The organism is Stenotrophomonas sp. RIT309 (assembly GCF_000632045.1).
GTDB lineage: Bacteria > Pseudomonadota > Gammaproteobacteria > Xanthomonadales > Xanthomonadaceae > Stenotrophomonas > Stenotrophomonas indicatrix.
Map to the genome: position 1 here is coordinate 1 of NZ_JFYS01000043.1, position 187,500 is coordinate 187,500.

151 protein-coding genes are annotated in these 187,500 nt (G+C 67.5%); 66 read left to right on the top strand and 85 right to left on the bottom strand.

Translation table 11 applies throughout. The features are described from left to right. Positions 1-265 precede the first annotated feature (265 nt). Genes BW38_RS01805 through BW38_RS01765 form a run of 9 tightly spaced genes read left to right on the top strand, consistent with a single transcriptional unit; the run spans position 266 to position 12,605 of the window. On the top strand, positions 266-1,897 hold the full coding sequence (locus BW38_RS01805; protein WP_032978377.1) for a TldD/PmbA family protein: 1,632 nt from the start codon (positions 266-268) through the stop codon (positions 1,895-1,897). 27 nt (positions 1,898-1,924) lie between these two features. After that, positions 1,925-3,559 carry a TldD/PmbA family protein gene (locus BW38_RS01800; RefSeq protein ID WP_032978380.1) on the top strand — a complete coding sequence of 545 codons (1,635 nt, stop codon included), beginning with the start codon at positions 1,925-1,927 and terminating at the stop codon, positions 3,557-3,559. A gap of 21 nt (positions 3,560-3,580) precedes the next feature. Further along, complete coding sequence (locus BW38_RS01795; protein WP_025876012.1) at positions 3,581-4,915, top strand: TldD/PmbA family protein; 1,335 nt, start codon at positions 3,581-3,583, stop codon at positions 4,913-4,915. Beyond that, on the top strand, positions 4,915-5,622 hold the full coding sequence (locus tag BW38_RS01790) for a DUF4159 domain-containing protein (RefSeq protein WP_025876014.1): 708 nt from the start codon (positions 4,915-4,917) through the stop codon (positions 5,620-5,622). Before BW38_RS01795 ends, BW38_RS01790 begins: the two co-directional genes overlap by 1 nt. Before the next feature lie 13 nt (positions 5,623-5,635). Next, positions 5,636-6,619, top strand: a complete 984-nt coding sequence (locus tag BW38_RS01785) for a MoxR family ATPase (protein ID WP_025876016.1) — start codon at positions 5,636-5,638, stop codon at positions 6,617-6,619. A gap of 7 nt (positions 6,620-6,626) precedes the next feature. Further along, positions 6,627-7,523 (top strand): DUF58 domain-containing protein, encoded by an 897-nt coding sequence (locus tag BW38_RS01780; RefSeq protein ID WP_025876018.1) that lies wholly within the window; start codon positions 6,627-6,629, stop codon positions 7,521-7,523. Next, the gene (locus BW38_RS01775) at positions 7,520-8,641 is read left to right on the top strand and encodes a BatA domain-containing protein (RefSeq protein ID WP_032978383.1); all 1,122 of its coding nucleotides are present in this window, start codon (positions 7,520-7,522) and stop codon (positions 8,639-8,641) included. The genes BW38_RS01780 and BW38_RS01775 overlap by 4 nt, the downstream gene beginning before the upstream one ends. Beyond that, on the top strand, positions 8,638-10,803 hold the full coding sequence (locus BW38_RS01770; RefSeq protein ID WP_032978386.1) for a membrane protein: 2,166 nt from the start codon (positions 8,638-8,640) through the stop codon (positions 10,801-10,803). The genes BW38_RS01775 and BW38_RS01770 overlap by 4 nt, the downstream gene beginning before the upstream one ends. Then, complete coding sequence (locus BW38_RS01765; RefSeq protein ID WP_032978389.1) at positions 10,800-12,605, top strand: hypothetical protein; 1,806 nt, start codon at positions 10,800-10,802, stop codon at positions 12,603-12,605. The genes BW38_RS01770 and BW38_RS01765 overlap by 4 nt, the downstream gene beginning before the upstream one ends. A 96-nt stretch (positions 12,606-12,701) precedes the next feature. Here BW38_RS01765 and BW38_RS01760 read toward each other — a convergent pair whose 3' ends face one another. Further along, positions 12,702-13,367: a hypothetical protein gene (locus BW38_RS01760; RefSeq protein WP_032978392.1), complete on the bottom strand. Its 666-nt coding sequence runs from the start codon at positions 13,365-13,367 to the stop codon at positions 12,702-12,704. A gap of 37 nt (positions 13,368-13,404) precedes the next feature. Next, a complete protein-coding gene (locus tag BW38_RS01755; RefSeq protein ID WP_032978395.1) occupies positions 13,405-13,935 on the bottom strand; it encodes a hypothetical protein in 531 nt (176 codons plus the stop codon). 56 nt (positions 13,936-13,991) lie between these two features. Here BW38_RS01755 and BW38_RS01750 point away from each other — a divergent pair, with 56 nt between their 5' ends. The 4 genes from BW38_RS01750 to BW38_RS01735 all read left to right on the top strand — a co-directional run bounded on the left by BW38_RS01750 (position 13,992) and on the right by BW38_RS01735 (position 19,406). Further along, complete coding sequence (locus BW38_RS01750; protein ID WP_152543339.1) at positions 13,992-15,404, top strand: hypothetical protein; 1,413 nt, start codon at positions 13,992-13,994, stop codon at positions 15,402-15,404. A gap of 83 nt (positions 15,405-15,487) precedes the next feature. Beyond that, positions 15,488-17,977 (top strand): DEAD/DEAH box helicase, encoded by a 2,490-nt coding sequence (locus tag BW38_RS01745; protein ID WP_025876028.1) that lies wholly within the window; start codon positions 15,488-15,490, stop codon positions 17,975-17,977. Further along, positions 17,974-18,993 (top strand): ribonuclease H-like domain-containing protein, encoded by a 1,020-nt coding sequence (locus tag BW38_RS01740; RefSeq protein ID WP_032978398.1) that lies wholly within the window; start codon positions 17,974-17,976, stop codon positions 18,991-18,993. Before BW38_RS01745 ends, BW38_RS01740 begins: the two co-directional genes overlap by 4 nt. 89 nt (positions 18,994-19,082) lie before the next feature. Then, positions 19,083-19,406 carry an I78 family peptidase inhibitor gene (locus BW38_RS01735; protein WP_025876032.1) on the top strand — a complete coding sequence of 108 codons (324 nt, stop codon included), beginning with the start codon at positions 19,083-19,085 and terminating at the stop codon, positions 19,404-19,406. Between the two features lie 85 nt (positions 19,407-19,491). Here the strand turns inward: BW38_RS01735 and BW38_RS01730 are convergent, their stop codons facing one another. Beyond that, positions 19,492-21,435: a M56 family metallopeptidase gene (locus BW38_RS01730; protein ID WP_032978401.1), complete on the bottom strand. Its 1,944-nt coding sequence runs from the start codon at positions 21,433-21,435 to the stop codon at positions 19,492-19,494. A 3-nt stretch (positions 21,436-21,438) separates the two neighbouring features. Next, on the bottom strand, positions 21,439-21,825 hold the full coding sequence (locus BW38_RS01725) for a BlaI/MecI/CopY family transcriptional regulator (protein WP_025876036.1): 387 nt from the start codon (positions 21,823-21,825) through the stop codon (positions 21,439-21,441). A 229-nt stretch (positions 21,826-22,054) separates the two neighbouring features. Between BW38_RS01725 and BW38_RS01720 the strand changes: the two genes are divergently transcribed. Beyond that, the gene (locus BW38_RS01720) at positions 22,055-23,134 is read left to right on the top strand and encodes a serine hydrolase domain-containing protein (RefSeq protein WP_032978403.1); all 1,080 of its coding nucleotides are present in this window, start codon (positions 22,055-22,057) and stop codon (positions 23,132-23,134) included. Here BW38_RS01720 and BW38_RS01715 read toward each other — a convergent pair. Then, positions 23,131-24,249: an SDR family oxidoreductase gene (locus BW38_RS01715; RefSeq protein WP_032978405.1), complete on the bottom strand. Its 1,119-nt coding sequence runs from the start codon at positions 24,247-24,249 to the stop codon at positions 23,131-23,133. The two genes, BW38_RS01720 and BW38_RS01715, sit on opposite strands and share 4 nt — an antisense overlap. A gap of 217 nt (positions 24,250-24,466) precedes the next feature. Here BW38_RS01715 and BW38_RS01710 point away from each other — a divergent pair, with 217 nt between their 5' ends. Further along, positions 24,467-24,811, top strand: a complete 345-nt coding sequence (locus BW38_RS01710; RefSeq protein ID WP_025876040.1) for a hypothetical protein — start codon at positions 24,467-24,469, stop codon at positions 24,809-24,811. On the opposite strand, the gene BW38_RS01705 is transcribed toward BW38_RS01710, so the two are convergent. Continuing rightward, positions 24,799-25,860, bottom strand: coding sequence for a DNA topoisomerase IB (locus BW38_RS01705; protein WP_032978407.1), 1,062 nt, complete (start codon positions 25,858-25,860; stop codon positions 24,799-24,801). The two genes, BW38_RS01710 and BW38_RS01705, sit on opposite strands and share 13 nt — an antisense overlap. A gap of 116 nt (positions 25,861-25,976) precedes the next feature. Between BW38_RS01705 and BW38_RS01700 the strand changes: the two genes are divergently transcribed. The 3 genes from BW38_RS01700 (at position 25,977) to BW38_RS01690 (ending at position 32,727) form a co-directional block, all read left to right on the top strand. Further along, positions 25,977-26,366 carry an I78 family peptidase inhibitor gene (locus tag BW38_RS01700; RefSeq protein WP_025876043.1) on the top strand — a complete coding sequence of 130 codons (390 nt, stop codon included), beginning with the start codon at positions 25,977-25,979 and terminating at the stop codon, positions 26,364-26,366. Between the two features lie 357 nt (positions 26,367-26,723). After that, complete coding sequence (gene gltB, locus BW38_RS01695) at positions 26,724-31,178, top strand: glutamate synthase large subunit (RefSeq protein ID WP_025876046.1); 4,455 nt, start codon at positions 26,724-26,726, stop codon at positions 31,176-31,178. Between the two features lie 103 nt (positions 31,179-31,281). Continuing rightward, entirely contained in the window at positions 31,282-32,727 is a 1,446-nt protein-coding gene (locus BW38_RS01690; protein ID WP_025876048.1) for an FAD-dependent oxidoreductase, read from the top strand. Here the strand turns inward: BW38_RS01690 and BW38_RS01685 are convergent. Further along, complete coding sequence (locus tag BW38_RS01685; protein WP_152543342.1) at positions 32,713-35,145, bottom strand: response regulator; 2,433 nt, start codon at positions 35,143-35,145, stop codon at positions 32,713-32,715. The genes BW38_RS01690 and BW38_RS01685 overlap by 15 nt on opposite strands. A gap of 154 nt (positions 35,146-35,299) precedes the next feature. Between BW38_RS01685 and BW38_RS01680 the strand changes: the two genes are divergently transcribed. Next, positions 35,300-36,169, top strand: a complete 870-nt coding sequence (locus tag BW38_RS01680; RefSeq protein WP_032978409.1) for a methylglyoxal synthase — start codon at positions 35,300-35,302, stop codon at positions 36,167-36,169. A 363-nt stretch (positions 36,170-36,532) separates the two neighbouring features. Here the strand turns inward: BW38_RS01680 and BW38_RS01675 are convergent, their stop codons facing one another. Genes BW38_RS01675 through ttcA form a run of 3 tightly spaced genes read right to left on the bottom strand, consistent with a single transcriptional unit; the run spans position 36,533 to position 39,210 of the window. Continuing rightward, positions 36,533-37,312 (bottom strand): SprT family zinc-dependent metalloprotease, encoded by a 780-nt coding sequence (locus BW38_RS01675; protein ID WP_025875417.1) that lies wholly within the window; start codon positions 37,310-37,312, stop codon positions 36,533-36,535. Positions 37,313-37,371: 59 nt separating this feature from the next. Beyond that, positions 37,372-38,277 carry a recombination-associated protein RdgC gene (locus BW38_RS01670; protein WP_025875418.1) on the bottom strand — a complete coding sequence of 302 codons (906 nt, stop codon included), beginning with the start codon at positions 38,275-38,277 and terminating at the stop codon, positions 37,372-37,374. A 36-nt stretch (positions 38,278-38,313) separates the two neighbouring features. After that, positions 38,314-39,210: a tRNA 2-thiocytidine(32) synthetase TtcA gene (gene ttcA / locus BW38_RS01665; protein WP_032978410.1), complete on the bottom strand. Its 897-nt coding sequence runs from the start codon at positions 39,208-39,210 to the stop codon at positions 38,314-38,316. Between the two features lie 90 nt (positions 39,211-39,300). Here ttcA and BW38_RS01660 point away from each other — a divergent pair, with 90 nt between their 5' ends. Continuing rightward, positions 39,301-39,504: a YdcH family protein gene (locus tag BW38_RS01660; RefSeq protein WP_032978412.1), complete on the top strand. Its 204-nt coding sequence runs from the start codon at positions 39,301-39,303 to the stop codon at positions 39,502-39,504. Between the two features lie 109 nt (positions 39,505-39,613). Here BW38_RS01660 and BW38_RS01655 read toward each other — a convergent pair whose 3' ends face one another. The 6 genes from BW38_RS01655 to BW38_RS01630 form a co-directional block, all read right to left on the bottom strand. Beyond that, entirely contained in the window at positions 39,614-39,964 is a 351-nt protein-coding gene (locus BW38_RS01655; protein WP_032978415.1) for a hypothetical protein, read from the bottom strand. Next, entirely contained in the window at positions 39,961-42,597 is a 2,637-nt protein-coding gene (gene plsB, locus BW38_RS01650) for a glycerol-3-phosphate 1-O-acyltransferase PlsB (RefSeq protein ID WP_025875424.1), read from the bottom strand. The genes BW38_RS01655 and plsB overlap by 4 nt, the downstream gene beginning before the upstream one ends. Beyond that, positions 42,597-43,550: a hypothetical protein gene (locus tag BW38_RS01645; protein ID WP_025875426.1), complete on the bottom strand. Its 954-nt coding sequence runs from the start codon at positions 43,548-43,550 to the stop codon at positions 42,597-42,599. The genes plsB and BW38_RS01645 overlap by 1 nt, the downstream gene beginning before the upstream one ends. Before the next feature lie 316 nt (positions 43,551-43,866). Continuing rightward, positions 43,867-44,691: a serine protease gene (locus BW38_RS01640; protein ID WP_032978418.1), complete on the bottom strand. Its 825-nt coding sequence runs from the start codon at positions 44,689-44,691 to the stop codon at positions 43,867-43,869. 219 nt (positions 44,692-44,910) lie between these two features. After that, complete coding sequence (pyrF, locus tag BW38_RS01635) at positions 44,911-45,636, bottom strand: orotidine-5'-phosphate decarboxylase (RefSeq protein WP_025875430.1); 726 nt, start codon at positions 45,634-45,636, stop codon at positions 44,911-44,913. Then, positions 45,633-46,553 (bottom strand): 5'-nucleotidase, lipoprotein e(P4) family, encoded by a 921-nt coding sequence (locus BW38_RS01630; RefSeq protein WP_025875432.1) that lies wholly within the window; start codon positions 46,551-46,553, stop codon positions 45,633-45,635. The genes pyrF and BW38_RS01630 overlap by 4 nt, the downstream gene beginning before the upstream one ends. A 100-nt stretch (positions 46,554-46,653) precedes the next feature. On the opposite strand from BW38_RS01630, the gene BW38_RS01625 reads away from it, so the two are divergent. Beyond that, the gene (locus BW38_RS01625) at positions 46,654-47,304 is read left to right on the top strand and encodes a DUF480 domain-containing protein (RefSeq protein ID WP_025875434.1); all 651 of its coding nucleotides are present in this window, start codon (positions 46,654-46,656) and stop codon (positions 47,302-47,304) included. A gap of 103 nt (positions 47,305-47,407) precedes the next feature. Here the strand turns inward: BW38_RS01625 and BW38_RS01620 are convergent, their stop codons facing one another. Both BW38_RS01620 and BW38_RS01615 read right to left on the bottom strand, forming a co-directional pair. Further along, complete coding sequence (locus BW38_RS01620) at positions 47,408-47,935, bottom strand: GNAT family N-acetyltransferase (protein ID WP_032978421.1); 528 nt, start codon at positions 47,933-47,935, stop codon at positions 47,408-47,410. A 268-nt stretch (positions 47,936-48,203) separates the two neighbouring features. Further along, the gene (locus tag BW38_RS01615; protein ID WP_032978558.1) at positions 48,204-50,180 is read right to left on the bottom strand and encodes a UvrD-helicase domain-containing protein; all 1,977 of its coding nucleotides are present in this window, start codon (positions 50,178-50,180) and stop codon (positions 48,204-48,206) included. A gap of 102 nt (positions 50,181-50,282) precedes the next feature. On the opposite strand from BW38_RS01615, the gene BW38_RS01610 reads away from it, so the two are divergent. Then, entirely contained in the window at positions 50,283-50,903 is a 621-nt protein-coding gene (locus BW38_RS01610; protein ID WP_025875442.1) for a thymidine kinase, read from the top strand. Positions 50,904-51,001: 98 nt separating this feature from the next. After that, positions 51,002-51,706, top strand: coding sequence for a sel1 repeat family protein (locus BW38_RS01605; RefSeq protein WP_032978425.1), 705 nt, complete (start codon positions 51,002-51,004; stop codon positions 51,704-51,706). A gap of 37 nt (positions 51,707-51,743) precedes the next feature. On the opposite strand, the gene BW38_RS01600 is transcribed toward BW38_RS01605, so the two are convergent. The 6 genes from BW38_RS01600 to BW38_RS01580 all read right to left on the bottom strand — a co-directional run bounded on the left by BW38_RS01600 (position 51,744) and on the right by BW38_RS01580 (position 58,883). Then, complete coding sequence (locus tag BW38_RS01600) at positions 51,744-53,348, bottom strand: glucan biosynthesis protein D (RefSeq protein ID WP_032978429.1); 1,605 nt, start codon at positions 53,346-53,348, stop codon at positions 51,744-51,746. A gap of 48 nt (positions 53,349-53,396) precedes the next feature. After that, positions 53,397-55,862: a serine/threonine-protein kinase gene (locus BW38_RS21305; protein WP_051585162.1), complete on the bottom strand. Its 2,466-nt coding sequence runs from the start codon at positions 55,860-55,862 to the stop codon at positions 53,397-53,399. Between the two features lie 18 nt (positions 55,863-55,880). Further along, positions 55,881-56,447, bottom strand: coding sequence for an ECF-type sigma factor (locus BW38_RS01595; RefSeq protein WP_025875449.1), 567 nt, complete (start codon positions 56,445-56,447; stop codon positions 55,881-55,883). A 69-nt stretch (positions 56,448-56,516) separates the two neighbouring features. Continuing rightward, positions 56,517-57,329: a bifunctional DNA-formamidopyrimidine glycosylase/DNA-(apurinic or apyrimidinic site) lyase gene (gene mutM, locus BW38_RS01590; protein WP_025875451.1), complete on the bottom strand. Its 813-nt coding sequence runs from the start codon at positions 57,327-57,329 to the stop codon at positions 56,517-56,519. A 19-nt stretch (positions 57,330-57,348) separates the two neighbouring features. Further along, on the bottom strand, positions 57,349-57,684 hold the full coding sequence (locus BW38_RS01585) for an EF-hand domain-containing protein (protein WP_025875455.1): 336 nt from the start codon (positions 57,682-57,684) through the stop codon (positions 57,349-57,351). After that, the gene (locus tag BW38_RS01580) at positions 57,681-58,883 is read right to left on the bottom strand and encodes a fatty acid desaturase (protein ID WP_025875457.1); all 1,203 of its coding nucleotides are present in this window, start codon (positions 58,881-58,883) and stop codon (positions 57,681-57,683) included. Before BW38_RS01580 ends, BW38_RS01585 begins: the two co-directional genes overlap by 4 nt. A 188-nt stretch (positions 58,884-59,071) precedes the next feature. On the opposite strand from BW38_RS01580, the gene BW38_RS01575 reads away from it, so the two are divergent. After that, positions 59,072-59,857 (top strand): ATP-binding cassette domain-containing protein, encoded by a 786-nt coding sequence (locus BW38_RS01575; protein WP_032978432.1) that lies wholly within the window; start codon positions 59,072-59,074, stop codon positions 59,855-59,857. Between the two features lie 46 nt (positions 59,858-59,903). Here the strand turns inward: BW38_RS01575 and BW38_RS01570 are convergent, their stop codons facing one another. Beyond that, positions 59,904-61,103 carry a DUF4785 domain-containing protein gene (locus BW38_RS01570; RefSeq protein ID WP_032978565.1) on the bottom strand — a complete coding sequence of 400 codons (1,200 nt, stop codon included), beginning with the start codon at positions 61,101-61,103 and terminating at the stop codon, positions 59,904-59,906. 11 nt (positions 61,104-61,114) lie between these two features. Continuing rightward, positions 61,115-61,993: a hypothetical protein gene (locus BW38_RS01565; RefSeq protein WP_025875463.1), complete on the bottom strand. Its 879-nt coding sequence runs from the start codon at positions 61,991-61,993 to the stop codon at positions 61,115-61,117. 233 nt (positions 61,994-62,226) lie between these two features. On the opposite strand from BW38_RS01565, the gene BW38_RS01560 reads away from it, so the two are divergent. Next, entirely contained in the window at positions 62,227-63,069 is an 843-nt protein-coding gene (locus BW38_RS01560) for a phosphatase PAP2 family protein (RefSeq protein WP_032978435.1), read from the top strand. Positions 63,070-63,214: 145 nt separating this feature from the next. Here BW38_RS01560 and BW38_RS01555 read toward each other — a convergent pair whose 3' ends face one another. Continuing rightward, positions 63,215-65,485, bottom strand: coding sequence for a TonB-dependent receptor (locus BW38_RS01555; protein WP_032978438.1), 2,271 nt, complete (start codon positions 65,483-65,485; stop codon positions 63,215-63,217). Positions 65,486-65,643: 158 nt separating this feature from the next. Here BW38_RS01555 and BW38_RS01550 point away from each other — a divergent pair, with 158 nt between their 5' ends. Further along, on the top strand, positions 65,644-66,660 hold the full coding sequence (locus BW38_RS01550; RefSeq protein ID WP_032978569.1) for a TIGR00266 family protein: 1,017 nt from the start codon (positions 65,644-65,646) through the stop codon (positions 66,658-66,660). A gap of 208 nt (positions 66,661-66,868) precedes the next feature. Then, positions 66,869-67,861: a patatin-like phospholipase family protein gene (locus tag BW38_RS01545; RefSeq protein WP_025875469.1), complete on the top strand. Its 993-nt coding sequence runs from the start codon at positions 66,869-66,871 to the stop codon at positions 67,859-67,861. Between the two features lie 27 nt (positions 67,862-67,888). On the opposite strand, the gene BW38_RS01540 is transcribed toward BW38_RS01545, so the two are convergent. Both BW38_RS01540 and BW38_RS01535 read right to left on the bottom strand, forming a co-directional pair. Next, a complete protein-coding gene (locus BW38_RS01540) occupies positions 67,889-69,892 on the bottom strand; it encodes a hypothetical protein (RefSeq protein ID WP_032978571.1) in 2,004 nt (667 codons plus the stop codon). A 107-nt stretch (positions 69,893-69,999) separates the two neighbouring features. Then, entirely contained in the window at positions 70,000-70,482 is a 483-nt protein-coding gene (locus BW38_RS01535; protein ID WP_025875473.1) for an Lrp/AsnC family transcriptional regulator, read from the bottom strand. A 125-nt stretch (positions 70,483-70,607) separates the two neighbouring features. Between BW38_RS01535 and phhA the strand changes: the two genes are divergently transcribed. Further along, a complete protein-coding gene (phhA, locus tag BW38_RS01530) occupies positions 70,608-71,501 on the top strand; it encodes a phenylalanine 4-monooxygenase (protein WP_025875475.1) in 894 nt (297 codons plus the stop codon). 91 nt (positions 71,502-71,592) lie between these two features. Beyond that, positions 71,593-72,243, top strand: a complete 651-nt coding sequence (locus BW38_RS21645) for a DUF4375 domain-containing protein (RefSeq protein ID WP_081794602.1) — start codon at positions 71,593-71,595, stop codon at positions 72,241-72,243. A gap of 29 nt (positions 72,244-72,272) precedes the next feature. Here BW38_RS21645 and BW38_RS01525 read toward each other — a convergent pair whose 3' ends face one another. The 9 genes from BW38_RS01525 to BW38_RS01485 all read right to left on the bottom strand — a co-directional run bounded on the left by BW38_RS01525 (position 72,273) and on the right by BW38_RS01485 (position 81,791). After that, positions 72,273-73,370: a GDSL-type esterase/lipase family protein gene (locus tag BW38_RS01525; RefSeq protein WP_032978573.1), complete on the bottom strand. Its 1,098-nt coding sequence runs from the start codon at positions 73,368-73,370 to the stop codon at positions 72,273-72,275. 102 nt (positions 73,371-73,472) lie between these two features. Continuing rightward, entirely contained in the window at positions 73,473-74,228 is a 756-nt protein-coding gene (gene kduD, locus BW38_RS01520; protein WP_032978440.1) for a 2-dehydro-3-deoxy-D-gluconate 5-dehydrogenase KduD, read from the bottom strand. An 82-nt stretch (positions 74,229-74,310) separates the two neighbouring features. Then, positions 74,311-75,159 carry a 5-dehydro-4-deoxy-D-glucuronate isomerase gene (gene kduI / locus BW38_RS01515; RefSeq protein ID WP_032978442.1) on the bottom strand — a complete coding sequence of 283 codons (849 nt, stop codon included), beginning with the start codon at positions 75,157-75,159 and terminating at the stop codon, positions 74,311-74,313. A gap of 243 nt (positions 75,160-75,402) precedes the next feature. Continuing rightward, a complete protein-coding gene (locus BW38_RS01510) occupies positions 75,403-76,461 on the bottom strand; it encodes a LacI family DNA-binding transcriptional regulator (RefSeq protein WP_025875485.1) in 1,059 nt (352 codons plus the stop codon). Positions 76,462-76,499: 38 nt separating this feature from the next. Beyond that, positions 76,500-78,089: a family 43 glycosylhydrolase gene (locus BW38_RS01505; RefSeq protein WP_032978574.1), complete on the bottom strand. Its 1,590-nt coding sequence runs from the start codon at positions 78,087-78,089 to the stop codon at positions 76,500-76,502. A 17-nt stretch (positions 78,090-78,106) separates the two neighbouring features. Next, positions 78,107-79,390, bottom strand: a complete 1,284-nt coding sequence (locus BW38_RS01500; RefSeq protein ID WP_025875489.1) for a TRAP transporter large permease — start codon at positions 79,388-79,390, stop codon at positions 78,107-78,109. Positions 79,391-79,393: 3 nt separating this feature from the next. Beyond that, complete coding sequence (locus BW38_RS01495) at positions 79,394-79,927, bottom strand: TRAP transporter small permease (RefSeq protein WP_032978576.1); 534 nt, start codon at positions 79,925-79,927, stop codon at positions 79,394-79,396. A 10-nt stretch (positions 79,928-79,937) separates the two neighbouring features. Next, a complete protein-coding gene (locus BW38_RS01490) occupies positions 79,938-80,942 on the bottom strand; it encodes a TRAP transporter substrate-binding protein (RefSeq protein WP_025875493.1) in 1,005 nt (334 codons plus the stop codon). A gap of 39 nt (positions 80,943-80,981) precedes the next feature. Beyond that, on the bottom strand, positions 80,982-81,791 hold the full coding sequence (locus tag BW38_RS01485; protein ID WP_032978578.1) for a 2-keto-4-pentenoate hydratase: 810 nt from the start codon (positions 81,789-81,791) through the stop codon (positions 80,982-80,984). A 175-nt stretch (positions 81,792-81,966) separates the two neighbouring features. On the opposite strand from BW38_RS01485, the gene BW38_RS01480 reads away from it, so the two are divergent. The 3 genes from BW38_RS01480 to BW38_RS01470 are packed head-to-tail and all read left to right on the top strand — an operon-like array spanning position 81,967 to position 85,208. Next, on the top strand, positions 81,967-82,950 hold the full coding sequence (locus BW38_RS01480) for an alpha/beta hydrolase (protein ID WP_152543340.1): 984 nt from the start codon (positions 81,967-81,969) through the stop codon (positions 82,948-82,950). Beyond that, positions 82,947-84,569, top strand: a complete 1,623-nt coding sequence (locus BW38_RS01475; RefSeq protein ID WP_032978444.1) for a carboxylesterase family protein — start codon at positions 82,947-82,949, stop codon at positions 84,567-84,569. Before BW38_RS01480 ends, BW38_RS01475 begins: the two co-directional genes overlap by 4 nt. Before the next feature lie 51 nt (positions 84,570-84,620). Next, positions 84,621-85,208: a cysteine dioxygenase family protein gene (locus BW38_RS01470; RefSeq protein ID WP_081794603.1), complete on the top strand. Its 588-nt coding sequence runs from the start codon at positions 84,621-84,623 to the stop codon at positions 85,206-85,208. A 92-nt stretch (positions 85,209-85,300) separates the two neighbouring features. Here BW38_RS01470 and BW38_RS01465 read toward each other — a convergent pair whose 3' ends face one another. Beyond that, positions 85,301-89,104, bottom strand: coding sequence for a LamG-like jellyroll fold domain-containing protein (locus tag BW38_RS01465; RefSeq protein WP_032978447.1), 3,804 nt, complete (start codon positions 89,102-89,104; stop codon positions 85,301-85,303). 136 nt (positions 89,105-89,240) lie between these two features. Beyond that, positions 89,241-92,003 (bottom strand): TonB-dependent receptor, encoded by a 2,763-nt coding sequence (locus BW38_RS01460; RefSeq protein ID WP_032978449.1) that lies wholly within the window; start codon positions 92,001-92,003, stop codon positions 89,241-89,243. Positions 92,004-92,288: 285 nt separating this feature from the next. Here BW38_RS01460 and BW38_RS01455 point away from each other — a divergent pair, with 285 nt between their 5' ends. Both BW38_RS01455 and eda read left to right on the top strand, forming a co-directional pair. Beyond that, positions 92,289-93,308, top strand: a complete 1,020-nt coding sequence (locus tag BW38_RS01455) for a sugar kinase (protein ID WP_032978451.1) — start codon at positions 92,289-92,291, stop codon at positions 93,306-93,308. Next, the gene (eda, locus tag BW38_RS01450; RefSeq protein WP_032978454.1) at positions 93,295-93,933 is read left to right on the top strand and encodes a bifunctional 4-hydroxy-2-oxoglutarate aldolase/2-dehydro-3-deoxy-phosphogluconate aldolase; all 639 of its coding nucleotides are present in this window, start codon (positions 93,295-93,297) and stop codon (positions 93,931-93,933) included. The genes BW38_RS01455 and eda overlap by 14 nt, the downstream gene beginning before the upstream one ends. Positions 93,934-93,984: 51 nt before the next feature. On the opposite strand, the gene BW38_RS01445 is transcribed toward eda, so the two are convergent. Continuing rightward, positions 93,985-95,835, bottom strand: a complete 1,851-nt coding sequence (locus tag BW38_RS01445) for a sigma-54-dependent Fis family transcriptional regulator (RefSeq protein ID WP_032978457.1) — start codon at positions 95,833-95,835, stop codon at positions 93,985-93,987. Between the two features lie 222 nt (positions 95,836-96,057). Between BW38_RS01445 and adh the strand changes: the two genes are divergently transcribed. From adh to BW38_RS01430, 3 genes are all read left to right on the top strand, one after another. Then, positions 96,058-97,587, top strand: coding sequence for an aldehyde dehydrogenase (gene adh, locus BW38_RS01440; RefSeq protein WP_032978459.1), 1,530 nt, complete (start codon positions 96,058-96,060; stop codon positions 97,585-97,587). Between the two features lie 74 nt (positions 97,588-97,661). Then, positions 97,662-98,690, top strand: coding sequence for an alcohol dehydrogenase AdhP (gene adhP, locus BW38_RS01435; protein WP_025875513.1), 1,029 nt, complete (start codon positions 97,662-97,664; stop codon positions 98,688-98,690). A 105-nt stretch (positions 98,691-98,795) separates the two neighbouring features. Beyond that, positions 98,796-99,185 (top strand): hypothetical protein, encoded by a 390-nt coding sequence (locus BW38_RS01430; protein ID WP_032978582.1) that lies wholly within the window; start codon positions 98,796-98,798, stop codon positions 99,183-99,185. 225 nt (positions 99,186-99,410) lie between these two features. Here the strand turns inward: BW38_RS01430 and ligD are convergent, their stop codons facing one another. The 3 genes from ligD to BW38_RS01415 form a co-directional block, all read right to left on the bottom strand. Beyond that, positions 99,411-101,888: a DNA ligase D gene (gene ligD, locus BW38_RS01425; RefSeq protein ID WP_032978462.1), complete on the bottom strand. Its 2,478-nt coding sequence runs from the start codon at positions 101,886-101,888 to the stop codon at positions 99,411-99,413. A gap of 3 nt (positions 101,889-101,891) precedes the next feature. Continuing rightward, the gene (locus BW38_RS01420) at positions 101,892-102,818 is read right to left on the bottom strand and encodes a Ku protein (RefSeq protein WP_032978584.1); all 927 of its coding nucleotides are present in this window, start codon (positions 102,816-102,818) and stop codon (positions 101,892-101,894) included. Positions 102,819-102,963: 145 nt separating this feature from the next. Beyond that, complete coding sequence (locus tag BW38_RS01415) at positions 102,964-103,362, bottom strand: hypothetical protein (RefSeq protein WP_025875521.1); 399 nt, start codon at positions 103,360-103,362, stop codon at positions 102,964-102,966. A 141-nt stretch (positions 103,363-103,503) separates the two neighbouring features. On the opposite strand from BW38_RS01415, the gene BW38_RS01410 reads away from it, so the two are divergent. Then, positions 103,504-103,830: a hypothetical protein gene (locus tag BW38_RS01410; protein ID WP_025875523.1), complete on the top strand. Its 327-nt coding sequence runs from the start codon at positions 103,504-103,506 to the stop codon at positions 103,828-103,830. Positions 103,831-103,915: 85 nt separating this feature from the next. Here the strand turns inward: BW38_RS01410 and BW38_RS01405 are convergent, their stop codons facing one another. Continuing rightward, complete coding sequence (locus tag BW38_RS01405; RefSeq protein WP_032978464.1) at positions 103,916-106,030, bottom strand: TonB-dependent receptor; 2,115 nt, start codon at positions 106,028-106,030, stop codon at positions 103,916-103,918. Between the two features lie 172 nt (positions 106,031-106,202). On the opposite strand from BW38_RS01405, the gene BW38_RS01400 reads away from it, so the two are divergent. The 3 genes from BW38_RS01400 to BW38_RS01390 all read left to right on the top strand — a co-directional run bounded on the left by BW38_RS01400 (position 106,203) and on the right by BW38_RS01390 (position 109,654). Further along, the gene (locus tag BW38_RS01400; protein ID WP_025875527.1) at positions 106,203-107,405 is read left to right on the top strand and encodes an amino acid aminotransferase; all 1,203 of its coding nucleotides are present in this window, start codon (positions 106,203-106,205) and stop codon (positions 107,403-107,405) included. 413 nt (positions 107,406-107,818) lie between these two features. Then, the gene (locus tag BW38_RS01395) at positions 107,819-108,835 is read left to right on the top strand and encodes a class 1 fructose-bisphosphatase (protein ID WP_025875529.1); all 1,017 of its coding nucleotides are present in this window, start codon (positions 107,819-107,821) and stop codon (positions 108,833-108,835) included. Between the two features lie 108 nt (positions 108,836-108,943). After that, on the top strand, positions 108,944-109,654 hold the full coding sequence (locus BW38_RS01390) for a 2OG-Fe(II) oxygenase (RefSeq protein ID WP_032978467.1): 711 nt from the start codon (positions 108,944-108,946) through the stop codon (positions 109,652-109,654). A gap of 30 nt (positions 109,655-109,684) precedes the next feature. Here BW38_RS01390 and BW38_RS01385 read toward each other — a convergent pair whose 3' ends face one another. The 15 genes from BW38_RS01385 to dnaA form a co-directional block, all read right to left on the bottom strand. Then, positions 109,685-110,797 carry a PA0069 family radical SAM protein gene (locus tag BW38_RS01385; protein ID WP_032978470.1) on the bottom strand — a complete coding sequence of 371 codons (1,113 nt, stop codon included), beginning with the start codon at positions 110,795-110,797 and terminating at the stop codon, positions 109,685-109,687. A gap of 302 nt (positions 110,798-111,099) precedes the next feature. Further along, complete coding sequence (locus BW38_RS01380) at positions 111,100-111,843, bottom strand: pyridoxine 5'-phosphate synthase (protein ID WP_032978472.1); 744 nt, start codon at positions 111,841-111,843, stop codon at positions 111,100-111,102. Between the two features lie 9 nt (positions 111,844-111,852). Next, complete coding sequence (locus BW38_RS01375) at positions 111,853-112,113, bottom strand: membrane protein (protein WP_025875543.1); 261 nt, start codon at positions 112,111-112,113, stop codon at positions 111,853-111,855. 40 nt (positions 112,114-112,153) lie between these two features. Beyond that, positions 112,154-113,614, bottom strand: coding sequence for a cardiolipin synthase (cls, locus tag BW38_RS01370; RefSeq protein WP_032978476.1), 1,461 nt, complete (start codon positions 113,612-113,614; stop codon positions 112,154-112,156). Between the two features lie 149 nt (positions 113,615-113,763). Further along, positions 113,764-114,177: a biopolymer transporter ExbD gene (locus tag BW38_RS01365; RefSeq protein ID WP_025875547.1), complete on the bottom strand. Its 414-nt coding sequence runs from the start codon at positions 114,175-114,177 to the stop codon at positions 113,764-113,766. 3 nt (positions 114,178-114,180) lie between these two features. Then, positions 114,181-114,606 (bottom strand): biopolymer transporter ExbD, encoded by a 426-nt coding sequence (locus BW38_RS01360; protein WP_025875550.1) that lies wholly within the window; start codon positions 114,604-114,606, stop codon positions 114,181-114,183. A gap of 56 nt (positions 114,607-114,662) precedes the next feature. Then, the gene (gene exbB / locus BW38_RS01355; protein ID WP_025875552.1) at positions 114,663-115,424 is read right to left on the bottom strand and encodes a TonB-system energizer ExbB; all 762 of its coding nucleotides are present in this window, start codon (positions 115,422-115,424) and stop codon (positions 114,663-114,665) included. A 94-nt stretch (positions 115,425-115,518) separates the two neighbouring features. After that, on the bottom strand, positions 115,519-116,076 hold the full coding sequence (locus tag BW38_RS01350) for an energy transducer TonB (RefSeq protein WP_025875553.1): 558 nt from the start codon (positions 116,074-116,076) through the stop codon (positions 115,519-115,521). Positions 116,077-116,330: 254 nt separating this feature from the next. Then, positions 116,331-117,518 (bottom strand): tetratricopeptide repeat protein, encoded by a 1,188-nt coding sequence (locus tag BW38_RS01345; RefSeq protein WP_032978479.1) that lies wholly within the window; start codon positions 117,516-117,518, stop codon positions 116,331-116,333. A 131-nt stretch (positions 117,519-117,649) separates the two neighbouring features. Beyond that, the gene (locus tag BW38_RS01340) at positions 117,650-118,456 is read right to left on the bottom strand and encodes a M48 family metallopeptidase (protein WP_025875555.1); all 807 of its coding nucleotides are present in this window, start codon (positions 118,454-118,456) and stop codon (positions 117,650-117,652) included. Between the two features lie 71 nt (positions 118,457-118,527). Continuing rightward, on the bottom strand, positions 118,528-119,373 hold the full coding sequence (locus BW38_RS01335; RefSeq protein ID WP_032978482.1) for a CPBP family intramembrane glutamic endopeptidase: 846 nt from the start codon (positions 119,371-119,373) through the stop codon (positions 118,528-118,530). A gap of 67 nt (positions 119,374-119,440) precedes the next feature. Then, positions 119,441-121,900 carry a DNA topoisomerase (ATP-hydrolyzing) subunit B gene (gene gyrB / locus BW38_RS01330; protein ID WP_032978484.1) on the bottom strand — a complete coding sequence of 820 codons (2,460 nt, stop codon included), beginning with the start codon at positions 121,898-121,900 and terminating at the stop codon, positions 119,441-119,443. Between the two features lie 112 nt (positions 121,901-122,012). Next, complete coding sequence (recF, locus tag BW38_RS01325) at positions 122,013-123,107, bottom strand: DNA replication/repair protein RecF (RefSeq protein ID WP_032978486.1); 1,095 nt, start codon at positions 123,105-123,107, stop codon at positions 122,013-122,015. 927 nt (positions 123,108-124,034) lie between these two features. Continuing rightward, positions 124,035-125,135, bottom strand: a complete 1,101-nt coding sequence (gene dnaN / locus BW38_RS01320; RefSeq protein WP_005411731.1) for a DNA polymerase III subunit beta — start codon at positions 125,133-125,135, stop codon at positions 124,035-124,037. Between the two features lie 276 nt (positions 125,136-125,411). Then, positions 125,412-126,743, bottom strand: a complete 1,332-nt coding sequence (gene dnaA, locus BW38_RS01315; protein WP_025875573.1) for a chromosomal replication initiator protein DnaA — start codon at positions 126,741-126,743, stop codon at positions 125,412-125,414. A 254-nt stretch (positions 126,744-126,997) separates the two neighbouring features. Between dnaA and rpmH the strand changes: the two genes are divergently transcribed. From rpmH to BW38_RS01290, 6 genes are all read left to right on the top strand, one after another. Continuing rightward, positions 126,998-127,138, top strand: coding sequence for a 50S ribosomal protein L34 (gene rpmH / locus BW38_RS01310; RefSeq protein WP_006404565.1), 141 nt, complete (start codon positions 126,998-127,000; stop codon positions 127,136-127,138). Between the two features lie 5 nt (positions 127,139-127,143). Further along, positions 127,144-127,638 carry a ribonuclease P protein component gene (gene rnpA, locus BW38_RS0121015; protein ID WP_025875580.1) on the top strand — a complete coding sequence of 165 codons (495 nt, stop codon included), beginning with the start codon at positions 127,144-127,146 and terminating at the stop codon, positions 127,636-127,638. After that, positions 127,638-129,353 (top strand): membrane protein insertase YidC, encoded by a 1,716-nt coding sequence (gene yidC / locus BW38_RS01305; protein WP_025875582.1) that lies wholly within the window; start codon positions 127,638-127,640, stop codon positions 129,351-129,353. The genes rnpA and yidC overlap by 1 nt, the downstream gene beginning before the upstream one ends. Before the next feature lie 129 nt (positions 129,354-129,482). After that, positions 129,483-132,152, top strand: coding sequence for a polysaccharide deacetylase family protein (locus BW38_RS01300; RefSeq protein ID WP_032978587.1), 2,670 nt, complete (start codon positions 129,483-129,485; stop codon positions 132,150-132,152). A 3-nt stretch (positions 132,153-132,155) separates the two neighbouring features. Beyond that, positions 132,156-133,505, top strand: coding sequence for a tRNA uridine-5-carboxymethylaminomethyl(34) synthesis GTPase MnmE (gene mnmE / locus BW38_RS01295; protein ID WP_032978488.1), 1,350 nt, complete (start codon positions 132,156-132,158; stop codon positions 133,503-133,505). A 110-nt stretch (positions 133,506-133,615) separates the two neighbouring features. Continuing rightward, a complete protein-coding gene (locus BW38_RS01290; protein WP_032978490.1) occupies positions 133,616-134,731 on the top strand; it encodes a glycerophosphodiester phosphodiesterase in 1,116 nt (371 codons plus the stop codon). A gap of 196 nt (positions 134,732-134,927) precedes the next feature. Here the strand turns inward: BW38_RS01290 and BW38_RS01285 are convergent, their stop codons facing one another. Together BW38_RS01285 and BW38_RS01280 are read right to left on the bottom strand one after the other, a co-directional pair. Beyond that, positions 134,928-135,698 carry a rhomboid family intramembrane serine protease gene (locus BW38_RS01285; RefSeq protein ID WP_032978492.1) on the bottom strand — a complete coding sequence of 257 codons (771 nt, stop codon included), beginning with the start codon at positions 135,696-135,698 and terminating at the stop codon, positions 134,928-134,930. Between the two features lie 106 nt (positions 135,699-135,804). Further along, entirely contained in the window at positions 135,805-136,761 is a 957-nt protein-coding gene (locus BW38_RS01280) for a TerC family protein (RefSeq protein WP_025875596.1), read from the bottom strand. 294 nt (positions 136,762-137,055) lie between these two features. Between BW38_RS01280 and BW38_RS01275 the strand changes: the two genes are divergently transcribed. Then, positions 137,056-138,225 (top strand): class I SAM-dependent rRNA methyltransferase, encoded by a 1,170-nt coding sequence (locus BW38_RS01275; RefSeq protein WP_025875598.1) that lies wholly within the window; start codon positions 137,056-137,058, stop codon positions 138,223-138,225. A 72-nt stretch (positions 138,226-138,297) separates the two neighbouring features. Here BW38_RS01275 and BW38_RS01270 read toward each other — a convergent pair whose 3' ends face one another. Next, complete coding sequence (locus BW38_RS01270) at positions 138,298-139,164, bottom strand: hypothetical protein (RefSeq protein ID WP_032978495.1); 867 nt, start codon at positions 139,162-139,164, stop codon at positions 138,298-138,300. Next, on the bottom strand, positions 139,161-139,979 hold the full coding sequence (locus BW38_RS01265; protein ID WP_032978497.1) for a protein klaA: 819 nt from the start codon (positions 139,977-139,979) through the stop codon (positions 139,161-139,163). Before BW38_RS01265 ends, BW38_RS01270 begins: the two co-directional genes overlap by 4 nt. A gap of 156 nt (positions 139,980-140,135) precedes the next feature. Here BW38_RS01265 and BW38_RS01260 point away from each other — a divergent pair, with 156 nt between their 5' ends. Next, positions 140,136-141,377: a dipeptidase gene (locus BW38_RS01260; protein ID WP_032978500.1), complete on the top strand. Its 1,242-nt coding sequence runs from the start codon at positions 140,136-140,138 to the stop codon at positions 141,375-141,377. A 59-nt stretch (positions 141,378-141,436) separates the two neighbouring features. Here BW38_RS01260 and BW38_RS01255 read toward each other — a convergent pair whose 3' ends face one another. From BW38_RS01255 to BW38_RS01245, 3 genes are all read right to left on the bottom strand, one after another. Beyond that, positions 141,437-142,864: an amino acid permease gene (locus BW38_RS01255; RefSeq protein ID WP_032978503.1), complete on the bottom strand. Its 1,428-nt coding sequence runs from the start codon at positions 142,862-142,864 to the stop codon at positions 141,437-141,439. Positions 142,865-143,018: 154 nt separating this feature from the next. Next, the gene (locus BW38_RS01250; RefSeq protein ID WP_032978506.1) at positions 143,019-143,432 is read right to left on the bottom strand and encodes a hypothetical protein; all 414 of its coding nucleotides are present in this window, start codon (positions 143,430-143,432) and stop codon (positions 143,019-143,021) included. Between the two features lie 46 nt (positions 143,433-143,478). Then, positions 143,479-144,567, bottom strand: coding sequence for an aldo/keto reductase (locus tag BW38_RS01245; protein ID WP_032978507.1), 1,089 nt, complete (start codon positions 144,565-144,567; stop codon positions 143,479-143,481). Between the two features lie 98 nt (positions 144,568-144,665). Between BW38_RS01245 and BW38_RS0121020 the strand changes: the two genes are divergently transcribed. After that, entirely contained in the window at positions 144,666-145,634 is a 969-nt protein-coding gene (locus BW38_RS0121020; RefSeq protein WP_051585166.1) for a LysR family transcriptional regulator, read from the top strand. On the opposite strand, the gene leuE is transcribed toward BW38_RS0121020, so the two are convergent. Together leuE and BW38_RS01235 are read right to left on the bottom strand one after the other, a co-directional pair. Next, positions 145,572-146,201: a leucine efflux protein LeuE gene (gene leuE, locus BW38_RS01240; RefSeq protein ID WP_025875614.1), complete on the bottom strand. Its 630-nt coding sequence runs from the start codon at positions 146,199-146,201 to the stop codon at positions 145,572-145,574. The genes BW38_RS0121020 and leuE overlap by 63 nt on opposite strands. 12 nt (positions 146,202-146,213) lie before the next feature. Continuing rightward, positions 146,214-147,188 carry a LysR family transcriptional regulator gene (locus tag BW38_RS01235; protein WP_081794606.1) on the bottom strand — a complete coding sequence of 325 codons (975 nt, stop codon included), beginning with the start codon at positions 147,186-147,188 and terminating at the stop codon, positions 146,214-146,216. An 89-nt stretch (positions 147,189-147,277) separates the two neighbouring features. Here BW38_RS01235 and BW38_RS01230 point away from each other — a divergent pair, with 89 nt between their 5' ends. Next, the gene (locus tag BW38_RS01230) at positions 147,278-148,285 is read left to right on the top strand and encodes a zinc-binding alcohol dehydrogenase family protein (RefSeq protein ID WP_032978511.1); all 1,008 of its coding nucleotides are present in this window, start codon (positions 147,278-147,280) and stop codon (positions 148,283-148,285) included. A gap of 263 nt (positions 148,286-148,548) precedes the next feature. On the opposite strand, the gene BW38_RS01225 is transcribed toward BW38_RS01230, so the two are convergent. Continuing rightward, positions 148,549-149,154: a glutathione S-transferase N-terminal domain-containing protein gene (locus BW38_RS01225; RefSeq protein ID WP_032978513.1), complete on the bottom strand. Its 606-nt coding sequence runs from the start codon at positions 149,152-149,154 to the stop codon at positions 148,549-148,551. A 55-nt stretch (positions 149,155-149,209) separates the two neighbouring features. Here BW38_RS01225 and rmuC point away from each other — a divergent pair, with 55 nt between their 5' ends. The 3 genes from rmuC (at position 149,210) to BW38_RS01210 (ending at position 151,911) form a co-directional block, all read left to right on the top strand. Then, positions 149,210-150,778, top strand: coding sequence for a DNA recombination protein RmuC (gene rmuC, locus BW38_RS01220; protein WP_032978516.1), 1,569 nt, complete (start codon positions 149,210-149,212; stop codon positions 150,776-150,778). A 60-nt stretch (positions 150,779-150,838) separates the two neighbouring features. Continuing rightward, on the top strand, positions 150,839-151,240 hold the full coding sequence (locus tag BW38_RS01215) for a hypothetical protein (protein WP_032978518.1): 402 nt from the start codon (positions 150,839-150,841) through the stop codon (positions 151,238-151,240). A gap of 125 nt (positions 151,241-151,365) precedes the next feature. After that, entirely contained in the window at positions 151,366-151,911 is a 546-nt protein-coding gene (locus BW38_RS01210; RefSeq protein WP_025875625.1) for a glutathione peroxidase, read from the top strand. A gap of 105 nt (positions 151,912-152,016) precedes the next feature. Here BW38_RS01210 and BW38_RS01205 read toward each other — a convergent pair whose 3' ends face one another. From BW38_RS01205 to BW38_RS01180, 6 genes are read right to left on the bottom strand one after another with little or no spacing between them, the layout of a single operon-like run. Further along, on the bottom strand, positions 152,017-153,018 hold the full coding sequence (locus BW38_RS01205; protein WP_032978521.1) for a VacJ family lipoprotein: 1,002 nt from the start codon (positions 153,016-153,018) through the stop codon (positions 152,017-152,019). A 1-nt stretch (position 153,019) separates the two neighbouring features. Further along, positions 153,020-153,331 carry an STAS domain-containing protein gene (locus tag BW38_RS01200; protein ID WP_025875628.1) on the bottom strand — a complete coding sequence of 104 codons (312 nt, stop codon included), beginning with the start codon at positions 153,329-153,331 and terminating at the stop codon, positions 153,020-153,022. Further along, entirely contained in the window at positions 153,321-153,983 is a 663-nt protein-coding gene (locus BW38_RS01195; protein ID WP_025875629.1) for an ABC transporter substrate-binding protein, read from the bottom strand. The genes BW38_RS01200 and BW38_RS01195 overlap by 11 nt, the downstream gene beginning before the upstream one ends. Next, entirely contained in the window at positions 153,980-154,504 is a 525-nt protein-coding gene (gene mlaD, locus BW38_RS01190; protein ID WP_006404090.1) for an outer membrane lipid asymmetry maintenance protein MlaD, read from the bottom strand. The genes BW38_RS01195 and mlaD overlap by 4 nt, the downstream gene beginning before the upstream one ends. Positions 154,505-154,562: 58 nt before the next feature. After that, the gene (locus BW38_RS01185) at positions 154,563-155,312 is read right to left on the bottom strand and encodes an MlaE family lipid ABC transporter permease subunit (RefSeq protein WP_006404088.1); all 750 of its coding nucleotides are present in this window, start codon (positions 155,310-155,312) and stop codon (positions 154,563-154,565) included. Beyond that, on the bottom strand, positions 155,312-156,100 hold the full coding sequence (locus BW38_RS01180; protein WP_025875633.1) for an ATP-binding cassette domain-containing protein: 789 nt from the start codon (positions 156,098-156,100) through the stop codon (positions 155,312-155,314). The genes BW38_RS01185 and BW38_RS01180 overlap by 1 nt, the downstream gene beginning before the upstream one ends. 194 nt (positions 156,101-156,294) lie before the next feature. Between BW38_RS01180 and recC the strand changes: the two genes are divergently transcribed. Genes recC through recD form a run of 3 tightly spaced genes read left to right on the top strand, consistent with a single transcriptional unit; the run spans position 156,295 to position 165,184 of the window. After that, positions 156,295-159,636, top strand: coding sequence for an exodeoxyribonuclease V subunit gamma (gene recC, locus BW38_RS01175; RefSeq protein ID WP_032978523.1), 3,342 nt, complete (start codon positions 156,295-156,297; stop codon positions 159,634-159,636). Further along, positions 159,633-163,307 carry an exodeoxyribonuclease V subunit beta gene (gene recB, locus BW38_RS01170; RefSeq protein ID WP_032978526.1) on the top strand — a complete coding sequence of 1,225 codons (3,675 nt, stop codon included), beginning with the start codon at positions 159,633-159,635 and terminating at the stop codon, positions 163,305-163,307. Before recC ends, recB begins: the two co-directional genes overlap by 4 nt. Further along, entirely contained in the window at positions 163,304-165,184 is a 1,881-nt protein-coding gene (recD, locus tag BW38_RS01165; protein ID WP_032978529.1) for an exodeoxyribonuclease V subunit alpha, read from the top strand. The genes recB and recD overlap by 4 nt, the downstream gene beginning before the upstream one ends. 317 nt (positions 165,185-165,501) lie before the next feature. Here recD and BW38_RS01160 read toward each other — a convergent pair whose 3' ends face one another. The 6 genes from BW38_RS01160 to BW38_RS01135 form a co-directional block, all read right to left on the bottom strand. Further along, positions 165,502-165,900: a hypothetical protein gene (locus BW38_RS01160; RefSeq protein WP_032978532.1), complete on the bottom strand. Its 399-nt coding sequence runs from the start codon at positions 165,898-165,900 to the stop codon at positions 165,502-165,504. Between the two features lie 94 nt (positions 165,901-165,994). After that, the gene (locus BW38_RS01155; RefSeq protein ID WP_032978536.1) at positions 165,995-168,034 is read right to left on the bottom strand and encodes an FUSC family protein; all 2,040 of its coding nucleotides are present in this window, start codon (positions 168,032-168,034) and stop codon (positions 165,995-165,997) included. A gap of 3 nt (positions 168,035-168,037) precedes the next feature. After that, entirely contained in the window at positions 168,038-169,498 is a 1,461-nt protein-coding gene (locus tag BW38_RS01150) for an efflux transporter outer membrane subunit (protein WP_032978539.1), read from the bottom strand. Beyond that, positions 169,495-170,412 carry an HlyD family secretion protein gene (locus BW38_RS01145; protein ID WP_025875649.1) on the bottom strand — a complete coding sequence of 306 codons (918 nt, stop codon included), beginning with the start codon at positions 170,410-170,412 and terminating at the stop codon, positions 169,495-169,497. Before BW38_RS01145 ends, BW38_RS01150 begins: the two co-directional genes overlap by 4 nt. Further along, positions 170,409-170,618: a DUF1656 domain-containing protein gene (locus tag BW38_RS01140; protein WP_025875651.1), complete on the bottom strand. Its 210-nt coding sequence runs from the start codon at positions 170,616-170,618 to the stop codon at positions 170,409-170,411. The genes BW38_RS01145 and BW38_RS01140 overlap by 4 nt, the downstream gene beginning before the upstream one ends. Before the next feature lie 107 nt (positions 170,619-170,725). Beyond that, a complete protein-coding gene (locus BW38_RS01135; protein ID WP_025875653.1) occupies positions 170,726-171,181 on the bottom strand; it encodes a MarR family transcriptional regulator in 456 nt (151 codons plus the stop codon). A gap of 627 nt (positions 171,182-171,808) precedes the next feature. Here BW38_RS01135 and folE point away from each other — a divergent pair. The 4 genes from folE (at position 171,809) to BW38_RS01115 (ending at position 178,084) form a co-directional block, all read left to right on the top strand. Further along, complete coding sequence (gene folE / locus BW38_RS01130) at positions 171,809-172,420, top strand: GTP cyclohydrolase I FolE (RefSeq protein WP_025875657.1); 612 nt, start codon at positions 171,809-171,811, stop codon at positions 172,418-172,420. Positions 172,421-172,529: 109 nt separating this feature from the next. Continuing rightward, the gene (locus BW38_RS01125; protein WP_025875659.1) at positions 172,530-173,999 is read left to right on the top strand and encodes a DUF3375 domain-containing protein; all 1,470 of its coding nucleotides are present in this window, start codon (positions 172,530-172,532) and stop codon (positions 173,997-173,999) included. Next, complete coding sequence (locus BW38_RS01120) at positions 173,986-174,687, top strand: DUF4194 domain-containing protein (RefSeq protein WP_025875661.1); 702 nt, start codon at positions 173,986-173,988, stop codon at positions 174,685-174,687. The genes BW38_RS01125 and BW38_RS01120 overlap by 14 nt, the downstream gene beginning before the upstream one ends. Before the next feature lie 16 nt (positions 174,688-174,703). Further along, the gene (locus BW38_RS01115; RefSeq protein WP_032978542.1) at positions 174,704-178,084 is read left to right on the top strand and encodes an ATP-binding protein; all 3,381 of its coding nucleotides are present in this window, start codon (positions 174,704-174,706) and stop codon (positions 178,082-178,084) included. A gap of 92 nt (positions 178,085-178,176) precedes the next feature. On the opposite strand, the gene BW38_RS01110 is transcribed toward BW38_RS01115, so the two are convergent. Further along, positions 178,177-178,956, bottom strand: coding sequence for a TSUP family transporter (locus tag BW38_RS01110; RefSeq protein ID WP_025875666.1), 780 nt, complete (start codon positions 178,954-178,956; stop codon positions 178,177-178,179). Between the two features lie 72 nt (positions 178,957-179,028). Here BW38_RS01110 and BW38_RS01105 point away from each other — a divergent pair, with 72 nt between their 5' ends. Next, complete coding sequence (locus tag BW38_RS01105; protein ID WP_032978546.1) at positions 179,029-179,421, top strand: YchJ family metal-binding protein; 393 nt, start codon at positions 179,029-179,031, stop codon at positions 179,419-179,421. Here BW38_RS01105 and BW38_RS01100 read toward each other — a convergent pair. Further along, on the bottom strand, positions 179,403-180,704 hold the full coding sequence (locus BW38_RS01100) for a GGDEF domain-containing protein (RefSeq protein WP_032978589.1): 1,302 nt from the start codon (positions 180,702-180,704) through the stop codon (positions 179,403-179,405). The genes BW38_RS01105 and BW38_RS01100 overlap by 19 nt on opposite strands. 146 nt (positions 180,705-180,850) lie before the next feature. Here BW38_RS01100 and egtB point away from each other — a divergent pair, with 146 nt between their 5' ends. The 4 genes from egtB to BW38_RS01080 all read left to right on the top strand — a co-directional run bounded on the left by egtB (position 180,851) and on the right by BW38_RS01080 (position 185,960). Next, complete coding sequence (gene egtB / locus BW38_RS01095) at positions 180,851-182,122, top strand: ergothioneine biosynthesis protein EgtB (protein ID WP_032978548.1); 1,272 nt, start codon at positions 180,851-180,853, stop codon at positions 182,120-182,122. After that, on the top strand, positions 182,119-183,096 hold the full coding sequence (egtD, locus tag BW38_RS01090; RefSeq protein ID WP_032978550.1) for an L-histidine N(alpha)-methyltransferase: 978 nt from the start codon (positions 182,119-182,121) through the stop codon (positions 183,094-183,096). The genes egtB and egtD overlap by 4 nt, the downstream gene beginning before the upstream one ends. Before the next feature lie 137 nt (positions 183,097-183,233). Next, positions 183,234-185,369, top strand: coding sequence for a lytic murein transglycosylase (locus BW38_RS01085; protein WP_032978591.1), 2,136 nt, complete (start codon positions 183,234-183,236; stop codon positions 185,367-185,369). Positions 185,370-185,399: 30 nt separating this feature from the next. Beyond that, a complete protein-coding gene (locus BW38_RS01080) occupies positions 185,400-185,960 on the top strand; it encodes a DUF2628 domain-containing protein (RefSeq protein WP_051585168.1) in 561 nt (186 codons plus the stop codon). Here BW38_RS01080 and BW38_RS01075 read toward each other — a convergent pair. Continuing rightward, complete coding sequence (locus BW38_RS01075; protein ID WP_032978551.1) at positions 185,954-187,144, bottom strand: benzoate/H(+) symporter BenE family transporter; 1,191 nt, start codon at positions 187,142-187,144, stop codon at positions 185,954-185,956. The two genes, BW38_RS01080 and BW38_RS01075, sit on opposite strands and share 7 nt — an antisense overlap. Between the last annotated feature and the right edge of the window lie 356 nt (positions 187,145-187,500).

Below are 187,500 nucleotides of genomic sequence, written 5' to 3' on the forward strand. Positions count from 1 at the left end.
GGCCGGCCAGGGGTTTACGGCGTGTCCTGCCACCCCACACCGCCCCGCCCACCCACGGAATGCCCGCTTTTGACGTTGACGTTGCTGCTGAGGTTGCCGGCCAGCGGCCGGCACTACCGCAGGTGCAGGGCTGCAAGCCCTGCCGAAACCCTCCCCGACCATGACTGCAGTCACTTGCCCGAATGTCCGCCGCTGGCGAAAGTCGAGGAGTTGACGTGATCGGATCGGTCCTTTGCCGGCCGCACGGAAGTGAGAGAGAGACGCTGTGCAACGACGTGAGTTCCTGGCATTTTCCGCTCTGGGCCTGGCGGGCCTGGCCCTGCCGCATTCGCGGCTGATCGCCGCCGAGCAGTTGCTGGCCCCGGTCGACCCGGCCAAGCGCCGGCGCCTGGCCGAGGTCGCCCTCGCTGCCGCGCGTTCGGCCAAGGCCAGCTACTGCGACGTGCGCATCGGGCGCTACCTCAACCAGTCGGTGATTACCCGCGAGCACCAGGTCGGCAACGTGACCAACCGCGAATCATCCGGTGTGGGCGTGCGGGTGATCGTCAACGGTGCGTGGGGTTTCGCCGCCACCCACCAGCAGACCGAAGCGGCGGTGCGCACCGCCGTCGAACAGGCCACCGCCATCGCCCGCGCCAATGCCAGCATCCAGTCCCGCCCGGTGCAGCTGGCGCCCACCCCGGCCGTCGGCGAGGTGCGTTGGCAGACACCCATCCGCCGCAATGCGATGGAAGTGCCGATCCAGGACAAGGTCGAGCTGCTGCTGGCGCTCAATGCGGCCGCACTGAATACGGGTGCCGACTACATCAATTCCACCCTGTTCCTGGTCAACGAGCAGAAGTACTTCGCTTCCAGCGACGGCTCGTTCATCGACCAGGACATCCACCGTATCTGGCTGCCGTTCACCGCCACCGCCATCGACAAGGCCAGCGGCAAGTTCCGCACCCGCGCCGGCCTGTCCTCGCCGATGGGCATGGGCTACGAGTTCCTTGATGGCGATGCACGCGGCAAGGTGCAGCTGCCCGGTGGCATCACTGCGTACCGTGATTCCTATGACCCGGTCGAGGACGCCATCGCCGCCGCCCGCCAGGCGCGCGAGAAGCTGAAGGCGCCCTCGGTGAAGCCCGGCAAGTACGACCTGGTGCTGGATCCGTCCAACCTGTTCCTCACCATCCACGAGAATGTCGGCCACCCGCTGGAACTGGACCGCGTGCTCGGCTACGAGGCCAACTACGCCGGCACCAGCTTCGCCACCCTGGACAAGCGCGATGCTGGTTTCCGCTGGGGCAGCGACATCGTCACCTTCTTCGCCGACAAGACCCAGCCGGGCAGCCTCGGCGCGGTCGGCTACGACGACGAAGGGGTGAAGACCCAACGCTGGGAACTGGTGCGCGACGGCATCCTGGTCGACTACCAGGCGACGCGCGATGAGGCGCACATCCTCGGCCGCGACGCCTCGCATGGCTGCAGCTATGCCGACTCGTGGTCCAGCGTGCAGTTCCAGCGCATGGCCAATGTCTCGCTGGCGCCGGGCAGGACGCCGCTCAGCGTGGAGGACATGATCAAGGACGTGGAGAACGGCATCTATATCCACGGCCGTGGTTCCTATTCCATCGACCAGCAGCGCTACAACGCGCAGTTTGGCGGCCAGCTGTACTACCAGATCAGGAACGGAAAGATCACCGGCATGGTCGAGGATGCGGCCTACCAGATCCGCACGCCGGAGTTCTGGAACGCCTGCACCGCCATCTGCGATGAACGCGACTTCCGCCTTGGCGGTTCGTTCTTCGACGGCAAGGGCCAGCCCGGCCAGGTGTCGGCGGTCTCGCACGGTTCGTCCACCACCCGTTTCAACGGCATCAACATCATCAACACCGCGCGCAGTCTCGGCGCTTGAGCCACCCGTCCTTCATGGAGAGCAGCCTTGCACAGACGTGACTTCCTGGCCCTGACCGGGCTTACCGCTGGCGGCCTGATCGTGCCGTCGTTCTTCGGCAAGGCGATCGCCGCCGAGCAACTGCAGTCCAGCCTCGACCCTGCGCTGAAGAAGCGCCTGGCCGACGCCGCCCTGCAGGCTGCGCGCAGCGCCGGCGCCACCTACTGCGACGTGCGCATCGGCCGCTACCTGCGGCAGTTCGTGATCACCCGCGAGGACAAGGTGCAGAACGTGGTCAACACCGAGTCCACCGGTGTGGGCATCCGCGTGATCGTCAACGGCGCCTGGGGCTTTGCCGCCACCAATGCGCTCAGCACCGCCGACGTGGCCCGTGCCGCGCAGCAGGCCGCGGCGATCGCCAAGGCCAACGCGGGCGTGCAGACCGCGCCGGTGCAGCTGGCCAAGGCGCCGGGCGTCGGCGAGGTCAGCTGGAAGACGCCGATCCGCAAGAATGCGATGGAGGTGCCGATCAAGGAGAAGGTCGACCTGCTGCTGGACGTCAACGCTGCGGCGATGGGCGCCGGTGCCAGCTTCGTCAACTCGATGCTGTTCCTGGTGAACGAGCAGAAGTACTTCGCCTCCACCGACGGTTCCTACATCGACCAGGACGTGCACCGCATCTGGGCACCGATGACGATCACCGCCATCGACAAGGCCAGCGGCAAGTTCCGCACCCGCGAAGGCCTGTCCGCACCGATGGGCCTGGGCTACGAGTACCTCGATGGCGCGGCTGCCGGCAAGGTGCTCACGCCCAATGGCGTGGTCAACTACAGCTCGTCCTACGACATGAAGGAAGATGCCATCGCGGCGGCCAAGCAGGCGCAGGAGAAGCTGAAGGCGCCGTCGGTGAAGCCCGGCAAGTACGACCTGATCCTGGATCCGTCGCACACCTGGCTGACCATCCACGAGTCGATCGGCCACCCGCTGGAACTGGACCGCGTGCTCGGCTACGAAGCCAACTACGCCGGTACCAGCTTCGCCACCCTGGACAAGCGCGAGCAGCATTTCCAGTACGGCAGCGACAAGGTCAACATCTTCGCCGACAAGACCCAACCGGGCAGCCTCGGCGCCGTGGCGTACGACGATGAAGGCGTGAAGTGCAAGCGCTGGGACCTGATCAGCAACGGCAAGCTGGTCGACTACCAGACCATCCGCGACCAGGCCCACATCCTCGGCAAGACCGAATCCGATGGCTGCTGCTATGCCGACTCGTGGTCCAGCGTGCAGTTCCAGCGCATGGCCAACGTGTCGATGGCGCCGGGCAAGTCGCCGCTGAGCGTGTCGGACATGATCAAGGACGTGGAGAACGGCATCTACATCATCGGGGATGGTTCGTTCTCGATCGACCAGCAGCGCTACAACGCGCAGTTCGGCGGCCAGCTGTTCTACGAGATCAAGAACGGAAAGATCACCCGCATGCTCGAAGACGTGGCCTACCAGATCCGCACGCCGGAATTCTGGAATGCCTGCAGCGCCGTGGCCGATGAACGCGACTACCGCCTGGGCGGTTCGTTCTTCGATGGCAAGGGCCAGCCCGGCCAGGTCTCGGCGGTCTCGCACGGTTCGTCCACCGCGCGCTTCAACGGCATCAACGTCATCAACACCGCACGCAGCCTCGGCTGACCGGTCAGGAGCCCTTACACCATGAGTATCTTCACCGAAGCCCAGGCCAAGGCCATCCTCGACAAGGTCATCGCCCTGTCCAAGGCCGATGAGTGCACGGCCGTACTGGCCGGTTCCATCAACGGCAACATCCGTTTCGCCCTGAACAACGTGTCCACCAGCGGCATCGTCGACAACACCGAACTGGCCGTCACCGTGGCCTTCGGCAAGCGCGTGGGTACCGCCTCGATCAACGAGTTCGACGACGCGGCGCTGCAGCGCGTGGTGCGTCGCGCCGAAGACCTGGCCCGCCTGGCCCCGGAAAACCCGGAGTTCATGCCGGCCATCGGCAAGCAGACCTACCGCCCCAGCCCGACCTTCAGCGAATCCACCGCCGCCATCGATCCGGCCTTCCGCGCCAAGGTCGCCGCCGATTCGATCGCGCCGTGCCGTGGCAACGGGCTGATCGCTGCAGGCTTCCTCGAAGACGGCCAGGGTTTCTACGCCACCGCCAACAGCAATGGCAACTTCGGCTACCAGCGCACCACCAACTTCGACTACACCTGCACCGTGCGCACCGAAGACGGCCGTGGTTCGGGCTGGGTGGGTCGCAACCTGAAGGACGCTGCCGACTTCAAGGCCGACCAGGACATCCGCATCGCCATGCGCAAGGCGACCGAGTCGCAGGAAGCCAAGGCACTGGAACCCGGCAAGTACACGGTGATCCTGGAGCCGGCAGCAGCCGCCGGCCTGATCAGCTTCATGATGAACTTCTTCAGCGCACGCTCGGCCGATGAAGGGCGCAGCTTCCTGTCGAAGAAGGGCGGTGGCAACAAGCTGGGCGAGCAGGTCTACGATCCGCGCGTGAACATGCATGCCGACCCGTGGCACCCGGACGCGCCGGTGCTGCCGTGGGACAACGAGGGCATGCCGCGTGAGCGCATCGCCATCATCGAGAACGGCAAGGTCGCCAACCTCGACTACTCGCGCTTCTGGGCACAGAAGCAGGGCAAGACCGCCAAGGCCACGCCCGGCAACCTGCTGATGAGCGGTGGCGAGAAGAGCACCGCCGAACTGGTGCGCGGCACTCAGAAGGGCATCCTGGTCACCCGTACCTGGTACATCCGCATGGTCGATCCGCAGACCGTGCTGCTGACCGGCCTGACCCGCGATGGCACCTTCTACATCGAGAACGGGCAGATCAAGCATCCGGTGAAGAACTTCCGCTTCAACGAATCGCCGGTGATCATGCTCAACAACATCGAAGAGCTGGGCAAGCCGGTGCGCGTGGCCGGTGACGAGTCCAACTTCGTGATGATGATTCCGCCGATGAAGCTGCGCGATTTCACCTTTACCTCGTTGTCCGACGCGGTCTGATGGATCGACGGGCCTGCCTGCGCTGGTTGGCCGCTGCCGCTTCGGCGGCGGCGCTGCCGGCATGGGCGCAGGCAGGCCCGCGCAGTTCGCGCTACGACTTCTGGTTCACCCGCCTGCAGTACGACTCCGGCGACTGGGACGTGGACGCGCGCATGCCGTCCAACCTGATCACCTCGCTGATCGACTACACCTCCCTGCGGGTGGACCCGCAGGAACGCGTGGTGGCGTTGGCCGACCCACGCATGCTGGAGGCGCCGTTCTGCTACCTGGCCGGGCACACCCTGGTCGAGTTCAACGCGGCCGAACGGCAGAACTTCGTGCGCTACGTGCGCAATGGCGGCTTCGTCTTCGTCGACGACTGCAACCACGATATCGACGGCCTGTTCGCCACCTCGTTCGAAGCGCAGATGGGCCGGCTGTTCGGGCCGAAGGCGCTGCAGAAACTGCCCAACAGCCACGCGCTGTACCGCAGCTTCTTCCGCTTCCCCGACGGCCCGCCCGCGACCAGCTTCGAGCTCAACGGCTGGGGCGATGACCTGGTGCACGACTACCTGAAAGGCATCGAGGTCGATGGCCGGCTGGGTCTGCTCTACAGCAACAAGGATTACGGCTGCGAGTGGGACTACGACTGGCGCAACAAGCGTTTCCTGGCCGAAGACAACACCCGCTTCGGCGTCAACATCGTGATGTACGCATTGAACAATTGAACGGACCACGCCCATGACCTCCCCCGACCTCGATTCCCTGCTGCCGCGCCTGCACGCGCTGCGCAGCGCCCTGGCCCACGCCGTGGTCGGCCAGCACACCGTGGTCGAGCAGCTGCTGATCGGCCTGCTGGCCGGTGGCCACTGCCTGCTGGAAGGCGCGCCGGGGCTGGGCAAGACCCTGCTGGTGCGCTCGCTGGGGCAGGCACTGGAACTGCAGTTCCGGCGCGTGCAGTTCACCCCGGACCTGATGCCCAGCGACATCCTGGGCACCGAACTGCTGGAAGAAGACCACGGCACCGGTCATCGCCATTTCCGCTTCCAGCAGGGCCCGATCTTCACCAACCTGCTGCTGGCCGACGAGCTCAACCGCACCCCGCCCAAGACCCAGGCGGCGCTGCTGGAAGCGATGCAGGAGCGTACGGTCAGCTACGCCGGCACGACCTACACGTTGCCGGCGCCGTTCTTCGTGCTGGCCACGCAGAATCCGATCGAACAGGCCGGTACCTACCCCTTGCCCGAAGCACAGCTGGACCGCTTCCTGCTGCATGTGCTGGTCGATTACCCCAGCGAGGAAGAAGAGCGGCAGATCCTCGAACAGACCACCGGCGGTGCCACGGAAAGCGTGCCTAAGGTGATGGATGCCGAAGCGGTGATCGCGCTGCAGGCGGCGGTGCGCCAGGTGCATGTCAGCCCCGACGTGCTGGCCTGGATCACCCGCCTGGTCCGCGCCAGCCGCCCCGGCGATGGTGCACCGGCAGCGATCAACCAGTGGGTGAAATGGGGCGCGGGTCCGCGTGCCGGGCAGTCGCTGGTGCTGGCCGCCAAGGCGCGCGCCCTGCTGCAGGGACGCTTCGCCGCCACCCGCGAGGATGTGCAGGCGCTGGCGGCACCGGTGATGCGCCATCGCCTGCTGCTGTCCTTTGCCGCCGAAGCCGAGCAGAAGCGGGCCGACGATGTGGTCGCCGCACTGCTGCAGGCCGTTCCCTTCCCGGGTTGATCCACTGGTGACCGCAGGCACGCCGCTGCTGCTGCCACCCGACCTGCGTGCGCGCCTGCGTGCGCTGCGCCTGCGGCCACGCCTGGCCAGCGGTGCGAGCGGCATCGGCCAGCATGCCAGCCGCAGCCGCGGCGCCGGCCTGGAATTCGCCCAGTACCGCGCCTACGAGCCCGGTGACGAACTGCGCCAGATCGACTGGAAGCTGTATGCGCGCTCGGACCGCTTCTTCGTGCGCGAATCCGAGCGCGAGAGCCCGATCACCGTCTGGCTGCTGCTCGATGCCACAGCCTCGGCGGGCCAGTCCGACCATACAGCGCCCGGACGCAGCCGCCTGGATCACATGCGGCAGCTGGCTGCCTGCGTGGTCGAGCTGGCGCTGCAGCAGGGTGATCGCTTCGGCCTGCTGGCGATCAACGGCGAAGGCCTGCAGCTGGTGCCGGCCGCGCATGGCGCGCGCCAGCGCGACCGCGTGCATCTGCAGCTGCATGCCCTGCAGGCGCGCGGCGCATGGCCGGCCGCAGAGCGGCTGCGACCGCTGTGGGAGCGCGTGCGCCCCGGCGATCTGCTGCTGGCCATCGGCGATGGCTTCGACGACGCGGGCATCGTGCTGCTGGAGCAGCTGGCCAGCGCCCGCCGCGAGGTGATGCTGCTGCAGGTACTGACGGCCGACGAGCGCGATTTCCCCTTCGACGCAGGCCATCGTTTCCGCGATCCGGAAACGGGCGATGAACTTCTCGGCGATGGCGCCGCGATCCGCGCCGACTACCTGCAGCGCTTCACCCAGGCGCGCGCCGCGCTGCAGTCGCGCCTGCAGGCCAGTGGCATCGCCTGCGCGACCGGTTGGCTGGATCAGCCGCTGGACCAGCCGCTGCAGGCGCTGTTCGGCCGCAGGGGCGGCGCATGAGCCTGCTGTTTCCGCTGGGCCTGGCGGCGCTGGCCGCATGGTTGCTGCCACTGCTGATCCACCTCGCCCGCCGTCATCCCTACACGCCACTGGATTTCGCTGCGCTGCGCTGGCTGCGCGCCCAGGTGCGACCGCGGCAGCGCATCCGCTTCGATGATTGGCCGCTGTTGCTGGTGCGCTTGCTGTTGCTGGCCGCACTGGCCCTGCTGCTGGCGCGCCCGGCGCTGACCGGTCCTGCGCCCGTGCCAGCAGCGTGGACGGTGGTGGCACCGGGCCTGGACGCGACCGCGCTGCGCGGCAGCACCGATGCGCGCAACTGGCATTGGCTGGCGCCGGGCTTCCCCACCGTCGACCAGCCAGCGCCGGCCAACGCTGCTGCCCTGCCCAGCCTGCTGCGCGAGCTGGACGCGCAGTTGCCGGCCGGCACCGCGCTGACCGTACACGTACCCGATCCCTTGCCCGGCCTTGATGGTGCCCGCCTGCAGCTGTCGCGCGAGGTGCAGTGGCAGCCACACGCGCTGGCCGTCACCGCGCCGCCACACACTTCCCAGGCACCACGCCTGCGTACGCGCAGCGATGCACCGGCCGCTGCGCTGCAATGGCTGGGCGCGTTGCAGCGCGCGTGGAGCACGCAACCATTGGCGGCCCCCTTGGCCGACGACGCGTTGCCTGCCCGCGGCGAGATCGGCGTATGGACCGCCACCGATGCGCTGCCTGGCACCTGGCAGCGCTGGCTGCAGCAGGGCGGCACGGTGCTGACCGCTGCGAAACCGCCAGCGGGTGCACCCGTACTGCTGCGCGATGCAGACAATGCACCGCTGCTGTGGCAGCAGCGCATCGGCCAAGGCCGCCTGCTGCATCTGCCCGGCGAATGGAACGTGGCCCGCAACAGTGCACTGCGCGATGACGGCCTGCCGCGCGACCTGCTGCAGGCCCTGCAACCGCCATCAACGCCGCAGTTGGGTGATGCGCAGGACCAGACACCACGCCAGGCGCCCCTGCCCGCCGCAACGCCGCCCCTGCGCGAACCCACCGCCTGGCTGCTGCTGGTGATCGTGCTGCTGTTCGCGCTTGAGCGCTGGATGGCGAGCAGCGCGCGACGCAGGGCCGCACCATGAAGACGCTGCAACAGGCATGGCAGCGCGCACGTCGACGCCGCGCGGCGATCACCCTGCTGCTGGGCCTGCCGTGGGCGCTGGCGTCAGCGGCACTCGCGCTGCGCGTGTCCGGTTTCGATATCGCCTGCGTCGTGGCGACCGTGGCCCTGCTGATCATTGCGGCCGCCGCGACGATGCGCGCCCGGCAGCTGGACCGACGCTGGTTGCAGCGCAGGCTCGATGCCAGTGGCGCCAGCGAAGACAGCGCCGATCTGCTGTTTGCCGATGGCGCTGCGCTCAACCCATTGCAACAGCGCCAGCGCACCCACGTGCTGGCTGCACTTGAACACAACCTCCCCGAGCTGCGACCACGCTGGCCACGCAGGGCAGTGGCGCTGTGCTGGATCGGCGGCATCGCCGTCGCCGTGCTGGCACTGGGCTGGCCGCACAGCGGCGCACCGCGCCCCACGGCGCCTGCCTCGCCGCAAAGCAGCACCAAGGCCGGTCCATTGCGCCTGCAGTCCACTCGACTGCGCATCGACGCACCGGCCTACACCGGCCAACCCACGCGTACGCAGAACGCACTCGACGCCAAGGTCGCCGCCGACAGTCGCCTGTCCTGGTCACTGCGCTTCGACCGTGCACCCAGCAACGCCTGGCTGCAGTTCCACGACGGTCGACGCCTGCCGTTGCGCGAGCGCAATGGTGAATGGCAGGCGCAGGACGTAGCGCGTACCCCGGTGCTGTATCGCGTGGTCAGCGAACCGGCGCTGGCCGAAACCCGCCTGCATCGGCTCGACGTGGTCGCCGACCGTGCGCCGACGGTGCGCGTGATCGAGCCTGCCACCAGCCTGGTGCTGGGCACCCCCGGGCAACGGCAGTGGACGCTGCGCTTCGAGGCCAGCGACGATCATAGCGTCTCCCCACAAGCGACGCTGTCGATCACCATCACCCAGGGCAGCGGCGAGAACATCACCTTCGTACGCCGCAGCGTGACGCTCAGCGGCAGCGGCGAGGCGAAGGCACGGCGCTTTGCCCATACCCTTGATCTGGCCGCGCTGGGCGCACAGCCCGGCAACGATGTGATCGCCCAGCTGGAAGTGCGCGACAACCACGCGCCGGCGGCACAAATCGGCCGCAGCAGCAGCGTGATCCTGCGCCTGCCAAGCGCCGAGGCCGTGCTCGGTGCCGAACTGGAAGGCCGCATCAAGAAGACCCTGCCCGCGTACTTCCGCAGCCAGCGGCAGATCATCATCGACGCCGAGGCGTTGATCCGCGAACGCCGGAGCGTAGCCGCCGATACCTTCATCAAGCGCAGCGATGCGATCGGCGTCGACCAGCGCATCCTGCGCCTGCGCTACGGCCAGTTCCTGGGCGAAGAAAGCGAGGGCGCACCGAAACCACCGCCGACCAGCGACCTGCCCACCAGCGATACGCCAGCGGCAGACGCACACGATGACGATCATGAGCACGGTCACGGCGCCGAGGCCGGCGCACACGACGAGCACGGCCACGACCACGGTGGCGCAGCCAGCGGCAATGACACGCCACCGGTGTTCGGCAGCGCCACCGACGTGCTGTCCGAGTACGGGCATACCCACGACCACGCCGAGGCGGCGACGCTGCTTGACCCGCAGACACGCGCCACCTTGAAGGCCGCGCTGGACCAGATGTGGTCGGCCGAAGGCGAGCTGCGCCAGGGCCGCCCCGAGCAGGCCCTGCCGTTTGCCTACAAGGCGCTGGCGTTCATCAAGCAGGTGCAGCAGGCCGAGCGCATCTATCTGGCGCGCGTCGGCCCGGAGCTGCCGCCGATCGACGAGAGCCGGCGCCTGAGCGGCGACCGTGCCGGGCTGGCCAGCCGCGACCTGCCGCTGGCCGCGCGCACGCCGCCCGATCCGGCCGTCGTCGAGGCCTGGCAGCGATTGGGCGACGAGGACGGCACTCCCGATCTGGACATGCTGGCCACCTGGCAGCAGCGCAACAACGCGTTCCTGCCCGATGCACTGGACCTGGCCGCCGCCATCGAACAACTACGCATCGACCCCGGCTGCACCGAGTGCCGGCAGCGCCTGCGCGCGCAGCTGTGGCGCGCACTGCAGCGGCCACTGCCGCAGGTGATGCGACGCCGTGCGGCAGATGCCATGGGGCAGCGCTACCTCGACGCTCTGGAAGCACAGCCATGAGCACATCGCCATTGAACGTGTGGGTCGCAGTGGCGCTGGCGCTGATCGTGCTCGTCGCCAGTGCACGCCAGCTGCGTTCGCCCACGCAGAGGCGCGGCCGTCTTATCGCCGTGCTCACGCTGCAGGCGGCCGCCGCTGCGCTGCTGTACGTCTGCCTGCTGCCGCCCTCACAGCGCGCCTCCCTGGCCGGCCTGGTGGTGATCGGCGCCGGGGCCGACAAGACCGGTGCACTGCCCACCGGCGGCACCCGGGTGCTGCTGCCGGAAGCAACCGATATGGCCGGTGCAGCGCGCGTGCCGGACCTGGCCACTGCACTGCGCCGCTATCCGTCCTCCACGGTGACACTGATCGGTGCCGGCCTGGCCGCGCGTGACCGCGATGCCGCACTGCCCGCCGACACGCGCTGGCAGGCACCCCCTGCAGCCAACGGATGGATCGCCCTGCAGCCACCCGCGGACGCCGCTCCCGGTGCGCGCTTCGACGTGCACGCACAGGCACGTGGGGTAGACCGCGCGCAGGCCGAACTGCTGGACCCGGCCGGTGCGGTGGTCGATCGTGCACCGCTGGCGGCGGACGGCCATGTGCAGCTCAGCGGCATCGCCCGCGCCGAGGGCCGCAGCGTGTTCCAGCTGCGCCTGCTGGATGCGCAGGGCCATGTGGCCGACAGCGTGCCGGTGCCGCAGCAGACGCTGGCCGCCGCTCCGCTGCGCGTGCTGGTGCGCTCGGCTGCCCCCGGCGCCGAACTGAAGTACCTGCGCCGCTGGGCCACCGATGCCGGCATCCGCGTGCAGGTGCAGGCCGAGACCGGCGCAGGCCTCAGCCTGGGCGACGGCAACGTGGCGTTGGACGCCTCCACGCTGGCGCGCAGCGATCTGCTGCTGCTCGACGAACGCAGCCTGGCTGCGCTCGGTGCCGCTCAGCTGGCGGCCGTGCGCCAGGCCCTGCGCGATGGCCTGGGCCTGCTGGTGCGCAGTACCGGCGCGCCATCAGCCAGCGCACGGCAACGCCTGCGCGATCTCGGCCTGCCCGTGCAGGGCGATGCCAGCAGCCAGGTTGCGGCAATGCCCGGCGAGGGTGACGCGACGATGTTGCAGGCACGTCGCGGGCCGCTTGCCGCCGGCACCCTGCCCACCACTGATGGCGAAGACGCCGACCGCGCGTCGCACGCCGCGGCGCTGCCGGCGCTGGAGTACCTGGCGCTGCAGGCAGCCGACAGCCGCCCCCTGCTGCAGGATCGCGACAGCAAGCCCATCGGTGGGTGGCGCGCCGTCGGCAAGGGGCGCATCGGGCTGCTGCCCATCACGGACAGCTGGCGCTGGGTACTGGCCGGTCGCGAGGATCGCCACGGTGAGTTGTGGAGCACAGTGTTCGCCTCCCTCGCTCGCGCGCAGCCCGGTACCGAAGGACCGTGGTCGACACAGGCACTGGCCTGGGCCGGCGAACGGCAGTCACTGTGCGGCGTGCAGGCACCGCTGCGGGCCTTCGACGGACGCGGCGATGGCGTGCCGCTGATCGTCGACAGCACCACCGGCACAACACGATGCGCGGGCTGGTGGCCGCGCCAGGCCGGTTGGCAGCGCCTGCAGCACGGCGACCGCACGCAGTGGCGCTACGTGTTCGATCCGAAGCAGGCCCCTGCCCTGCACCGGCAGGCGATGATGGATGCCACCGCGCAGCGGCTGGCCACTGCGGCGCCAGCAACCGCGCAGGCGAGCCAGCGTGTACCAGGGCCGCGCTGGCCGTGGTGGCTGGCGTTCGTGCTGTGCGCATCGCTGCTCTGGTGGCTTGAGCGCCGACGCTGATCCCGGGGTTGATCCCGGGGTCGGATCCCTTTCGCCTGCGAAAAGGCCCTGATCCCGCCGATTGGATCGCGAACACCATCCACGCATGGCGTGGATCTACTTGCGCCGATACACACCGTTGAAGCGCACGTTCATGCCGCCGCACTCGCTGTTGTCGGCCACGATCAGCACATCGCCCAGCAGCTGCGCGTGCACCGTGCAGGTGTCCTCCACGAAGTCGACCTGGGCACCACGCGGTACTGCCTGCGCGCTTACCGCGCCGATGTTCGGGCCGCCCGGGCGTTCTGCCGGCGTCGGGTTGGCCGAGGGCCAGTAGGCATCGCCTTCCACGTGCAGGCGGCCGTCACGCACGCGGATGCGCAGGCCGTTGTCACTGTCCTTCCAGTCTCCCGACCAGGCCTGCAGCGTCGGCGCGGGTACCGGCAACGCCTGCAGCTTGCTGCGATCCACCCAGCCTGCGCTGCCACCCACCTTGTTCGGGAAGAACGCGCAGCGGTAGCGACCAAGATCACGCCCGGTCACCACCGTGTCGCCACTCACCACGTAGCTGCGCTGGCGGCAGGCGGGTTCGCCCTTGGCCGGGCAGCCGTCCATGTCGCCCAGCAGGAACAGGCGCGGCGTGCCCACCACCTTGGCCAGGGCAAAGCCCGATTGTTCCGAAGGGAACGCGCCATTACGGCACGAACCGCCATCGGTCAGGTCGCTGGCGGACGCGGCAAGCGGGCTCAGCGTTGCAAGCAGGAACAGGGTACGCAGCGGCATCCAGGCAGCCTCGAAGGGAAGGCCCGCAGGATAACGCCTACTTCTCCGGCGGTGCGCCGCAACCATCCTGCTGGGCGCAGAACTGCAGCGCGCGCCGTTGCTGCTCGGCGCTCAGTTCCGGTGGCGGCCGCGCGATGGCCGACTGGATCTGGTCCGGGCCACCCGTGATCTTGTTCAGGCCCTTGGCCGCGGCCATCACGCCCTTGACCACGCCCATCATGATGTAGCCACCGCCCATGCTGACCTGCTCGGGCGAGGGCGGCTCACTCCAGTCGCGGCTGAAGCGGTTGTTCTCCGCGCGCATCGGGTTCTTGAAGCGGTACAGGTCCAGCGGCTGGTCGTCTTCGGGTTTGAGCGCGCGCACTTCGCCCAGCGTGGTGACGTTCCCCTGCGCAGGCGGCACGACCACGGGCGCGTCATCAGCAGGGGGCGGCACGGCAGGCGCCGGTACGGGATCAGGCGTGGGCACGGGTACGGCGGCCGGCGTCGTCTGCTGCGCGTGCGCGATGCCCGCCAGCAGCACCGCGGCCAGAAGTGCTCCCTGCATTCCACGTCGTGCCACAGCCATCCACCCTGTTGGTTGCGTCCAGCAACCAAGGATACGGATGCAGGCTTCAGATTTCGTTGGAAGCGCCGCCGGCGTTCAGCTTGTGCCCGTCCTCACGGTTCCGCGCAGCCGCCACGCACCTTGCAATGATTTGCATTGCGCACGCCGAAGCATGCCATGAGCCTGCAGGCCCCTCTGAGCACTTTCACGCCGATGAGCCTGCCACCGCCCCGCTGCTGCGATCACTCACGCCTGCTGGGATGCTGCTGATGTCGCCCGCTGCGACCCTCCTCCTGCTTGCGGTGCTGCTGGCGATGCTGGTGGCCTGCTACCTGCAGTGGGCGTCGGATGCACGCGCTGCCCTGCACCTGCTGCGGCGCAATCCCCCCTCACGTCCGCTCACCGAAGATGAAGATGCTGCACTTGCCACGCTGCGTGCGCTCAGCGGGCGGACGCACGACACACAGGTGCGCGTGCTGTCGGGGGCTTTCAGCGGACCGTCTGGCTTCGGCAACCGCCCCTTCCATTCGGCCTGGCTCGGTGACGTTGCCGTGCTGCTGCCATTCGATGCCTGGCAGCATGTTGCCGTAGACAATCACGCAGAGGTCGTCCTGGCTGGCGACGCCGCTCTGGTAGTCCGCTTGAATGGATTCCACATTGTCGGTGCCCGGCACCGGGTGGCTGCCGAGGAAGCCGAGCATGCGGCCGCTTTTGAGGGACCACTGCAACGCAAACGGCGCATCGTGCGGCCAATTGCTGCGTGCGCGGTCCACGGACAGCGGCTGGAGACGGCGGCCGAAGTGGCGATGCGCCGGGGTGATGGCGTTCGCTGGCCGGGCATTGTCATCGCGCTGCTTGCGCTGGCGGCGCTGCCCGCGCTGCAGATCGACGTCGCGCTGTGGTGGCGGCTGTTGCTGGGTCTTCCGCTGTGCGCCGTGGCCGGCACCGCCGTGTGGATGGCATGGCCACGCCAGCGTGGCCCAGGTGCGCCGCAACCGGTTCTGCAGCTCAGCGGCAGGCTCAACAAGCTCATGCTGCACCCACACCATCCGCCCTGCTGGCTACTGGGCAGCGACCACCGCGTGCAGCTGCCTGCGGAGTGGCTGGCGTCCAAGCGTTTCCGTAGTGGGCAGCACCTCACACTGGATATCCGCCAATGCGATGGCATGGTCCTGGGCGCGGGCCGGGAGTGGTCCCTGGCCGAGGACCGTGTCCGGTTTTCCTCCGCTGGGGCGACGTGGAGCCTGGCATGGCTGGGGTTGATGCTGTGCGTACTGCTGTTCGGCGGAATGTTCGTCGAACTGCCGGCGGGCATCTCCCGGCAGCACACCCGTGATGCGCTCAGGCTGATGCATGGAGTGTGGTGGCCGCTCACCGCCGCCACCGGGCTGTGGCATCTGGTGCAGGCCATCCATCGGTGGCGCCGGCACCTGCGGTGCCACGCACGGCGCAGCGCGGCACTGGCTGCACGCATGCCACCAACGCGCTGAATGGTTCACGCCGCCCGCTGCGGATGTCTCACATCGTGAGACCCATTTGTGGTGCCATGTGATCCCCTGAAAACCCACTTCCCATGGCCTACGAACTCGCCAAGCGCACCGCCGATGCGGAGCAGCAGCTCGCCACCCGCGATGGCCTGCCCGCGCGCGATGGCGCACTGCTCAGTGCACGCCTGCAGCGCCGCTACCAGGATCGCATCACCGGCAGCTTCGCCATTCCCGGCCGCGAAGGCCGCTATGCGCCGATTCCTGATTCCGTGCCACCGGCCCTGACTGCGGCACTGAAGGCACGCGGCATCGAGCAGCTCTACAGCCACCAGGCCGAGGCATGGGAGGCCAGCCAGCGTGGCGACCACGTCGCCATCGTTACCCCCACCGCGAGCGGCAAGTCGCTGTGCTACACCCTGCCGGTGGTCAGCGCTGCCATGCAGGACAAGGCCAAGGCGCTGTACCTGTTCCCCACCAAGGCACTGGCCCAGGACCAGGTGGCCGAACTGCTGGAGCTCAACCGCGCCGGCGACCTCGGGGTGAAGGCCTTCACCTTCGACGGCGACACCCCCGGCGACGCGCGGCAGGCGATCCGCCTGCATGGCGACATCGTGGTCTCCAACCCGGACATGCTGCACCAGGCGATCCTGCCGCATCACACCAAGTGGGCGCAGTTCTTCGAGAACCTGCGCTACATCGTCATCGACGAAGTACACACCTATCGCGGCGTGTTCGGCAGCCATGTCACCAACGTGCTGCGCCGGCTCAAGCGCATCTGCGCGTTCTACGGGGTGCAACCGCAGTTCATCCTGTGCTCGGCCACCATCGGCAACCCGCAGGCGCATGCCGAGGCGCTGATCGAAGCACCGGTCACCGCCATCACCGAATCCGGTGCACCCAGCGGGCCGAAGCAGGTGCTGCTGTGGAATCCGCCGGTGATCAACCCCGATCTGGGCCTGCGTGCCTCGGCGCGCTCGCAGAGCAACCGCATCGCCCGCATCGCGATCAAATCCGGCCTGAAGACGCTGGTGTTCGCGCAGACCCGGCTGATGGTGGAGGTGCTGACCAAGTACCTGAAGGACATCTTCGATCACGATCCGCGCAAGCCACCACGCATCCGCGCCTACCGCGGCGGCTACCTGCCCACCGAGCGCCGCGAGACCGAGCGTGCGATGCGTGCCGGCAACATCGACGGCATCGTCAGCACCTCGGCGCTGGAACTGGGCGTGGATATCGGCAGCCTGGACGTGGTGATCCTCAACGGTTACCCCGGCAGCGTGGCTGCCACCTGGCAGCGCTTCGGCCGCGCCGGACGCCGCCAGCAGCCCGCACTCGGCGTGATGGTGGCCAGTTCGCAGCCGCTGGACCAGTACGTGGTGCGCCATCCGGACTTCTTCGCCGAGGCGTCGCCGGAACACGCACGCATCGCACCCGACCAGCCGTTGATCCTGTTCGATCACATCCGCTGCGCAGCGTTCGAACTGCCGTTCCGGGTCGGCGATGGCTTCGGCCCGATCGATCCTGAGGTGTTCCTGGAAGCACTGGCCGAAACCGAGGTCATCCACCGCGAAGGCGAACGCTGGGAGTGGATCGCCGACAGCTATCCGGCCAACGCGGTCAGCCTGCGCGCGGTGGCCGATGGCAACTTCGTGGTGGTCGACCGCAGCGATGGCCGCCAGCAGATCATCGCCGAAGTGGACTACTCCGCTGCAGCGCTGACCCTGTACGAAGGCGCCATCCACATGGTGCAGTCCACGCCCTACCAGGTGGAAACGCTGGACTGGGAAGGCCGCAAGGCCTACGTCACCCGCACCCACGTGGACTACTACACCGACAGCATCGACTTCACCAAGCTCAAGGTGCTGGACCGTTTCGATGGCGGCGTGGCCGGCCGTGGTGATTCGCACCATGGCGAAGTGCACGTGGTGCGCCGCGTCGCCGGTTACAAGAAGATCCGCTACTACACCCACGAGAACATCGGCTACGGTCCGGTCAACCTGCCCGACCAGGAACTGCACACCACCGCGGTGTGGTGGCAGCTGCCGCAGGCGCTGCTGCTGCGCGCCTTCGCCAGCAAGCAGGATGCGCTGGATGGGTTCCTCGGCGCCGCCTATGCACTGCACATCGTAGCCACGGTGGCGGTGATGGCCGATGCGCGCGACCTGCAGAAGTCGGTGGGCAACGGCGATGGCACCTGGATCGCGATTGCCGACCAGAGCGGGCGCGGCCAGCTGCGGGGCAGCGATGGCGAGCCTGGCGCGGTGGAACTGCTGCAGGAATTCGTGCCGACCGTATACCTGTACGACAATTTCCCCGGTGGCGTCGGCCTGAGCGAGCCGCTGTGGCAGCGCCAGGCCGAGCTGGTGCAGCGCGCGCGCGAACTGGTACAGCGCTGCGACTGCAAGGCGGGTTGCCCGGCCTGCGTCGGTCCGGTGCTTGCCGCGCAGGAACAGGATGAAACCTCGCCGCGTGCGCTGGCGCTGCGCGTGCTCGACCTGTTCGATGCGCAGGCCTGCCAGCAGGTGGCCGATGTGGTGGTGAGCACACGCGACCCGATGGAGCTGATCGCCCCGTGAGCCTGAGCCTGGACAAGCTGCGGCTGCTTCGCAAGCAGGCGGGTGACCCGAAAGCAGCCACGCCTGCCGCGCCGACGCAACAGACGCCGCCGGCACTGATGGCCGCCAACGATGCGCGGCAGCCACCGGCCGAGCGTTCGGTGTTTGCCTGGGTGGAACAGGAGATCCGCCACAAGCCGACCGGCACCGCCACCAACACGCCTGCGCCGGCAGCACTGCGACGGCCCGAGGTCGGCAGCCTGCATCGCCTGCTCGGCATGCGCTCGCGGGGTGGCCCTGCGCCGGCACGCGCCAGCGCGCAGGATCGCCAACTGCCCGGCAACGAGATTGCGCCCGGCCTGTTCCTGATCGAGTCACTGCTGCCGCAGCCGATTCCCGCCATGCCGCTGTCGCTGGCCTTCGCCAAGCGCGAGGGTGAGCACGTGGCTGCGCGTGACCTGCTGTTCTTCGATACCGAGACCACCGGCCTGGCCGGCGGCACCGGCACCCGCGCCTTCATGATCGGCGCCGCCGACTGGCATGTGTGCCCGCAGCGTGGCGAAGGCCTGCGCATCCGCCAGCTGCTGATGTCGACGATGGCTGCCGAGGAGGAGATGCTGGCCGCTTTCGCCAGCTGGCTGCAGCCGCATACCGTGTTCTGCAGCTACAACGGCCGCAGCTACGACGCCCCTCTGCTGAAGACGCGCTATCGGCTGGCCCGCCAGGCCGATCCCATCACCGCGCTGGACCATGTCGACCTGCTGTATCCCACTCGCCGCCGTTACCGCGGTACGTGGGAGAACTGCAAGCTGTCCACCATCGAGCGGCAACTGCTGCGCGTGGTGCGCGAAGATGACCTGCCCGGCTCGGAAGCCCCCGCCGCATGGCTGCGTTACCTGCGTGGCGGTGATGCGGTGAATCTGCGCCGGGTGGCCGACCACAACCACCAGGACGTGGTGACCCTGGCCCTGCTGCTGCAGCGGTTGGTGCGGGAAGAGCAGCGCGAACGGGAGACCCTGGCGCTGGTAAGCGGATGAACGGAGAGGGCGGATCCAGGCCGCGTTGACATCACTGACACAGGGCTCGGCGACACTGCCGCTACTGAACACCACCCAGGAGTACTGCCATGCGTCGATCCCCCCTGTTGCTGCTTGCGGCCATCCTGCCGCTGGCCGCCTGCAGCCATGCCGGTGGCAACGCCTCCGCCGATGCCGGCAGCCTGCCGGCCAAGGTGTCCGATGGTCCGCAGGAGTGCCGCCCCGAGGCGCTGGACGCATTCACCGGCAAGACCGCCGACGAAGCGACGATCAAGAAGCTGGTGGCCGACAGTGGCGCGCGCAACGCACGCGTGGTCAAACCGGGGATGGCGGTGACCATGGACTTCCGCCAGGACCGGGTGACCGTGCAGGTGGACGCACAGAACCGTATCGAGCGCGCCAGCTGCGGCTGATGGGGTAGCGCCGGGCCCTGCCCGGCGGATTCCATTCGCATACGCGCAGCTGCGGGCGCCGGGCATGGCCCGGCGCTCCGCTCTGTCAGAGCCGCTCGGCCTTGCCGCTGGCCAGCGCACGCGCGATGACCTGCTCTGCCTGCTTCGCTGCCTGTGCCTGCAGCCGTGCCTGACGCTCACCCAACGCGGCCTGTTGACTGCCCAGTGCCGCCTGCTGGCTTCCCAGCGCGGCCTGCTGGCTGGCGAGTCGGCTCATCTCGCGGCTACGCTCGGACTGCAGCGCCTGGCTGCGGGCAACCAGTGATGCGCGCTGTGCTTCGGCCGCAGCCTTGCGTGCAATCGCCGCATCATCCACCGCGCCGCGTGTAGCCCGCGCCGCTTCGGCTGCCGCTTCGCGATTGATGTCGCGATCGTTGATCGCACTGCGTGCAGCCCGTGCGGCGGCGAGGGCGATCTCACGCGCCTCTTCGCCCTGCAGCCTGCCCAGCTCGCCCTGCTCGCGGCCGAGCTGGCCCTGCTGACGACCCAGCACACTCTGCTGGCGCCCCAGTTCACTCTGCTGGCGGCTCAGGTCGACGGCGCCGGCATAGGCACGCTGCAACGACTGGATCAGCATCGGATCGCGCACGACGTAGCGCTTGTCGCCCTGGCGAAACCACAGGGCGGGGCCGTCACCAAGCCGGCTGCGCGCCTGCATCACATCGTCCATGCCGGCATTGGCGAACGCCTGGCCGTGATCGACGAGAACGAAGGCCTGCTGTGGCGGCGTACCCAGATCCAGCTGGCCATGGGTGACGATGGTGGTCTGCGAGTGCGCATGGGTGCCTGCGTCCTGCTCCTCGTCTTCATTGACGTCGGCAGGTTCCTCAGGCTCGGCGGGTTCTGCCGGCTCGGCCCAGTCGGCCGGCTCTGCCGGTACCGCTGCGGCAGGCGGCGCTGCCGGTGCCGGGGGTGCTGCGGGCGGCGGCGGCGGCGCTGGCACAGCGCGCGGCGGTGCCGGCGGTGCAGGCGGGACCGGCGCGGCCACCAGCCGCATCGGCGCCACACCCACGGCCAATACAACCAGCGTCAAGCCGACGGCCAGCAGGCGCGGGCACGCCCGGTGCGACTGCAGCGACAGCAGGCGGCGCTTGAGGCTGGTGGTGCTGGGCGCTGCGCTGGCCACGCCGAGGTGTGGCTGCGGCGCCACACCCAGCTGCAGCAGCAACCGGCCATAGGCATGGCGGCTGGCACCGTGCTGGCCGACCACCGCCGCATCCACGGCTTCCTCGCGGGCCTGGGCGTATTCGCGCACGGCCAGGCGCAGCAGCGGATGGAAGAAGAACAGGTGCTGGGCCAAGGCAGGCAGCAGCCCCCACTGCAGGTCACGACGCTGCAGGTGTTGCAGCTCGTGGGTCAGCGCCAGGTCCAGCGCATCGCCCTGCAGCGCGTTCATTCCCGCCGGCAGCAGCAGCACCGGACGGAACGGCCCGACCAGCTGAGGCGCGTCCACCTGGTCGCTCATCCACAGGCGCGGCGCGCGGCGCAGGCCGTGCGCATCCGAGGCCAGCTGCAGCGCCTGCACCAGCGCCTGGTCCTCGCACGGATACGACGCCGCCAGCAGCGCACGGCAACGGCGCCATTCGCCGAAGGTCCGCAACGCCATCAGCAGTACACCGGACATCCACAGCGCTGCCAGGGCCAACGCCCACCAGGCCACCGGGGCGCTGCCGACATCACCCATCGGCGTGTTCGCCAGCAGGTGCGCCGATGCCTCCGGTGCCATCGTATATATCGCGTCCGCCGCAAGATCCACGGTCGTCACTGCCACCGCATCGGGTGCGGGCAACCAGGCCAGCTGCAGCGGTTGGCTCCACAACAGACCGACCACCGCCTGCAGCGACACCAGCCACCACAACCGGCAACGGGTGGCCGCCGACAGTGCCGGCAGCGCGCGGCACAGCAGGTACACCAGCGCCCCCAGCAGCACGGTCTGCAGGCTCGTCCAGCCCAGCCGTTCCAGCATCGGAATCAACATCGAGGTATCCATGGCTCAGTCCTCCTGGCGACGCGATTGCAGTTCGGCCACCAGCGCTTCCAGTTCGGCCAGTTCGTTGTCGCTGACCTTCTGCCGCTGCGACAGGTACGCCACGAATGGCGACACCGAGCCCTGCAGCGTGTTGTCGACGAACTGGGCAACGGCGCCCTGCAGCACGCTCTCCGGGCCACGGGTGGGCTGGTAACGGTAGACACCCTGCTGCTGCCTGCGCTGCAGGTAACCCTTGGCGCGCAGGCGCTCCATCATCGTCAACACCGTGGACCGGGCCAGTCCGCGCGGTTCGCCATAGCCGCTGGCGACCTCGCCGACGCTGGCCGGTGCCTGCTCATCCACATACTGCAGCAGGGCCAGTTCCTGGTCCCCGATGGTCTTGCCACGCATGACAACACTCCCTTGACTACACGTGTCGCTACTGTTGCCATGACGACACCTGTAGTCAACCCCCCGGAAGTCATGGGCCGACGAACGGTAGGGCGCGCAGCCGGCTTAAACCTTTTACGCCGGGCGCGCATCCGACCCATGGCCTGTCGCCTGCGGCAGCCGTCATCGCCGCCGATCTTTCCGCCCTCCGGGAACCCGCATGCCTCGCCAGACGCTACGAACCCTGCTCATGATCATCAGCCTGCTGCCCTTCGCCGCCGTCTCCGCCAACCAGGACCAGGCCAACGACCAGACCCGTCGTTTCATCCGCCAGACCATGCAGGAACAGCGCATCCCGGGCCTGCAGATCGCGGTGGTCAAGGATGGCCAGGTGGTGCTGTCGGAAACCTATGGGCTGGCCAACGTCGAGAACGGCGTGGTCGCCACCCGCAGCACCCGGTTCCCGCTCAACTCGGCCACCAAATCCTTCACCGGCGTCGCTCTGGCGCAGCTGGCACAGGACGGGCGGGTGGATCTGGTCGCGCCCATCGCGCGCTATCTCGACGACCTGCCCGAAAGCTGGCGGGCGGTGCGGGTGCGCCAGCTGCTCGCCCACACTTCCGGCCTGCCCGACATCCTCGATGCTGAGGGATTGCTGGGTGGGGGCTCGGAACAGGATGCATGGCAGGCGGTTCGCGCGCTGCCGGCAGAGGCCAGGGCCGGCGAGCGCTTCCAGTACAACCAGACCAACTACCTGCTGCTGGCGCGGATCATCGCGCGGCAATCCGGCATGCCCTACGAACGCTTCCTGGCCACCGGCCAGTTCTCCACCGCGCGCATGGCACGCACCACGTTCGGCGACAGCTACGACCTGATCCCGGATACGGCGACGATGTACAGCTACCTGCCACGCGCCACCGATGCAAAGGATGCAACGCCGCGCCTGTCGCACTGGTTCTACGACATGCCGCCCAGCCTGTGGGCCGGCGGCGGCATCCTCACCACGGCTGATGACACCGCGCGCTGGTTGGTTGCATTGCAGGAGGGACGCCTGCTGGAGCAGCGCGCGATGCAGCAGATGTGGACGGCGGAACGCCTCAATGATGGCAGTGCCGGCGACTGGGCCGCAGGCTGGCCGGTGTTCAACACCGCACCCGACCTGCAGGTGGGTGGCATGGGCGGCGCGCGCTCGGCCTTCATCGTCTACCCAGAGCGCGAGCTCGCCGTTGTCGTGCTGACCAATCTGGTCGGCGCCAATCCGCAGCAGTTCATACCGCGCATCGCCGGTTTCTACACTGCCGCGCCCAAGGGCGTCGCCGCCGCGCGCTAGCCGCGCGGCCCGCCCATCACCGGCAGGATCACCCCGCTGATGTAGCTGGCGCAGGCCGGCGAGGCCAGGAACACATAGGCCGGCGACAGTTCTTCGGGCTGTGCCGGCCGCCCCATGTCACTGTCCTTGCCGAACTCGGCCACGTCCTTGGCCTGCTTGTCGGCCGGGTTCAACGGCGTCCACACCGGACCCGGCGCCACGCAGTTGACCCGGATGCCGCGTGGCAGCAACTGGCTGGCCAGCGCCTTGGTGAACGCATGGATCGCACCCTTGGTAGCCGAGTAATCGATCAGTGCCTTGCTGCCGAACAGGCCGGTTTCCGAGCCGGTGTTGATGATGCTGGCGCCCTCGCCCAGGTGTGGCAGCACTGCGCGTGCCATCTGGATGTAACCGCCGATGTTGGTCTGCAGGGTTTCCTGCAGGTGCGCATCTTCCAGGTCTTCCAGGCGCTCGCAGTGCAGCTGGAACGCCGCGTTGTTGACCAGGATGTCGATGCCACCAAACGCCTTGGCCACCTGTTTGACTGCCTTGTTGCAGAAGCGCGGGTCGCGCACGTCGCCGGCGATCACCACGCAGCGGCCGCCCTCTTTTTCCACGTGCTGACGCGTCAACTCGGCGTCCTTGGCTTCATCCAGATGCAGCACGGCAACGTCGGCGCCTTCGCGGGCGAACAGTACCGCCACCGCACGGCCGATGCCGGAATCACCACCGGTGACGATGGCTCGCATCCCTTGCAGCTTGCCGCTGCCGACGAAATCCGGCGCGAGGAAGCGCGGTGCCAGTTCCAGTGCGTGCTCATGGCCGGGCTTGGCCAGTTGCTGCGCCGGCATCTTCTCCGGCTGATGGCGCGGTCCGGCCTGGGTGGCGGTCTTCTTTTTTGCCGCCTTCTTCGCTACGCGTACATCCTTCGCTTTTTCCTGGTCCTGCAGGCGCCGCTGCCGTGCTGCGACACGCGCCGCGCGCGGATCGGAAGCGGCGGCCTTGCGGGTGGCGGTCTTCACCACGCGCGGGCGATCGGACGTGGTGGCTTCGGCGGCGGCGGGCGCCGCTTGGGTGCCTTTGCGTACCTTCGGCGATGCCTTGCGGCGGGCGGGGGTCTTCTTGGTGGTGGCCATGCAGGTCTCCTCGGGAGGATGGGGGTTGCCGGCCAGCGGCCGGCACTACCGGGGCGCGTGCGCCGCAGTACCGGGGGCGGCGTACGCCGCTCGTGCAGTGTCTCCACGCAGGCTGTTGGCGGCAGTGAGCGCACTGTGTCCATCGCGTGCACGGCATTCATTCCGCCACCACACGTGTCGTCGCACCCTGCAGGCCACAACACGAGGAACGCCCCCCATGAAACATGCCATTGCCACCGCCGCCGTCTGCTTCGCTCTCGCCGCCTGCAGCAGCAGTCCGGTCGCCCAGGTCCAGCCGATCGATGGGGTGATTTCAGGCCAGTGCCACACCGACAAGGTGCGCGGCGCAGTCGGCCTGGCCGCTTCGGGCATGACCATCGAACGTGCGCGCGTGGACAGCGACAGCCTGCACGTGCAGGTAACCCGCGGCAGCCGCGAGCGCAGCGGCAACACCGCCAGCGGCGCTGCCGATCCGGCCGCCGGCGCAGCCACGGAAGGCGGGGATCGCCTGACCATCGAAACCGGCCGCACCAACAACATCACCGCCATCTACTGCGGCTGACCTGCCTTGCGGCTGAGCCGCCGGGCCCGGCGCAGCACCTTCAGTGTCGCCTGCTCCCACTGCCGCGGGCCGCGCAGCCCCGCCAGTGCGGTCAGTTCGCCGCGTTCCCAACCGGCGAACACGCAGGGATCGATGTAGGCCTTGCGGCATACCGCTGGCGTATTGCCCAAGCGCGCAGCCACCTGGCACACCACCTCGCGTTGCGCCTTGGCCAGCGCGCGTTGGCTGGCCGGCTCGGGCAGCTCGGTGGCGGCGAAGGCCTGCACCGCCGCCATCGTGCCGCCCCAGGTGCGGAAGTCCTTGGCGGTGAAGTCCTCGCCCATCACCTCGCGCAGGTAGTCGTTGACCGCGCCCGAATCCACCGGCTGCACCTCGCCCGCGTCGTCGCGGTACTGGAACAGGGCCTGACCCGGCAGCTGCTGCACGCTGCGCACCAGCGCGCCCAGCCGACGGTCACCGACCACCACCTCCTGCAACTGCCCGGACTTGCCCCGGAAGCGCATGCGCACCCGGCCACCCCGAAGCAGGTCCAAGTGACGGTTGCGCAACGTTGTCAGGCCGTACGACTTGTTCTCCTGCGCATAGGTTTCATTGCCCACCCGCACCAGCGTGTCGGCCAGCAGCGCGACCACCACCGCCAGCACCTTCTCGCGCGGGAAACCGCTGCGCTTGAGGTCGCGGCCCAGGCGCCGCCGCAGCGCTGGCAACGCCTGGCCGAAGGCGATGGTGCGGTCGAACTTGCCGGCGTCGCGAACGGCCGCCCAGTCGGCGTGGTAGCGGTACTGTTTGCGCCCGCGCGCGTCGCGGCCGGTGGCCTGCAGGTGGCCATCGGCGCGGGCACAGATCCACACGGCGGTATAGGCCGGTGGAATGGCCAGCGCGCGGATGCGCTGCAGGGTGGCGGCATCGCGCACGGCATGACCATCGGCATCGCGATAGGAAAAACCCTTGCCGGCGCGGACGCGGCTGAAACCGGGCTGGGTGTCATCGACGTAGCGCAGGCCGGCGGCGCGCGCGGCCTGGCGTTCGGGTGTGGGGGTCGCTGGCATGCCTGCAGTCTGCCGATCGGCGCGGCGTGGCCACGTCAATAACGCAAGACAAACACGTGAGGGCGGGTTCGCCGCTATGCTCGGCCTTTCACCGTCCCTTCCATTCCGGAGTCATGATGTCGTTCCCGATCCGCGCCCGTTCCCTCTCCGCCCTGCTGCTGCCGGCCGTGCTGGCCCTGACCGCCTGCCAGGCGCCGTCGCTGGATGAGCAGGATTCGGCCACCGCCCACGCACAGCAGGCCGCCGAGGCCGCCAAGGCGCCGGCCGACGAAGCCGGCAAGGCCACCGAAGCACCGCCGGTCGGCAACTGCGATGCCAGCCAGGTGCAGAGCCTGGTCGGCCAGCCCTACACCGAAGCGCTCGGCAAGCAGGCCCAGGAAGATGCCGCGGCCAAGCAGCTGCGCGTGCTGCACCCCAATGACGTCACCACGATGGAGTTCCTGGGCGACCGCCTGAACATCGAAGTGGACGCAAAGGACGTGGTAAGCGGCGTCCGCTGCGGCTGAGGAACCCCGCGCCGGCAAGCGTCTGCCGGCGCTTTGGTTGCGCCTGCAACCGTGTATTGCGGCGTTGCAGCAACCTGTGATCTAGTCGAGGCATCCGGTGGCCTCATGATGCGCTCCAGGAAGAGCACGGCGTGTGCGTCAGGGTGAGTGTGAAGACACTTGGCGTGCGGCCAGACAAGGCGCGCGCCGCCGCGCAGGCGAGTGCCTGCGCAAGGTGAGCAACGCCGTACGGGCGTGCGCCAAGCGGCTTCCCGACGGGCTGCGCCATGCGCGGCACACTCCACCATGACGTACAGGGCGTGCTCTACAGAGCGGGCAGGAGTGTCCCCGTTCATTTCAATCTGCATCGAGGTAGAGATGGCCCCCCGCAACCGCCAAGGGCTTTACGACCCGCGCTCCGAGCGCGATGCCTGTGGATTTGGCATGGTCGCCCAGCTCGACGACCAGCCTTCGCGCCTGCTGGTGGATACCGCCATCGCTGCGCTCTCGCGCATGACCCACCGTGGTGGTGTCGCCGCCGATGGGCTCACCGGCGATGGCTGTGGCCTGCTGCTGCGCCGCCCCGATGCCTTCCTGAAACTGCTGGCCAGTGAAGCCGGCATCGCCGTCGGCGCGCGCTTCACTGCGGGCCTGGTGTTCCTGCCGCACGATGCCGACGCCGCACAGGCCTGCCGCACACAGCTGCAGCAGCAGATCGAGGCCGTGGGCTGCAAGGTGGCCGGCTGGCGCGAGGTACCGACCGACGACAGCGTCTGCGGACAACTGGCACGCGACACCCTGCCGCGCATCGAGCAGGTGTTCGTCGATGCCGGCGTCGGCCAGGATGACGCCGGCTTCGGCCTGGCCCTGTTCCTGGCCCGCCGCCGCAGCGAACAGCAGCTGCGCGCGCACGCCGACTACTACGTCACCACGCTCAGCCCCAACGCCATCAGCTATAAGGGTATGGTGCTGCCGGACAAGCTCAGCCGCTTCTTCCCGGACCTGCAGCGGCGCGAACTGGCCTCCAGCGCCATCGTGTTCCACCAGCGCTTCTCCACCAATACGCTGCCGCGCTGGCCGCTGGCGCACCCGTTCCGGATGCTCGCCCACAACGGCGAGATCAACACCATCGAAGGCAACCGGCGCTGGGCACAGGCGCGCAGCAAGGTGTGGAAGACGCCCCGTTTCGACATCGGCGAGTTCGACCCGGTCATCTCCATGCACGGCTCCGATTCGCAGAGCCTGGACAACATGCTGGAACTGATGGTGTCCGCCGGCATGGAGCTGATCCAGGCCCTGCGCATCCTGGTGCCGCCGGCAACGCAGTCGCTGGAATTCAAGGACCCGGACCTGGCTGCGTTCTACGAGTTCCACGGCCTCAACAGCGAACCGTGGGACGGCCCGGCCGGCATCGTCGCCTGCGACAGCCGCTACGCGGTATGCACCCTCGACCGCAATGGCCTGCGCCCGGCGCGCTGGATGCTGACCGCCGATCGTCACTTCCTGGTCGCCTCCGAAGCAGGCGTCTGGGAAGTACCGACCGAGCGCGTGGTGCGCAAGGGCAAGCTCGGCCCGGGCGAGATGATCGCCATCGACCTCAAGCGCGGTGACCTGCTCGATTCGGAGGCCATCGACCGCATCAACCGCGGCCGTGCACCGTACAAGCAGTGGCTGCAGCAGGGCGTCACCTACCTGCAGACCGAACTGATCGACCCGTCGCTGGTGGAAGAGCCGTTCGACGAAAGCACCCTGCGCAGCTACCACAAGCTGTACCAGCTAAGCAGCGAGGAAGTGGAACAGGTGCTGCGGCCGCTGGCCGAGACCGAGCAGGAAGCCACCGGCTCGATGGGCGATGACACGCCGATGGCCGTGCTCAGCCAGCGCAGCCGTCCGCTGTACGACTATTTCCGCCAGGCCTTCGCGCAGGTCACCAACCCACCGATCGACCCGCTGCGCGAAGACTGCGCGATGTCCCTGTCCACCCAGCTCGGCAAGGAGACCAACATCTTCCATGCCGGCCCGGAGACGGTGAACCACGTCATCCTCAACTCGCCGGTGCTGAGCCAGCGCAAGCTGCGCCAGCTGCTGAAGATGGACCAGTACGTGCAGGCCAACCGCCTGCTCGACCTGTCCTACAGCGAAGAGGAGGGCCTGCGTGCGGGCATCGAACGCATCTGCGTCGAGGCCGAACAGGCTGCGCGCGACGGCATGGTGATGCTGCTGCTGTCCGACCGCTACCCGGTGGCCGGGCGGCCGATGGTGCATGCGCTGCTGGCCACCAGCGCCATCCACCACCACCTGTCACGGCTGGGCCTGCGCTGCGACGTCAACCTGATCGTCGAGACCGGCACCGCGCGCGACGCGCACCACATGGCCTGCCTGCTCGGCTTCGGTGCCACGGCGGTGTATCCGTACCTGGCCTACCAGACCCTGTTCGACCTCGGCCGACGCGGCATCCTCAAGCTCAGCAAGGGCGGTGAGCAGTCGCAGATCGGCCGCCGCTACCGCAAGGGCATCTACAAGGGCCTGTCCAAGATCATCTCGAAGATGGGCATCTGTACCGTGGCCAGCTACCGCGGTGCGCAGCTGTTCGAGATCATCGGCCTGGAGCCGGAGGTCGTGGACCTGTGCTTTCCCGATACCGCGTCGCGCATCGGTGGCGCCGGCTTCGCGCGCCTGGATGCCGACGCGCGCGAACTGTGCGCGCAGGCCTGGGACGCCCAGCAGGGCGTGGATGTCGGCGGCCTGCTGAAGTACGTGCACGGCGGCGAGTACCACATGTACAACCCGGACGTGGTGACCACCCTGCAGCGCGCAGCGCGCAGCGGTGACCCGCGTGCGTGGCAGCAGTACTGCGATGCCGTGCATGCGCGCCCGCCGTCGGCGCTGCGCGATCTGCTGCAGCTGGTGCCGGCGGCGACGCCGACACCGCTGGACGAAGTGGCACCCGCCAGCGATCTGTTCCCGCGTTTCGATACCGCCGCGATCAGCCTCGGTGCGCTCTCTCCCGAGGCGCATGAAGCGCTGGCCATTGCGATGAACCGCCTCGGCGGCCGCAGCAATTCCGGCGAAGGTGGCGAAGACCCGGCGCGCTATGGCACCGACAAGCGCAGCAAGATCAAGCAGGTGGCCTCAGGCCGCTTCGGCGTCACCGCCGAATACCTGGTCAACGCCGAAGTGCTGCAGATCAAGGTTGCGCAGGGCGCCAAGCCCGGCGAAGGCGGCCAGCTGCCCGGGCACAAGGTCAATGAACTGATCGCACGCCTGCGCTATGCCAGGCCGGGCATCGGCCTGATCTCGCCGCCGCCGCACCACGACATCTACTCCATCGAAGACCTGGCGCAGCTGATCTACGACCTCAAGCAGGTCAACCCGACCGCGCTGGTGTCGGTGAAGCTGGTCAGCCATGCCGGCGTCGGCACGATCGCGGCGGGCGTGGTCAAGGCCGGTGCTGACCTGATCACCATTTCCGGCCATGACGGCGGTACCGGTGCTTCGCCGGTCAGCTCGATCCGCTACGCCGGCGTGCCGTGGGAACTGGGCATCGCCGAGGCGCACCAGGCGCTGGTGGCCAACGACCTGCGTGGGCGCACCCTGCTGCAGACCGATGGCGGCCTGAAGACCGGCCTGGATGTGGTCAAGGCAGCGCTGCTGGGCGCGGACAGCTTCGGCTTCGGCACCGCGCCGATGATCGTGCTGGGCTGCAAGTACCTGCGCATCTGCCACCTCAACAACTGCGCCACCGGCGTGGCCACCCAGGACGAACGCCTGCGCGAGAACCACTTCACCGGCCAGCCCGAGCGCGTGGAGAACTTCTTCCGCCTGCTGGCCGAGGAAGTACGCGGCTGGCTGTCGGTGCTGGGCGCACGTTCGCTGCAGGAAATCGTCGGCCGCACCGACCTGCTGCGCCAGCTTGAGGTCTCGCCGCGCGAGGACGTGCGCGTGGACCTGTCGCGGCTGCTGGCCGACGCCAGTTACCCGGGCAGCCACTGCGCCGCACAGCGCCTGTATGAATCTCCCGACAGCCTGGCCACGCAGATGGACGGCCTGCTGGCCGAGGCCATCGAACACAAGCGCGGTGGCGAGCATCGCTTCCTGATCCACAACACCGACCGCAGCATCGGCACCCGCCTGGCCGGCGCCGTGGCGCGCGCGCACGGCAACCAGGGCATGGCCGAATCGCCGCTGGAACTGCGCTTCCGTGGCAGCGCCGGGCAGAGCTTCGGCGCCTTCAACGTCGGCGGCCTGCACCTGGAAGTGGAGGGTGAAGCCAACGACTACGTCGGCAAGGGCATGGCCGGTGGCCGCCTGGTGGTGCGTCCGCCGCGTGGCGCACGCTTCGAGGCACGCAGCACCGCCATCATCGGCAACACCTGCCTGTATGGCGCAACCGGTGGCGAGCTGTTCGCCGCTGGCCGTGCCGGTGAACGATTCGCCGTGCGCAACTCCGGCGCACTGGCGGTAGTGGAAGGCGCAGGCGATCACTGCTGCGAGTACATGACCGACGGCGTGGTGCTGGTGCTGGGCAAGGTCGGCCTGAACTTCGGTGCCGGCTTCACCGGTGGCCTGGCCTACGTGCTGGACGTGGACCGCGATTTCGTCGACCGCTACAACCACGAGCTGATCGACATCCATCGCGTCTCCGCCGAAGGGTTCGAGAACTACCGCCAGCATCTGCACCGCCTGATCGGCCGTCATCGCGAATTGACCGGCAGCATATGGGCGCAGCAGATCATGGACGAGTTCCGCGATTACATCGGCAAGTTCTGGCTGGTCAAACCCAAGGCCGCCAGCATCGAGTCGCTGACCGAAACCCTGCGCCGCGCGGCGTGACACACCGCACGTGACGGATGCGCCGCATGCACTGGGCGCACCGGCTTCCCCACCGCTGTAGTGCCGGCCGCTGGCCGGCATCCGGAAATCCACAGAGTCCGCCATGAGCCGCAAGCACGCCTTCCAGTTCCTCGACCTGCCCCGGACCATGCCGCAGCGCATCCCGGTTGAACTGCGCACCTCCGGCGACTGGGGTGAGCTGTACGGAAAGTTCGGCAAGGAAGATGCGCAGTACCAGGCCGGCCGCTGCCTGGACTGCGGCAACCCGTACTGCAGCTGGAAGTGCCCGGTGCACAACGCCATTCCGCAATGGCTGCAGCTGGTGCAGGAGAACCGCATCCATGAAGCGGCCACGCTGTGCCACAGCACCAACCCGCTGCCGGAAGTGTGTGGCCGGGTATGCCCGCAGGATCGCCTGTGCGAAGGCAGCTGCACGCTGGAAGAGTTTGGTGCGGTCACCATCGGCGCGGTGGAGAAGTACATCGTCGATACCGCGCTGGCCACCGGCTGGCGGCCGGACATGACGGCGGTGCAGCCCACCGGCCACACGGTGGCGGTGATCGGTGCCGGCCCCGCGGGGCTGGCCTGTGCCGACCGCCTGGCGCATGCCGGCATCACCGCGGTGGTCTACGACCGTTACGAACAGGTCGGTGGCCTGCTGCAGTTCGGCATCCCCAGTTTCAAGCTGGACAAGGACGTGATCCGTCGTCGTCGCGACGTGCTTGAAGGCATGGGCGTGCAGTTCCGCCTCGGCGTGGAGATCGGCCGCGACATCAGCCTGCAGCAGCTGCTGGACACACATGATGCGGTGTTCGTCGGTACCGGCGCCTACCGCTACACCGATGGTGGCCTCGACGGCCAGGACCTGAAGGGCGTCCTGCCGGCATTGCCGTTCCTGGTGCAGAACAGCCGCATCGTCGGCGGCGATGATCCGCAGGGTCGGCCGATCGCCGGCTGGGAAGACCAGATCGCCCTGCCCGACCTCAACGGCAAGCGCGTGGTGGTCCTCGGCGGTGGCGACACTGGCATGGACTGCGTGCGCAGCGCGGTGCGACTGGGCGCGGCCAAGGTCACCTGTGCCTACCGCCGCGACGAAGCCAACATGCCGGGCAGCGCGCGCGAAGTGGCCAACGCGCGCGAGGAAGGCGTGCGCTTCCTGTTCAACCGCCAGCCGCTGTCGATCGAAGCCGGCGCCGATGACGAAGTGATCGGCGTCACCGTCATCGAGACGCGCCTGGGCGAACCCGATGCCAACGGCCGCCAGAACGCGGTGCAGATCGAGGGCAGCGAGTCGCTGCTGGAAGCGGACGTGGTGATCATCGCGTTCGGTTTCTCGCCCAGCGTGCCGTCGTGGCTGGCCGAGCATGGCGTGGAGGGCCAGGCCAACGGCCGCATCCTCGCCGGAGGCAAGGGCAAGCTGCCCTTCCAGACCGCACATCCCCGTCTGTTCGCAGGTGGTGACGCAGTGCGCGGTGCCGACCTGGTGGTGACCGCCGTGGCCGAAGGTCGCGACGCCGCCGCCAGCATCGCCCGGCTACTGGCGCACTGACAGATCGAGCGGCATCAGCACTGCGGCCAGGGTGGCATGCAGTGCCTGGCGGTCGACCGGCTTGGCGATGAAATGATCGATGCCAGCGTCGAGGCAGGCCTGACGGGTACTGTCGAGCACGCTGGCGGTCAACGCGATGATCGGCACCCTTGCCGCGTCGGCACGGCAATCGGCGCGGATCGCGCGGGCCAGGGCAAAGCCGTCCATGCCCGGCATGTGGCAGTCGGTGATGACCAGCGCGAACCGTTGCGTCTGCCACGCCTGCCAGGCCTGCTCGCCATTGGCTGCGGCATGCACCTGCAGGCCCAGATCCCGCAGCTGTCGCACCAGCAGCTGCAGGTTGGTGGGATGGTCTTCGGCAACCAGTACCCGTACCGGCGGCAATTCGTGCAGGCCAGCCGCATCATCACGATGCTCCACCGATGGCGCCTCGCAGGCCGGCAGGTACAGGTCCAGCCACACCGTGGTGCCCACGCCCGGCGTACTGCACAGGTGCAGTTGCCCGCCCATCGATGCCGCCAGGTCCCGGCAGATCGCCAGGCCCAGGCCGCTGCCACCGAAGCGCCGGGTGGTGGAGGCGTCGGCCTGGGTAAATGCTGCAAATACCGCCCGCTGGCGCTCCCGGCTGATGCCCACGCCGGTATCGCTCACCTGCAGCCGCAGCTGCTGGCCACGCTCGCGCTGCTGCAGCACCCGCACCTGCAGGTCCACCCCACCGTGCAGGGTGAATTTCAGCGCATTGCCCGCCAGGTTGAACAGGATCTGGCGCAGGCGCAGCGCATCGGCCAACGATCCACGCTGCAGCGCAGGATCCACCTCGCAGCGCAGATGCAGCCCTTTGCTTGCTGCCACCGGCACCAGCAGGCGCTGCACTGCACGAAGCAGCCCGGCGAGGTCGGTGGGCAGGCACTGCGGTGGCTGTGGGCCGGACTGCAGGCGTTGGCTGTGCAGGACGTCATCAAGGATCTGCCGCAGCATCTGCGCGGCATCATCGATGGTCGCCAGTACCTGGCGCTGGCGCGCATCCAGCGCGCCGCCGCCGAAGCGCTCCAGCATTCCCAGCATGGTGCTCATCGGCGTGCGGATCTCGTGGCTCATGGTGGCCAGGAAATGGCTCTTGGCGGCAGCATCCTGCTCAGCATCACGCCGGGCATCGTTCAGTGCCTGCGTACGTGCGCGCGCCTCGGTGACATCCATCCAGTATCCGCTCCAGTCCACGCCGCTGTCGCTGCAGTCAATCGGGCGCCCGTGCGAACGTACCCAGCGCCAGCCGTTGGGGCCGCGCGTGCGGAAGGTGATGTCGATGGGCCCACGCACCAGCGCGGCGGCATCAACGCAGGCCAGCACCGAGCGGCGGTCCTGCGGATGGACTGCTGCCAGCAGGCTTCCATGGTCGACCCGCGCGGTATCTACGCTGATCCCGAACAGGGCATGCACATCGCCGGCAATGTGGGGAACGCTGTACTCGCCGGTGCTGCTGCGCCGCGCCTGGTACACCACCGCCGGCAGGTTGGCGGTGACTTCCTGCAGCCGCTGCTCCAGCGCCTGCCTGCGCAGGCCTTCGCGGTGCAGCCGCCAGTAGCCGAATGCATGCACCAGGCCCATTGTCAGCAGCATCAGCAGCACTGCGATCAAGCCGCGCAGGGGCGACACCGGCGGCACGTGGCCGCGGCGAGGGGATGTCGAGACCCAATGGGCCCGCAATGCCTCGCGCTGTTCCTCCGTCATGCCCGCCTGCAGTTGGTTGAAGCGATCCACCAGGTGCGCGCACGCCGGCAGCGCCGCCAATACCAGTGCGTCGCTGAAGCCGGCCGGCGCCGCCACGTCCAGCGCGCCGCCAGGCTGATCGCGCAGCGCCGCTTCCACTTCCACCAGGTTGCCCACCACTGCATCGATCTGGCCGCTGATCAGCAGCTGCAGCGCCTTGTCCAATGCCGCCACCTGCAGCAGCGGCACATGCGCGCCCGACTCCTCCAGCACCCTGGCAAGCGGCACGGTGTCGAGGCTGGCCACGCCGCGACCGTGAAGTCCGTCCAGGCCGTGGATCGGCAGCGCGTCGGGGCGTCGCACGATCACCTGCGGCACCTGCAGGTAGGGCACGCTGGCCACCCAGCCTTTCGGCGTCTGCGCGCGCGGCCAGCCGAGCACGGCGTGGGTCCCTGCAGGCAGCGCGGCAGCGGCCAGCGTCGTCGCCGCGACCGGTGTGGCACGCAGCGTGGGCACCTGTTCCTGCAGCAGCGCCAGATAGGCGGCCACCAGCCCCTGTGGCGTGTCGTCCTGACTGGACGACAACGGCGCACGGTCAGCGGGATAGGCAAGCAGGATGGGGCCTTCGCACTGTCCGGCCCAGGCCGGCGCCGACAACAGCGACAGGGCGGCGATGCGGGCCAAAGGGCCAGCGACATTCACGGTGGACATCCTCATGTCGCAGGCAGGGGCATGGCCGCATCGCGGTGCGGCCTCCTGCCACGCTAGCGACGCCCCTGCCAGCAACAATGAGGAAATTTGTAAAACCCTCCGAAACCGCCAATAGCGACATACACTGCCGCTTCTACCGATCCCGGAGCTTTCGATGCGCATCGGCCTGGCCGCCAACCGTCTCCATCACCACGACGCGCGCGCGGCACTGTTCCGCTGGCTGCGCGCCAGCGAACCCGGGCTGCGCGAACTGGGCATGACACTGTGTGCGGTCGGCCGCACCCACGACGCGATCCAGCGCAACGGCTTCCTTGCCGGTTACGACGGCCTGCAGCGCTATCCCTACGGTCGCGACGGCGGCTTGATGAAACTGGTGGCCGAAGTGGTGGGCATGGGCGCCGAGCGTACGCTGGACGGTGCGATCTATCTGATGGATCCAGTCGACCCTTCCTCGGTATTCCCCGAGGCGACCGCGCTCAAGCGCCAGTGCGTGATCCACGGCAAGCCTTTCATTTCCACCGTGGCCACCGCCCGCGACTGGATCGAGGTGGAGCGCATCCATGCTGGCCTGGCTGCCGATACAGGCGCCAACGACCTGCATGCATTCGAAGGGCAGACGCTGGCGTTGATCGCGCACGATGCGATGAAGCCGGCGATGCTGGCGTTCGCCGATGAACACTTCGACGTACTGGCGCGCTTCGGCGAACGCGTCGCCACCGGCACCACCGGCCAGCGCTTGAACGAGCTGGCCTGGAGCCGCGGCTGGCCAGCGGATGCGGCGTGGGTGACGCGCTACCAGAGCGGGCCGATGGGCGGCGATGCGCAGATTGCCGACCGCGTGCTGGAAGGCCGTTGCCAGCGCGCGATCTTTTTCGAGGATCCGCACGTGGCGCGCCAGCACGAAGCGGACATCCAGCTGCTGGAGCGGGCGGTGACCACGGTGACCGATCAGGCGGTGTGCATCACTGCGCCGCGCGTGGCGGCGCGGTGGGCGGAGGCGGCGGCCCTGCGCGCGGGTCGATGAGGTTTGCGGCCAACGGCTGAGCCGCTCGTGGTGGCCGTTCAGATCAAAAGCCGTGCTTGGCCGGGCGGGGTGGATTGCGCAGGGGTCGCTGCAAGTACGTCCATGTAAGCTCGGTCGCCGCATCCATGCGGCTCACGCCCCTGCGCAACCCACCCCGCCCGGCCACGGATGGTTTCCGTGCTGACCACGGAAGAGAAAAGGAAGAGCAGGAGCAAAGCGGGTCGCGCGCTGTGCGCGCTTCAGTAGAGCCGATTTTGCTCGACTGCGCCGCCGGCTCTATGGAGTGGAGCCCCTTCTGTTGAAGGGGCGCGCCGAAGGCGGGGGTAGAGGAGGAATGCGTGGGCAACTGCTGTAGCGCAGGCGCTACAGCAGTTGCCGGAGCATCGCTTTCAGGCGTCGCCCTTCCAGCTGGAAATAGTCGCGCTGCTCGCGCCAGTCGGGGAAGCGTTGTTCCACTTCGTGCCAGAACGCGGGCGAGTGGTTGGCCTGGATCAGGTGGCAGAGTTCGTGCACCAGCACGTACTCGAAGGCGGCGGGACGGCCCAGTACCAGTGCCAGGTCCAGCGCCATGCTGCCGTCGGGGGCCAGCGAGCCCCATTGCGAGGACATCACCTTCAACCGCAGGCGGCTGGGCGCGCGCGGCAGGCCGGGCAGGTACTTCGGCAACCAGCGGCCGACATCGGCGCGGGTCTGTGCTTCATAGAATTCGCGCAGCAGGCGGCGCAGGGTCGCATCGCCGCCACGGCTCGGCCACTGCACACAGGCACCGTGTTCGTCGATTTCCAGCCGTGCGTAGCGGCCTTCCTGCCAGCGCAGCGGCAACAACTCGCCGCGCAGCGGCAGCACCCCTTCAACGCCGGGCTGCAACGCGGCGGGCAGACCATGCCCCTGGTAGTGGCGCAGCTGCAGCCCCAGCCATTCGCGATGCAGTTCGAGGAAGCGCTCGCCCATCACCAGGCTGGCACGCGGCGGCAACGTCAGTCGTGCGCCGCGCTCATCGACGCTGAGCTTGATCCGGCGCGCGCGTGGATCACGCACGCGCAGTATCTCGATCTCGACATCCTCCAGGCGCAGGCGAACGGTATCGCGCTGCACGGTGGCGGGTGGGACCGGCGAGATCAGGCGGCGCAGCAGACGGCTCATGGTCCCAGCATAGCGCCGTGCGAGGCCGCCGGATGACCGGCGGCCGACGGCCTGCCTGTTCAGTCAGCCTTGCTGAGCTTGAAGGCTTCTTCAAGCAGCAGGAACAGGCGACGGATCTCCGCACTCTGCAGGGCGAAGCGGGCGTCGAACTCGGCACGGCGGCCGTCTTCGTCGGCATGTTCCAGCTGGTCCAGCGCGCCGTCCAGGAACTTCAGCTTGCGCACGATCAGGTCGTCGCCCAGCACGAAGGACAGGTTGTCCTCGAACACCAGGGCCAGCTTGGTGACCTGCTTGCCGGCATCCAGGTGCTTGTCGATCTCGTCGCAGCGCAGTTCCTGATGCTGGCACTTGACCACCGCGCCGCCTTCCACCGGGTCCTTCATCTCGCACTCCTCGCCCAGGCTGAAGCCGGTGGGCAGGGGCTCGCCGGCGATCCAGCCGGTCAGGATCGAACGCGGCGCGACTTCGGCGTTCAGCGGCATCGCCGGGAAGCTGCCAAGCAGGCCGCGGATGTCGGACATGAAGTATTCGCCGGTCTTGCGGCTGGAGGTGTCCACCGCCACATAGCCGTGCAGCTGGTCGATGAAGGCATCGTTGCGCGAGGACTTCACGAAGGCGCGCGGCAGCAGTTCATGCAGCAGGTCGTCCTTCATGCGCTTGCGCTCGCGGCCACCGGGGCGGCGGCCTTCCTTCTCTTCGATCTCCTCCAGCTTGCGCTCGAGCAGGTCGTTGACCACCGCGCCCGGCAGGATCTTGTCCTCGCCACCGACGGTCAGCCACAGGTGTTCGGCAATGCGGTGCGAGAGCACTTCCTTCTCTTCGCGGCCGAATGGCGAGATGAAACCACGCGAGTTCATTTCCAGTGCGCCCACCGGCTTGAGCAGGGCGTGCGGCAGCAGGGTATCGACTTCGGAAAAATCAGTGGCAGTCGGGAAGCGGAAGAACGTCAGGTTGCGAAAGAACATGGAATTCCGGTGTCTGAAGAAGAAGGGCGCCCGACCTTAAACGGCAGGCGTCTCGGGAACTGCGTCGGCCGGCCAGGCATCGGCATGCGCCGCATCGCCACGGCGGCCCAGGGACATGAAATCGAACAGGGCGGCATCGGCCAGCTGCGCAGGTCGCACGTCGGCCATTGCACGTGCAATCTGTTCAATGCGCCCCGGATGGTCCTGGTCCCACTGCTTGAGCATCAGGCCGACCTGCCGACGCTGCAGGTTTTCCTGGCTGCCACACAGGGTGCAGGGAATGATCGGGAAACGGCGCGCCTGCGCGTACTGCGCGATGTCGTGCTCGCGCACGTACGCCAGCGGGCGGATCACCACGTGCTGGCCATCGTCGCTGAGCAGCTTCGGTGGCATGGCGGCCAGCTTGGCGTGGTGGAACAGGTTCAGGAAGAACGTGGCCACCACATCATCGCAATGGTGGCCCAGTGCGATCTTGCTGAAGCCATGCGCCTTGGCGTGGTTGTACAGGGCGCCACGGCGCAGGCGCGAGCACAGCGAACACATCGTGCGGCCTTCCGGGATGACCCGGCTGACCACTGAATACGTGTCCTGCTCGATGATCTGGTACGGCACGCCCAGCCCGGCCAGGTACTCCGGCAGGACGTGCGCGGGGAAACCCGGCTGTTTCTGGTCCAGGTTCACCGCCACCAGTTCGAACGGCACCGGCGCCTTTTTCTGCAGCTGCAGCAGCAGGTCCAGCAGGGTGTAGCTGTCCTTGCCGCCGGACAGGCAGACCATGACCTTGTCGCCCGCTTCGATCATGCCGAAGTCGGCGATGGCCTGGCCGACCTGGCGGCGCAGGCGCTTGCCCAGCTTGTCCGCCCCGAGCCCGTCCACGCGCGGATCGCGCGGAACGCGCTGCGGGGGATCGGGCAGGGAGATCACGGCGGACATGGCGCCATTCTACCGGCTTGTGGCAGCCCGGACCCGGGGTCGGGATTCCCCTCTCCCGGCAGTCATCGTCGCTGTGTATGCTCGGAGACCGTGGACACCTACAACCCCGCCGAAATCGTCGAACACCTCGTCGCCCTGCGCGCCGAGCACCGGTCGCTGGATGAACAGATCGCGCGCATGGCCGCCAACGGCGAAGATGAGCTGGAGTTCAAGCGCCTGAAGCGGCGCAAGCTGCAGCTGAAGGACTGCATCACCAAGCTGGAAAGCCTGCAGATTCCGGACGAACCGGCGTAACCGGTGGCCCATCCACGCATGGCGTGGATCTACTGGCCTACGCCGCCCCGAACGCCGATGGCACAGCGGCAGCCTATGGATCCACGCCATGCGTGGATGGGGCCCTGCATCAACGCGGCAGCGCCAGCTCCGCACTCCAGGCCGCCTCACCGTCCACGGTCAGGTCGCAGCGGCGCACGTTGTCGGCACCGGAACAGCGCAGACCCAGCGGGTGCCCGTACCAGTCACCGGCAAGACCCTGGCGAGCGGCGGATTCATCACCGCTGATGCGCACCTCGCCGGCCAACCACAAGCGGTAGCGCACCGGTTGCCCGGCCTCGATACACAGGCGCACCGGCGCATCGGCCAGGCGCCCGGGCAGGTTGTCGTCCACGCAGGCTTCTGCAGCCTGCGCCGAAGTAGCCGCAAGGCCTCCGGCCGCGATCAACGCGGCCAGGCCCGACAGGCGCCGCAGGTTCAATCCTGCGGTGCCGGTTCGTCCGGGCGCGCCGCTTCCGGGCTGACCCGTTCGATGGTGTGGCGCAGTTCGCGGCCGAGGATGAACTTGGCATCCTTGGCCCAGGCGTCCAGGCGCTCGTCGAACAGCAGCTTGCTGTTCTCGTCCGGCCACACCAGGCGCAGCTCGCGCAGCTTCTGGATGAAGCCGCGGAACAGCGACTTGTCGAAGAACTCCGGCGCGGCCGGTGCATAGAGCAGGCTCAGGCGCTGTGCGGCCTGCTGGCACAGGCTTTCCAGCTCGGCGGCGCCGAGCGTGCCCGGGCCGTTCTTCACCAGCACCGAAATGGCGATGTAGTAGCGCTCGAATGCCTGCTGCAGCGAGTGACCGATCGCGCGCAGGCGGAACACTTCGTCGGTCTGCCCGGTGTTGCGGGCAAGGATGCCGCCGTCGTCTTCGTTGACGTTCTGCAGCAGGCCCTCACGCACGAACACGTCGATGGTCTGGTCGATGCGCTGGGCGAACTCGTCCTCGGTCCACGGCAGGAACAGTTCGGCCTGCAGGAACGGGTACACCGTGCGGCCCAGCTGCACCAGGCCGGTGCGGCTCATGCGGCGGTTGTTCTGGAAGCAGCAGGCCACCCACGACGATGCGGTGAACAGGTGCACCACGTTGTTGCGGAAGTAGCTCAGCAACACCGCGGTATCACCGCTGACGCTGAGCACGTCGCCCAGCGGGTGCTTGATGCGGGTGAGGACGTTGATTTCTTCGGCGTGGGCGATGATCCGCTCCGGCGAGTGCGGGGTCACCGTCACCCGGCCCGAATACGGCATCTCCACCAGCAGGGTCTTGCACAGCTCGATCTGCGCGATCAGGTCGGCCTCGCCCATCGCATGCTTGGGCGTGGACAGCAGCGCCAGCGCCAGCAGGTTGATCGGATTGACGTCGGCCGCGCCGTTGATGCGCACCTGGATGCGCTCGGCCAGGGTATCGACGGTGGTCGACAGCCACGAGGGCTTCTCGTCCTCGGACACCGCCTCGCCACCCCACTCCGGAGCCTTCTCGGCCAGCACATCGTTCAGCGCGATGGGTTCGCCGAAGTTCACCACCACCTGGCCGTAGTTCTGCTTGAGCACCTTGGGGATGCCCCACAGCAGCTGCCAGATCGATTCCTTCTCCTTGGGCCGCCCGGACAGTTCATCCAGGTAGCTGCCGCCTTCCATCAGCTTCTCGTAGCCGATGTAGATGGGCTGGAACAGCACCGGCTTGCGCGGCTGGCGCAGGAACGCGCGCAGGGTCATCGAGATCATGCCGCCCTTGGGCTGCAGCAACCGGCCGGTACGCGAGCGCCCGCCCTCGACGAAGTACTCGATGGAATAGCCACCGGCGACCAGCTGCGCCACGTACTCGCTCAGCACCGCCGAATACAGCGCGTTGCCGCGGATCGAGCGACGGATGAAGAACGCACCGCCCTTGCGCAGCAGGGTGCCCACCACCGGCAGGTTCAGGTTGATGCCGGCCACGATGTGCGGCGGCACGATGCCGCGGTCGTACAGCAGGTAGGACAGCAGCAGGTAGTCCATGTGGCTGCGGTGGCTGGGCACGTAGACCACTTCGTGGCCCGGCGCTGCGGCCTTGAACTTGTCCAGGTGGTGCACCAGCACGCCGGCGTAGATGCGGTTCCACACATGGCTGAGCATGAAGCTGGCCGAGCGCACCACCGGGCTGGAATAGTCCGCGGCGATTTCCCAGGCGTAGGCGTGCGCCTTCTTCCAGGCATCGCTGGTTTTGCTGTTGTCGCGCTTGGCCTGCGAGGCGATCGCCTCGCGCACCGTCTCGGCGGCCAGCACCTGGTCCACCAGCAGGCGCCGGGTCGACAGGTCAGGACCGATCACCGACTCGCGGATGCGGCGGAAATGGGTACGCAGCACGCGCTGCAGCTTGCGCACCGTACGCTCGGGCTCCAGGCCCTCGTCGACCGTGCTGCGCAGCGAGATCGGCGGTGCGAAGCGGACGATGGTGTTGCGGCCGTTCAGCAGCAGGCCGAGCAGGCGGCGGAAGCGGCCGACCAGCGCCCAGTTTTCCGAGAACAGCACGGCGAACCAGCCGCTCTGCTTGTCCGGGGCGCGGCCGACGAAGATCGACACCGGCACCAAGTGCACATCCAGGTCGTCGCGCACGCGATGGGCCTGCAGGACCTTGGCCAGCGAATCGGAATGGGTCTTGGCGCCGCGCTGCTCGGGAATCAGCGAGTTGCTCGAACTGCGCCGCGACAGGGCCAGGTAGGCGCGCTTGCGGCCGGTGGGGTCACCGGCCAACGGTACCAGCGGCGAGGGCAGGCCAGCCTGGCGGCAGGCCTTGTCCAGGATCAGCGCGTTGGACAGGCCGTAGTCTTCCAGCACGTACATGACCGGGCGGCCATCGTTGTACTGGCCCGGGTCTTCCGGCTCGATCTTCAGCGACAGCCAGGGTTCCACCAGGCGCCCGAGCAGGCGCGCCCACAGCGGGCGGCGGCCGGCAGGACGCGCGTGCACAGGCGTCGCCGCCGGCGGCGTGCCGGCGTCGGTCGAGGGGGACGCCGGCGCCGTGTCGGCGGGCGTCGGCTGGGATTCTTCGCCGGGGAACGGCAGCGGGTTCTGTTTCGACATCGACGTCATTATGGCTTAGCCGATGGCGTTGCCGCTTCCCCATCGGTTGTCGGGGCGGGCACAGGGTCCGGAGCGGCGGCGGCGCGCGCCGCATCGGCCTGCCGCAACAGGGCATCGGTATCGGCCAGGGTACGGGTCAGGTACCAGTGACCCTCGCGCCGGCTCAGCGGCACCTGCACGGTCATCGCGCGGCCGGCGAGCTCGTACTGCAGGCGCACCAGGGCATTGTCGCCCTCCACCGACAGCAGCTCACCGCGCACGCTGCGCAGCGCCTCGTCCACACCCAGGCCATAGCTGGCCAGCACCGCCTTCAGCGTGTGGATGAACGGCGCCAGCTGCTGCAGGCTGCCTTCCATGCCTGCGGCCTGCAGACCGGCATCGTCCTGGAAACCCACCTGGGCGGCGGCGCCGACGAGGGCGGCGATGCTGCTGCGGGCTCTGGCGCGGTCGCTGATCGGGGCATCCTGCGCCCAGGCGGCCAGGGTCTGCACCAGCTGGATGTAGTGCGCCTGCTGGCCGGGCGTATAGCCCTTCTGGTGCCGCAGGTACTGCACACCGAAGTTACCCATCGACTGCGCGGCCTGGCGCACGGCACGGGCCTGGCCGGCCAGCTGGCGATCGAAACTGCGCTGCAGCTGCACGCTGGCGCCGGGCTCACGCAGCGCCGCCAGCATCGGCAGCAGCTGGTCGCCCAGCGGCAGTCCGGTCAGCGGCCACTGGCTGTGGCCGTCGGCCCAGGCCTGCTGCAGGCGCTGGTACTGGCTGGGGGGCACCGACAGCTTTGCATAGCCGACCAGGTCGTCCTCGGCCAGCCGTTGCGCCATCGCCTGTACCGCAGCGACAGGTTCAGCCGGCGCGGCGGCCGGATCACTGCCGGATTCACGGCACGCGGCGATGGCCAGCAGCAGCATGGCCGCCAGCCCCCATCCCCGCGCAGACCTTCCTCGCATTACCACGCTCATGCAATCGGACTCCCCGGACCGGTCCGCATCTTGCGGCCTGCGACGTGACAGCGGCAAGCCGGGGCGTCACGGTTTCTGCCATGGCGCGCACTGCGCGGTGGATCCACGCCCCGCGCCGATGGGCCCTTGCCGCACCCGGCGGATAAAAAAAGAGCCCGGACCACAGGGATCGCAGGCTCTTCAAACCGGCGCAAGGCCGGTGGACAGTGTTGTGGCGCATGTCCGGCCCGAAGACCGGATGGCGGCGATCCTACGCTGCCCGCAAAGTTAACGCAACACATGATGAAATGTCATTCAACCCATTGATTTTACTGGATCAATCGCGTTGCCAGACTGCTTCAATGAAATCTACGGCATGTTTTTCGGCGATTCGGGCATAAACGCCGGGGTAGCCGGCCAACGCGCAGCCTTCGCCCCAGCTGACAACACCGAACTGGGTCCAGCCCTCGCGCAGGCGCAGCAGCAGCGGACCACCGGAGTCACCCTGGCAGCTGTCGATCCCTTCGCGGCCGGCGCAGATGACCTTGCCGCGTGCGAGCTCGCCTCCGTAGGCCTGCTGGCATTCGGCGAAGGGCACGAACGGGGTCTGCACCGTCTGCAGCTGGGTGGGATAGAGCCGTTCTTCACTGATGTCGGTGTCGCCCCAGCCGATCACCGTGAACTCCCGGCCTGGCTTGAGATAGCTGGCATCGGGCCGCAACCGCAGCGTGACCGGCTGCGCATCGGCCAACGGTGCGCTGAGCTGGATCAGGGCAACATCATGTTCCAGCGTGTTGCCGCTGTTGAACGCCGGGTGCACGTGGATGGCCTTGACGTTGGATGCATGCGCGGACGGTTCGGTGGACAGCCTGGTGACATTGCCCAGTACCGCGATCGAGGCGGGCGAATTGCCCTGCACGCAGTGCGCGGCGGTCAGCACCCAGGACGGTGAGATGAGCGTGCCGCCGCAGAAGTGCCGGGTGTGGTCGGTGTCGCCGTAGGAGATGCCCTGCAGGCTGACCATGAACGGGTAGTCGCCCGGCTTGGCATCCTCGCCGCCGATGATGCGCGGTGCTTCGCGGGGTTGGGGTGCAGCCGTGGCGGGAAAGACGATGGCCGCCGCCAACAGGCCGCCGAACAACAAAGAGGTGCTGCGATACATATCCGTGTATTCCTCTGTCGATGGTTGGTACCGGCACGGCCGCGGTCCGTGCTGGTGCATCGATTGATAGAGGGCGCTCCACGCTTACAGCGCGATGCGGCGCACAGTTTTCCCGGCTGGGGTCGGGTGCGTCAGGGCAACAGGCACAAATGCGAACGCCATCCCGCATTCGACGGGATGGCGTTCGTGGTGCCGGCGTGACCGCCGTCGGGGCGGGGCTCAGCGCGCGGCCAAAGCCGTCGCGATTTCCTGCTGGATCGCCCGTGCTGCAGCCTGCGGATCGGACGCATGGCGGATCGGACGACCGACCACGATGGCATCGGCACCATCGGCAAACGCCTGCGCCACACCCACCGTGCGCTTCTGGTCATCGCCGACCGGGCCACCGGGGCGGATGCCCGGGCAGACGATCGAGAAACCGGCGCCGGTCGCGGCGCGGATCGGGCCGGCTTCCTGGCCAGAGGCGATCACGCCGTCGATGCCAGCGGCCTGTGCGGCCAGCGCGCGTTCGACCACGACCTCCACCGGCTCGCGGTCGATGCCCATCTGCGCCAGGTCCGGGCGGCCCATCGAGGTCAGCACGGTCACCGCCAGCAGGCGCATGTCGCCGCTGTTGGCGGCCGCGCAGGCCTCCATCATCGCCGGGTGCCAGCCGTGGATGGTCGCGTAGCTGACCGGCCACTGCGCCAGGCGCTTGATCACTGCCGCGGCGGTGGCCGGGATGTCGAAGAACTTCAGGTCGACGAACACGCGCTTGTCGCGGCGTGCCAATTCGTCCAGCACCTGGAAGTACTCACCGGAGGCGAGCAGTTCCATGCCGATCTTGTAGAACGCCACGCTGTCGCCAAGGCGGTCGACCCACGCCAGCGCCTGCACACGGTCAGGCACGTCCAGCGCGAAGATCAGGCGTTCGTCGTCACGCAGCGGCAGCGGGGCGCGGCTCACGGCGCGTAGTCCAGCGCGGCACGCTTGGCGTCATGACGGGCCTGCCGCGACTGCGCGTAATCGTTGTTGAACTGCGCCGGCTCGAAGCCGCCGTAGGTCGGGTTCGGCAGCATCCACCAGCGCTCGCCGAACCAGTCGTGATACTGCTGCAGCAGCGCGTCGCGGCCATCGTTGGTGTTGGCGGTCACTTCCACGAAGTCACCCAGCTGGTCGCCGAACTGCATCAGCACGCGGTACTTCTGCCCGGCCAGGCGGCGGCGGCAGTTCTTCTCGCTGCCGGCCTGCTCGCACCCTTCAACCACGGTGCCCAGACCGAGGAACACGCTGTCATCGGCCACCGGCAGGCCCTGCTCGCGCAGGTTGGCCAGGGTCGCGTCCTTCAGGTGCACGGCGCGGTTGGAGATGTACAGCAGGGTCACGCCCTTGGCATTGGCAGCCTTGGCGAAATCGACCACGCCAGGAATGGCCTTGGCCTTCTTTTCGGCCACCCACTGGTCCCAGCTGAGTTCGTCGTATTCCTTGCCGTCACGCACCAGACGCGCCTGGTAAGGCGAGTTGTCCAGCACGGTCTCATCCACGTCCAGCACCACGGCCGGCTTCAGGCCCTTGGCCTCGTTGCCGCGCTCTTCCGGTACCAGCGCGTCCCAGTGGGCTTCCTTCAGCGCAACGTCCAGATGGTCGGCGGCGGCGCGGTAGGTCTGCTCGGTGATCGCCCTGTATTCCTGCGCGCGCTGCATCCACAGCACGGCATTGAGGTTGTCGTTGGCGGTCGCGTCGAGCGCGCCGTCGGCCTTGGCGGCGGCGGCCGGGGCTTGCGGGGTGGCGGCTTCGGCAGGCGCTTCCACGCGCTTGCAGGCGGACAGGCCCAGCACCGCGGTGGCGAGCAGGGTCAGGGACAGGGAAACGGGACGACGCATGGATTCACCGGCAATCAGATATACCGGCCCATTTTACCGGCAAAGGCGCCGCCGGGACGGCTATGCTTGGCGGTTGACACGTTGTCTTCCGGAAGCCGCCATGACCGACCCTGCCCAGACCCCCGACGTTCCGCTGCTGGATGCCGTACAGGCGCGCCTGCTGGGCTGCCTGGTGGAGAAGGAAGCCACCACCCCGGACACCTACCCGCTGACCGTCAACGCCGCGCAATCGGCGGCCAACCAGAAGACCGCCCGTGAGCCGGTGATGAACGTGAGCGCCGGCAGCGTGGAGCATGCGCTGCGCCAGCTGGAGACCCTGGGCCTGGCGCGCCAGCACTTCTCCTCGCGCGCCGACCGTTACGAGCACCGCCTGCAGAGCGCGCTGGACCTGACCCGGCAGCAGACCGTGCTGCTGGCCCTGCTGCTGCTGCGCGGGCCGCAGACCCTGGGCGAACTGGTCACCCGCGCCGAGCGCCTGCACCGCTTCGCCGATGCCGACGAAGCCCGCCACGCCATCGAGCGCCTGCAGCAACGTGCCCTGCTGGTGGTGCTGCCGCGCGCCAGCGGCCAGCGCGAAGACCGCTACATGCACCTGCTGTGCGGTGAAGTGGACGGCGCGGCATTGGCAGCGAAGTACGCCAGCAGTGGCGGCGGCGCCGAGCCGGCCGACCCCGGCCTGGCCGAGCGCGTGGCGCAGCTGGAAGCGGCAGTGGCCGAGCTGCAGGCCCAACTGGCCGGGCTGCGCGGCTGAAACAGCCCGCCGGGCATGGCCCGGCGCCATCGCAGCTGCACCCGGTAGTGCCGGTCGCTGGCCGGCATCCAGGCATGGCCAGGTTGCCGGCCAGCGGCCGGCACTACCCGACGTCGGCCGCACCCAAGGTAGCGAACAGCCGGCTGGGTGTTTCGATGCCCGGCAGCTGGATGACCCCGCGCTCGTGCATGCCCAGGCCCAGCAGCACCTTCGCCGAGGCGACGTTGTCCAGATCGGTGATGCCGTAGAGATCCATCAGGCCCAGCGACGTGCGCGCGTGATTGAACACCGCCCGTGCCGCCTCGCTGGCATAGCCCTGCCCCGCGTATGCGGACAGCACCGCGTAGCCGATATCCGGTGCCGGCAACCCCTCGCGGCGCACCAGCCCGGCATTGCCCAGCCACGCACCATCGGACAGCCGCTCGATCGCATACATGCCGAAGCCATTCAACGCATAACTCTGCAGCACACGCAGGGCGATGTACTCGCGCGCCTGCGCTTCGTCACGCACGTTGCGGTCACCAATGAATCGCACGAAGCCCGGATCGTTGAGCAGGGCCAGCATCGGTGCCGCATCGCGGTCCGGTTCAATGGCCCGCAGGCGCAGGCGTTCGCTTTCAATCGGGTGCACGGACAGGTCTCCAGCCAGAGACCCCGATTGTGCCTCAGCCCCCGCGGTTGCCGTTGCCTTTGGTTTTCTTTTTTTCTTTCCGTGGCTGACGCGCCAGGAAACCGTCCAAGGCCGGGTAGAGGGGCTGCGCAGGGGCGTGAGCCGCATGGATGCGGCGACCGAGCTTACAGGGACGTACTTGCAGCGTCCCCTGCGCAGTCCCTCTACCCGGCCAACCACGAACCCACTGCGTTGAGCGCCAGCCACGAGGGGCTGCGCCGTTCGCCGATCAGTCGAACAACGCCTCGATCGCCGCCAACCCCGCCGTCGCCCGCTCCTTCTTCCGCGCCGCATCCGCAACCGGATCAGCGCCATCGCGCTGGATCTCCTCGGCCGGGATCTCCTCGAAGAAGCGGCTCGGCTTCAGCCGCACATGCTCGCCGAACTTGCGGGTCAGCTTGCTGTAGCTCATCCACAGCTGGATCTTGGCGCGGGTGATGCCCACATACAGCAGGCGCCGCTCTTCCTGCAGATTGCCCTCGTCCAGGCTGACCTGGTGCGGCAGTACGCCATCCTCGCAGCCGACGATGAACACATAGGGGAATTCCAGGCCCTTGGAGGCGTGCATGGTCATCATCCGCACCTGGTTGCCGCCCTCGTCCTTGTCGCTGCGCGACAACAGCGCCAGCTGGCCGGCCAGATCGGCCGCGGTGGCACCACGCGGGCCACCCTCGAACCACTGCGCCAGTTCTTCGATGTTGTTGGCGCGACGCTGGTAGCTGGCTTCTTCCTTGGCCTGCTGCCGCAGCTCGCTGAGCAGGCCCGATTCCTTGGCGACCTTGCGGATCATGTCGCCGGAGCTGATCTGCCGCGTCTGCGCGCGCAGGTCACGCAGGATGTCGGTGAAGCGCGCCAGGCTGTTGGCCGCGCGCGGTGGCAGCTGCTGCAGCGCGCCGATCGCCTCGGCGGCCTGCGCCATCGGCATGTCCTTTTCCGAGGCCAGTTCGGCCAGCTTGGCCAGGGTGCCGGCGCCGACCTCGCGCTTGGGCGACTGCACCGCACGCAGGAACGCGGTGTCGTCGTCCGGGTTCACCAGCAGCCGCAGCCAGGCCAGCGTGTCCTTCACTTCCTGGCGCTCCAGGAACATGGTGCCGCCGGTCAGGTGGTAGGGGATGCGCAGCAGCTGCATGGCCTTTTCCAGCGGCCGCGACTGGAAGTTGCCGCGGAACAGGATGCAGAAATCGCTCCACGGCACGTTGCGCGTCTGCGCTACGAACGCGATCTCGGCGGCGACCTTCTCGGCCTCGTGTTCGCTGTTGCGGCACTCCCACACACGGATGCGCTCGCCGTCGGCCTGGTCGCTCCACAGCTTCTTCAGGTGTTCGTGCGGATTGTTGGCGATCAGCGCGTTGGCCGCGCGCAGCACGCGGTTGGAACACCGGTAGTTCTGCTCCAGCTTGATGATTTCCAGCGCCGGGTAATCGCGCCCCATCTGCTGCAGGTTTTCCGGGTTGGCACCGCGCCAGGCGTAGATCGACTGGTCGTCATCGCCCACGCAGGTGAAGTTGCCCTTGTCACCGGCCAGCTGCTTGAGCAGGCGGTACTGCGCATCGTTGGTGTCCTGGCATTCGTCGACCAGCAGGTAGCCGATGCGCTCGCGCCAGGCCAGCGCGATCTCCGGGTTCTCTTCCAGGATCTGCACCGGCAACCGGATCAGGTCGTCGAAGTCCACTGCATTGAACGCGCTCAGGCGCAACTGGTAGCGCTCGTAGATGCCGGCCGCCTCCTTCTCGCGGTTGCTGCGCGCAGCGGCCATCGCCTGCTCCGGCGACAGGCCGGCGTTCTTGGCGCGCGACACCAGGTTCTTCATGTCCTCGATGTCGTCCGGCTTGGCGCCGTACATCAGGTCCTTGATCTGCGCGGCCGCGTCATCGGCATCGAAGATCGAGAAACCGCGCTTGAGCCCGACGGCGGCATGCTCGATCTGCAGGAACTTCAGGCCCAGCGCATGGAAGGTGCAGATGGTCACTTCATCGGCATCCTGCTCGCACAGGCGCTTGGCCACGCGCTCGCGCATTTCCTTGGCCGACTTGTTGGTGAAGGTGATCGCGGCGATGCGCTTGGCCGGGTAGCGGCCACAGCCGATCAGGTGGGCGATCTTTTCCACGATCACGCGCGTCTTGCCGCTGCCGGCGCCGGCGAGCACCAGCAGCGGTCCTTCGATGTGGAGGACGGCGGCAGCTTGGGGGGGATTGAGACCGTGCATTGGGGTGCGATTGTAGCGGGCGTTGGTGGCGGCCACAGCCGCCGGCCGGTGGGCTTGCTGAACGGCTTCGGCCGGCGCCGGGTGGCGTCGTACAATCGGCCGATGGCCAAGCTCTATTTCTACTATTCGGCGATGAACGCCGGCAAGACCACCACCCTGCTGCAGAGCGCGCACAACTACCGCGAGCGCGGCATGCGCGTGGCGATCCTGACCCCACGCCTGGACGACCGTGCCGGCGCGGGCGTGGTCGCCTCGCGGATCGGCCTGCGCGCCGACGGCATGGCCTTCGAACGCGACACCGACCTGCAGCAGTGGGTCAGCCAGGATCTGCAGGCCAACGGGCCGCTGGGCTGCGTGCTGGTGGACGAGGCGCAGTTCCTCAGCCGCAGCCAGGTCTGGCAGCTCAGCGAAGTGGTCGACCAGCTGCGCATCCCGGTGCTGTGCTACGGCCTGCGCACCGATTTCCGCGGCGAGCTGTTCGAGGGCAGCCAGTACCTGCTGGCCTGGGCCGACGAGATGCAGGAGATCAAGACGATCTGCCACAGTGGCAAGAAGGCGACCATGACCGTGCGCGTGGACGAACATGGCCATGCCGTGCAGGACGGCCCGCAGGTGGAGATCGGCGGCAACGAGCGCTACGTGTCGGTCAGCCGCGCCGAGTTCAAGAAGATCACCCGTGGCGAGGGGCGGATCGATCCGGCGCAGGCACCGCTGCCGTTGTAGGGCATGGCCCTTCACGGGCCATGACGTCCTGCGGTTTACAAGGCCGCGTGGTCGGGCCTAGGCTGCGGCACTACCTGCTGCCGAACTGGATGTCCGTCATGCGCCCCGCCCTGTTGTTGCTTTCCGTGTTGTTCCTGCCCCTGTTCGCCACTGCGGCCGAGCGCCCGTCCGGTGAAGAGGACGCGGCCGTGATCGGCGCCGGTTTCATGGACAGCCATCCGGACATGATGTACCGGCAGTGGGGCGTCAACGCCCTGCGCCGCAACGACGTCAATGGCGCGATGGACAACTTCCGGCTGGCCGCACGCTATGCCGACAAACCCGCGCAGGGCTACCTGGGCGAGATGTACTGGTACGGCGTTGAACAGCCGCGCAATCCGGTCATGGCCTATGCGTGGATGGAAGTGGCAGCCGAGCGCGGCTACCCGCTGTTCGTGGACCTGCGCAACGAGTACTGGGCGACCCTGCCGCTGGAACAGCACGACGCCGCGCGGGCGCAGGCGAGCGCGCTGCGTGCAGAGTATGGCGATGAGGTCGCGCGCCCACGCATGGCCGAAGTGTTGAGGAAGGGACGACGCGAGATGACCGGCAGCCGCGTAGGCTCGATGTCCAACAACGTGGACATCGTGTACATGGACGGCGGCATATCCCGCACGATCAAGGCCGACCGCCTGTATGACCCCAAGTACTGGGATCCGAAGCAGTACGAGCGCTGGCAGGACGAAACCTGGATGAAGATCCGCCGTGGCACGGTGGAAGTGGGCGTGCCGACCCAGTCGCACGCGACCGACAGCAAGCCCTGAATCAAGGGTGCCGGCGCTTGGCCGGCACCGCTCTGCTTCAGTACAGCGTGCGCTCCGGCGCACCAGCCGGCGGCGGGGTGTACTGGTACAGCCAGGTTTCGGTGAGGGTCTTGCCGCCACTGCGCAGGTACAGGCGGATGTCGATCTGCTCGCTGCTGCCCTCCGGCGGCACCAGGTCGAACATCGCGCGGTAGCCCTTGATCTCGCGCAGCGGCCGCGCCGAGACGATCTCCACCCGGCCACGGCTGGTTTCGACAACGGCTTCGACGTCGGCCTTGTCGATCAGGCTGGCCAGTTCGCCGCCTTCGAAGTCGACCGCAAAGCGCCACGAGAAGTACTCGCGCTTCTTGCCGATCACCCCGCCCAGGCCGGTGCGGCTGGCAACGCAATGGGCCAGCGGCGTATGCGCCGGCGGCTGCGCGCCCCAGTACAGCCGGTAGCCGACCAGCAGTTCCTGGCCCGGCTGCGGCTTTTCCTTCGGGTTCCAGAAGGCCACGATGTTGTCGAAGGTTTCATCGACGGTGGGAATCTCCACCAGCTGCACCGAACCCTCGCCCCATTCGCCCTTCGGCTCCACCCACAGGCACGGACGCTTCTCGTAGAACACGCCGTCGTCCTGGTAATGGTCGAAGTTGCGGTCACGCTGCAGCAGGCCGAAGCCACGCGGGTTGCGGTCGACGAACATGTTGAAGCGCAGGTTGCGCGGGTTGACCAGCGGCCGCCAGATCCATTCACCAGCGCCGGTCCACAGCGACAGGCCGTCGGTATCGTGGATCTCCGGGCGCCAGTCCCAGCCCATGCGGCGGTCGTTCTCGCCTACCTGGTACATGCTGGTGCACGGGGCGATGCCCAGCCGCTCGATGGTTTTGCGCGGGTACAACGCGCTGTCGATGTCCATCAGCAGCACATCGCCGTTGGTGACGGCGAAGCGGTAGGCACCGGCCACGCTGGGCGAATCCAGCAGCGCATAGACGATGATGGTGTCCGAGTCGGCCGCAGGCTGTTCCAGGTAATAGGCGATGAAGTCTGGGAATTCCTCCGGCTTGCCCATGCCGGTGTCGATGGCCAGGCCACGCGCGGACTGGCCGTACTGGCCTTCCTTGCCCACTGCGCGGAAGTAGCTGGCACCCAGGAACGCGGCGAAATCGCGGTCGGTGTCCTTGCGCGTGTTCAGCCGGAACCCGGCAAAGCCGAGGTCGGCCGGCAGCTCACCATTCTTCAACCCGCTCTTGCCGTAGTTGAACGCGGCGCCGTCATAGGCCAGTTCCTGCGCCTTGCCGTCGACCACGTCGTACATGCGCACGGGCGAATGGAAGTACAGACCCAGGTGGAAGAACTTGGCCTGGAACTTACCCGGCTGGTCGGCCCACAGGGCGTGGTCCTGGCGATAGCCGATCGACTGGTACTGATCCCAGTCCAGCGCCTCCAGCTTGCCCGGCAGCACCCGCTTGTGGCTCTGGTAGGGCGCCTGTGCCAGCGCGCGCGCCTGGCCCTTCAGGGTGGCGAAATCGAACGGCTGCGGCTGGCCAAGCCGGCGCAGCCCAAGCTGGCCACTCTTGCTGGCCGCGCAGGCCGGCAGTGACGGCAGGCCGAAGGCGGCCAGGGCCAGGGAGGCATTGCGGATGAAGTCGCGTCGTTGCATGCAGGCGCGGGAGCAAAGGGAAGGTCGGCCATCATAGGCAGACAAACGTTAACGGGCAGCGGTGGACTCGATACCCTGTTCAGCCTGTGCCAATGCCGCAAGGCGGGCATCAAGCTCGTGCAGGGCCGGTGCCTGCGGACCGCGCTGGGCCAGCAGCAGCTGTCGTGCCTCGGCCAGCACGGTGCGGGCCTGCGCGATCTGGCCGGCCTGCTGCAGGACCTGCCCCTGTGCCAGCAGCGCCTGCGGCAGCAGGGCGACGTGATCCGGTTGGCGCCAGATCGCCACCGCGCGGGCATAGTGCGCTGCCGCCGCCGAGGGGTCGCCGCTGGCGCTGGCCCATTTCCCCAGGGCGAACTCGCCGTAGCCGATCTCGCGATGGTCCGGGCCCAGAGCGCCGAGCAGCTGTGCCTGCACCTGCCGCAGTTCCTGGCCGGCCAGCGCGTGCTGGCCACGCTGCAGGGCCAACAGCGCGCGTGCGCGGCGAACCACCAGTGCCTCCGGGTGGCGCGGTCCCCATGCCTCCTGTGCCGCCTGCCAGGCCAGCTCCAGCTCGGCCGCTGCCGCCTGCGTGTCGCCCTGCCGGGCCAGCACATCGCCCAGCTGGCGATGCAGGCTGATCACCTGCGGGCTGCTGGCGTCGGCGCGTTGGCCGAGCAGGGCCAGCGCCTGCCGGTACCCCGCCAGCGCGGCCGGCAGGCGTCCGGCGGTGGCGTCCAGGGCGGCCAGATCGGCCAGTGATTCAGCACGCCCGAAGCGCTCGACCATCCCCTGGTGGCGCAGCGCCAGCGCCTGCTGGAACGAACGCCGCGCCGCATCGGCGTCACCCAGCTGGGCCTGGCACCGCCCGAGCTGGCTGTGGAACTCGGCCACCGCCGCCGGCAATGCCGCCGCTTGGCTGGCCGCAAGCGGTTGCAGTGGCTGCAGGTGCGCCAGGCACTCGCGTCCGCGACCGAGCATGCGCAGTGCGCGCCCCCGCTGGGTCACCGCCTCGATCTGCAGCGCCGGCGGCACCTCGCCCACCTCCTGCAGCAGCTGGCGCTGCTGGTCCAGGGTCTGCAGCGCCAGCTGGTAGTCGCCCAGGCCGATGCGCAGGCGGCCGATCACCCCTTGCAGCTCGGCCAGCGCCAGCGGCTGGTCAGCCAGTTCGGCTTCGCCCCGTTGCTGGCCGGTGGCCAGCAGCTGCGGCACGTCGAAATGGCCGTGGCGCTGGCTGGCCGCCTTGTCGAACAGGCCAACGGTGAAATCCTGCATGGCCTGCGCACGCGCCATTTCCGCCCGCGCCTGGCGCAACTGCCACAGGGCGAAGGACGTGGTCCCCAGCAGGGCCAGCGCGGCCAGCCCGGCCAGCGCCACGCCCCAGCGATGGCGGCCCACGTACTTTCGCACCCGGTAACCCATGCCCGGCGGACGCGCCTGGATCGGCTGCCCCTGCAGGTAGCGGCGCAGGTCGCCGGCCAGTGCTTCGGCCGAGCTGTAGCGCTGCTGCGGGTCTTTCTGCAGGGCCTTTTCCAGCAGCACGTCCAGATCGCCACGCAGTCGCTTGGCCTGCCGCAGCAGCGCCCGTCTCGGTGCCCCCGGCTCGGCGGCCAGCCGTTGCAGCAGCGCCGAGGCACGCGGTGCCTGCACATCCAGGATCGAGCGCTCCCATTCCGCATCGCTGTGCCGGCGCAGGCGATAGGGCTTGTGCCCGGTGACCACCTCGAACAGCACCACGCCCAGCGAATAGACATCGGTCAGGGTCGTCACCGCCTCGCCACGCACCTGCTCCGGCGCGGCGTAGTGCAGGGTGAACGCGCGGATTTCGGTAGCCGGATGGGCCGCGTTCGGATCGTCGTGGTCGAGCAGCTTGGCGATGCCGAAGTCGAGCAGTTTCACCGTGCCGTCGGCGCGTACCAGGATGTTGGAGGGCTTCAGGTCGCGGTGCACCACCAGGTTCGCATGCGCATGGCTGACCACCGCGCAGACCTGCAGCATCAGCTGCAGACGCGTTTCCAGCGGCGGTTGCAGGCGCCGGCAGTAGTCGCTGATCGGCTCGCCTTCCACGTAGTCCAGCGCCAGGTAGGGCTGCCCGTGCTGGTCCACCCCGGCGTCCAGCAGCTGTGCCAGGTGCGGGTGCTGCAGGCGGGCCAGGATCTGCCGCTCGCGGCCGAAGCGCTGGCGCAGGCCGGGATCGGCCACGCCACTGCGCAGCAGCTTCAGCGCGACCTGGCGCTGGTACAGGCCATCGCAGCGCTCGGCCAGCCAGACCTCGCCCATGCCGCCTTCGCCGAGCGGATGCAGCAGCCGATACGGCCCGACCTCGCTTCCGGCGCGGCCTGGCGGCGTAGCGGTCCACAAGGGCTGGGCCATGAACTCGTGGCTGTCAGCTTCCTGCTGCAGCAGGCGTTCCAGTTCGCGGCCCAGCGTCGGGTCCTGCGCGCTCACGCGCTGCAGGCGCAGCTGGCGGGCGGCGGGTGCCAGCTCCAGCAGCTGGTCCAGCCAGGACGACAATTGCTGCCAGCGGGCGGTATCCATGGTGTGGGTGGCGGCGACTCAGTCGCTGCGCATCGCGGCCAGCAGGAACAGCCGCGCCTTCTGCCAGTCGCGGCGGATGCTGCGCTCCGAGCGCTGGCTCAGTTCGGCGATCTCCAGTTCGGACAAGCCGGCGAAGTAGCGCAGCTCCACCACCTTGGCCAGGTGCGCATCGACGGCCTGCAGGCGTTCCAATGCAACATCGAGGGCCAGCAGATCCTCGTCCAGGCGCACGCCGCTGCTGCTGTTCTCGGGAATCTCGGCCACCCGCTTGAGGTCGCCACCGCGCTTGCGCGCCAGCCGGTTGCGCGCGTAATCGACGACCACGCTGCGCATCGCCGACGCCGCATAGGCGAAGAAGTGCGCACGGTCCTCGAAGCGCGCCGCACCGCGGCTGCCCAGCAGTTTCAGGTAGGACTCGTGGACCAGCGAGGTCGCATCCAGGGTGCGTCCCTGCTGCCCGGCCAGCTGCCGCCGGGCCATGCTGTGCAGTTCCTGGTACAGGGTGGTCAGCACACGGTCGAGCGCGGCGCGGTCGCCACCGCGCGCAGCATCCAGCCATACGGTGATATCCGGGCCTTCGTCCATCGCCAACGCTCCCCCGCAGCGGATGTCGGCTGGACTATAGCGCTGCACGTGTGCAGCGCATGAAGACGTTCAGCGCTGGCAGCGGCTGCACCACACGCTTGCCCGCTGGCCGATCATGGCGTGCTTGAGCGGGCGGCCGCAGCCGGGGCACGGCAGGCCATCGCGGCCATAGACCAGCAGCTCCTGCTCGAAGTAGCCCGGCGCGCCGTCGGGGCTGATGAAATCGCGCAGGGTGGTGCCACCGCGGGTGATGGCGTAGTCCAGCGTTTCCTTCACTGCCGTGGCCAGCCGCCGATAGCGCTCGCGGGTGACCTTGCCGGCCTCGCGCAACGGGCTGATCCCCGCCTTGTACAGGCTCTCGGCGGCGTAGATGTTGCCCACCCCGACCACCACCGCCTGGTCCATCAGGAAGGTCTTCACCGGCGCGCTGCGGCCGCGGCTGCGGGCGAACAGGTAGTCGCCGTCGAAGGCGTCGTCCAGCGGCTCCGGGCCCAGCCCCTGCAGCAGCGGGTGGATCTCGCCGGCCGGCTGCCAGAGCAGGCTGCCGAAGCGGCGCGGGTCGTTGAAGCGCAGCAGGCGGCCGTTGTCCAGGCTGATGTCCACATGGTCATGGGCGCGCAACGGGGTGTCGCCGGGCAGCACGCGCAGGCTGCCGGACATGCCCAGGTGCAGCACGGCGCTGCCGATGGCGGTATCCAGCAGCAGGTACTTGGCGCGGCGGCGCACCTCTTCGATGCGCTGGCCGGGCAGCAGCTCGGCCACTTCCGGTGGAATCGGCCAACGCAGGTCGGCACGGCGCAGGATCACCCCGTGCACGCGGCGACCCTGCAGGTGTGGCGCCAGGCCACGGCGGGTGGTTTCTACTTCGGGCAGTTCGGGCATGGGACGATTCTATGCCCGCTCAGCGCGGCGGTGCAGCCAGTTCCCGTGCATCCAGGAATCCGTCACCGTTGGCGTCCTGCTTGTGGAAGCGCTGCACGATCACCTGCCGCTGCTGTTCGCGGGTGATGGCCCTGCCCTTGCCGCCGGGCAGTTCGTCGGCGGTCAGCACGCCATCGCCGTTGCGGTCCATGCGATCGAAGGCATACAGCATCCACTGCAGGTACTCGGCTTCACTGACCTTGCCGTCGCCATCGCTGTCCATGCGCTGCAGGTAACTGGCAGTGTCGCTGACCTGGGCCTGCACGGCAGGTGCGCACACGGCGGCCAGCAGCAATGCCGTCAGCGCAGCCCTCATCCGCCCACCAGGGTGTAGCCCTTCAGTCGCGCGGCATAGGCCTGCAGCGCGGCGATGCCGCTTTCCTCGGCCTCGCGGCACCAGGCCTGCAGTTGACGCAGGCGCTCGGCGGCATCATGGCCGCGTGCTTCCAGCAGCGTCGCCAGGCGTGCGCGGTATTCCACCAGGGTGCGGATGCGCGGGCGCTGGGCGACCCATTCGCTGAGCTGGGCGCGGCTGTCCGGCTTCAACCAGCGGCCGTCGTTGACCAGGCCACGGCGCAGCCGGCGCGGCAGCAATCGGCGCAGCTTTGCACCCGCGTATCGCGCCTCTTCGCGCAATGCCGGCATGAACACGTTGCGCTGGTAGTCGGTCATCGCCTGGAAGCGATGCGACAGCAGTGCCTTCAGGGTATCGGCGTCGGGCACGGCGATGTTCGGGCGCACGTCCATGGCCGGCGCGACACGCAGGACCTTGGCCAGGCGCAATGCCTGCAGCAGGCGGATCGCACTCCAGCCGATGTCGAATTCCCAGCGCCGCATCGCAAAGCGCGCCGAGCTGGGGAACGCATGGTGGTTGTTGTGCAGTTCCTCGCCACCAATCCAGAACGCCCACGGCGTCAGGTTGGTGGAGGTGTCGGCCGACTCGTAGTTGCGATAGCCCCACCAGTGGCCCAGGCCATTGACCACGCCGGCGGCCCAGAACGGGATCCACGCCATCTGGATCGCCCACAGGGCGACGCCCGGCAGGCCGAACAGCACCGTGTTGATGGCAAACAGCAGCACCGGGCCGAGGGTTGCATACGGGGTGTACAGGCGGCGCTCGATCGCGTCGTCCGGAGTGCCGCGACCGTACTGTTCGATGTCCTCGCGCATGCCGCGTGCTTCGCGGTACAGCTCCACGCCGCGCCAGAACACCTGGCCGATGCCACGGGTAACCGGGCTGTGCGGGTCGTCCTCGGTTTCCACCTTGGCGTGGTGCTTGCGATGGATCGCCACCCACTCCTTGGTGATCATCGAGGTGGTCAGCCAGGTCCAGAAGCGGAAGAAGTGCGCGACCACCGGATGGAAGTCCACGCCCCGGTGCGCCTGGCTGCGGTGCAGGTAGAGGGTGACCGAGAAGATCGTGAGCTGGGTGAAGACCAGCAGCACCAGGGCCAGCTGCCACCAGCCCAGGCCCAGTACGCCACCGGTCAGCAGGGACATCAGGGCATCAGGCATGGCGGCTCTCCAGAGCGACACAGGTATGGAAGACATCATGGGCGCTTGCGTTGCAAACTGCACCTTGCACCGCTGGATTGGCAGCGCCATTCCGTGGCTTCGTTCACAGTTGGGGACCCGTGTTGTCGACCCTTGATCCGCGCATCCGCGCCGTAGACCCCGCCCCATCCGCCGGGGACCCGCCGCCCTTGATCGAACTGGACCGCGCCAGCGTGATGCGCGGACAGGTGAAGGTCCTGCACGGGCTGAGCCTGCGCATCGCGCAGGGCCAGCACACCGCCCTGCTCGGCCCCAATGGCTGTGGCAAGTCCACCTTCATCAAGCTGATCACCCGCGAGCTGTACCCGCTGGCGCAGGCCGACGGCACGGTGGCGGTGAAGGTGCTGGGGCAGAACCGCTGGCAGGTCGACCGGCTGCGTTCCCAACTTGGCATCGTCACCGGTGACCTCAGCAGCAACCTGGCCGACATGCCGGGGCTGACGGTGGAGCAGGCGGTGCTGTCGGGGTTCTTCGCCAGCTACATGGTGCCGGCCTTCCGCGAGGTCACCGACGATATGCGCATGCGGGTGGGCGAGACCCTGGCGATGACCGGTGCGTCGGGCCTGCGTGAGCGTGCCTACGCCGAACTGTCGGCCGGCGAGACCCGCCGGGTGCTGATCGCCCGCGCGCTGGTCAACCGGCCGCAGGCGCTGCTGCTGGATGAACCCTCCACCGGGCTGGACCTGGTCGCCCGCCAGCAGTTGATCGCCACCATGCGCGTGCTTGCGCAGCAGGGCATCACCCTGGTGCTGGTCACCCACCACATCGAGGAAGTGATTCCCGAGATCGAGCGCGTGGTGCTGCTGCGCGACGGCCGCGTGGTGGCCGATGGAGCGCGCGCCGAGCTGCTGCGCGACGAACCGCTGTCAGCCGTGTTCGGCGGTGCGATCACGGTGGTGGAACAGGAAGGACGGCTGACCGCGTACGCGGGGTGACACCGCGTCTGTGGCGGGCCGGACGTCCGGCCCGCCACGCCCTGCTTCAGAACCGCAACGCCAGCGCGCGCGACTCGATCGGTGCCATCCGGCTCTGGTCCTGCAGCTGCAGGTCGCGCAGTTCATAGGGCGCACCGAAGCCGGCAGGCAACGCGGCCTGGTCGAAGGGCAGTACCAGCGCGCCGCGGCCCGGGCCATCGAACCACGCTGCGGCATGCGCCTGCGCCACCGGCTGCAACTGGCCGTTGGCTGCGGTGGCATACAGGGTGCCGCGCGCCTCGTAGCGGCCGGCGGCGGCCACCTGCAACGGCAGACTGACCTGGCGGCTGGCCGGGTCGGGGGCGGCCTGGCCGGTGAAGCGTGCGGTTGGCCGCGCCACGGCGAAGGCGACCTTGCCATCGCGCAGCACGCCGTCGGCCTGGGCGAACACCTGCAGTTCCCACAGGCCCTGTGCGTTGCTGGCCTCGGCCGGAATCCTTACCTGTGCACGCAGGCTGCCATCGGTGGTGCGCAGCAACCGCTGCGGCCAGCTGCGGCCATCGGGTGCGACCAGCAGCGCTTCGCCGCCGAGGCTGTCACGCCGTGTGCGCAACGCCGACGCGCTGGCACCGTCTTCCAGCAGACGCGCCTGCAGCTGCACGTTGCCTCCGGCCAGCACCTGCGTCTGGCTGGCCTGCACTTCCAACCGCAGCGGGCTGTTGGGCTCCAGCACCTGCACCACATAGCGGCCCTGCGCCTGCGCACTCTGCAGGCGGTAAGCGCCGGCCGCGCTGGTGGTGCCGGTGCGCAGCATGCTGCTGCCATCACCGACCGGCATGCCCGCATCCTGCAGCTGGCGTGCGTCGACACTGCGCGCGACGCTGCTGCGCCCCGCCGGATCACGTACCTGCAGCGAGCTTGCCGGCAGCGCGCGGGCGCCCGGCGCCGGGCTGAGCTGGATCACCGCATCCGGTGCGCTCAGTGGCAGTTCCAGGCCGCGCTGCAGTTCGGCAGCGTCGACCTGCTGCCAGTAGCTGCGGCTGATGGCGGCCTGGGGACCGGGGGCCTGCAGTGGCTGTGCCGGGTCCAGCGCCCAGGCGAAGGCCAGCGGCGAGTGCTCGCTTTCATCGGCAGGCAGCGGCGCGGCAACCAGGCCGGCGGGAATCTGGTCGCCAGCGGCAACACGCAGCGGCTGCGCGGCCTGCGCCGATGCAGTGGAAAGGACCGCCAGCACGGCGGCAGCCAGCAGGGTGGAATGGATCGTCATGGTCATCTCCCTCACTGGGTCAGGTCGTTGCGCAGGATGCCGCCGAGGCCGAAGCACTCACGGCGGCTCTGGTTGTGGCTGAGCGGCTCGGCGCCCTGGGTGCGCGCCTTGTCGGTGAACCACAGGGTGCCGGCCGCCTTCTGGCTGCTGCACTCCAGGAAACCGTCCGAGCACGACGACAGCCAGTTCTGGGTGAACTCCAGGCCGACATTGGCGGAGTAGCCGCCGCAGTAGCTGTTGCTGTCCCACACTGCCGATTCCACATCGCTGCCGACCACTGCGCGGAACGGCTTGGGCAGGGCCGGACGGCCGGCGGTGCCGTACAGGTTCTGCGCGTTGTAGGTGGCCATGTGCCCCACCTGCTGCATGCGCACGGCATCGTTCTTGTAGCCCAGCAGCCAGCCCAGCGAGGTCTCGAAGGTGTTGCCGTTGAGCACGGCGTCGGCCAGCGGCGTACCTGCCGAGGAGGGCGCCAGCGCAGTGACCTTGCGCAGCCGGTTGATGATCTTCGGGTAGCGGCTGTCGTAGGTGGGATTGGACAGGATCCAGCGCATCACGTTGCCGCCGTTGGAATGGGTGATCACCACCAGCTGGGTGATGCCCCGGCTGTCGATGAAGCCGGTAAGCTGGTTGGCCAGGCAGCCGGCCGCTTCCGGCTTCCACATGTACTGGGTGAAGTCGCAGTTGATGACCACGTAGTTGCTGCTGTTCGGCAGGCCCTGGCGGACGGTGTCGATGATCGCCGGCTGCCAGTAGTCCTGCGTGGCATTGGTCTGCGCGCCGGTGCCGTGTACGAAGGCGACGCCGTACACATCGGCGGCCTGCGCCGGTACGGTCGACACCCCAAGGAGCAGGGCCAGAACGGTACTTCCTGTTGCGGTGCTGCGCATCGCGTCTCTCCCTTTCAGCGGATCCCCCCGGCCCGGCTGTGACCTGATGCTCGTGGCGGCAGCGCGTGAAAGTCCGTGCGCTGCGCCCGGATTCAGCAGATTGCCGACAATTGATTACCGTTTTCATCCAGTGCAGCGGGACCATGCCGGGTCTGGCCGTATGACCGATGGACGCTGCGGCCGGCAATCGAGGCTGCGATCATGGCCGGCGAGTTCCCTGCCCGAGTCTGCCCATGTCGTCGATCCTCCCCCCTGCCCGGCCGCTGCTGGGCCTGGCCATCGCGTTGTCGCTGGCCGGCTGTGCCGCCACCACCACCAGCAAACCGACCGCCGTCGAAGCCAACGTCACCACCAAGGCCGTGGGCTACCTGGACAAGACCGCAGTGCCGGCCAGCATCGATCTGGTGCCGGCACCACCGGCCGCCGGCTCGGCGGCCTTTGCGCTGGACGAGCAGGTCAGCCGTGAAGCACGTGCGCTGCGCGGCAGCCCGCGTTTCGCCCAGGCCGGCGTCGATGCCGAACTCGGCTTTCCGGAAGGTGCCAACCATTTTTCCTGTGCCGCCGACATCGACGTCGATGCAGTGAAGACCCCGGCCCTGTACCGCCTGCTGGAGCGCAGCCGCATCGACGCCAGTGCTGCCACCAAGGCTGCCAAGAACATGTACCAGCGCCCGCGTCCGTTCATGGTCAACGGTGAGCCGACCTGCTCGCCGAAGGATGAGGAGGGGCTGCGCAGCAACGGCTCCTATCCGTCCGGCCACACCTCGATCGGCTGGGCATGGGCATTGATCCTGTCGGAGATCGCACCCGACCGCGCCGATGCCATCCAGGCGCGCGGCCGCAACTACGGCGAGAGCCGCCTGGTGTGCAACGTGCACTGGCAGAGCGACATCCTCGAAGGCCGCTTCATGGGCGCCGCCGCCGTGGCCCGCCTGCATGACAACGCGGCGTTCAACAGCGACCTGCTTGCCGCGCGCAGGGAGATCGCTGCTGCGCGCAAGGCCGGCCTGCATTCCAGCCGCGACTGCGCCACCGAGAACGCCGTGCTGAAGGTGCGCCCGCAGAGCGCCTTGTAATCCACCGCCGCTGCGCTCGCCGGGCATGGCCCGGCGCTACCGGGCGCGACGCATGGGTAGCGCCGGGCCATGCCCGGCGGACGCGAAAAACAGAAGGGCCGGCATTGCGCCGGCCCTTCGTCATTTCATTACTGCTGCAGCCGCATCAGAACTTCGCGGTGAACTCCACGCCCCAGGTACGCGGCTCGTTGAGGAAGCCGGTCAGGTTGTTGAAGTCGATCGCGCCGACCACGCGGGTCTGGTTGGTCAGGTTGCGGCCGAACACGGCCACGTCGTACTGGCCGTAATCCCAGTTGTAACCCAGGCGCAGGCCACCTTCCAGCGAACTGCGGCCGCGGAATTCCGGCGACTCGTAGATGAAGAAGTTCACCGCGCTGCGGTAGGCCCAGTCGGTGTAGGCATACAGCTCGCTGCCATCGCTGAGCGGGAAGCCCACGCGCAGGGTCGCGTTGTGGATCCACTTCGGTGCCTGCGGCAGCGGATTGCCGTTGACCAGCGCATAGGTGCCGCCATTGATGACCGTGGTCGGGTCGGTGATGGTGCAACCGCCGCCACAGACCGCCACCGCCAGGTTCTTGTCCTTGATCTCGGTGTCGTTGTAGCTGCTGCCGAAGGTCAGCAGCACGTTGTCGGCCAGGTAGGCTTCCAGGTCCAGCTCCACGCCCTGGCCGATGGTCTTGTCGGCGTTGAGCAGGGTGGCGGTGTTGTTGGTGCCACCGACGGCGATCAGCTGCTGGCCGTCCACGTCATAGCGGAACACGCTGAAGCCCAGGCGCGCACGACGTTCGAACAGGTCGGCCTTGATGCCGGCTTCGTACGAAATCACCTTCTCCGAATCGGCCTGCGACAGGCCCGGTGCGAACGCCAGGCGACCCTGGATCGACGGTGCGCGGAAGCCCTTGGCCACGCGTGCATAGGCATTGACGTTGTCGGTCAGCTTGTACACGCCGCTGACATCCCAGCTGACGTCGTTGACGTCGGTGTTGGCCAGGTACGGACCGCTGACCGGGGTGCCGAACGGCACGGCCTGCAGCACGCTGGCACTGAAGTCCTTCTTGTCCTGCGTATAGCGCACGCCGGCACGCAGCTTGAAGCGGTCGGTGACATCGAAGTCGCCCGAAGCGAACACCGCCCATGCCTTGTTGCGCTGCTGCTGCACGACGTGGCCGGTCTGCGGGTTGCCCGGGGTCAGCGAGTCGTAGTTGAAGTTGTTGATGGTGACGTCTTCATCGAAGTAGAAGACGCCGGCCTGCCAGTCGAAGCGGCCCCATTCGTTGGATTCCACGCGGAATTCCTGGGTCCACTGGCGGTGGTGCGGCAGGCCGTCGGCCGACTCGGACGAGAACGGAATCAGGCCCGGGCCGGAGTTGCCCGCGCCGAGGAACGCGGCGCCGTAGCCACCGTCGATGTCGCCGCGGTTGAGCGATTCGGCGGTCTCATAGCCGGTGATCGAATGCAGGGTCACCGAACCGAGGTTCCACTGCAGGCGCGCGCTGCCGCCCCAGGTTTCCAGGTCGGAGAAATTGACGCCGTCGTTGGCGACCTTGTCGCGGTCGAAGTTCTCGACCAGCGCGTTGCCGCCCTTCTCGATGATGTTGGCGCGGAACAGGCGCGCGGTGCCGTTGAGCTTGCGCTTGTGCAGGTTGAACAGCGCTTCGAAGTCATCGCCTTCGTACAGGAACTGCACGCGGCCGGCTGCTTCGTCATAGCCTTCAAAACCACTGTTGGGCGCACCGGCACGGGTGTTGTCGACCCAGTCGTCACGACGCTGGTAGATGGCCGACACGCGTGCGGACCAGCGGTCGGTCAGCGGGCCGCCGTAGGCGCCCTGCACGTTCCAGCTGTTGTAGCTGCCATAGCCCACGCGCACGTAGCCATCGGCATCCTGCGACGGCCGCGCCGAATCGAACTTGACCACGCCAGCCGGGGTGTTGCGCCCGAACAGGGTGCCCTGCGGGCCGCGCAGCACTTCCACGCCGGCCAGGTCGAACAGCGGGAAGCCCTTCAGCAGCGGGCTTTCCTGCACCACATCGTCGTACACCAGCGAGACCGGCTGCGATGCATTGAGGTCGAAATCGGTATTGCCCAGGCCGCGGATGTAGAAGCGCGGGAAGGCACGGCCGTAGGACGACTCGATGTTGAGGCTCGGCACGCGCGCAGCAAGGAAGCGGATGTCATCGCCCGCCGAACCGAGCACGTCGAGCTTTTCGCCCTGGATCGCGCTGATCGCAACCGGCACGTCCTTGGCGTTCTCGACACGACGCTGTGCAGTCACCTGCAGCGCATCGAGGGCGACCGGATCCTTGGCGGCGGGGGTTTCCTGGGCGGCTGCTACCAGCGGCAGCAGGGCGGAAAGAGCGACAACGAGCGGGCGCGCGACCGGAGAGCGGCCACGGGAAGTACGGGTCGGAGACATGGCGGTAGGCTGTGTTTGGAGGGGTGGTAAAACGGCGCTACCAGATAATTGTTGCAATACAGCACCTCCCTCGCAAATGCCGATCGTTCATGGCCGCCTCGCGCGCCGCCGGACGCTGCCGCTAGACTCGGGGTTTTTCCCGCAACGGACCTGCTGCGATGACCCAGTGGTACTTCCATGCTCCCGGCCAGGCCGACCGTGTCGGTCCGTTCGACGAGGAGGCTGCGCGCCGCTTCGCCCAGGCCAATCCGCGCGCGCTGGCCTGGTGCCAGGGCATGACAGGGTGGACACCGGTGTCCGAAATCGCCGCCCTGCAGCAGGCCGGCACCGGCACCGGCACCGGCACCGCGGCTCCGCCGCCGATGCCTGCAGTCACCCCTGCAGTCGCAACCGCGTCAACCGGCGGCCGCGCCGACCGCATCGACTTCCGCATCGTCGGCCATGAAATGCAGTTCGTGGAAATCGAGCTGGATCCCGGCGAAGGCGCGGTGGCCGAGGCCGGCGCGCTGATGTTCAAGGATTCCTCGGTGCAGATGGACACCGTCTTCGGCGGCGGCGCGCGCAGCGGCCAGAGTGGCGGTTTCATGGACAAGGTGATGGCGGCCGGCAAGCGCGTGCTGACCGGTGAAAGCCTGTTTGCCACCGTCTACACGCAGACCGGCCAGGGCCGCGGCAAGGTCGCTTTCGCCGCGCCCTATCCCGGCACCGTGCTGGCGATGAAGCTGGACCAGCACGGCGGGCGCCTGATCTGCCAGAAGGACAGCTTCCTGGCCGGCGCGCGCGGCGTGCAGATCGGCGTGCAGTTCCAGCGCAAGATCATGACCGGCCTGTTCGGCGGCGAGGGCTTCATCATGCAGAAGCTTGAAGGCGATGGCTGGGTGTTCATCCATGCCGGCGGCTGCGTGGTCGAGCGTGAGCTGGCCGCCGGCGAACGCCTGGACGTCGATACCGGCTGCATCGTCGCCTACCACCCGACCGTGGACATGGACGTGCGCCGGGTCAAAGGCATCCGAAGCGTGCTGTTCGGTGGCGAGGGCGTGTTCCTGGCCACCCTGACCGGGCCAGGCAAGGTCTGGCTGCAGTCGCTGCCGTTCTCGCGCCTGGCCGGCCGCATGTGGATGGCCGCGCCGCAGGGCGGCGGCAAGAGCCGCGGCGAGAGTTCGCTGCTGGGCTGATCGGGAAGGCTGGACGGCTGGTAGTGCCGGCCGCTGGCCGGCAACCCCGGCAACCCATGCATCCCAGCGATTGCCGGCCAGCGGCCGGCACTACCCAGTCGGCGGCAGGCGATTTCATGAATGGGGAGCCGACCCACCCTGCCCGGCCTGCCACGCCTTCGGTATGCTGGCGCCCTTTCCTGAATCCGGCGCCGCGAGCGCACTGCCGATGAGCCTGTTCCGCCCCCGCGTGCTGCTGTCCGTCGCCCTGCTCGGCCTGCTGGCCGGTTGCGGTGGTGAAGAGGTCCGCCCCACCCCGCCCGCGCAGCCCACCGTGGTTCCGCAGGCCAAGCCGGTGAAGATCGGCATCGCGCTCGGCGGCGGCGCGGCCAAGGGCTTTGCGCACATCGGCGTGATCAAGATGCTCGAGGCCAACGGCTTCGAACCGGTGGTGGTGTCCGGCACCAGTGCCGGCAGCGTGGTCGGCGCCCTGTATGCCAGCGGCATGGACGCCTTCCAGATGCAGAGCAAGGCGGTGGCGCTGGACGAAGCCAGCATCCGCGACGTGCGCCTGTTCTCCGGTGGCTTGGTGCAGGGCCAGAAGCTGCAGGACTACGTCAACGAACAGGTGGCCAACCGCCCGGCCGAGCGCCTGAAGAAGCCGTTCGCCGCCGTCGCCACCCAGCTGGAAACCGGCGAGCGTTCGATCTTCGTGCGCGGCAACGTCGGCCAGGCGGTACGCGCTTCCAGCAGCATCCCCGGCGTGTTCGAGCCGGTGAAGATCGGTGGCCGCAACTACATCGACGGCGGCGTGGTCAGCCCGGTGCCGGTGGATGCCGCACGACAGCTCGGTGCCGAGTTCGTGATCGCCGTGGACATCTCCAGCAAGGCCAGCGGCAAGGCACCGACCGGCATGCTCGGCATCGTCAACCAGTCGATCTCGATCATGGGCCAGCGCCTGGGCGAGCAGGAACTGGCGCGCGCCGACATCGTGATCCGGCCGAAGGTGCTGGACATCGGTGCTGCCGATTTCAGCCAGCGTGGCACGGCCATCCTGGAAGGCGAGAAGGCCGCGATGGCGGCGATGCCGCAGATCCGCGCCAAGATCCAGCAGCTGCAGAAGGCCCGCGCCGCCGCATTGGCACCGGCACCGGTGGCGGCGCCCAAGTGCGACGAGCCTTCGCGCCTGGGCAAGCTGATGGGCCGCAAGGAAAAGTGCTGACGCGCGGCGCTTGAACGGCCGCCGCGGTCAGCGCCGCGGTGGTGGGTAACCACTGGCCAGGCGTCGCTGCCGGCGCCGCTCATCCACCGCCCGGTCATGCCGCTGTGCGCTCAGCTGCAACTGCTCCATCGCGTCCCCCGGCAGCCACAGCTGTTGCTGGGCACGGGTGATCGCCACATAGGCGGCGCGCACCGGGCTGTGCAGCGCGCGCGCATCATGGCCGCTGTCGAAGCAGCACGGCGCCATGGACACCGTGGCGAACTGCAGGTTCTTGGCGTGCTGGGCCAGGCACAGCACGACGCTGGCCTCGTCCGCATCGACCAGTTGCCCGAGCAGGCGCTGCAACGCCGCAGCATCGAAGCCACCGGCAAACAGCGCGGGGATGTCCGCCTGTCCACGCTTGGCACAGACCTGCACGAAGCTTTCCCAGCGTTGTCCGGGGCCGCCAGCGGCGGCGCTGCGCCAGGCGTCGATCGGACCGTCCACCTCTTTCAACAGCGCCTGCCGCGACGCAGGATGCAGATGCACGCGCGCGCCGCGCGCAACCAGCTCGTTGGCTTCCAGCAGCATCCGCCACAGGCTGCCGTACAAACGGGCGCCGGTGCTGGGCACCGCCGACCAGTCGTCATAGCGGCGCAGGCCGGTGGCGCGGTCGCTGGCCCCCACGAAAGGCGCCGGTTCGCCGAGATCGTCCAACGCCAGTGACTGGTTGACCAGCGCATCGACCTGCCGCCCCTGCCGCACCGACTGGTGCATCTCCAGCGTCTTCGCCGATGACCAGCGCTGTACGCGTCCGCTCAGCCGTTGATGCGGATCGCCCAGGCTGACCACGCCGGGCGCGTGGGTGGCCAGCAGCTGTTTCCATGCAGCGCTGAGATCGTGCGCCTCATCGACCAGCACCATGCCCAGCGACACCGGCAGCGGCACAGCACGCAGGGCCAGCCATTTGCCGATGTGTCCGGCATCCAGGCGCAGGCAGCCGCCCTTCTGCACCACCGGATCGAACATGCAACGCCAGACGAACTCCGCGGCCGCGATGAACGGCGTGGCTTCCAGCTGCGCTGCGCCCAGCGAGCGCTGGAAGTGCCAGGCCTGCAGGTTCGGCGCTGACGACGCGCACCACCGGTTGATGGCGTCCAGGGCGATCATCAGGACCTGGTCCGGCCGGCGTGCACCGATGGCCGGCAGGCCGAGGCGGGCGGCCGCCTCACGCAGGGTCAGCGTGCTCTGCCGGTAGGTCGGTACGAAGCCGCCAGTCAGGCCGTTGGCGGCGGCATGGCGGGCGATCGCATTGGCGAACTCGATCTGGGTCAGCAGGCGCGTGCCGGCGTCGGCCGGCAGCCGCGCGCGGAATGCCTCGACCTGGCCTCGCGTGGGCGCCACGTAGGTGTAACGGCCCGGGCGAGCCTGCAGCAGCGCCAGCACCAGATGGCCCTTGCCTGTGCCGGCATAGGCCTGCAGGTCGATCAATTCATCGGGATTGGCCGCGATCGCACGCAGCACGCGTGCCTGTTCGGAAGTGAACAGGCCGTTGTGCTGGGTTGCATGCGTGGTCTGTTCGTCATCGCCGGTGTCTTCGTCATCGCCTTCGGCCAGCGATGTCGCCGGAAAGTGGATCGTGTGCTCTTCCAGGGTGATCCTGCACGCCGTCTGGAAGTCCGCGCCGGGATACGCATGCGGCGACGCGGCCAGCACCGCCTCCATCACCTCGTCCGGTGCCAGCAACACGTCCTGCGCGGCCAGCACGCCCAGCCACGCCTCCAGCGCCCGCGCGTCCTGTCCAGCGCTGGCCGCCAGCTGCGCCTGCGCAGCAGGGCCGTCATCGGCGGCGAACAGCGCACAGGCGTCGTGCAGCAACCGCTGCAGCTGGGTGGCCGGTGGCCTCTGCCGGCGGCACAGCATGGCCACCAGCAGGCCGGCCTGCTCCAGCGGTGTGTCCGGCGACGTGCCTTCGCTCAGGTGCCGCAGCAGGCTCTGCTCGCGCAGCGGAAGGAACAACGGGGAAGACGTCGGGGATGGGGTATCAGACATGCCGGAGCCAGAGGGAATCACTGCGCGGCCTGCGTGTGCACGGCCGCCGCGGGCCACGATGCTCGGCCAGCCCGCGCGCGCCGTCAAACATCACCGCGGCCGCCGGTTCATTCCAGCTGCGACAACGGCAACGCCTGGAAACCCTTCACCGTGCGCAGCACGAAGCTGGAATTGGCATCGGCCACGCCACCTGCGTTGAGCAGCCTGTCCAGCAGGAAACGCGAGAAGTGCTCCAGATCGCGCACATACACATGCAGCAGATAGTCCATGTCGCCGGTCAGGGCGTGGCAAGCCACCACTTCATCCCATGCCTGCACGCTGTCGACGAAGTGCCCGATCGCGGCCTGGTCATGCTTTTCCAGCTGGACGCGCACGAACGCCTGCAGCCCCAGACCGAGCCGGCGGGGCTCCAGGCGCGCGCCATAGCCGACGATCACCCCTTCGCTTTCCAGCCGCTGCAGGCGGCGCAGGCAGGCCGACGGCGACAGGTTCACCCGCGTCGCCAGCTCCGCGTTGGTGGCGCGACCATCACGCTGGATTTCGGCCAGCAGACGTATATCCGTGCGATCGAACTGGACTTCTCCGGCCATTGTTGCCCCGCAACATGGTGAGTACGCAAGGATATTGCGCCAACAAGGTCAATCCGCGCAACTTTTGCAACCCTGTTGCGCGCCCCCTGCCCTAGCATCGTGGGTATCCCGTCAAGGAGTCTTCCATGGATCTCGCCCAGCCCCGCCGCGTCGAACACCAGCAGACCGACAAGGGCTACGTGCCGGTGTACACCACCGCGCTCGTCGAGCAGCCGTGGGACACCTATACCGCCGACGACCACGCCACCTGGAGCACGCTGTACCAGCGCCAGCGCGAACTGCTGGTCGGCCGCGCCTGCCAGGAGTTCCTGGATGCGCAGGACGAGATGGGCATGAGCGCGCACATGATCCCGCGCTTCGACCAGCTCAATGAAGTGCTGGGCGCGGCCACCGGCTGGACCCTGGTCGGCGTGGAAGGCCTGCTGCCGGAACTGGATTTCTTCGACCACCTGGCCAACCGCCGCTTCCCGGTGACGTGGTGGATCCGCCGCCCCGACCAGATCGACTACATCGCCGAACCGGACCTGTTCCACGACCTGTTCGGCCACGTGCCGCTGCTGATGAACCCGGTGTTCGCCAACTACATGGAGGCCTACGGCCGCGGCGGCGTCAAAGCACATGCGATCGGCCCGGAGGCGCTGCAGAACCTGACCCGCCTGTACTGGTACACGGTGGAGTTCGGCCTGATCGACACGCCCGAAGGCATGCGCATCTACGGTGCCGGCATCGTCTCCTCGAAGGGTGAATCGCTGTACTCGCTGGAGTCGGCCGCACCGAACCGCATCGGTTTCGACCTGCAGCGGATCATGCGCACGCGCTACCGCATCGACACCTTCCAGAAGACCTACTTCGTCATCGACAGCTTCGAGCAGCTGATGCAGGCGACGTCGCCGGACTTCACCCCGATCTATGCCGCGCTGGCCGACCAGGCGCACCTGCCGGCGGGCGACGTGCAGGCCGACGACCGCGTGTTCCAGGCGGGTACGGGCGAAGGCTGGGCTGATGGTGGGGATGTGTGAGGCGACAGCCGAGGTCCGGCTAGACTTCAAAAGCGTCTGCAGCTTTTGAAGATTAGGGGGTCAATCCTGGGTCTCCGCTATCCTGCACGGCATGACTGATGCATTTGCTTCGCTGCGCGTAACCGACGTCGCCTTCAACGACGACTTCATCCTGATGACCCTGGCCGACGGCCGCCGCACCCGGCAGCCGTTGCGCTGGGCGCCTGCGCTGTTCGAGGCCACGGCTGAACAGCGTGCGCAGTGGGTGCTCACGACCGATGGCCTGGGCGTGAACTGGCCCGCCCTGCTGCCGCCGCGCGAGGCAGGTGTGGTCGATATCCTCAACCAGGTGTGGGATGACCGCTATGAAGCCGCGCTGGCGCGCCTGAAGGCGGCCGCATGGTCGCTCGATGCGCTGTCCGATGAAGACCAGCAGCTGGTGGCGCTGTGGCGGATGGAAGCGGACATCAACAACGGCGGCTTCATGCAGTTCCTGTGCAACTGGGGCGACCCGAGCTGCCAGCTGGCGCTGCGCGCGTTGCAGGCGATGGGCGCAACGCAGACGCACGCGATCCTGGCCGGCATGCGTGGTCTGCTGGACCGGCTGGAAGACGACCCGGCGATCAAGGAACTGACCGACCTGTACGGCGCGATGACCGAGCAGGAGCAGGAGGCACTGCATGCCTTCGATGAAGCGTATTTCGCACGGCCGGAAGACTTGGCCCGGTTGGGTTTGAAGCATTTCGGCCCGGAGCCGTTGTAGAGCCGAGCGCACGCTCGGCTGCGTTTCAGTTACCGCGGATACGCCAGCAGTACCACCAGATCCTCATCACCTACCTGCTGCAGCGCATGGCTGCTGCCCTTGCGCGTCAGCAACGCATGCCCCGCACGCACGTCGTGCTGTTTTCCGTCCAGCACATAGCTGCCCTGCCCGCTCACGATGTAGTAGATCTCATCCTTGTGCTGCGGATGCAGGCCGATGCCCGCGCCCTTGTGCAGCACGCGCTTGCGCAGCACGAACGGCAGGCCCTGCGCATCGGCGAAGAACGGGTACGCCGTGGTCGGCCCGGCGCCGCCATGCGGGCCCGGTTGCGCGCGCGCCAGCGTGTCTTCGTGCACCACCTGCGAGGCACGCGCAGGATCGCCGCCCTGCCCCACCCCCATCACATCGCAGTCGATATCGCGCACCAGTGCAGGCTGCAGCGCCGGCAGAACCTGCACCGCCTCGCGCAGCACCAGGCACGCCACGGCATTCGCACCGGCCACGCTGAAATGGGTGCCGTCGGCCTTCTTCTGCTCGGGCACGAACAGGAAGTACGGGCGTGCACCCTGCTCGCCCAGCGCGCGGATCCAGCGCATGCTGCGGTCGTTGAGGTCGATCAGTGCCACGTGCTCGCGTGTGGCCAGCTGCTGCATCGCCAACGTGTAACGCGCGTGCGTATCCAGCAGCGAACCGAAGTCGTACAGCAGCCGTGCCACCGGCGTGACCAGCACCGGCGTGGCACCCTTGTCACGCGCCACCTGCACGTAGCGCATCAGCATCCGCGGGTAGTCACTGTCCGGATCGGTATAACGCGTCCGGTCTTCGAACTTCGCATCGTTGTGGCCGAACTGGATCAGCAGCACATCGCCGCGACGCAGCTCGCGGCCAATCGCATCCAGCCGCCCTTCGTCGATGAAGCTGCGCGTGCTGCGCCCACCCTTGGCGTGGTTTCGCACTTCGAAGCGCGCCGGATCCAGGTAGCTCTGCAGCGCCTGGCCCCACCCCGCCTGCGGCGCACGCTCGGGCCCGTATTCGGCCGCAGTGGAGTCACCGGCAATGAACAACCGCACCGGCGCCGCATGCGCGGCGGCGCTCGACAGCAGCAACAGCAACAACAGCTTCCGCATGGCCGGGCCCTGGTAGTGCCGGCCGCTGGCCGGCAACTTCATGGATGCGTTGAGCGTCGGTGGAAATGCCGGCCAGTGGCCGGCACTTCCGAAAACCAAGCATTACCGCGCCAGCCAGCCACCATCGACCGGCAGCACCGCGCCGTTGATGTAATCCGACGCCGACGAGGCCAGGAACACCGCCGCGCCGGCCAGATCTTCCGGCGTACCCCAACGGCCGGCCGGAATGCGCTCGAGGATCGCCTTGTTGCGGTCCTGGTCGGCGCGCAGCGCGGCGGTGTTGTCGGTAGCCATGTAGCCCGGTGCGATCGCGTTGATGTTCACGCCCTTGCCCGCCCACTCGTTGGCCAGCAGGCGGGTGATGCCGGCGATGCCGCTCTTGCTGGCGGTGTACGACGGTACGCGGATGCCGCCCTGGAACGACAGCATCGAGGCGATGTTGATGATCTTGCCGCTGCCCTGGGCGATGAAATGGCGGCCGGCGGCCTGCGAGATGAAGAAGGCCGACTTGATGTTGACGTTCATCACGTCGTCCCAGTCCTGCTCGCTGAAATCCACCGCGTCGGCGCGGCGGATCAGGCCGGCGTTGTTGACCAGGATGTCCAGCCCGCCCAGGCCTTCGAGCGTTTCGCGCACCACGCGCTCGACCGGCTCGATGCTGATCAGGTTGGCTTCCACCGCCAGGCAGCGGCGGCCCAGCGCGGTGATCTTCTCGATGGTTTCGGTGGGCGGGGCGATGCCGGCCACGGCGACATCCGCGCCTGCGGCAGCCAGCGCCACTGCGATGCCCTGGCCCAGGCCGGTATTGCCACCGGTTACCAGAGCGACTTTTCCTTCCAGGCTGAAGGGATTGGCCATTGCGTATGCGTTCCTTGGTAGAGGCGTGCGTGATGCGGGGCAGGTGGCCACCGGCACGGCGTGCGCGGTGGCCGCCCGGCGCTTACTTGAGCTGGCAGATGTCCAGCACGTGCATGTCGGTGTAATCCAGGTTCTCGCCACCCATCGCCCAGATGAAGGCGTAGTTGCTGGTGCCGGCGCCCATGTGGATCGACCACGGCGGCGACACCACCGCTTCGTTGTTCTGGATGACGATGTGGCGCTGTGCGTCCGGCTCGCCCATGAAGTGGTAGACGCGGTCGCTGTCGCCCAGGTCGAAGTAGAAATAGACCTCGCTGCGGCGGTCGTGCAGGTGCGGCGGCATGGTGTTCCAGACGCTGCCCGGCTTGAGCACGGTCAGGCCCAGCAGCAGCTGCGAGGACTGGCAGGTGGCCGGCACGATGTACTGGTAGATGGTGCGCTCGTTGCTCGTTTCCAGCGCGCCGCGATCCAGTGCCACCGCGTCCTTGATCGACAGCTGCTTGGTTTCAAAGCGCGCATGCGCCGGGGTCGAGGCCAGGTAGAACTGCGCCGGGTTGGCGGCGTCCTGCGAAGCGAAGACGACGTCCTTGCTGCCCATCGCCACGTACAGGCCATCCTTCGGCCCCAGCGTGTACACGGTGCCATCGACGGTGACCGTACCGGTGCCGCTGCCGACGTTGATGATGCCCAGCTCGCGACGCTCCAGGAACGGATGGCCAGCGGCCGACGCCGGTTCGGTCTGCGCCGGCAGCGACAGCGGGCCGTTGACCGGCGCCGCACCGCCCAGCACGAAGCGCTCGTAGTGGGTGTACTTCAGGGTCACCGCATCGGCGTTGAACAGGCCATCGAGCAGGTACAGCTCGCGCAGCTGATCGTTGCTGGCGCCCTTGATGGCGTCGGGATGGGTGGCGTAATGGGTCTTGCAGTACATGGCTTCTCCAGAGCAGGGGGCGGGCCGATGGTTCGGCCCCGGCACGGTTCACGGTCGATTCTAGCCAGACAGGAAACCGGTGTCATTTTGCGCTGCACGATGGTGGTTGGACGGCATCGGCAGGTGCGATCGATGGGGGGAGGGCGGGTGGAGTGTCACGACCAACGGTCGTGACCTACCGGACTGATCCGTGAAAGGTGTCACGACCAACGGTCGTGACCTACAGGATTGATCCCTGCGGGATCAATCCTCGGGCGGTTGGCAGGAATCGCGCACGATCAGGTGCGGGCGCACGCTGGCGATCTGCAGCGCAGGCTGGCCTTCGGGCTGGATCAGCATGGCCGCAGCGGTGCGGCCGGTGTCGCGGGTATGCCGGCGCACCGAGGTCAGCGACGGCCACAGGCGCGAGGCCAGCGGGCTGTCGTCGTAACCGACGATCGACAGCTGGCGCGGAATGTTGATGCCCGCACGCAGCGCGACCTTGTAGATACCGGCGGCCATTTCATCGTTGCCGGTGAAGATCGCCGTCGGACGGCGCTTGCCCAGCAGCAGTTTCTCGGCGGCGGCCACACCCGATTCGAAGGTGTAGCCGGCCTCGATGATGCGATCCTTCGGCAGCTCGATGCCACGCTGCGACAGCGCCTCGATGAAGCCGGCGGTGCGTTCGTGCGCCGAGCGGTATGCACTCGGGCCGGTCACCAGGGCGATGTCACGGTGGCCCAGCGAAAGCAGGTAATCGGCCGCTTCGGCGGCACCGTCGCGGTCGTGGGTGACCACCATCTGCGAGGTTTCATCCAGCGGCAGCGCAGCCACGCGGGTGAAGCGGCAGCCGATCTCGTCCAGCATGTCCGCCAGCGCCTGGTCTTCGGACGCACGTGGCACCAGGATCACCCCATGCAGCTTCTGCTGCTGGGCGAAGCGGCGCACGCCGTCGATGTAGCCCGGGCTGCGGCTGTCGCAGGGGTGCACCACCAGTTCGAAGCTGGAGCCACGCAGCGCATCCAGCGCGCCGTACTGCATGTCCACGATGTACTGCGCGGTGGGGTTGTCGTAGACCATGCCGATCAGGAACGAGCGGCGGAAGGCCAGGCCACGGGCCAGCGGGTCGGGGGTGTAGCCGACTTCGCGCATCAACGCTTCCACCTTGTCGCGCGTGTCCTTGCGCACCAGCGGCGAGTTGTTGATGATCCTTGAAACCGTTTTCTTGGATACACCCGACAGTCGCGCGATGTCGTTGATCGTGGCTGCCTTGCCCTTTGCCAATGCCGGCGTAGCGGCATCGTTCTTGTTGCGCACTGACATGTAGTGAACCCGATAAGCCTGGGGATTCCAGCGCGCGCTCAGTCCAGCGCGCGATAGCGGAAGCTGCGGAAGGTTACCGCACCGTTGCCGGCCGCATACAGGGCCGGTTTCAGTGCCAGGAACTTGCCGGCCACATTGTGATGGTAACCGGACACTTCCATCTGAACCGGATACTTCTGCCAGGTCTGGCCATCGGCACTGGAATGGATGGTGACGATGTGGCGGTTGTTGGTCACCCGCAGCCAGAGCCGGCCGCCCTTGGCGCTGGCCGCCAGCCGGGTGGGGCGCTCCTCGCCGTAGCGGTGCATGACGAACTGCTCGCCGTTGCTGCCCACGCCCACATACAGGCGGTCGCTGTAGAACAGCAGGGCACCGCCCACCGCGCCGGGGGCGATCTCCATCTGCACCTCGAACTGGTAGGCCGGATCCCCGGCAATGGTCGTCAGCGGCGAGGCGTCGCGCGGCGTGCTGCCCTTGCCCTGCAGTACCAGGCCATCACCGCTGAAGCGCAGGCGCCGGTATTCATCCAGCGCCGGGTTGAAGAACGCCCACTGCGGGCCCAGCGTACGGCCGGTGAAAGCATCCGACAGGGCCATGCCGTGCGGTGCCAGCGCGCTGCCCGATGGCTTGCGCAGCGGCTGCCCGAGATCGCCGCCCTTGGCCACGAACCAGCCATCGGCGGTCCATTCGATGGGTTCCAGCAGCGCCTGCCGGCCCAGCGTCCAGAAGCCGTTCTCGTAGCCGTGGTACATCATCCACCAGCGGCCGTCGGTGCCTTCGATCACCGTGGCGTGGCCACGCGACCACCATGGTTCAGCGGCCGACCGGGTGCGCATGATCGGGTTGTTCGGCGCGTTCACCCACGGGCCGTGGATCGAGCGCGAGCGCGCGGTGATCACCATGTGCCCGGTCGGCGGGCCGGCGGTGCCGCCCACCGCAGTGGTCATGTAGTACCAGCCATCGCGGAAGTGGATCTTCGGGCCTTCCTGCGCGTAGGCCTCCACGTCCCAGCTTTCCGGGTAGCGCCAGCCGTCGTACACATGCTTGGGCGTACCCACCACGCTCAGGCCGTCATCGGCCAGCTGCACGTAGTCGCCGCCGCTGAGGAACAGGTAGCGCTTGCCGTCCTCGCCAACCGCGTGGCCGGGGTCGATGTAGCCGCCCAGGCCGATGTCGATCGGCGCACTCCACGGGCCCTTGATGTCATCGGCCCAGACCACGAAGTTGCTGCGGCGCTCACCCGTGCGCGCCGGGAAGTAGATGAAGTAGCGGCCCTGGTGCTTGACGATGTCCGGCGCCCAGATCGCGCCTACGTTCTGCGTGATCGCATGGCCGAGCGGCTGCCAGTTGACCAGGTCGCGCGAGTGCCAGATCGGCAGGCCGGGGTAGGCGTCGAACGAAGACAGGGTGAGGTAGTAATCCTCGCCGTCCTTCAGCACCGAGGGATCGGGCCTGTCACCGGCCAGCACCGGGTTGAGGAAGGTACCGTTGCCAAGGTCGCCCTGGCGCTGGTGCTCGATGCCGCGCTTCCACTGCGCGGGCGCGGGATCTGCAGCCAGGGCAGGCAGCGCGGCCAGCAGCAGGCCGAGCAGGGCGGTTGCAGCAGCGCGGTGCAGCGTCGGTGTCATGTGATTGCCTCCGCTCATCAGGCGCGCAGCGCGGCGGGCAGCCACAGCGACAGCGACGGGAAGAAGGTGACGATCAGCAGCACGCCCAGCGCGGCAAACCAGAACGGCCAGATCGTGCGCATGCTCTGGCCGACGCTGATCTTGCCGATGGCGGTACCGATGAACAGCACCGAGCCCACCGGCGGCGTGACCAGGCCGAGGCCACCGGTCAGCACCAGCACCAGGCCGAAGTGGATCGGATCGATGCCATAGGCCTTGGCCACCGGCAGGAAGATCGGCGTGCAGATCAGGATCATCGGTGCCAGGTCCATGAAGGTGCCCAGCAGCAGCAGCATCACCACGATCATCAGCAGCACCATGAACTGGCTGTGCGCGAACGACTGCAGGAAGTCCACCGCCGCCGCAGGCACCTGCAGGTAGGCCAGCAACCAGCCGAACACCGCCGCGGTGGCGATCACGAACAGGATCACGCCGGTGCTGCGCGCGGCATGGATGACGGTGTCGAAGAACTCACGCCAGCGCAGCTGCCGGTACAGCACGGTGGTGACCAGCAGGGCGTAGACCACGGCGATGGCCGCGCTTTCCACCGCAGTGAAGATGCCGGCGCGGATACCCACGAAGATCAGCGCCACCAGGCCCAGGCCGGGCAGGGCGGAGACGATGCGCAGCAGCACCGCGCGCCAGCCCGGGAACACCTCCACGCCATAACCACGGCGACGCGCGACCACGTAGCCGGTGATCATCAACGCCAGGGTCATCAGCAGCGCCGGCACAATGCCGGCAGCGAACAGATCAGCGATCGACAGGCCACCACCGGCGGCGGCCGAGAACAGGATCAGGTTGTGCGACGGCGGTACCAGCAGCGCCACCAGCGCAGCGGTGATGCTGACGTTGACTGCGAAATCGCGGTCGTAGCCACGCTTGACCATCTGCGGAATCATCGTGCCGCCCACCGCCGACACATCGGCGATGGCCGAGCCGGATACACCGCCGAAGAACAGCGAGGACAGGATCGAGACCTGGCCCAGGCCGCCGCGCATGCGCCCGACCAGCGATGACGCCAGGGCGATCAGGCGTTCGGAGATGCCGCCGCGCATCATGATCTCGCCAGCGAAGATGAACAGTGGAATGGCGATCAGCGAGGCCGAACCGGTACCTGCGGAGATCTGCTGGACCAGCACGATGCTGGGAATGTCCAGGTAGAGCAGGGTGGCCAGCGCGGCGGCGGCCAGCGCGTAGGCTACCGGCACGCCCAACAGCAGCAGCGCGGCAAAAACAGAGAACAGGATGGTGATGCCCATGGATCAACGATCTCCTTCAGCGTCGTCGGCGTCGGCTGCCGCGGCATGCAGCGCTTTCCACGCACGGTTCAGCGCGAACAACAGCATCAGCGCACCGCCCACGGCCAGCGGCAGGTAGTTGATGCTCTGCGGCAGGTTGGCGCCGGCGGTCTTGATGTCCATTCCATCGAGCAGCAGGTCGGCCGACCAGAACGCGATGAAGCCGCCCAGCACGGCCACCACCAGCTGGGTGAACACATCCACCACCCGGCGCAGGCCGGCGCCCATGTAGGCGTGCAGCAGGAAGAAGCCGAAGTGGCGATTGGTGTGCACGCCGCAGGCCGCGCCCAGGCTCATGGCGGTGGCCAGCAGCAGCAGGGTCACCGGCTCGGTCCAGCTGGGCGAATCGTTGATCACGTAGCGGGCGAACACCTGCCAGCCCTGCACCACCACCAGCCCCAGCAGCGCGGCCACGGCAACATGGATGGCGATGTCGGCGATGCGGTCCAGCAAGCGTTGGCCGGGGCCGGGTCCGGTGGAAATCGTCGTCTCGGTCATGGCAGTGTCCTCAGGCGGCGGCACGGATGCGGGCGACCAGCGCAGCCAGCTCGGGTTGCTGCAGGTACTGCTGCAGCAGCGGCTGGGCGGCGGCACGGAAGGCGGGCAGGTCCACCTCGTTGGCTTTCACGCCCGAGGCCAGCACCGCGCGGCGCGCGGCATCTTCGGACGCATCCCATTGCTCGCGCATCACCTTCACCGAGGCGCGCGCGGTCTCCAGCAGCAGCTGGCGGTCGGCCGGCTGCAGGCGCTCGAAACTGGCGCGCGACATCAACAGCACGTCCGGCGCATACGAGTGATCGCTCTGCGACCAGTAGTGCGCGGCCTCGAAGTGGCGGCTGGAGTGGAAGCTGCGCATGTTGTTCTCGGCGCCATCGATCATGTGCGTCTCCATGCCGGAGAACGTATCGCCCAGCGACATCGGCGTCGGGTTGGCGCCGAGCAGGCGCATCAGCTGGATGAAGATGTCCGAGGACGCCACACGCAGTTTCAGCCCGTGCAGATCACCGGGCTGCACGATCGGATGCTTGGTGTTGTAGAAGCAGCGTGCGCCGGAATCATAGATGGCCAGGCCGACCAGGTCGCGGCTCTCGAAACCACGCAGCACCGCATCGGCAATGCCGCCATCCAGTGCGGCGCGCTGGTGCGCCACCGACTCGAACACGTACGGCAGGCACAGCGCCTGGGTGAGCGGGAAAGCGTTGTTCAACGCACCGGCATACACGCGGGTGATGTCGATGGCGCCGAAACGGGCCATGTCGATCGCTTCCGATTCGCGACCGAGCTGGCCCGAATGGTATTGCCGCAGGCGCAGGCGACCGTTGCTTTCGCGCTGCAGGGTTTCGCCGATCCACTTCACCGCGGTCACGGTGGGATAGTCGGCCACGTGCACGTCGGTGGCCGTCAGCAGCTGGCCGCCGTCGATGGCATCGGCGGGCCCGCGGCCACAGGCCGCGAGCATCGGGGTGGCCAGCGCAGCAGCGCCGCCGGCCAGGAAATGTCGTCGTGTGATCATCTGCGCCCTCCCGCGCGTGTTCACCGGATCGTGCGGCGGTTACCCGGCCGGCACGGCCCTGCAGGCAATTTCGCCGAAGCCGGCAAACCGCACCAGCGCCGTCTGCCCCACGGTGATGTCATGGATGCCGGTGGCATTGCCGGTGGCGATCAGGTCGCCCCGTCGCAACGGCCGGCCGCGCAGCGCCGAACGGGACAACGCGAACGCATATGCCGCGCGCAGGCCGCCGGGCAGCCGGGTGGCACCACCCGTGCCGACCACCTCGCCCTCGATCAGGGTTTCGGCGCGCAGGTCGGTTTCGTCGCGGGCAGTCCAATCGGCAATCTCCGGCCCCAGCACCAGGCCGTTGTTGTTGCCGAAGTCGGACACCACCACGCGCGGGCCGAGTTCGTTGATCGTCGCCAGCGGGCTGCTGGCCACTTCCACGCCGATGTACAGGCGCGCCGGCAGCGCTTCAGCCTGCTCGGGCGTCCAGTGCAGCTGTGCGGCGGGAGCGTCCTCCAACAGCTCCAGCACGTACTCCGCTTCGACCGCGCCGAAGCCGCCGACGAACACCGGAATGTCCACTGTTCCACCGGTAGCATTTTTCAGCTGACGCGAGAAAACCGGGCCCAGCAGGCGGTCGTCCCCGGACGCATCGCGGCGCTCGGCGGCGATGTAGCCGACCTTCCAGCCCACCACCTGGTCATCCCAGCTGGCAATGGCCAGATCCTGCACGTGGTAGGCAGCCACCAGGTCAGGCGGGACAAGGCCCGGGAAGCCGGGCAAGGCCTGGCCGCTGCGGCGCGCGGTGGTGAAAGCGTGGGCGATCGCGGCCGCATCGTCCGGCGCCGGCGTCTGCCCATGTATGCCGTGTTCGTTGCTCAAGAACGGTCTCCCTCTGGCCTTGTTGCACTGCCCATCGACAGCGTCTGCAGGAGGTGTATATGGTAAACCGGTGTCATCGTGCAAGCCGCAGCGCATCACGAGCGCTTGCCGGTGACCTCGGCCACTCTGTTGTCTCCCCGTTGGAGCCCTTTCCACCATGCGTTTTTCCCGTGTGCTGTTGTTGCTGTCAGGCCTGCTGCTGACCGTCCCCGCATCCGCGGCCGATGTGCCGTTGCGCGCAGGCGAACACCTGGGCCGGGAGCTTGCCGGCGAGCAGCTGCCGCTGTGGCCGGCGGGGCAGGTCCCCGGTGAAACGGGCACGGCGCGGCCGGCGCGTGTGGTCGAGCGCAGCGATGATCCAGCCCACCCCGATCGCTTCATCGACCAGGTCGATGCGCCCTACCTGCTGGTGCACACGCCGGCCCGTGCCAACGGCCGCGCGCTGCTGGTGATTCCCGGTGGCGGCTACCAGCGCGTGGTGATCGACAAGGAGGACAGCGCGCTGGTGCCGGAGTGGGTGGACCGTGCCGGCTACACCCTGTTCGTGCTGCGCTACCGCCTGCCGCAGGCCGGCCGCGACCGCCAGGCGGCACTGGCCGACGCGCAGCGCGCACTGCGCGTGGTGCGCGACCAGGCCGCACGGCGCAGGCTGGATGCCGACAGCGTGTCGGTGATGGGCTTCTCCGCCGGCGGCCATGTCGCCGCACGGCTGGCCACCGGTTTCGATGCGCCGGTCTACCCGCAACGCGATGCCATCGATCGCCTCAGCGCGCGTCCCGCACGCGCGGTGCTGGTGTATCCGGTGATCGACATGGGCGCGCATGCACACAGCGGCTCACGCGGACGCCTGCTGGGCGAGCAGCCCGATGCGGCGTTGGCCGCGCAGTATTCGATGCAGCAGCACGTACGCGCGGACATTCCGCCGACGCTGCTGATCCATGCCAACGATGATCGGGTGGTCAACGTGCACAACAGCGAGTTGATGGCGCAGGCACTGGCCAAGGCGGGTGTCGAACACGAGCTGCACCTGTTCGCCCATGGCGGCCATGGCTTCGGCATGCGCATGCCGCCTGATTCAACGCTGGCCGTGTGGCCGCTGCTGGCACAACGCTGGCTGCAGGCGACGGAGGCGGCACATTGAACCAGGGGGATGCCAACCTGCAGCGCCGCCGTTTCCTGCGCGACAGTGCACGCTGGGCGCTGGCCACGGCCACCCTCGCAGCACTTCCTGCCGCCGCGGTGCCTGGGCCACGTGATGACACACAGGTGGTGGCACGCCTGCGTGCCGGCCGCGTGCGTGGCCAGCGCGAGCACGGCGTACACGTGTTCCGTGGTCTGCGTTATGGCGCTGACACCTCCGCCTACCGTTTCCAGCCGCCACGGCGCGAGACGGGCTGGCGTGGTATCGCCGACGCCCTGGAATACGCCGCGTCTGCGCCACAGAGCGGAGCGGACGGGCCGGGCAGCGAAGATTGCCTGTTCCTCAATGTCTGGACGCCGGCATTGGGCGACGGCGGCAAGCGGCCGATCCTGGTCTACATCCATGGCGGTGGCTTCAACAACGGCTCTGGCAGCGATCCGCTGTACGACGGCAGCGCATTGTGCAGACGCGGCGACGTGGTGGTGGTCACCGTCAATCATCGCCTGAACACCTTCGGCTACCTGTACCTGGGCGCGCTCGGCGATCCGCGCTATGCGGCCTCCGGCAACGTCGGCCAGCTCGATCTGGTGCAGGCGCTGCAGTGGGTGCGCGAGCATGCAGCGGTGTTCGGCGGCGACGCCGGCAACATCACCGTGTTCGGGCAATCCGGTGGCGGCGCCAAGATCGCCACGCTGATGGCGATGCCCGCGGCGAAAGGCCTGTTCCAGCGCGCGTGGACGATGAGCGGGCAGCAGGTGACCGCCGCCGGTCCACGTGCGGCGGCGCAACGGGCTTCGATTGCGATGGAAACCGTGGCCGCGCGCGACCTGCAGGCGTTGCTGCGACTGCCGGCGGCCGAGCTGCTGGCCGCCACCCGCGCCCGCGATCCCTCGCGGGTGGAAAGCAGCGCGCTGTACTTCGGCCCGGTACTGGATGAGGTGGTGCTGCCGGTGCACCCGTTCTGGCCACAGGCACCGGCGCAGTCCGCGTCGATTCCGATGGTGATCGGCAACACCCGTGATGAGACGCGCGCGTTCCTTGGCAACGACCCGGCCAACTTCACGCTGACCTGGGAGGATCTGCCGGCGCAGCTGGAGAAGCAGCAGTTCGTCGATCTGCTGCCCTCGGTGGTGATCGCAGAATATCGACGCCTGTATCCGCACTACACGCCCTCAGAGGTGTTCTTCGCGGCCACCACCGCCGGCCGCTCGTGGCGTGGTGCGGTGGAGGAACTGGAAGCACGCGCTCGGCAGACAACCGGGGCCGCACCCACCTGGGCCTACCAGCTCGATTGGCCATCACCGGTGGAAGACGGACGCCTGCGTGCCTTCCATACGCTGGATATTCCGCTGGTGTTCGACAACGCCGGCCTGCCGGGCGCGCGTACCGGCGGTGGTGAAGACGCCCGAGCACTGGCAGCGACGATGAGCGATGCGCTGATCGCCTTTGCGCGTACCGGCGATCCCAATCACGCGGGAATGTCGCAATGGGCTCCCTATGGCGTGCCACAACGGCAGACGATGGTGTTCGATCGGCACAGCCGCGTGGTTGACGATCCACGTGCCGGCGAGCGTGCGCTCTATGCAAAAGTGCCGTTCGTGCAGCGCGGCACGCAGTGATGACACCGCGGTGCAAACATTCTGTTAACCCGCCTCGGCTAGAGTCGGTTCATGGAAGCGATGTTCACGCCACCGCCGTTCACCGGCCGCGAGCGCTTGATTGCAGGGATTGATGCCGCCGTCTGCCTGGTCGATCCGCAGGCGATCACCGGTGCGCTGCAGCGGGTGCTGCGTGAAGCCATCGTCGATCCGCTGATCGAGCTGCCGCCCTGCGTACGTCGCCCCGTGGACGGCCATTACGCGCGCCGTGAACTGTACCGAAGCGCCGCGCTGGGCTACAGCGTGATCGCGATGTGCTGGGGGCCGGGGCAGGGCACGCCACTGCACGACCACGATGCGATGTGGTGCGTGGAAGGCGTCTGGCAGGGCGAGCTGATCGTGACCCCGTACGCGCTGCTGGAACAGCGTGGCGAGCGTCACCGCTTCGCTGCGCAGGAGACGCTGTACGGGCACCGTGGCAGCGCCGGCAGCCTGATTCCGCCGCACGAGTACCACACGCTGCGCAACGCCAGCGACGAGGACGTGGCAGTGTCCGTGCACGTCTACCAGGGCGTGATGGAGCGCAGCGCGGTGTTCGATCCGCTGGATGACGGCTGGTACCAGCGCCGGGTGAAGGTGATGGAGACCGAGGCGTCCTGATTGCGTTCCACCGGGCATGGCCCGGCGCTACCAGGGCTTGTGCCCAACCGATTCATCGGTAGCGCCGGGCCATGCCCGGCGGAACGCCGAATTCATCGCGGCACATCCACCACATTGTTGAGCCGCGTGACTTCCTCTCCGCCATCGGCCAGCGCAACACGCACGCGCAGGCCGCCGCGATCCCCTGCTGGCAACGGCAACGACACCACCGCCGTCTTCGGCAGCAGGTCGGTCGGTGCCGCCATCGCCGGCACCTCGGTACGTGCGATCTCGCGGCCCCGCGCATCTTCCAGTATCGCCACGCCCACACCGCTGGCCACATGCCCAAGGCCATGCACGGTCACGTGTACCTGGCGCCCGTCCACCCGCACATCGCCACGGCCCACGCCCAGGTCCGGACGCATTTCCACCGGCGTGCCCGCAGACACACGCTCGAATTCGAAGACCTCGGTGCGACCCGGCTGGAACTGCATCGGTACCGATGCACTCGTCTCCAGCTGCACCGTACGCTCGCGCGGCCTACCGTCAATGCGGCCATCGCCATCGGCATCCACGCCACTGCGCACGCGCCAGGAACCGCTGTCCACGTTCCAGCCGGTCATGTCGGCGGCGATCACGCGCGCGCCGAGGTTGTGGCTGGTGATCGTGAAGCGCTCACGCGAGGGCGCATGCACCAGCAGTGCCACCTGTTCCGCGGCGCCCTCACGATCGAAGCGCCAGCTGACGGTGTGCCCGGGCCAGCTCTGGTTGCGCTTCAGGGCGATGCCGCCCAGCCGCGCACGCTGCAGGAACTCGCTCGGTGCTTCCACCCGGTCGGACCACCAATGGCCCTCGGTGTTCATGTACGCGCGTTGTGCCTTGGCCTGCAGGCCCTCGGCATGCAGCGCATCGATGTACTTCCGCTCGCCGCTGGCCTGCCATGCCATCAGGCTGGCGAAACCGGTCTTTCCGGCGTCGGCCTCGGCGGTCAGCAGCGGGTACCAGTCCTGCTGCCGGCCAAGTGCCTCTACATAGTTCTCGCCAAGGTTGGCCAGCGCGCCGGGGCCGCCGCGCTGCACGCGATAATCCAGTGCCTGCAGGTACTTCGCATCACCGGTCCAGCGCCATGCCGCCCAGAAGGTGTGCATCGTGTCACCGCTGCCGGAACCGTTGTTGAGTTCGCCGCCGCGGGTCGCACCCGTGGCCCAGCTGATCTCGTTGGGCAGGGTGAAGCGGCCCTTGTCGTCGGTGCCGGCGTGGGCCAGATAGCCATCGGCCAGGCCGATCACCAGCCGGCGCCCGGTCGGGTCGGCGTTGTACTGGCCCAGCAGGAATGCCGGGTGCAGCACCGGGAACGAGTACGGCTTCTGCCACTGCCAGTTGGGTTCGCGGTAGACCTTGTTGCCACCGAACCAGTTGCTTGAGAACAGCACATGGCCCTGCGGGTTGCGCAGGATGATGCGCTCGTCGAACGCCTTCACCGTTTCCATCAGCCGTTCCAGGGTCAGCGGATCGCCCCAGTTGAGGTACAGCATCGCGCTGTTGGTGTTGATGCCTTCCTCGTAGGCATGCAGCTCGTCGGTCTCGATGGTGCTCAGGCCATTGCTGAACATGCCGTTGCGGTACACCGCGTCGGACAATGCGGTCAGCGAGGCATTCAGACGGTCCGGCTGCACGCCCATCAGGGCAAGGCCGGGCCACTGCTGGGTCAGGTCGGAATCATCGGAGATGCCACCACCGAAATCGCCGTAGGTCACCTGCCGCTGATCGATCCACCAGTCGACGAACTGCCGCACCTGCGCCAGGTCCTGCACCTGGTGGAAGGCCCACGCCGGTACGCCCTTGGGCACCTCCGGCGCGGTGTACGGCGGTCGCCCCTGGCTGTTGTAGCTGATGTAGTTCCAGTACAACCGGCCCAGTTCGTGGTCCGGGTCGACGCGCAGCAGATCGCTCAGGTCCGCGTAGACGCGCGCGTACAGGCGCTGGCGCTTGGAGGTGGTGTGTTCCTCCACGAGGAAACCCCAGTTGTCGCGCACCTGGTTGAAGCGGTCGGCCACATGCTCCTTGAGCGCATCGGCGCGTGGCTTGAACACCAGCCGCACCTGCGCACCGTCCAGTGCCTTGGCGTCGAAGCCGGGGGCAGCCGAGGCGATGCTCAACCACAGGCTGTCGGCGGTGAGGATGCGGTCGCGCAGGTCCAGCCACAGCGTGCGCTTCTGCCCCGGCTGCACCGAGACCGATACATCGATCATGTCGCGCGCCGGCCAGATCGGATCCTTGATGCGGAGGTTCAGCGGGATCAGGCCATCGTGCGTGGCCGGCAGGTCGAGCGCGGGAATATCGATGGCCACGCCATCCAGGCCGTCATGCATGTTCTCCCAGCTGTAGGCCCAGCTGCGGATCAACGGCTGGTTGGCCGGCGCATCGCCCACGCCGGAGGGAATCAGCACGTGCACGATGGGCTTGGGCTGCGTTGGCAACGAATCGGCCGGGCGCCGGCGCGAGCCCGCCCCCTTGGGCAGCGCCATCACCGTGCTGCGTTCGGCCGCCGGGTAGCGGCCTTCGATGTAGCGGCGCAGTGTGTCCAGGTTGGTGTAGTCCGGCAGTGCCTGGCTGTCGATGACATAGGTCTGCTTGACCGTGCCGTCGGGCTCGGCACCTTCGCTCACGCCATACGCCCAGATCTCCTGGATCGGCGTTTCCTGTTCAACGTTGCTGAAGCGCAGCACGCCACCGGTCTGTGCCGGGATGTCGTCCACGCTGCGCACCACACCCTGCGGACGCGTGGCCAGCACCTGGGTGGCGTGCGCGGCATCGCGGCCATGGGCCAGCGTGCCGAAGGCCGCGCCGCGGATCTCCACCCGGTTGACGGTCTCGCCGGCCGGCACGGTCAGGTCCAGATGCTGGCCGCTTTCCACATACGTGTTCCAGTCCGGCAACTGGAAGTAGTCGTTGCGGCCGGGCAGGCGCGAGCGGTTGTAGACACCGGGCCAGGTGGTCTCGGCGATGCCGTCGGTGGCCTTCCACATCCACGCCTTGAGGTCGCGGGCATCGTCGAATTCGATCTTGCGGATGCGCGTGCTGGCTGCGGTCAATGGCGGTGGCGGCGCGCCTTCCCAGCCGAAGCGATGGCGCCAGGCACGATCATCGGCAGCGCTGGCAACGGTGCTTTCGGCGGCCTTGCCGCGCGCGAGCGCACTGACGGCCGCAGCATCGAGCATGCGGTCATACACGCGGATGTGCTGGAAATCGCTGCCACGCAGGAAGTTGTAGCGGCTCTGCACCTGGTAGGGCGCCATCACCCGCCCGGCCAGGCCGAGCTGGTCCAGCGCGGCATCGTAATCGCCGCTGGCCTGCACACGCGCCACCTCGCGGCCATCGACGAACAGGCGTACACCCTGGTCTTCGTCCCAGGCGAAGGCCAGGTGCAGCCACTGGTCCGCACGTGGCGGCGTGTCCATGCGGAACGACACGCGCGTGCGGGCGAGGTTGGCATCGGTGACGAACGCATCGAAACCATGCCCGTTCCAGTCGATGCGCAGCCAGGCCATGTCCCAGCTGCTGTGGTCGGCATAGCCGACGCGGAAGATCACGAACGGCGCTTCGCCCACCGCGTAGCGCGCGCGCCAGTCGAAGGCGAGGGTGCCCCGCTGGGCGAGGATGTTGCCGGGTGCGTCCCAGGCCAGCACGCCGTCGTCCTGCCACTGGATGGCCTTGCCGCGCGCTCCGTCGTCGACGATGTCGACCTTGTCGCGGAAGTTCGGCACCGCCTCACCCTGCGCCACCACAGCCTCAAGGCCTTTGCCGGCATCGACATGGAACAGCAGCGTGGGCGCATCGGCGGCGGCCATCGCGGGGCCGGCAGCCAGGGCCACCGCCAGCAACAGGCAGCGGGACAGGGTCGAGCGGTGCGGCATCAGGCGTTTCCTTTCAACGGGCGACGGCCGGCGAGGGCCGCCGGACCGTAGCAAGGCCACGCCGCGACGGCACCTTGCGGCGCAGCAGCGGTCGTGGCGAACGACGGCGTGCCGGGTGGCACGCCGTCGGCGTTGCTCAGAACTTGTAGCGCAGCCCCAGCAGGTACTGGCGGCCGGTCTCGGTGTACTGCAGCGGCAGGCGACCGGTCAGCGGCGAGAACACCCACTCGTCGGACGCTTCGTTGGTCAGGTTGATGCCTTCCAGGCTCAGTTCCAGCTGGTCGCTGATCTTGTAGCGGATGGATGCATCGAACACCGTGGTACCGGTCATTCCGTGGTAGCCATCGAGGTTGAAGCCGGTTTCCTGGCCCGGTGCCTGGGTCAGGTAGTCATCGCGGTTGGTGGCCGAGATGCGCCCGGCGAACTTCTCGCCTTCATAGAACAGCGTGGCGTTCCACGACGACTTCGACAGGCCGGTCAGGTCGGTCTTCATCACCGGCTGCCCGGCCGCGTTGATGTACTGGATCTTCGATTCCACCCAGGTGTAGTTCAACTGCATGCCCAGGTTGGCCCACTTGCCCGGCAGGAAGGTGAAGGGCTGGGTGTAGTTGGCTTCCACGCCGTGCAGTTCGCCGCCCGGGGTGTTGACCGGCTTGCTGTAGGTGAAGTCATCGGTGGCCGAGGCGCCGGTGCCGACCAGCAGCGAAGCCGGCAGGCCGCTGTCACTGTACGGACGCACCTCGCGGGTGGTCTGTACGAAGCTCTCGATGTCCTTGTAGAACAGGCCGATGCCGGCCATTGCGCCCTCGGCGAAGTACCACTCGAAACCAAGGTCGACATTGGTTGCGCGGATCGGATCCAGCATCGGGTTGCCGCTGGAGATGGTGCGTGCACCACCGGCCACGGCCACCGTCGCGCCCGGGGTCAGGCTGCCCAGCCCCGGACGGCTCATCACCTTGGCCGCACCCAGCCGGATCAGGAAGTCCGGGGTGACTTCCGCCACCAGGTTGAACGAGGGCAGGGTGTCATCGTAGGTACGGCTGACCGTGGTTTCGACGGTGCCGTTGGCCAGCGTCGACTGCCCGGTGGCCGACTGCTTGGTGCGCACGTAGCGCACACCGAAATTGCCCGACAACGGCAGCGAGCCCAGTTCGGTGGAGAACTCACCCATCAGGTAGGCGCCTCGGTCCTTCTCTTCGACGCTGCGCACGTTGTTGGCGCGCGGGGCGACGGCGAAGGTGCCGCTGTTGCTGTAGATGTCGAGCTGTTCGGCGATCGCATCCAGGTCCGGCACGACCCAGTTCGACGGACTGCCGCTGATGCCCTTCAGTCCGGCCTGCTCGGTCAGGTTCACCGGCACGATCTTGTTGCCGCCGGCGAAGTTGGGCACGGCCAGTTCGCTGGCGCGGCGCAGTTCGACGGTCTTGAACGTGTAGTCCTTGGCCAGCACGCCGCCCTTCAGGCGGAAGCCCGGGCTGATGTTCCAGTTGAAGTCGATCTGGCCGGTGTCGAAGTCGTTGTCCACGTACTGCGGACGCAGGCGGATCTCGGCCAGTTCCCAGCCGTTGGGATTGGTCGGGTCGATGCCGTAGTTGAGGATCGGCGCACGGCTGTTGCCGCGGTAGTCGTAGCTGTAGCCCTTGACGTCGTACTTGTCCATGATGACGGTGGTCTGCACCGGGTTCTCGTGCTTGGAGCGCGAGATGCCGATCTTACCGGACAGGGTGAAGTCATCACCGAAGCGGTGCTGGCCGTTCAGCGCGATCTGCTTGAACTCGGTGCTCCACTCGTCGTGGCGGTTCTCGGTGCGGATGTCGACGTTGTCGAATTCGCCGTAGAGCAGTGCGTTGTCGCGGATCTCGCCGTTCTTGACGATGGTGGTCGGCTTGCCCGACAGGCGTGCGCTCGCATTGGCGCCACGGCTGAAGGAAATCGCCTCGATGTAGTGCTCGTCGCGCGTTGCGTCGATCTTCGAGTACAGCGCATCCAGCGAGATCTCGGTGGCGTCGTTCGGCTTCCACTGCAGCGAACCGGTCACGCCCAGACGCTTCTGCTCATGCTCCATCTGCACGTAGCGCGGGAAGCGCGGATGGAACACATCGGCGCCACGCGCGGCGGCGAACGGCGAGGACGCGGCGAAGTTGCCGTTGCTCGGGCCGTTGGCCCAGCGACCGGTGTTGGAGCCTTCCTCCAGCGCCTGGCGCTCGGAATAGGCCACCGACAGCAGCGCGCCGAAGGTGCCATCGGCGAAGGTGTTGGAGACCAGCGCGGCAATGCGCGGATCGGCCTTCTCGGCCATCGCGTTGTAGCTGGCCTGGCCACTGGCGGCGAAGGTGAACCCGTCGTAGTCGAACGGACGCGCGGTGCGCAGATCGACGGTGGCGCCCAGCGAGCCTTCCTCGACGTCGGCCGAGGCGGTCTTGCGCACCAGCAGCTGCGAGAACAGGTCCGAGGCGAACACGTTGAAGTCGAAGCCACGGCCGCGGTTGGTGCCGCCGCTCTGGTCACCGGCGCCGACCGTGGTCAGCGCTTCCATGCCATTGATGCGCACGCGGGTGAATTCCGGGCCGAGGCCACGCACCGAGATGTTGCGGCCTTCGCCGGCCTCGCGGGTGATGACCACGCCCGGGATGCGCTGCAGCGACTCGGCCAGGTTCAGGTCGGGGAACTTGCCGATGTCCTCGGCAACGATGGCATCGACCACGCCGGCTTCGCCGCGCTTGATGTCCAGCGCCTTCTCCACGCTGGCGCGGTAGCCGGTGACGGTGACCGTATCCAGGTCGGTGGCGTTCGGGTTGGCGCTCTGCTGCTGCGCGCCGGCGTTGCCTGCCAGGGCCAGTGCGACGGCCAACGCGAGCAAGGTAACCGGTGTCTTTTTTTCATGGTTCCGAGAATGCATGCCTTTCCCCTCTCCCAAAGGTCTGGTATCGCGGCTGTTTCAGCGGGATGACACCGCTGGTCAGGCCGGACGTTAACAGCACGTTCCCGATCCGGCATCTTGCACCGCAACAGATCTGAAATGTCTCCAAGACGCTTGCAGGACAATGCTTCCAACAGTTTGGTAGGCTAAGGGCAAGGATGGGCGGGATTGAAATGACACCGCTAGCCAATTCCACGCCCCACGCGTGGTCCACTACCACGCCGCCCAGTGTCACATGCGGGCGGCACGCGTGAAGGAGCAGAAATGGGTCGTATCGTGTGTTTCGGGGAACTGCTGCTGCGCCTGGGTGCGCCCGGTCGCGAACTGCTGCTGCAGTCGCCGCAGCTGCAGGTGCATGTCGGCGGTGCCGAGGCGAACGTGGCTGTCTCGCTGTCCCGCTTTGGACATGACGTGGCCATGGTCAGCACCGTTGCCGGCAACGCGCTCGGCGCGCATGCGCTGGCCGAACTGCGCCGGCATGGGGTCGATACGCGCGGCGTGCGCGAAGATGCCGAAGGCCGCATGGGCCTGTACTTCCTGACCACCGGCGCGGTGCAACGGGCCAGCGAAGTGGTCTACGACCGTGCCGATTCGGCATTCGCCAACAGCACCGCCGCCGACTACGACTGGCCCGCATTGCTGCAGGGCGCGCAGTGGCTGCACCTGTCCGGGGTCAGCCCGGCGCTGGGCGCGGACGTGGCGCAGGCCACCCTGGCCGCAGCGCGCGCTGCGCGTGCACTGGGCGTGCGCGTGTCCTTCGATGGCAACTTCCGGCCGAAGCTGTGGCAGCGCTGGGGTGGCGATGCGCGGTCGATCCTGCACGAACTGTTCGCGCAGGCCGACATCGTCTTTGCCGACTACCGCGATATCGAGGTCATCCTCGGCCAGCGTTTCGAACAGGCCGACGTGGTCGCGCGCGTGGAAGCGGCGGCCGCGGCCGCGTTCGAAGCGTTCCCGCAGCTGCAGTGGATGGCCTGCACCCAGCGCCAGACGCTGAGCGTGGACCACCATGCGCTGGGCGCGCTGCTGCTGGGCCGCGATGGCACCCGCGCACAGGCCCCGGTACGCCAGCTGCAGGGCATCGTCGACCGCATCGGCGGCGGTGATGCCTTCGCGGCAGGCATCCTGCATGGCATCCTGTCGGCCTTCGATGCCGACGCCACCGTGCGCTTCGGCCTGGCCGCCGGGGGCCTGAAGCATTCCATTCCCGGCGATTTCAGTCCCGTCAGCGAAGCTGATGTGTTGGCCCTGGTGGGCGAGGAGCGATTCGATGTCCGGCGCTGATCCACGCGTTCGTGCGGTACTGAAACTGGCACCGGTGATTCCGGTGTTCACCCCCGATGACATCGACGATGCGGTACAGGTCGCGCAGGCGCTGTTCCGTGGCGGCCTGCCGGTGATCGAGGTGACCCTGCGCACGCCGCGCGCGCTGGAAGCCATCAAGGCGATGGTCGAGGCCGTGCCGGATGCGGTGATTGGTGCCGGCACCGTGCTCGATGTCGCGCAGATGCAGGCGGTGAAACAGGCCGGCGGCCGCTTTGCGGTGTCGCCCGGGGCGACCCCACGGCTGTATGCCGCCGCGCGCGATGCCGATCTGCCCTACCTGCCTGGCGTGGCCACCGGTTCGGAGCTGATCGTCGGCCTGGAACACGGCCTGGACACCTTCAAGTTCTTCCCGGCGGTGCAGGCCGGTGGTGCGGCGATGCTGTCGGCGTGGCACGGCCCGTTCGGCGATGTGCGCTTCTGCCCGACCGGCGGCATCAGTGCGCAGACCGCCAGCCAGTTCCTGCATCTGCCCAACGTGCTGTGCGTGGGCGGTTCGTGGCTGACCACCGCCGCGCTGATGCAGACCCGCGACTGGGACAGCGTCGAGCGCCTGGCACGCGAGGCCGCGGTGCTGGCGGGCTGATCCCTCGGCCCCTGCTGGAGCCGGGCACAGACCCGGCGCCAGCGCATCCGCTCAGCCGCGTGGTGTACCCAGCCGGCGGTACAGGGTGCTGCGGTTGATCCCCAGCCGCTTGGCGGCCGCGCTGACGTTGCCCTGGCACTCGGCCAGCGCCTGGCGCATGGCCGCCTCGGCGATTTCCTCCAATGCCCCGCTGGCAGGCACTGCGGGCGCGGTGGGCGTGCCAGCACGTACGTCCGCGGGCAGCAGCTGCGGGCCCACCGGTTGCCCCGGCTCAGCCAGTGCGGCCAGCGTGCGCAGGCAGGCACTCAGCTGGCGCAGGTTGCCGGGCCAGGCATGGGCGGCCAGCGCCGCGCGGGCCTGCGACGACAACGCATGGCCCTGTCCCAGCTGCTGCCACAGGGCATCCACCACGGCAGCGCGATCGGGGTGCTGCCGCAACGGCGCCAGGGTCACCACGTGGTCGGCGATGCGGTAATACAGATCCGCACGGAAGCGACCGGCATCCACCGCCTGCGGCAGTTCGCAGTGGCTGGCGCAGACCAGTGCGAAATCCAGTTTCACCGGCTTGCCGCCGCCCAGCGGTGACAGCTCGCGTTCCTGCAGCACGCGCAGCAGGCGCGGTTGCAGCGCCAGCGGCATGTCGCCGATCTCATCGAGGAACAACGTACCGCCCTCGGCCTGCCGCAGCAGGCCCGGACTGCCCTGCCGGCGCGCACCGGTAAAGGCACCCTCCTCGTAGCCGAACAGCTCTGCTTCGATCAGCCCTTCCGGCAGCGCCGCGCAGTTCACCGCGACGAAGGGCTTTCCCGCACGCGTGCTGCGTGCGTGCAGTTCCCGCGCGAAGACTTCCTTGCCGGTGCCGGTCTCGCCCTGCAGCAGCACCGGCAACCCGGCCTGCAGCACGCGTCCTGCGGTGGCCAGTTGTTGTTGCTGCCCGCTATCGAACAGTGGGCCCTGCGCACTCGCTGGCAACGGCGCGGTCGGTCCAGGCGTAGCCACACTGCGTCGCGACGCACGGGCCTCGCGCACGCCGTACAGACGACGGCCCTGGCGATCAAGCAGCACGCCGTCATCTGCCAGCCGCGACAGCGGTTGTTCGAACAGCGCTTCGTACGGCGTGCGGCCGATGTCCTGGCGATCCAGCCCGAACAAGGCAAGGCCGGCACGATTGGCCGCAACCAAGCGACCGCCGCGGAAGCCGAGCACGCCTTCGCGCGCACTGCCCAGCAGCGCGGGTTGATGATGCAGGCGCAGCAGCTCGCAGTCGGCCAGGCCGTCGGCGAAACCGCGGTGCTCGATCTGCGCTACCGCCTGCCGCACCAGCGCCAGCGCGTGCACGTGTGGCAGCCGCGCGTCGCCGGACACATCGAGCACCCCCAGGCATTGCCCGTAGGGATCCAGGATCGGCACGGCCGAACAGGTGAGGATGCCGTGCGGGGCGAAGTAGTGCTCGCCGCCACGCACCTGCAGCGCGCGCCCGTCGACCAGCGCGGTGCCGATCGCGTTGGTGCCGACCGTGCCCTCGTCCCAGCGCATGCCCGGCATCAGCGCGACACGACCCGCCTTGTCGAGGAAACCGGCACTGCCTTCGGCGTCGAGGATCCAGCCGTCTTCATCGGTCAGCAGCACGATGCTGCCGCTGTGGGTCATTTCCGCCGCCAGTCCGTCCAGCTCCGGGCGCGCTTGTCGCCACAGGCGCTCGCGGCGCTGGCGCAGTTCGCGCAGGCGGTTGTCGGTCAGTGGTTCGGCGGCCGGCTGCGCATCCACCAGCAGGCCGTGCCGTTGGCAGCGTTGCCAGGAATGCAGGATCGCCTCGGGCACCGCGCCGACGGGCGCAGCGCCGCGCTCGAAGAAACTGCGCCGGGCACTTCCCAGGCGGGGATCGGGAGCAAGCGGGGACACCGACAGCCTCCTGTGTCGCACATTGCGACAGTTGTTGCGGGACCTGTCCCGATTAACAGCACACCCCGCGTCGGCCTGCAACGGCCGCGCCTGCTGCGCTGCCGCAGGGCGCGCGACAGGATCACCGACGGCCGGGCGATGAAGGCGTGATGCAGCGCAGCAGGCCACAGTTGGCATCGTCTTTGCGCCTGTGGATGCACCATGCCCACCACAGGAGCCGCCATGAACGCCGTACCGTCCACCCGCCCGCATGCCACCGATCCGCGCTCCCTGTTCAAGCCGCGCTATGGCAACTACATCGGTGGCGAATGGATCGCCCCGCGCAGCGGCCAGTACTTCGACAACATCTCGCCGGTGAACGGCCAGGTGTTCACTGAAGTTGCCCGCTCCAACGCCGAGGACATCGACGCCGCACTCGATGCCGCGCACGCCGCAAAGGACGCCTGGGGCCGCACATCGGCCGCCCACCGTGCGCTGCTGCTCAACCGCATCGCCGATCGCATCGAACAGAACCTGGAACTGCTGGCCCACGCCGAGACCTGGGACAACGGCAAGCCGATCCGCGAGACGCTCAACGCCGACGTGCCGTTGATGGCCGACCACTTCCGCTACTTCGCCGGTTGCCTGCGTGCGCAGGAGGGCAGCCTGTCGCAGATCGACGACGACACCGTGGCCTACCATTTCCACGAACCGCTGGGCGTGGTCGGGCAGATCATCCCGTGGAACTTCCCGCTGCTGATGGCGGCCTGGAAGCTGGCGCCGGCGCTGGCCGCCGGCAACTGCGTGGTGCTCAAGCCTGCCGAACAGACCCCGGCGTCGATCCTGGTGCTGATGGAGGTGATCGGCGACCTGCTGCCGCCGGGCGTGCTCAACGTGGTCAACGGCTTCGGCCTGGAGGCGGGCAAGCCGCTGGCCAGCAGCCCGCGCATCGCCAAGATCGCTTTCACCGGCGAGACCTCCACCGGCCGCCTGATCATGCAGTACGCCAGCCAGAACCTGATTCCGGTGACGCTTGAGCTGGGCGGCAAATCGCCGAACCTGTTCTTCGCCGACGTAATGGCCGAGGATGATGATTTCCTCGACAAGGCGGTGGAAGGCTTCGTCATGTTCGCCTTCAACCAGGGCGAGGTGTGCACCTGCCCGTCGCGCGCACTGGTGCAGGAATCGATCTACGAACGCTTCATGGAGCGTGCGCTCGAACGCGTGGCGGCGATCCGCCAGGGCAATCCGCTGGACCCGAACACCATGGTGGGTGCGCAGGCATCGGGCGAACAGCTGGAGAAGATCCTGTCCTACATCGCCATCGGCCGCGAGGAAGGCGCCGAGGTGCTGATTGGTGGCGACAAGGCCGCGCTCGGTGGCGACCTGGCCGGCGGCTTCTATGTGCAGCCCACCGTGTTCAAGGGCCACAACGGCATGCGCGTGTTCCAGGAGGAGATCTTCGGGCCGGTGGTGTCGGTGACCACGTTCAGGACCGAAGAAGAAGCGCTGCAGATCGCCAACGACACGCTGTACGGGCTGGGTGCCGGCGTCTGGAGCCGCGATGCCGCGCGACTGTACCGGGTGGGCCGCGCGATCCAGGCCGGGCGGGTATGGACCAACTGCTATCACGCCTACCCGGCGCACGCCGCGTTCGGCGGCTACAAGCAGTCAGGCATCGGCCGCGAGAACCACCGGATGATGCTCGACCATTACCAGCAGACCAAGAACCTGCTGGTCAGCTACGCACCGAAGAAGCTCGGCTTCTTCTGAGGATTGATCGGGATCAAGGCGCGGGCATGGGGCCGGCGCCATCCTGTCTGCAAGCGCACTACGGAGAAGCACGCATGAACAGAACCATGAAGGCCGCCGTCGTCCGTGAGTTCGGCAAGCCGCTGGTCATCGAGGAAGTCGTGGTACCGCGCCCGGGGGCGGGCGAGGTGCTGGTCAAGATCGAGGCCTGCGGCGTCTGCCACACCGACCTGCACGCCGCCGAGGGCGACTGGCCGGTGAAACCGAACCCGCCGTTCATCCCCGGCCACGAGGGCGTGGGGCACGTCGTGGCCGTGGGAGGCGGGGTAGGGCACATCAAGGAAGGTGACAGGGTCGGCATCCCCTGGTTGTACTCGGCGTGTGGCCATTGCGAACACTGCTTGGGTGGCTGGGAAACGCTGTGCGAAACGCAGCGCAATACCGGCTACTCGGTCAACGGCGGCTTCGCCGAGTACGCATTGGCCGATGCCAACTATGTCGGCCTGCTTCCGAAGGAAGTGGGCTTCGTGGAGATCGCACCGGTGCTGTGCGCCGGCGTCACCGTGTACAAGGGCCTGAAGGTCACCGACACCAAGCCCGGTGATTGGGTGGCCATTTCCGGTATCGGCGGCCTCGGCCACATGGCCGTGCAGTATGCCCGCGCGATGGGCCTGAACGTGGCAGCGGTGGATGTGGACGACGCCAAGCTGGCCCTGGCCAGGCGCCTGGGCGCACAGGTCACCGTCAACGCGCGCACCACCGATCCGGCCGCGTTCCTGAAGAAGGAGATCGGTGGCGCGCATGGTGCGCTGGTCACCGCGGTTTCGCCCAAGGCCTTCGAACAGGCGCTGGGCATGGTCCGTCGCGGCGGCACTGTCTCGCTCAACGGCCTGCCACCGGGCAACTTCCCGTTGGACATCTTCGGCATGGTGCTCAACGGCGTCACCGTACGCGGTTCGATCGTCGGCACCCGCCTGGACCTGCAGGAGTCGCTGCAGTTCGCCGCCGAAGGCAAGGTTGCCGCCACGGTCAGCACCGACCGCCTGGAGAACGTCAACGAGGTGTTCGCGCGCATGCACGCCGGCACCATCGAAGGCCGCGTGGTGATCGACTTCGCTGCCTGACCCCCCTGTGCATGGCCGCCGTGTCCGTTTCCCTCTCCCACGGGCACGGCGGCCATGCCGATCTGCCGGCAGCGCCGCGCACCCCGGCGGCCGTACAATGCGCGCATGCCCGGCACGCTCAAGACCGTCTTTCTCTCCCTGCTCGCGCTGATCGGCGCGGTGCTCGCGCTGGCCCTGGTCAGCAGTGCCGCGGGCTGGCTGCCATCGCTGCTGCGCATGACGCCGGGAAGCGAGGCCCAGCTCGGCTGGGACCTGGCATTCACCGTGCTGGGTGGCATCGCCGCCATTGCCTTCGCCACGTATTACGCGCCGTGCTGGCCACGCGCGCATGGCACCTCGATCTGGTCTCTGCTGGTGCTCGGCGCGGGCTATGGCCTGTGGGTGATGGGCGGCGACTTCCCGCACTGGTTCGTCATCGGCCTGCTGGTTTCGCTGCCGGTGCAGTTGCTGCTGGGCTGGTGGTTCGGCCGCCGCGCATCGCGCGATCGGCGCTGAGCGGATACCGGTAGTGCCGGCCGCTGGCCGGCAACCTCGATGATCCTGCAGTTGCCGGCCAGCGGCCGGCACTACCACTGCAGCGTCGCTGTTTCAGCCCGTGAATGTCCAGACATAGGCAACATCGGCAACCGCTGCTTCAACGCGTCGATGCCCGGATACGGGTAGTGCCGGCCGCTGGCCGGCAAGCCCAGCAAACCTGCAGTTGCCGGCCAGCGGCCGGCACTACCACTGCAGCGTCGGCAGCGTCTGCTTCAGTGCGTCGATGCCCTGCCACGGATCCGCCTTCAAGCGCTTCGCCCGTGCCAACGCCTTGTCCATCGGAAACGCATCGGCCGCGCTCACGCGCGCCAGTTCTTCCCAGCGCAGCGGCACCGCGACTCCCGCGCTCTCCCGCGCGCGCAGCGACCACGAGCACACGCTGGTCGCTCCCCGTGTATTACGCAGCCAGTCGATGAAGATCACTCCGCTGCGCTTGGCCTTGCTCATCGTCGCCACGTAGCGATCCGGCGCCTGTTCGGCCATCGCCTGCGCGAACGCCTCGCAGAACGCCTTGGCTTCGTCCCAGTCGGCTGCGGGTTGCAGGGGCACCACCACATGCACGCCCTTGCCGCCCGAAAGCCGCACGAAGCTCTGCAGCCCGGTTTGCTGCAGTCGATCGCGCACATCGCGCGCGCCGCGCTTCACGTCGGCCCAGCTCACGCCCTCACCCGGATCAAGATCGAACACCAGCCGGTCGGGATGTTCGGGATCGGCCACCGTCGCGCCCCACGGATGCAGTTCCAGGGTGTTCATCTGCACCAGCTGCAGCAGGCCGCGTTCGTCATCGATATAGACGTAGTCCTCGCGCCCGCTCTTCTGCTGCAGCGGCACCGCATGCACCGCATCACCCAGGCCCTGGCCATGGTGCTTCTGGAAGAAGCAGGCCTTGCCGACGCCATCGGGACAGCGCAGCAGCGACAGCGGTCGCCCACTGATTTCCGGCAGGATCCAGCGCGCCATCTGCCGGTAGTAATCGGCGACATCACCCTTGCTGAGCTTCTTCTTCGCAAACACCACGCGCTCGGGATGGGTGATGGCAACGTCGTCGCCGTCATCGGCCGGTGTTGCACTCATCGCCAGGTCCTCCTTCTTCTTGTCACTGCGCAGTCGCTTGAAGCTGGCCTGGCGCAGCAACCCTTCCTTGCCCCAGCCGCGGAACGCGACCTCGGCAACTGTCACCGGCTTGACCCAGCGCACGCTGGCCGCACGCAACGGCACGTGCGCCGGCAGCGACAGCACCGCCTCCTTCACCGCCAGCGGCGCGAGCGTGGCCGCCAGCGCGCGCAGCCCCTCATCGTCGAAGCCGGTACCGACGCGGCCGACATAGCGCAGGCCGCCCTTGTCCGGCGTGGCCAGCAGCAGCGAACCAAATCCCACCCGCGAGCCTTTGGGTGCGGTGTGGCCAATGATCAGGAATTCATCGGTGTCCTCGTGCTTCACTTTCACCCAGCTGCGTGCGCGGGTGTTCACGTAAGGCGCATCGACCTGCTTGCTGACGATGCCTTCGAAGCCCGCCTTGCCGCTGGCTTCGAACACGGCAGGGCCGTGGTCGATGACGTGCTCGCTGAAGGCCAGCGTGCCAACTGCATCGCCGATCAGTTCCTTCAGCAGTGCCTTGCGTTGCAGCAGCGGCGCGCGGCTGATATCGACCCCGGCCACGCCCGGCAGGTCGAACACGATGTAGCGCAGCGGTTGTTTCGAGCTGCCATCGATCACCCGCTGCAGCGCGGCGAAGTCGCTGCGGCCGTTGTCGTCCAGCACCACCAGTTCCCCGTCCAGACGCGCATCGCGCACCGGCAGCGCCTGCAGCGCCTGCACCACTTCGGGAAAATCGGCAGTCCAGTCCAGGCCATTGCGCGAGCGCAGCGTCACCTCACCTTCGTGCACATCAGCCAGCAACCGGTAACCATCCCACTTGATCTCATGCAGCCAACGCTCGCCATCGGGCGCGGTGTCGCGGTGATCGGTGAGCTGTGGCTTGAACTGGTGCGGGTAGCTTCTGTCGCGCGCCTCGTCCAGCTGCAGCGCGCGCGCATGCCAGCGTGCATCGGCCTTGCGTGGATGTGCGGCACGTGGCGCTGGAGCCGTCTCCTTCGCTGAAACCCGGGACCTCTTCGCGGATGTTCGCTCTGGCGTGTGCAGCAGATCGTCCGCCTCCGCATCCCGTGCCTGCGCGTCATCTCGCTTGATCAGCAGCCACTGCACCTGGCGGCCCTTCATCGCCGTGCGTACCAGTTTCCAGCCACCGGCCAGGCGCTGCCCGTGCAGCACGAAGTCGATCTTGCCCGCCGCCAGTGCTTGCAGCGGATCACCTTCGCAGGCCCAGCTGCCGTGGTCGAACACATCGACGTGGCCGGCGCCGTAATGGCCTTCCGGAATATCACCTTCGAAGCCGGCATAGGACAGGGGGTGGTCTTCCACCTCCACCGCCAGGCGCTTCTCACCCACCCGCAGCGACGGCCCCTTCGGCACCGCCCAGCTTTTCAGCACGCCTTCCATTTCCAGGCGGAAATCGTAGTGGCGGCTGCTGGCGTGGTGCAGTTGGACCACGAAGATCGGCCGCCGCTTCGGATTGCCTCGTGCCGGTGCATCGTCCGGCTCCGGGGTCTGTCCGCTCCCCCCGCCCAGCCGACGCTTGCGGCGGTACTGATGCAACGACATGGCTCAACCTGCCTTGCGTCGCGCAGGGGTTTTCTTTGCCGCCTTCTTTTCGGCCTTTTTTGCCGGTGCCTTCTTCGCCGCTGCCTTCTTGGCTGGAGCCTTGCGCGCGGCCGCCTTCTTCGCCGGCGTGCGCTTGTTGGCATCCAGGCTCTTCTGCAGCAGCGCCATGAAGTCCACCACGTTGGTGGTTGCGTCCTCGCGCGGTGCCGGCTCGTCCTCCACCTGGGTGGTGCCGCCCTTGGACTTGATGCGCTTGTTCAGCACCTGCTGCAGGCGTTCGCGGAACTCATCGTGGTACTGCGAAGGATCCCAGTCACCGGCCATCGACTCGATCAACTGCTCGGCCATCGCCGTTTCCTTGCTGGTGATGCGGTAATCGGCAAGCTTTCCACTGGGCAGCTTGTAGTCGTCAGGCTCGACCAGTTCCTGCGGATAGCGCAGGATCATCAGCACCAGCGCGTCATCGTTGGGCATCACCGCGCACAGGTACTCGCGCGTGCGCACCACCACCCGGGCGATACCGACCTTGCCAGTGCTGCGCAGCGTTTCCCGAAGCAGCACGTAGCCTTTCTCGGCCTTTTTACCCGGCACCAGCAGATAGGGCTTCTCGTAGTAACGCGGGTCGATCTGGCTGGCGTCGACAAAGGTTTCCACCTCCACCGTTTCATGGCTTTCCGGCGCCGCCGAACGGATATCGTCTTCCTCCAGCACGACGTAGCTGCCCTTGTCGTACTCGTAGGCTTTGACGATGTCCTTCCACGGCACTTCCTCGCCGGTGTCGGCGTTGACCCGTTCGAAGCGGATCGGTTTGCGATCGCGCGAATCCAGCATGCGGAAGTGCAGGTCGACCTTGCGCTCGCCGGACATCAGCGAGACCGGTACGTTGAGCAGGCCGAAGGAAAGCGTACCGGTCCAGATCGGGCGGGCCATGATGCGCACCTGTGTTTCAGCAGGGGTAGCCAGCTTCAGCCGGCTACCGTGAAACAACCGTGTCGGCCACGTGCAGACCATGCGGTAGTGCCGGCCGCTGGCCGGCAGCTCCTTGAATCCTGGCGATGCCTGCCAGCGACCGGCACTACTGCAGCAGCGGCCTCACCGCAGCGGCCGGGATATGGTCCAGCGCGCGCCAGGCATCTTCCACCACCGGCTGCGCCTGTGCCCAGTTCAGGCGCGACTGTCCGCGCATCTGGTCCCAGTGCTCGGCCAGTTCGCCACTGGTATCGGCCTCGCCGCCACGCGGCCAGTCAGCGGCGTGGGTGGTCAGCGCGAAGGCGTACACCGGGCACAGATCGCGCCAGTTGCGATGCCCCTGCCCGCGGCGTTCCTCGTAGTCGCTCAGCATGTACTGCAGGTAATCCTGCGCCACCGCCTGCGGATCCTCCAGGCGGCGCGTCCGGCGCTGCGTGCTGCGCTGGCCAAGCGGATCCAGCAGGGCGTTGAACACGGACGGGGCGGGGCGTTCAAGACGGGGCATGGCCGGCTCCTGCAGCAGGGCGGGTGGGCAGGAATACGCGCGCCGCCGTTATCCAGTCGTGACAAAGATGTTCATGACGCCAGGTTCGCAGTGGCTTTACTTCGTCCGCGCTCTAGTGGAGGCCTACCGGAGGAACGCCCCATGACCACCACCCGTGACCCCCTGCGTGAGAACCACACCCCCGAGCCGGGCGAGCAGCGCGGCAAACACGATCTGGCCGACGCCGAGGACCGTGGCGCCGGCATGTCGACACCGGACGAGGGCGTACTGCCCGTCGTGCGCCGGCCTGAACAGGCCGCACAGGACCGCAAGGACTGCGGTGACCGCAATCGCGGTGGCCAGGAAAGTCCGCTGAAGCGGCGCGAGCGCAAGCAGCACGCCAGCGACAACCAGGACGAGGCGCTGGAAGAGACCTTCCCGGCCAGCGATCCAACCTCGCCGTTCGTGCCCGCCAAGGCCCCGGATTGATCGGTAGCGCCGGGCCATGCCCGGCGGATCCGTCACGTCCGCGCTGCGCGATCGCCGGGCATGGCCCGGCGCTACCGGGGCCCGCCTAGCGCCATGACCACTGCAGGCCAACGCTGGCGCGGCGGTCCGGCCCCGGTTCAAAGAACCGGCCGTTACCGTCATTGACGATCACCGAGCCGATGTACCGCTGGTCCAGCACGTTGTCGATACGTGCGAATGCGCGCAGGTCACCGGCCTGCAGCGCCCAGCGGCGACCGGCTTCCAGGTTCAGCAGCGCGTATCCCGCTGCGCGCTCGGTGGCGATGTCATTCACCACCACGTCGCTGCTGGCGGCCGCTTCCAGCGCCCACTGCCACTGCCCCGGCGACCACTGCAGGCGGGCATACGCCTGCTGCCGGGGCACGCCGGGCAGGCGGCTGCCAGCGGCAACCACGGTGTCGGGCACTGCGCAGTTGCTGGCCGCACAGGCCAGATAGGGCGAACGCACCTGCGCCTGCAGCCAGGTCCAGGCCAGCTGCAGCTCCAACTGCTCGGCCAACGGCTGCCGGTACTGCAGCTCCACACCCTGGCGGCGGGTACGGCCGATGTTGCGGTACGTGCTGCGGCCGTTGGTGTTGCTGGCAACGGCCAGCTCATCGTCGGTATCTGCACGGAACAGGCTGATATCGAGCTGTCTTCCATCCTGCGCATGCCATTTGCTGCCCACTTCCACGCTGCGGCTGCGGGCGGCCGCCAGATCCAGCGCCAGCCCGGCCTGGCCGTCGGCGCGGTAGCCCAGCTCGTTGAACGTCGGGGTTTCAAAGCCACGCCCGATCGCCGCGTGCAGGCGCCACTGCGGGCTTGCCTCGAAGCTGACACCCGCCACTGGCGTGGTGGCCTGGTAGCGACGGCGGCCACTGTCGTCCGGGTTGCGCCCGACGATGTAGCGATCATCCGATTCGAAGCGCACCGCGCTGTGGCGCACCCCGGCCAGCAGCGACCAGCGCGGGCTCCATTGCCACCACGCCTGGGCGAACTGGTCCACGTTCTGCACGATGTCGATCTGGTCGCGACGCAGGCGGCCGCGTACCCCCACGGTGGTGCCGACGAAGTTCTCGTAGCCGGTGCGGTGCTGGCGCTGGCGATCGGCATTCACGCCCACCACCAGGTCCAGCGGGCGCCCCCACAGATCGCCGTTCCAGCCCCAGCGCGCGTCCAACCCGCCATAACCGCCGTCCAGGTCGATCACGCCACCGGCATGCAATGGGTTGGCCTGCGGTCCCGGCGGAATCGGCAGGTACTGGGTCACCGCGCGCTGCCCGGCATAGCCCATCAGCTGCCAGCGCTGCGCACCGGCTTCACGGGTCCAGCGCAGGCCTGCCTGCTGCTGGCGCACCGATTTGCGGGTGTTGTACTGCTCAGCCACCGCCGTGGCCTGGCGTGGATCGGCCGCCACCTGCGCGCGGGTCAGGCCCAGCGGGTCCTGCGCGTTGGGCGCGTGCAGCGCATTGAGCAGCAACTCCAGGCGGCCGCCAGCGAGCTCGGTGCCAAGGCGCGCGTTGAGCGATTCACGCCGCGCGCGGCTGTGGTCACGCCAGCCATCGGTGCTGAAATGGTTGGCGGCCACGTTGTAGTCGACGCCAGGGCCCGCCCCGCGCAGCTGCGCGCCGACGCTGAGCGTGTTGTCGGCACCGGCATTCACCCGCACCCGCCACGGGTCACCGGCCTGGCCCTGCGCGCTCCACACCTGCAGCACGCCCCCGGACGAATTTCCATACAGGGCCGAGAACGGCCCGCGCAGCACCTCGATGCGCTCGGCACCGAGCAGGCTGGCGTGCGACAGCTGGCCCTGACCATCGGGCATGGTCGCCGGCACCCCATCGATCAGCACCCGCACCCCGCGCACACCAAAGGTCGAACGGGCGCCGAAGCCACGGATCGACAGCTGGGTGTCCTGCGCGAAGTTCTGCCGGTCCCGGGCCAGCAGGCCCGGCACTCCGCCCAGCGCCTCGGACAGCTGCGTGCCCGGGCCGGTACGGTCGGCGTCGATCCACACCGTATCCAGGCTGGCGGGCAGGGCGAAGGGGTCTACGCCGGGCACCCGCGCGGCCTGCACCTGCACCGTCGGCAGGGCGGTCGGCAATGGCTCGGCCGTCACCGCCAAAGGCAGCAGCAGCAGGGCGGAAAGCGGCAGGCATTGGCGTCGTGCGCTGGGATTCATGATTCAGGTTGATGGATCGGGCGGCAACGCACGCCATGGTACGGGCAGGCGGATGACGATGGCGGCGGCCAGCCCCGGCAGGCTTTGTTACGATGGGTCGGTTTCGGCCGACAGGCCGCAAGCCGCGTGGCGCAATTCCCTCCCCCTTTCCGTCTACCGAACGAGTACCGCCGTGTCCTTCTTTGCAAACGTGGAACTGGTCCCAGGCGACCCGATCCTGGGCCTGACCGAGGCGTACAACGCCGACAGCCGCCCGACCAAGGTCAACCTGGGTGTGGGCATCTACTACGACGAGAGCGGCCGCATTCCGCTGCTGCGCGCCGTCAAGCAGATCGAGCAGCAGCTCGCCAACGAAGCCAAACCGCGCGGCTACCTGCCGATCGATGGCCTGCCGGCGTACACCCAGGCCACCCGTGAGCTGGTGTTCGGCAAGGACTCGCCGCTGCTGGCCGCCGGCCGCGTCACCACCGCCCAGACCGTCGGTGGCAGCGGTGCGCTGCGCGTCGGCGCCGACGTGCTGAAGAAGCTTCTGCCGCACGCCACCGTCGCACTCAGCAACCCGAGCTGGGAAAACCACCGCGCCGTGTTCAGCGCCGCTGGTTTCGAGGTGGTCGATTACACCTACTTCGACCCGACCACCCATGGCGTCAACTTCGACGGCCTGCTGGCCGACCTGGGCAAGCTGGAAGCGGGCACCGTGGTGCTGCTGCACGCCTGCTGCCACAACCCCACCGGCGCCGACCTCACCGTCAGCCAGTGGAAGCAGGTCGCACAGCTGCTGAAGGACCGCCAGCTGTTCCCCTTCATCGACATGGCCTACCAGGGCTTCGACAAGGGCATCGAGCAGGACGGTGCCGCGGTGCGCATCATCGCCGAGGCCGGCATCGACAGCTTCATCGTCGCCAACTCGTACTCCAAGTCGTTCTCGCTGTATGGCGAGCGCGTCGGTGCGCTGTCGATGGTCGCGCCGACCGCCGCTGACGCCAAGGCCGTGCAGTCGCAGGTCAAGCGCGTGATCCGCACGATCTACTCCAGCCCGTCCACCCACGGTGCTGCACTGGTTGCCGGTGTGCTGACCAATCCGGAACTGCGCGCGATGTGGGAGCAGGAGCTGACCGAGATGCGCGAGCGCATCCACGCCCTGCGCCAGGGCCTGGTCGAGAAGCTGGCCGCCGCCGGCGCCCCGCAGTTCGGCTTCATCAACGAACAGGCGGGCATGTTCTCGTACTCCGGCCTGAGCCGCGAACAGGTCGAGCGCCTGCGCGACGAGTTCGGCATCTACGCCGTCGGCACCGGCCGCATCTGCGTGGCCGCGCTGAACCAGAACAACCTGGAATACGTCGCCAAGGCCGTGGCCACCGTCGCCAAGGGCTGATCGACCGCTCCAGCAAGCTGTGGAAACAAAGGCGCCGAAAGGCGCCTTTGTTTTTGCTCCTGCCTTGCCACACCCTTCGCGCTCGCGGCCAACCCTGAAGCGCGCGGGAGGGGGAGGCAATGCAGGACCGTTGGCGCCATGGGCGCGAGGCATGCCTCGGGCGGGTTGGGCAGGATGCCCAACCCCGGTCTTGCCGTGTGCGCAGGACAGCGCACACGAGCAGGGCGCCATCGAGCTTACATGGACGTACTTGCAGCGTGTCCTGCATTGTCTCCCCCTCCCGCGCGCCTCGACGAAGGGAAGCCGCCACGACCGCAACGCCTCTGGAAACGATTACGCCTACCCCCGCTCACCCACGCTCAAGTCAGACCAGCGACAATAGGCGTTTTCCCGTTGCCGAGACCTGCCCGCCCATGTCCCGTACCTCGTTGACCCGCTTCCTGATCCAGCAGCAGCACGCCGGCCGCATCAACGCCGACCTGCGCCAGCTGATCGCGGTCGTCGCCCGCGCCTGCACCAGCATCTCCATCGCCGTCAGCAAGGGCGCCCTCGGTGGCGTGCTCGGCGAGGCCGGTACCGGCAACGTGCAGGGCGAAGCGCAGAAGAAGCTGGATGTCATCAGCAACGAGATCCTGCTGGAGGCCAACGCGTGGGGGGGCCACCTCGCCGCCTGCGCATCGGAGGAGATGGACCACAGCCAGCCGGTGCCGGACATCTACCCGCGTGGCGATTTCCTGCTGCTGTTCGATCCCCTCGATGGCAGCTCCAACATCGACGTCAACGTCTCCGTCGGCACCATCTTCTCGGTGCTGCGTTGTCCGACCAACGTCGAACTGCCCGGCGATGACGCCTTCCTGCAGCCGGGCAGCAAGCAGATCGCCGCCGGCTACTGCATCTACGGGCCCAGCACGCAGCTGGTGCTGACCGTCGGCCACGGTACCCACGCCTTCACCCTCGACCGCGAAACCGGCGAGTTCCTGCTGACCACCGAGAACATGCAGATCCCGGCGGCCACCCAGGAGTTCGCCATCAACATGTCCAACCAGCGGCACTGGGAAGCGCCGATGCAGGCCTACGTGGAAGATCTGCTGGCCGGCAAGGAAGGCCCGCGCGGCAAGAACTTCAACATGCGCTGGATCGCCAGCATGGTCGCCGACGTGCATCGCATCCTGACCCGCGGCGGCATCTTCATCTACCCGTGGGACAAGAAGGAACCGGGCAAGGCCGGCAAGCTGCGCCTGATGTACGAAGCCAACCCGATGGGCCTGCTGGTGGAGCAGGCGGGCGGCGCTGCCTGGACCGGTCGCGAGCGCATCATCGATGTACAACCCGACCAGCTGCACCAGCGCGTGCCGGTGTTCCTCGGTTCGCGCGAAGAGGTCGCCGAGGCCGTGCGTTATCACCAGGAGCATGACGCGAAGAGCGTCTGACAGCGGCCATCCCTACAGCGGTCATGGCAGATTGATGACATGACCGCAGGGTGACAGCTGCAGCTGCAAACGGCACCATCAAGCCCTTGCCGTCGAAGGAATGCACGCATGCACGAGCCGGGCCCTGTCGATTTCATCGAGGTCATCCACAACGCCGTCCCCAGCGACGTGTGTGCCGCGATCGTCGCGCGCATGCGTGCAAGCCAGGGCCTGAAACCCGGCGCAGTGGGCAGCGGTGTGTTCCCGGAACTCAAGCACAGCAAGGATCTGCGGATCAGCGGCGTGGATGGCTGGCAGGATGTGGACCAGCAGCTGCAACAGGCGGTATTTGCGGGTCTGCAGACTTATCTACGCCGTTATCCACAGGCATTGATCGCGCCGTTGATGTTGCAGATCCAGGACAGCAACGGCCAGCCGCGACGCCTGTCGGCCGAGGATTTCCCCGACATGGCGCCGGAGCAGCTGGCGGATCTGGCGCGCACCTGCCTGCGCCCGGGCGCGATCAACCTGCAGTGGTATGCGGCGGGCGAGGGCGGCTACCCGTACTGGCACTGCGAGCTGTATCCGAAGGACGCGCAGGCCGAGACGCTGCACCGGCATGTGCTGTGGACGCTGTACCTCAACGACGACTTCGACGAAGGCGAAACCGAGTTCCTGTTCCAGGGCCGCAAGATCGCACCGCGCACCGGCAGCCTGTTGATTGCGCCGACCGCGTTCACCCACACCCATCGTGGCAACCGGCCGCAGGGCGGCGACAAGTTCATCGCCACCAGCTGGATCCTGTTCCAGAGCGCGCAGAAGTTGTTTGGTGGTGGTTGAGGCACAGCACCACGGCGCGACCGCGACGACCTAGAACAAACTCCCCTGCGGCGTATCCACCTTCGGCGGCAACGGCTTCTCGAACCGGCTGCAATCCAGCTTCGGCCAATGGCTGTTCTGTGCGTTGAAGCCCAGCCGCTTGCGCGCCAGCTTGAAGCGGTTGTTCAACAGCTCTGCGTAAACACCCTGGCCGCGCATGCGCGTGCCGAACTGACTGTCGTAATCCTTGCCGCCGCGCAGCTGCTGGATGGTGCTCATCACATGCGCGGCGCGATCGGGATGATGGGTGTCCAGCCAATCGCGGAACAGCGGTGCCACTTCCAGCGGCAGGCGCAGCAGCACGTAGCCTGCAGTGCTGGCGCCGGCGTCGTGCGCGGCTTCCAGCACGGCTTCCAGTTCGCTGTCGTTGATCCACGGAATCACCGGCGCAACCATCACGCCCACCGGAATGCCCGCCTCGTGCAGACGCTTCATCGCACGCAGCCGCGCATGGGGTGCCGAGGCGCGCGGCTCCAGCTTCGCCGACAGATGCGGATCCAGCGATGTCACCGAGAAATGCACGCTGACCAGATTCTCCGCCGCCAGTGGTGCGAGCAGATCGATGTCGCGCTCGACCAACGCGTTCTTGGTGATCAGCGAGAACGGGTGCTTCGTCTCCAGCATCACTTCGATCAGCTGGCGGGTCAGCTTGAACTTGCGTTCAATCGGCTGGTAGGCGTCGGTGTTGATGCCCAGCGCGATCGGCTGCGGCACGTAGCCCGGCTTCGACAGTTCCTTGCGCAGCAACTGTGGCGCGTTGGTCTTGGCAAACAGCTTGGTCTCGAAGTCCAGGCCAGGCGACAGGTTCAGATAGGCATGCGAAGGGCGGGCGAAGCAGTAGGAGCAGCCATGCTCGCAGCCGCGATACGGATTCACCGATTGGCTGAAGCCGACGTCCGGGGAGGTGTTGCGGCTGATGATGCTGCGAGCGGTCTCCGCGCGTACTTCCGTGCGCAGGCGCGGGGCGAGGAACTCCTCGCTGTCGTCCACTGCCCAGCCGTCGTCCACCGCTTCGCTGACGGTGCTTTCAAAACGCCCCGCAAGATGGGACGTGGAACCCCGGCCCTTGATGGCGGCCTGGGCGTTGCGAGGGGGGTGCTGCATGTTGCCCTCCGGCCGTTACGGGATATTAGTATTATTGCTAACCACAGGTGGCGCAAGCGGCCAGGATTCACGTAGCTGTAGGCGCGCAGGCACTTGGGACCGCACGTTGACCCCAGACTTGTCCACAGGGTTGCATGGCTTGGGACCGGGCACGCGCCATCGCCGCGGCAGGCCAGCATGGGCCACGGGTGTCTCAGCAGCTGCGATGGGAACATCGGCTACAGGGGCGCTTGCCAGGCCGGAACACGGGGACCTGCCGCACGTCTTCGGGCTTCAACCCAGCGGGGAAGTCCCACGCACTGCTACAGCAGTGCCAGGTAGCCCTTCACCGTGGCATCGAGGCCGTCGTACAGCGCCTCGCCGATCAGCGCGTGGCCGATCGACACCTCCAGCACCTCCGGCACGGCGGCCTGGAAGTCACGCAGGTTGTCCTGCGACAGATCGTGCCCGGCATTCACACCGAGGCCGACGGCCTGTGCACGGCGCGCGGCCGTGGCGAACAGTTCCAGCATGGCGCGGGCGTCGCCGGCGGCATGGGCCTCGGCATACGGGCCGGTGTACAGTTCGATGCGGTCGGCGCCGACATCGGCAGCCTGCTCCAGCAGCGGGTTGCCGGCATCCACGAACAGGCTCACCCGGCATCCCATCGCTTTCAGCTCGGCCACCAGCGGGCGCAACCGCTGCGCATCGCGTTCGAAGTCAAAGCCATGGTCGGAGGTGATCTGGCCATCGCCATCGGGAACCAGCGTGGCCTGCGCCGGGCGCGTCTGCGCGCACAGCGGCAGCAGCCCGGGGTAGCCCTCACGCGGCGGCGCGAACGGGTTGCCTTCGATGTTGAACTCCACGCCACGGGCACGGGTCAGCGCCGACAGCGCCAGCACGTCCTCTGCGGTGATGTGCCGGCGGTCGGGCCGCGGGTGCACGGTAATGCCATGCGCGCCGGCATCCAGGCAGGCCTGGGCGGCACGCACCACGTCCGGTTCGGCACCGCCACGCGAGTTGCGCAGGACGGCGATCTTGTTGACGTTGACGCTGAGCTGGGTCATGGAACGGGACTACGGGGAGTGAGAGGGAGGGTCGCTGCCGTCGGCCGGAGCAACCTTGGCCTGCTCGCGCAGACGCCTGAGTTCATCGCTGTCCACCAGTGTCGCCGGATCACGCTGAAGGTCGCCGAAGCGTGCGGCGTATCTCCCGCGCACCCATGCCAGCAGGAAGGCGAGGGTACCCAGCAGGGCCAGTGACATCAGGCCCATGTTCGGCGTTTTCAGCGCAAAGGCGAAGCAGCCCAGCGCCAGCAGCAGGTACAGCCAGTACATTGTCAGTCTCCCCGGGCCACCGCCGCAGTGTAGCGCTGCCTCACAGCAGCGGCGAGGCCAATCGCGCGAAGGCTTCGGGCAGCCGGTGCAGCCACAGCGAGCGTCCTGCCTGGTCATGTACACGGGTGGCACGCTCGAATTCGGACTGCAGCAACGTAGACAGTTCCGCCACCCGGCCACGATCGCTGATCATCATCGACAGCTCGAAATTCAAGCGGAAGCTGCGGTGATCGAAGTTGGCGCTGCCGACGATGCAGACATCGTCGTCGGCGATGAACGCCTTGGTATGCAGCATGCGTGGACCGTACTCGTAGATCTTCACCCCCGCATGCAGCAGCTCGTCGAAATAGGAGCGCGCGGCCTGGGTCACGAACCAGGAGTCGCTCATCTTCGGCACCAGCATGCGCACGTCCAGGCCACCGAGTGCGGCCGAGGTCAACGCCATCCGCGCCGCTTCGCCGGGTACGAAGTAGGGGGTGACCAGCCAGACCCGCTCACGTGCTTCCTGGATGGCGGCCACGTGCAGGCGATGGATGGTCTCCCATCCCGAATCCGGGCCGGACACCAGCACCTGCGCGTTGATCGCGCCGTCGCCGCGCAGGGGCATGTCGCTGGGCCACAGCCGGGCGATATCGAACCGCGAGTGGTCCTGGCCGCTGGCGTACAACCAGTCCTCGGCGAACACCAGCTGCAGGCTGCGCACCACGTGCCCGCGCAGGCGCATGTGCAGATCGCGGTAAGCATCCGGGTTGCGGCTTTCGTCTTCGTCGTCGGTGATGTTGATGCCGCCGGTGAATGCCAGCCGGCCATCGACGATCACCAGCTTGCGGTGCGTACGCAGGTTCAACCAGGGTCGCTTGAACGGCTTCAGCAACTGCCGCGGATGGAACCAGATCACCTCAGCGCCGGCGTTCAACAGCGGCTGCAGGAAGCGCTGACGCACGGCCGAAGAACCTACCGCATCCAGCAGCAGCCGCACCTGCACGCCGGCGCTGGCCCGTTCCACCAACGCATCCCGCAACGCGGTGCCGGCGTGGTCGGGATTGAAGATGTAGTACTCCAGGTGCACATGGTCCTGCGCCTGTGCCACCGCTTCCAGCAGCGCGGCGTAGGTGGCCGCGCCGTCGACCAGCCAGGTCACTTCGGTGGCCGTGCTTGGCGCCAGCCCGGTGGTCGCCTGCGCGATCTTGGCCAGTTCGGTGCAGTCGGCATCGGGCGGGCAGACATCGCTGTAGTGCTCCATGCCCGAGCGCGCGCGACCGCGCCGCAGCCGTTGCCGCTTCACCTTCTGTGGGCCCAGCAGGTAGTAGATGAAGAGGCCGAGGTAGGGCAGCAGCGCCAGCGACAGGATCCAGCTCAGCGTGGCCACCGGCTCGCGCTTCTGCAGCATGATCCAGCCCGTCAACGCCAGCAGATACAGCAGGTAGGCCACCGCCAGGATCGTTCCCAGGTGGGCGATGCCATCAAGCCAATGGCGCACGGAATCGAAGAGGGCGAGCATCCGCCGATCATAGCGGGGACAGGCACCGGTCAGAGGCATTCATTGCCAACGACGTTGCCGGGAAGATGCCCGCACGCACAAAAAAAGACGCCCCCGTTTCCGAGGGCGTCTGCAGTCGCGTCATGACTGATGTATTGCGGTGTAGCGATTTACTGCTGCACGAAGCCGATCTTCTTCATCTGAGCATTCTTCGCGGCGGCCAGAACCTTGGCCATCACGTCGTACTCCGAATCCGGGCTGGCATCGATCCGCAGTTCCGGCTGGTTGGTCGGGTCACGCTGGACCTCCTGCTCCATCCGCTGCTGCAGTTCGTGCGTACCGATCGGGCTGTTGTTCCACGAGACCTGGTTGCTGGCGTCGATCTTCAGTTCGATCGGCGGCGGCGGTTCGACCAGCTGCGGCGGTGGGTTGAGCACGCGCTGCGGCAGGTCCACGGCGATCGGGTACGTCATGATCGGCGCGGTCACGATGAAGATGATCAGCAGCACCAGCATCACGTCCACGAGGGGCGTGACGTTGATGTCTGCCATGGGGCCTTTGCCACCACCACTACTGAATGCCATGGCTTATTGCCCCTTCTCTTTGGTCGCCACGAAGCCGACGTCCAGCATGCCCTGTTCCTGCGCGACCTTGGTCATCTCGTTGATGACACGCATCTTGGTGGTGCGGTCACCACGCAGGTTCAACGGCGGCTGCGGGGTCTGCTGGGCGGCGGTCGCCAAGCGCGACTCGAGGGTCTGCTTGTCGATCTCTTCGTCGTTCCAGTAGATCGAACCGTCTTCCTTGACTGCCAGGGTGATGGGACCCTTGCGGTCGTTGGTGTCGTCCGGCTTCTGGACCAGATTGGCCTCCGGCAGATCCACCTTGACCTTGTGGGACATCAGCGGCGCCGTGATGATGAAGATGATCAGCAGCACCAGCATCACGTCCACGAGGGGCGTAACGTTGATGTCGGCCATGGGGCCGCCGCTGTTACCACTACTGAAAGCCATAACGGGCTCCGTCTAGATCTTGGTGACTACGTTCTCGCGGGTACAGCGCGTCGCAATTAGCGGACGCGCGAACCGGTGGCGAAGAAGTCGTGCAGGTCGTGCGCGAAGGTATCGAACTTGCTGATGGTCGCGCTGTTGATCTTGCTGAAGAAGTTGAAGGCGAACACGGCCGGGATTGCGACGAACAGACCGATGGCGGTCATGATCAGTGCTTCACCCACCGGGCCGGCAACGGCGTCGATCGAAGCGGAGCCGGTGGCACCGATCTTGATCAGCGCGCCGTAGATGCCCCACACGGTACCCAGCAGACCGACGAACGGAGCGGTTGCACCGACGGTGGCCAGCAGGGTCATGCCCGACTGCAGCTTGTTGCTTTCGCGGGTCACGGCCTGGCGCAGAGCGCGGTCGACGAACTCCGAACGGCTCAGGTTCTCACCCACGCCGCCGACAGCGCCGCCTTCAGCACGCTGGTGGTGCGCAGCAGCCTGTGCAGCGTCCAGTGCGATCTTCGAGAACGGCTCCGAAGCCGGCTGCTCTTCCATTGCACGGATGGCGTCCTGCGCGTTCGGGGTATCCCAGAACAGGCTGACGACGCGATCAGCGGCGCTCTTCAGGCGGGTAGCACGGAAGATGTTGATGACGGTCCAGTACCAGGACATGGCGGACATGACGACCAGGGTCAGCAGCACGACCCAGGAAACCGCGAAATCACCCGGCTTGGTGGTCATTTCGTGGATCAGATGCTCGAAGCCCATCTGCGACAGGGCGTTGGACGGATTGCCCCCGGCAGCAGCGGCGATGAAAATTTCCTGCAGCATGACGCTTACCTTTGTTGTGTGTGGTGATAAAGGGTGTAGCTAAGCTAAACAATCGAACTGGAGGCGAGGGTGGCCAGGCGGCCACCCGGGCGCATCAGTTCAGCGCAAAGTTGACCGGGACGCGGACGCGGCCAGCAGCCTTCTTACCGCCAGCTTCGGCGGCGTTGAAACGCCACTTGCGGGCAGCTTCCATCGCAGCACGGTCCAGATCGCGGTTACGGCTGGACTTTTCCACCGTGACATTGGTGACGTTGCCGCTGGCATCGACATCAATGATCAGGATCACTTCGCCCTGGATACCAGCGCGGAAGGCGGCCGGCGGATAGCGCGGCGGATTCATGGCCTTCGACGAGATGTCCACGCTGGCCTCGATCGAGGTCGGCGGTGCCGGCGGCGACGGCGGCGACGGCGGGGTGACGATATCGTTCGGGCGCGGTTCCGGCACGTCGACGACCGGCGCCTGCGGCGGCGGCGGGACGGGCGACGGCTTCGGCGGCGACAGATTCTTCACCGGCGGCGGCGGGGTGTCCTGCGGCGGCGGCGGCGGCGGCGGCGGTGGCGGCGGCGGCGGTGCGTCGACGATGGTCACCATGACGTTGCGCTCCTTCTCCGCCACGGCCTTGGGAGCCACGGCAGGAATCAGGAGCATCATGAAGGCGGCCAGATGCAGGGCGATTACAAACGCGATACCGACGATGCGAGGCCAGCTCAGCCCCTTGTCATCGGGTTGTTCGTACCGGTGAACGACTAGTTGTTCCGTCATGCGCCAAGAGCTCAATAGTGGGGCCGGAATCCCGGGGGCGGGATCCCTGATCAGCGGTGCATGACACCGCAGGAACCTCCAAGCTTATACCAATCCTGAGCGCTTGCGCATCAACTGGGCAGGCGTTCAGGCGTTATTCCTACTTACTTCAGGTTGATGATTTTCTTGGCATCCGCCTGGTTCTTCACGCCCTTCTCCAGCGCCTGCTGGGCGGCCTTCTTGGCCTCCGGGACACGACCTTCACTGTGCAAAACACGTGCCAGATTCAGGTAGGTCTCACCGTCCTTGGAGAGCGGGGCGGCCTTCTGCCACGCATCGATCGCCTGCGGCACCTGGTCGGAGTAGTAGTAGGACTGGGCCAGCGCCAGGTAGACCTGGTAATCCGGCTTCAGGATGCCCTTCTGCAACCCCTCGTTGATGACCGCGATGACGTCCTTTTCCTTGTTCTCGGTGTTGGCATAGATCGAGTACAGCTGCTTGTACTCGCGCTCTTCGGTGAGCTGGCCGCTGCTGCGCAGCTTGTCCATCACCGCGGCGGCCTTCGGCATCTGGTCGGCCTGCATGTACATGTTGGCCAGGTTCAGCTGCGCTTTCTTGTCGTTCGGGTTCTTGGCCGCCAGCGCTTCGGCGGCCTGCACGGCCTCACCGGTCTGGCCCGCTTCGGACAGTGCGGCCATCAGCAGCTGGTTCCAGTTGTCCTTCGGCTCGGCAGCGCCGGCAATGGCCTGCTTCAGCACCGGGATCGCTTCCTGGTAGCGCTCCAGCTGGTACAGCGCCTGGCCCTTGATGATCAGCTCTTCCGGCTTGGTCGACTTGCTCTCGGCGAAGTACTTGTCCAGGGTCGCCAGGCCTTCAGCGGTCTGGTCTTCCTGGATCTGCAGCTGGCCCAGCATCAGCATCGACTGGAAGTGGCCGTTGTTGTCCAGGCCGTTGAACTGCAGCACCTGCTTCAGGTACGCGATGGCGGCTGCGGTGTCGTCGGTCTGGTAGGCGGCCTGCGATGCCAGCTGCGCGGCCAGCGACTTGTCGTACTCATTGGCGCCGTCGGTGGCCAGGATCTCGTCGGCCAGCGTGCGGGTCTCCGGGAACTTTTCCTTGTTGTAGCTGTCAATCATCTTCTGCAGCTTGCTGCCCAGCTTGGCCGACGACTTCGCTGCCGGTTCCTGGCGGGTCGCGTTCGGGAACAGCACTTCGGCCTTGGCCTGCTTGCCGCCACGGTTGCCACGCTCGGACGAACGCGAGGACTGCGCGAACGCGTCGGTGACCACGGCGCCGGTCAGGGCAGTGGCGATGAGGACGGAAAGCACAGCTTTGTGGTTACGGAAAATCATCGTTCACCTCGATCGAACCGCCGGTAGCGGCAAAGTCGGACTGTCAGAAAAATCTGAGCCGCCAAACGTATCAGAAACAGATGGCGTGAGAAATCGTTTTATGTGCTGCAATACAGCATGAATCTGCGCACTCAGCCACACTTTGGCCGGCGTCCGGCCGCCTGCGCCTGCTGGTAGACGGGGCCGAGCGCCGGCACATCACGCTGCAACTCCCTGATCCGATTGGCTGGATCGGGATGGGTCGACAACCATTGCGGGCTGCGACCGCCACTGGCGGCCATCATGTTCTGCCACAGATCGACGGCCTGGGCGGGGTTGAATCCGGCCTCGGCCATCAACCGCTGACCGATCACGTCAGCCTCGCTCTCCTGGGTGCGTGAGCCGGGCAACAGGAACGCGGTCTGCGCCCCCATCCCGCCCAGCTGGTTGACCGTACTGGCTGCGCCTTCGCCGCCATAGGCGCCGGCCAGCGCGCCCAGCACCGCCAATCCGGTCTGCGCGCCCATCTGCCGGGTGATGCGTTCTTCGTGGTGGCGGGCGATCACGTGGCCGATTTCATGGCCGATCACCGCTGCCAGCTGATCCTGGTTCTTGGCAACGCTGAAGATGCCGGTGTTGACCCCGACCTTGCCGCCGGGCAGGGCGAAGGCGTTTGGTTCCTTGTCGACGAACACCGCCGTTTCCCACCGTACGCCACGGTACTGAGGCGGCAGCTGTGCAACGAGCGCGTTGACCACGCATTGCACGTAGCCGTTCTGGCGGCCATCGCTGCTGATCTTCTCTTTCTGTTTGGTTTCGGCGAACGCCTGCGCCCCCAGCTGGTCCAGCTGTGCCTGCGACACACCGCCCACCATCTGCCGACGGCCGGTGGGCGAAGTGGTGGTCGCGCAGGCGCTGACCAGAGTGGTGATGACGATGGCCAGCAGCAGTTGTTTCATGGACCCACCCCCGTGTTCAGAAGCCCAGTGTGTAACGGGTCTGCTTAATCTTTCGTCAAGCGGACAGCGCCTTACGTTGCCCCGAAAAACACCAGGGCCGCAAGCGCCACGGCATTGTTCAGCGCATGGGCGGCGATCGCTGCCCACAAGGTGCCGGTGCGGCGGTACAGCCAGCAGAACGCAGCGCCCATGCCGCCATAGACCAGCCAGAGCTGGGCGATCTCGGCCGGGCCATTGGCGCTGGTACCGGGAATTTCATGGATGAGCGCGAACGCCAGGCTGCTCAGGATCATCCCCAGCCACGGCCGTCCGGCCTGCCACAGGCGCCCGAACAGGACCCGGCGGAACAGCAGTTCCTCGTAGGCAGGTGCCAGTACCACGGCGAACAACGTCAGGAACAGCGGAAAGCGGGCAACCGCGTTCTGCATCAGTTCGAGGTTTGTCGGCACGGGCTCGATGCCCATCTGCTTGGCCACGAAGGCGATACCGTTGCTGCCGATCACGATCGCGCTGGCCACCAGCAGGGTCCAACCCCAGGTGGAGGGGCGACGGAGCGCGTCGCGCGAACGCTGGCGTTCGGCAGCGTTGGCCGGTCGGCGCCAGAAATACACCAGCAGTGCTGCGCCGCCGGTAGCGACCAGTGCCATCAGGATCTGCCCAAGAGCACCGGGCTGGCCGAGCTGCTGGGTGACCGCTGCCGGGTCAGGCGTGCCACCGCCGGATTTGGCGCTGGCGTATCCCACAACGATGCCGCGATAGAGTCCCCAGATCAGCCCGCCCACCAGGCTCAGCCCGAACAGGGTGACGGCAGCGATTCCCAGATCGATGAAGAAGCCCGCCAGCGGCGAGGAGGCGCGGGGCGTGACAGTAGCCGGTGGAACCGGCGGCGGAGCGGAAACCGGGGCGGAAGCGGACATCGATTACCTGCGATCAAGGGACAAAAGCCGGCGCGCCTCCCCGCGCGCCGGCCACCATCCGATTGTGTCAGATATCCAGGTTGGCGACCTTCAGCGCGTTGTCTTCGATGAAGTCGCGGCGCGGTTCGACCACATCACCCATCAGGGTGCTGAAGATCTGGTCAGCGGCCACCGCATCTTCGATACGCACCTGCAGCAGGCGACGGGTATCGGGATTGACGGTGGTGTCCCACAGCTGTTCCGGATTCATTTCGCCCAGACCCTTGAATCGCTGGATCTGACGGCCGCGCTTGGCTTCGTCCAGCAGCCAGTTGCGGGCCTGCGCGAACGACTCGATCTCGATCGACTTGGCGCCACGGGTGATGACCGCGCCTTCGCGGACCAGACCGTGCAGCAGCTGCGCTGCCTGGTGGATGCCACGCAGCTCGCCGCTTTCAAGCGCGGACAGCGGCAGCACCTGGATGTGCTGTTCGCCCATGTGGCTGCGCGTGACCAGCACCGCAGCGGGACGCTGCTCGTTGGGTTCCTGCAGTTCCAGGGTGAAACGGGCGCTGCCGAGGTTGCCCTGGTTGAGGTGCTTGGCCAGCGCGTCCAGGCCTTCGCCGGGACCTGCGTTGCGCAGGTTTTCCAGCTCCAACGGCATGAAGTCGACCAGCGCTTCGAGCAGGTTGCGGTCGTAACGATGGGTATTGCGGTTGATCGTGTCCTGCGCGGCAGCGTAGGCAAGCAGCAGCTTTTCCAGCGCCACGCCATCGATCGGCGGCTCGCCGCTGGCCGGCACCAGCCCCGCGTTCTCCACTGCGCTGCTGGCCAGATAGCTGTCCAGCGCCGGATCGTCCTTCAGGTACAGCTCCTGCTTGCCCTGCTTGATCTTGTACAACGGCGGCAGGCCGATATAGACATAACCACGCTCGATCAGCTCCGGCATCTGACGGTAGAAGAACGTCAGCAGCAGGGTGCGGATGTGCGCGCCGTCGACGTCGGCGTCGGTCATGATGATGATCTTGTGGTAACGCAGCTTGTCCGGGTTGTACTCGTCGCGACCGATGCCGGTGCCCAGCGCGGTGATCAGCGTACCCACCTGGTCGGACGCCAGCATGCGGTCGAAGCGTGCACGTTCCACGTTGAGGATCTTGCCGCGCAGCGGCAGCACCGCCTGGTTCTTGCGGTTACGACCCTGCTTGGCCGAACCACCTGCCGAGTCACCCTCGACGATGAACAGTTCGGACAGCGCCGGATCCTTTTCCTGGCAGTCGGCCAGCTTGCCCGGCAGGCCGGCGATATCCAGCGCACCCTTGCGGCGGGTCAGGTCGCGGGCCTTGCGCGCGGCTTCGCGGGCACGGGCAGCGTCGACGATCTTGCCGGCGATGGCCTTGGCTTCGTTCGGGTTTTCCTGCAGGAACTCTTCCAGGCGCTGGCCGAATGCGCTTTCCACGGCCGGACGCACATCCGAGCTGACCAGCTTTTCCTTGGTCTGGCTGGAGAAGCTCGGGTCCGGCACCTTCACCGACAGCACCGCGATCATGCCTTCGCGCATGTCATCGCCGGTCAGGTTGATCTTGGCCTGCTTGGCGATGCCGTTCTGCTCGATGTAGTTGTTGAGCACACGGGTCAACGCGCCACGGAAGCCGGCCAGGTGGGTACCGCCGTCCTTCTGCGGAATGTTGTTGGTGAAGCAGTACATCGTCTCCTGGTAGGAGTCGGTCCACTGCAGCGCCACTTCCACGGTGATGCCGTTGGATTCGCCGGTTACCGAGATCACGTTCGGGTGCAACGGCGTCTTCAACTGCGCCAGATGCTCCACGAAGCTGCGGATGCCGCCCTCGTAATGGAAGTCGTCGCGGCGGCCATCACCACGCTCGTCCACCAGCACGATCTTGACGCCGGAATTGAGGAAGGACAGTTCGCGCAGGCGACGGGCCAGGATGTCGTAGTGGAATTCCACGTTGTCGTGGAAAGCCTTTACCGACGGCCAGAAGCGCAGGGTGGTACCGCGCTTGGTGCTGGGACCGACCTGCTTGAGCGGATGCAGTGCTGCGCCGTCGGCGTATTCCTGCTGGTAGTGGAAACCGCCCTGGTAGATATCCAGGACCAGCTTCTGCGACAGCGCGTTGACCACGCTGACGCCCACGCCATGCAGGCCGCCGGAAACCTTGTAGCTGTTGTCGTCGAACTTGCCGCCTGCGTGCAGGACCGTCATCACGACTTCGGCTGCAGACACGTCGCGGTCGAGCTTCTTGCTCATCTGCTCGTGCTTGCCCGTCGGAATGCCGCGACCGTTGTCGGATACTCCGACCGAGCCGTCGGCATGGATCGTCACCGACACGTGGTCGGCATGGCCGGCGAGGGCTTCGTCGATCGAGTTGTCGACGACCTCGAACACCATGTGATGCAGGCCGGTGCCGTCATGGACGTCGCCGATGTACATACCTGGGCGCTTGCGGACAGCCTCCAGGCCTTCCAGGGCCGTAATGCTGTTGGCGTCGTAGTTGCCGTTGTTTGCCGGGGTGTTCTGTTCGTCGGTCATTGCGCTTGCCGTAGGCTCCGCAGGTCGGACACCGCTTTGAGCGATGTGCCGAGAATGAAGGGATAGCAGCCTGAATTATACCAGCCGGGGCTGAGCGGCCTTGCCGTGCCCACTATGGCACAGCCACGATCTGTGCATGTTCCACGTGGAACCGGGTGATGTTGCTCAGAGTCTCCAGTGCTGCAGGCGTTTCTGTTGCAGTGATGAATATCTGCGCCGGTGCCGCCAACAGGCGGTGCAGTACCCGGGCCTGGTGGGTGCGATCCAGCTCCGAGGCCAGATCGTCGAGCGCGATGACGGGCCACTCGCCACGCTGCTCGGCGTAATCCTCCGCCTGGGCCAGTAGACAGGCCAGGGCGGTGAGCTTGGCTTGGCCGCGTGACAGCGCATCGCGCCCCGGGATGCTCTGGAACGCCACGCTCCAGTCCGCCCGGTGGGGGCCCAGCGAGGTGTAACCCGCCTGACGGTCGCGATCGCGCGCCAGCAGAAGGGCATCTGCCAGCGGAACCTCGTGCCGGCGCCAGCCGGGACTCAGATTCAGGCCGACGATTCCCAGTTGCGGAGCCAATGCCTCGGCCAGGGCGATGGTTCGGGACTGCAGCCGCTCCAGGTAGTGCTGCCGACGGCTGGTCAGCGGTTCTCCCGCCTCGGCCAGCTCGTGATCCCAGGTATCGAGCATCCGCGACGGCCCGCCCTGCTTGAGCAGGGCATTGCGCTGCTTCAACGCGCGCGAGTAGCGCCGCCACAAGGATAGGAAGTCTGGTTCCACGTGGAACAGGCCCCAATCCAGAAAGCGCCGACGCGGCTCGCCACCACCACTCACCAAGGCGTGACTGCCCGGTTCAAAGGTCACCACAGCCAGGGCGGCACACAGGTTTCCGAGTTGGGCGACGTCTTCGCCATCCAGCCGCCCCTTCCACTCCTGCCCGCTGTGCCGCAACCCGGCTTTTCGCCTCTGCACGGGCAGATCACCGCGTTGCTCGTCCCATTCCACGAAGACTTCCAGGGCTTCATGGCCCTGACGCACCAAGCCATCGCGTACCCGCCCGCGGAAACTCCGCCCATAGGCCATCAGATGCAACGCTTCCAGGACGCTGGTCTTGCCAGCGCCGTTGTCACCGGTCAGCAGATTCACCCCTGGCTGGGGCGACAGCTCCACCGCATCGAAACGACGCAACTGGTGGAGGGCAAGACGACGAATCTGCATGGGATGCGACAGACCATCCGCACATGGCGGTAGAGGGGCGGGGAATCTCCCAGCTTACTGCATTGGTCAAGCCAGCCAGCGTGGATCGGACGTGGACCGGCATCAGCGGGGCGTTGCAGCCTTGGAGAACACGGGTTCCACGTGGCGGAGGCCTGCCGGCATGCAGGCGGCCGGAGACAGTGGCCGAAATCGTTCAAATCCGGCAGGAAGCCAAGGCTCAAGGCGTCCAGATTTCGCCATTCCGAAGACGGTTTCCCCGGCTCATGGCCTGACTCCACCGAGATTGCAGTCAGTGCTCCCCAGATTTCTTGAAATCTGCGGCCAAGGCCCCTGCCAGGTTCCACAGATTTCAAGAAATTCAAAGCGGCAGTTCCACGCCATCCACAGCGGGTCTGTATGACTTATACACAAGGTGTGGGCGAACTGTGGATAAAAAAGGCACTTTTCCTCGGCTGTGAAACTATCCACAGGTTCCCCCCCAGGCTTGATGGCCTATATACAGGGGGTTTCAACCCTATAAAAGTTTTTTAAAACAGACACATAGCCTACTTTTACATGAAATCTGGCCCTACCATCACCACCAAGCTTTTGATTTATACCCAGATTTAGAAGCTAGGGAAGCGCCGAATTCCTACGAACGAGGCCTGTGGACAGAGAGGTCAGCACGCAAGCGGAAGCCGCTGGATCGGATCCCGCCGCGTGCTCATATCCAACGTGTCTCGTCATCTCAGCACGTGGATTCCACAGCTGGCTTCCCGGGATCGTGGGTTCCATGCGCCGACAACCCATCAGGGCAACGCGGATGCTCTCATCGGCAAGGAGCGACGAGGGCGGCGGTAGCATTCGCAACGATGCTCCACGTGGAACAAAAAAAGACGCCCGGGAGATCCCGGGCGTCCATGTGTTCCACGTGGAACGGCGCAGCTGTCAGAGACGCAACGGCATCACCACATGACGCGACTTCTCGCTGCTGGATTCGCGCACCAGCGCCGAGGAATTGGAATCGCGCAGCTGGATGATCACTTCTTCGTCGCGCAGGGCGGAGAGGGCATCCAGCAGGTAGTTCACGTTGAAGCCGATGGCCAGGTCGCTGACCGTGGTGTCGGCCTCGATCTCTTCCTGGGCTTCTTCCTGCTCCGGGTTGTGCGCGCTGATCTTCAGGTTGCCCGGCGAAACTTCCACGCGGATGCCGCGGTACTTCTCGTTGGACAGGATCGCAGCACGCTGCAGCGAGGCACGCAGTGCTTCGCGATCAACCTTCACCTCGCGGTCGGCACCAATCGGAATCACTGCCTCGTAATCCGGGAAGCGACCGTCGATCAGCTTCGAAGTGAAGGTGACATCGTCGCGCTTCACGCGAACGTGGCTACGGCCGACTTCCAGTTCGATCTCGCGATCACCGCTTTCCAGCAGGCGCTGCAACTCGGTCACGCCCTTGCGCGGCACGATGATCTGGCGCTTGGAACCGCTGGGCTTGGCCAGATCGGTTTCGCACAGGGCCAGGCGATGGCCGTCGGTGGCGACAGTGCGCAGCGCATCTCCGCGCAGGTCGAACAGCAGGCCGTTGAGGTAATAGCGCACGTCCTGCTGGGCCATCGCGAACGCAGTGCGCTCGATCAGCTCCTTCAGGGTTGCTTCGCCGATCGCAACACGCTCGGTGGCTTCCACTTCGTCCACCGACGGGAAGTCGTTGGAGGGCAGGGTGGCCAGGGTGAAGCGGCTGCGTCCTGCCTGCACGGTGATCTTGTCACCGGTCTGCGAGACGGTGATCCGGCTGCCATCAGGCAGGGCGCGGATGATCTCGAACAGCTTGCGGGCGGGAATGGTGGTTTCGCCGTCCTGGGCATCTTCAACCGCGATCCGCGACACCATCTCCACTTCCAGGTCGGTACCGGTCAGCGACAGCTGGCCGTTCTGCACCTGCACCAGGAAATTGGCCAGAACCGGAAGGGTCTGGCGGCGTTCGACCACGTTGACGACCTGTGCCAACGGCTTGAGAAAGGCTTCGCGCTGCAGTGTGAAACGCATGTGGTTCCGTGCCCCTATGCTTTAAAAAAATGTGGAATAAATCAAAAGCTTGGTGGTGCTGGTAGAGCCAGAATCGCTGGAAAACACAGCTAAGTCTTTGTAAACAAAAGGGTTTCAGGCTTCGAAACCCTCTGCATTACCAGCCCCCAAGGGGTGGGGAAAGCTGTGGATAAATCTTCCGGGAAATCCAACGGCATTTTTATCCACACCCTGTCCCGCGCTTGCTACCGGATTCTGCACCGTTTTATGCGGTGACGCCTCATCGGCGTACGTGCATCATTCGCTCAGCTTCCGGATCAGCTTGTCCCAGTCCTCGCGGAGCTTGCCGTCGGCTTCCATCAGGGTGCGGATCTGCCGGCAGGCATGCAGCACCGTGGTGTGATCGCGACCGGCAAAGGCGTCGCCGATTTCGGGCAGGCTGTGTTCGGTCAGTTCCTTGGTCAGCGCCATTGCAACCTGGCGCGGACGGGCCAGCGACCGGGTCCGACGCTTGGACAGCAGATCCTTGATCTGCAGCCCGTAGTAATCGGCAACGGTTTTCTGGATGTTGGGAATGCTGATCGCCTGCTGCTGGGCGCGCAGCAGGTCGCGCAGGGTTTCCTGGGCGAATTCGGTGGTGATCGCACGGCCGGTGAAATTGGCGCGGGCGGTCAGGGTATTCAGCGCACCCTCGAGGTCGCGCACATTGGAGCGCATCTTCTTGGCAATCAGGAACGCAACGTCATCGGGAATCTCGGCACCACGCTCGCGGGCCTTGGCCAGCACGATCGCAGCGCGGGTCTCGAAGTCCGGCGGCTCGATGGCGACCGACAAGCCCCAGGCAAGCCGCGACTTCAGGCGCGCTTCCAGGCCTTCGACTTCGCGCGGATAGCGGTCGCAGGTCAGGATGATCTGCTGCTTGCCATCGAACAACGCGTTGAAGGTGTGGAAGAACTCTTCCTGGGTGCGATCCTTGCCGGCGAAGAACTGGATGTCATCGATCAGCAGCGCGTCGACCTGCTGGAACTGGCGCTTGAACTGATCCATGGTCTTTTCCTGCAAGGCCCGGATCATCGCGCTGAAGAACTGTTCCGAACGCAGGTACAGCACCTTGGCGGCCGGATTGGCCTGACGCATCGCGTTGCCGGCGGCGAACATCAGGTGGGTCTTGCCCAGGCCGGTGCCCCCGTACAGCAGCAGCGGATTGTGCGCGCGGTCGCCCGGCTTCTGCGCCGCCTGGAATGCTGCGGCCAGGCCCAGCTGGTTGCTGCGGCCTTCCACGAAGTTGGCGAAGGTGTAGTGGTTGTCCAGGTTGCCGGCAAAGGGAACCTGCGGCTGCACCGGCGCCTGCGCCGAATGGCTGGAAACCGGCGCGATCTGCGCGTCCACGGGCCGCGGACGCGAGCCGATTTCAAGAAATACGTCGCCGAAACCGGCAAAGTGGGTGACCAGCTCGCGGATCCGCGGCAGGTACAGTTCGCGCACCTGATCGACAATGAAGGCATTCGGTGCATACAGCACCAGGCTGTCAGCGCGCAGATCTGCCTGCAGCGGCTTCAACCAGGTGTGAACATCCTCGGGCGGGAACTCCGCCTCGAGTCGCTCGAGACTACGTGACCAGGCATCCATCAGCAATAATTGTCCGGTGGCCGATGCATAGGCGCGAAAAGGCGCCCAAACACAGGCCTGAAAGGGGGGAAATGGATGGCTCAGCCTACCACCGAGCGCCCGCCTTCGGAATGCTTGTCCCCTACTTATTCACAAAAAGATCCACAGCTATTGCACAGCCCGGTGAATTGGCGTAGCAGACAGGGGTTGACGGGAGGGGGGACACCTCTCTAAAATTTCCGGTTCTTTCCGTCCCATTCATACGAGAGGCCCACATGGCCACCAAGCGCACCTTCCAGCCCAGCAACCTCAAGCGTAAGCGCGACCACGGCTTCCGTGCCCGTATGAAGACCGCTGACGGCCGCAAGATCCTGTCGCGTCGCCGCGCCAAGGGCCGCAAAGTCCTGAGCGCCTGATTGCCATGCCGCATCCAGCGGCAGACGCAATCCATTCGACAGTGAATACTGCAGACCCGCGCAAGCGATTCCCTCGCTCTGCGCGGGTTCGCACGCGTGCCGAATATTCAACGGTCTTCAACGGCGCCCGCCGTGTGTCCGATCCGCTGATGACCCTGCACTGGCTACCGGCTGACCGGCCGGCCAGGCTGGGTCTGGCGGTTTCCCGCAAGGTCGATCCTCACGCCGTTGGGCGTAACCGGATCAAGCGCGTCCTGCGCGACGCCTTGCGTCAGACACGAACCGACATACAGCCAGGCGACTTCGTCGTCGTGGCTCGTACTGCTGCGCGTCATGCCAGCAACGAAGATATCCGCCAGGCCTTCCTGCGCCTGCTGCGGCGCCTGCGCGCATTGCCCGCGCCGGGCGTGGACGGCACAATGCCGCCGCCTGATGGCATTGCCATTTCCTCCGTCACCGAGCCGGCACCGCGTCCCGGCCCCGCTGAGCCTGCCTGCTGATGAACCAGACCCGTGTTTTCCTGATCTTTGCCTGGCTGATGGTGGCCGTGCTGCTGTGGATGGAGTGGAGCCGTGAGAAGTCCGCCCCGACCCCGGCGCCGACGACCAGCTCGGCCCCGGCCGCCGCCCAGAGCGTCCCCGGCGCGTCCCCGGGCAGCATCCCCAGCGCGCAGGTTCCCGGTGCCCCGGGTCAGGCCGCTGCACAGGCCCAGGCCAGCGCCACCCCGTCCGCACAGACCGTGACCATCACCACCGACGTGCTGCGCCTGAAGCTCGATGGCGGCCGCGTGCTCGACGCCGAACTGCTGCAGTTCCCGCAGAGCAAGGACGAAGGCAGCCCGCCGGTGCGCCTGCTGACCGAAGATCCCGCGCATCCCTACAGCGCGATCAGCGGCTGGGCCAGCGAAGACAAGAACACCCCGGTGCCGGGTGCCGACGGCTTCAAGCTGGTCGGTGACACCCGCGACTTCGTGCTGGCCAAGGGCCAGAACGAACTGCAGGTTCCGTTCGTATGGACCGCCGACAACGGCGTGACCATCAAGCGCACCCTGATCGTGGGCCGCAACGAGTATGCGATCCGCTTCAAGGATGAAGTCAGCAATGCCGGCGCCGCGCCGTGGAACGGCTACGTCTACCGCACCCTGGACCGCAGCCCGACGATCCTGTCGCGGAGCATGACCAACCCGGACTCGTTCAGCTTCAACGGTGCCACCTGGTACGACAACGACAAGAAGTACCAGCGTCGTGCGTTCAAGGATTACCTGGACGATGGCGCGCTGAACCAGAACATCACCGGCGGCTGGCTGGCGATGCTGCAGCACCACTTCTTCACCGCCTGGATCCCGCAGAAGGACCAGACCGCCCACTACGTGCTGTCGCAGGTGGCCGGTCGTGACCTGATCGAAGCGCGTGGCCCGGCCTTCACCGTGGCCCCGGGCCAGTCCACCAGCACCGAGGCCCGCCTGTGGGTCGGCCCGAAGCTGGTCAACCTGATCGCCAAGGAAGACGTGCCGGGTCTGGACCGTGTGGTCGACTACAGCCGCTTCTCGATGATGGCGGTGATCGGCCAGGGCCTGTTCTGGGTGCTCAACCAGGTGCACAAGCTGGTGGGCAACTGGGGCTGGGCCATCGTCGGCCTGGTGGTGCTGCTGAAGATCGTGCTGTACCCGCTGTCGGCGACGCAGTACAAGAGTGGCGCCAAGATGCGTCGCTTCCAGCCGCGCATCGCACAGCTGAAGGAACGCTATGGCGATGACCGCCAGAAGTTCCAGACCGCGATGATGGAGCTGTACAAGAAGGAAAAGATCAATCCGATGGGCGGCTGTCTGCCGATCCTCATCCAGATGCCGATCTTCTTCGCCCTGTACTGGGTGCTGGTGGAATCGGTCGAACTGCGCCAGGCGCCCTGGTTCGGCTGGATCCAGGACCTGACCGCCCGTGACCCGTACTTCATCCTGCCGGTGATCAACGTAGCGGTGATGTGGTTCACCCAGAAGCTGACGCCGGCACCGGGCATGGACCCGATGCAGCAGAAGATGATGCAGTTCATGCCGCTGGTGTTCGGCGTCATGATGGCCTTCATGCCGTCCGGCCTGGTCCTGTACTGGGTGGTCAATGGTGGACTGGGCCTGCTGCAGCAGTGGTGGATGACCAAGCGCCACGGCAGCGATCCGGTGCCGGCCACGGCAGCCACCGCTCCGGCCAAGAAAAAGTAAGGCGCGTCTGCGCCGACGGGTAGCGCCGGCCGCTGGCCGGCTGACCCAGCAAAGGCCCGCCGCAAGGCGGGCTTTTCGCATGCGGCGTTAGAATCGCCGGCACACCATTCCCCTTTGTTCGAGTCCGCCATGCCGCGTGCGCCGTCGTTCCGCCTGTTTCTGCCCAGCCTGCTGTTGACCCTGCTCGTGGCTGGCTGTGGCGACAAGGACGCGCAGGCACCGGCGGCGGTTACCCAGCCGAGCGCACAAGCTGCCGCTGCCGCCGCCCCGGCCGCCGCGCCGTTGCTGGGCGCATTGCAGAAGCAGCTCGACGGCTATCGACGGATCATCGTGCTGCTGGCCGATGAGGAACAGCAGTCTGCGGCCGATCGCACCACCTCCACCCGCATCGGCCAGCAGCTGTTCCACGATGGCCTGGAACAGCGCGGCGCCATTGCCACGCAGTTCGACACCCTGCTGCGCGGCACCAGCCCGCAGCGCTTCGCTACCCTGGGCACGGTGCTGGATTACATCGAGTCGGCGCCCGAACTGTTCGATGCCGATCGCCTGGCGTTCCGCGAGGTGCTGCGTGACCTGCACGAACGCATCGGCGCCGATTCCTCGTTGCCTGCGGTGAAGCTGCACCAGCGCATCGGCGAAGACCTGGAGGCACTGGACGAGATCGAGCGCAACTACAACCAGGAACTGACCCGCATCTTCAGCCGCTTCGAGCGCACCCGTGCCATTGAACTGAAGCGCGAGAAGTGGGACGACTACATCGCGCACCTGCACAAGGACTACAGCCGCGAAGCGATCCTGCGCGACTACGGCGTGATCGAGCCGTACCCGATGTCGATGAAGGACAGCGACCGCGAGATCTTCGGCCGCGATCTGCCGCCGAAGACGGTGGTGCTGACCTTCGACGATGGCCCGCACAAGGCCTATACCGATGAAGTGGTGGCCATCCTCAAGCGCTACGACGTACCGGGCGTGTTCTTCGAGGTCGGCCGCAACCTGGGCAAGGTCGACCCCGACGGCAAGGTCAGCCTTGGGCCGATGGCGAAGATCAGCCGCAACCTGATGGAAGAGGGCTACGCCGTCGGCAACCACAGCCTGACCCATGCGCAGCTGTCGCGCACCACCGGCGATGCGCTGCGCCAGCAGGTGCTGGACACCGACACCCTGCTGAAGGACGTGGACAGCAAGCGCGCGCCGCTGTTCCGCTTCCCGTATGGCGCACGCAACGCCGAAGGCCTGCAGCTGCTCAACGAGGCGGGCCTGAAGTCGATCATGTGGAACATCGATTCGATGGACTGGGCCGACCCGGTGCCTGAATCGATCGTGCAGCGCGTGCTCGACCAGGTGAACAAGGAGCAGCGCGGCATCATCCTGTTCCACGATATCCACGACCGCGCGGTTAAGGCACTGCCGCAGATCCTGGACCGGCTGATCGCTGACGGCTACCAGTTCGCCGGCTGGAATGGCCGCGACTTCAGCGTCGCCCGACCGCGCAAGGGCAGCGACCGCGATGCCACCGTCACCACCGGCTATGAAAAATCGTGGGCGATCGTGGTCGGCATCGACAACTACGCCAAGTGGCCGAAGCTGGAATACGCCAGCCACGATGCCCAGGCCGTGGCCGATACGCTGACCGGGCAGTTCGGCTTCCCGTCCTCGCAGGTGATCGTGCTGAAGAATGAGCAGGCCACCCGCAACAACATCCTGGCCGCCTTCCACGACCGGCTGTCCGACGACCGCACCGGCAGGAATGATCGCGTGTTCGTGTTCTTCGCCGGCCACGGTGCTACCCGTCAGCTGGCATCCGGGCGTGACCTCGGCTACATCATTCCGGTTGATTCGGACCCGAAGGAATTCGCCACCGATGCCATCGCGATGACCGACATCCAGAACATCGCCGAGAGCATGCAGGCCAAGCATGTGATGTTCGTGATGGACGCCTGCTACAGCGGCCTTGGTCTGACCCGCGGCGGTCCGTCGTCCTCGTCGTTCCTGCGCGAGAACGCACGCCGCAGCGCGCGGCAGATGCTGACCGCCGGCGGTGCCGACCAGCAGGTGGCCGATGCCGGCCCGAACGGCCACTCGGTGTTCACCTGGGTGCTGCTGCAGGCATTGGCTGGCAAGGGCGATCTCAATGGCGATGGCCTGATCACCGGTACCGAGCTGGCCGCCTATGTGGCGCCGGCGGTGTCGGCGGTCTCGCAGCAGACGCCGGCGTTCGGCAGCCTGCCCGGCTCGCAGGGGGGCGAGTTCGTGTTCCAGGTGCCGGACAGCCAGGAATACCTCAACGCCGATACGCGCCAGCTGACTGCCGATGCGATCGCCCTGAACAACAAGGTCGACGCTGCCCAGGACGCCAAGAACAGCGAAGCGCCAGTGACCGTGGCCGACCTGCAGGGCGGCAAGGCCAAGCTGGTGGTGCCGACGGCCGGACCGGCCTCCGACCGCCAGCGCTCGCAGCAGGCCAACGACCGTGGCCTGCAGCTGTACCGCGAGAAGCGCTACGACGAAGCCGCCGTGCAGTTCGCCGAGGCGCTGAAGCTGCGCCCGGATTTTGCCCAGGCGGCCAACAACCTCGGCTTCGTCTACTACCGGCAGCAGCGCTACGCCGAAGCGGCGCGCTGGCTGGAGAACACGCTGAAGATCGATCCGTCGCGCGCGGTGGCCCATCTCAACCTGGGCGATGCCTACTTCCACGTTGGCGACAAGGCCAAGGCGAAGCAGGCCTACACCACCTACCTGGCGCTGCAGCCGCAAGGCAGCGGTGCGGCGCAGGCGCGCGCGCAGCTGGAGAAGCTCTGAGCGATGAACGATATGAAGCGCACCGAAACCATCGTGGCCATTGCCAGCGCACCCGGTGCGGGCGGCGTGGGCCTGCTGCGCCTGTCAGGCCCGCGTGCCGCCGCCATCGCCAACGCGCTCGGCGCGCCAACGTTGCGCCCGCGGCATGCGCATTACGCGCGCCTGCGCGATGCAGACGGTGAGGTGATCGACGATGGCATCGTGCTGTGGTTCCCGGCGCCGAACAGCTTCACCGGCGAAGAGGTGGTGGAGCTGCAGGGCCATGGCAGCCCGGTACTGCTGCAGCAGCTGGTCGCACGCTGCATTGCACTGGGGGCGCGGCAGGCGCGGCCCGGCGAGTTCAGTGAGCGCGCGTTTCTCAACGGCAAGCTCGACCTTGCACAGGCCGAAGCCATCGCCGATCTGATCGCGGCCGGCGACAACCGAGCGGCGCGCGCGGCACGACGCTCGCTGGACGGGGTGTTCTCGCGCCGCATCGAGGCGGTGGTCGAACAGCTGGTGCTGCTGCGCATCCACGTGGAAGCAGCCATCGATTTCGCCGACGAACCGCTGGACACACTCGGCGGTGCACAGGTGCGGCGTGGCCTGGAACAGGCGCGCAGCGATCTGGCCCTGCTGCGCCGTGACGCAGAGCGTGGCCGTCGTCTGCGCGATGGCCTGCATGCGGTGCTGATCGGCCCACCGAATGCCGGCAAGAGTTCGCTGTTGAACGCGCTGGCCGGCAGCGAGCGTGCCATCGTCACCGACATCGCCGGCACGACCCGTGACACGCTGCGCGAGACCATCCGCCTGGATGGGCTGGAACTGACCCTGGTCGATACCGCCGGCCTGCGCGATGGCGGCGATGCCATCGAACGCGAAGGCATGCGTCGCGCGCGCGCCGAGATCGAGCGCACCGACCTGGCGTTGATCGTGCTGGATGCACGCGATCCGGCAGCCGGCGAAGCCGCGATCGGCGAAGCGGTACTGGCGGTGCCGCACAAGGTCTACATCCACAACAAGTCGGATCTGCTGGATGCGATGCCGGTGCGGGACGACCCGGACCGCGTGTTCGTCTCCGCTGCCACCGGCGCGGGGCTGGACGAGCTGCATGCGCGCCTGCGTTCGATCGCTTCGGCCGGGGCAGGGGAGCAGGTGGAGGGCGAATTCTCCGCACGCACCCGCCACGTCGATGCGATCGAACGTGCACAGGAACACGCGCAGCGGGCGGATGGCGAGCTGGTGCACGAGCACCTGGAGCTGGCGGCCGAGGAGCTGCGTCTGGCGCACGACGCGCTGGGCGAAATCACCGGGCAGATGAGTGCCGATGATCTGCTGGGCAGGATTTTCTCCAGCTTCTGCATCGGCAAGTAGGCCTTGGTAGTGCCGGCCGCTGGCCGGCAATCCAGGGAAATCAGCTCCCCCAACCTGTCACATTCCCGCCGCATACTGACGCCCATCACAAACCGCTTGGGGAAGTCGCAGTGAAGTCGTGGGGTCGTGCGTTGCTGTTGTCGCTGGCCGTGGCACCATCGGTGGCCATGAGTGCTGAATCCTCCCCTCCGGCCGCACACAAGGTGTCGGTCTACGGCCACCGCGGTGCAAGCGCGCTGCTGCCCGAGCACACGCTGGCAGCCTATGCGCAGGCCATCGCCGACGGTGCCGATTACATCGAACCGGACCTGGTGATGACCAAGGACGGGGTGATGGTGGCCCGCCATGAGAACGAGATCGGTGGCACCACCGATGTGGCCGAGCACGAGGAATTCGCCAAGCGGAAGACCCGCAAGGTCATCGACGGGCAGACGGTCGAAGGCTGGTTCACCGAAGACTTCACCCTGGCCGAGCTGAAGACGCTGTACGCCCGTGAGCGCCTGCCGGAGTTCCGCAGCACCGCCTACGACGGCCAGTTCCGCATTGCCAGCCTGGACGAGATCCTGGCGTTCCTGGTCCAGCAGGCCGGTCGTGCCAACCGTGGCATCGGCCTGGTGCCGGAGATCAAGCACCCGACCTACTTCCAGTCGATCGGCCTGCCGATGGAAGACACGCTGCTGGCCGCGCTGCGCGGCAACGCCTATACCAACGTCGGCCCGGTCACCATCCAGTCGTTCGAAACAGCCAACCTGCGCTACCTGCGCGGCAAGATCCCGCGTGGCAGCAACATCCGCCTGTTGCAGCTGCTGTGGAAGGGCGATACCCAGCCGGCCGACATCGCCAAGGCCGGCGGCGCGCTGACCTATGCGCAGATGATGACCCCGGCGGGGCTGAAGGACATCGCGGCCTATGCCGACGGCATAGGCCCGGAGCTGCGCTCGATCATCCCGCTGGATGCCAACGGTGCGCTGGGCACGCCGACGGCGCTGGTGCGCGATGCGCACGCGGTGGGCCTGATGGTGATTCCGTACACCTTCCGCCCGGAGAACCACTTCCAGGCCAGCAACCTGCGCAAGGGCGCGGACAATGCGCGCAACGCGGAGGGGTCGATCGCGGAGATGCGTGCCTACCTGGCAACCGGCATCGATGCCTTCTTCACCGATGACCCGGCATTGGGCCGGCAGGCGGTGGATGGAACGGGCGCGGCGGCGAACGCGGCGAACTGACCCGCTCTGGTAGATGCCAACCTTGGTTGGCACGCGGTCGCAGCAGGAAGCATGGGAACGCCGGACGCATGAGCGCCGACCAAGGTCGGCGACTACCGGAACGCGAGAATGCGGCGCCCAGGGTCAGAGCCCCTTCGGGGATCCGACCTCGACACGCTTAGGAGCTTGCCGGCCATCGGCCGGCACTACCGTTGCATCACGAGCGCGGGTCTTCCGGCCGGCGGAACGGGATCACCACATAGTCCTGCCCTTCGCGCGGCTGCCACAGCACCGGCACGCGCTGCGGCGACGGCGGCTCGAGTTCGTCATCGGCCAGCGGCTCGACCTCGTCTTCCTCGTCCTCCCAGCTGTAACGCGGGCGCGGCGGCAGCGGGTCGGCGTTGCGGAACAGCAGCGCGGCGATGATGCCGGCGAAGGCTCCGCCCATGTGCGACTGCCAGGACACACCGTCGGCATGCGGCAGCACGGTCATCAGCATGCCGCCGTAGAACAGCATGCCGATCAGCCCGGTGGCGATCGCCGCGCGGTCGCGGCGCAGCAGGCCAAGGCTGGCCAGCAGGAACATCAGGCCGTGGGTGACGCCACTTGCGCCGAGATGGAAGCTGCCGGGGTTGCCGAGCATCCACGCACCGATGCCCGAGCCCAGCCACAGCAGGGGCAGGGCACGCAGCGTGGCTTTGGGATAGACGCTGCCGGCCAGGGTGCCGAGGATCAGGATGGCGAAGCTGTTGGCGGCAATGTGTTCGACCGAGCCATGCAGCAGCGGTCCGCCGATCAGGCCGAGCAGGCCCTTGGCTTCCAACGGTGCGACCGCCCAGGGCCGCCAGTCGAAATGGTCCTGCAGGGCGAACACGGCCACCAGCACCAGCACGGCGGCCAGGCTGGCATTGAAGGCGCGCAGGATGCGCGTGCGGTCGTTGCGGGCGGCCGGCGCGTCGCCGGCGGGCAGGGGCGCGTTCGTGTTCATACCCTCAGCAATGGCGGTGGCCGGCGCGAAACCAAGGCCACCGCCGCGGGAGAGTGGCTGCGACCGGCGGGACAATCCACCGGCCGCAGCGTTCAATCGGCCAGGATCAGGCGCCGCCTTCCTTCGGCGGGTTCTTCAGGCTCAGCACCACCGTGGCGGCGATGATCACCGCGACCACGCCCAGCGAGATCGGGGTCGGGATCTTGAACAGGTCGATGATCATCATCTTGATGCCGATGAAGGCCAGCACCAGGGCCAGGCCGTACGGCAGCAGGTGGAAGCGGTCGGCCATGCCGGCCAGCAGGAAGAACATCGCACGCAGGCCGAGCACCGCGAACACGTTGGAGGTCAGCACGATGAACGGGTCGGTGGTGATCGCGAAGATCGCCGGGATGCTGTCCACCGCGAAGATCACGTCGGTCACTGCGATCAGGATCAGCACCGCGAACAGCGGGGTGAACCAGCGCACGCCGTCGCGCTTGACGCTCATCGCGTTGCCTTCGTAGTCCGGCAGCAGGCGCAGGTGCTTGCGCATCCAGCGCAGGGCCGGGTTGGCTTCCAGGTCAGGCTCCTGGCCCGCGGCGAACCACATCTTCCAGCCAGTGAAGAGCAGGAAGGCGCCGAATACGTAGAGCAGCCAGTGGAACTGGGTGATCAGCACGCTACCGGCGAAGATCATGATCGTACGCAGCACGATCGCGCCCAGGATGCCGATGATCAGCACCTTCTGGCGCTGTTCCTCCGGCACCGCGAAGTAGCTCATGATCATCAGGAAGACAAAGATGTTGTCCACCGCCAGCGCCTTCTCGACCAGATAGCCGGTCAGGAACTCCAGGCCGACCTTGTTGGCCACGACCTGGCCGGCGGTCTCGTTCAGGTAGAACCAGAGGCCGCCGTTGAAGGCCAGCGCCAGCGCGACCCAGCCGATGGACCACCACAGGGCTTCCTTGAAAGTGACCTTGTGCGGGCCGCCGTGGCGCATCAATACGAGGTCGACCAGCAGGGCGATGACCACCACCGCTGCGAAGCCGCCCCACAACCACAAATTACCGATCGTCTGCATGGGTTTGTCCGTTGGGAAATGAAAAATGCCTCAAGCCGGACGGCGAGGATCTGCAACGGAGGATCGGGAGGGGATCCAGGGACAGAGCTTCGCCAGTACGGCGAAGGTCTCGCTCGCAGTTCCGATGGGCCGGAACTGCCGTTGCACCGGAGCCTGCGGGCTCGAATTGACGGCGACAACGTCTGGGAGCTACTCCCCTTCTGCCGCCGATTCTGCGGCCTGGCCGGGCCGGCGTCAAATGCCGGGCCTTCACCGGATTTCCGGCGCCCCATGCCCCCCGGCTACAATAGGTGGATGAATACCCCCCTTCCCGTTGTCCGCCTCAAGAACGCGTGGCGTTCCAGCCACCCGTGGATCTTCCAGAAACTGGTCGAGAAGCCGACCGTCCGGCCCAAGCCCGGCTCCCTCGTCGATGTCGTCGGCGTGGATGGCGAGTTCATCGGCCGTGGCTTCTACAACGGGCATTCGCGTATTGCCGTACGCATCCTCGAAACCGACCCGCAGATCCCGCTGGATGCCGGCTGGTTCTCGCGCAAGATCGCCCAGGCGGTGTCGCTGCGTCGTGAGGTGCTGAAGCTCGATGCGGTGTCCGACGCCTGGCGCGTGGTGCACAGCGAGGGCGATGGCCTGTCCGGCCTGGTGGTCGACCGCTACGGCGACCTGGTGGTGGTGGAGTTCTTCGCCGCCGGCATGTTCCGCCACCGCGAATGGATCTACGACGCCCTGCGTGAACAGTTCCCGGGTTGCCGCTTCCACAGCTTCGCCGACGAACACGTGCAGAAGCAGGAAAGCTTCGATTTCCACGGCAACACCACCACCGAAGCGTCGGTGATCACCGAGTACGGCATCAAGTTCCGCGCCGACCCGGCCGGTGCGCACAAGACCGGTTTCTTCGCCGACCAGCGCGAGAACCGTGAGTGGCTGAGCCAGCAGGTGGAAGGCAAGAGCGTGCTCGACCTGTGCTGCAACACCGGCGGTTTCGCCGTGTACGCGGCCGCGCGCGGTGCATCGGAAGTGGTCGGCATCGACATCGATGAGGACGTCATCCAGATCGCCAAGGGCAATTCACGTCTGAACAACGTGCGCCCGAAGTTCGTCCAGTCCGACATCTTCCCGTGGCTGCGCGATGCGGCCAACCGCGGTGAGCAGTACGACGTGGTGATCCTGGACCCGGCGAAGATGACCCGCGACCGCGACCAGGTGATCACCGCGCTGAAGAAGTATCTGGACATGAACAAGCTGGCGCTGGGCGTGGTCAAGCCCGGCGGCCTGTTCGCCACGTTCTCCTGCACCGGCCTGGTGGCCGAGGACCAGTTCCTGGACATGCTGCGTCGTGCGGCGTACTTCTCCGGCCGCACCATCCAGATCCTGAAGGTGGCCGGCGCCGGCCCGGACCATCCGTTCATGGCCCACGTGCAGGAATCGCGTTACCTGAAGGCCGTGTTCTGCCGCGTGGTGGACTGACCTACGGGGTGTGGAGCCGGGCGATGCCCGGCTCCCCCACACAGCGCCGAAGACTGCCCCCGCGCGCCAGCCTCAGGGCTGCGCGCGTGGCGGCGCAGGAACCGGCTGCAGCTGCTGCAGCAACCCGTTGATCACCTCGGACCTGCGCCGCAGATGGTGGCCGAGCACGATCGCCACCGCGCCCAGCGCCAGCAGCGCCGGAACCGCGAGCAGCGCGAGCACCCAGCCGACGTCGAACAGAAGCCAGCCCAGCAGACGCTGCTGATGCCATCGCTGCGACCGTCCAGAGCGGGGCAGCCCTGCTGCCTTCTCGAAGCGGGACTGCATTGCCGGCGATACCGGAACACCGATGTCTTCGCCATTGGCCAACGCACGGGCAGTGGCGACCACGGCCGACGAGGCGACGCCGTAGGGAAGCTCCTGCTGTGCACGCAGATAGGCCTGCCACTGGGGGCTGAAGCCGCTGAAGTCTGGACTGGCGATCAGCGCGTCCAGCTGGCGATGGTCGAGGCGATCGCCCTGGCCGATGGCGGGTGCGGTGATGCCCATGCTTCCCCAGGCACCGCACAGCAGCATCGAACCCAGCGCGAATGACCAGGCGAAGCGGCGAAGGCGATGGCGGCTGAGCAGGTCGCGCACGCCGAAGAACATCCACACCAGCAGCAAGGGGGTCATGACCAGCAGGATGAGCAACTGCCTGCCCGTGTCCTTCGACCCATAGCCGGCCGGCACCTGTGCCCACGACGGGGGGCCCAGCTCGGTGCCGGTAAATGCCAGCGCCATGCAGGACAGCGCCGTTGCCGCCAGCGGAAGGCAGGCCAGGCCGAAGACCCGCAGCAGCGAGGCCCGCCGGTAGAACGCGCGCAGGCCCGGAACAGCTTCCACCCGCGCCTGCAGATCCGGCGGGATCTGCAGCGGATCGCGTACCGGCGCGCTCATGCCGGCACCGCCGATGTGCGCAGCAACTGCTGCAGGGCCTGTTTCAGCTGGTCCTGTGCCTGGGCCGCGCTGGCGATCATCTGCGGGCTGGCGTTGTCGCTGTTGTGCAGCGCCTGGATGGTCTGGCGCCAGATCGGCAGCAGGATCTGCACCGTCTCGCTGTAACGGTCCAGCAGGTCGATGGCATGGCTGCGTGCCAGCTGCACCTGCATCCGGCTCATCGAATGGCTGGCCAGCAGGGCGGTCAGGTTGGCTACGCGGCGTTGCAGCCGCTCGACCGGACGGTCAAGCACCGGCGCGCCATCGTCGCTGTCGACGGCCGCTGGCAGCTCCTGCAGGAACTGCACGCCTGCATCGATGTACACCTGCAGTCGCACCCCCTGCACGTCATGCTCGAGCAGCTGCGCATCCAGTCGATCGACGCTGGCCCGCACGGCGATGGCTTCGCGCTCGATCCTGGCCAGGACGTCGCCGTTGCTGCCCATGGCAATGCGACGGCGCAGGCGTTCTTCGATATCGGCACCGGTGAACCGCTCCCACCATCCCGCGCGCTGCAGCAGCGCATTGGGATCATGTTCGGACAGCCGGCTGACCAGTTCGGCAAGCGCCTGGGCCAGTGCGTTGGCGCTGCCATCCTGCCAGGCCGGCTCGGCGCTGGCGCTGGCCAGGTCGGCCGGGCCATAGCGGCCGATGTCGGTACGCCCGGCAAACAACGTTGGCAGCACATCACGCTTGAGCTGCTCGACGGTGACCGTGCTGGCGGGGACGGGGGCCTGGCCCTGCGCGGGCAGCGCTGGAGGCTGGGAGTTCGACATCAATGCTTCCATTCCATGGTCGACGCAGCACGCGGTGCTGTACGCTGATTTATCGGCTGCCGGCGAGTGTAATGGAGCTGGCGGATCAATACGGCACTACCGGCGTTGGCCGTCGCGGCGCTATGGTCGTGTCCTTCCCATTGCCGGTGGATGCCCATGCCGTCGTTGCGTCGTCTGTCCCTGCTGCTCGCCCTGGCGCTGAGTGCGCCGCTGTCCGCCCATGCCATCGACTTCAGCGCGCAGGAGCTGGCCCGTGCCAAGGCACTGCAGCAGCGCTTGCTGACCCTGGACAGTCATCTGGATACGCCGGCCAACTTCGGCCGCGACGGCTTCGACATCGAGCAGCGGCACGACCGCAACGCGCTCTCGCAGGTGGACTACCCGCGCATGGTCGAAGGTGCGCTTGATGGCGGCTTCTGGGCGATCTATACCGACCAGGGCGACCGCACGGCCGCCGCGCATCTGGCCGAGCGCGACCACGGCCTGCAGCGGTTGCTGGAGATCCGGCAGATGCTGGCCGCTAATCCCGAGCGCTTCGCATTGGCGCTGACCGCCGATGACGCGGCGCGGATCAAGGCCGCCGGCAAGCGCGTGGTCTACATCAGCATGGAGAACGCCAGTCCGCTGGTGGCCGATCCCAGCCTGCTGTCGTTCTATCACCGTGCGGGCCTGCGCCTGCTCAGCACCGTGCACTTCGCCAACAACGAGTTCGCCGATTCGGTCACCGATCCCAAGGGGGCTGAATGGAAGGGCCTGAGCCCGGCTGGCAAGGACCTGGTGCGCGAGGCGGTGAAGCTGGGCATCGTCATCGACCAGTCGCACGCCTCCGATGCCGTGTTCGACGATCTGCTGGCGATGATGCCGGTGCCGTTCGTGCTGTCGCACAGCTCGGCCAAGGCGGTCTACGACCACCCACGCAATCTTGATGACGCGCGCCTGCGCAAGCTGGCCAAGGCTGGCGGGGTGATCCAGGTGAACGCGTACGGCGGCTACCTGATCGACACCGCCAAGTCGCCCGAGCGCAAGCAGGCCGAAGAAGCCCTGAGCAAGCAGCTGGGTGGCTGGGAAGGCATGACCATCGAACAGGGCGTGGCGCTGCAGAAGGCCGAGCAGGCACTGGACCACGAACACCCGGTGCGCCACGCCAGCCTGGACGACTTCTTCGCCCATTTCGAGCACATCCTGAAGGTGGTCGGCCCCGAGCACGTCGGCATCGGTCTGGACTGGGATGGCGGTGGTGGCCTGAGCGACCTGCCCGATGTCAGCCAGCTGCCGAAGATCACCGCGTGGCTGCTGCGCAAGGGGTACAGCGAACAACAGATCGCCGCCATCTGGGGCGGCAACCTGTTGCGGGTGATGCGCCAGGCGCAGGACTACGCGGCAAAGCAGGGCGGTTAGCCGCCCTGCGGTAGTGCCGGCACGACCCAAAGACCGCCGGGCATGGCCCGGCGCTGCCTTTACCGGCCGATCAGCGCGTTGCGACGGCTGTAGGCGAAGTACAGCACCAGGCCGACCACGTTCCACGCCAGGAAGTACAGCTGGGTGGTGTGCGGCAGGCTGATGAACAGGTAGATGCAGCCCAGTGCCGCCAGCGGGCCGACAATGAAGGCCAAAGGCGTGCGGAAGGTGCGCTCGCGGTTCGGCTCACGCACGCGCAGCACCACCAGGCAGATGCCAACGGCGGTGAACGCGGCCAGGGTACCGGCATTGGCCAGTGCGGCGATCTCGTCCAGGCGTGCAACGCCGGCCAGTGCCGACACCACCAGGGCGGTGAACAGCGTGGTCGCCACCGGCGTGCCGGTACGTGCGTTGACCTTGGACAGGCCACGCGGCAGCAGTCCATCGCGGCTCATGACGAAGAAGATGCGGCTCTGGCCGTACAGGAAGGCCAGCAGCACGGTCGGCAGGGCGATGATCGCGATCACGCCGATCAGCATCGCGGCGGTGGGCTGGCCCAGCTGGCGCATGATCAATGCCAGCGGCTCGGCACTCTGGCCGAACACGGTGTAGCTCATCGCACCAATCGCAGCCAGCGCCACCAGCACGTACACGATGGTGCAGCCGACCATCGAGCCGATGATGCCGATGGACAGGTCGCGCCCGGGGTTCTTGGTTTCTTCGGCGGCGGTGGAGATCGCGTCGAAGCCGTAGAACGCGAAGAAGATGATCGCCGCCGCCGCCATCACGCCGCGCTCGACGCCATCCGGGCCCAGCGTCTTGGCGAATCCGTAAGGCATGAACGGCTGCAGGTTGTTGGCGTCGAACGCCGGCAGGGCCACCGCCACGAAGATCGCCAGCGCGATCAGCTTGAACACGACCAGGATCGCGTTGAGGGTGGCGCTTTCCTTGGTACCGGCCATCAGCATCAGGGCCACCAGCCAGGTGATGACGATGGCGGGCAGGTTGATCATGCCGCCATCGACGTGCGGGCCTGCCGCGAGCATCGCCGGCAGGCGCAGGTCCCAGCCGAACTGGGTATGCACCCATTCCAGGAAGCCGACGAAGTAACCGGACCAGCCGACCGCCACGGTACTCACCACCAGCGAGTACTCCAGGATCAGGCTCCAGCCCACCACCCAGGCAAACACTTCGCCCAGGGCACTGTAGCTGTAGGTATAGGCACTGCCGGCGGCAGGCATCATCGTGGACAGCTCTGCATAGGCCAATGCCGCGCAGGCACACACCGCGCCGGCGATGGCGAAGGAGATCAGCACGGCCGGGCCAGCGCGGTCGGCACCCACGCCGATCAGGGTGTAGATGCCGGTGCCGACGATGGCGCCGATGCCCAGCGCGATCAGGTGCGGCCAGCTGAGGGTCGGGACCAGACGCCGGCCGGCTTCATGGACGGTGACGGAATCTAGGGACTTGCGCCGGAGCAGGGACATGCAGGCCTCGGAAGGGGTGACTGAGAACGACAAGTCCCCGAGTGTGACCGAACGCAGCGCAGCATTGCCACTGACGGGGGTCATGGCCGACACAGCGCGCGCTGGACGCTGGGCACTCTGCCGGAAACGGCACAAACGGCCTCAGCGCAGGCGCCTACCAGTGACAGCCGTCGTCCTGGAAGGCGTTGACGTCTTCGTCGAAGTCCGCGCGGCGACCGTCCCGGGCACGCACGTAGCTGAAGCTGTAGATCCGTGTGCCCTGCGTGCTCAGTGTGTAGTGACCGTTGATGCGACCGTCCACGCGCTCTTCCCAGACGGTGTCGAACTGGTAGGGGCGGTCTTCGTCCAGCACCGTGGTCTGTTCGGAGACCCGCCGCAGCGGCAGGCGCTCGCTGTGCCCGGCGTAGCGCACATCGGCGCGGCCATCGTCCAGCCAGCGCCATTCCAGGTGGATCGTGTTGTCGCGGCCATCGCTGAGGCAGCGGTGGTCCGGTGCGGCCGTGGCCGGTCCACTGGCAAGCAGCAGCACCAGGGCTGCTGCGACCGCGAGCGTTGGTGTTGCGGCCATGGCGCTTTTGTCCCACGAGGGGCGCCAGCACAGCGCGCCCCCATTGTTACCTGCCCAGCGCGCGTGGCTGCAGACGCGTACCGCCGCTCATCAGCATGCGTGGCAGCGGCATCTGCAGGAAGTCGTGCGGGAAGGCAGGCGCGACCGCGCTGATCGCATCCAGCCGTGCCAGCGCCTCAGCCGGCAGCGCCAGATCCAGCGCCGCCAGGTTGTGTTCGAACTGGTCCAGGGTGCGTGCACCGACGATCGGCATGGCCCCGGCCGCGGGTCGTTGCAGCAGCCAGGCCAGAGCGACCTGCGCAGCCGAGTGCGACAGTTCCGCCGCGACGGCAGCGACTTCCCCGGCGATGTTCAACGAACGTGGCGTCAACGCGCCATTGATGAGGGCCACGTTGCGCCGGGAACCGCCCGGCGTAGCCTCCGGCGGCTCGGCCGCGGTGAGATCAGCCGCGCTGTACTTGCCGGTCAGCACCCCGCTGCCCAGCGGCGACCACGCCACCACGCCCAACCCGAGCGCCTCGGCCATCGGCAGCAGCTCCTGTTCGACGCTGCGCTGGATCAGGCTGTATTCGATCTGCAGGGCCACCAGCGGCGCCCAACCGCGCAGGTCGGCCAGGGTCTGCATGCGGGCGATCTGCCAGGCCGGCGTGTCCGAGATGCCGGCATACAGCACCTTGCCGCTGCGCACGAGATCGTCGAAACCGCGCATCACCTCGTCCACCCCGGTGGTGTCGTCCCAGGCGTGCAGGTACAGCAGATCCAGGTAGTCGGTGCCGAGCCGGCGCAGGCTGTCCTCCACCGAGCGCATCATGCTCTTGCGGTGGTTGCCGGCGTTGTTCGGATCGCCGGGCACGGTCGCCAGGGTGTACTTGCTGGCGATCACCAGCCGTTCGCGGCGGCCCTGGGCGAATCGCCCGAGCAGCGTCTCGGCGCTGCCATTGGTGTAGTTGTTTGCGGTATCAACGAAGTTGCCACCGCGTTCGACGTAGGCATCGAAGATGCGGCGGGCCTCGGCTTCGTCCGCGCCCCACCCCCAGTCGGCACCGAAGGTCATCGTGCCCAGCGCCATCGGGCTGACACGCAGGCCGGAGCGACCGAGCAGGCGGTAGTGATCAAGTGACATGTGGCATTCCATCGGAGGAGGCGGTGTGCCGCCGGGAGGGAAAGCATCCGTCCGATGATCCTGTGGATAAACTGGACACAGCCGAACTGACAATGAAGGAACGCTTCACAATGGATCCCTCCGCACCGCTGTCGGCGGTGGTCGCGTTTGTCCACGTGGCCGACCACGCCAGCTTTACCCGCGCCGCAGATGCGCTTGGTGTCTCGACCTCGGCACTGTCACAGAGCGTGCGCGCGCTGGAAGCGCGGATGGGCGTGCGCCTGTTGCAACGGACCACGCGCCGGGTGGGGCTGACCGAGCACGGTGCACGCTTCCTGCAGCGCGTACGTGGCGGGCTGGCACAGATCGAATCGGCCTTCGAGGACCTGGACAGCGCGCGGACCGTGCCGGCCGGTCGGCTGCGCATCACCCTGCCACGCATCGTTGCCGAGCGCCGGGTCCTGCCGGCGCTGCCGTCCTTCCTGGCCCGGTATCCGCAGGTGGAGGTGGAATTGTGCGTGGAACCGGCGTTGACCGATCTGGTCGCCGAGGGTTTCGACGCAGGCATCCGCCTGGGGGAATCGTTGGCGCAGGGCATGATCGCGGTGCCGATCGGGCCGCCCGAGCGCCAGGTGGTGGTGGCCACGCCGGGCTACTTCGCGCGCCACGGTGTGCCGCAGAGCCCGCAGGAGCTGCAGGGCCACGACTGTATCGTCCATCGCCGCGCCAATGGCCGGCTGATGCCCTGGGAATTCAGCCGTGAGGGGCGTGACCTGGACGTAGCCGTCGAGGGCCGGCTGGTGTTCAACGATGCCGAACTGGCCTATGCGGCGGTGCTGGCTGGGCTGGGCATGGCGCAGGGGTTCGCCTCACTGGTCGCCGACGACCTGGCTGCCGGCCGCCTGCGCAGCGTGCTAGAGGACTGGCAGCCGCCGTTCCCCGGCTTTCATCTGTACTACCCGGCGCGCGAGCATATGGCGCCCAAGCTGCGGGTGTTCATCGACCACCTGCGCGCGGCCTGCCAGGCCGACGGGATCTCAGCCGTTCAGGCCCAGGCGGATGCCGAAGCCGACCAGGAACAGGCCGGCAACACGCCGTAGCGCATCGCTGACCCGCGGGTGCTGGATCAACCGGCGGCGGGCCAGGTTGCCGACCCAGATCAGCAGCGAGCAGTAGGCGATGCTGACCACGAAGATGATCCCGGCCAGCGCGGCGAACGTAGCGATGCCCTGGTGGGCCTTCGGGTCGATGAACAACGGCAGGAAGGCCATGTAGAACAGGATCGCTTTCGGATTGAGCAGGCTGACCAGGATCGCCTGGTGGAAGTAGCGTCCGGGCTGCATGCGCACCGGGCCAACGTCGGCACCGTCACCCTTGGGCGTGCGCAGCAGGCTGATGCCTACCCACACCAGATACGCCGCGCCGAGATACTGCACGGCATGGAACACCGTCGGATTGGCCTTCAGCAGCGCGGCCACGCCGGCCAGTGCCAGCCACATCAGGATCTGGTCGCCGACCAGCAGGCCGGCCAGCGCCGTGTAGCCGCCGCGCACACCGCCGCGACCGGTAGCGGTCAGCAGGGTGAAGGTGCCCGGCCCGGGCAGCGCCAGAAACACCAGCACAGCGAGCAGGAAGGTCCACAGATCCTGGATGCCCATCCACGGCATGGCGCGACTCTCTTACAACGGGGGAGCGCCATTGTCGGCCAGTGCTGGCGCAGGCGACAGGGGCGTGTCGCCATTGCCGGGCATGGCGGACAGCAGCGGTTGCAGATGCTGGCGCAGCTGCGCGTGCAGTTGCCGCACCGCCGGTGAGAACTGCTTGCGATGGGGGCAGACCAGCTGCAGGGGAATGTGGCTGCCGATGCCATCCAGCAGCACCTGCAGGCGCCCTTCCAGCACGTCGTCGCGGACGTCCAGCCAGGACTTGTAGGTGATGCCTTCGCCGGCGACCGCCCAGCGCCGCACCACGTCGGCGTCGTCGCAGACCAGCGGCCCGCGCACCGGGATCACCACGCGGCGCCCCTCGATCTCGAACGACCAGCGATCGTAGGCGCGGCCGCCGAGCTGGTAGACAAGGCAATCATGCTCGCGCAGATCTTCCAGGCGGCTGGGCGTGCCACGCCGCCGCAGGTACCCGGGCGACGCAGCCAGCACCCGCCGGTTCTGTTCCAGCAAGGGCAGGGCGACGTAGCTGGCGTCGTCGAAGTGGCCGATGCGGATGGCCACGTCGACCGGGTCGCGGAACACGTCGGCCACTTCGTCGGACAGGCGCAGGTGCAGGCGCAGCCGTGGATGCGCCGCGCGGAACGCGGTCAGCCACGGCAGCAGCAGGTTGCGGCCGAAGTCCGACGGCGCCGACAACTGCAGGGTGCCGTGCAGTTCGGCGTCCTCGCCCTGCACCCGCGCCTGGCCTTCGCGCAGGGTGCTCAGAACCTCCTGTGCGTAGGGCAGGTACAGCGCGCCTTCGGCGGTCAGCCGCAGGCTGCGGGTGGTGCGTACGAACAGACGCAGGTCCAGTTCGCGTTCCAGTCGCGCCACCGCTGCGGCAACCTGGCCCGGCAGCAGGTCGGCCTCGCGCGCGGCCTGGGAGAAGCTGCCCAGCGCGGCGGTACGGACAAACAGCTGCAGATCGTCGAAGCGGACCATTTTCATTGCTGCAGTGAAAGTGTTGACCGATTCTGCGCCTTTCCGCCCCCCTGCGCACGGCGCACGCTGTGGTCTCTCCTCCCTGGATATCCCCCATGCGTGCCATTGCCTACACCCAAGCCGGCCTGCCGATCGACGACCCGCAGGCCCTGATCGATCTCGACCTGCCCCTGCCCCAGCCGGGCCCGCGCGACCTGCGGGTGGCGGTGCGCGCGGTGGCGGTGAATCCGGTCGACACCAAGGTGCGGCGCGGCGCCGCCACCGACGGCCCGCGCGTGCTGGGGTGGGATGCGGTCGGTGTGGTCGATGCGGTCGGCAGCGAGGTGACCCTGTTCCAGCCCGGCGATGCGGTGTACTACGCCGGTGTGATCGATCGCCCGGGCAGCAATGCCGAGTACCAGCTGGTGGACGAGCGCAGCGTTGGCCGCAAGCCGGCCAGCCTGGACGATGCCGCCGCTGCGGCGCTGCCGTTGACCGCGATCACCGCATGGGAACTGCTGTTCGACCGCCTGCGTATTGCCGAAGGCGGCGGCGAGGGCCAGACCCTGCTGGTGATCGGTGCAGCGGGTGGCGTGGGTTCGATCCTGGTGCAGTTGGCGCGCCGGCTGACGAAGCTGACGGTGATCGGCACCGCCTCGCGCCCGGAGACCCAGGACTGGGTGCAGGCGATGGGCGCGCACCATGTGGTCGACCACACCCGGCCGCTGGCCGAGGGCCTGGCCCGGCTGGGCATCACCCAGGTGGACCATGTGGCCAGCCTGACCCACACCGACCAGCACTATGCGCAGCTCGTCGAGCTGCTGGCACCGCAGGGGCAGCTGGGGCTGATCGATGATCCGGGCCAGATCGATGTGATGGCGCTCAAGCGCAAGGCGCTGTCGCTGCACTGGGAATCCATGTTCACCCGGCCGCTGTACAGGACCGCGGACATGCAGCGCCAGCACGAACTGCTGAACCGGGTGGCCGATCTGGTCGATGCCGGCGTGCTGCAGACCACGCTTGGCGAGCACTTCGGGCGCATTGACGCGGCCAACCTGCGGCGCGCGCATGCGCTGCTGGAGAGCCACCGGGCCAAGGGCAAGATCGTGCTGGAAGGCTGGTAACGCCGGGCTGCGCCCGGCACCCGCAGAGGCGACAGCAACAGCCAAAGCCAAAGCGGGGCTCCTGCGGGTTGGCGGGACGGTGTGGGCAGGCAGGACACGCCGTAAACCCGTCCATGGGGGCTCGATGGCGCCATCCATGGCGCCAACGGTCCTGCCAACCCACACCGCCCCGCCTTCGACGGTTTCCCGCCGCTGTTGGTAGGTGTCGACCTTGGTCGACACAGTAGCTCCACGCCATGCGTGGATGAAGCCAAGCAAGCGTGCTACGCCACGCCGTTGTCCACATGCTCGGCGAAGCCGGGCCGGGGGCGCAGGCGTTCGAACCAGGCGTCTACGTGGCGCAGCACAGGTTTGTTGCCGGGGGTGCTGCGCCAGCGCTGTGTCGACAGGCCGAGGACGATGTCGGCCAGGCTGAAGTCGGTGCCCGCCACGTAGGCATTGCTGGCGGCAAGCTGGTGGTCGAGCACGGTCATCAGGCGGTTCCATTGTTCCAGGCTTGCCTCGGCGCGTGCGTCGTCCGCGAAGTCGGGGTGCTGGCGCACGCGGGCCATGAACACGTGGCGCCAAGCGCTGTTGAGGTCGCTGGCCTGCCAGTCCATCCACTGCTCGACCTGGGCACGGGCCTGTGCAGCGCACGGCAGCAGGTCATCGCGGCCCTGGCGTGCAGCCAGGTAGCGGCAGATGCTGTTGGACTCCCACAGCAGGAAGTCGCCATCGCGCAGCACCGGTACCTGCCGGTTCGGATTCAGCGTGGACAGCACGTCCGGCGCAGGTGCCGGATCATGGGAGAACGGCAGATCGAGTTCGGCGCACAGCCACAGCACTTTGCGCACGTTGATCGAGGTGGGCTTTCCGTAGAGAACAAGCATGGGCGGGTCCGTCGTGGTCCAACCAAGGCTAGCGCAGCGGGGCTACACTGGCCGCATGAACATCGAAGTCCTCATGATTGTCGCCGTGGCGCTGCTGCTGGCGACGCTGCTGGTGCTGGTGCTGTTGTGGCGTCGCGCATCCACCAGCACACCCGCTGCCGAAGTACAGCAACAGCTGGTTACCGAACGCGAACAGCATCGCCTCGCGCTGGTTGACGCCGGCCAACTGAGAGGGCGGCTGGAAACCTTGCTGGCGGAGCTGGAAAGCGAGCGCGGCCGAAGCCAGCAGCACGCCCAGCTTGTCACTACCCTGACCGCACGCGTGGAGCGGGAGGCCGCGTTGGCGTCCAGTCGTGAAGCGATGTTGGCCGAGCGCGAAGCTGCCTTGGCGCAGGTACGGGCCGATCTGGTCCAGTCCAGCACGGAGCTGCAGCAGGCGCAGCAGCGTTACCAGCAACTTCATGGCGAACACGCGCGCGCCCTGGCCAACCTGCAGCATTCCGAACGCGCCAGCGCCGAGCTGCGCAGCTATCTGGATACCGCCAAGGAAAAACTGTCCGGTGCCTTCGCGGAACTGGCGGGCAAGGTTTTCGACGAACGCGGGCAACAGTTCGAAAAGAACGTGCGCCAGGCCACGGTGCAGTCACGCGCGGACATCGAAGGGCTGCTCAAACCCTTTGCCGACAGGCTGGGGGATTTCCGCAACCGGGTCGACACGCTGTACGGGGAAGAGGCGCGGCAGCGTGCCAGCCTGCTTGGCGCGGTGGGCGAACTGAAGACCCTCAACCAGGACATGGCCGCACAGGCCTCGGCGCTGACCAATGCACTGAAAGGCAGTGCCAAGGTACGCGGCGACTGGGGTGAGCTGATGCTCGACAACGTGCTGCGTGGCTCAGGCCTGGAGGAAGGCGTCCACTACCAGCGGCAGAAGCACGCGGTGGATGATGAGGGCGCGCGCCTGCGGCCGGACGTGGTGGTGCAGTTCCCCGATGAGCGCAGCGTGGTGATCGACAGCAAGGTCAACCTGATCGCTTGGCAGGAAGCGATGAATGCCGCCACGCCGGAACAGTCCGAAGATGCACTGCGCCGCCATGCGGTGGCGCTGCGCCAGCACGTCAAGGATCTGGGCGAAAAGAACTATCCGAAGGCTCTTGGCAGCGAGACCCTGGATATCACCATCGCTTTCGTTCCCATCGAAGGCGCACTGTCGGCGGCACTGGGCGCGGATGGGGCATTGCAGGCTTATGCCTTCGACAACCGCGTGGTGTTTGCCTCGCCCAATACGCTGATGGCCCTGTTGAGGGTGGCCGAGCGTCTGTGGACACGTGACAAGGTGCAGAAGCAGGCATTGAAGATCAGTGAAGCCGGTGGACTGGTGCTGGACGCCCTGACCGGATTCCTGCAGGACTTCAATGCCATGGGCAGGAAGCTCGACGATGCAGGCAAGGCTTACGCCGACGCGCGCAACCGCCTGATCGATTCGCCGCAGTCAGCCATCAGCCGTGCCCGCCGACTTGCCGAACTGGGCAGCAAATCAAAGCGCGCGTTGCCCCCTGAGCTGACCCCCGATCCGTTGCAGCAGTTGACCTCTGCCGACGGAGAGGAAGACGGCAACGCCGGCTGACACGCCACCTGCATCGCCGGGTGCGTATGCTGGCGCCGTCCTCACTGACCAGGTACCGCCATGCGCCTCCGATTCCTTGCCAGCGCTGCCCTGGGCGTGCTGCTTGCCGCCTGCAGCAGTGCACCCCCGGCCAGTGACGATGCAGGCGCGGCAGCCACGGTGGCCGACAGCCCTGAAGCCGCTGCAGCCTATGAAGAAGCACGCGATGTGGACTGCCGCGCGGCGGGCGGTACCCTGCAGCCGTTGGGCCGCCTGCAACGGGTGCAGTGTGTGATTCCCTATGCCGACGCCGGCAAGTCCTGCAGCAGCAAGAGCGACTGCAGCGGCCAGTGCCTGGCGTCCGCCGAGGTGACCGCAGGCGCGGTGGCAACAGGCACCTGCCAGCGTGATGTCAGCCAGAACTTCGGTTGCCGCCAACGCATCGACGGTGGCAAGGCACAAGGCACCCTCTGCGTCGACTGACGGTAGTGCCGGCCGCTGCACGACCGTTCCCGAAGAGTCATGAGGCTGCCGGCCAGCGGCCGGCACTACCGGTCAAGTGCGGCGGTATGCTGGTGGGCCTTTCCCCACTGTAGCCGGAGCCCCGCGTGAGCACCTCGATCCAGGATATTTCCCTCACCACCATCGACGGCCAGCCGTCCTCTCTTGCCGACTACCAGGGCAAGGTGCTGCTGCTGGTCAACGTGGCGTCCAAGTGCGGCCTGACCCCGCAGTACGAAGGCCTGCAGGCGCTGTATGCGGAAAAGCACGCGCAGGGGCTGGAAGTACTGGGCTTCCCGGCCAACAACTTCCTCGGCCAGGAGCCGGGCAGCGAGGCGGAGATCCAGCAGTTCTGCCAGCTGACCTACGATGTGAGCTTCCCGATGTTCGCCAAGATCAGCGTGGCCGGTGAAGATACCCACCCGCTGTACCAGCAGCTGACCGCCGCGCAGCCGCAGGCGATCGGTGAAGGCCCGCTGCGCGAGCGCCTGGCCAGCAAGGAGATTCCGATCCACCCGGCACCGGCGGTGCTGTGGAACTTCGAGAAGTTCCTGGTTGGCCGCGATGGCAAGGTCATCGCCCGCTTTGCCCCGGACGTTGCCGCCGATGACGCGCGCCTGCGCGAAGCGGTCGAGGCGGCGCTGGCGGCCTGAAGACGACGTGCCAACCAAGGTTGGCACCTGCCGGAAGGTGGGTGGACGTCGGTAAAACAAAAAACCCCGCCGAGGCGGGGTTTTTTCATGCGTTGCCGGCAGCGGTCAATTGGTCCACTGCGGCATCGGCATCGCATCGACCGGGATCGGCGAGTTCGCATCGTCGCTGCCACGCTCGCGCTTGCCACGCAGGTCGTTCTCGATCTGGTAGTTGCGGCGCTGCATCCAGGCATCGCGGACCAGGGCGTATTCGTCCACCGCGGTATCGCGCAGGTCGTCGATCGCCAGCAGCTGCGCGCGGGTATCGACCAGCTGCAGGCCCTGCAGACCGATGCGGTACTTGTCGCTTTCGATGCGGCGGATCGGCGACAGCGGGATGTCACCGGCCAGGCCGAACACATCACGCACGGTACGCGGGCCGAAGAACGGCAGTTCCACGTAGCGCGAACGACGCCAGCCCCAGGCGCCCAGGGTCTGCCCGAAGTCCTCGTTGCGTCGCGGCACCATCGCCTTGCTGGCCGGGTCGAACAGGCCACCGATGCCCAGCGTGCTGTTCATCAGGAACCGGCCCAGGCTGTCCCAGGCGTCGCCGGGGCGGCCCTGCAGCAGCTGGTTGGTGATGGTCAGCGGCGCACGCAGGTTGCTGAAGAAGTTGCTCACGCCGGTACGGGCAAAGCGCGGCACCACGTGGGTATAGGCGGTTGCCAGCGGGCGAGCGATACCGCGGTCGACGGCGTTGTTGAACCCGTGCACCTTGCGGTTGAAGGGTTCCCACGGGTCGTACGCGGTAGTGCTGGTGGTGCTGCCATTGGCGCCGTACAGCGCGTCGAAGTCGTCATCGCCGCCCGGTGCGGCGGCGGTGGCATCACTGCCGGTTGCACCCTGCGAGGCGGTAGCCGGTGCCGGCGCGGCCGCAGCAGGTACGGGGGCGTCGGCTGCGACGCTCGCAGCAGGCGCATCCGCACCAGCAGCGTTGTCGACCGTGGTGGTATTCGTCGCCGGCACCACGGTGTCGGCGGTCGGCGCGTCGCTGCGCGCCGGCTTGCCGGCACAGGCGCTGAGCGCGGCGGCCAGGAGGATCAGAGGGAAAACGCGCACGACGTTCATGTCAGCTCGCAGCAGAAGTAGCGTTGAAGTCCAGGTCGGGCGACAGCCGGTAGGCCGCGCTCAGCTCGTTGTAGCCGGCGGGGGCGCCGGAGATTGTCAGCGGATGGCCGCCCTGGCGCGCGCGTGCGGCCAACTCGGCCAACAACGCCAGGCCGGCGCTGTCCACGCGCTCGACCTCCGCCAGTTCCAGCCGCGACAGCTGCGCAGGCAGGGCCTGCAGTTGCGGCCACAGCGCGATCACCGCTGCACGGTCGAGCACCCCGCGCAGGCGCAGGGTGTCACCTTCCAGCAGCGCCAGCGCCTTATTTGCCATTGCCGGCCGGCCCAGCCTGCATGCTGCCGCTGCGCAGTTCGGTGGCCACCTGCTTGATGCCCTTCTGTCGCAGCGGGGCATCGAACTGGTTGCGGAAGGTCTGCACGTAGGAGATGCCTTCGATGTTCACGTCGAAGATCTTCCACTGGCCGCCTTCGTTGCGCATCCAGTACTCCACCGGCGTCGGCTCGCTGCCGGCACGCACCAGCTCGGTGCTCACGCGCACGCCGCGGTTGCCCGGCAGCGGGCTTTCGCCCTTCAGGCGGAAGCTCGGCTTGCCCTGGATGTTGAGCAGGGTCGAGCCATAGCGCTGCATCAGGTTGTCGGCCATCGCATTGGCGAACAGCTTGATGTCAGCGTCCGCAGCGCCGCGGGCGTGCGTGCCCAGCACCAGGCGCGCGGCATAGTCGCGGTCGAAGGTGCGGTTGAGCTCGCTGTCGATATAGCTGCGCAGGCTGGCCGGGTTGCCGCTGAATTCGGCACGGCGCTGCTGCAGGGTGGTGAGGATGCGCGTGCTGGCGTCGATCACCACCTTGCCGGCCTGGCCCTGGGGGGCGGCAGCAGCGGGGGCGGCGGCCTGCGCCTGGGCCAGGAACGGGGTAGCCAGCAGCAGCGACGAGGCGAGCAGGGCCGGGATCAGTTTCATCTTCATGGTTGCGGTTCCGTTGCAGGCGCCTGCGCGCCATCGTTGGGCTTCGGAGCAGCGCCGCCACCGGCGCCGCCACTGAACATGTATTTGCCGACCAGCTGGATCAGGTCCACGGCCGGCTGGGTGAAGACGATCTCTTCGCCGGGCTTGAGCACGTCGGGATCGCCGCCGGGCTGCAGACCGATATAGCTCTCGCCGAGCAAACCACTGGTGAAGATGCCCGCCGAGGTATCGGCCGGCAGATCCTTGACCTTGCTGTCCATGCGCAGGGTCACGATCGATTCGAACTTCACCGGGTCCAGATCGATCGCTGCGACCTGGCCGACGGTGACACCACCGATCTTCACCGGCGCCTGCTTGCGCAGCTGGCCGACCTGGGAGAAGCGTGCCTTGAGTTCATAGCCTTCGCCACCCCAGCTCCAGCGCTGGTTGGTCGAGGCGACGGCCAGCACCATCAGCGAGGCCAGGGCCAGCAGCAGGAAGGCGCCGACGGAGAATTCGAGTCTGGGACCGCGGATGGCCATGTGGATTACCTGATCAGTCGTGGTGGCCGCGCGCCGATGCGCACCGCCGATGGAGGGGTTAGGTGAACAACATTGCCGACAGTACGAAGTTGAACATCAGCACCAGCAGCGAGGCGTTGACCACCGCACGGGTGGTGGCGACGGACGTGCCTTCGATGGTCGGTTCGGCGTGGAAACCGACATAGGCGGCCACCAGGGCCGCGGTACCACCGAAGATCGCCGACTTCAGCATCGCCACGCCGAAGTCGTCCCAGAAGTCCACGCTGCCACGCAGCGCCGACCAGAACACGCCGTTGTCCAGGCCCAGCACGTGCACGGCTTCGAAATAGCTGGCACTGATCGCCAGCGAACAGAAGATGCCGGTCAGCAGCGGCACGGTCAGTACCGCCGCCCAGAAGCGCGGTGCCACGGCCTTGGCCACCGGGTCGATGGCCATCAGTTCCAGCGCCTTGATCTGGTCGGTGGCGCGCATCAGGCCCAGCTCGGCGGCGATCGAACTGCCGGCGCGGCCGATGAACAACAACGCGGTCAGCACCGGTGCCAGTTCGCGGTACAGCGACAGGCCGAGCAGGGTGGACAGCGCGTCGGCCGCACCGAAGGTGGTCAGCGTGCGGTAGCCCTGCAGGGTCAGCACCAGGCCGACGAAGGCACCGCCCACGGCGATGATCGGCAGCGAGCGCGCACCGATCTTGTAGATCTCGCGGGTCAGCTCGGCCAGGAAATCACGGGTCGGCAGCGAACCGCGCAGCACGGTCAGCGAGAACAGGCCGGCACGACCCAGCGAGCGGGTGGCTTGCACGAACGGCATCAGGCAACCCTCGCGCGCGGTGCGGCATCAAACGGGATGGGACCATCGGGCTGGCCATGCAGGAACTGCTGCAGCAGCGGGTCCTGGCTGGTCTGCAGCGCCTCCGGCGTGCCCTGGAACACGATGCCGCCATTGGCGATCGCGATTACCTGGTCGCAGATCGGCAGAGTCTCGTGCACGTGGTGGCTGACGATGATGCTGGTCAAGCCCAGGCTGTGGTTGAGGCGCTGGATCAGGCTCATGATCACCCCCGAGGCGATCGGGTCCAGCCCGGTCAGCGGCTCGTCGTAGATCATCAGCGGCGGGTCCAGGGCCAACGCGCGGGCCAGTGCCACGCGCCGGGCCATGCCACCGGACAGCTCACGCGGCCAGGCATCGGCGGCGGCCAGCAGGCCGACCGAATGCAGCTTCATCTGCACCAGCCGGCGCAGCACCGGTGCCGGCAGGCGGGTGTGGGTGCGCAACGGCAGGGCGACGTTCTCGGCCACGGTCAGGTCGGTCAGCAGGCCATTGCCCTGCAGCAGTACGCCGACGCTCTTGCGCATCTCCAGAAGTTCGGCGGTGCGCTGCGGGATGGGTTTGCCGAACAGGGTGACGTCGCCTGCAACCGGACGCAGTTCGCCGGTCAGCGCCGCCAGCAGGGTCGACTTGCCGCTGCCGGACGGACCGAGCACCGCGGTGATGCTGCCCTTGGGCACCTGCAGCGAAACGTCGCGCAGGATCGTGCGCCCGCTCCGGTCGATGCGGACGTTGGACAACTGCACCAGACTGGGAGTGGAAGCCGACATGGGCACCCTTAACGTTTTTTCGACATTGAAGCATCGGGTCAGACTGCTGAACATAAGCAGACTGGACGGTGCAGTATTGTTGCACGGTCGGACCGTCGCCAGACCGGGACAATTCCGAAAACGACCGGAACAATCCGTCGCGATCACCGTACCCCGGGATTGAATACGGGCGGGTGTGCTGCACACTGTGCACGATGAGTGACCCGGGCAGCGACTTCCGCCTCTACCATTCCAATTCGCTGGACGTGCTGGCTGCCCTGCTGGCGCGCAACGTGCGTGTGCCGGTGCCGGGACAGCCGCTGCTGGCGCCGGAGGTGGTGCTGATCCCGCAGGTGGCGATGCGGCGCTGGCTGCAGGCGACACTGGCTGCCGAGTATGGCGTGGCCGCCAACCTGGAATTCCTGACCCCCGGTGAGTTCGTCGCCCGTGCGTTGAACGCCAATGTCGAGGGCGAAGCCGACGACCTGGACGCGGCCGCCCTGCACTGGCGCCTGTACCAGGCCCTGCGCGATCCGCAGCTGCTGGCACAGCCACCGATGCGCGCGCTGCAGTCCTATCTTGCCGGGGGCGACGCGCTCAAACCCTGGGCCCTGGCCGGCGAACTGGCCTCGGTGTTCGAGAAGTACCAGGCCTGGCGCCGCGACTGGCTGCTGCGCTGGGAAGCCGGCGCCGACGCGGCCGATCCGCAGGCCATCCTGTGGCGCAGCATCGCCGCCGGCCATGGTTACCGCGCGCGCCGCATCCAGGCGTACCTGGACCGCTTCGAGAGCGCCGGCCAACCGCTGCCGCAGGGCCTGCCGCCGCGGATGTCGGCGTTCGCCACCCTCAACATCTCGCCCGACGTACTGCGGGTGATGGCCACCCAGTCGCGGGTGGGCGAACTGCATTTCTATCTGCCCACGCCGGTGCAGTCCTACTGGGGCGACCTGCAGACCCTGGCAGAGCGCCTGCGCAGCGGTGCGCCGGACCCGTTCGGCGAGGCCGCCGGCGAGAACCGCCTGCTGGAAGCGTGGGGTGCGGCCGGCCGCGATTTCATGGCGGTGCTGGGCAGCTATGAAGTGGTGCATCCGGCCGGCGAGATCGCGGCCTATTCCGACCCGGAGCAAGACACGCGGCCGACGATGGACCAGGGCGGGCTGTCCGACAGCCTGCTGCATCGCCTGCAGCGCGACCTGTTCCACCGTCGTGCCTTGCCTTCCGGTGCACTGCGCGATGGCCTGCGCAGCGACGACCCGAGCCTGCAGGTGCACGCCTGCCACACCCGCCTGCGCGAGCTGCAGGTGCTCCACGACCAGCTGCGCAGCCTGCTGCAGGACCCGCGCTTCGACCCGCCGTTGCAGGCGCGCGAGATCGCCGTGCTGGCGCCGGACATCGATCCGTATGTGCCCTATCTGGAAGCGGTGTTCGGCGGACGGGGGGGCGAGGACGAACACATTCCCTACGCGCTGGCCGACAGCAGTCCGTTGGCTGGCGAGCCGCTGGCCGACGTGTTCGTGCACCTGCTTGGCCTGCCGATTTCGCGCTTCGGCCTGAACGAGGTGCTGGATCTGCTGGCCAGTGCACCCCTGGCCGAGGCCGCCGGCCTGGAAGCGGTGGACTTCGACCGACTGCATGGCTGGTTGCAGCAGGCAGGCGCACGCTGGGGCCTGGATGCCCAGCATCGCGACCAGCTGCAGGCCCCCAGCGATGACGCCTACACCTGGCAGTTCGCGCTGGATCGCCTGCTGCTGGGCCACGCCACCGGCAGCGAGGTGGATCTGGTCGGGGTGGCGCCGTGGATCGAACTGGAAGGCGGGGCGCTGGATGCGCTGGACCGGCTGCTGCGCCTGCTGCGCGTGCTGGCCGTCTACCAGCGCCGGCTGGGCGAACTGTTGACCCCGGCACAGTGGCGGCAGCGCCTGCTGTCGCTGCTCGATGCCCTGCTGCCGACACCACCCAGCTCGCCCAACAGCCAGCGCGCGCTGGAGCGCCTGCGCAAGCTGCTCAACCAGTTCGCCGAAGATGCGTACAAGGCCGGGTTCGTCGATGGCGTGCCACCGGAGGTGGTGCGTGCGCACTTCGCCGGTGCGCTTGCCGAGGCCGATACGCGCGCGCCGTTGCTGACCGGTGGCATCAGCTTCGGCCGCATGGTGCCGATGCGCCTGCTGCCGTTCCGGGTGATCTGCGTGCTCGGCCTCAACGATGGTGATTTCCCGCGTCGCGACCCGGCCGCCGGCCTCAACCAGCTCACCGCCGAACTGGATACGCCGCGCCGCCGTCCCGGCGACCGCTCTACCCGCGAAGACGATCGTTTCCTGTTCCTGCAGTTGTTTGCTGCTGCGCAGGACGTGTTCTACCTCAGCTACCTCGGCGCGGACCCGCGCGATGGCAGCGTGCGCGAACCCTCGGTGCTGGTCAGCGAACTGATCGATGCCGCCGCGGCCTATCACCTCGATCCGTCGACCGCCACGCGGGACTTCACCGTGCGCCACGCGCTGCAGCCGTTCTCGCCGGCCGCCTTCGGTGACGGCGACCCACGCCGCTTCAGCTACCGCCGGCAGTGGCACCCGGCCGCCGGGCGGCTGGGCGGGCAGCGCGGCGGCCTGCTGCCGTGGTTCGACGCGGCACTGCCGCCGCCGGTGGACGACGCGGTGGAAGAAGAGGTCTCGCTGGAGAGCCTGCGTCGTTTCCTGTGTGATCCGGCCGGGCAGTTCCTCGCACAGTCGCTGGGCCTGCGCCTGGCCGACGACGTCGAGGACGTCGACGACCTGGAGCCGCTGGTGCTGTCCTCGCGTGGGCCGGAGAAGCGCAGTGTGCAGCTGGCCGTGGTGCAGGCCACCCTGGCCGGTGACGGCGAGCCGCTGTACCCTCGGCTGCGCGCACGCGGGCTGCTGCCGTCGGGCATCCTCGGCGAGCGCCAGTTTGAAGTGGAGCGGCTCAAGACCCGCCCCTATGCCACGGCCATGCTGGGCTGGTTGCAGGGCACGCCGCTGGAGAGCCGCCGCTATGAAGTGGAGATCGACGGCGTTCGCCTGCATGGCCGGGTCGGTGATCGCCATCCCGAAGGCCTGGTGCGCCTGCGCGCCGGCGCCCTCAACGGCAACGCGGTGATCCGCCAGGGGCTGGACTGGCTGCTGGCCAACGCCGCCGGCGATGCCTTGCCGCTGGTGCAGTTCTACGACGGCGGTGATGCCGGCCCCGGTCCGCATGCATTGCCTGCCTTGACCGTGCCCGCAGCACGCGCGGCATTGCGCGCGCTGCTGCAGCTGCGCCAGCGCGGGCTGCGCGAACCACTGCGCTTTGCGCCCTATACCGGCTGGGTGCTGTTCAACGCGCCGGTGGAAAAGCAGCGCAGCGAAGGCTGGAAACAATGGCATGGCAGCGACCGCAGCTGGGGTGAAGCCAACAGTGATGCCTGGCAGCTGCTGCTGCGTGGCGCCGACCCGTTCGCCGACGACGCCAGTTACGCCGACCTGCTGCGCAACAGCCAGGTGGTCTTCAGCGCCGTGCGCGAAGGGCGCAGCTTCGGCAATGATCCACAGGCGGGCCACGCATGAGCAGCGGTGCCGAGGGCGCTACCATCAACACGCATTGCCCCGACCCTTACCTGGCGTTGCCGCTGCACGGCACGCGACTGATCGAAGCCAGTGCCGGCACCGGCAAGACCTTTACCCTGGCGACGCTGTTCACCCGTCTGGTGGTCGAGCAGGGCCTGCGTATCGGCCAGATCCTGGCGGTGACCTTCACTGACGCCGCCACCCAGGAACTGCGCAAGCGCATCCGCGAGCGACTGGCCCTGGCTGCGCGCCTGGTCGACCTGCCGCCCGGCGACGATGAAACACCCGATGCGCTGCTGACCCGGCAGGTGCTGCAACGTCATCTGCAGGACGGCACGGAAACCGCAAAAGCGTTGAAGCGGCGCCTGCAGGTAGCCGCCGACGAGATCGACCTGGCTGCGATCTTCACCATCCACGGCTTCTGCACCCGCGTGCTGCGCGAACATGCGCTCGAAAGCGGGCATACCTTCGACCCGCCCGAGCTGCTGGCCAGCGATCGCGAGCTGCTGGAAGAACTGGCGGCCGATCTGTGGCGGGTGCATGCCAACGATCCGGCAACGCTGGAACCGCTGACCTGGTTGTGGTCCCACCCGGATGCGCTGGCGGCTGACCTGCGCGCGCTGCTGGCATCGCCACCGCTGCACCCGCCACTGCAGCCGCTGGCCGTGGACGATCCGCGCCCGGCGCTGCAGGGCGCGGCGGCGGAACTGTCGATGGCCGTGCGCGAGCACGGTGAGCGCTTCTTCCTGGACCTGTGCGAAGCGGTCGACAACAAGTGGATCAACGGCGTTTCCTACAAGCTGGGCTGGCTGCACCCGCTGGGCCGGCAGCTGTTGGGCTGGGCCGAGCGCGGCGACGCAGCCGAACTGTTGTCCAGCGACCGCTTGCCGGCGCTGCTGCCCGATGCGCTGGTGGCCAAGACCAACAAGAAGTCCGCCGACCGCACACCGTCCTCGCCGCTGCAGGCACCGCTTGAGCGCTACGTGGCACTGCTGGCGCAGCGCGAACAATGGCTGCGTGCCACGGCACTGAACTTCCTGCACGCCCTGCGCGAGGAAGCCACCCAGCGCCTGTCGGTGCTGAAGCGCGTGCGCCGCGTGCAGACCTACGACGATCTGATCGACGGCGTCGCCCGCGCGCTGGAAGGCCCGCAGCGGCTGGCCCTGGTCAAGCAGCTGCGGGCGCAGTACCGCATCGCCCTGGTCGATGAATTCCAGGATACCGATGACCGCCAGTGGGGCATCTTCCATACCGTGTTCGGCGCCTCGCCGGAGGTGGACGAACTGGGGCTGCAGCCGGCGCTGTTCCTGATCGGTGACCCCAAACAGGCCATCTATGGCTTCCGTGGCGGCGACATCCATACCTACCTGAAAGCCAAGCAGGTGGCCGAGCAGGCACCGGCGCTGGACCAGAACTTCCGCTCGCGCCCGGCCGTGCTGCGCGCGCTGCAGGCGCTGTACGACAACGCTGGCGAAGATGCCTTCCTCGAACGCGACATCCGGTTCGAGCCGGTGCGGCCCGGTGGCGTGCGTGTCGATGAGGACTACCTGCGCGATGGCCGGGCCGCACCGGCGCTGACCCTGCGCCTGCTGCGCAGCGACGGTGAAAAGGCCCTTGGCGCCGATGCGTCGCGCGACGCGGCGACCCAGGCCTGTGTGGCAGCGATCCACCAGATCCTGCTGGAGGCGCGTGCCGGCACCGCGCTGCTGCGTGGGCGCCCGGTGCAACCCGGCGATATCGCCGTGCTGGTGCGCTCGCATCGCGAAGCCACGCTGGTGCAGCGTGCACTGGCCGCAGTCGGCATTCCCGCGGTGGCGGCCGGCAAGCAGAGCCTGTTTGCCACCAGCGAGGCCCGTGACCTGCGTGCGTTGCTGCTGGCGTTGCTGCAACCGGCCGACGAAGGGCGACTGCGTACTGCATTGGCAACGGTGCTGCTGGGGCAGCGCGCAAGCGCGATTGCCAGCATGGAGCGTGAGGGGGACCTGCAGCGCGGGTTCCAGGCACAGCTGCTGCACTGGCGCGAGCGCTGGCAGCGTGGCGGCCCGTTCGCGGTGGTGGCCGATGTCTGCGCCGCGCAGGGCGAGCGCCTGCTGGCACTGATCGACGGCGAGCGGCGCCTGACCAACTACCTGCAGCTGGGCGAACTGCTGCAGGAAGCCTCCGCGCAGGCACTGGGCATGCACGGCCTGCTGGACTGGCTGCAGGGGCAGATGGCCAATGCCGACCAGGATGACGAGCAGCAGCTGCTGCGGCTGGAGTCCGACGCGCGACGGGTGCAGATCATCACCCTGCACAAGAGCAAGGGCCTGGAATACCCGCTGGTGTTCCTGCCGTTCGTGGGCATCGATGGCGGCGCGCCGAACACCGCCACGCACTGCACCGTGCACCTGGAGGGTGAGCGCCAGCTGCATTGGAAGCTGGACAGGGACGATGCCTGGGACGCGGCCAGCAGCCAGCGCGAGCGCGAACAGCGTGCAGAAGACGCGCGCCTGCTGTACGTGGGCCTGACCCGCGCCGAGCATGCCTTGTGGATCGCCACCGGCGATCTGGCAGGCCATGCGAAGACCCGCCTGGCGCCGTTGCTGGGCGACCTGCAGGCGCTGCGAGCGCACGCGGACGTGGACCTGGATGACAGTGCGCCGCCGGGCCGCCTGCCGCAGCTGCTGGCCGAAACCGAAGGTGAGCTGCCTGCGGTGCGTGCCTTGACCCGCCGGGTGCCACATGACTGGTGGGTCTACAGCTTCACCCAGCTGGCGCATGCCGACGCTGGCAACGGCGACGATATCGAAGCGGCGGCCACCGAACTGCCGGCACCGGCTGCCGACGAACCCGCCGGTGCCGAGCTGCCGCTGGAACCGGCGCTGCCGGACGCTGCCGCAGAAGACACTGCGCCGCCGGATCCGCGCTTCATGGGCAGCCGCTTCGGCAACGTGCTGCACGATGCACTGGAGAACGTCGACTTCGCACTGTGGTCGCACTGGCAGCCGCAGCAACCGGCACCGGAGGGACAGGCCGACGTTCTGCGCCGCTCGCTGCACGACGAAGGCTATGCCGACGAGGATCTGGACGATGGCGTGGCGGTGCTGGTGCCGCTGGTCGGCCACACCCTCACCGTACCGCTGCCCGAAGGCGGTGCGCTGTGCAGCGTGCCCGAGCATGAGCGCCGGGCCGAAATCGAGTTCCACTTCGCCATCGAGCCGACCGCAGTACCGGTGCTGCTGCAGCTGCTGCACGAGCACGGCATCTCCAGCGCACGGCGCGGTTTCGGCCTGCGCAGAAGGCTGGAAGGCCTGATGACCGGCAAGATCGATCTGACCTACGTGCGTGATGGCCGCTGGTATGTGCTGGACTACAAATCCAACCGGCTGCCGGGTTACAGCCCGGACCTGCTGGAGATCGCCATGCGCCACAGCGAGTACGACCTGCAGGCGCTGATCTATACCGTGGCCCTGCATCGCTGGCTGCGCTTCCGCCTGGGTGCGGCATACGACTACGCGCGCGACATGGGCGGTATCCGCTATCTGTTCTGCCGGGGCCTGGATATCGCCGGCAACGGCGTGCACGTGCAGCGCTTCGCGCCTGAGCTGGTGGATGCGCTGGATGCCTTGTTTGCGGGCGGCGAAGCAGCCCAGGCCGAGATGGCGGCGCGCGCGCGCGGAGAAACCGCATGAACCTGCTGCGCGATCTGCATCGCAGTGGCCAGCTGCGCACCCTGGACCACGCCCTGGCCATCAGCCTCAAGCGCCTGCGCGAAGACACGCCGGACGACGTGGCACTGGCCGCCGCACTGGCCTCGCTGGCCGTGGCGCAGGGGCACGCTGGTTTCGATCCGCGCCAGCCCCAGCGCGTGATCGATGGCATCCCGGCATGGCCCGAACCTGCGCAGTGGCTGGCGCAACTGCAGGCCTCGCCCTGGGTGGCGACCCCGCAGGATGCCAACGCCGCCGCCGCGGAAGCGCCGCTGGTGCTGGAGAACGGTCTGCTGTACCTGCGCCGCTACCGCGAATACGAGCGGCAGTTGGCTGTCGGTCTGCAACGCATCGGCCGCCATCCGCTGGCTGCACCGGACATGGCCGCCGTGGCGCCCCTGTTCGCGCGTCTGTTCCCGCACGCCGCAACGGGTGAGGACCACCAGGCCCGTGCGGCTGGCGTAACCCTGCGCCATCCGCTGGCCCTGGTCACCGGTGGTCCCGGTACCGGCAAGACCACCACCATCGCCCGCCTGCTGCTGCTGTTGGCGGCACAGGCGCAGCACCAGGGCCTGCCCGTGCCGAAGGTAGCGTTGGCTGCACCCACCGGCCGCGCCGCCGAGCGCATGGCCGAAAGCCTGCGCCTGGCCGTACAGCGGCTGCAGGGGCAGGGGCTGGATCCGGCGCTGTGCACCGCGCTGCCCAGCACAGGCACGACCCTGCATCGCCTGCTCGGGGTGATTCCCGATTCACCGCGCTTCCGCCATCACGCCGACAATCCGTTGCCGGTGGACGTGGTGGTGGTCGACGAAGCTTCGATGATCGACCTGCCGCTGATGGCCAAGCTGGTCGACGCGATCGCCAGCGGTACCCGCCTGATCCTGCTCGGCGATCCCGACCAGTTGCCATCGGTGGAAGCCGGTGATGTGCTCAGCGCCATCCTGCGCGCCAGCGGCGATGGCATCGGCACCCGTGCCGACGATGCGCAGGCGCTGCATGGACTGCTGGCAGCGGCGACGCTGCAGCCGCAGGCACCGCCGCGCGCGTTCGCAGGCCGCCGCGTGCAGTTGCAGCGTGGCTACCGGCAGAGTGATGCGCTGGACCTGGCGCCGCTGGCGCAGGCCGTGCGTGGCGGTGACAGCGGTACCGCCCTGCGCCTGCTGCGCAGTGGCGGGCTGGCTGGTGTCCGTTTCCATGAAGGCGAGGCGGACCCGTTGCGTGGCCAGCGCGAGCATCTGCTCGACCACTGGCGCGCACTGGCCGACGCAGTGGACCCGGCGCAGGCACTGCAGCAGGCCGGTCGCTTGCGCGTGCTGACCGCACTGCGCGAAGGCCCGCAGGGCGCGCGTGGCCTCAACAGCCGTATTGAACAGCTGCTGGCTGGCAACACCCCGGGCTACTTCCAGGGCCGGCTGCTGCTGATCACCGAAAACAGCTACCGCCACCGCCTGTTCAACGGCGATATCGGCATCTGCCTGCGCGATGGCAGCGGTGCGATGGTGGCCTGGTTCCCCGGCGAGACCGCCGACCAGCCGCGCGCCTTCCACCCGGCAGCGTTGCCCGCACACGAGAGCGCGTTCGCGATGACCGTGCACAAGGCGCAGGGTTCGGAGTTCGAGGAAGTGTGGTTGCAGCTGCCGAGGCAGGACAGCCGCGTGTTGTCGCGCGAACTGGTCTACACCGGCCTGACCCGCGCCCGCCAGCGCCTGCAGGTGGCCGGCAGCGCCGAGGTGCTGGAGGCGGCATTGAAACGACATGCCAGCCGCCTTGGTGGGTTGGCGTGGCGACTGGGTGCGGAAGAGGTAACCGAGGAACCGGCGCGCGGCGAAGAACCCACCGTGCAAGGCACGTTGTTCTAAACGCCAGCCTTACCATCACGTCGGTCACCTTCATCCACGCACGGCGTGGATCTACCGTGTCGACCAAGGTCGACACCCACCAGAAGCAGGCCATGCCATTCCGACAGATCGCGGGGAACTGTCGAAGGCGGGGTGGGTCCGGTTGAGGGGGTGTGAGCGGCATGGATGCCGCGACCAAGCCCCCATGGATGGGTTTACGGCGTCCCCCTCAACCGGACCCACCCCGCCAACCCACGGAGAGCACGCATTTGATGTTGACGTTGCCGTTGCCGTTGCCGTTGATTCGGCGGGTGCAGGGCGCAGCCCTGCCGCCAAATCTATTCCGGCATCAACACCAACCCATCCGGATACACGATCGCCGCTTCATCCGCACTGACATCGAAGAACCCCACGCCGTGCTTCTCGGCCAGGTCCTGCACCCGCCCATGCGCGCGCTCGGCCACCGAGTACGCGAACGCGCCATAGATCACATGGCGGCCGATGCTGTACTCGGTCACCTCGGCGCGATCATCATCGTCATTGCTCAGCGGGCCGTTCATCGGCGGAAACTCCTGCGCCATCTCCGCGAACCATGCCTGCAGCGCCGGGCTGCTGACCGCCGGGTCGTCGTACTCGTGGCTCTCGCCCCACTGCGCCTGCTTCTCGAACCAGGCGATGAACGCCGCCGCTTCACGCGGGGCGACGCTGGCCTCGAACACCATCATGTCGTAACTCATTGAACCGTCCTGTTGCCGTGGCGTAAGGACGCCGGGCATGGCCCGGCGCTACCGGATGACGATGGTAGCGCCGGGCCATGCCCGGTGGATCGCATCAGACGGACGGCGCTGCGGCGTCCGCCAATCCCGGCGCCAACGCCTTCGCTTCCGGGAACAGCGCAAACCGCAGGCCGACCAGGCCCATCAGCGCCTCGTCGCGTGCCTTGCAGGCGGCCACACTGCCGACCCGGCCCAACGAGGTGTCCAGCCGCTCGCGCAGCGCCTCGGCCGCCACAATCGGCTTGCGCGCGGCGATCTGCCGGCGATAGTGCACGGCCACTTCCTCCAGAATGTGCTCGACCGCCTCGCGGCTGCGCTCCGGCAGCTCCAGGCGGGCGCGGCGCAGCTGCAGGATGTTCAGGCCGATGCGCGCCTCGTTGAGCATGTCCACCGAGGCGATGTCGCTGCCTTCCGGGGTCGCCGCCAGGCGCGGTGCCAGCAGGCCGAGCAGATCCAGCATGCGCGCGGCGAAGCGCTGGCGATCCTGCTGGCCACGGCCTTCGGCCGCCTCGGCCAGCGTGGTCCAGCCCTGCCGTACCAGCCGGCGCGCGGTCCATTCGGCACCCACCGAGCGGAACAGCCGGGTCATCACCACCGCAAAGCCAATGCCGATGAACATCGCGATCGACGAGTTGGCGAAGGTCTGCACGTTGGCACTGTAGGTGTTCTGCAGGTTGAGCAGCGCAGCCAGGTTGACCGTCAGCGGCAGCGCGAACAGCGCGCTCTTCGGGTGGTGCAGCAGCAGGCCCAACGGCAGGAACACCACTGCCAGCACCAGCGCCAGCAGGCCGAAGTCGTGCACGGCGGGGAACACGCCGAACAGGTACACGCCGGCGACCAGCGAAGCCACCATCGCCCACACCAGGAACGAGACCATGCTCGGCGCCGGGTCGTCCTGTGCCGCGAAGAACGCGGCGGTCACCGCGGCCATCATCGCGCCGTTGCCACCGCCCTCCCAGCCCAGGCCGATCCACAGCACGCAGTAGCTCATCAGCGCCACACCGGCGCTGAGCGCGGAGAACAGTGCCATGCCGTAGTCGACGTGCTTGTCGGTGGCGGCGCGTTCGGTGCGGATGCGGTAGTGCGCACGGTCCAGCGGCGCGGTGCCCTGGTCGATCGCGTGCTGCAGGGTGCGGCAGTCCTGCCACAGGTCCACCAGCTCCTCCAGGCGCAGCAGCAGGCTGGCCAGCTGCAGGTGCTGCAGATCGCGGTCCACCTGTGGCTTCAGCGCACTGATGCGTGCGCGCAGGCGCGCGTAGTCGCTGGCACTGGACGGCGTGTCGATCCAGTCGTGGATGTCATCGACCAGCGTCGGCAGGCCCTCGGGCAGGGTCTGTCCATCGCTGCGCAGCGCACTCAGGCGGTCGGCGATCGATGACAGCACCGGCAGCAGCAACAGCATGCGTTCGCGCAGGCGCTCCATCGAGACGGCCGCGCCGGCATGGCGTGGGTCATCGCGGCGCAGGAACTCGATCAGTGCCTCGAACTGCACCAGGTCGGCGGCCAGCCGGTTGCGTGGGGCATGCGCGCGGCCGCGCTCGAGGATCTGCCGGCACCACTGCGCTGCGTCCTCCATCCAGTTGCCGATGCGCGCGCCCAGCATCGGCCGCACCGAGGCCGGGAACAGCAGCGAGGCGAACAGCACCGCTACCACCGTACCGAGGATGATCTCCTCGCTACGCGCCACCACGGTGTCGAAGATGGTCTCCGGCGAGGTCACCGCCGGGAAACCGATGAATGCAGTGGTATAGCCGGCAAGCAGGAACGCGTAGCCACGTGGGCCACGGTTGAGCAGGGCCAGGAACAGGCAGCCGGCCAGCCAGATCGACATCGCCGCGCTCAGCACCAGCGGTGTTTCCACCAGGGCGGGCAACATCAGCAGGGTGGCCAGGCCGGCGGCCAGGGTGCCGAGGATGCGGTACACGCCCTTGGCCCGGGTCGGGCCCAGCAGCGGCTGGCTGACGATGTACACCGTGCCCATCGCCCAGTACGGGCGCGACAGGTTGCCGGCCATGGCGATATACAGCGCGACGATCGCTGCCAGGTAGGTCTTGATCGAGAACAGCCAGGCCTGGCGGTCGGTCAGCCCGTTCATCGCTTACCTCGCCGCCGTCGGCGCAGACGCAGACGCGGCACTGTCCTGCCAGCCACCGCCCAGTACCAGGAACAGATGGATCTGGTCGCGCGAGACCTGGGCTTCGGCCGCGGCCAGGGTGGCATCGCTGCTGGCCAGGCTGCGGTCGGCATCCAGGCTGGACAGGTACGGCGTGCGGCCACCCTGGTACAGCCGGCGGTTCTGCTCTGCGGCCATCGCAGCCTGCTCCTGCGCCACGCGCAACGACTGCAGGCGGCGCAGATCCTGCGCATAGCGGTCCAGTGCGGTCTGTGTTTCGCGCAGTGCCTGCAGCACGGCATGGTCGAACTCGGCCAGCGCCGCATCGGCGCCAGCCTCGGCGGCGTGGATGCGTGCATGCGTGCCCGAGGACGGCAGCGTCCACGAGATCAGCGGGCCGAACGACCACTGCTGGGTCATCGGCTGGCCGAAGTCTTCCAGCAGGCCGGCGGCGCCGACCGAGGCGCCCAGGCGGATGTCCGGGTACAGCTCGGCAGTGGCGACACCAATCCGTGCGGTGGCCGAGGCCAGCTTGCGTTCGGCCTGGCGGATGTCGGGACGGCGCTGCAGCAGCGCGCGGCCATCACCGACCGGCAGCGGCTGGGCAAGGGTGGGTGCGTGCGCGCAGTCGATCACCCCGGCCGGCAGCTGGCCCGGGGTCTGCCCAAGCAGTGCCGCCAGCGAATAGGCGGCGGCCGAACGCTGCGCCTGCAGCGGGGGCAATGCGGCTTCCAGCAGCGCGACCTGGGCATTGGCGCGCGCCAGTTCCGGCGGCGTGCCGCGGCCTGCGCTGATCAACCGCTGGGTGACCGAACGGCTGCGCTGCTGCAGCTGCAGGGAATGCTCGGCGACATGCAGCTCATGGTTGGCGTGGCAGATCTCCAGGTAGCTGTCGGCCACCTCGGCCACCACGCTCACCTGGGCCAGGTCACGTGCAGCGGCCACCGACTGTTCGTCGGCGCGGGCTGCTTCGGCACCGCGCTTGAGCTTGCCGAACAGGTCGAACTGGTAGCTCACCGCGAACTTGCCGTCGGCCAGGTTGATCACCGGCAGCTCGTGCTCCTGCAGGAACGACTCGGCCGACAACTGTGCGCGGCTGACGCCGGCTTCGGCCTCGTACTCGAAGCCACCGGCGTCCATCGCCTGCTCGTACACCGCAGCAGCGCGGCGCAGATGCGCGTCGGCAGCCTTCAGTTCGACGTTGTCGCGCAGCGCCTGGGTGATCAGCCCATCCAGCACCGGGTCGTTGTACAGCGACCACCAGCGTGCCGGCAGTGCCTGGTTGGCAGCCACTTCGGGGTTGTGGGTATCGATGAACGCGGCATTCGCCTGCGGCCGCTTGAACGCCGAGCCCTCGGGCAATGCGTAATCCGGGCCGACGGTTCTGCACGCAGCCAGGCTGGCCAGCGCGACGATCAGGCCAAGGCGGGGCAGGGCGGCGTTCACAGGCCCGCCTGTGTCGGCGCAGCGCCGGCCTTCTTGTTCTGCACGTGGCGGCCGGTATCCACGGTCACCGTGGCGGTGCGCCCGGCGATCAGCTCCACGCCGGCAGGCACCTCGTCGATGGCGATGCGCACCGGGATGCGCTGCGCCAGCCGCACCCAGTCGAAGGCCGGGGTCACGTTCGGCAGCAGGGTGCTGCCATTGCTGCGGTAGCGATCCTCGATGCCGGCGGCGATGCTTTCGACATGGCCGTGCAGAGGGGTGTCCTCGCCCATCAGGCGGATGTCCACGCGCTGCCCCGGGGCCACGCCGCGCAGGCGGGTTTCCTCGAAGTAGCCATCGATGCGGAACGAACCGGTATCCAGCAGTGCCAGCACCGGCTTGCCGGCCACCACGTAGTCGCCCACGCGCATGGTGCGGTCGTTGACCCGGCCATTGGCCGGTGCACGCACTTCGGTGCGGGCCAGGTTGAGTTCGGCCAGGTCGACCGCGGCCTGTGCGGTGGCCAATGCGGCCTGTGCGGCCTGCAGCTTGGCCCGGCGCACTTCGGCGTCCTCGGCGGCCACCAGATCCTGCAGGCTGCGGTCGCGTCCTATCTCACGGCGCAGCTGCGCGACCGATGCCTGGCGTTCGGCCAGGCTGGCGCGGCTCTGCTCCAGCGCGATGCGGTAGCGCGCGCGATCGATCACGAACAGCAGGTCGCCCTTTTTCACTGCCTGGTTGTCGGCTACCTGCACCGTTTCGACCAGGCCGGACACATCCGGCGCGACCTGCACCACGTCGGCGCCGACGTGGGCGTCGCGGGTCCACGGCTCATCCATGTAGTAGACCCACAGCTGGCGCAGCACCAGCAGGGCGACGATCACGGCTGCGCAGGTAAGCAGCACCGGCAGAGTCTTCTTCACGATCTTGTTCACGATTGCATCCAACGCAGGAGGTGGAACAGCAGGCCCAGCACGATCCCGTACAAGGCCAGGTTGAACAGCGCCGGGTGCCATACGTGGCGATAGGCACCGGCACGCTGCAGCAGCGCGTGCAGGCCGCTGTTGACCAGGTAGGCCAACACCATCAACCCGAGCAGGGTCGGGACGAACACTCCGTGGAGACTGAATTCACCGGGCATCGGTAGGGGCGGGGACGGTAGGGGAAGGGGAGGTGGAACAGGACAACGGCAACGGGCAAAAGCCGCTGGCGCATGCACGGCAGCGGCGGTATTCACCGACAACGGGCTTACGTGATGCGGTCGGCAGCCTCGGCCAGCAGGCGCCATGCCTTCAGCACGGCATGCAGTTCATCCATGGAAAGCTCGCCGAACACGTCCTGGCGCAGGCCGATCAACTGGTCTTCCAGTTCGCGCACCAACGCCTGGCCTTCCTCGGTCAGCCACAGCAGGTTGGCGCGGCGGTCGCTGGCATCGCATTCGCGGCGGACCAGCCCACTGGCGCAGAGCTTGTCCAGCAGGCGCACCAGGGAAGGGCCTTCCATGCCCAGCTGCTGCGCCAGCGCGACCTGGCGGATGCCACCGCCGGAGCGGCCGATCATCAGCAGGGGCATGGTGCAGGCGGTGGAGATGCCGTAGCTGCCCAACCGGCTGTCGGCCAGGCGCTGCCACTGCCGCCCTGCGTACAGCAGGCCGGAGCTGAGCTGCATCTGCAGCACGGTGCGCTCGTCGAGGGGTCGGTCCATAAGTAATAGATAGGATACTACTAATTTCATTCCTATCAATAGGCTTTGCTGAATGGGTTGGGTGTATTGAGGAAAGCGTTGCGCCTGCTGGCTATCGGTTGGGGTGGCGGAGGGCCGGGCGGGGTAGGACACGCTGCAAGTACGTCCCTGTAAGCTCGATCGGCGCATCCATGCGCCTCACGGTCCTACCCCGCCCGGCCCTCCGCCACCCACCCCACATCCCGCGGGCGCGGAGGGTTGGCTCTTCAAGAACAAGAGCGGTAGCGCCGGGCCATGCCCGGCGGCTCCTGGTGGCACCCGCTCCGCTCGCCGGGCATGGCCCGGCGCTACCAGATCACTCTCCGAAGCCATGAACCCCCAGCTTTTGACCCCGCTTTCGGGCGGTCCGGCCGCGCCCGCAGGAAACTGTCGGGGAGGGGGTGAGGGGGCTGCGCAGGACCGTTGGCGCCATGGATGGCGCCATCGAGCCCCCATGGACGGGTTCAGGGCGTGTCCTGCGCAGCCCCCTCACCCCCTCCAGACCGATAGCAATGACGCACCACGACGACCCCCGATGAACCGTCCCCAGAGGACGACCCACCCCCCGGTCGGGTACGATGCTCGCCCCCCGTTCGGGCGCTGTATGCAATGAGCAAGAACAACGAAAAGGCCGCCCCGCAGGGCGAAGTGACCCAGGTCCAGGCCGAGGATGCCGTGCGCACCCTGCTGCGTTGGGCCGGTGAGGACCCGACCCGCGAAGGCCTGCTGGATACCCCGCGCCGCGTGGCCGAAGCCTATGGCGACTGGTTCAGCGGCTACCGCGACGACCCGCGCGCCTACATGGAACGCACCTTCGAGGAAGTGGCCGGCTACGACGAGCTGATCGTCCTGCGCGACATCGAATACGAAAGCCACTGCGAGCACCACATGGCGCCGATCATCGGCCGCGTGCACGTCGGCTACCTGCCGGCCGGCAAGGTGGTGGGCATCAGCAAGCTGGCACGCGTGGTCGAAGCCTACGCCCGCCGCTTCCAGGTCCAGGAAAAGATGACCGCGCAGATCGCCCAGTGCATCCAGGACGTGCTGCAGCCGGTCGGTGTCGGCGTCGTTGTCGAAGGCGCCCATGAGTGCATGACCACCCGCGGCATCCACAAGCGCGGCGTCAGCATGGTCACCTCGAAGATGCTGGGCAGCTTCCGCGAGGATGCCCGCACCCGCGCCGAGTTCCTGCGCTTCATCGAAGTGGGCGGCAAGCGCTGAGCGCCGTCGCCTCCCGGTGGCGGCCGCGCGTGGCCGCCGCTTTCGCCGTGCCTGCGCCGCGCCTTTGCGCGCGCGCTGGCCGCCGCGCCCTTCCGACCGATCTCGCTGCATGAAGCACCGCGAACGTATCACCCGTTATCGCCACCTGCGCGAACAGCCGCAATGGAAGCTGCTCGCCGCCGACCACGCACCGGAAATCATCGGCCTGCTGCAGGGCCTGCTGATGGACGGCGATCGCACGTTGCCGGCATCGGTCCTCAACGAGCGCCTGCAGCGTGCGCTGGACCAGCTCAACGGCGACGAGTTGTCGCGCGAGCTGCCGCGGACCGCGCAGGCCTACGTCGCCCATTGGCTCGCGCAGGGCTGGCTGGAACGCCGGCTGCCTGAAGGCGCCGACCAGGAGCAGTACGAGCTCTCGACCCAGGCGCTGCAGGCGATCCGCTTCGCCGACAGCATGGAGCAGGCCCGCGTGGCCGCCACCGAGAGCCGTCTGGCACTGGTGATCGAGCAGCTGTCGCAGCTGGCCGCGCAGACCGAGGCCGACCCGGACGCACGCCTGTCCGCACTACGCGACGAGCGCGATCGCATCGATGCCGAGATCGCCCGTGTCAGCGCTGGCCGTGTGACGGCCCTGGACGGCAAACGCGCGCTGGAACGTACGCGGCAGATCATCGGTCTGGCCGACGAGTTGACCGAAGACTTCCGACGCGTGCGCGACGACTTCGAACAGCTCAACCGTGATTTCCGCGAACGCATCATCGATGACGAAGGCGAGCGCGGCGACGTGCTGTCCAAGCTGTTCGAAGGCGTGGACGTGATCGGCGAGAGCGACGCGGGGCGTAGTTTCCAGGCGTTCTGGCGCCTGCTCAACGACGCCGAACAGAGCGCCCAGCTCGATGCCGCGCTGGAGACGCTGCTGGCCCGTGGCTTCGCCCGGCGGCTGGATCGCAACGAGCGCAACTTCCTGCGCGGCTTCACCAGCACCATGCTCGAGCGTGGTGGCCAGGTGCATGACGTGCTGCAGAACTTCGCGCGCAGCCTGCGTGGATTCGTGCAGAGCCGTGGCTACCTGGAACAGCGCCGCCTCAACCAGCTGTTGAAGCAGGCGCAGTCCGAAGCACTGGCACTGCGCGATGACTTCCCGGCGCAGCGCGCCATTGGCCGCGACCTGCAGCTGACCACCAGCCGCCTGCGTTCGTGGTCGCAGTGGAAGCTGCACGACCCGCGCAGCGCGCAGGTCGATGGCAACGTCGAATACAACGATGCGGCCAGCATCAGCCTGGAAAGCGTGGGCGATCTGGTGGCGTCGTCGGAAATCGATTTCCGCACCCTGCGCCGCGACCTGCACGACCTGCTCGACAGGCAGCCGAAACTCAGCATTGCCCAGGCCCTGTCGCAGCGCGAAGCGCCGCAGGGGCTGGGCAGTGTCATCGGTTACCTCTCGCTGGGCACGCGCTTTGGCAGCGTGATCGCCGGCGAACAGGAGCTTGCCGAATGGCGAGGTGGCGACGGACAGATCCGTCGTGCCCGCATCCCGCTGGTTTGGTTTACCCAGGAGAGACGCCATGAGCTGGCATGAAGACCCCATCGATGCACCGCATGCCGACCTGGCCGAAGACGCGTACCAGGCCGAACCGGTGGCGACCGTGGCCCAGCCCCGGCGCGGCAACGACGTCTACTACATGGGCGATACCGGCCGCCTGCCGCTGGATGCGCGCCGCGCGCTGTGCCAGCTGCTGATCGGTCCCAGCATCGACCAGCTGCGTCACGCCAAGCTGTGGCCGGCACTGATCCGCAGCGAAGCCGGTATCCGCTCGGCGCTGTCGGACCTGTTCCTGGAACTGGTGCTCGACCGTGACAGTGGCGTGGCGTTCACCCGCCAGGCCGACACCGAAGATGTCGATGCACCGGTACTGCTGCGCACCTCGCCGCTGACCTTCATCGATTCGGTGCTGCTGCTGTACCTGCGCCAGCAACTGGGCGAAGCCGATGCGCGTGGCAACCGCGCCGTGGTCGCCGATGCCGAAATGGCCGAAGCACTGGCCATCTACGAAAAGAACCTGTCCACCGACCGCGCCGGCTTCAACCGCCGTGTCGCCTCGGCGGTGCAGAAGATGAAGGACAACCACATCCTGACCCGCCTCGGCGGCCAGGAAGATCGCCACGAAGTCTCGCCGGCGTTGAAGCTGCTGTTCTCCGCCGAAGACGTATCCCAGCTGTCGGCGGTTTACCGCCAGCTGCGCGAAACCCCGGCCGCTGAAGCCTGAGAGACCCGAGCACCGCATGGCCATTTCCAAGCACACTCCCGCCCTGTTCAACGAAGGCCTGCCGGACCCGCGCCTGCAGCAGTTCCGCATGCGCCGCCTGCAGGTGCACAACTGGGGCACCTTCAACGGCCTGACCGAAGTGCCGATCGCCGAGCGCGGCTTCCTGTTCGTCGGCCGCTCCGGTTCGGGCAAGTCGACCCTGCTCGATGCCATGTCCGCCCTGCTGACGCCACCGGCCATCGTCGACTTCAACGCCGCAGCGCGTGAAGCCGAACGCAGCGGCCGCGACCGCAACCTGGTGTCCTACGTGCGCGGCGCGTGGGCCGACCAGCAGGACAGTGGCACCGGTGAAATCGCCACCCAGTACCTGCGCAAGGGCGCGACCTGGACCGCGCTGGTGCTGGAGTACCGCGCCGGCGATGGCCGCGTGGTCAGCCTGGTACGCCTGCTCTGGATCGCCGGCAGCAGCACCTCCGCCGGTGACGTGCGCAAGCACTACATGATTGCCGAGCGTCCGTTCGACATCGCCAAGGATCTGGGCGGCTTCGATCTGGACCTGCGCAAGCTCAAGCAGAAGTTGGCCGACGTCCATCACTTCGACACGTTCTCCGGCTATGCCGAACGATTCCGCCACCTGCTCGGCATCGACAACGAGATGGCGCTGCGGCTGCTGCACAAGACGCAGTCGGCGAAGAACCTGGGTGACCTGAACGTCTTCCTGCGCGACTTCATGCTCGACACGCCGAAGACCTTCGACGCTGCCGAACGACTGGTCAGCGATTTCGCCGAACTCGATGGCGCGCACCAGGCCGTGGTCACCGCGCGGCGTCAGGTCGAAACCCTGCAGCCGGCGCGCGAGCACTATGGCGATCTGCAGGCGATGAGTCGCCGTCGCGGCGACGACGAAGCGCTCAAGCTCGGCATCGACAGCTTCCGCGAAAGCCGCCGCCAGTTGCTGATCGAAGCACGCCTGCGCGAGATGGACACGCGCGATCGTGGCCTGCTGGGCGAAGAAGCGCAGCGTCGTGCGGCGCTGGACAACCACACCGAACGACTGGCCGAGCTGGAACTGCAGCGCCGCCAGCAGGGTGGTGAGCGCATCGAGGAACTGGAACGCGAGCAGGGCCGCGCCGAAGCCGAACGTGATCGCCGCCTGGCCAAGCAGGCGCAGGCGCGTGACGCCGCACAGAAGCTGCAGGCCGCGCTGCCCGAGGATGCACATGGCTTCGCCGAGCTGGTCGAGCAGGCGCAATCCGAACTGGAAGACCGTCAGCGTGCGTCGAGCGCCCTGGACGACGCCATCAGCGAACGGTTGGGCGGCAAGCGCGACGACGAGCGGCGCTTCTCCGAAGTGCGTGGCGAACTGGAGGCGATGCAGCGCACACCCTCCAGCATTCCTGCGCCGATGCAGAAGCTGCGCGCACGCCTGGCCGAAGAAACCGGCATCTCCGAAGCGGCCCTGCCGTTCGTCGGCGAACTGATCCAGGTCCGCTCGGAAGAGCAGAGCTGGCAGGGCGCGATCGAGCGCGTGCTCGGTGGTTTCGCGCAATCGCTGCTGGTCGATGACAAGCATTACAACGACGTCGCCGAATGGGTGAACCGCACCCATCTGGGCATGCGTTTCACCTACTACCGCGTGCGTCGCAATGATGATGCGTTCGCCCGCGAACCGTCCGCCAAGTCGCTGCTGCACAAGCTGGAACTGCGTGATCACGTGTTCGAAAGCTGGCTGCGGCGCGAGCTGGGCAAGCGCTTCGACTACGAGTGCGTGGACGCCAAGCAGCTGCGCAACGTCGACCGCGGCATCACCCGCGAAGGCCAGGTCAAGCATCCGGGCGATCGCTTCGAGAAGGACGACCGCAGTGCGGTCAATGATCGCCGCCGCTGGCTGCTGGGCTTCAGCAACCGCGACAAGCTGGCCGTCTTCGAGAAGGAAGCCCAGGAGCTGGCCGCCCGTATCGCCAGCTGCGATACCGACATCGCGCGCCTGCGCAGCCAGCGTGACCGCGACAACGAACGTCGCCTGGCCTGCCACCAGCTGGTCGGCATCAGCTGGAACGAAATCGACGTCGCCGCGCCGCAGCAGCGCCTGGCCGACATCGAGGCCAGCCTGCACGCCCTGCGCGAAGGCAATGCCGACCTGGCCAGGATCGCCCAGCAGATCGACGCCACCCGCGCCGATATCGAGCAGGCCCGCCGCACTTACGAAGACACCCGCGTCGAGCGCGGCCAGCTGGTGCGCGAACGCGACCGCCTGGACCGTGCCCGCCAGCAGAGCCGTGCACTGGTCCTGCCAGCGCTGGCCGAAGACCAGGAAGCCGGCTTGGCCGAGCGCCTGCAGGAGCAGGGCCCGCTCAGCCTGGAAACGCTGGAAGCGCACATGCGCCAGGTCAGCAACGCGCTGAACGAACAGCTCTCGTCTTCGCAGCAGGACGTCAACCGCATCGAGAACCTGCTGCTTGGCTGCTTCCGTCGCTTCATCCAGCAGTGGCCGGAAGAATCGGGCGACTTCACCGTGTCGGTGGCCTCGGCCGAGGATTTCCTCGCTCGCCTCGAACGCCTTGAACGCGATGGCCTGCCGCAGCACGAAGAACGCTTCTTCGACCTGCTGCAGAACCAGAGCAAGAACAACCTGCTCGCGCTGCAGCGTCACAGCGCCGAGGCCCGCAAGTCGATCGGCCAGCGCCTGGACGAAGTCAACGCCAGCCTGGAGCAGGTGCCCTTCAACCGTGGCACCCTGCTGACCATCGAACTGAACGACCGGCGCCTGCCGGAAGTGCAGGAGTTCCACCAGCAGCTGCGCGAGGTGTTGTCGCAGCAGCAGACCGAGCAGCGCGACCTGGCCGAAACGCAGTTCACCGTCCTGCGCCAGCTGGTCAACCGCCTCGGTTCGCAGGAAGGCGAAGACAAGCGCTGGCGCGAAGTGGTGCTGGACGTACGCCTGCACGTGGAGTTCATCGGCGTGGAGCTGGATGTGGAAACGCGCCAGCAGGTCGAGATCTACCGCAGCGGCGCCGGCAAATCCGGTGGCCAGCGGCAGAAGCTGGCCACCACCTGCCTGGCGGCGGCGCTGCGCTACCAGCTCGGCGGCGCCGACAGCCAGCTGCCCAGCTACGCCGCAGTCGTGCTCGACGAAGCCTTCGACAAGGCCGACAACGAGTTCACCGCGCTGGCGATGAACATCTTCGACAACTTCGGTTTCCAGATGGTGGTGGCCACCCCGCTGAAATCGGTGATGACGCTGGAACCGTTCATCGGTGGCGCCTGCTTCGTCGAGATCAGTGGCCGCCACGATTCGGGCGTGCTGCTCATCGAGTACGACGAAGAAGGCAAGCGCCTGAAGCTGCCGGAGCGCAGCCGCCAGCAGGCCGACGAACCGGAAGAAGCCGAAGCCTGACCGCTCTGGAAACGCTGTGCCAACCAAGGTTGGCACCTACCGGGTCATGAATCCCGATAGTGGTGGTGCCGGCCGCTGGCCGGCAACCGCGTTTACGCACTGCGGAACGTATCCCACGCCATCCGCGCGATCAGCACCACCACCAGGCCCACGAACAGTTTGCGGATGAACGGCGTGCCGCCCTTCAGCGCCAACCGCGTGCCCACCACCGAACCGATGATGTTGGCCGCCGCCATCGGCAGCGCGAACAGCCACAGGATGTTGCCGGTCGGTACGAAGAACGAGATCGCCGCCACGTTCGTCGCCAGGTTCACCACCTTCGACGCGGCCGACGCGCGCAGGAAGTCCAGCCCGAAGAAGCGCACGAACAGGAAGATCAGGAAGCTGCCGGTGCCGGGCCCGAAGAAGCCATCGTAGAAGCCGATCGCCGCACCGATCGCCAGCGCGATCACCAGCTCGCGGCGGCCGATGTCCTGCGGCCGGTGCAGCGCGCCGAAGTCCTTCTTCCACAGCGTGTAGGCCAACATCGCCACCAGCAGCACCAGCACCAGTGGCCGCACTGCGTCCTTGGGCAACAGGCTGACCGCCGTAGCGCCAAGGAAGGAGAACACGAAGGCCGTACCGGCGGCGAACAGCACCGGCTTCCACGGGAAGCGCACGTTGCGCGCATAGCGCCATGCCGCTGCGCCGGTGCCGAACATCGAGCTGAACTTGTTGGTGCCAAACAGCATCGCCGGGGTCTGCTGCGGCAGTACCGTGAACAGGCCGGGCAGCTGCACCAGTCCGCCGCCGCCCACGGCCGCATCGACCAGGCCGGCAATGAAGGCGATCACCACCAGCCACCACAACTCAGGAGGAATCAGTTCCAGCACGGCGATCGATCGAAGTGGGGGCGCGACAGCATACGCCTGTCACATTGCCGCCGCCCACGCGACAATACCCGAATGAGCCGAACCGCCCCCGATCCCTGTCCCTGTGGCCTGGCCGCCGACTACGCTGCCTGCTGCGGTCGCTTCCATGCCGGCGACGCCGCGCCGGATGCCGAGCGCCTGATGCGCTCGCGTTACAGCGCCTATGTGCGCCACCTGCCGGACTACCTGCGTGCCACCTGGCACCCGGACACCCGTCCGGCAGAACTGTCGCTCGATGATGCCCCCGGCCAGCGCACCCAATGGCTGGGCCTGACCGTGCAGGACCACCAGGTGACCGGCAGCGACAGTGCCGAGGTCCGCTTCACCGCCCGTTACCGCGTCGGTGGCGGCAGCGCGGTGAAAATGACCGAGCACAGCCGCTTCCTGCGGGTCGAGGGTCGCTGGTACTACCTCGACGCCGTCTGAGCCTGGCTGCCGCGCACGGCCAGCACGCGCTGGCCGCCATGCGCGCACACGCGGTTGCGGCCTTCCTCCTTGGCCGCATACAGCGCCTGGTCGGCCGCTTTGACCACCCCGGCAGGGCGCCGATCGACCCGGCTGTCGGCCAGGCCGATGCTGACGGTTACCTGCACCACCGCACCGCCACCGCCGCGCCCGCGCTGCTGCTGGCCGAGCGTATCGTCGCGGGTGCGCGTGCTGCGGTCGCGCAGTTGCATGCGGCTCTGCTCGATGCCCTGTCGCAGCGCCTCCACCGCGTCCACGCACGCCGATGCCGGGCGGTCGAGGAAAACCACGGCGAATTCCTCGCCGCCATAACGGAACGCACGGCCGCCGTCGCCCACCCGCGACAACCGTGAGGCCACCAGTTTCAGCACGTCATCGCCGGTGTCGTGGCCGTGGGTGTCGTTGAATTTCTTGAAATGATCCACGTCGATCATCGCGATGCTGTAAGTGCCGGTGGCGCGCTTGAGGGTCTCGTTGAACGCACGGCGACCGGGCAGGCCGGTCAGCTCGTCGCCGAAGGCCATGTGGAAGGACTCCTGCAGGGTCGCGCCCAGCATCAGCAGCAGCGCCGCTACGCTCAGCGCCGGCAGCAGTGCCGGCTGCAGGAAGATCCGCGGCAGCATCCACCAAAGGCACAGCAGGGCCAGCAGCATCGCCGTATGCAGCGGCCGCGGCTGGCGCCACGCCTGCCATGCCAGCGCAGCGGTGGCCAGCAGGAACAGCACGGCAGGCAGCTGCGCCAGCGCGTTCCAGTCGCTCGGTATCCAGGGGAAGTGCCGGTTCGACAGCAGGTCGTGCATGCCCCGTGGCTGCTGTACGGCAAGCAGGATGAAGATCGCCACCGCAACACCACTGGTCGTGGCCCTCAGCAGCAGGTCCTGGCGGCGGCGGCCACGTTCGGGCCACAACGCATGGACGGCGAACAGCAACGGCAGCCAGGTCGAGATCGCGTGGAAGCGCAGTGGCGTCAACGCCGTCACCCGGCCCTCGCGCAGGTAGTGCCCGAGGTCCTGGTGCAGCACCGCGAAGGCCAGCGCCACCAGCAGCAACAGGCACAGCGTGCGCACCTGGTTGTACAGCAGCGCCAGCCCTGCACCCAGGCAGGCCAGCAACCACGGCAGGATGCGCTGCCCGGCGCGGCCGACATCATCGCTTTCCAGGCTCGCCCACAGCACCAGCGCGACCAGCACGGCGGGCAGCACGAACAGATAGTGCACAGGCTGTCGAAGCGGATGATGGGACACACGGAATTCCAGCGCGGTCACGACGCGGCCGCAGCACTGCCGTTAGCGGCGCAACGGTGCCCTTCTTGAATGCGCGCAGCCTGATGTGAACACCGCGGCACCGGGCCATGACATCGCGCTCACCAGCCGCGGTCGAAGCTGGTCGCATGGACAGCGTACCCGCCGCCGTCGCTGCCCCGCAGCGTGACCTCGCCCGCCACTTCACCCATGTGCGGGGGCGCAGCGTGCAGCTGGCCGCACCCCTCAGCCCGGAAGACGCCCTGCTGCAGAGCATGGCCGATGCCAGCCCGGCCAAGTGGCACCTGGCCCACACCACCTGGTTCTTCGAACGCTTCGTGCTGGCCAGCCAGCCCGGCTACACACCTTGGGATCCGGCCTGGGACTATCTGTTCAACAGTTACTACAAGAGTCTCGGCCCCGCCCACGCACGGCCTCAGCGCGGGTTGCTGTCGCGGCCCTCGCTGCAGCAGGTCCACGCCTACCGCCAGCATGTGGATGAGCAGGTGCTGGCAGGACTGCGCGATGGCGATCTCGGCAGCGACGCCCTGCAGCACCTGCAGCTGGGGTTGCAGCACGAACAGCAACACCAGGAACTGCTGCTCACCGACATCAAGCACGCCTTCTGGTGCAATCCGCTGCAGCCGCCGTACCGCGAAGACCTGCCCATCGCCGTCAGCGCCCTCGGCACGCAGGGTTGGGTCGAACAGGGCGAGCGCATCGTCAGCATCGGTGCGTCCGCCTGGCCGCAGCACGCAGCCTTCGCCTATGACAATGAATCGCCCGTGCATCGCGTGCTGCTTCCTGCGCATGCCATCGCCGAACGCCCGCTCAGCAACGCCGAGTACCGCGCCTTCATCGACGCCGGCGGCTACCGCGATCCGCGCTGGTGGCTGAGCGAAGGCTGGGCGCTGCGCGAGGCCGAGCAGTGGCAGCATCCGCTGTACTGGGATGACGACCTGCTGCGCGAGTTCACCCTGGGTGGCTGGCGCGAGCTCGATCCGCATGCGCCGGTCTGTCATCTCAGCTACTACGAAGCCGATGCCTGCGCCCGCTGGGCCGGCGCCCGCCTGCCCACCGAATTCGAATGGGAAGCGGCCGCCGCCTCGCAGCCTGTCGAAGGCCACTTCGCCGACGACGACCATCTGCACCCGATGGCAGGGCAGGGCGACGGGCTGCGCCAGTTGTTCGGCGACGTGTGGGAATGGACCAGCAGCGCCTATGGCGCCTATCCCGGCTTCCGTCCCTTCGCCGGCAACCTCGGCGAATACAACGGCAAATTCATGTGTGGCCAGTGGGTCCTGCGCGGTGGCAGCTGCGCCACGCCGCGCGGCCATGTACGGGCCAGCTACCGCAACTTCTTCATGCCACCGGCGCGTTGGCAGTTCTCAGGCCTGCGCCTGGCAAGGGATCTTTCATGAGTACCGTCCAGGATGCGCTGCAGGCGCTGACCGACCTTACCCCCGGCCGCCAGCAGATCCTTGCCGACGCCGTGGCGGGGTTGTCGCACGCCTCTCGCCAGCTGCCTTCCAAGTACTTCTACGACGCGCGCGGCTCGCGCTTGTTCGAGCAGATCACCCACACCCGCGAGTACTACCCCACACGCACCGAACTGGCCCTGCTGGACCGGGTGTTGCCGGAGATCGCGCAGGCGGTGGGTCCGCGCGTGCATGTGGTCGAACTGGGCAGCGGCAGCGGCCGCAAGACCGCGCGCCTGCTGGCTGCCCTGCAGGACCCGGTGGCCTACACACCCATCGAGATCTCGCGCGCGGCGTTGCTGTCCAGCATCGACCATCTGGCCCCGGCGCTGCCGGACGTGGAAATGCTGCCGGTGTGTGCCGACTTCACCCGCCCTGTGCAGGTCCCCGCGCCAGAGCGGCCTGCCGCGCGCCGGCTGCTGTTCTTCCCGGGCTCCACGCTGGGCAACTTCGCCGATGAGGATGCGATCGCGCTGCTGCGCGCAATGCGCCAGACCATGGGCAAGCACGGCCTGGTCCTGGTCGGCATCGATCTGCACAAGGACCCTGCACTGATCGAGGCCGCCTACAACGACGCCGACGGTGTCACCGCCGCCTTCACCCTGAACCTGCTGGCGCGTCTCAACCGCGAGGTCGGCAGCGATTTCGATCTCGACGGTTTCCGTCACCGGGCCCGCTACAGCACCGCACGCCTGCGCATCGAAACCGATCTGGTCAGCCAGCGCGAGCAGGACGTGCATCTCGACGGCCGTACCTTCCACTTCAGCGCTGGCGAACCGATCCGCGTGGAGTACAGCCACAAGTACACCGACGCCAGCTTCGGCCACCTGCTGCAGCAGGCAGGGCTGGAGGTGGCGGCATCCTGGAACGCGGACGATCCCGCCTATGGCCTGCGCCTCCTGCGCCCCTCACCCTAGGCACAGGTAGTACTGGCCGCTGGCCGGCAATCTCGACCAACCTTGCCGCCCCTCCGCGTTACCATGGCTGCAGCACCGGCAACACGGAGGACGCCATGCCCACTCTGACCACGCTCGGCCTGGCCGCCGCGCTTGCCATGCCAGCGGCCGCGCCGCCGGCAGCAGCGGCAACCGCTGATCCCGCGTTCGCCCGCTGCATGGCGGGCCTGCAGGCGACGGCTGCCAGCCAGGGCATTGCCGCTGACCGCTTCAATGCGATCACCGCCGTACTGCAGCCCGACCCTACCGTGCTGCCGCTGCTCGATGCGCAGCCGGAGTTCACCACGCCGATCTGGGACTACCTGGCCGCACTGGTCGATCGCCAGCGCGTGGACGACGGTCGCGCCATGCTGCAGCAGCACCGTGACCTGCTTCAGCGCGTATCGGCGCAGTACGGCGTCGATCCAGTCACCATCGTCGCCGTATGGGGTGTGGAGAGCGACTACGGTCGCGTGTTCGGCAAACGCCCGCTGCTGCAGTCGCTGGCCACGCTGTCCTGTGCCGGCCGCCGGCAGCCCTTCTTCCGCGGCGAACTGCTGGCGCTGGTCAAGCTCATCGACCAGGGCGACCTGCAGGCGCAGGGCCTGACCGGTTCCTGGGCCGGTGCCTTCGGCCACACCCAGTTCATGCCCAGCACCTACGCACGCATTGCCGTCGATGGTGATGGCGATGGCCGCCGCGATCTGGTCGGCAGCATTCCCGATGCATTGGCTTCCACCGCCAACTATCTGAAGCGTGCCGGCTGGCGAACCGGCGAACCGTGGGGCATGGAAGTCCGTGTCCCGGCCGGATTCAACGCCAGCCAGGCGGGACGCACCCAGCGCCGGTCACTGGCCGACTGGCGCGCACTGGGCGTGACCGGTCTGGACGGCAGCGCGCTGGCGCCGGCTGGCCTGCCCGCTGACGCCCGCGCCGCGCTGTTGCTGCCGGCCGGGACAAAAGGCCCGGCGCTGCTGGTGTTCCGCAATTACGACGCGATCTACAGTTACAACGCGGCCGAGAGCTATGCGTTGGCCATCGCCACCCTGGCCGACCGCCTGCGCGGGGGCAATGGACTGGTCACCGCTTGGCCTACCGATGATCCTGGCCTTGGCCGCGACGAGCGCCGCCAGCTGCAGACCCTGTTGCTGGCGCGCGGCCATGACATCGGTGCCGCCGATGGCATGATCGGTACCGCCAGTCGTCGTGCCATCCAGGTCGAGCAGCGCCGGCTCGGGTGGGCCGACGCCGATGGTCGCGCCGGCCAGCGCATCCTGCGCGCGCTGCAGAGCGAACCGCAGGCGAAGGTTCCGGCCAAGCCCACCCGCTTCAGCCTTCCCACCAACTACAGTGCCGCGCAATCGCCGGCCATCCGGAGTCGATCCAGCGTGCAACAGATAAAGGGTGTCAGCAGCGGCCAGTTCCAGGGACTCGACGCCTGGCTGGTGGAAACTCCCCAGGCCACCGCCGCGATCAGCGTGTTCGGCGGCCAACTCCTCTCGTTCGTGCCCAAGGGCCAGCCCGATGTGATGTGGCTCTCGCCCAAGCGTGCTGCGCTGCCCACGCCGATCCGTGGCGGCAGCCCGGTGTGCTGGCCCTACTTCGGCCGCCAGGGGCAGGGCGACGACGTGCCCGCCCACGGTTTCGTGCGCACCTTGCCCTGGAAACTGCAGCAGGCGCGCCGGCTCGACGATGGCAGCATCGAGCTGACCCTGGCCCCGCCGGCGTTGGACAACCTCGGCCTGCGCCTGACCATGACCGTCCGTGTCGGCCGTGAACTGCGCCAGCAGCTGGTCACCGAGAACACCGGCAAGGCTCCGGCCACCATCACCCAGGCGCTGCACAACTACTTCCGTGTCGGTGACGCCAGCAAGGTCGATGTCGATGGCGTCGATGGCCTGGACTACCTCGACAAGTTCGAGAACTACGCCCAGCCGCGCCGCCAGCAGGGCCCCTGGTCGCTGCGCGATCCGCGTGACCCGGGCCGCAGCGACCGCATCTACACCCAGGCCGGTGGGCACTATGTGCTGCGCGACCCGGTGCTCAAGCGCCGCATCGACCTCCGTACCGAAGGCAGCCGCTCGCTGGTGGCATGGAACCCTGGCGCCGAAGGTGCCGCCAGGATGGCCGATGTCGGTGACGGCTGGCGCGACTATGTCTGCCTGGAAGCGGCCAACGCCGGTCCCGATGTGGTCACCGTGGCACCGGGCGGGCGTCATGTTCTGCTTCAGATCCTGTCCAGCGCGCCGCTATAGCAGGCTCTCCCTTTGGCATGGAAGGCCAGCATGAGCGCCCTCGATCCGCAGACTTCGCCCGGTAGCGAGAACCCCTATCTGGCGCCCGGCGCTGACGCCGATGTAGGCACTGCACTGGAAGATGCCGACTACCTGACGCTGGTGGTCGGGCCCAATGCCGCCGCCTACCGACGTTTCTGGCATGTGGACAGTGCACTGCCGAAGCCTCCGCGCCGCTGGAACTGGCCCGCCTTCCTGTTCGGCACCCTGTGGATGGTGCATCGCCGGATGTACCTGGCCGCCATCGGCTTCTACCTGGTCACCACGCTGCTGCCGATCCTGATGCTGCTGGCCGACGCGGGCATACCGCAGATCGCCTTTGGCATGCTGCTCCCGCGTATCGCCCTGGCCATCTTCGCCAACGCCCTGTACCTGCGCCATTGCAGCCGTCTGCTGGCGAGGGTGCAGGCGACCCACGCCGGCCAGCCGAACCGCATCCGCGCCGAGCTGCTTCGCCGTGGTGGCACCCGCGCCTCGGCCGTGGTGGTCTGCCTGGGCCTGATCTACGCGCTGCGTTACATCACCCAGGGCCTCCTGCAGACCTATCACTGAGCCGGCGAACGCGGCCGCAGCACCCACAGGCAGATCGTTCCGGCGACCAGGCCCCAGAACGCAGAACCGACACCGGCCAGCGTCATGCCCGAGGCGGTCACCAGGAAAGTGACCAGCGCGGCCTCGCGGTCGCGCTCCACTGCCAATGCGCTGGCCAGGCTGTTGCCGATGGTGCCGAATAGGGCGATGCCGGCCACACAGGCCACCAGTTCCTTGGGAAAGGCAGCGAACAGGGCCGCTACGGTGGCCCCGAACAGGCCGATGACGATATAGAAGGCGCCGGCCGCCATCGCCGCCGTGTAGCGCCGTGCCGGGTCTTCGTGGGCATCACGGCCCATGCAGATCGCCGCGGTGATGGCGGCCAGGTTCAATGCGTAGGCACCGAAGGGCGCCAGCAGCGTGTTGACCACGCCGATCCAGCCGATCACCGGTGACACCGGCGCGTCGTAGCCGGAGGCGCGCATCACCGCCACACCGGGAATGTTCTGCGACGCCATGGTGACCACGAACAGGGGCAGGGCGATGCCGACCATCGCCGTCCACGACAGCGAGGGAGTGACCCATTGCGGTGCCGCCAGTTGCAGGTGCACCTGCTGTGCATGCAGCAGACCCTGGCTGGCAGCGATGGCGATGCCGACCAGCAGGGTGGCGATCACCGCATAGCGGGGGAACAGACGGCGGCCCAGCAGCCACGTAGCGAACATGGCCAATGCCAGCACGCGCTGGGTGTTCATCGCCACGAACACGTCCAGCCCGAAGCGCAGCAGTACACCGGCCAGCATGCCGGCGGCCAGGGCCATGGGCACGCGTTTCATCAGCCGGGCGAACACTCCCGAGAAGCCGGCGAGCATGCCCAGCACTGCCGCAAGCAGGAACGCACCGGTGGCCTCGGACAGAGAGGCGCCACCCGCACCGACGACCAGCATCGCCGCACCAGGCGTCGACCATGCGGTGACCACCGGCACCCGGTAGCGCAGTGACAGGCCGATGCAGGTCACGCCCATGCCCAGCCCCAGCGCCCACATCCACGAGGCGATGTGGGCCTGGTCGGCACCCACGGCCTGCGCGGCCTGGAACACGATCACCGCCGAGCTGGCGAAGCCGACCAGCACGGTGATGAAGCCGGCGACGATCGCCGGCATCGAAAGATCGCGCCACCATCCCTGTCGTACCGTCGTGTCCATCGTCTTCCTTCCTGTATGCATCCCACTATAGATAGCGCCTGCGGCGTTGACCGCGCAACGCGCGGGCAACGCCGCCGTGATCGTTGCACGCCCGTTGTGCATGCAGCAGCCGATGCGTTGTCATGCTCCTGAAAAAAAATGTGTTGACGAATTCTGCAGGATCTCTAGAATTCGCTCCCTTGCTGCAGCGCGGCGACTTCTTCGGAAGCCAGCAACGCGAACAGCAACGCCACCACCGCCGGACGAGGTCATCGAACGAAGGTGTTGACGGACTCGAAAAGTCCGGCATAATAGGCGGCTCGCAACGGCGAAAGGCCCTCGGGTCCAACGACGAAGCAGCATCGGCAACAACGTCC

Bases quoted from the DNA above. Each gene is read 5' to 3' on its own strand.
- BW38_RS01230 (WP_032978511.1), top strand. From the start codon at position 147,278: ATGCGTGCCATTGCCTACACCCAAGCCGGCCTGCCGATCGACGACCCG.
- recD (WP_032978529.1), top strand. From the start codon at position 163,304: ATGAACCTGCTGCGCGATCTGCATCGCAGTGGCCAGCTGCGCACCCTG.
- BW38_RS01605 (WP_032978425.1), top strand. From the start codon at position 51,002: ATGCGCCCCGCCCTGTTGTTGCTTTCCGTGTTGTTCCTGCCCCTGTTC.
- BW38_RS01720 (WP_032978403.1), top strand. From the start codon at position 22,055: ATGATCATCAGCCTGCTGCCCTTCGCCGCCGTCTCCGCCAACCAGGAC.
- BW38_RS01545 (WP_025875469.1), top strand. From the start codon at position 66,869: ATGAGCCTGTTCCGCCCCCGCGTGCTGCTGTCCGTCGCCCTGCTCGGC.
- BW38_RS0121020 (WP_051585166.1), top strand. From the start codon at position 144,666: ATGGATCCCTCCGCACCGCTGTCGGCGGTGGTCGCGTTTGTCCACGTG.
- BW38_RS01285 (WP_032978492.1), bottom strand. From the start codon at position 135,698: ATGAACACGAACGCGCCCCTGCCCGCCGGCGACGCGCCGGCCGCCCGC.
- BW38_RS01075 (WP_032978551.1), bottom strand. From the start codon at position 187,144: ATGGACACGACGGTACGACAGGGATGGTGGCGCGATCTTTCGATGCCG.
- BW38_RS01630 (WP_025875432.1), bottom strand. From the start codon at position 46,553: ATGCGTCGTCCCGTTTCCCTGTCCCTGACCCTGCTCGCCACCGCGGTG.
- adhP (WP_025875513.1), top strand. From the start codon at position 97,662: ATGAACAGAACCATGAAGGCCGCCGTCGTCCGTGAGTTCGGCAAGCCG.
- BW38_RS01405 (WP_032978464.1), bottom strand. From the start codon at position 106,030: ATGAATCCCAGCGCACGACGCCAATGCCTGCCGCTTTCCGCCCTGCTG.
- cls (WP_032978476.1), bottom strand. From the start codon at position 113,614: ATGCTCGCCCTCTTCGATTCCGTGCGCCATTGGCTTGATGGCATCGCC.
- BW38_RS01350 (WP_025875553.1), bottom strand. From the start codon at position 116,076: ATGATGCTCCTGATTCCTGCCGTGGCTCCCAAGGCCGTGGCGGAGAAG.
- dnaN (WP_005411731.1), bottom strand. From the start codon at position 125,135: ATGCGTTTCACACTGCAGCGCGAAGCCTTTCTCAAGCCGTTGGCACAG.
- BW38_RS01510 (WP_025875485.1), bottom strand. From the start codon at position 76,461: ATGTCAGTGCGCAACAAGAACGATGCCGCTACGCCGGCATTGGCAAAG.
- BW38_RS01495 (WP_032978576.1), bottom strand. From the start codon at position 79,927: ATGACCGAGACGACGATTTCCACCGGACCCGGCCCCGGCCAACGCTTG.
- BW38_RS01460 (WP_032978449.1), bottom strand. From the start codon at position 92,003: ATGCATTCTCGGAACCATGAAAAAAAGACACCGGTTACCTTGCTCGCG.
- BW38_RS01340 (WP_025875555.1), bottom strand. From the start codon at position 118,456: ATGAAACAACTGCTGCTGGCCATCGTCATCACCACTCTGGTCAGCGCC.
- gltB (WP_025876046.1), top strand. From the start codon at position 26,724: ATGGCCCCCCGCAACCGCCAAGGGCTTTACGACCCGCGCTCCGAGCGC.
- BW38_RS01715 (WP_032978405.1), bottom strand. From the start codon at position 24,249: ATGGCCACCACCAAGAAGACCCCCGCCCGCCGCAAGGCATCGCCGAAG.
- BW38_RS01775 (WP_032978383.1), top strand. From the start codon at position 7,520: ATGAGCCTGCTGTTTCCGCTGGGCCTGGCGGCGCTGGCCGCATGGTTG.
- mnmE (WP_032978488.1), top strand. From the start codon at position 132,156: ATGAACGATATGAAGCGCACCGAAACCATCGTGGCCATTGCCAGCGCA.
- BW38_RS01415 (WP_025875521.1), bottom strand. From the start codon at position 103,362: ATGCCCCGTCTTGAACGCCCCGCCCCGTCCGTGTTCAACGCCCTGCTG.
- BW38_RS01745 (WP_025876028.1), top strand. From the start codon at position 15,488: ATGGCCTACGAACTCGCCAAGCGCACCGCCGATGCGGAGCAGCAGCTC.
- adh (WP_032978459.1), top strand. From the start codon at position 96,058: ATGAACGCCGTACCGTCCACCCGCCCGCATGCCACCGATCCGCGCTCC.
- BW38_RS01625 (WP_025875434.1), top strand. From the start codon at position 46,654: ATGACCGACCCTGCCCAGACCCCCGACGTTCCGCTGCTGGATGCCGTA.
- BW38_RS01765 (WP_032978389.1), top strand. From the start codon at position 10,800: ATGAGCACATCGCCATTGAACGTGTGGGTCGCAGTGGCGCTGGCGCTG.
- BW38_RS01280 (WP_025875596.1), bottom strand. From the start codon at position 136,761: ATGCAGACGATCGGTAATTTGTGGTTGTGGGGCGGCTTCGCAGCGGTG.
- BW38_RS01155 (WP_032978536.1), bottom strand. From the start codon at position 168,034: ATGAACGGGCTGACCGACCGCCAGGCCTGGCTGTTCTCGATCAAGACC.
- BW38_RS01430 (WP_032978582.1), top strand. From the start codon at position 98,796: ATGCCCGGCACGCTCAAGACCGTCTTTCTCTCCCTGCTCGCGCTGATC.
- BW38_RS01390 (WP_032978467.1), top strand. From the start codon at position 108,944: ATGCACGAGCCGGGCCCTGTCGATTTCATCGAGGTCATCCACAACGCC.
- BW38_RS01480 (WP_152543340.1), top strand. From the start codon at position 81,967: ATGCGTTTTTCCCGTGTGCTGTTGTTGCTGTCAGGCCTGCTGCTGACC.
- ligD (WP_032978462.1), bottom strand. From the start codon at position 101,888: ATGTCGTTGCATCAGTACCGCCGCAAGCGTCGGCTGGGCGGGGGGAGC.
- BW38_RS01265 (WP_032978497.1), bottom strand. From the start codon at position 139,979: ATGTCGAACTCCCAGCCTCCAGCGCTGCCCGCGCAGGGCCAGGCCCCC.
- BW38_RS01365 (WP_025875547.1), bottom strand. From the start codon at position 114,177: ATGGCATTCAGTAGTGGTGGTGGCAAAGGCCCCATGGCAGACATCAAC.
- BW38_RS01490 (WP_025875493.1), bottom strand. From the start codon at position 80,942: ATGATCACACGACGACATTTCCTGGCCGGCGGCGCTGCTGCGCTGGCC.
- BW38_RS01540 (WP_032978571.1), bottom strand. From the start codon at position 69,892: ATGTCTGATACCCCATCCCCGACGTCTTCCCCGTTGTTCCTTCCGCTG.
- BW38_RS01080 (WP_051585168.1), top strand. From the start codon at position 185,400: ATGAGCGCCCTCGATCCGCAGACTTCGCCCGGTAGCGAGAACCCCTAT.
- BW38_RS01225 (WP_032978513.1), bottom strand. From the start codon at position 149,154: ATGCTTGTTCTCTACGGAAAGCCCACCTCGATCAACGTGCGCAAAGTG.
- BW38_RS01185 (WP_006404088.1), bottom strand. From the start codon at position 155,312: ATGCCGTTCGTGCAAGCCACCCGCTCGCTGGGTCGTGCCGGCCTGTTC.
- BW38_RS01300 (WP_032978587.1), top strand. From the start codon at position 129,483: ATGCCGCGTGCGCCGTCGTTCCGCCTGTTTCTGCCCAGCCTGCTGTTG.
- BW38_RS21305 (WP_051585162.1), bottom strand. From the start codon at position 55,862: ATGGATACCGCCCGCTGGCAGCAATTGTCGTCCTGGCTGGACCAGCTG.
- BW38_RS01260 (WP_032978500.1), top strand. From the start codon at position 140,136: ATGCCGTCGTTGCGTCGTCTGTCCCTGCTGCTCGCCCTGGCGCTGAGT.
- BW38_RS01335 (WP_032978482.1), bottom strand. From the start codon at position 119,373: ATGTCCGCTTCCGCCCCGGTTTCCGCTCCGCCGCCGGTTCCACCGGCT.
- kduI (WP_032978442.1), bottom strand. From the start codon at position 75,159: ATGTACTGCAAGACCCATTACGCCACCCATCCCGACGCCATCAAGGGC.
- BW38_RS01565 (WP_025875463.1), bottom strand. From the start codon at position 61,993: ATGCGCAGCACCGCAACAGGAAGTACCGTTCTGGCCCTGCTCCTTGGG.
- BW38_RS01770 (WP_032978386.1), top strand. From the start codon at position 8,638: ATGAAGACGCTGCAACAGGCATGGCAGCGCGCACGTCGACGCCGCGCG.
- BW38_RS01465 (WP_032978447.1), bottom strand. From the start codon at position 89,104: ATGCCGCACCGCTCGACCCTGTCCCGCTGCCTGTTGCTGGCGGTGGCC.
- leuE (WP_025875614.1), bottom strand. From the start codon at position 146,201: ATGCCGTGGATGGGCATCCAGGATCTGTGGACCTTCCTGCTCGCTGTG.
- BW38_RS01505 (WP_032978574.1), bottom strand. From the start codon at position 78,089: ATGACACCGACGCTGCACCGCGCTGCTGCAACCGCCCTGCTCGGCCTG.
- BW38_RS01525 (WP_032978573.1), bottom strand. From the start codon at position 73,370: ATGCGGAAGCTGTTGTTGCTGTTGCTGCTGTCGAGCGCCGCCGCGCAT.
- BW38_RS01610 (WP_025875442.1), top strand. From the start codon at position 50,283: ATGGCCAAGCTCTATTTCTACTATTCGGCGATGAACGCCGGCAAGACC.
- BW38_RS01195 (WP_025875629.1), bottom strand. From the start codon at position 153,983: ATGAAGATGAAACTGATCCCGGCCCTGCTCGCCTCGTCGCTGCTGCTG.
- BW38_RS01385 (WP_032978470.1), bottom strand. From the start codon at position 110,797: ATGCAGCACCCCCCTCGCAACGCCCAGGCCGCCATCAAGGGCCGGGGT.
- BW38_RS01735 (WP_025876032.1), top strand. From the start codon at position 19,083: ATGCGTCGATCCCCCCTGTTGCTGCTTGCGGCCATCCTGCCGCTGGCC.
- folE (WP_025875657.1), top strand. From the start codon at position 171,809: ATGAGCAAGAACAACGAAAAGGCCGCCCCGCAGGGCGAAGTGACCCAG.
- BW38_RS01615 (WP_032978558.1), bottom strand. From the start codon at position 50,180: ATGCACGGTCTCAATCCCCCCCAAGCTGCCGCCGTCCTCCACATCGAA.
- BW38_RS01120 (WP_025875661.1), top strand. From the start codon at position 173,986: ATGAGCTGGCATGAAGACCCCATCGATGCACCGCATGCCGACCTGGCC.
- BW38_RS01550 (WP_032978569.1), top strand. From the start codon at position 65,644: ATGACCCAGTGGTACTTCCATGCTCCCGGCCAGGCCGACCGTGTCGGT.
- BW38_RS01250 (WP_032978506.1), bottom strand. From the start codon at position 143,432: ATGGCCGCAACACCAACGCTCGCGGTCGCAGCAGCCCTGGTGCTGCTG.
- BW38_RS01125 (WP_025875659.1), top strand. From the start codon at position 172,530: ATGAAGCACCGCGAACGTATCACCCGTTATCGCCACCTGCGCGAACAG.
- BW38_RS01270 (WP_032978495.1), bottom strand. From the start codon at position 139,164: ATGAGCGCGCCGGTACGCGATCCGCTGCAGATCCCGCCGGATCTGCAG.
- BW38_RS01395 (WP_025875529.1), top strand. From the start codon at position 107,819: ATGTCCCGTACCTCGTTGACCCGCTTCCTGATCCAGCAGCAGCACGCC.
- BW38_RS01245 (WP_032978507.1), bottom strand. From the start codon at position 144,567: ATGGAATGCCACATGTCACTTGATCACTACCGCCTGCTCGGTCGCTCC.
- BW38_RS01600 (WP_032978429.1), bottom strand. From the start codon at position 53,348: ATGCAACGACGCGACTTCATCCGCAATGCCTCCCTGGCCCTGGCCGCC.
- BW38_RS01500 (WP_025875489.1), bottom strand. From the start codon at position 79,390: ATGGGCATCACCATCCTGTTCTCTGTTTTTGCCGCGCTGCTGCTGTTG.
- BW38_RS01690 (WP_025876048.1), top strand. From the start codon at position 31,282: ATGAGCCGCAAGCACGCCTTCCAGTTCCTCGACCTGCCCCGGACCATG.
- BW38_RS01205 (WP_032978521.1), bottom strand. From the start codon at position 153,018: ATGAACGTCGTGCGCGTTTTCCCTCTGATCCTCCTGGCCGCCGCGCTC.
- dnaA (WP_025875573.1), bottom strand. From the start codon at position 126,743: ATGGATGCCTGGTCACGTAGTCTCGAGCGACTCGAGGCGGAGTTCCCG.
- BW38_RS01345 (WP_032978479.1), bottom strand. From the start codon at position 117,518: ATGATTTTCCGTAACCACAAAGCTGTGCTTTCCGTCCTCATCGCCACT.
- egtD (WP_032978550.1), top strand. From the start codon at position 182,119: ATGAGTACCGTCCAGGATGCGCTGCAGGCGCTGACCGACCTTACCCCC.
- rnpA (WP_025875580.1), top strand. From the start codon at position 127,144: ATGCCGCATCCAGCGGCAGACGCAATCCATTCGACAGTGAATACTGCA.
- BW38_RS01645 (WP_025875426.1), bottom strand. From the start codon at position 43,550: ATGAGCGTGGTAATGCGAGGAAGGTCTGCGCGGGGATGGGGGCTGGCG.
- BW38_RS01705 (WP_032978407.1), bottom strand. From the start codon at position 25,860: ATGCCAGCGACCCCCACACCCGAACGCCAGGCCGCGCGCGCCGCCGGC.
- BW38_RS01580 (WP_025875457.1), bottom strand. From the start codon at position 58,883: ATGCCTGATGCCCTGATGTCCCTGCTGACCGGTGGCGTACTGGGCCTG.
- BW38_RS01730 (WP_032978401.1), bottom strand. From the start codon at position 21,435: ATGGATACCTCGATGTTGATTCCGATGCTGGAACGGCTGGGCTGGACG.
- mutM (WP_025875451.1), bottom strand. From the start codon at position 57,329: ATGCCCGAACTGCCCGAAGTAGAAACCACCCGCCGTGGCCTGGCGCCA.
- BW38_RS01795 (WP_025876012.1), top strand. From the start codon at position 3,581: ATGAGTATCTTCACCGAAGCCCAGGCCAAGGCCATCCTCGACAAGGTC.
- BW38_RS01760 (WP_032978392.1), bottom strand. From the start codon at position 13,367: ATGCCGCTGCGTACCCTGTTCCTGCTTGCAACGCTGAGCCCGCTTGCC.
- BW38_RS01675 (WP_025875417.1), bottom strand. From the start codon at position 37,312: ATGAGCCGTCTGCTGCGCCGCCTGATCTCGCCGGTCCCACCCGCCACC.
- BW38_RS01595 (WP_025875449.1), bottom strand. From the start codon at position 56,447: ATGGACGAAGGCCCGGATATCACCGTATGGCTGGATGCTGCGCGCGGT.
- BW38_RS01755 (WP_032978395.1), bottom strand. From the start codon at position 13,935: ATGGCTGTGGCACGACGTGGAATGCAGGGAGCACTTCTGGCCGCGGTG.
- BW38_RS01105 (WP_032978546.1), top strand. From the start codon at position 179,029: ATGAGCCGAACCGCCCCCGATCCCTGTCCCTGTGGCCTGGCCGCCGAC.
- BW38_RS01725 (WP_025876036.1), bottom strand. From the start codon at position 21,825: ATGCGTGGCAAGACCATCGGGGACCAGGAACTGGCCCTGCTGCAGTAT.
- BW38_RS01785 (WP_025876016.1), top strand. From the start codon at position 5,636: ATGACCTCCCCCGACCTCGATTCCCTGCTGCCGCGCCTGCACGCGCTG.
- BW38_RS01085 (WP_032978591.1), top strand. From the start codon at position 183,234: ATGCCAGCGGCCGCGCCGCCGGCAGCAGCGGCAACCGCTGATCCCGCG.
- mlaD (WP_006404090.1), bottom strand. From the start codon at position 154,504: ATGGCCATCCGCGGTCCCAGACTCGAATTCTCCGTCGGCGCCTTCCTG.
- BW38_RS01455 (WP_032978451.1), top strand. From the start codon at position 92,289: ATGGGTCGTATCGTGTGTTTCGGGGAACTGCTGCTGCGCCTGGGTGCG.
- egtB (WP_032978548.1), top strand. From the start codon at position 180,851: ATGGACAGCGTACCCGCCGCCGTCGCTGCCCCGCAGCGTGACCTCGCC.
- BW38_RS01115 (WP_032978542.1), top strand. From the start codon at position 174,704: ATGGCCATTTCCAAGCACACTCCCGCCCTGTTCAACGAAGGCCTGCCG.
- BW38_RS01380 (WP_032978472.1), bottom strand. From the start codon at position 111,843: ATGACCCAGCTCAGCGTCAACGTCAACAAGATCGCCGTCCTGCGCAAC.
- exbB (WP_025875552.1), bottom strand. From the start codon at position 115,424: ATGCTGCAGGAAATTTTCATCGCCGCTGCTGCCGGGGGCAATCCGTCC.
- BW38_RS01470 (WP_081794603.1), top strand. From the start codon at position 84,621: ATGGAAGCGATGTTCACGCCACCGCCGTTCACCGGCCGCGAGCGCTTG.
- recB (WP_032978526.1), top strand. From the start codon at position 159,633: ATGAGCAGCGGTGCCGAGGGCGCTACCATCAACACGCATTGCCCCGAC.
- BW38_RS01680 (WP_032978409.1), top strand. From the start codon at position 35,300: ATGCGCATCGGCCTGGCCGCCAACCGTCTCCATCACCACGACGCGCGC.
- BW38_RS01410 (WP_025875523.1), top strand. From the start codon at position 103,504: ATGACCACCACCCGTGACCCCCTGCGTGAGAACCACACCCCCGAGCCG.
- BW38_RS01670 (WP_025875418.1), bottom strand. From the start codon at position 38,277: ATGTTCTTTCGCAACCTGACGTTCTTCCGCTTCCCGACTGCCACTGAT.
- BW38_RS01420 (WP_032978584.1), bottom strand. From the start codon at position 102,818: ATGGCCCGCCCGATCTGGACCGGTACGCTTTCCTTCGGCCTGCTCAAC.
- BW38_RS01360 (WP_025875550.1), bottom strand. From the start codon at position 114,606: ATGGCTTTCAGTAGTGGTAACAGCGGCGGCCCCATGGCCGACATCAAC.
- BW38_RS01255 (WP_032978503.1), bottom strand. From the start codon at position 142,864: ATGTCCCTGCTCCGGCGCAAGTCCCTAGATTCCGTCACCGTCCATGAA.
- BW38_RS01710 (WP_025876040.1), top strand. From the start codon at position 24,467: ATGAAACATGCCATTGCCACCGCCGCCGTCTGCTTCGCTCTCGCCGCC.
- BW38_RS01180 (WP_025875633.1), bottom strand. From the start codon at position 156,100: ATGTCGGCTTCCACTCCCAGTCTGGTGCAGTTGTCCAACGTCCGCATC.
- BW38_RS01685 (WP_152543342.1), bottom strand. From the start codon at position 35,145: ATGTCCACCGTGAATGTCGCTGGCCCTTTGGCCCGCATCGCCGCCCTG.
- BW38_RS01700 (WP_025876043.1), top strand. From the start codon at position 25,977: ATGTCGTTCCCGATCCGCGCCCGTTCCCTCTCCGCCCTGCTGCTGCCG.
- BW38_RS01140 (WP_025875651.1), bottom strand. From the start codon at position 170,618: ATGCCCGGTGAATTCAGTCTCCACGGAGTGTTCGTCCCGACCCTGCTC.
- yidC (WP_025875582.1), top strand. From the start codon at position 127,638: ATGAACCAGACCCGTGTTTTCCTGATCTTTGCCTGGCTGATGGTGGCC.
- BW38_RS01375 (WP_025875543.1), bottom strand. From the start codon at position 112,113: ATGTACTGGCTGTACCTGCTGCTGGCGCTGGGCTGCTTCGCCTTTGCG.
- recF (WP_032978486.1), bottom strand. From the start codon at position 123,107: ATGCAGATTCGTCGTCTTGCCCTCCACCAGTTGCGTCGTTTCGATGCG.
- BW38_RS01200 (WP_025875628.1), bottom strand. From the start codon at position 153,331: ATGGCAAATAAGGCGCTGGCGCTGCTGGAAGGTGACACCCTGCGCCTG.
- BW38_RS01555 (WP_032978438.1), bottom strand. From the start codon at position 65,485: ATGTCTCCGACCCGTACTTCCCGTGGCCGCTCTCCGGTCGCGCGCCCG.
- eda (WP_032978454.1), top strand. From the start codon at position 93,295: ATGTCCGGCGCTGATCCACGCGTTCGTGCGGTACTGAAACTGGCACCG.
- rpmH (WP_006404565.1), top strand. From the start codon at position 126,998: ATGGCCACCAAGCGCACCTTCCAGCCCAGCAACCTCAAGCGTAAGCGC.
- BW38_RS01585 (WP_025875455.1), bottom strand. From the start codon at position 57,684: ATGAGGGCTGCGCTGACGGCATTGCTGCTGGCCGCCGTGTGCGCACCT.
- recC (WP_032978523.1), top strand. From the start codon at position 156,295: ATGAGTGACCCGGGCAGCGACTTCCGCCTCTACCATTCCAATTCGCTG.
- BW38_RS01570 (WP_032978565.1), bottom strand. From the start codon at position 61,103: ATGACGATCCATTCCACCCTGCTGGCTGCCGCCGTGCTGGCGGTCCTT.
- BW38_RS01135 (WP_025875653.1), bottom strand. From the start codon at position 171,181: ATGGACCGACCCCTCGACGAGCGCACCGTGCTGCAGATGCAGCTCAGC.
- gyrB (WP_032978484.1), bottom strand. From the start codon at position 121,900: ATGACCGACGAACAGAACACCCCGGCAAACAACGGCAACTACGACGCC.
- BW38_RS01790 (WP_025876014.1), top strand. From the start codon at position 4,915: ATGGATCGACGGGCCTGCCTGCGCTGGTTGGCCGCTGCCGCTTCGGCG.
- BW38_RS01535 (WP_025875473.1), bottom strand. From the start codon at position 70,482: ATGGCCGGAGAAGTCCAGTTCGATCGCACGGATATACGTCTGCTGGCC.
- BW38_RS01160 (WP_032978532.1), bottom strand. From the start codon at position 165,900: ATGAGTTACGACATGATGGTGTTCGAGGCCAGCGTCGCCCCGCGTGAA.
- kduD (WP_032978440.1), bottom strand. From the start codon at position 74,228: ATGGCCAATCCCTTCAGCCTGGAAGGAAAAGTCGCTCTGGTAACCGGT.
- plsB (WP_025875424.1), bottom strand. From the start codon at position 42,597: ATGACGTCGATGTCGAAACAGAACCCGCTGCCGTTCCCCGGCGAAGAA.
- BW38_RS01560 (WP_032978435.1), top strand. From the start codon at position 62,227: ATGTCGTCGATCCTCCCCCCTGCCCGGCCGCTGCTGGGCCTGGCCATC.
- BW38_RS01215 (WP_032978518.1), top strand. From the start codon at position 150,839: ATGCGCCTCCGATTCCTTGCCAGCGCTGCCCTGGGCGTGCTGCTTGCC.
- ttcA (WP_032978410.1), bottom strand. From the start codon at position 39,210: ATGTCCGCCGTGATCTCCCTGCCCGATCCCCCGCAGCGCGTTCCGCGC.
- BW38_RS01235 (WP_081794606.1), bottom strand. From the start codon at position 147,188: ATGAAAATGGTCCGCTTCGACGATCTGCAGCTGTTTGTCCGTACCGCC.
- BW38_RS01275 (WP_025875598.1), top strand. From the start codon at position 137,056: ATGAATACCCCCCTTCCCGTTGTCCGCCTCAAGAACGCGTGGCGTTCC.
- phhA (WP_025875475.1), top strand. From the start codon at position 70,608: ATGGATCTCGCCCAGCCCCGCCGCGTCGAACACCAGCAGACCGACAAG.
- rmuC (WP_032978516.1), top strand. From the start codon at position 149,210: ATGAACATCGAAGTCCTCATGATTGTCGCCGTGGCGCTGCTGCTGGCG.
- BW38_RS21645 (WP_081794602.1), top strand. From the start codon at position 71,593: ATGACTGATGCATTTGCTTCGCTGCGCGTAACCGACGTCGCCTTCAAC.
- BW38_RS01640 (WP_032978418.1), bottom strand. From the start codon at position 44,691: ATGTATCGCAGCACCTCTTTGTTGTTCGGCGGCCTGTTGGCGGCGGCC.